This is a genomic window from Halomonas sp. LC1, from assembly GCF_030247125.1.
In the GTDB taxonomy this organism is placed as follows: Bacteria; Pseudomonadota; Gammaproteobacteria; order Pseudomonadales; family Halomonadaceae; genus Vreelandella.
Genome location: NZ_JASSPG010000007.1, coordinates 113,931 through 287,113 on the forward strand (window position 1 = coordinate 113,931; position 173,183 = coordinate 287,113).

Consider the following 173,183-nt stretch of genomic DNA (forward strand, 5'->3'; position numbering starts at 1 on the left):
GCGGCAAAGTCATCGGGGCGCACGCTGGCCAGCGTGCCACCAAAGCGCCCAACGGCAGTGCGGCGGGGATGACAGAGATAGACGTCTTTCATCACAACATCGCTCATAACAGTCTCCTTATTCGCCAGCGTGGGCACGCTCGGTACGCGCTTTTAATTCGCGCAGGATAGTCAGCTCTTTTTCGCTAGGCTCTGGGGTACTCTCAAGCTGCTCGGCAAAGCGTACCTCCCAACCGGTCGCTTCAATCACATCTTCTCGGCTCACACCGGGATGCAGCGACACCACAACCAGCTCTTTAGTATCCGGGTCGGGTTTCATCACGCAGAGGTCGGTGATGACGCGAGTGGGGCCTTTGCCAATATTGGGCACATTGTCGCGACCTTTACCGTCGCGACCAAAGCCGAGCGTAGTGACGAAGTCGACATCTTTCACAAAAGCACGCTTAGAGTGCTTTAGAGTGATAAAGACTTCACCTGCATTAGTGGCAATTTCCGGCGCACCACCGCCGCCTGGCAGGCGCACTTTTGGGGCTTTGTAATCGCCGATCAGCGTGGTGTTAAGGTTAGCAAAGCGGTCAATCTGCGCGGTGCCCAAGAAACCCACGCTCACCTTGCCGCCCTGCAGCCAGTAGCGGAACATTTCCGGCACTGCCACGGTGGTGAGCGCCGATTCGCACAGTTCGCCATCGCCAATAGAGAGCGGCAGAATATCGGGCTTGGTTTGCAAGGTGCCGGATTCGTAAATCAGCACCACGTCGGGTGCATGAGTGAGTCGAGCCAAGTTGGCAGCTTCTGAGGGCAAACCGATCCCTACAAAACAGGTCATGCCGTTTTCCAGCGCTCGCGCAGCGGTGACCGACATCATTTCAGAAGAGGTATATTCCAGACTCATCAGGCTTGGCCTCCTGCATTAAAGACGTTGTCATCCAGCCACTGGGTAAAGGTATCGCGGTCGCGAGCGATGGCATCCCACTCCTTATAGAAGAGGTTGCTGCGGCCGTAGTAGCCGTGAGTATAAGAAGGCAGCGCACCTTTCTCTGCCACCGCAATGGCACTGACCGCCCAGCTGGGAATCACGCAGGCATTAGGGGTCGCGCCCAGGTCATCGACAATCTCTTCCACTGTGACGATGCTGTGCTTGGCCGCCAGCACCGCCTCTTTCTGCACCCCAACGATCCCCTCGACCAGCACGTTGCCTTGGCGGTCGGCACGCTGAGCGTGAATGATCGAAACATCCGGGCGCACCGAAGGAACAGCGGCTAAGCGCTCGCCGGTAAACGGGCACTCAATGAATTTGATTTGATCGTTGACGCTGGGCAGCTCGCTGCCGATATAGCCACGGAAAACCGCTAGCGGTAACCCTGCGGCACCCGCTTCAAAGGCGCAGGCCATGGCCGCGTGGCTGTGCTCAAGAATCTCGATCTTGCAGGGCCAGCCTTTCTCAACCGCATCACGCAGGCGGTGCAGCGATCCCACGCCAGGGTTGCCCCCCCACGAGAAGATGACTTTTTTGGCACAACCCGCGCCGATCATTTGATCGTAAATAATATCGGGGGTCATGCGAATCAGCGTTAGATCACGCTTTTTCTGACGGATCACTTCATGACCCGCCGCAAAAGGAATCAGATGGGTAAAGCCTTCCATGGCCACGGTAGCGCCGTCTTGAACGTAGCGCGCTACTGCGTCATGCAAGCTGAGAAACTCGGCCATATTAGGTGCCTCTTAGCTGGTCGTTGCCATACTTGTCGGTATTTGTTCGACAAACGAACATAGATTCTTAATACGAACAAGTTACTTCCGAACACCTACGGGGTCAAATGGCGGCTGAGTTTCCCGGACAATGAGCGAACAGCACAAAGGTGACTAATAAACTAAAAAAACACGTATAAACAATCGCTTAATCAGAAAGCAGCCATGCACGGGCACGCGTCACCTGCTTTTCGCTGCTACCAAGGTATAAAGCTGGATTGCAGGCATCACGCAGCGCATTGGCGTCGATAATATCCTGCACATCAGGATGGCTTGAGAGCACATCTGCGTAGGCACGGGCTTCTAGACGAGCCGTTTCCGCTGCTTCCGCACTGATGGCTTTGGCCTTGTCAGTGCCTAGGGTGGGAGCCAATAATCGGGCTACCGGCTCGGCCATGATGCCCCCACCCGTGGCCGCCAAGTTGCGCGCCATATTCTCAGAGTTCACTTCGAGCCCTTCCAACAGTGCGGCGACCTGCTCCAAGGCGCCTTCTACCAGCAGAGTACTTTCGACTAACGGCGCCCACTCTGCATGCCATTCGCCCAACCCTCGCTCAAGAGGTTGAGCCGCAGCGTGGATCAATACACTTGTATGGCCATGCACTTGTCGCGCTGCCCCCTTAATCAGTGCGCTACGTACGGGGTTACGCTTATGAGGCATTGACGATGACTCGCCCATCCCAGGAGCAAAAGGCTCTGCCACTTCGCCTACTTCGGTTTGCGTCAGTAGAGAAACATCAAGGGCGATTTTTTCAGCCGCCCCCGCGACTGCATCCAATGCCGTGCCGAGGGCATGGATCGGATAGCCGTCGGTATGCCAGGGAAGCACAGGCGCAGACAGCCCCAGCCGCTCAGCCAAGGCGTCCATCCACTCTAGCCCCAGGTTGTCCCACCCTGAGTGCACGCCCACCGCCCCGCCAAACTGCACGGGTAACTCCACCTCTGCCAAGTGACGTCGACTCTGCTCTAGGCCAATCGCCCAGTGGGCCACCTTGACCCCAAAGGTAATCGGCAGCGCCTGCTGCATCAGGGTGCGCCCTACCATCACGGTCTTTGCGTGAGCGTCCATCAGCGCTATCGCCGCTGAACGACAGCGCAGCAGCAAGGCATTCAGCGCCGCCAAGCGCGGTTTCAGCAGCAGCATCAGCGCCGAATCGACCACGTCCTGGCTCGTCGCCCCTTGATGCCAGTAACGCTTGAGGTCATCTGCCAAAAGCGCACGCCCCTGCTTCACAAAAGGAATCGCCACATTGCCACCACTGGCAATGCCTTCCGCAATGGTGGCGACGCTGAAGGTGGCATTTTCCAACTGGTGACGCATTTGCTGGCTAACTCCGGCCGGTACGGCGCCGCTGGTTTCCTGCACCTCAGCAAGGGCTAGTTCGAAGGCCAGCATGGCATTCACCATGGCGTGCTCATCGCATGCGTTTAAGGCGGGCTGGCTCATGAAGGGGTGTTTGGTAAATATAGCGGGCATGGCGACGAAGCCTCCTTTAGCAATACCTTGGCAACAGAGTGCCAAGAGACGATAGTTCTGAGCTTACTGTCTTGTCTGTACTCATGTTTGTACTTATGTTCGCTCTTCGAACTATAGGCTAAATAGACCTCTGCCTATCAGGCAACCAAAATCTGGGAATGGGCGCTATTGTTGCTTACTCTGGTTTTGCTATCTGTGGCTTTGCTATCGCGGCATCATCCGGCACTACGTACCGCATCACCATGTCCGTGACATGGTCTTCTAATTTGCGCTGATTTTCCGGTGCCGCCTGTTTCCAATCAAAAATGCGTGAAAACGTGTGCTGGTTGGAGACATTAAAAAATGACAGTGCACTAATGAGCCAATGAAGCTCACGGGGATCTAGCCCTTCACGAAAACACCCCTCCTCAACACCGCGGTTGTATACGTTGGTTAGGGCATCAATCACCCCCGCATTTAGCGATTGAATCAGCTTCGATTGCGCCAGATAGCGGCCATGATGAATATTTTCAATCATGACGAGGCGAATAAAATCGGGATTTTTAGCATGATGGCAAAACGTAAACCGCACTAATCGGCTCAGTGCTTCTATCGGGGCCAAATGATTTAGCTGTAGCTCAGCTTCTTGCAAGCGCACTTTTTGGTAAGCCGCTTCTAACGTATGTAAGTAAAGCGTCTCTTTATCTTTGAAGTAGTAATAAATCATACGCTTAGAGGCGCGCGTTTTTTCAGCGATTTCATCAATTCGCGCCCCTGACAAACCTTTTTCCGAGAATTCTCGAGTGGCGACTGCAAGAATATCGGCCTGGACAGACTCAGGGTCGTTTTTACGACCACGTCGTAGAGAGGAGGACGAAGAAGCGTTGGATTTGGCTGTCATTGATAGGCCTTTATTATCGTGATCGTCTTTGGTCTAGTATGCCATACCTTGACTGAACGTACCATTTCGTACATTGTTGATTTGGACACAGTGAAATGGCCATGCGCGCTACCTTCATGGCTTTTCAAGCTCCATGACAATGGCTCGACAAGAGGACAACAATAATGTCTCTACGCCCCATGTTTTCACTACAAAAAACATCTATGAAACGCACGCTAACAGTGGCCGTCACCATGGCTGCACTCTTCTCTGCGGCCCATGCCTCAGCACAAACCTTACGCTTTGCCCATGTGGACCCTGACGACTGGACAACTTCTAAAAAGGGCGCGGCCGGTCAAGTCTTCAAAAACCTAGTAGAAGCCGAAACCGATCTGACGGTTGAGCTTTATCCGGCGGGTTCTTTAGGCGGTGAAACTGAACTGATTGAAGGTGCACAGGATGGCACCATTAGTATTGCGATGGTCTCCGGCGCCTACGCTAACTTCTGCCCAGCCGTCGCGGTAACAGATATTCCGTACACCTTCCCATCTGCGCCCGTCGCTTGGGAAGTTATGGACGGTGAGTTTGGTACGGCACTCGCTGAACACTGCCTCGAACAAACCGGCTTGCGTACTCTGGCGTATGGGGAAACTGGCTTTCGTCACTTCACCAACTCTGTCCGCCCCATTCATGCCCCTGAAGACATGCAGGGTTTGAAATTCCGAGTGCAAACCATCCCGCTTTACCTAGAAATGGTCACCGCGCTGGGTGGTGAGCCACAGGGTATCGCCTGGGGTGAAGTGCCCACGGCACTGGCGACTGGCGTTGTTGATGGCCAGGAAAACCCTATCTCCGTCATCTACGGCAACAACTTCTACGAGTTCCAGGATTACCTCACGCTTGATCGCCACGTGTATGGTGTCGATCACATCCTCATCAACGATGAGATATTCCAGTCGCTTTCTGAAGAAGAGCAAGCCGCAGTGAACCGTGCTGCCGTGGTAGCAGGCACCACCGGCCGTGCCATTCAGCAGTTCAACTCCGCGGAAGGGATTACCAAGCTGCAAGCAGAAGGTATGGAGATCACTCAGCCAACCGCTGAACAAATGGAGGCTTTCCGCGAAGCAGCACAACCGCCCGTACAGGCCTATCTGCGCAATGAGCTTGGCGATGATGCCGAATGGATCGATCGCCTCTCTTCCGCAGTGAATGACGCTTCCTCACGCTTCTAACATGCCATGCAAAGCGAGTGCTTGCGAGTAGACCCATAGTGGCCTACTCGCCCCCTTGCGTGCCTGACTATTGATTGAAGGTGCCTTTATGTCTGCTCTTCTCAGCCGGATACACCGTGGCCTCATACTTTTTAATGGCAGTTTGGCAGGGCTTGCCATGATGCTGATTTTCCTGCTGGTCGCGGGCAATGCGTTTGCGCGCTACACCTATGGCGGCTCCATTAGCTGGGGAGAAGACACCGCTATTTACTTAATGATTTATGGCCTGATGTTCGGTATGGCCTGGGCCTATTTACAAGATAAGCATATCGGATTCGACCTTATCCGCCGTTTACTGCCTGCGCACTGGATGCGTTGGCAAGCGGTCGCTGTTGACTTAGTGGTGCTCGCTGTCGGCATCGGTTTAATGGTGTCAGCGGTTGAGTTTATCTCAGCACGGGGCGGGCGCACCTCATCAAGTACCGGCATGCCAATGTGGCTGTTCCAAGCCTCTATGTTATTAGGCGGTGGGTTACTTAGCCTCTCAGCGCTCGTTATGGGCGCCCTGCGACTGAGCCAGCCAGCCGGCGAGGAGGCATCTTCATGATTTTTATCCTACTTGTAGCGCTTATTTTACTGGGTGTGCCGTTTGCCTTTGCGATTTTAGGCTCTCTCACGGTACTCATGAGCGCCGGTGATTTGCCGTACCACATTCGCATCGTGTCGCAGCAGTTTTTTGGTGGCATGGAGTCTTTTCCGCTGCTGGCTATTCCGCTATTTATTTTAGCCGGCGAGCTGATGAACGAAGCCGGTATCACCCACCGCATTATTAACCTAGCCAGCGCTATTGTTGGCCGACTCAAGGCCGGACTTGCACACGTCAATATATGGGCATCTGTGATTTTTGCCGGGCTTTCGGGCTCAGCGATTGCGGATACGTCGGCGCTTGGCCGAGTGTTCATTCCTTCGATGGAAAAGGAGGGCTACCCGCGTGACTTTGCTGCCGCCCTCACTGCGGCTTCATCCGTGATTGGCCCTATTATTCCCCCTAGCATTCCGGTCATTATTTACGCGCTTACCGTATCGGGCGTCTCGGTGCCGGGGCTCTTCTTAGCCGGTATCGTGCCTGGTTTCTTACTTGCCTTTGGGCTCTCAACTTACGTCTACTTCTTTGCAGGCGACCTTAGTACGGCGAAGGTAAAACAGCAGTCACGGCGTCACGCGTTACTGCATGGCTTACTGCCTGCGCTCATGCCGGTGTTTGTGGTGGGCGCCATTCTTGCGGGCATTGTCACGCCTACGGAGGCGGCAGCGTTTGCCGTCGTGTATGCGCTGATTCTCGGCGTGGTGCTCTACCGCAATATCAAACTGGTCAACCTGCCCGGTATCTTTGCCCGCGCCATGCGCGATAGTGCAGTGATCATGGTCATTATGGGGGCCGTGGCCGCCGCCAACTGGGTGTTAACGTTCGAGCGTGTGCCCAACATGCTGACAGAATGGGCCTTAATGAGCATTGATACCCAATGGACCTTCCTCATTGCCGTCATTCTTTTGCTGCTGGTGGTCGGGCTATTTTTAGAAGGCATTGCCGCTATTTTGGTGCTTGTCCCCATCCTTCACCCCATTGCCATGGCGCTGGGCATTGACCCCTTGCACTTCGGCATTGTGGTTATTTTTAACTTAATGATGGGCCTGATTACCCCTCCCATGGGTCTCTGCCTCTTTGTTGCGGACTCCGTCTCAGGCGTGGGCATGGGCCCCATTATCCGTCGCATTATGCCCATGCTCGCGGTCCAGTTCTTAGTGCTGCTGCTCATTACCTTTGTACCGTCCTTAGTGACGTTCCTGCCGCGTTTGGCTGGCTACTGATCTCCACCATTACAAGGAGCATGATGCTATGTACTCATCAATTGCTACCGTTTGCCTCAGCGGATCACTGGAAGAGAAAGTAGACGCGATTGCGCAGGCAGGCTTTGAAGGGCTTGAGCTATTTGAAAACGATTTAACCGCGTTCGCAGGCACGCCACGGGAAGCAGGCGAGCTCATTCGCGCCCGCGGTTTGAAGCTGGTCACCCTACAGCCTTTTCGTGACTTTGAAGGACTACAGGGCCGCGCGCGGCAACGGGCCTTTGATCGCGCCGAGCATAAGTTCGACCTGATGGAAGAGCTCGGCACCGATTTGCTGATGGCATGCAGCACCGTCCACCCAGATGCACTCCCAGGGATTAGCCGCGCTGCCGATGATTTTTTCGAGCTTGGCGAGCGCGCTGCTAAACGCCAGTTACGCGTGGCCTATGAAGCGCTGGCCTGGGGGCGACATATTCACGATTACCGAGACAGCTGGGAAGTGGTCCGCCGTGCCGCCCACCCTCATATTGGCTTGGTGCTGGATACTTTCCATATTTTCTCGCGCCAAACAGAGTTAGGCACCATTGGCCGTATTCCCGGCGATCGCATCTTTTTGGTACAGACCGCCGATGCGCCGCGCCTGTCTATGGATCATCTCTCATGGAGCCGCCACTACCGCTGTTTCCCCGGCCAAGGCGAGCTTCAGATGGATAAATTCATGGCCATGCTGGAAGAGACTCGTTACGACGGCCCGCTCTCCCATGAGATCTTTAACGATGTGTTTCGCATGGGCCACAGCGACCAAACCGCCCGCGATGGCTTGCGCTCTTACCATTTGCTGCGCAGCATGCAAGCCGATAGCGGCATTCCCGCTCCACAGCCGATTGAGTCCGTGGCCTTTCTCGAAATAGCGGTTGAACCCAATGATTTGGCACCGCTGCGCGAGCTGCTCAGCGCACTGGGAATGGCTTGCGTAGGTCGGCATCACACGCTGAACGCCGAGCGCTGGGCCGCAGGCGACGTCAACTTAGTATTGAATACTGAATCAAGCTTTACGGGCCGTGTACCAGGGCGTGACGCCACGGCCGTCACAGCGATTGGCCTACGTGTAGGCAACGCGTATGAGGCGTTTAAACGAGCAGACAAGCTGGGTTACGAGATTGTGGAGCCTGAAGAGGTAGGGGCAAGCCACCGAATGAGCGCGCTGCGCAATGTCGACGGCAGCCTCTCTTATATCATCGACGATTCGCAGCTGAGCCGCACATGGGATCGCGAGTTTCCAGTGGAGCGCCAGCCGGTTCCCCAAGGGTCACTGGTGGATATCGACCATATCAGCGTCGCGCTCTCCTACCATGACTATCTTTCACTGATGCTGCAGTACCGCGCCATCTTCCAGTTGGAGGTGACCCCCTCTTTCGATGTCACCGACCCACGGGGCTTGATTCAAAGCCAAGTCCTCCAAAACGGCAATGGTCGTTTTCGCTTAGCGCTCAATGCCAGCGCCTCACCGGATACGGCCAGCAACCGCTTTGTCCGTCAGTACGGTGGTTCCGGCGTTCATCACATTGCCTTAAGCACCACCTCCATGCGCGATACCAGTACGGCCTTACATCAGGCGAAGTCCCCAGTGCTACCGATACCCAGCAACTACTATCGTGACTTGGCGGCGCGTTTTGATCTCCCCGCACAAACGCACGCCTGGATGCAGGAGCACCACATTCTCTTTGACCAAGACAGTCACGGCGACTTCCATCAGCTCTATACGCAACCGAACCATAAAGCCTTCTTCATCGAATTGGTGCAGCGAGAGGGCTATCAAGGGTTAGGCGCGCCAAATGCCTTTGTTCGCGTCACGGCACAGCAGCGCCTAGAAGCTGACCTCTTAGCCTCAGATATTAATGGTGACACGGACAACACTCGTCGCGACACGGGAGAGCGCCCAGCATGATCAAATTAGGACTCGTCGGCGAAGGTATCGCCAAATCACAATCTCCCGACCTGCACGAACGCCTGGGCGCATCATTGGGCGTGGCTGTTCGCTACGACTTAGTGGACAGCCTAGGTATCGTGGATTTTGACTTCCCCAGAGCGATTCAAACGCTACGCGCAGAGGGATACCGGGGCACCAACGTCACCTTTCCCTTTAAAGAGAAAGCCGCAAAATTAGCGGACATCTGCGGAGAAGGCGTACAACGAGTCGGTACCGCCAATACGTTACTGTTCGATGAACAGGGGTCGCGAGCCGAAAACACCGACTACACGGGTTTTATTAGCGCCTACCGCCACTCGTTTGGCAGCCAGCCAGCGGGCGATGTCTTACTGATCGGTGCCGGTGGCGTAGGACGCGCCGTGGCATGTGCGCTCGGCGAGCTGTCTGCCCACTGCATCCATATTCTGGAGCGCGACGAGCAGCGTGCCGACACCTTGTGTCGAGACCTTAACGCCATGGGCATCGCAGCGGAGTGCGTTTCAGCCGAGCAAGCGCAGCGCGAACTGCCAACGTGGCAAGGAGTCGTGAACTGCACCCCCATTGGACACATCAACCATCCCGGTTGCCCTATCGATACCACCGGCCTTGGCGCTCAGCACTGGGTGTTTGATGCGGTTTATATTCCGGCCCATACCGAGCTGTTAATGGCGGCTCATCGAGCAAAAGCGAAAACGCTCTCCGGCGTTGACCTGTTCGTCTTTCAGGGCGTGGACGCATTTCGATTTTTCACCCATGGCCACCTCAGCGCTGAACAGATTACGCCTCATGTGATCCCCCTGCGCACGCACTATATCGAGCAACTTGTCTCACCAAGAGCACAACGTGTGCCATGATAGACTCTCGCAATAGCGTACAATTATTCGCCATTCGAACTTGAGCCTTTCAACCTCCTAATGCGCTGGAGAGACTTCCATGCTCGCCATCCTAGCCATTACCACCCCTATTTTTCTGCTGATTGGTATTGGCTACATAGCTCGGTGGAGCGGGGTTATCCAGCGCGAACAGCTGCAAGGCGTGGGTATTTTTGTGCTGTACTGTGCCCTGCCAGCCCTGGTGATTCGCGCATTAACCCAACAGCCACTAGGCGAGATTTTTCAGCCCAGTTATTTGCTGGCGTACGGTTTGGGCTCGATAGCCGTGTTAGGCGCAGGCTTAGTACTTTGCTTAAAACTGCAGCGCCAACCCCTTAACGCCAGCGCCATGCAAGCACTCGGAATGGCCGCATCGAATAGCGGATTTGTTGGCTACCCGGTCGCCGCAATGGTCATTGGCTCACCGGCTGCGGTGCTATTAGCTCTCAATATGCTCGTTGAAAACCTGCTTGTGATTCCCACCGCGCTTATTCTTGCTGAGATGGGTAACCAGCATGGCTCAAACGTGTGGCATACCCTGCGCCAAACGGCACGAAGCCTGGCCAAAAACCCCATACTGATTGGGTTAACCGTGGGGATCGTCATCGCATCTACCGGGATCGTCATTCCTCCCCCTATTGATAAAGCGATTCATATGCTGGCGGAAGCAGCAGGACCTGCCGCGCTATTTGTCATCGGTGGATCGTTATTTGGTCTGCGCGCTCAAGGGATGATGAGAGATGTAGAGCAAATTGTGGTTGGTAAGCTGCTCATTCACCCCTTGGCTATTTTGGTCGCGTTTCTACTGATGCCTAATATTGAGCCAATATACATGGCGGGTGCACTACTGTTTGCCGCGTCACCAATGATTAGCATCTATCCCCTATTTGGGCAGCGCTATCACTTAGGAGACGTCAGCGCCACCGCCATGCTAGTGGCGACGATCGCTTCCTTTTTTACGCTTAGCCTACTTATTTGGCTCATGACACTCAGCAGTATTCTTAATATATAAACTATGTAGCGGATTCGCTTATGAGTGAGTTTAAAGCTGCCTGATAGCCATAAGTCCCAAGGCCTGCAATCACACCATCGGCACGCAGTGACACATAGGAGTGGTGGCGAAAGCTTTCCCGCTTGTGTACGTTTGAGATATGAACTTCAATCACTTTTCCTTCAAAAGCATTCAGCGCATCAAGGATAGCGACCGATGTGTGCGTGTAGGCAGCAGGATTAATGATGATGGCACTGGTCCCGTCTACTCGTGCCGAGTGAATTGCATCAATTAATGCGCCTTCATGATTGCTTTGAAAACAATTGATCTCCCAACCGGATAGGACGGCTATTTCACGCAACGTATTATTCACATCCTCTAAGTTCTCATAGCCATAAATCTCAGGCTGACGAGCTCCCAAGAGATTCAAATTAGGCCCATGCAACACGGTGACTTTACCTTGGCTCATTGTTCTGTCTCTTTGTGAATGAATCGAACAGTATGAATTTACCATAGTGGGGGAACTGTTCATCCGCCTCCTAGCCAGAAAGCACAACTGTTCGCTATTCGAACACTATGCTACCTTAACGACTGACCATGTAATAATACGATGAGTAGACAAGAATGGACGACTTCCCCCAGGAAGAGGCGCTCAAGCCCGACGACCGCGACTTTGTGACTGCCCTGGCAAGTGGTTTAGAAGTCATCATGGCTTTTGATGATAGCCATCCACGTATGACGCTGAGTGAAGTGGCTGCCCGCACGAGCATGAACCGTGCCAAGGCCCGGCGTTTTCTACTGACACTGCATGCCCTTGGCTATGTTCGTAAACAGCAGCGCTACTTTGAATTAGCACCACGCGTACTCCAGCTAGGTTATTCGTATTTATCGTCCAATAATTACCGTAGTGCTATCCAACAGTATTTAGAGGAAATTACGCTCAAATGCGGTGAATCCTCCTCGTTGGGAGTGCTGGATGGTGATGACGTAATTTACGTTGCTCGTTCAGCAGCGCACCACCGCTTAATGGCAATCACGCTCTCCGTAGGAACACGCTTACCAGCCGCGCATACGTCGATGGGACGCGTCTTATTGGCTCAGTTGCCCGAAACCTCGCTAGACGATTATTTAGGACGTATCTCACTACAGCGATACACCGACAAAACCATTACCGATGTATCTAGCCTAAAAACATGCATTAACCAAGTGCGCCAGCAAGGCTATGCCATCTCCGACCAAGAGCTAGACTCTGGGCTTCGCTCGTTGGCCGTACCTGCTTTCGACGCAAACGGTAAACTGCTTGGCGCTATTAATATCAGCACTAATGCCGCTCGCGTCGATATGGACACCTTGCTCAAAGAGTATTTGCCGCTGTTGCAGGAAACGGCGCGCCTCATTCGCACTACGATTAGTGCGTAGCCCCCAATACCGACAACGCCTCATCCAGTGATGCCTGCTGGCGCTGTTCATACAGCGCAATTTCATCAATCACGGAGGCACCCAGGTCACGCTCGAACTGAGCTTGGTTGGCTTGGCTGGCGTATTCGTCGCGCTGCTCGCCGCCCAGGTTCGATTGGAAGATGCCCGCCGCGCTAACCGGCAGGAAGTCTTCATAAATCATGGGCTGGCAGGTCAGTGCGCCTTGATCAATAAGCGCTTCAAGGGTATCCACGTTGATCTGCGCGGGAAGCGATACGTTGGTATCTGGCACCGCTTGGTAGTGGAAGAACGCGAGCCCTTCACGACGCAGCGTGGCGTGGTCGTCAGGGAATGCTTGGAACACTTCCGCCAGCTGCGCCTGATGAGCGCTGTTATCTTTGGCGGGAGGCAATTGCTGCGACTGGGCCAGCAGCTGGTCGTATAGCGCTCGCCCTTTCTGGGTGAGGGCAACGCCGCGCTGCTCGATTTCGCCAAAACGGGCGGTGTGATGCCCCGCCACGCTATCGGCAAAGGTGATCGTCTCTTCCAGCGCCTTGAAGCTGGTTTGGCGCAGTAGAATCGGGCAGCGGCGACGGGGCGGGCCTTCGATCACCGCCTTGGGGTCGATGCCAACGTTCGGCATCTGCTGCTGTACTGCATCAATATCCAAAGTGCGCGGGGTTAAATGGTTGATATGCGGGCCACGAAAGCTCACCACGTCGGCAATAAGCCGATGCTCTTGGTGTAAGCGGTCATAGGTGGCGCGATCCACGGTGGCATCGTGGTGCCAGCGGAAAGTATCCAGCGCGGCCTGAACAAACGCCCTGGCATCGGCCGCGTTTAGGCCACCTTGCGCTTCACAGCGGGCGATCAGCGCCTGGGCCGCGGGCGTGACGATCTCACGGCGAGAGAGAATGTCCCGCGCCTGCTCACGCAGCTGTGGGTTCTCGATGAGCTCAAGACGTAACAAGGAAGTAAATACGCGGAAGGGATTGCGCTTCAAGGCGTCATCATCCACCGGGCGAAACGCCGTGGAGTGAACCGGCACACCGGCGGCGGCCAAGTCGTAATACCCCACGGGGTGCATGCCCATCACCGCAAACATACGCCGTAGCAGTGACAGCTCTTCAGGCAAACCAACGCGGATCGCTCCATGCCGCTCAACGCTAAGGCGCGCTAGCTCGTCCGATGCTTCGAGTGTGTGGGCTAAGGTGGCATTTTGGGCCAAGACATCACGATTCACGCTCTCCACCAGCGAGAGCAACGTGCCGTATTGCGGCACTTCCTGTTGATACATCGCCGACATCGCTTTGGAAAACTGATCGCGAATATCGTCGGCACTTACATAAGCAGCATCCATGGGGCGTCCTGTTGGTCATCTTGTGGGGGTTATGACGATTACCATAGTAGCGCTGCAGCGACGGGGAAAATTGCATAAATTTGGCCGTTATCTTCATTAACACGCCTTGAGCCCCCGCCACAGCCCATGGTGTTACGGTTACACTAAGCCTTTCTGTTTCGACAATTCTACGCTTCGACAAAGGCCACCGTTTAGATGACTGCCTCACGCTCGCCGCTACCGCTCTATCTGGGCTTGCCCATGTGGGCCAACCAGGATTGGCAGGGCAGCCTCTACCCGCGCCAAGCCAAAACCGACTTGCTCAGTGATTACGCCGCGGTGTTTTCCAGCGTGGAGGGCAATACGACGTTTTACAGCGGCGCCCCCAAGCCCGATACCATCGCTGCCTGGGCGCGCCAAGCACCCGCCCATTTTCGCTTTTGCTTTAAACTGCCCGCCAGCGTGACGCACGACCAGCGGCTCGGCAGTTTAGCCTCTGCTTGGGAGTTCATAGAGGCACTGACGCCGCTCCATGACCGGCTTGGCCCGACCATGGTCCAACTGCCGCGTGATTTCGGCCCCTCAGAGCTGCCTAAACTCGAAGCCTTGCTCGCCCACTGGCCAACGCAGCTACCCAGCGCTGTCGAGGTGCGCCATCCTGTTTTTTTCCACAAGGGTGAGGAGGAGAAAGCCCTCAACCGATTGTTGATAACTTATAGGGCCAACCGTGTCATGCTGGATGTACGTCCGGTGTTCTCGACCCCTGCCAACGGCCATCCGGGTCTTGCTCACGCTCAGCAGGAAAAACCGAAACTCCCGTTACACGTGCTCTCCACGGCAGAGCAACCGATTATTCGCTTCATCGGCCATATTGACAAAACCATCAACACTCGCTATTTCGCGCCGTGGATAGAGCGCCTAAAGCTGTGGATAAGTCAGGGGAAAACCCCTTTCTTATTTGTGCATACAGCAGATAACCGCGAGTCGCCCGAGATGGCGCGCGCGCTCTACGGCCTTCTTCAACAGCAGATGGCACTGCCTGCGCTTGAAGCCTTCGCCAACGAGAAGCAGAGCCAGCTATTTTAGGCCGTCTTTTTAGGCGGGCTGACTGGCAAGCCCTAGCATGATCGGATAAATTGCGCGTTCTTTCGGAAAAGTACGCTGGCAATTTCTCTATTTCCGAAAATCGGCTCAGCACGCCGATAACGACTCATTACAATTGAACGTAACACAGGTGATTTATGGCAAAACTTGCACATGCACAGTGGTCATCGCGTATGACCTTTGTGCTGGCCGCAGCGGGTTCAGCGGTTGGCTTAGGGAATATTTGGAAGTTCCCTTACATGGTGGGCGAAAGCGGCGGGGCTGCTTTCGTATTTGTTTATCTGCTTTGTATTGGGCTCATTGGCTTGCCCATTCTTGTTTCTGAGTGGCTTATCGGGCGGCGCGGTCAGAAGAACCCCGCAAGCACGATGTCCGAGCTGGCACGCCAAGCCAATAAATCCAGTATGTGGGCCGTGGTAGGCATCAGCGGCATCATTGGGGCGTTTTTAATCCTGTCGTTTTATAGCGTGATCGGCGGCTGGTCGCTCTACTACACCCTGAACTCCGTCACCGGCACCTTCAGCGGTCAAGATGCTGACGGCATCGGCGCGCTGTTTAACGGCATGCTCAGCAATCCTGGGTTGCTGTTGCTAGGCCACTCTGCCTTTATGCTCTTGGTGATTGGCATTGTGGCTCAGGGTGTCACGAAGGGTCTGGAAGGCGCTGTGCGCATCTTGATGCCGGTGCTGGCGCTTCTGCTGGTCGTGCTGATCGGTTATGGCATGTCGACCGGCCATTTCGGCCAGGCGCTGGTATACATGTTCAACCCGGATTGGAGCAAGCTAAGCGCAGAGACGGTGCTGGCCGCATTAGGGCATGCGTTCTTTACGCTCTCGCTGGGCATGGGGATTATGATGGCGTACGGCTCTTACCTGGGCAAAGAGATCAACCTGCTTCAAACTGCCCGTACCGTCATCATCATGGATACGGTAATTGCACTCGGAGCGGGGCTTGCAATCTTCCCCATCGTGTTTGCGAACAACCTGGACCTCGCCTCGGGACCTGGGCTGATTTTCGTCACGCTGCCATTGGCATTTGGCAACATGGACGGTGGCTCTCTGCTGGGTTTGATGTTCTTCCTGCTACTCACTTTCGCAGCGCTGACCTCGGCCATTTCGCTGCTTGAGCCCGTGGTGGAGTTTATTGAAGAGCGCACGCCGCTGTCTCGCGTGATGGCGACCATTGTTGCCGGGGTGGGTGCTTGGGCGCTGGGTATTGCCGCTCTGCTCTCCTTCAACGTGTGGAGCGAGCCGCTCATGTTCGGTATGGGCGTGTTCGACCTGCTGGATACGCTGACCAGCAAAATCATGCTGCCGCTCACCGGCCTGGGTGCGATTCTCTTCGCTGCGTGGTGCTTAGAGCGCAAGAGTGTCGAGGCTGAGCTTGGGCTATCAGCCACGGGCATCAGCGTATGGAACATCATCGCGCGCTATGTAGCGCCCGCAGGCGTCATCGCTGTCTTCGTCACAGGCTTACTCTAAGCCGTCACGGCCCCGCTAGCTGGCGGGGCTGTTCTATCGCACGCTGTTGTTAGTGCAATTCGCTCTCTTGCGGTTCGTCATCGTCCGGCAAGGGAGCGATATCCCGCGACAATTTCTGAAACTCCCGATGCAGCTCAATCCCTCTGCGTGCCCTTAGGCTACGCTGGGCGGCGCTGCGCCGACGTTGGGCATGCTCATCGACCTCCATACTCATGAATATGTCGAGCAATTCGCTTTTTACCGAGGTCATTCGTTCGACGTTTCTCATGATCGACGCTCCTCCAGGTGAAGTTGCCTACGTCCACCTGCATCCGTGACGACTGATTTTTAAATGATGCAGTGCGGCACGTCACTTCTTACTATAACCTACTTGACAAAATGATGACGAATCTTGAAGAAATGGGTTAACGCCCTTTAAACGGCAGCCATTACGGGTGATTCCCGCTGCCCTCTTCCCGTCACTCAGGCATACTGTGGCTACCCAGGCTGCATAAGCACGATCGAGAATTTAAGGAGCTGAACGTGAGCCGCGCCCTGTTCGATGAAATGAGACGCCGCATGGAGCATTTCCGTCGCTCCGAACAAAAGGTAGCGCGGTTTGTGCTGCGTAACCCCGATGAAGTGATCCATATGCGGATCGTGGACCTTGCCACCGAGGCGAAGGTGAGCGAGCCCACCGTGGTGCGCTTTTGCCGTGCTCTTGGCTGCAACGGTTTCCAGGACTTCAAGCTCCAGCTCGCCCAGATGCTGGCCAGCGGTAGTCAGTTCGCCCAGTTCTCCATGAACGATAGCGACTCAGTGGCGGAGTTCTCTCACAGCATTTTTGACTCCACCGTCGGCACGCTGCTGTCGGTGCGCGACCGGCTCGATAACGATGCGCTGGGACGGGCCGTGAATGCGCTGGCCATGGCTAACCGGGTGGAGTTTTACGGCTTTGGTGCCTCTGGTGCGGTGGCCTTCGATGCCCAGCACAAGTTCTTCCGCCTGCAGATCTCGACCTCCGCCTACGCCGACCCCCACATGCAGAACATGTCGGCAGTGACGCTGCAAGAGGGCGATGTGGTGGTGGCGATTTCACAAACCGGTCGTACCAAGGCGCTGGTGGCCAGCGTGCGCTTGGCCCGCGAAGCGGGGGCTACGGTGATTGGCCTGTGCCCCAGCGAGTCGCCGCTAGCCCATGAAGTGAGCCTACCGCTGTTTATCGATGTGCATGAAGATACCGAGATTTACACGCCGCTCAGCTCACGCATCGCGCACCTGGTGCTGATCGACGTACTGGCCGTCGGTGTCGCGAAAACCCGTGGCCCCAAACTCGCCGAGCAGCTCAAAGCAGTGAAAAAGAGCCTGACCACGCTGCGTTACCCAGACGACCACTAACGGCGGGCTGACGCGACGTACGCTGTATACCCAGCCAGTGGGCGGACTGTGCTAAACTAACCGCCCATTTTCGAACCGGCAGCGGCTTATATGGACGACGTCACGGCGATACTTGATCAGCTCAACCCCGCCCAGCGGGAGGCAGTGAGCGCCCCCCAGGGCAATTTACTGGTACTAGCGGGCGCTGGCTCCGGTAAAACCCGCGTGCTGGTTCACCGCATTGCCTGGCTGATGCAGGCCGAGGGGCTGTCCCCTTACGCACTGCTGGCGGTCACGTTTACCAACAAAGCCGCGCGGGAAATGCGCACGCGCCTTGAAGCGCTGCTGGGTATTTCCATGCGCCACGTGTGGGTCGGCACCTTCCACTCCATTGCCCACCGGCTGCTGCGCACCCACTGGCAAGATGCCCGCCTGCCGCAACACTTCCAAATCATTGACTCCGACGACCAGCTCCGGCTGATCAAACGGCTGCTCAAAGATTACTCGATTGACGATGAGCGCTTCCCGCCCCGCCAGGTACAGGGGTTTATATCTGGCTGCAAAGAGGAAGGGCTGCGCCCTCATCAGGTGAACGTGAATGGCGATGCGTACCTCGCCCAAATGGTCGAGCTGTACGAGCGCTATCAGTTCACCTGTGAGCGCGGCGGGCTGGTGGATTTTGGCGAGCTACTCCTGCGCAGCCTGGAACTTCTGCGCGATAACCCGCCGCTGCTGAACCACTACCGCGAGCGTTTTGGGCATGTGCTGGTAGACGAGTTCCAAGACACCAACACCCTGCAGTACGCGTGGCTGAAACTGCTCACCGGCCAACAAACGCCGATGACGGCAGTCGGCGATGATGACCAGTCGATTTACGGCTGGCGGGGCGCCAAAGTGGAAAACATCCGCCGCTTTGAGGAGGAGTTTCCCCATACCCAGACGGTGCGCCTGGAGCAGAACTATCGCTCGACCAGCGCCATTTTGGATGCCGCCAACGCGTTGATTAGCCACAACACCGAGCGGCTGGGCAAAAGCCTCTGGACCGACGGTATCGAGGGCGAACCGATCTCGGTATACGCCGGGTTTAACGACCTGGAAGAAGCCCGCTACATCGTCGACACCATTAAAGAGAAAGTGGAGGAAGGCTTCAATCGCCGTGATGTCGCCATCCTGTACCGCTCCAACGCTCAGTCGCGACTGCTGGAAGAGACGTTGATTCGCCAAGGCATGCCCTACCGCATTTACGGCGGCCACCGCTTTTATGAGCGGCTGGAGATCAAAAACGCCCTGGCCTACCTTCGCCTGCTGCTCAACCGGGACGACGACGCCTCCCTGGAACGCGTCATCAACGTGCCCACCCGAGGCATCGGCACCCGCACGGTGGAAATTGTTCGCCACCGCGCACGGGAACAGGGCGTTTCGCTCTGGCAGGCGCTCCACGACGCGATTCAGGATGGCACCTTAAGAGGCCGGGCGGGCAACGCCGTGCAGGCCTTCGCCAACCTAATCGAGCAGCTCGATAACGACTCCGCCGGGCTGCCGCTGCATGAGATCATCGACCATGTCACCGCGCACACCGGGTTAATCGAGCACCACAAAAGCGAGCGTGGCGAGAAGGGCCAGGCGCGGGTCGAAAACTTGGAAGAGCTGGTCACCGCCGCCCGCGCCTTCACCCATGGCGACGCCTTTGAAACCCCGGAAGCGGGCGAAGGCATGGCGGCGCTGGAAGCATTTTTATCAGAAGCTGCCCTCAACGCAGGCGACCACGAAGCCGAAGAGTTCGAAGACAGCGTGCAGCTGATGACGCTGCACTCGGCGAAAGGGCTTGAGTTTCCGGTGGTGTTCATCGCCGGTGTGGAGGAGGGGCTGTTCCCGCATAAGATGTCGGTGGAGGAGCCTGGGCGGCTCGAGGAGGAGCGCAGGCTTTGCTACGTGGGCGTTACCCGCGCCATGCAGAAGCTCTACCTCACCCACGCGGAAACCCGCCGCCTGCACGGTAAAGAGGTGTTTCCGCGTCCGTCGCGCTTCTTGCGTGAACTGCCACCCCACCTGCTGGAGGAGGTCCGCCTGCGGGGCCATGTGTCTCGCCCGGTGACCGCCTCGCGGCAAAGCTTCGCCCAAACCAGTATCGAGAGCGACGGCGAGCTCCCCGCGCTGCATGTCGGCCAGCGCGTCGAGCATCCGGTGTTTGGCGAAGGCATCATCCTCAATGCCGAAGGCGAAGGCGCCCGGGCGCGGGTACAAGTCAGCTTCGATGGCGAGGGCGTGAAGTGGCTCGTACTGGGGTTTGCCAAACTAACGCCGCGTTGAACCGACCGCCCCGATCAACCCAAAAAAAGGGCAAGGCAAGACAGAGACTTGCCCTATAAAAGCGGCTTAGCGCATACTGGCGGGCGGACACTGCGCTCACTGCGCTTATAAAAAAACAGCCTATAATTTCGGAGTCATGCCCGCCATGCAACGCCGCCAATTTTTGAAAACCGCCGGCCTGGGTGCCGCCGGTGTCGCTGCTGCCCCTTTCGTTTCTACCGCTAGCGCTAACGAAACCTACACCTGGGACATGGTCACCTCCTGGCCGAAGAATTTCCCCGCCCTCGGGACCGGCGCCAACGACTTTGCGCGTCGTGTGGAGCAACTCTCCAACGGCCGTATGCGCATTCGTGTACACGGTGCGGGTGAGCTGGTACCGGCACTGGAAGTCTTTGATGCCGTTGCCGCTGGCACGGCTGAAATGGGTCACTCCGCGTCTTACTACTGGCGCGGCAAAGTGGCTGCGTCCCAGTTCTTTACCGCCGTGCCGTTTGGCATGACCACCACCGAAATGAACGCGTGGCTGTACCACGGCGGTGGCCAGGAGCTGTGGGACGAGATCTACGCCAACCACAATCTTAAGCCATTTGCCGTAGGCAACACCGGCACCCAGATGGCGGGCTGGTTCAAAAAAGAGATCAACTCCCTCGAAGACATGCAGGGCTTGAAGCTGCGCCTGCCGGGTCTCGCTGGTGAAGCCATGAACGGCATCGGTGTGAGCACCGTGAACATGGCCGGTTCTGAGATCTTCACCTCGCTGCAAACCGGTGCGCTTGACGCGGCGGACTGGGTGGGCCCCTACAACGACCTGGCCTTTGGCCTGCACCAAGTGGCGGACTACTACTACACGTCCGTGTGGAACGAGCCCTCTGCCGTCCTCGAAGGCACCATCAACCTGGATGCGTGGAACGCGCTGCCGGAAGATCTGCAGGACGTGGTCCGTGAAGCGGCACGCGCCTCTAACCTCGCAATGATCAGCGAGTTTGCCTACCGCAACGCCCAGGCCCTGGAAACACTGGTGGAAGAGCACGGCGTGCAGCTACGCACGTTCCCGGAAGACGTTATGGCCGCGCTGTACGAGTCTTCCAAGCAGGCGATTCAGCGTCAGGTAGAGAGCGATGAAGAGTCTCGCCGCGTTTACGAATCCTACTCGGCCTTCCAGAAAGTGGTGCGCCCGTTTAGCGACGCGGGTGAGTACGCTTACCTGAAGAGCCGCGACAACGTCGGCGCCTAACCTACCGGCCAACGTCAAAGGGCGCCTCGGCGCCCTTTTTGCTGCTGTGAATGGCTAAGGCGAGGGCGTACTAGCCATGCACGGCGCGGATACGGCCATTGTCATCCAGCGCCACCATGACAAAACGCGCTTCGGTGACTTTCTGGCGCTCCTCGATGTGGCGGCCATGGGGCGGGCGTACCCACACCTCGACATCGATTTTGATCGAGCTGTGGCCAATCTCCTGCACTTGGGTATAGACGCTCACCATGGACCCTACTCGCACCGGACTCAAAAAGTCCATGGCTTCGATGGCGACCGTCGCGGTGCGGCCACCCGCTTCACGCCCGGCTGCCAGCTCCGCCGCTTGATCCATATGATTGACCAACCAGCCGCCAGGAATATCGCCGTAGAGATTGGTATCTTGCCGAGAAGCCAGTAACTTTAAAGTGAGCTGCCCTTTAGGGGCCGGTACGTCGTCCAAGTCGGTGTCCAGCGGTGTCATAAGGTGGTCGCTTTGTAAGGTTATTGTTGTGGTGAAGGTCGGTCGGTGGCACGGAGGAGCGTAGCGTTGCTGCATCGCAACAGGTTGGGGATAGTTAATCATAAGAGGGGTAACGTTTGAAGGGCAATCGTTTGACGCGCCATTGTGGGCGGATTCAGCGGTGTTATCGCCTCTTGGTGGCGATCGCCTGGCTGCTTTGCTGCACGGTTGCCGTGGGGCAGCCAACGTCGGTCAGTGGCACCTTGGGCGCCGTTGGCTCCGATACCATGGCCGGACTGATGCTCCGCTGGGGGGAAGCGCTTGATCACCGCCATCCCGACATTAACCTGCAGTTTCAAGCAGGCGGCTCCGCCAGCGCGCCCACCGCGTTGGTCGCGGGGACGACACGCTTTGGCCCTATGTCGCGCCCCATGTCCGACACCGAACGCCAGCAATTCATCGAGCGATATGGATACCCGCCCCGAGAGTTGAAGGTGGCCCGAGATGCGCTGCTGCTGGTGGTGCATCGCCATAATCCGCTGGCATCGCTCACCCGCGAGCAGGCCGACGCGATTTTCTCCACCTCGTTAGATTGCGGTGGGCTGCGCCCCATCCGGCGCTGGGAACAACTGCTGCCCAGCGAACAGTGGCCCTACGGCAAGATTGCGCTGCATGGTCGCAACCTGGCCTCCGGCACGCACGGGCTGTTTCAAGACCGCGCCCTGTGCAATGGCCAATTTCGCCGCGATATCAGCGAACACCCCGGCTCTTCGGCGGTGATTGCCGCCGTGGGCGAGTCACCCAACGCCATGGGCTATGCCGGCTATAACCACCTGAACTCCATGGTCCGCGCGCTACCGTTGATCGACGACACGGGCCACGCCATCCGTCCAAGCGTCGCGACGATTCAGGACGATACCTATCCGCTATCGAGAGATCTCTACCTATACGTTAACCTTCCGCCCGGCGACACGCTGCCACCGGCCGAGCAGGCGTTCATTGAACTGATCTTCTCAGAGGAGGGTCAGCAAATCGTTCAAGCGGCGGGATTCGTGCCGTTGTCCCAAGCTCAGCGCCAGCCGCCGCTACTGGCTCCCTGAGCTGTCACTTAACTGTCATAAACATACCGTAGGGTGGGACGCTTCGGCCATGTACGTACTTTTTGCCACGGCACTCGTTTCTTTATGATGTCGACATGACTCCCCCACGGCTACCTCTTTCGCGTCAGCCGCTGCGCCTCATTCACGACCGTATCGCTACCGGATTGATTACCGCCGGTGGCATCGGCGTTCTGTTGGCCATTCTTGCCATTGGTGTTTTCCTCGTGTGGGAAACGCTGCCACTGCTGACGTTTGGCGACGCCTTATCGCTCAATACCTTATCGCCCCTGGCCTGGGGCACACTCAAAGCGGCACTTGCCGCCATGCTGTTCGCCACGCCCATCGCGCTAGGTGCCGCCATGTACTCGGCGCTGTTCATGTCGGCTCGGCTGCGTGGCCGTATCAAACCCATGCTGGAGCTAATGGAAGCCATTCCCGGCGTGGTAGTAGGTTTCATTGCCGGACTACTGTTAGCCCCCTGGGTGGAGCAACACTTGGCCAGCACCCTACTGGTGCTGGTGTGGCTGCCGCTAAGCGCGGGCTTGGCCGGTATGCTCTGGTATGTTGCCAGCGCCAAGGTGCGCCAGTGGCTGCCGCTCTCTTGGGCGGGCGTGTGGCTAATGCCGTGGCTCGCCATCATGATCACACTCGCACTATGGCTAGCCCCGCTCTTGGAGCACGCATGGTTTGGCGGCGACCTGCGCCGCATGCTCGACCAGCAGTACGGCCTGGACTACGCCACCCGCAACGCGCTGATCGTGGGGATCGCCATGGGGTTTGCGGTGATTCCCAGCATCTACTCGCTGGCAGAGGATGCCCTCGCCGATGTGCCCGCCAACTTGATGGAAGGTGCCCAAGCGCTCGGCGCGAGCCGCTGGCAGGCGCTCTGGAAGGTAGCCCTTCCTACGGCCGGGCCAGGGGTCTTCTCGGCGGTCATGATTGGTGCCGGGCGCGCCGTGGGCGAAACCATGATCGTTGTGATGGCCAGCGGTAATACGGCGCTCTTTAGCGCTAGCCCCTTTGAGGGGCTTCGCTCCCTATCGGCGTCGATTGCCATCGAGCTGCCGGAAGCCTCCCCCGGTGGCATGACCTACCACCTGCTGATTTTTGCTGCTCTAGCGCTGTTTTTGTTCACCTTTTTAGTCAACACGCTCGCCGAGGTGGTTCGCCAGCGGCTGCGTCAACGCTATCAACGACTAGGGGGTAACCGCTAATGCGTTGGCTCCCACGTCCGCCCCGCCTCACGGCCATGGGCAGCCTGCTATGGCCATGGCTATGCGCGGCCAGCGTTGCATTATCGCTGTTGATGTTGGCGACCCTGCTGACGCTGCTGGCCGCCCGTGGCCTTGGCCACTTTTGGCCCGCCACGCTGGAAGAAGTCACTCTACGCTCCGGTGAGACGTTGATCGGCCAGGCGGTGCGGGAGGCCCCACTGCCCAATGCGGCGGGCACAGAGCGGCTCTACTTTACCGGCAACCGCGATATCGACGGTAATAGCTGGCGCTGGGTGGCCTTGGACGACATCGCCACCGTCGCCGTACCCAACGACCTCATCCGCCTAGAACGGGCCCCCTGGGGCGACTTCATTGGCCGCCTGGAAACCGTCGAGAGCGATGGCCAGCGTTTCGAGGGAGATGCCGCCTGGGCATTTGTCGCCCAGGCCATGGCGCTTCCCGAGAGCCAGCGCCCCGTCGCCCAGCTATGGCTCACCGCTGCCGATGGCCATCGCGTGACCCAACCGTTGGCGGGCGTCATGCGCTTCCAAGCGCCCAACGCCATGTCCTGGCATCAAAAAGTCTCCGCCTGGAGCGGACGTATCTGGCAATTCCTCAGCGAGGGTCCGCGTGCGGCCAATACCGGCGGCGGCGTCTGGCCGGCCATCTTCGGCACGGTCATGATGGTGATTCTGATGTCGGTGATCGTGACACCGTTCGGCGTGCTGGCTGCCATTTATCTCAACGAGATCGCGCATCAAAACCGCCTGACCCGCTTGGTCCGTATCGGCGTACGCAACCTTGCTGGCGTGCCGTCGATCGTATATGGGGTATTTGGCTTGGGGGTCTTCGTTTACGGTATCGGGGGCTCCATCGACAGCTGGTTTTTCGAGGATGCGCTGCCGTCGCCCACGTTTGGCACGGGCGGTCTGCTCTGGGCATCGTTGACCCTAGCGCTGCTGACGCTGCCCGTCGTCATCGTCGCCACCGAAGAGGGACTGGCGCGCATTCCTGACGCTCAGCGAGAGGGCGCGGTGGCGCTAGGCGCGACCCGCTTAGAAATGCTGACCCGCGTGGTACTGCCCATGGCGACTCCAGCAATGCTCACCGGGGTCATCTTGGCCGTGGCCCGGGCCGCCGGAGAAGTGGCGCCGCTGATGCTGGTCGGCGTGGCGAAACTGGCCCCACAAATGCCCGTCGATGACGAATTTCCCTATTTGCACCTAGAGCGCAAATTCATGCACCTCGGCTATCATTTATTTGATACCGCGTTTCACGGCGAAGACGTTCAAGCCGCCATCCCACTGGTGTTTGCCACCGCCCTGCTGCTCGTGCTGATCGTGCTAGTGCTTAACTTAACTGCCATATTTCTGCGTCATTATCTAAGGCGTCAACGAGGGAACGAATGCTAGCGTTATCGTCCGCCCACCCGACTCAAACACCGGTGACTCGCTTTACTGCCGAGACCTGCTGTTTGAGCATCAACCAGTTTCACCTCGCGTATGCGGGGAAAACGGCGTTGCGCGACCTAACGCTCGATGTGCCTCGCCATCGGGTCACCGCCTTCATCGGCCCGTCGGGCTGTGGCAAGTCGACCCTGCTGCGTGCCATCAACCGGCTGCACGATCTCAACGAGTCGGTGACGCATCAAGGCCAGATTCAGCTGGAGGGCCAGGACATTCACGCCCCACAGATGAACGTCACCGAACTGCGCCGCCGCGTGGGCATGGTGTTTCAAACGCCCAATCCGTTCCCGATGTCCATTTATGAAAACGTTGCCTTCGGGCTGCGTTTACAAGGGCGCATGCCCAAGCGCAAACGGGATGACATCATCGAGTGGGCGCTAACGTCTGCCGCCTTGTGGGATGAGGTGAAAGACCGCCTGCACCGCTCGGCGTGGCAGTTATCCGGCGGACAGCAGCAGCGTTTGGTGATTGCCCGAACGCTCGCCGTCCAACCCGACGTGCTGCTGCTGGACGAGCCCGCCTCGGCGCTGGATCCGATCTCGACGCTGAAAATCGAAGAGTTGATTCGTAACCTGAAATCCCAGCTCACGCTGGTACTGGTTACCCACAATATGCAGCAAGCCGCACGGGTATCCGACTACACGGCTTTTTTGCAGCAAGGTGAACTCGTTGAATACGGGCCAACGGATCAAGTGTTCACCAACCCGCGTTTACAACGCACCGAAAACTACATCACCGGCCGCATGACCTAGGCCCAACCGACGTTACGTCAGGAGTGCTCAATGGATATTACGAGCGATACCCACAGCCAGCATATCTCTCGCCAGTTCAACCAGGAGCTGGAAGAGCTGAAAACCCACCTGATGGCCATGGGCGGTCTGGTGGAAAAACAGGTACAAGACGCCGTTCACGCTCTGCTGGAAGGCGACAGCCGCCTGGCCGAAAAAGTGCGTGACAACGACCGCCAGGTCAACGACCTGCAGCTTCAGATCGATGACGAGTGTACCCGCGTCCTGGCACGTCGCCAGCCGGCCGCCTCTGACCTGCGCTTGGTACTTGCCGTCATTCGCGCCACCTCGGATCTCGAGCGGATCGGTGACGAAGCCAGCAAAATCGCCCGTAACGCGCTGCTGCTGAGTGAAAGCAGCAGCGGTATTCGCGGTTTGGTGGAAGTGCGCCATATCAGCGAACACGTGCGGAAGATGCTGCGCGATGCGCTGACGGCCTTTGCCCGCTTCGACACCGAGCTGGCCATGCAGGTCGTGCGGGAAGATGAGTCCGTGGACGACGAGTATGGCAGCGCCATGCGCTCTCTAATGACGTTCATGATGGAAGACTCGCGCTCGATCAGCTCGGTGCTCAGCATCATGTGGGTACTGCGGGCACTGGAGCGCGTCGGCGACCACGCCAACAACCTGGCGGAGTACGTGGTCTACCTGGTGAAAGGCTTGGATATTCGCCACAGCGATCCCGACACCCTAGATCAGAAGGTACTGAAAAAGTCTTGACCTAGCAGGCCATTCCTCCTGCAATACGCCCAGATGATTCATCTGGGCGTTTTTTTAAAGGAGTAAGCATGGTGGATGCCATCACGGCGTTGAGCCAAGGCACGCGCTTGGTGTACCAAAAAGGGCTGCGGCGCTATATTTTCCTACCGATCCTGGTTAACCTCATCGTCTACGCCAGTATGCTCAGCGTCGTCTTTCAGCGCTTTTCAGGCTGGTTGGATAGCGCCATGACCATGGTACCCGGTTGGTTGGAGTGGCTCTCCTGGCTGATCTGGCCGCTCTTCTTCGTTAGTCTGCTGGTGGTGATCTTTTTCACCTTCACCCTCGTGACTCACCTGATTGCCGCACCGTTTTACGGCTTTCTTGCCGCAAAAGTCGAGCGACAAGCCACCGGGCGAGAACCGCTGGATGATCGCGGACTGGCTAAAACGGCCGTCGACGCGCTGGGTCGCGAACTGGTCAAGCTCGGCTATATTCTGCCGCGCATGGCGGCACTGTTCATTCTCAGCTGGATACCCGGCCTCAATCTGTTGGCACCGATCTTGTGGGCCCTGTTTTCTGCCTGGGTGATGGCCATCACTTACCTTGATTATCCGATGGATAACAACAAGGTCACGTTTCGCGATATGCGCAGCCGTCTCTCACGACGCTGGTGGCCCAGCCTCACCTACGGTGGACTGATCATGCTGATCACCTGGATTCCCCTGGCCAATCTGTTCTTGATTCCCGGCGCCGTCGCAGGGGCGGTGCTCATGTGGGATGGTCATTACCGCGGCACGCACGATGTGGCTACCCCTTAACGACGCGACAGGCAGAGGCATCGCCACAAAAAACCCCGCCTAGGCGGGGTTTTTGTGGATATAGCGCTGGGCTTACCAACGGATACCGTCACCTTCGTCGCGGTTCAGCTCATTGGCGTCATAGCCCGTTTTGCTGGTCGCTGTGTCGGTTGAGTCGTTGGCGCTGCTAGACGTGGAGTAATCCAGCGTGTCGCCTTCGTCATGGGTCAGGTCGCTAGTGGAGTACTGGGCGGGGCCCGACGTATTGTGCGAGCTTGGCTCGATGATGTCGTGACCTGCAGAGCGGTCTTTATTCAATTCAATGGACGTGTGGGCAAAGGCCATTGGGCTTGCAACCAAACCGAACGCAACGCCTAGAACAGCCGTCTTTTTCGCTAACTCGTTGAATAACATTGATACGTACTCCTTTAACATGGAGCCAATCGGCGTAGGCGAGAACCAATGAGCGTCTACGACTAATGGCTAACTTTACACCTAGCTATTGCATGCAGGATGCCACTTTTCCAAAAAAAATAAAAAAACCAATAAAAACAGATATTTATTAAATTTAAATAGTGCGCAATATAATGTTGCAGCGTCAAAAATACCTCAAAAATATTGTGCAACAATGACACATGCGCTTTCTAAGTGACGCAAAATGACTCACTTTCCCAGAACGCCTCCACAGTCCTTTCATGCTGACGTGCCTCGTAGAGCACTTCGCGTATGTCGTAGGAACAAAAAATTAGACCCCGCAGGGCGGGGTCTTGATCACTCTTACTTGTGAACGATACCGACGTCTGGCTTCCTGTCCTTTTGCGGGATTCCAACCTTGGAGTTCACCCTAACCAGCGTATTGATCGTTGTATGATTCATTCCTTGAATCTTCGAGCATCCTTGCTGTGAGACATCCTTGCCTCTTAAATGCTCAACCTTAAGCGTAAGAGTTTTTTACAGCTTTGCAAATAAATGTTACGAGTTACATGCCGCTATTTTCTTCCGGCAGCTCCTCGGTGCTGTCATACGTCGCATCCGAGTCGTCGCTCATGGAATTCGGCTCCATGTCGCTGGCATGATCGCCCTCGTCATGGGTTAAATCCTGGTTGTCATGATCAGATGACATGGCCGAGCCGCTGGATTGAGATTCAACCGGTTGCTCATCTGGAGAGATGTTATCGGCCGGGTCGGCAGGCTCTTGGGCAAAAGCCAGTGGGCTCGCTACCAAACCAAACGTTACACCTAAAATACCAGCTTTCTTGAGTAGTTCCTTGGACATCATATTCCGCCTCCTCGATCGCTGTGAAATACCGCTTTAAAAGGAAGAGTGACTTCGTGTCTTACCAGTTCCTGCGGTAATCTTCCTTACTCATAACGTTGCAGCCGATATGCCAACAATCCGCGCATCAAAAAAAAGATATTAAAATACAAAGACTTATGAAAAATAGCACCGTGCCAAAAGTAGGCTTCGCATGGAATCGAAAGCGAATACGGTGGCTACATATGGCACATGCGCGGTGTTTGACCATGCTTACATGCCAATATGGCACACTTATACATAGATTATGCAAACCAGAGAGAGGGCAGTAACGCGTAGGTGAGGAGAGAGGCGCAGGTGGCCCGATCGACGCGTTAGTCGTGGACTACCCGCGTAGCCGGAAACACGCAGCGGAACAGCGCTCCCTCACCGGGCAATGACTCCACTTGGAGCTGCGCGTCGTGGCGTAGTAGAACGTGTTTCACAATGGCAAGGCCCAGCCCAGTGCCGCCGGTGGCCGTACTGCGCCCCTTATCGACACGGTAGAAGCGCTCGGTGAGGCGCGGAATATGGACAGGATCGATCCCTTCACCGTCGTCGTCCACTTCGATGCAGGCACTGCCATTGGGCAGCGCCGCCCAGCGGAGGGTGATCTGGCTTCCCGCTGGCGTGTAGCGCACCGCGTTGAACGCCAAGTTGGAGATCGCACTGCGCAGCTCCTGCTCGCTGCCGACTAGGCGCGCTTCGCAATCGAGCACGACCTGCACGCTGTGTTGCTGGTGAGACAGCGCCAGCGCATCGCGGCGAATACTCTCTAGCATCGGCCCTACGGCAAGCGGCTGGTGATCTTCTCCCCCTCGGTCGATTTCGAGCCGAGAGAGTAGTAGCAGGTCGTTGACCAAGTTCTGCATGCGCTTGGTCTGCTCTTCCATCTGACCGATACCTTTGCCCAATCGAGGCGGCAATAGCTCTTTCAAATCGCCGTACGTTTCCAGGTAGCCCGAAAGGACGGTCAGTGGTGTGCGCAGCTCGTGAGACACGTTGGCCACGAAGTCGCGGCGCATCTGTTCCAGGCGATGCAGGCGCGTAATGTCCCGGGCCATGACCAAGCGCTCGTCATCACCATAGAGCGTGATTTGATACTGTAAAATGCGTCGCTCGTCGATGGGCGAGGTGAGGGTCAGCGGCTCGCTATATTCACGGGCATTGAAGTAGCTGATAAAACGCGGGTCACGCAGCAAGTTGGTAATGTGCTGACCGCGGTCATGGGCCGTTTGCAGGCCGAGCATGTCGGTGGCGGCACTGTTCCACCACTCTAAATCTCCGTGGCGATCCAGCATCACGACGCTATCACGCATCGCCTCCGAGGACTCTTGAATACGCGCGAGGGTGGCTCGCAAGCGGCTTTGCGTTATGCGCTGGCTTTTTTGGTAACGATAAAGGCGATCGAAGAGTTCGCCCCACATGCCAGTGGCCGCAGGTGGCTCATCGTGGGGGTTCAGCGTAAGCCATTTGAACAGGGCTCTAAGCTGACGGAGTTGATAGACTAAACAGAGCGTCAGACCTGCCGCCAAGCCGAAACCGGGGTAGCCCAGCAGCCATCCCAGGCACATCCCTAGGAAAGCCAGCCAGATGATTCGCCACAGTTCACGGCTCCACAGGCGCACGATTACACCCGAGCAGAGAAACGATATCCAGTGCCCCGCACTGTTTGAATCAGATTCTGGTGCGCTTCACCCAGCGCTTTGCGCAACCGGCGAATATGCACGTCCACCGTGCGCTCTTCGACGTATACGTTGCCGCCCCACACCTGATCGAGTAACTGGCTACGGGTATAGGCACGCTCTTGGTGGGTCATGAAAAACTGCAGTAAGCGGTACTCGGTAGGACCCATCTCCAGGGCCTTGCCGTACGCGCTCACACGATGGCTCACCGGATCTAACAGCAGGCCATTGATTTCGATGGGGTCTTCCACACCACGCGGGGTCGCTCGGCGCAGCACGGCTTTCAGGCGCGCCACCAATTCACGGGGCGAAAACGGCTTGGTGATGTAGTCATCCGCGCCCGCTTCCAGACCCTGAATCTTATTGTCCTCTTCGCCCTTGGCGGTCAGCATGATGATCGGCAGCTCGGCCGTGGCCTCTTCACGCTTGAGACGACGGGCCAACTCGATGCCGCTGGTGCCCGGCATCATCCAGTCCAGCAGCAGCAGGTCGGGCTGGTGATCGACCACCATCGCATGAGCATCCTGGGCGTTGTCCGCTTCAAGCACGCGATAGTCAGCCATTTCCAGCGCCACAGCGATCATCTCGCGAATGGGCGCCTCATCATCGACGATCAGTACGGTCTTGGCGGTCATTCCAGGGCCTCACGGTGTTCTAAGAAAGCTCATCTATGCGAAAACAGTTCAATGACATGTCTGTGACGATAACACCATGACTTAATGACAATTCTATGACACCCAGCATAATTAGCCAGTCACCGGCCACCCGCTAAGCGCGATGCCAGCAAAAACCAAAAGCCCGGACCAGTGATTGTTCAGAAACGCCTGGAAGCAGCGGTCGCGGTCACAGTGAAAAATTAACCGCTGCTGATGGGCAAACGTTGCGGCCATGCCTGCCAAACCCAGCCAGAAGAAACCGCCTAACCCAACCCGTATACCTACCCAGGTAAGCAGAGCCAGCGTCGCCAACTGCAGCAGGCCAATGATGAAACGGTCGGCACTGCCAAACAGCACCGCGGTGGACTTAATGCCAATTTTGAGATCATCGCCGCGATCCACCATGGCGTACTGGGTGTCATACGCGACCGTCCAGAGCACGTTGGCACTGAACAGTATCCACGCGTCTAACGGCACCTCACCAAGCACGGCACCAAACGCCATCGGGATCGACCAGGAGAACGCCGCCCCGAGCACCACCTGGGGAAAATGGGTGTAACGCTTCATGAACGGATAAATGGAGGCCAGCAGCACACCCCCAAGCGAAAGCAGCACGGTAAACCAGTTGGTCAGCAGTACTAAAATAAAGGCGGCGGCCACCAACGCCACAAACAGCAGTTGCGCTTCGGTTTCGCTAATCCGCCCCGTTGCTAAAGGCCTCTGCTTGGTGCGCTTAACATGACCATCAAAGTGGCGGTCGGCGTAGTCGTTCACCACGCAGCCTGCGGCGCGCATCACATATACCCCAGCGATAAAAATCAGCAGCACATCGCGGCCCGGCACGCCCTCGGAGGCGACCCACAGCGCCCATAGCGTTGGCCACATCAACAGCCAGGTGCCGATGGGTCGGTCCAAACGCATTAGCTGTAAGAAATCGGTCAAGCGGGCCCACCCGGTCGGGCGCAATAGAGAACGGTCCATGCTCATGCTTACCTCGTCGAAAAAGTCGCTGCGTTAGCCTAGCGCGACGGCAGGCCCAGTGCATCTGCCATGGTGGATAAAAAATACTCTTGCACGAGTAACGAAAGCCCACCGTGCTCAAAGACCGAGCGCCGCCCCCATAAGCTCTGGGCCGCCAGCCCTGGCTGCGAGCGGATAAAGCGCGGCCGCGTCGCCGTCGCTTCTAGCGGGCCGCGCACCAAGTCGGGCTGCTGAAACAACCAGCTGCCTAGCGAGCGCTCACCCAACTTGCCTAACCCTTTGCCTTGTAGCTGGTGAAGCGGGGCCACCGAACGCGCTACAACCCACGGCGTTTCATCGATACACAGCGCCACCTCGCGCAGCCACGCGTAACGGCGCGGCGCGATGCCAAGCGCCAGGGCTTCATCGCGCTGGGGCAAGCCGATGGTTTGGCGCAGCAAGCGCACCCGAAAAGCGCCCGGCTCACCGGCAACCATCAGGCGAGCGGTCAATGAATCGGTGGAGGCGACCCACTGCCACCAAGCCGTGCTCATGGCTGGCTGAGCGGCGGCTACCGGCAACCACTGAGGAAAGAGCGAAAAAGCAGAAGCGGATAACTCGGGGGCGGTCACCAAAGCCTCCAGGGCAGTCAATTCAGAGCGGGCTAGTGTAACATGGTGCCTTGACTGGCTTTTGTTCCACCGACGTTTGGGGACGGTATGCCCAACTCACACACGACCTCTTCCACGCCATCTCACCACTCAGCTGCGCTGGTGATCGTGGGAACCGGTATGGCTGGCGTGGGGCTAGCGCGCGCCCTACGACGCCAGGGAGATACCCGTACCATCACCCTGGTCAGCGCTGACAGCGGTGATGACTACAGCAAGCCGCTGCTCTCCACCGGCTTTGCCAAACGCTTGAGCCCCGACAAGCTCGCCCAGCGTGACGCGACGGCGCTGGCCGACGAGCTCGATGCCCAGGTCATTACCCACACCCAAGTCACGCATCTGGATGTGGATAACCAAACGCTGCAGCTGAGCAGCGGCGACACGCTGCGTTACGATAACGTGGTGCTCGCGACCGGCGCGGCCCCCCGCAGGCCGTTCAGCGTGCCCAGCACACTGGCGGAGCGCTGCTTCACCGTCAACGATTTGGACGACTACCGACGCCTGCACGCAGAGCTCGTCCAGCCAAGCCGAGTGGCCATCATCGGAGCCGGGCTCGTCGGCTGCGAATTTGCCAACGACCTGCACGCGGGCGGGCACCTAGTCACCGTGATCGCGCCGGAGAGCGCCCCACTGCCGCGACTGCTACCCGAACCGCTGGGCCATGCGCTGGCCGACGCGTTTCACACCGCTGGCATTCGCCTCGCGTTGGGGCGCAGCCTAGACACGCTTTCCCAAGATGCCGACAACGCCCTAGCGCTGCAACTGGATAACGGCGAGCGGCACACGGTGGACCTCGTCCTGTTCGCCACCGGCCTGGTGCCGCGCACGGCGCTAGCAGAGGCCGCTGGCCTCAACGTGAGCGCCACCGGCATCCACGTCGACCGCCAGCTACGCACCCACTCGCCTAACGTTTACGCCCTGGGCGATGCGGCCTGCATCGACGGTGTGAATGCCATGTACGTCCAACCGCTGCAAGCCAGCATCAAAGCGCTGGCGGCGACTCTGACCGGCACACCCACCTCGGTCAGTTTTGGCGCTTGGCCGGTGGTGGTGAAAACCCCAATGCTGCCCGTGGTGGCCTACCCACCCGTGCAGCCTCCCGAGCGCTGGCGAATCGAAGGCGAGGGCGACGACTTGACGGCACTGGCGGAAGATAAAGACGGACGTTTGATTGGTTTTGCGTTGACAGGCGGCTGCGTGAGAAGGAAAGTGGAGCTTTCCAGAGCGGCCCCCGCCCTGCTAGGCTGATTTTCGCCGCGTTCGCGACTAGGCTAAAGAAGCTCCGCCTGCTGGGGTGAGCTGAGCTACCAACAACATTGATGTCTGTTTTCACAAGGGAGATTCCTTTATGCGCAAACCTGAACTCGCTGCCGCCATCGCTGAAAGTGCTGACCTGTCCAAGGACAAAGCGGGCCAAGTGCTCAACGTCATTTTGGACGAAATCACCAACAGCGTCGCCAAAGGCGAAGATGTTGCCCTGATCGGTTTTGGCACATTTACCGTTCGCGAGCGTGCTGCTCGTACCGGCAAAAACCCGCAAACCGGCGCGCCGCTGCAGATTCCGGCCAGCAAGAACGTGGCATTTAAGCCAGGCAAAGCGCTCAAGGACGCCGTTTCCTAATGAAGTTTTCGCTGACGCTGTGGCTGCTGGGCTTTATGCTCAAGCGAGCCCTGCGCCGCAAGCCGCGCTTTCGTGAGCAGCTTGAACGCATGCGCGGCCTCGACTGGGGTGTGGCCACGGAAGACCTGAGCATTGCCCGCTACTACCGGATGACGCCGAACGGCATCAGTACCGGAAAAGGGCTGCCCGTCGATCTAGACCTTGAGCTACGTTTTCGCGACCAAGACGCCGCGCTGCGCATTCTCAAGAAGCCTACCCAGCAGGCGTTCCTAGACGGCATGGTAGCGGGAGACGTCCGCCTCGTCGGCGACTCCTCCGATATGAACAAGCTGCAAAAGCTGCTGAAGTATTTGTAGGCTCGCCCACGTAGCCTAAAGCAACACTCGAACCCCGCCGCTGTCATGCTGCGGGTTTTTTTTGTGCAAATTTATGTCGCTGCCCTGTGAAGCGCCGATGACGACACCGAGCGGTCAAAGAGCAGTAACCACACCACTACTGCCAAGGCAGCCACGCCTGCTAGGGCTAAAAAGGCGGCTTCATAGCTTAGCCAGCTGGCAATCACACCGGCGTAACTCGCGCTGAGTGCTGCACCTATGCCCTGAATGGTCATGACAGCCCCCAGCCCCATATTGACCCGCCCGGTGCCACGCAGTATCTGTGCCACAATGCCCGGTGTGGCAACGCCCAGTAATCCCGCTCCGATGCCATCCAGCATCTGTACGGGAATCACCGTCCATAGCCCTGGCACGGTAGCGGCGATCACACCGCGAATCGGCAGCACTACCAGGGCAATTAAAAACAGCAGCCAGTAGCCATTTTTATGGGAGTACCACGCCGCTAATAGCGCCATGGGAATCATCGTCATCTGAGCAATCACTACCGTACCCGCCGTGTAAACCGCCGGGTTCATCACCTCGTTTGCTGCCACGCGCTGGCCGAGTAGGGGCAGCATGGCGGCGTTACCCAAGTGAAACAGCAGTAGCGTTGCGCCCACCACCAGCAGCATAGGGTGGCGGCGAAACACATTCATGATGCTTTCACTTTGATGACTGGTTTTATCCAGGCCCCGAGCCTCGTCGTAATCAATTTCTTCAGGGCGAATCATCAGCACGAGCACGACCGTCACCATGGCCATTAGCGCCATCAGGTAGAACACCGCCTCTACCCCATACACATAGCCTGCCAAGGCCGCCAGTACGGCAGCGGTGGCATTACCGGCGTGGTTATAGGCTTGGTTTTGGCCCAACTGGTGGGCAAGCCCAGACTGCCCCACCAAGCCAAGCGTCAGGCTGAGGATGGCAGGGCCAATGGCCGCTGCGGCAATCCCGGTGGCAATTTGTGAAATAGCGATTAACCACGTTTGCGGCCACAGCAGCAGCACTAGGTTGACGACCGCCACCAGCAAGGCACAGACAATTACCAGTAAACGTTTAAACCGTGTCGCATCTGCTAACATCCCAGCAGGCGTGGTGGCCAACAGGCTGGCGAGCCCGGCGACGGTCATCACGAACCCGATTTCATCGGGTGCCCAGCCCAATCCCACTAAATAGATGCCTAAAAACGGGCCTAACCCGTCGCGAACGTCTGCCAACGAAAAGTTAAGCATCGACAGCGTGCGGGTTGAGCGGGATGAGGCGGAGCGGGAGCTCATAGCGCTATCCTATTGTGTGTAGGGAAAGTTTTCCTTATAACAGATTTTTACAAACATCGTACAAGATTGACTGTTTATGAGCGTTCACGCTTAGCCATAGCCACGTGCCAACACAGTATTTATACTAAAGTCTAACAATAGCAAACTCACAAGAGCCTCTATGCCCCTCTCCCTTTCCCTGCGCCGCCTTTGGACACTGGATAAGTTCGCCTACAGCCTGCGGGTGTTCATCGCCTTCAGCGGAGCGCTGCTGTTTAGTGGGCTGGCGGGGGATGTAGCGCTGGTCATTCCGCTGTTTCTAGGCATCATCGCCAGCGCCTTATCAGAGACCGACGATAGCTGGCAGGGGCGTTTGCAGGCGTTGATGGTGACGCTGCTCTGCTTTGCCTCGGCGTCGTTTGTGGTGCAGTGGCTGTTTCCGTGGCCGTGGCTGTTTGCGGTGGGTTTGGCGGTGTCCACCTTCACGCTGATCATGCTGGGGGCGATTGGCCAGCGTTACGCGACGATTGCCTCCGGCACGCTGATTCTTTCGATCTACTCCATGATCAATATTGAACAGCACGGCGGTGTGGATGAGGACGTCGCCTCCCGCCAGCTGCTGCTGTTGGCCGGTGCCGCCTGGTACGGAGCGATTTCGGTGGTGTGGTGCGCACTGTTCTCCCGCCAGCCGGTGAAACAGAGCATGGCGCGGGTGTATAAAGCCCTGGGTGAGTTCTTGATTTTAAAATCGGCGCTGTTCGAGCCGGTACGGGGCGTCGATGTAGAGGCCCGCCGCGTGGCGCTCGCCCGCCAGAACGGCAAGGTGGTGGATGCGCTCAATCAGGCAAAAGAGATGATCTTTCGCCGCCTAGAAGGCCAGCGCGGCAGCCGTAAGCTCAACCGCTATCTGCAGATTTACTTTATCGCTCAAGATATCCATGAGCGGGCTAGCTCCACCCACTACCCCTACAGCGCGCTTACTGAAGCCTTTTTCCACCATGACGTGCTATTTCGCTGCCAGCGACTGTTGGACCAGCAGGGCCGCGCCTGCCGCCAGCTAGCCAAGTCGCTGCTGCTCAACCGTCCTTTCAGTCACGAGCAGAGCGAGCAGGCGTTGGCTGACCTGCGCGCTTCGATTGATAACCTCAGCGAGCGCGGCAAGCCGGAGTGGCGGCCTCTCATGCGCCCATTGAATGCGTTAGCAGACAACCTCACCACGCTCGAAGCGCAGATTGCCAGCGCCCACAACCCGGCTACCGGCAGCGAACGCCGGGACAGCGCGCTTTATGACCGCTCGCCCTCTAGCCTGCTGGAAGCCTGGAAACGGGTGCGGCTGAACTTTACGCTGGGCTCGCCCACCTTTCGCCACGCGGTGCGCTTAACCACCGCGCTGGTGGTGGGCTACGGGCTGTTACAGTGGATCGACCCGCAGCAGGGCTTTTGGATTTTGCTCACCACGCTGTTCGTGTGCCGCCCTAACTTCGCCACCACCCGACGCTTTCTCTCCCAGCGGATTCTGGGCACGGTGCTTGGGCTGATTGCAGGCTGGGCGTCTATCAGCCTGTTCCCCCAGCCACTCATCCAGAGCATGATTGCCGTAGCAGCGGGTGTGTCGTTCTTTGCCAACCGGGAAAAGCACTACGTGATCGCTACCGCGTCGATCACCCTGCTGGTACTGTGCAGCTTTAACCAAGTGGGGGATGGCTTCGACCTGATCTGGCCGCGGCTATTCGATACGTTAATTGGCTCGCTGATTGCGGGGCTGGCGGTGTTCTTTATTCTGCCGGACTGGCAAGGCCGCCGCCTGTACCGCGAAGCGGCCAAGGTGCTGACCAACCACCGCCGCTATTTGGACGAGATCGTTCACCAGTATGAAGAGGGCAAGCAGGATGATCTGGCCTACCGCTTAGCACGGCGTAACGCCCATAACGCGGATGCGGCGCTCTCGACGCTGCTCACCAACATGCTCCATGAGCCGGGGCACTACCGGAAGCAGGATGCCGATAACGGGCTGCGCTTTTTGGTGCTCTCCAACACGCTGTTAAGCCACCTCTCCGCGCTGGGTGCCCACCGCCACCGGCTGGCCGAAGATGAGGACGATGCCGCCTTCGTGCCTCAGGCCAAGCGGATCAGCGCCCTGTTAGAGCAATTGGCCGAACAGTTGGATAAACGCCTGCCTGTGGAGCCGCTGAGCGAGCCTGCCAACGAGCTGCTGAGTCAGTTAGAGGAGCAAAGCGGCGCAGCGGAAGAGAACGCCGTCACGCTCTATCGGCCCATCCAAAGCCAGCTGCGCCTGATTGCCAGTCAGCTTGGCCCGCTAAGCGACGCCGCCAACCGCTTGACAAGCCCAAGCGCCGAAAAGCTCCACGAACCTAACGCAGCGGCTTAGCACCGCGCGCATACCCACGCCCTGCCGCTACACCTGCCCGTAGCGGCCTGCCGCTTCACCCAGCCAGCGGCGCACCAACACGGCCGTCACCTCGGCGTTGCCCTGCAACGCCTGGGCCAGGGCGGTCACCCGCTCTAGCTGGTCGGCATCGCGCTCTAAATCCGCGATCTTCATTTGGGCGAGGCCGGTTTGGCGCGTGCCCAGCACTTCGCCAGGGCCTCGAATCTCCAGGTCTTTTTCGGCAATGCGGAAGCCATCGGTGGTTTCCCGCATCACGCCGAGCCGTTCCCGGGAGCTTTTGGAGAGCGGCGGATGGTAAAGCAGCACGCAGAAGCTTTCGGTGCTGCCGCGCCCTACCCGACCGCGCAGCTGGTGAAGTTGGGAAAGCCCCAAGCGCTCCGGGTTTTCGATGATCATCAGGCTGGCGTTGGGCACATCTACGCCCACCTCAATCACCGTAGTGGCCACCAGGAGATCCAGCTCGCCGGTTTTGAAGGCATCCATCACCTCGGCCTTTTCTGCGGCTTTCATACGCCCATGAATCAGCCCAATGGCCAATTCCGGCAGCGCCTGGGTCAGCTCGTCGCGCGTCACCTCGGCGGCCTGACACTGCAGCGCCTCAGACTCCTCGATCAGCGTGCACACCCAATACGCTTGGCGGCCGTCGCTGCAGGCATTACGAATCCGCTCGACCACTTCCGGGCGGCGCTCGTCAGAGACCACCACGGTTTTCACCGGTGTGCGCCCTGGCGGCAGTTCATCAATCACCGACACATCCAGATCCGCGTAGGCGCTCATGGCCAGCGTGCGGGGAATCGGCGTGGCGGTCATGATCAGCTGATGGGGGGTTAACCCACCCGCTTCGCCCTTTTCCCGCAGGGCAAGGCGCTGGTGAACCCCAAAGCGGTGCTGCTCATCGATAATCGCCAGCCCCAGGCACTGGAAGTGCACGTCGTCTTGAAACAGCGCGTGGGTACCTACCACCATACGCGCCCGGCCATCGGCAATGGCGGCTTTGGCATCCAGCCTGGCTTTGCCCTTCAGCTTGCCTGCCAACCACGCGACTTCGATGCCCAGCGGCTCGAACCAGGCCTTAAATGCGCGGTAGTGCTGCTCAGCGAGGATTTCCGTCGGTGCCATCATCGCCGCTTGGCAGTTGCCCGCCAGCGCAGAGAGTGCCGCCATGGCGGCCACCACGGTTTTTCCAGAACCCACATCCCCTTGTACCAGCCGCAGCATGGGCGCGGGGCGAGCCAGATCGAGGGCGATCTCTTCCAGCACCCGACGCTGGGCGCCGGTAAGCGCAAACGGCAGTTGCGCTAAGAAGCGCGTTTGCAGGCTGCGCCCGGAGGGTAGCTCTGGCGCGCCGTCAGCTTGAATACGTAAGCGCACTTCTCGCAGGCTAAGCTGATGGGCCAGCAGCTCTTCCAAGGCGAGCCGCCGCGTAGCGGGATGAAGGCCGTGGGCAAGCTGCTCTAAATCCACATCCGGCGGCGGCTGGTGCAGTAACTGCAAGCTGGCGTGTAGCCCCGGCAGCTGGAAGCGCTGGCGCAGCGCATCGGGAATCACATCGGGCAGCGTTTCGGGCGCTTGCTCCAGCAGGCGCAGCGCCTGCTGGGTCAGCGCTCGCAGACGGGTTTGGTGAAGCCCCTCGGTAGTCGGGTAAATAGGCGTGTAGTACTCCTCGACCGGCGTTTCGCTACCGCCGCTAAGCCGATACTCTGGGTGATAGATCTCTAGCCCCGTGGCGCCTGCCCGCGCTTCGCCAAACGCCCGAACGGTCACGCCGGGGCGAAGCTGCTGCTGTTGAGCGGGCGAGAAGTGGAAAAAGCGCAGGCTCAAGATGCCGCTACCATCGCGCAGACGAATCAGCAGGCTGCGCCGACGGCCTTTGACGATATCGCTGGCCGTCACTTCCCCCTCGACCACGGCTTCATGCCCTGCCCGCAGCAGTCCAATGGGGGTGAGCCGCGTACGGTCTTGGTAACGCAGCGGCAAGTGGAACAGCAGGTCGCTGATGCGTTCTACCCCAAGCCGGGCGAGCTTAATCGCCAGCGCCTCCCCCACGCCCTTCAGCGCCGTGACCGGTGCAGACAGCTCACTCATGAGGGAGCATTCTTCTTATGCACCGGCTGCTGGCACTGGCTGATCGCCTTGGCCAAGGCATCAATGGCCTTGGGCCGTGGGAAGCTGGCCCGCCAGGCAATCGCCACGGTGCGTGAAGGGGCGGGGTCCACAAACGGGCGGCTGACCAGCATGGCGTTTTCGTACTGGTCGGTGCCTAGCGCCGACTGCGGCAGCACGGTGATACCCAGCTTAGAGGCCACCATATGGCGAATGGTCTCGAGCGAGCCGCCTTCGGCAATCAGGGTGTTATTGGGGCTGTTGAGCTTTTGGGTAATCGCCGGGCAGGCTTCCAAAATTTGATCGCGGAAGCAGTGGCCTTCCCCTAATAGCAGCAGCCGCTCTTCTAATAGATCTTCTTTATGAATCGCCTCCCGCGCCACCCATGGATGGCTGGCGGGCATCAACACCTCGAAATGTTCGTCGTAGATCGGTTTGGTGACCACATCGGTTTCGGTAAACGGTAGCGCGACGATGATCACGTCCAGCTCGCCGCTGCGCAGCTTGGCCCGCAGCGTGCCGGTCATGCCCTCTTCGATGTAGAGCGGCATTTGCGGCGCAGCACTCGCCAGTGCCGGTACCAAGTGGGGGAACAGATAAGGCCCAATGGTGTAAATCGCGCCAATGCGCAGCGGGTTGGCGAGCTGGTCTTTGCCAGCGCTGGCCAGCTCGTAGATCAGCCCACTCTGCTCCAACACGCGCTGCGCCTGAGCGACGATTTTTTCACCCAAGGGGGTGACTTGCACGGTGGATTTGGAGCGTTCGAACAGCGGGATCTCCAGCTCGTCTTCGAGCTTTTTCACGGCGACCGAGAGCGTCGGTTGGGAAACATGGCAGCGCTCGGCGGCGCGGCCAAAGTGACGCTCTTGGGCAAGGGTTACGATGTAGCGAAGTTCTGTTAAAGTCATAGCGGTGCCAGTGGCATCCTCTCGTTGCAGCTCGAGTCATCGTGTTAGCGAGACGGAAAAGGACAGACAAGCCCTATTGAAGATGGCACATCTCATAGGGACTTTGTATCTGATAGGGAATATTTATCAAGAGGGGTGAGCAAGGTGAAGCTAACGGTACTGATTATCGGCTGTGGAGACATCGGCGTCACGCTTGGACAAGAGCTGCTGGACGAGGGGCATCGGGTGATTGGTGTGCGCCGCCAAGCCAAGGCGTTGGAGTCTACCGGCATCGAGCCATTAGCCCTCGATCTCAACAGCCTGGACGGGGCCGGTGCCAACGCCCTACCCCAAGCCGACTACGTGATTTACACCGTCAGCGCAGACCGCTTTGAAGAGAGTGCTTACCAAAGCGCCTATCCAGACGGTCTCAAGCGTGTGCTCAGCGTTCTGGAACAGCACGACACGCCGCCGCGGCGCATCTTCTTCGTCTCCTCTACGAGTGTCTATGGCCAGCAAGAGGGCGAAGTCGTCAACGAAGAGAGCCCCACGGAATCGACCAGCTTCTCGGGCAACCTGATGTGCGAAGCCGAACAGGCGCTGCTGAATCATCCGCTTCCCGGCACCGTCGTGCGTTTCTCAGGCATCTATGGCCCGGGGCGTGATCGTTTGATTCACCAAGTGGCCGAGGGCCGCATTGCTGCGGTGACGCCCGTGATCTACTCCAACCGCATTCACCGCGACGACTGCACCGGCATTCTGGGGCACTTGATTCGCTGCCAGGAGAGCGGCACGCCACTGGCCGATCTCTACCTGGGCAGCGACTGCGAGCCGGTCACCATGCATAACGTGATGGCATGGCTGGCCAAGCAATTGAAGGTGGAGTCGACCGATACCATGCAGTCGCCGCTGCGCCGTCGCGCCAGTAAGCGTTGCGACAACCGCCGCATTCTCGAGACGGGCTACACCTTCCGCTACCCCACTTATAAAGAAGGGTATGCCCAGGTATTGAAAGAGGGTGGATTTCTAGAGCTGCAAAAAGCCTAGTTACCCTAGCGCTATCCAAACGCAAAGAGCGAGCTGATCACAGCTCGCTCTTTTTTTATGCAGCGATTCAACGCCGCGCCTAGCGTAAGCGTGGCGATTAGTCGCCAATCACCATCACGGCTTCGGCTTCTACCTGGCTGCCTTTGGGCAGCGCTTTAACACCCACTGCCGCGCGAGCGGGGAACGGCATAGCAAAGAACTCTTCCATCACCTTGTTCACGATCGCAAAGTTGTCCAGATCGACCAGGTAGAGGTTAAGTTTGACGATATCGCCCAACGAGCCTGCGGCTTCTTCACACACGGCTTGCAGGTTGGTGAACACCTGACGCGCCTGAGCTTCGAAATCGTCGGAGACGATCTCCATGGTGTCCGGGTCGAGCGGAATCTGGCCCGACAGGTAAACCGTGTTGCCGGCTTTGATGGCCTGGGAGTACGGGCCGATGGCGGCAGGGGCTTTTTCTGTGTTGATAACCGCTTTATTGCTCATAGGGTGTCATGCTCCTGTAGGAATGAAACGTTGATTATTATCGCCATGGCCTACGCAGACTGGCGCGCATCGCCAGCGGTAGGCACAGGGGCGTTTAGTTAGCGGTGCGGGTAATCTTGCCAACGTTGGGCAGGTTGCGGATGCGTTTGATGATGCGCGCGAGGTGAACACGCCCTTTGACTGCCAGCGTGAGATTGACGGTGGACAGGCGCGCATCGCGCTCTTCGATCCCAATGCGCTCGATGTTGGCATCGGCATCGGTCACCAGTCCCGCCAGCTCGGCTACGAGGCCGCGACGGCTTTCGATCTCAATACGCAGCGCCACCGGGAAGTCTTCGTCGATATGCTCGGACCACTCCAGAGCAAACAGCTTTTCGGGGTCGTTTTTGCGCTCGGCGAGGTTTTTGCACTCGCTACGGTGTACCACCAGCCCTTTACCGACCGACAGATGTCCTACCACCGGGTCGCCGGGCAAGGGGTGACAGCAGCGAGCGAAGTTGATCACCATCCCTTCACTACCGCTGATGACCACGGCCTTGTCGCCGTTGTCGGAAAGCGTCTTATCAAAGCTGTCGCCATGGGCGACATCCACCAAACGGCGCGCCACTACGTGCGCCATGCGATTGCCTAACCCCAGCGACTCGAGCAAAGCGTCTAGCGACGCTACATCCAACTCTTTGAACGCCTGCTCGAAGATGCTCTCGTCCAGCTCTTCCAGACTCGTTTCGAAGGGCGCCAGGGCTTTATTGAGCAGCCGCCGCCCGAGCATCACCGCTTCCGCCTGCTGCTGATGCTTCAGCGCATGGCGAATGGCAGAGCGCGCCTTGGCGGTGGTCACGAAGTTCAGCCACGCCAAGTTGGGCCGCGCGCCGGGGGCGGTGATAATCTCCAGCGTCTGACCACTTTCTAAGCGCGTCGAGAGTGGCGCAAGGTGGCGGTCGATTCGGCAGGCAATGCAGTTATTGCCGATATCGGTATGCACGCTGTAAGCGAAATCGATCACCGTGGCGCCCTGGGGCAGCTCCATGATGTCGCCTTTAGGCGTAAACACGTAGATATCGTCGGGGAAAAGGTCGTTCTTGACGTGTTCGATGAACTCCAGCGAATCCCCGGCGTGGCGCTGCATCTCCAACAGGCCCTTTACCCAAGCGCGAGCGCGGGCGTGGCTGCCTTCGGCAATCGGGTGCGCCGTCTGCCCGGCTTTGTAGAGCCAGTGGGCGGCAATGCCGTTGTTGGCCATAGCTTCCATCTCACGGGTGCGGATTTGCACCTCGATGGGCATGCCTCGCTGACCAAACAGCGTGGTGTGCAGGCTTTGATAGCCGTTCGCTTTGGGGATCGCGATGTAGTCTTTGAAACGCCCCGGCACCGGCTTATAGAGGTTGTGCACCACGCCGAGAATGCGATAACAGCTCGCTACGTCTTCGGTGATGATCCGAAAACCGAAGACATCCATGATTTCGATGAAAGGCTTACGCTGGTCGCGCATCTTCTTGTAGATGGAGAGCAGGTGCTTCTGGCGACCAATCACCGTGCCTTTCAGTCCTTCGTCGTCGAGGCTCTGCTGCAGCGATGACTGGATTTCCCGCATGGCGCCACGGCGGTTGCCCCGCGCGCTGGCCACGGCGCGCTTGATGCGCTCGGCCCGCATGGGGTGAATCGCTTGAAACGAGAGGTCTTCCAGCTCGACGCGGATGGTGTTGATCCCCAGCCGCCCGGCAATGCGCGCATAGATTTCCAGGGTTTCCCGAGCAATGCGGCGTTTTTTATCCGGACGCAGCGCTCCCAAGGTGCGCATGTTGTGCAACCGGTCAGCGAGCTTGACGATGATGACGCGGATATCCCGCGACATCGCCAGCACCATCTTCTGAAAGTTCTCCGCCTGGGCGACGGCTTTATCTTCAAAAGTGATCTGGGTCAGTTTGGAGACGCCATCCACCAGCTCGGCGACGGGCTTGCCGAACTGCGCCGCCAGGGCCTTTTTGGAGACGCCGGTATCCTCGATCACATCGTGCAGCATGGCGGCCATCAGGCTCTGATGGTCCATGTGCATGTTGGCGAGAATATTGGCGACCGCAAGCGGATGCGTGACGTAGGGCTCGCCAGAGCGGCGGCGCTGGCCGTCGTGGGCCTGCTCTGCGTAGTAGAAGGCGCGCTTGACCTGCTGGATCTCGTCCGGGGGTAAGTAGCCGCCGAGTCGGTCGGCCAGGTCATCAATGGTGAACATGTACCGCGCCCCTAATCGGTGCTAGCTTAATCGTCGATGTGAGCGCTAGGCGTCATGGCAGGACGCGCACGCACGGGCGCTTCGACCGGCTCGTCCAGAACGGTGTGGTCCACCAGGCCCGCCGCAATTTCGCGCAGCGCCATAACGGTGGGCTTGTCGTTTTCCCAGGGCAGCAGCGCATCGCGGGAGCCGCGAGCCAGCTGGCGAGCACGCTGGGTGGAAATCATCACCAGTTTGAAGCGGTTTTCTACATTTTCCAGACAATCTTCAACGGTTACGCGAGCCATGGGGGCCTTCCTGTAATAACGACGCCGGGCCGGCGTTGTTGGATAACGCCGCCGACCCAGCGAAAAGAGTGGTGATAGGACCTGATAGATTACTCGACGCTAGGCGCCTGTGACAAGAGTGCATCGAGCAAGGGTGCGTGGCGTTCTTGCATGGCAACACGCGTGAGACGGCGACTAATGACCAGCGACTGGAGTTCCTGCAGCGCCGTGGTGAAGTCGTCGTTGATCACCAGATAGTCATACTCGTCGTAATGGGACATCTCACTGACCGCATCGCGCATGCGCCGGGCAATGACCGCGTGCTCGTCGGTGCCCCGGCTCGACAGGCGGCGCTCCAATTCGCTGCGCGACGGTGGCAAGATGAAGATCGACACCGCAGAAGGCATCTGTTCGCGCACCTGCTGCGCGCCTTGCCAGTCGATTTCCAAAATGACGTCCTGCCCGGCGTCCAGCAGCGTTTGGACCGCCTCGCGCGAAGTGCCATAGTAATTGTCGAAGACCTTGGCATACTCAAAGAAGTCGCCACGGGCGATCATCGCCTCGAAATCATGCACTTGGGTAAAGTGGTAATTCACGCCATCGACCTCACCGTCGCGCTTGGCGCGCGTGGTGTGCGACACCGACACCTGAATGCCATCCAGGCTTTCGATCAGCTCGCGAACGAGGCTGGTTTTACCCGCGCCCGACGGGGCAGAAACAATAAACAGCGTACCCTGGGACATGAAGCGCTTCCCTAGTTAGTCAAAATGGTCGTTCGTCATCACGCAGGCCGGCCACCGCCGACATTATGGGGAGCGCAGTATCGCACACCCATAGCAGGGACTGTAGCGTTTCGATACGGCCACAAGGAGGTCAGCATGCGCGGCACACTGTTCATTTTAGGCCTGATTGCGCTGGGGGTCGCGCTGCAGAAAGGCATCATCGACATTCCCCGCCACTGGACGCCCTGGGCGCCGCTATACGTGGATGACCCCATCACGCCCGTCACCCAACTGAAGCTCAAACGCTTGAACGATGACCGCGCCGCCTGCCTAGCTGCGCTGGATACCGTGCCCGAAGACGAGCTGCGCTACACGCCGTTGGCCGATTACACGCCTACTGCCAGCTGCCCGCTCACCAATGTCGTGCGCATGCAGAGCAGCAGCGTGCGCTTTAACCAGAGTTTCGTGGCCTCCTGCCCGCTGGCATTGGCCTGGGTGATGTATGAACGCCATGCACTGCAGCCTGCGGCGCAGGCGATTATGGGTAGCCGGGTCGCCCAGGTGAACCACGTGGGTAGCTTTGCCTGTCGCAACGTCTATGGCCGAGACATCGGCCGACGCAGCGAGCACGCCACCGCCGACGCGCTGGATGTGGTGGGGTTTCAGTTCGAGGATGGCCGGCAAATATCGCTGATTAACGACTGGGATGACGCGGGTAACGCGGGGAAGTTTTTACGCGCAGCGCGAGATGGCGCGTGTGATACCTTTGGCAACGTACTGGGGCCAGACTATAACGCCGCGCATGCCGACCATTTTCATTTAGGCATGCGCGGCTTCAGGCTGTGCCGCTAGTGCGTTGGGTTATTCGAGGTTGATGTCCTCTTCATCGGTGGCCGCTCCCGTGGCAGCACCCACGCCACCACCAATCACGGCGCCTTGAGTGACGCTGCCGCCCGTGACGGCAGCGGCGCCTGCGCCAACGGCGGCCCCCACTCCGGCACCGCTGGTCGCCCGCTCACCCGTGGTCGAACCGCAGCCCGCTAACGCGATGATCAGTGCGGCCATGGCACTTAACGTCACAACACGCGATGTCTTCATTACTGGGTTATGCATAGGTCACCTCCTTATGGGTTGCACCTATATACCCTAGGAACGATACGCGCATTTCGCCACTGCTTATGCTTTTTGCTAGCCCCGCGCGACGGCAGGTTTGGCGGGGTAGGTGCGTTTTTCCAGCCACCGCCCCCAAGCGAAAATCACTAGGCCGCATAGCGCAAGCCCCGAGCCTACCAGCCCGGTGCTCGACCAGCTGAACCCAGCGCTAATCGCCAAGCCCGCCAGCCACGCCCCCAGCGCGTTCGCCCCGTTAAAGGCCGCATGGTTCATGGAGGCCGCCATGGTTTGGGCGTCTTCGGCCACGTCCATCAGGCGGGTTTGCAGCGACGGCGCAAGCGCCATGCTGGTGCCCACCAAGCCTACAAATAGCAGCCCGGACCACACCTCGTTCGCAGCAAAGTAGAACAGCCCCTGCACCACCGCGCACCACACTAAAATGGTAGGTATTGCCCGCATCAGGTTTTTATCCGCCATGCGCCCGCCCACCAGGTTACCGGCGATAGAGCCCAGGCCAAAAATCACCAACACCAGCGGCCCCAGCGCTTCGCTCATGCCTGCCTGCTGGGTCAATGTCGGCATCACATAGCTGAAGATCGAGAACATGCCGCCGCAGCCGATACAGGCAATGGCAACGGTGACCAACACGCGCTGTTTCACCAGCGCCGAGAGCTCTCTCAACGGGCTGGCATTGGCATCGAAGGGCTGTACCGGCACCCACACACGGATTAACAGCGCCGTCAGCAGTGCAATGCCTCCAACCGCCGCAAACGCAATTTGCCAGCCCAATAGATTGCCTGCCCAGGTACCCAGCGGAGCACCAATCAAAATAGCCACTGTCAGGCCCAGCATGACCCTGGCGATGGCCCGCGCCCGCTGGTCGACCGGTACCGCTCCGGCTGCGACCAGCGCCGCCACGCCAAAGTAAGCACCATGGGGCAGACCGGCGATAAAACGCAGGCCCACAAACGACCAGAACCCCGGTGCCATGGCGCTGGCAATGTTGCCCACGGCAAACACCAGCATCAGCGCAATCAGCAGCGCCCGTTTAGGCACCCGCGCGGCCAGCGCGGAAATCAACGGCGCGCCCACGACCACGCCCAGGGCGTAGCTACTGATTGCATAGCCCACTTGCGGCACCGTTACGGCTAAATCCTCCGCCACGCGGTTCATCAGTCCCATGATCACGAACTCGCTGGTACCAATGCCGAACCCACCCAGCGCCAGTACAAACTCTGCCAATCGCGGGTTACGCGCCAGCCCCGTTGACGACTCTTGCATACCTCTCTCCCCAGGCGCTGGATAAAACGCCTGCTTATCAAAACGGTCTTAGATTGCGTCAAATGATGGCAGGATTAGACGAAAGTAGGAATATATGACGTTAAAAAAGTTAGCGTGCAAAGGGGTAACCCGTGGACACTGACGCGGCAGCACCCAAGAGGCAACTGCTAGGATGTGACGATTATCTTTTCATTAAGAGGGCCGGTTATGACCTCCAACACCATCGAGCACGCCATGCAGGCACTGGCCAATGCCGACCCCGACATTGCCCGCGCGTACCCCTTAGTCGGCGCGCCCAACCCGCGCCAGCGCGATCCAGGCTTTGCGACCTTCTTCTCGACCATCGTCAGCCAGCAGATATCCACCGAAGCCGCCCGGGCGATCATGGGCAGGGTGAATACGCTGCTGCCGGAGCTACATGCCAAGGCGGTGATGGAGGTGGAAGGTCAGGCGCTACGCGATGCGGGGCTATCGTGGCGTAAAATCGAGTATGCCAAAGGACTGGCCGAGGCAGAGCTGGCGGGCACGTTTAGCGCCGATGGCTTAGCGCATCTCAGCGATGACGAGGCCATTGCCGCGATCACTCAACTGCGCGGGTTTGGCCGCTGGAGCGCGGAGATCTATCTGATGTTCTCGCTCCAGCGGCCCGATATTTTCCCCGCCGACGACCTCGCCTTAAGGGTAGCGCTAGGCCGCTTGAAGGGCATGGAGAACAAACCCACGCCGAAGCAAGCCCGCCAGATGGTAGAGCTCTGGTCGCCCTGGCGCAGCGTGGGCTCGCTGTTTTTATGGCACTACTATCGCGGCGAGCCGGTTTAGCGGTCTTTAAAGCGTAAGCCCGCCAAATTTACCGTTCTGGTAATCCTCTACCGCCTGTACTATCTCATCGCGGGTGGTCATCACAAAGGGGCCGTGGGAGTAGACCGGCTCGTTGATGACGTCGCCATGGCCAAACAGCAGACGCGCATCGCTCGCTGCTTCAATGCTCAGACTTTCACCGTCACGGTCGACTTCGATCAAATGGTGAGCTTTAGCAGGCTCGCCACCTACCGTCACGTCGCCACTCACCACGTACAAGAACACCTGCCGCCCAGGGGCGACGGGTAGCTGCTCATGCGCGCCAGCAGGCAGCGCCAGCGTCGACATGAATACTCCCGTCAGCGACTCGATCGGGCCTGCTTGCCCCTGCCACTCCCCGGCAATCAGGTTGAGCGTACCGCCGCCTGCCAGTTGAACAGCGGGGATGCCCTCTTGCTGCAAGCCCACGTAGCGCGGCTCGCTCATCTTCAGCCGTGACGGCAGGTTGACCCACAGCTGCAAGATTTCCAGAGGGCCACCCTCGCGCAGAAACGCCTCCGGCGAAATTTCCGCATGGACGATGCCGCTACCGGCGGTCATCCACTGCACGCCGCCTGCGTGAATCACGCTCTGGTGTTTGGCGCTGTCGGCATGGGCCAGCGAGCCTTCTAAAATAAACGTTACCGTTTCAAACCCACGGTGCGGGTGCGGCCCAAAGGGCAGCCCACGGTTATTGGCCGGGTAAACCTGCGGGCCGTGGTGATTCAAAAACAGAAACGGATCGAGCTGATCCAACCCCGGCCCCGGCAGCGGCCGGCGGGTGACCAAATCACCGATATCATCCCGATGGGCAGGATGCTGAGCGACCACACGGCGAACGGATGGAGTATTGGCTGATGACATAATGCTCTCCTTATCAATACGCCCAGCGTAAAACCTCAGCTAACGGATGAGGAGCGAATAATTTGCCCCGGTTCATTGAAGGAAATGAATAGAACGCCTTAACGGCTGGGAACGCTCAGCCGCCCCACCACCGTGAAGCTATTCTCTTGCGGGCGCACGACCACCATTTCCCCGGAGCTAACGCCCCCACCGGTCAGCGCCGTGATATTCACCTGATGCGTCACCAGCAGCATATTCCCCGGCCCCTGCCACCCCGCCATACGCTCACGAGCCGCTTGGGTAATGGCCACCTGATCCCCACGCCCGCGAAAGAACGAATTCAGCCACGGCGCAGGCACCACCGCCCCCAGCGCCATCAGCTCAGCGGTTTCCAACGCCCGGCACCACTGGGAACTGTACACCGCATCAATCGCCACGCCCCGCTCCCGCAGCGCCTGCCCCGCTGCCACCGCATGGGCACGCCCTTCGCTGGACAGGTTGCGCTGGGTATCGCAGTCTTCCAATACAAACCCCGGCGGATCGCCGATGCCTGGGGCCAGGGAGTGGCGCATGAGGATGACCAAACCGCCCTCTTGGAGCGCTTGCCAAGTGGCGGTGTTGGCGTAGGTGGTGAGGGGTAAGAGGCTAAGCAGGCCTGAGAGCATGCACAGAGTGAAGAAACGCAGGTTGAACACGGGCAAGCCCTCTGGTGAGAACAGTCTTCCCCTCTTTTATCAGAATTTCGTCACCACGGTGACCCCCGCGCCTTCGAACTTGCCCATGTTGACCAACGCCTGCACGGACTCTTCCAGCGTGATACGGCGGCCAATCAATTTTTCAGGCGCCAGCTTGCCTGACTGGATCATCGCCAGCATGGCACCGTAGCGATGGGCCTGCATGCCATGACTGCCCAGAATTTCCAGCTCGTTGGCAATCACCTTGCTCATGGGAATGGCAGGCGTGCTGTGATCTGCCAGCATCAACCCTACCTGGACATGCTTGCCGCGCTTGCGCAAATTGCTGATGGAGTTGAAGCAGGTGGTGGGGTGGCCCAGCGCGTCCAGCGAGACGTGCGCGCCGCCTTGGGTGATCTCGACCACCGCCTCCACCACGTCGGCCACCTGGTTGGCGTTCACCGTGGCCACCGCCCCCAGCTGGCGCGCCAAAGCCAGCGCCTGCTCGGAAATATCCACCGCCACCACGTTGGCGCCGGCTGCGCTGGCAATCATGATGGCCGACAGCCCCACACCGCCGCAGCCGTGCACCGCCACCCACTGGCCCGCCGACACGCGGCCCTGGTCTACCACCGCACGAAAAGAGGTCACGAACCGGCAGCCCAGGCTGGCGGCGGTGTCGAACGTCAGGGTATCCGGCAGGGCGACTAGGTTCACATCGGCGTAGTGAATGCCCACATACTCGGCAAACGAGCCCCAGTGAGTAAACCCTGGTTGGAACTGGCTATCGCATACCTGATGGTGGCCTGCGTTGCACTCCGGGCAAATGCCGCAGCCGCCCACGAACGGCACGGTCACACGATCCCCGACCCGCCACTTCGTCACATCCTTGCCCACCGCTTCCACCACGCCGGACAGCTCGTGCCCCGGCACATGGGGAAGCCGGATATCCGGGTCGTGGCCCATCCAGCCATGCCAATCACTGCGGCATACGCCGTTAGCCATCACCTTGACCACGACGCCGTGAGGTTCGGGAGTCGGATCCGGCACCTGCTGAATAGTGGGCGGGGCGGAAAACTGCTCAAGTACGACGGCTTTCATGGAGCACTCCTGAACGTTTAGGCTGCGGATTCGCTAATGCTACTATAGCGAGCCTGGCCTGAAATGAGCTTTCCATATCGTGGACAACACTCATCAATGTGAAGCACTCTTTCTCTTTATAGTGTTGATAAGAAAGAGACTTGCGATATGAGCGCATTGGATAAAAAAGACGCCAAGTTAGCAGCGTTACTCCAGATTGATGGCAGAATGCCCAACGCGCGGCTGGCCGAACAGCTGCACCTGAGCGAAGCCACCTGCTGGCGACGGCACAAACGCCTGGAAGAACTGGGGGTGATCGAGGGCTATCAAGCCATCTTCAATCGACGCAAAGTCGGCGCCAGCGTACTGGCCTTCGTGCAGATTACCTGCACCCAACACAGCGAAGCCGCGACGGCAGAGTTCGAGCGCATCATCCAATCAAGCTCTCGGGTGCTGAGCTGCCACAACACCACCGGCGAGGCCGACTTCCTGCTGCAAGTGGTCGCCAAAGACCTAGACGACTACAGCCACTTCGTCGAAACGGTGCTGCGCCAGCTGCCTGGGGTATCGAGCATTCGCTCCAACCTCTCGCTGAGGGAAATGAAGGCGACTAGCCACTTGCCGGTTGAGGAGTTGTTGGGGCTGTGAGCGAAGCTCTTTACGAAAATCCGTAAACGCGTCAGCCACCATCAGTTATTGACGATCACTTTGCCAAGCGCGGATATCGAATCCTAGCCTGCCCCCCGGAATCATCGCCACGTGCTCGACCCGCTCGGCTGCTACTGCTCACTCAATATTCTGAATCTGCTCCCGCATCTGCTCAATCAGCACCTTCAACTCCACCGCGCAGCGGGTCGTTTCCGCTACCACAGATTTCGATGAAAGCGTATTCGCTTCGCGGTTAAGCTCCTGCATCAGGAAGTCCAGGCGGCGGCCTTTGGGGCCTTTTTGGGCGAGCTGGTGGCGCACTTCGTCGATGTGCGCGGTGAGGCGGTCTAGCTCTTCGTCCACGTCGGCTTTTTGGGCGACCAGTACCAGCTCGGCTTCCAAGCGCTGGGGGTCGAGCTCGGTTTTGGCGATTTCTAAGCGCTCTAGCAGCTGGGCACGCTGGCGTTCCAGGATTTGCGGGAGCAGGCTGCGTACGGTGGCCACTTGCTCGCTCACCGCGTCAAGGCGGGTGGTGATCATCTCGGCCAGTTTTTCGCCTTCGCGGGCGCGGGCGTCGATCAGCTCATCCAGCGCTTGGTTAAAAAGCGTTTTGGCGGCGGCTTTAATGGCGTCTTGGTCGAGGTGCTGGGTTTCCATCACGCCGGGTTGGTTGAGCAGCGCCAGCGTGGTGGGCGGCACAGCGCTGGGCACCTGCTGCTGAATGGCGGCCAGGGCATCGGCAATCTCTTTTAGGCGCTGGGCGTTCACGGCCGGTGCTTGGGCGGTGTCGGCGCTCTCGAACCGCACGCTGCACTCTACCTTGCCACGGGCCAGGCGCGTGCGCAGTGCTTCGCGCAGCACCGGTTCTAAATCTCGCAGGCTTTCATGGAGGCGAAAGTGCGGCTCTAGGTAGCGCTGGTTCACCGAGCGAATCTCGACCTGCAGGGTGCCAAACGGGGCGGCCTGCTCGGTGCGGGCGAAGGCGGTCATGCTGTGTACGCGGCGGGAAGCGGCCATAAGTCGATGCATCCTTTCCATCAATGTGATTCCGAACAGTCTAACCGATAGGCCCATCCGCGCACGCTCAGACGTGTACAATAGAGGGCTTTTCCACTTTAAACATGATGTGAGGTGCTATGCGTCCTGATGTAGTTCGCCCCAGCGGTCGCGAGGCCGACCAGCTCCGTGAAATTCGCTTAACCCGTGATTACACCCGCCATGCGGAAGGCTCCGTGCTGGTGGAGTTTGGCGATACCAAGGTGCTGTGCAACGCGAGCGTGGAAGCGGGCGTGCCGCGCTGGCTGCGCGGTAAACATCAGGGCTGGATTACTGCCGAATACGGCATGCTGCCCCGCGCGACTCATACCCGCAGCGGCCGCGAAGCGACCCGTGGCAAACAGGGTGGCCGCACGCTGGAGATTCAGCGCCTGATTGGCCGCAGCCTGCGCGCAGCGGTGAATTTGAAGAAGCTGGGCGAGTTCACCATCACCGTGGATTGCGATGTCATCCAGGCCGATGGCGGCACGCGTACGGCGGCCATTACCGGCGGCTGCGTGGCGCTGGTGGATGCGCTTCGCTACCTGCAGCGGGAAAAGAAGATCAAAGGCGACCCCTTCAAGCAGTTGGTCAGTGCGATCTCAGTAGGCATCTACAAGGGCGTGCCGGTGCTGGACCTGGACTACCCCGAAGATAGCAAAGCCGACACCGACCTGAACGTCGTGATGACCGAAGGCGGCGAGCTGATTGAAGTACAGGGCACGGCGGAAGCGGGCGCGTTTAATCGTAAAGAGCTGAACGCGATGCTGGATTTGGCCGAGAAAGCCGGTGATGAACTGCGTGAGAAGCAGCGTGAAGCGCTGGGGATTCGCGGTTAAAGGAGCCCAGCATGACTCGGGCCCTGAAACGCAACAGGCCAGCGGTAAGCTGGCCTGTTGGCGGTGCGACGCGGGAAGTAGCTAACGCTTAAAGCGCTAGATCATACTCAACGATCAGCGGTGCGAACTCTGAGAAGGTCGCATCGTAATCAATCCACGCGTCCACCACGTGACGACGGAAGTTGGGGCCGACCAGTTGGTAGTCGATCCGCCAGCCTTCTTGACGGTCACGGGGCACGTCTTGGTCAAGTTTTGGCCACCAGGTGTACTCGCCTGCATCGCGATTAATTTCGCGGAAGGTGTCGATAAAGCCGGTGGGGCCAAGCACCTGATCCATCCAGGCACGCTCTTCCGGGCGGAAACCCGAGGTGAGCTGGTTGTCCGACCAGTTGGCCAAATCGACGGTTTTGTGGGCAATGTGCCAGGTACCGCAGATGATGTATTCGCGGCGTTTGCGCGACATCTTCGTCAGGTACTCTTGGTACTGCTCCATAAACGCCTGCTTGGCTTTTTGGTCACTTCCATCAGGCATCAGGAAGGTGGCAATGCTGAAGCGGTCATAGTCCGCCTGCAGAAAGCGCCCTTCGTGGTCACACTGAGGAAACCCCAGGCCGTACATAATGGCTTTGGGGATTTTGCGGCAATAGAGTGCCACACCGGAGAAACCATCTTCCTCGGCATCCAGGAAGTAGCCTTCGTAGCCTTCCGGATAGAGAATGTGGTCACCCAGTTCAAAACTTTTCGCCTTGATGTTCTGCACGCAGACCACGTCGGCATCCTGCTGAGCCAGCCAGTCCAGGAAGCCACGGTCGACGGCATCACGTATACCATTGACATTGATGCTGGCAATTTTCATAAATCGTCCCTTTTGCGTCGCTGCTGTATGATACCCGACGTTTAGACGTTTGGGTAAAGGCAGCGAGTAAAACTTGCCATTTACCCTACTTTTATTGTTGCTTTCGTGCCGATTGAAACCTACCGCTTAGTGAGGAATGCCGTGGCCACCACTCTACAACCCTACCAGCGCGATTTCATTGCTTTTGCCATTGAACAGGGCGTACTTAAGTTTGGCGAGTTTACGCTGAAATCTGGCCGCGTTAGCCCCTACTTTTTCAATGCCGGGCTGTTCCAAACCGGTCGGGCGCTGGCCAAGCTGGGCCGCTTTTACGCCCAGGCGATTGTGGATAGTGGCTTGAAAGCTGACGTGCTGTTTGGCCCGGCCTACAAAGGCATTCCGCTGGCGGCGGTCACTGCGGCGGCGCTGGCCGACCACCACGATCTGGATATGCCTTACTCCTTCAATCGCAAAGAAGCCAAAACCCACGGCGAAGGTGGCAACATTGTGGGCGCGCCGCTTTCAGGCGATATTTTGATCATCGATGACGTGATCACCGCAGGCACCGCGATCCGTGAAGTGATGGGCCTGATTGAGCAGAGCGGTGCCCGTGCCGGTGGGGTGATCATTGCCCTCGACCGCCAGGAGCGCGGCCAAGGCGAACAGAGCGCCATTCAAGAAGTACAGGCCCAGTACGGCATGCCGGTGGTCAGCATCGTCACCCTTGAGCAAGTGCTGACGTATCTTGAAGAGCACGCAGGCGGCGAGATGCTCGCCTACGCCGATGCGGTACGCGCTTACCGCGACCAATACGGCATTGCCGGGTAAGTCTAAATCTCGAGGGCGCCGGCGTAATCCTGCTGGCGCCACGCTTCATAGCTCACCACCGCTACCGCGTTGGAGAGATTCAAACTACGGTTATTAGGCTGCATGGGGATGCGCAGTTTATGCTCCGCCGGAAGCATGGCGTGCACGTCTGGAGAGAGCCCGGCGGTTTCTGAACCGAACAGCAGTACATCACCCGGTGCGAAGCTAGCATCACTGTGGGCGCGGGTGCCCTTGGTGGTAATCGCCCAGATGGTGCGCCCCTGCATGGCGGTGTAAAACGCCGTAAAATCTGCGTGGCGGGTCACGTTGGCAAGGTCGCGGTAGTCTAAACCAGCGCGGCGCAGCTTTTTCTCTTCGAGATCAAAGCCCAGCGGCTCGATCAAATGGAGACGGCAGCCGTTGTTCGCCACTAGGCGCATAATGTTGCCCGTATTGGGAGCCATGCGCGGCTCGAATAGCGCTACTTCAAACATCACCACCTGCCTATGAGTTACCTGCTGTATTTGCCTGCTGCGCCTTCGTCAGCGCCGCTGATTGTAATAGAAATTGCCCTGAAACACTTGTAGAGGTCACCCTTCGCCATGACGCCCCAACCGCCAAAGAGCATTCTTAGCCGTATCAAAGGGCTCAACCCACGCCAGCAAGAAGCGGTGCGCTACATCGATGGCCCTTGCCTGGTACTGGCGGGCGCGGGGTCGGGCAAAACCAGCGTCATCACCACCAAGATTGCCTACCTCGTGCAAGAGTGTGGCATGAGCGCACGCAAAATTGCCGCGGTGACCTTTACCAACAAGGCCGCTCGGGAGATGAAAGAGCGGGTGGGCCAGATGCTAAAGGGCAAAGAGGGCCACGGGCTGACGGTCTCTACGTTCCACAACCTGGGGCTCAATATCATTCGCGGCGAGCTGAAAACCCTGGGCTACAAGCCGGGGTTTTCGCTGTTCGACCCGGAAGATGCCAAGGCGCTGCTGCGGGATTTGATGAACAAGGATGCCCAGGTCGATGCCGAGCAGATCAACGCCGTGCAGGCCAAAATTTCGACCTGGAAAAACGACCTGGTGCTGCCAGGGGATGCGCTCTCGTTCGCGGCCGACGATGACGAGCACTTCGCCGCCCGCGTCTATGAAGCCTATGTTCGTCACCTGAAAGCCTACAACGCGGTGGATTTCGACGACCTGATTCTGCTGCCGGTGGTGCTCTTACAGCGCGACCCAGAGGCGCTAGCCCGCTGGCGGCGTAAAATCCACTACATGCTGGTGGATGAGTATCAGGACACCAACGTCTCCCAGTATCTGCTGGTAAAGCTGCTGATGGCGGAACGCGCCACCTTTACCGTGGTAGGCGACGACGACCAGTCGATTTACGCGTGGCGGGGCGCGCGGCCAGAAAACTTGGTTACGCTGGGGGAGGATTTCCCTCGTTTGAAAGTCATCAAACTGGAGCAGAACTACCGCTCCACCGGCACTATCCTGCGCGCCGCCAACACGCTGATTGCTAACAACCCCCACGTCTACGACAAAACCCTGTGGTCGGATATGGGCGACGGCGCGCCGATTCGCGTGGTGGTGAATCGTCATGAAGAGGCTGAAGCTGAACGGGTCGCTAGCGAAATGCTCACCCGGCGCATTAAAGAAAAAGCCGAATGGCGCGATTTTGCGGTGCTCTACCGGGGCAACTTCCAGGCACGGCTGCTTGAGCTAAAGCTGCAGCACTACCAAATTCCGTACAAGCTCTCCGGCGGCACATCGTTTTTCTCTCGTAACGAGATCAAAGACGCCATGGCGTACCTGCGCCTGCTGATTAATCCCGCCGACGACAACGCCTTTTTGCGCATCGTCAACGTGCCCCGCCGCGAAATTGGCCCCGGCACGCTGGAGAAGCTCGCCAACTATGCCACTGAGCGCTCGATTTCGCTTTTCGCCGCCTGCCATGAATTAGGGCTCGAGCAAACCCTACCTACCCGCGCCGTGGAGCGGTTATCACGTTTTACCCACTTTATCGATGGCGTGCGCAAACGGATGGACCAGGGCGATGCCATTGCCGCGATCCGCGACATGCTGCGGGATATGGATTACGAAGCGTGGCTCTACCAAAACGCCAGCGCCCCTACTATTGCCGAGCGGCGCATGGCCAACGTGTGGATATTGATTGATCAGTTGGAGAAGTCGCTGAACCGCGACCCGGAAGACGCGACAGATTCCACCGAAACAGAAACCGACGGGGTGGAAGTGGCCATTTCGCGCCTAGTGCTGCGGGATATTCTCGAACAGCAGGCAGAGGAGGATGACTCGGATCGGGTTCAGCTGCTCACCATGCACGCCTCCAAAGGGTTGGAGTTCCCCCATGTGTATCTGATGGGCCTGGAAGAGGATTTGCTGCCCCACCGCAACGCCATCGAGATGGATACCGTGGAGGAGGAGCGCCGCTTGGCCTACGTGGGTATTACCCGCGCACGGCGTACGCTAACGCTGACGCTGGCCCGCCAGCGCAAGGCGTATGGCGAACTGATGGACTGCCAACCCAGCCGCTTTTTGGATGAGCTGCCCGCGGATGATTTGGAGTGGGAGGGCCGCGCCGATAAAGAAGACCCGGAGAAAAAGCAGGCACGCGGTAAAGATGCGATTGCCGGGCTGCGCTCGCTGCTGGGATAAGCGGGCAGGGCAAGCGAGATGTATCGCACAAAAAAATACCCACAGGGGGTTTGGAGCGCCCACCTGTGGATAGTTTATAACGCTTGGCTTACCCGCCCATGAGGGCGGGCCGCTCGCCTTTACTGTGCTTGCGAGACCATGTAATCCACCACGGCCATAATCTCTTCATCGGAAGCGCTGCTGCCACCACGCGGCGGCATCACGCCTTTACCGTTGAAGACGCTTTGGTAGAGTGCGTCAGTACCCTGCTCAATACGCGGGCCCCAGGCTTCCGCATCGCCCAGCTTCGGTGCACCGGCAACACCAGCACCGTGGCACGCCGCACAGCCAACGCTGGCGTAGAGTGCTTCACCGTCTAAACCGCTGTCACCACCGGCAGCTTCTTCTTCATTGGCGGCGGCGGCTTCGCTCGCAGACTCTTCTTCTGCAGCGTCGTCGGCTGCTGCTGCCATGTCGTCGCTCGCGCCCTCTTCAGAGGCTTCTGCTGCGGCTTCTTCTTCACCGCCCCCTAGCTCAGGCACTTCCATGACAGGCTCGACCATATAGGCAACCGCAGCTTCCATCTCTTCATCAGAGAGGTTGGGGTTGCCGCCACGGGCAGGCATCGCGCCAATACCGTTAATGGCGTGGTCTAGCAGGGTGGCAAAGCCTTGCTCGGTACGCTCGGCCCAAGCGGCTTCGTCACCGCGTACCGGCGCACCGGCCGCGCCGGTTTCGTGGCACGCCATACAGACGTTGTTGTAGATACCCTCGCCATCTACTTCACCATCACCGCCACTGCTAGAAGCCGCGGGGGCTGCTGCCGTGCCGCAGTCTTGGCCTTGAAGGCAGAGTTGTCCTACCGGCGCTAGGCGCTCAGCGATTGCGTCACGCGCTGCATCTTGGGCATAAGCACCGGATGTGCCTGCCATGACGCCGAGGGCCGCCAGCCCGCTCATGATCAGCTTAGATTTCACTCTCACCACCTCTTGAGTTTTATGTAGTAAACGCGTTGCGCTTCAAAACGAGTGCGTCCGTTTTTTGCTTATGCTGGATACCTAGCGCTTGGAGACACCGCTCTTACCGGGGTGCGGCCGTGCCACTTCCGATGGACGCTGCCACCGGGGCACCGAAACGCCAAGACATACGTATAGAGTTAGTATACCGAGAACATAAAGGGTAAGAAAATGCTACTAAGCGCGGCAATTCAACCCACGGCCGCAATACGCGGGTCGAAAGCCCGTTTCAGTACCAACCCAGGAGGCGCTCACGTCCCAGCGATTCGAAGCCCGCCTGGTCGTATACCCGCCTAGCTGGCGTGTTCTGCGCATCTACCGTCAAACTGAGGTAGTGTGCCCCTGATTGAGCAGCCAAGGTTTGCGCATGGCGAACGATGGCTCGTCCTAATCCTCGCCCCCGCCAGTCGGGCAGCAACCCCATCAGTTGCAGGCTCCAGTGCGAAGAAAGGGTAGCGAGCAGCAATACTCCTACCGGCTTTTCTTGGTGTTCCAACCAATACCAGTGCGGCGGGTGAGCCGATGCCGCTTGGGCTTGGAACCCCGCTAGCAGCGTCTTCACCGGCAGCGCGTCGCGCAGCGCCGGGCAGTCCAACGACGCTTCCCCTACTCGCGCCAACAGCGCATGCTGCTCGGCCAGGGGTAACGTCGTGAACGGGCGTAATCCTAGCGATGCCTGGGGAGCAACGGGGGGTTGGCACGTCCATACACGATGCTCCAACGTAGCCATGGCCCGCATCCCCCCATTGACTAACACGTCCTCCCACGCGGCCCACGGCGCAGGTAGCGCCACATGGCAAAGCGTGATGGGCTGGCGATGTACCCACCCTTGCAAGGCACTCAGCAGCGGTGGGACAGCAGCGTCGTTGTGCCGGGGGAGCCATAGCTGCGCCGTGTGGTTCGCCAGCGGCTGCACCCAGGCGACCGCGCGTATGTGTTCGTCTTCCATCGCGACCCACAGGCCGCGCCAAGCGTCCGCACTGGCCGTGGTGAGGGCATGTTGCAACCCAGCCTGAAGGGCAGGATCGTGGACGGCGGCCAGATGCAGCAGGGCTTCACGCCGCCGGTGCTCTGGACAGGGCTGAACGACAATGTGGCTGAGTAACGAACAACGTGTCATGTTAGATAACCGGGTAATTTGAAAAAGCCCCTATGCGTCAAGGAGGGTTCATCCCACGTTATGCGCCTCTTATTAGTAGAAGACGACCCCAGCTTAGCATCGGGAATTCGCATCGCCCTAAAACCCGAACACTATACGGTGGATCATCTTACCGATGGAGATGCGGCGCTTAGTGCTCTTCAAAGCGAACCCTTCGATGCAGTGATTTTGGACCTCGGTTTACCTCACGTGGACGGCATGGACGTGTTACGGACGATTAGGCGCCTGGGCAGCCAAGTGCCCATTTTAGTGCTCACTGCCCGTGACGCCGTGGACCATCGCATCGAAGGGCTCGATGCGGGGGCCGATGATTACCTCACCAAACCATTTGAGGTGGATGAACTCAAGGCGCGTTTACGTGCCCTGCTGCGTCGTAGCCAAGGTCAAACCAACGGCGTGCTCAAATTTCGTGGTATTAGCCTGGACCCTCAAACGCTGATCGTGACGTACCAGCACCAGACGGTTCCCCTCTCACGCCGTGAGCTCGCGCTTCTGCAAGAGTTCATGAGCCATCCTGGACGTGTCTTTACCCGCGATACGCTCACACGGTTGATTTATGGATGGGAAGAGGATGTCGAGAGCAATGCCATCGAGGTCCATATCCACCATTTACGGCGTAAGCTGTTTCCCGATGTGGTGCGAACGGTACGAGGAATCGGCTACGTCATGGATAAACCCGAGCAGGCCGCGCCATGACATCCATTCGCCGCCGCACGTTAGGCCTCGTCCTGCTCGTCTTTGGCATTAGCATGCTGATCATTGGCTACATTAGCTACCGCTATGCCGCGCGCGAAATCGAAGCGTTGCACGATAGGAGCTTAGCGCAAAACGCCGCGTTGTTAGAGGGACTACTGCAAGCCCCGCTGCCTGCGCACGATCAGTCGTTGCTTATTAAAAGCCTGGAAACGGCGCTCTCAGCCCCCAATCAGCGTGCTGCAACGCCTCTAGACGGCAGCCTACGTGAACTGGCCTTTCAACTCTGGGAAGAGGACCGTTTGCTGCTACGCTCTGCCAGCGGACCCAGCACGCCACTGGTGCAGCAACCCGTTGGCTACTCGACGCTGACGGTGGATGAGTACGCTTGGCGCGTCTATGTGCTCGACGTACCTGGCAGCACCCAACGCGTGGTGGTCAGCGAGCGCGCAGACGTGCGCGGTGAGCTGATCAGCGCCGTGGCGCTGCGTACCCTGCTGCCCGATTTGATTGGGCTACCCTTTTTGACGCTGCTGCTATGGTGGTCCATTGGCTGGGGGCTGGCCCCCCTGTCTCGCATGGCAGAGCAGATCCGTAACCGCGACCCGCACAATCTAAAACCGTTACCGCTCTACCCGCTGCCTCAAGAGCTGGGCACCATTGCGGGGGCGTTGAACCGGCTGCTGGAGCGGCTGCGGCAACTGCGCGTGCGCGAAAAACGCTTCATTGCCGACGCCGCCCACGAGCTGCGCACTCCGCTGGCCGTGCTGGATCTTCACGCCCAAAATGCGCTGGCGGCCGAGAACGCCGAAGATCGTGAAGAGTCGCTTCATCACCTGCGCAGCGGCGTCGCCCGCTCGACGCGGCTGGTCTCCCAACTGCTGACGCTGGCCCGCCTCGACCCCGAAGAGGAGCCGCTGCCTGAGCTGCGCTACGCCAACATGCTGCTGGAAACCCAGGAGACACTGGCAAAGCTCTCGCCGCTGGCCGCCGAGCGCCAGCAGCAGTTACTGCTCACTGCCGATGACCACGCCGATTGGCGTATGGAAGAGGAGCCTGGTGCCATTGAAACCTTGGTACAGAACTTGGTCGGCAACGCCCTTCAGCATGCTCCCGAGCAGAGCACCATTACCGTGACCCTCGAAACCGCCCCGCAAAGCATTACGCTGATAGTGGACGACCAAGGCCCCGGCATCCCTGCCGAAGAGCGCAGCCGGGTGATCGAGCGCTTTCAGCGAGCGGGCCCAGGTGCCGGTGCGGGGCTGGGGTTATCCATCGTTGAACGTCTGGTCAAACGCCATGAGGGCCAATTGCACTTGGAGGACGCCCCGGGCCGCGGCCTGCGCGTTCGAGCAGTATTGGCAAGAGAAGCGCTGACACTGCGCCATGCGAAAGAATGAGAAAAAATGTAACGTCGGCAGACTCTTAAGATTGTGATAAGAATTCCGTGCAAATGTGAAGGTACAGAGCAGGCGCGTAGTGAATGACCTGCTTCTTCACAACCACGGAGGTACCCCACGATGAACCAATCCCTGCACTCCCATAAGCCGCTCGTTCAGTTTGGTGCTACCCCGCTACTCACGACCCCGGCACCCAAGCAGCTCACTCCCGACAGCCCGGCCATGTCGGTACTCACCGACTTTACCCACGTCATGCCGCAATCCATCGCGGGCGACACGCCCATCGATGAGGCTCATTTGAAAATGCGTCATGGCGGTATCCGCCTGCTGTTCGTGATGGACAAACAGTCTCACTGCGTGGGCGTGCTCACCGCGAAAGAGGTCATCGGCACCCGGCGCATCAACCTGGCCATGCAGCAGCGCAATTTGGAGCGCTCCGAAGTGACGGCCGCGATGATCATGACGCCTTGGGAGAAACTCAGCGCCATGCCGCTGGAGCAGCTCGCCTCGCTCACCATCGAAGACCTCGTGCTCTCGATGGAAAGCTTTACCGAACAGCACCTGCTGATCACCGAACGCAAGCCGAACGAGGAGCTGAGCGTGAGAGGCATCATCTCCGCCACCGATATTCAAACGGTGATGGGAAGTCGAATCCCAGCCAAGCTTCCAACGACAGTGGTCCCCATGGCTCGCAGCTTCGCCGATATCTGCCAGGTGATTACCGGACACGACCTGTAACCCTCGCAAGGCACATTACCCGTCAGAATTTGATCGCTTTATTACACAAACGCCCCTTATCGAACCGATAAGGGGCGTTTTTTGCCTAGCCATATGGCTAGGCAAACGTCCAAACGACGCTTAGAACAGGTTGGCGTTGATCAGCAGATGCGCTGCAATGCTGGCGGCGTAGCCCAACAAAATGGCGGGCACCCAACGCAGATGGACCGCGAAGGTGTAGATGCCTCGAGCTTGGCCCATCAGCGCCACCCCGGCAGCAGACCCCATGGAGAGCAGGCTGCCCCCCACACCTGCCGTCAGAGTAATCAGCAGCCAGTTGCCTTCCGACATATCCGGGGCCATGGAGAGCACCGCGAACATCACCGGGATGTTATCCACCACCGCTGAAATCAGCCCCAGCACGACGTTGGCCCAAACCGGGTCCCAGCCGCCGTAGAGCGTCTCTGACAGCAAGCTCAGGTAGCCCATGAACCCAAGGCCACCGACGCACATCACGACCCCGTAGAAGAACAGCAGCGTGTCCCATTCGGAGCGGGCAATTTTGCTGAAGATATCGAACGGCACCACGCTGCCTAACTGCTCGAGCTTCTTCCAGTCGCCTCGGCGTGAGTAACGCTCACGTTTGCGCTCCAGCGAGCGGGGCAGACTGCGACGCAGGTAATAGCCAAAGAATTGCAGCAGGCCTAGACCAAACATCATGCCCATGGCGGGCGGTAAGTACAGAATCGAGTGGCACAGCACCGAGATCGCCACGGTGATCAAGAACAGAACGATGATGCGCCGGGCACCACGCTTCAACCACACGTTTTCGATCAGCGCAGCGGGCTGACGATTGACGATGAAGAAGTTCATGATCACCGCAGGCACCATGAAATTCACGATCGCGGGTACCAACAGCGCGAAGAAACCTTCGAACGGCACCTGACCGGCCTGCCATACCATCAGCGTGGTGATATCGCCAAACGGACTGAACGCACCACCCGCGTTGGAGGCCACTACCACGTTCACGCAGCACAGGCCGATGAACTTGTTATCCCCCTCGGCCACCTTCAGCACCACGGCACACATCAGCATGGCGGTGGTCATGTTGTTGGCGATGGACGAAATACCGAAGGCCAAACAGCCGGTAATCCAGAACAGGCTGCGGTAGCTAAACCCCTTACGCACCAGCCACGCGCGCAGTGCATCGAACACGCGACGCTCTTCCATGGCATTGATATAGGTCATCGCCACCAGCAGGAACAGCAGCAGCTCGGTGTACTCGAGCAGTGTCTCCTTGAAGGCGCTCTCTGCCTCATGGGGCATACCCGCCTGCACGTAGACCCACGCCACCATGGCCCAGATCAGGCCAGCGGCCACCAGCACGGGCTTGGATTTACGCATGTGGATGATTTCTTCACTCATGACCAGGGCATAGGCCAGAATGAAAATAGTGACGGAGGCAATACCGGTCAGGGAGGCGGTGAGATCGAGAGGGCCGGCAGCAGCAAAGGAGAGCGATGGAAAAGCGAATAGGCAGAGTGCGGTCAACAACCAAGCAACGCGGCAAGCAGGATGCCGAGTTGCAAGGGCGTTAGGTGGTTTCATAGCAGCGTGATCCTGGCAGGGTTAGAGAATACCGCCACGATAATAAGCACACTAACTATGTGCTGCAACGCAGCGATGGCGCATAAGATGCGGCCATTTGCCGCATCTTGTAAAGCGCTTTATTCATCCAATTGCAATTATTTGTGACGCACCGATCATTCGACGGTCACGCTCTTGGCAAGGTTACGCGGCTGGTCCACATCGGTGCCTTTCAAGACCGCGACATGGTAGCTCAGCAGCTGTAGCGGCAAGGTGTAGAGCAGAGGAGCCAGCGCTTCGTGGACGTCTGGCAGCTCCAGTACGCGAATGTCGTCTTGGGGGCTGATGCCTACCTTGTGGTCGGCAAACACGAACAGTTGCCCCCCTCGGGCGCGTACTTCCTGGAGATTGGATTTCAGCTTTTCCAGCAGGTCATCGTTGGGGGCTACCGAGATGACCGGCATCTCGCTATCCACCAGCGCCAGCGGGCCGTGTTTTAGCTCGCCAGCCGGGTAGGCCTCGGCATGGATGTAGGAGATCTCCTTGAGCTTCAGTGCGCCTTCTAGAGCAATCGGGTAGTGCGCTCCACGCCCCAGGAACAGCGCATGATGCTTTTCAGCGAACGCCTGGGAAAGCGCTTCGATTTGCCGGTCGAGCCCCAGCACCTGCTGACAGATCGCGGGCAGCGTCTGCAGGGCACGAATGATCTCTGGCTGCTCGGGCTGGCCCTTCGCTTTGCTGACGGACAGCGTCAGCAGCATCAGCGCAATCAACTGGGTAGTGAAGGCTTTGGTCGAGGCCACGCCGATTTCGGGGCCTGCGCGGGTCATCAGCGACATGTCCGACTCCCGCACCAAGGAGCTGCCGGGTACGTTGCAGATCGCCAGCGAGCCAACATACCCCAGCGTCTTGGCAAAGCGCAGCGCCGCCAGCGTATCGGCGGTCTCCCCGGACTGAGAGAGCGTTACGAACAGCGTGCCTTCCGGCACGACCGGATGACGGTAGCGATACTCGGACGCCACCTCGACCTGTACCGGAACCCCGGCGTAGCGCTCCAGCCAATAACGCGCGACCAAGCCGGCATGATAGCTGGTGCCACAAGCGATGATATGCACCTGGCGCGTCTTCTGAAACAACGCCTGGGCGTCCGGTCCAAAGCTTTCGACCAGCACGCTGCTAGCGCTTAGCCGTCCTTCCAGGGCGGCTTCGATGACCTTGGGCTGCTCGAAAATCTCTTTGAGCATGTAGTGACGATAGTCACCTTTGCTGGCCGCACCGTCGCCGTGTTCGAACGTTTGCACGGGGCGCTCGACCGGGTTGCCTTGCCGGTCGACGATGCGAAGGGTGCCGCCCTCACGAAGCTCGACCACGTCGCCCTCTTCCAGGTAGATAAAGCGATCGGTGACCTGCAAAAGCGCCAGCGGATCCGAGGCTAGAAAAGCTTCGTCGATCCCGACCCCGACGACCAGCGGGCTGCCTTGGCGTGCGCCCACCACCACCTCAGGTTCGGCTGCGCTCATCACGCCGAGCGCGTAAGCGCCACCCAGGCCATGCACGATCTCTTGGGTCGCGTCGAACAGCGTCTTCCCCGTGGCGAGTTTTTCCGCCAGCAGGTGGGCGATCACCTCGGTATCGGTGTCCGAGGTGAAAGCATAGCCGCTGCCTTGTAGCGTCTCTTTGATCTGCTCGTAGTTTTCGATGATGCCGTTATGCACCACGGCCACGTGATCGCTACTGTGGTGCGGATGCGCATTGGCCTCGGAGGGTTTGCCGTGGGTGGCCCAGCGGGTGTGGGCGATTCCGCTGTGGCCCGGCAGCGCTTCGGCATCCAACCGCTCGGCCAACGCCGAGACTTTGCCCAAGGCGCGGTGCCGTGTTAAGTCACCGCCGTTCAGCACCGTCATGCCAGAGGAGTCGTAGCCGCGATACTCCAAGCGTTTAAGGCCTTCCAGCAAGATTCCCTGCACATTGCGCTGTGCAACCGCTGCGACGATGCCACACATAACTCTTTCTCCTAGGGCGTTCTCACGCCGTGTTATTCAACGTGTCGATGCACTTATTTAGTCGTTTTCACCGGGCGAGGCCAGTCGGGCTTTTCTAGCTGTCGGCTGCGCGTCACGGCTAGGGCGTGCTCGGCCACGTCTTTGGCGATCGTGGAACCTGCACCGACGGTGGCTCCTTTACCCACCGTGACGGGGGCTACCAACGCGGTATTGGAGCCGATGAAGGCGTTATCGCCTATCTCGGTGCGATGCTTGTTAACACCGTCGTAGTTGCAAGTGATGGTCCCCGCGCCTACGTTCACATCGCGCCCCAAGCGAGCATCACCCACGTAGCTTAAATGATTGATTTTGCTACCTTCACCCACATCGGCATTTTTGGTTTCGACAAAATTACCGATTTTGGCTTTGACCGCCAAGCGCGTGCCGGGACGCAGCCGCGCGTAGGGCCCCACCTGATTCAGGCCCGCCGCCACGGTCGTGTCGATCACGCTATGGCTGTGAATCTCGCTTTCCGCACCTATGGTGCTGTTCTTGATGACGCAGTAGGGGCCGACGCGCACCCCTTCGCCAAGCTCGACATCCCCTTCGAACACGCAACCCACGTCGATGAAGACGTCGTGACCGCAGGTGAGTTTACCGCGCACGTCGATGCGTGCCGGGTCGGCCAAGGCAACGCCTTGGGCCATCAACGTCTCCGCTATCTGCTGCTGATAGGCACGCTCAAGGCGGGCCATTTGCGCACGATTATTGACCCCTTCTACCTCGATAGCCTGCTGCGGCTGCGCGGTGGCCACCTTAATGCCCTCACTGGCCGCCATGGCGATCACATCGGTCAGGTAGTACTCACCCTGGGCATTCTCTGCCGACAGCTGGGGTAGCCAGCGCTTCAATTGGGCGCTGGTCATGGCCATGATGCCGGTGTTGCACTCGGTAATCGCCAACTGCTCGTCGGTAGCATCTTTCTGCTCGACGATCGCCACGGCGTGACCATCGCTATCGCGTACGATACGCCCATAGCCGCTGGGGTCATCCAGCGTGACGGTGAGCAGTCCCATGTGCTGCTCATCCACCTGGGTCAGCAGACTCGCCAGCGTCTCGCGGCGAATCAGCGGCACGTCCCCATACAGTACCAGCACGATGCCGCTGCCCAGTTGAGGCTGCGCCTGAGCGACCGCGTGTCCGGTGCCCTTCTGCTCTTCCTGCAACGCAAACGAGACCTTGAACTCCGCCAGCGCCTCACGCAGCTGGTCGGCACCGTGACCAATCACCACGTGTGTACGGCTAGGGTTCAAGCCATTGGCCGTTTCCAGCACGTGCTGCACCATGGGCTTGCCCGCCAGCGTGTGCAGCACTTTGGGAAGTTGAGAGCGCATCCGTGTGCCTTTGCCCGCCGCAAGGATGACGATATCGAGGTCGTACATGTTATTCACCTGTCTCCGTTTGGCGATTCGCCGTGGGCGCCGCCCAGGGTTCGATGCCCAATTCGTCGATCAGCGCATCACCGAAATAGTTGACGAAGGCCGGACTCGCCAGGCTGCGCCAGCGATCCCCTTCGCGTACTAGCATCAATATATTGAGATTGTTCTCGACGGCCAGCTGCATCCCTTGTTCGCTCCCGACGACGGTGAGTGCCGTGGCCCAGGCATCGGCCCAGGCGTTCGAGGGGTGAAACACCGATACCGACGCCAATTGATGCTTGATGGGCCGCCCGGTTCGCGGGTCCAGAAGATGGGAGAAGCGCTCGCCGTCGACGTCGAAGTAATTGCGATAATCGCCGGAGGTGGCCACCGACATGCCCTCCAGCGCTATCACGTGCTGTGCTTCCGGCACGCCGCTTTGCGGCACTTCGATGCCGATACGCCAGGGCGTCTGCGCGTCGATATCGCGGTAACCGCGGGCAATCAGCCCGCCACCGATATTGACCAGATAGTTGTCGATGCCTTGCTGGTCTAGATACGCCGCTACGCGGTCGGTAGCGTGGCCTTTCGCCACGCCAGAGAGGTCGGCGAAGACATCGCGTAAGCGGCGCGCCTGCATCCGCTGGGTATCGACCTCTACCGCATCGAAGCCAACGGTCGCCAGGCGCTCGCTGAGTTCGGCATCGCTGGGGACTTCCTCGGGCCGCGCTTCGGGGCCGAAGCTCCATAGATTGACGACGTCGCCAATGGTGATGTCGAACGCTCCACCGCTGGCTTCTGCCACCGAGCGGCTAATGGCCATCACTTCGATCAACTCGTTGGAGAGCGGCTGCCACTCGCCAATCGGCGCACCATTGAACGCGACCAGTTCAGAGTCGTCGCGGTAGGTCGACATGGCCTGGTCCACGTCTTCCATCTCGGCCAGGATGCCCTCTTCCAGCGCTTTGGCATCGCCTTGGGTGAGCGGGTCGACCAGCGTCACTTGGTAGTAGGTTCCAAAAATGCCGCCTTCGAAGCGCACTGGCGACTCCAAAGGACGGTCACTCTCCGAGCAGCCTGCCAGTAGCAGCCCGACCAGTGCCACGATCCCCACACGCCCACACGCGGTTTGATAGCCCTTCATCCGATTTCCTTAATTGAACGCGCCGGGTCAGAAGTGAAAAAACCAGAGTAACCAAGCACCAAACAGTACTCGATAGACCACGAACGGCTGCATGCCTAGCTTTCTAATCACCACCAGGAAGTAGTGAATACACAGATAAGCGCTGATACCCGATAACAGCGCCCCTACTAGCATAGCGGGTACGTCGATCAGGTGAGGCGCTTTGAGCAGGTTCACCGCTTCGAGCCCACCGGCCAGCACGATGACGGGAATCGAGAGCAAAAACGAGAAGCGCGCAGCGCCTTCTCGGCTCATGCCGACCATCAGCGCCGCGGTCATGGTGATCCCCGAACGCGACGTCCCGGGAATTAGCGCCAGCACTTGAGCACCGCCGATGATCAGCACGTCTTTCAAGGTCATCTGGTACTCGCTGCGAGTGCCGCGCATTTTCCAGTCGGCGTAGCCTAGCAGTAAACCGAATCCGATCAGGCTAAGGCCGATGATCAGCGTCGAACGCATGTAGCCTGCGATCAGGTCGTGGAGTAAAAAACCGACGATGCACACCGGCAAAGTGGCCACGGTGACCCAAAACGCCAAGCGCGCGTCGTCATCGACGCCGTTGCCTTTGACCGCCGTGAGGCTGCTGGCGATCATTTGCCAAATTTCTTGACGAAAATAGATCACCACGGCGCTCAAACTGCCCAAATGGAGCGCCACATCGAACGCGAGACCTTGATCTTCCCAGCGGGTCAGCACCGGCACCAAAATCAGATGGGCAGAGCTAGAAATCGGTAGGAATTCAGTGAGCCCTTGCACCACCGCCAATACCACCACTTGGAGCCAATCCATAGGTCGTCCTGTCTGTGTTCTGTGTTCGATGTGTCGTTATGAAAGGAGGTTGTCTCACCTGCAGCGGCGCTTAGGATACACATCCCGCCCTGCCTTGTCCGCACCGGCAACGCCTGCGAATTCACAATAGGGTATAGAGCTTGCCCGGCGGTAAGCTACAATGGGCATCTATTGGAAGTGTGCGTCCCTGCAAGGTACCTCATGACTCAGACCGTAGAAACGCCAGTGGTTCCCAACCACGAGCTGGATAGCCAAGAAGCCAAACGCGTGACCTACATCGGCGCTTGGCTAGACGGTTTACTGAGCGTCATCAAAGTGGCCGTGGGCTTTTTGGTCGGCTCGGCCGCGCTCATTGCTGACGGCATTCACTCGCTCTCCGACCTCGTGACCGACGGGTTCGTACTGGCAGCCATTCATTATGGCCGCCAAGAGCCGGATAACGACCACCACTACGGCCATGGCCGTATCGAAACGCTGACCACGCTGCTACTGGGCAGCGTGCTGATTTTCGTGGCTGGGGGCATCGCCTGGTCGAGCCTCGATCGCCTATTCAGTGGCGCAGAGGTCAACGCGCCTGGACTCATCGCCATCGCCATCACCATCTTGGCACTGCTCAGCAAAGAGTGGATTTTCCGCTACACCATGCGCGTGGCAAAGCGGGTGAAGTCCAAACTGCTCGAGGCCAACGCTTGGCATTCGCGCAGCGACGCGCTTTCCACGGCGGTGGTGCTGGTCGCACTGGTAGGCGCGCAATTCGGCCTGGGCTGGCTGGACGCCGTCGCCGCGATCATCGTCGGCCTGCTGGTCGGCAAGGTGGGTTGGGATCTGCTGTGGGAATCCGCCCGCGAGCTGGTCGATACGGCTTTGCCAGAAGATATCCAGCAGCAGATGCACGACGTTGCTTGCAGCGTACCGGGGGTCGACAGCGTTCACGATCTGCGCACCCGCCAATCTGCCGGGTGGGTGATGGTGGATCTGCACGTGGTGGTCGGGCCGAAGATCACCGTGTCAGAAGCCCATGAAATCGGCAACGAAGTGAGCCGTCGCCTGCGCCATGAATTTCCTTTATTGACCGACGTGATTTTCCACGTCGACCCGGAAGATGACGCCGGCGAAGGCGACCCCAGCCGCCTGCCCGGGCTGCCGCTGCGCCCAGAAGTGGAAGCGGCGCTGAACGAGCGCTGGTACCGCCACCCGGTGTGGCGCACGCTGAACGAACTACAGCTGCACTACTTGGACGATAAAGTGTCGGTATCGCTGATCATCGGCGATGCCGTTCACCAGCCGCCTCAGTGCCTAGCGAGCCAGCTCAAGGCGCTGGCCAGCGACATCGAGTGGCTGGGCCATGTGGAAGTCATGTTCATCACCCGTGCTGCCAGCAGCGCCATGCGCTAGGTTCGGCTAGGCGCTGGCCAACACGGCGGTGGCAATGCTGAAATAGATCAGCACCCCCGAGGCGTCGATGAGCGTGGTCACCAGCGGCGCAGACGCGGTGGCCGGGTCCACGTTGAAGCGCTCCAGCACGAACGGTAAACACATGCCGATCAAGCTGCCAAACAGCACGATGGTCACCATGCTGAGCGCGACGATGATGGCCACCGCTTCACCGCCGCGCACGATCCCAATCGGGGCAACGGCAATCGCCATGGTCAGCCCTAATGATCCCGCCACCAACAGCTCACGTCCGAGCATCTTGCTCCAATCCTTTACGCCCACATCGCCGGTGGCCATGCCACGCACCATCAGCGTCGCTGCCTGCGCCCCCGCGTTGCCACCGCTGCCAATCAGTAGCGGTAAGAAGAAGACCAGCGCCACTTGCGCGGCGATGGTGTCCTCGAAATAGGCAATGCCGGCCCCTGAAAAGAGGTTGGCAAACACTAGCAGGACCAGCCAGAACACCCGCTTGCGATAAAGGCTCCACAGCGGTACCCGGCTCACGCCATCCTCTAACTGCCCGATGGACATGCCCTTGTGGATATCTTCGGTGGCCTCCGATTCGGCGACGTCCATGGCGTCATCGTGGGTGACGATGCCCACCATGCGACCATCGGCATCGATCACCGGCAGCGCCAGCAAATCGTAGCGGGCGACGATTCTGGCCACTTCCTCCTGCGCTTTGTCCACGGGCGTTTTGATCACATCCTTGATCATGATGTCGTCGACCATTGCGCCAGGTCGCGCGACCATCAACTGGCGCAGTGACATGGTGCCGATCAGATGGCCGTCGCTATCCAGGACATAGAGCTGATACACCGTTTCTGCATCCGGGGCGGTCTGGCGAACGCGCATCATCGCTTGTGACACCGTCATGCCACTGGCTATGGCCACATAGTCAGAGGTCATGATGGCGCCAGCGGTGCCCTCTTCATAGCTCGCCAGGCGTTTGAGATCCTCACGCTCTTGGTGCGCCATACGACGCAGCAGCGCTTCGCGGCGATCTTCGCCGAGCAAGTTGAACAAGTCCGCCCGCTCATCGGAGCCCATCTCTTCGAGCAGCTTGAGCACCTGGGTATCGGTCAGCTCTCCCACGACTTCGAGCTGGCTCTCTTTGGGCAGGTAGCCCAGCACGTTGGCCGCACGCTCGGCAGAGAGAATCGCCAACACGGCAAGGGCTGCCGACAGCGCGTCGTCCTCCTCGATCAGCTCTTCCAGCACCTCGCCAATATCCGCCGAGCGAATTTCCGCGAGCCGCTCTGCTAGCCGTGCTTTATTCGGCGCGTCTTGGGTCAGCTCTTCCAGCAGCTCGCTTTTTAGGGCTTGTAAGGCTTCTTCGTTGAGTGCCATCGCCATCTCCTTGTGTGCAGACCAGCGCCATACTGATATTCGTCTTCTTTACTATCGGGCAAAAAAAACGCCCCTTGAGCCCAGTGACGGGCTCAAGAGGCGTTTTAGTCACGCAGCGCGTGTCGTTAGCCTTTACCCGCCTTCTTACGCAACTGCTGAATCGTTCGCAGTTGGGCAACGGCTTCGGCGAGTTCAGCGGCAGCGCGGGTATAATCCAGCTCCGCTGACTTCTCGTTAAAGGCTTTCAGCGCCTGCTGACGCGCTTCTTCAGCAGCGGCCTCGTCGAGGTCGCTGGCACGCGCCGCAGCGTCTGCCAGGATCGTCACGACATCTGGCTGAACTTCCATGAAGCCGCCAGAGACAAAGAAGTTCTCTTCCTTGCCATCATCGTGGATCACGCGGATCGGGCCCGGCTGAAGCTCGGTCAGCAGCGGGGCGTGCCCCGGCAAAATGCCGAGGTCACCCATAATCCCGGAAGCAATCACCTGCTCAACCTTACCTGAGAAGATGGATGCTTCTGCGCTGACGATATTGCAAGTGAAGCTATTCGCCATAGCGAATCCCCCTAATGGACGGGATTACTTCTTCATCTGGTTGGCTTTTTCGACAGCTTCGTCGATGGAGCCGACCATGTAGAAGGCCTGTTCCGGCAGATCGTCGTAGTCACCCGCGAGGATGCCCTGGAAGCCACGGATGGTGTCTTTCAGCGACACGTACTTACCGGGCGAGCCAGTGAAGACCTCGGCCACGAAGAACGGCTGCGACAGGAAGCGCTGGATCTTACGCGCACGGGCAACGGCCAGCTTGTCTTCGTCAGACAGCTCGTCCATACCCAGAATCGCGATGATGTCCTTCAGTTCCTTGTAACGCTGCAGAACGTTCTGAACGCCACGCGCCACGTCATAGTGCTCTTCACCGACGACCAGCGGATCCAGCTGACGCGAGGTGGAGTCCAGCGGGTCGATCGCGGGATAGATACCCAGCTCGGCGATGGAGCGTGCCAGTACCACGGTCGCATCCAGGTGCGAGAAGGTGGTGGCCGGCGACGGGTCGGTCAAGTCATCCGCAGGGACGTAAACGGCCTGTACGGAGGTGATAGAACCGGTTTTCGTGGAGGTGATACGCTCCTGCAGAACGCCCATCTCTTCGGCCAGCGTCGGCTGATAACCTACCGCAGACGGCATACGACCCAGCAGGGCGGATACTTCGGTACCGGCCAGGGTGTAACGATAGATGTTATCGACGAACAGCAGAACGTCACGGCCTTCATCACGGAATTTCTCAGCGATGGTCAGACCGGTCAGCGCGACGCGCAGACGGTTGCCGGGCGGCTCGTTCATCTGACCATAGACCAGCGCTACCTTGTCGATAACGTTGGATTCGGTCATTTCATGATAGAAGTCGTTACCCTCACGCGTACGCTCACCAACACCGGCGAATACAGAGTAGCCGCTGTGCTCGGTGGCGATGTTGCGGATAAGCTCCATCATGTTAACGGTTTTACCTACACCCGCACCGCCGAACAGACCGACCTTACCGCCTTTCGCGAAGGGGCACACCAGATCGATGACTTTGATACCGGTTTCCAGCAGCTCGTTAGAGGCTGCCTGATCGGCATAGCTCGGGGCCTTGCGGTGGATCGGCATGCGCTCTTGCTCACCGATCGGGCCAGCTTCATCGATCGGCTCGCCGAGCACGTTCATGATGCGACCCAGCGTTTCCTTACCGACCGGTACGGAAATCGCGGCACCTGTGTTGGTTACGTCCAAGCCACGTTTCAAGCCCTCGGTGGAGCCCATGGCAATGGCGCGTACTACGCCGTCGCCCAGCTGCTGCTGGACTTCGAGGATGGTCTCAACGTTGGAGACCTTCAGCGCGTCGTAGACCTTGGGCACAGAGTCCCGCGGAAACTCTACGTCAATCACCGCGCCGATGATTTGTACGATACGTCCGCTCATCTTGGTTCCTCTCAAAAACCTGCAAATGAAACCTGTCTGCCGGGAGCCACCTAAGCGATGGTAGGCTCCCTAGGCGTTATACGGCTGAAGCGCCGCCGACGATCTCGGAAATTTCCTGGGTGATGGCGGCCTGACGGGCCTTGTTGTACACCATCTCCAGATCGTCGATCAGGTTGCCCGCGTTATCAGTGGCACTCTTCATAGCGATCATTCGGGCGGCCTGTTCGCACGCACCGTTTTCGACTACCGCCTGATACACCTGCGATTCGATGAATCGAACCAACAGGCTGTCTAGCAACGCCTTGGCATCCGGTTCATACAGGTAGTCCCAGCTTCCGGGACGGGCGTTTTCTTCGTCATGCTTAGCGTCTGCGCCCATATCGGACGACAGAGGAAGAAGCTGACGCACGACGGGCCGCTGGGTCATGGTGTTCACGAACTCGTTATACACCACGTACAGACGGTCCAGGCGTCCTTCGTCATACGCTTCGAGCATGACCTTGACACTACCGATCAAACCCTCGACGGTCGGCGTTTCTCCTAACCCGCTCTTGGCCGCAATCAAATTGCCGCCGTAGTTGCGGAAGAAAGCGCCGGCTTTCGAACCGAGGGCGCAGAAGTCTAGCTCAGCGCCTTGCTGCTTCCAGGCAACGGCGTCTTTCACCACTGCCTTGAACAGGTTGACGTTCAAGCCGCCACACAGGCCGCGGTCGGTGGAGACCACAATGTAACCAACGCGCTTCACCTCACTACGCTCGACCATGTAGTCGTGCTTGTACTCGGGGTTTGCGTCGGCAATGTGGCCTACCACGTTACGAATCTGCTTGGCGTACGGCTGGCCAGCCTTCATCAGATCTTGCGCTTTACGCATTTTCGATGCAGCCACCATTTCCATGGCGCTGGTAATCTTCTGCGTATTTTTAATGCTCCCGATCTGGGTGCGTATCTCTTTTGCAGCTGCCATAGCGATCTACCTTTCGTTCGTGGCTCTCAGAAAGCATGCAAGCCCGCCCGCAGGCGGGCCGGACATTACCAGCTCTGAGTCGCCTTGAACTTCTCGAGACCTGACTTCAAGCCGTCCTGAATCTCGCCGTTGTAGTCGCCGGTCTGGTTGATCTTGTCGAGCAGCTCGCTGTGCTCGGACTTCATGTAGTCGTGCAGGGCACGTTCGAAGTCCAGCACCTTGTCGACGCTCACGTCATCCAGGTGACCTTCGTTAGCGGCGTACAGCGACAGCGCCATTTCTGCAACTGACATCGGCGAGTACTGCTTCTGCTTCATCAGTTCGGTAACGCGTTGACCGTGCTCGAGCTGCTTGCGGGTCGCTTCATCCAGGTCAGAAGCAAACTGCGAGAATGCCGCCAGTTCGCGGTACTGAGCCAGAGCCAGACGCACCCCGCCACCCAGCTTCTTGATGATCTTGGTCTGCGCAGCACCACCTACACGAGAAACCGAGAGACCTGCGTTGATCGCCGGACGGATACCGGAGTTGAACAGGTTGGTTTCCAGGAAGATCTGACCATCGGTGATGGAGATAACGTTGGTCGGAACGAACGCCGATACGTCACCACCTTGCGTTTCGATGATCGGCAGTGCGGTCAAGGAACCGGTTTTGCCCTTCACTTCGCCGTTGGTGAACTTCTCGACGTAGTCGGCGTTGACGCGCGCAGCGCGCTCCAGCAGACGTGAGTGGAGATAGAACACGTCACCCGGGTAAGCTTCACGGCCCGGCGGACGACGCAGCAGCAGCGATACCTGACGGTAGGCAACGGCCTGCTTGGAGAGATCGTCATACACGATCAGCGCGTCTTCACCGCGGTCACGGAAGTACTCGCCCATGGTGCAGCCAGAGTAAGCGGCCAGGAACTGCATCGGTGCAGGGTCAGCAGCGCCAGCAGCCACGACGATGGTGTGATCCATCGCGCCGTGTTCTTCAAGCTTGCGCACCACGTTAGCAATGGTCGACTGCTTCTGACCGATGGCGACGTAGACACAGGTCACGCCTTTGCCTTTCTGGTTGATGATCGCATCGATGGCAATGGCAGATTTACCAATCTGACGGTCACCGATGATCAGCTCACGCTGACCACGACCGATTGGCACCATGGCGTCGATGGATTTCAGACCGGTTTGGATCGGCTCGTCAACGGACTGACGGGTAATAACGCCAGGCGCTACTTTTTCTACCGCGTCGGTCAGTTTGGCGTTGATGTCGCCTTTGCCGTCGATGGGGTTACCCAGCGCATCGACCACACGACCCACCAGCTCGGGGCCTACCGGCACTTCCAGAATGCGACCGGTACACTGGGCGGTCATGCCTTCTTCGAGCTGCAGGTAGTCACCCAGGACAACGGCACCGACGGAGTCACGCTCCAGGTTCAGTACCATGCCGAAGATGCTGTTGGGGAATTCGATCATTTCACCAAACATCGCGTCTTCGAGGCCGTGAATTTTCACGATACCGTCGGAAACGCTGACGATGGTGCCCTGATTACGGGCTTCGGATGCGACGTCAAGCTTCTCGATTCGCTGCTTGATGATGTCGCTGATCTCGGAAGGATTCAGTTGCTGCATGCCATGTCCCTCAGACTCAAGCGGTCAGCGCTTCGGAAAGTCGGTTCAATCGACCACGCACCGAGCCGTCAATGACGGTATCGCCGGCACGCAGGATGACACCGCCAATCAGCGCCTTGTCCACCTGAGTAGTAATGGAGATTTCGCGATTCAGACGTTTCTTGAGCGCGTTTGCTAGCTTAGTCTGCTGTTGGCTGTCCAGCTCGTAGGCGGACGTGACCAATACCTCGACCCGCTGCTCATGATCGGCACGCAGGTGCTCGAACTGTTCAGCGATGAAGGGCAGAGCCATCAGACGACCTTGGTCGGCCAGGGTATCCAAAAAGCGCGACACATCGGTGCTCTGCTCCGGCAACATATCGGAGAGCAGGGCGACCTTTTTGTCGTTCTCGAGCTTTGGACTGCCCAGCAAGCGACGTACATCGCTGTTGGCAACCGCTGCGCTTAAAAAACCCAGCGCTTTGGACCAGCTATCAAGCGCCTCATGATCACGCGCGTATTCAAACGCCGCCTTAGCGTAAGGACGAGCGACGGTAAGTAATTCCGCCATGGGTCACCTCCTTACAGTTCAGCAGCAAGCTCATCAAGTAACTTGCGATGTGCTTTCTCGTCGACCGAAGCTTCGAGGACACGCTCGGCACCTAGGATGGCGAGGTGAGAAACCTGGGCACGAAGCTCGTCTTTTGCACGATTCACTTCTTGCTCAATTTCGGAACGAGCGCTTGCCATCAGGCGTTCGCCTTCAGCGCGAGCCTGTTCGCGTGCTTCTTCGATCATTTGAGCAGAGCGCTTGTTGGCTTGCTCGAGAATTTGAGAAGCCTGCTCCTTGCTTTCACGCAGCGTTTGCTCGGCACGCTCTTGAGCTAGCTCAAGGTCGCGCGTCGCACGGCTGGCTGCGTCCAAGCCATCAGCAATTTTCTTCTGACGCTCGTGAAGCGCGTTGCTGATCGGAGGCCACACATACTTTATGCAAAACCAGACAAAGATCGCGAAGGCGATCGTCTGCCCGATAAGCGTCATGTTGATATTCACAGGGATGTACCTCTGACAAGTTCGTGGCGACCGGAGTGAAACAAAACCGAGCGGATGGCCGCTCGGTCAAGCTGCATTAACCGGCGACAACGAAGATCAGGTACATCGCGATACCAACACCGATCATCGGAACGGCGTCCAGCAGACCGGCCATGATGAAGGTTTTGGTTTGCAGCTGGTCACCCAGTTCCGGCTGACGCGCAGTCGACTCAAGCAGTTTGCCGCCCAACAGAGCGAAGCCAATGCCGGTAGCCAGTGCGCCCAGACCGATGATGATGGCAGCTGAGAGATAAACCATTTCCATGATGTTGCTCCTGAGTTTAAGTTTTGGTTAAGGGTTGAGGGTTAATGAAAACGTCGTTGCTTGGTTTAGTGGTGTTCGTGCGCCGCGCTGAGGTAAACCACCGACAGCGTGGTGAAAATAAAGGCCTGCAGTGTTACCACGAGGATGTGGAAGATGGCCCATGGCACGTCCAACAGCCAGATTGCCCAGAACGGCAGTAGCGCAATCAGGATAAAGATAACTTCACCGGCAAACATGTTACCGAACAGACGCAGGCCGAGACCCAGCGGCTTCACCAGCAGGCCGATCACTTCAAGTACCAGGTTGAAGGGAATCAGCGCCCAGTGATTGAACGGCGTCAGTGACAGCTCTTTGGCGAAACCACCGGCACCTTTGACTTTGATGCTGTAGTAGATGATCAAACAGAACACGCCTAGCGCCATACCCAGCGTGGCATTCGGATCCGTCGTCGGTACGATTTTCATGTACTCAACGCCCAGACGCTTGAAGAGCTCGGGACCATAGTCGACCGGGATGATCTTCAGCGTGTTCATGAGCAGAATCCACACGAACAGCGTCAGCGCCAGAGGAGCAATGATGGGGTTGCGGCCATGGAACGTGGCCCGTGTGAGGTTTTCGATGAACTCAACGACCATCTCAACGGCATTTTGCAGACCGCTGGGAACGCCGGTGGTCGCCGCTTTACCGGCTTTACGGAAAATCCAGATGAACAGAAGGCCCATGGCGATGGACCAGCCCATGGTGTCCAGGTGAATGGCCCAAAAGCCCATTTCACGAGCTTCTTCGGCGGAGTGCGCCAGCGACCAGCCATTCTCTGGGTGTTTACCAAAGGTCAGGTTCTGCAAGTGGTGCTGGATATAGTAAGTCGACGAGACTTCGTTTCCTGCGGCCATAGACATGTCACCTCAATCAGTTGTGCGATTTTCCAGGCATTAACCAAGGCGCAAGCCAATGCGTTAGAACAACCGCAACATAAGCACTAAAAAAGAAAGCGGGGTTTGAGGGGGGCACTACCACGAACACCAGTGCAAACAGCGCCACCGTCAAACCAAACTTGCCTGCTTCGGCGCGAAACAGGTCCATCGCAACCGATCCCCGGCGCGTATTACGAAAAATTCCCAACCGCTGTATGAAGAAAGCGTGCGGTAGCAGAGCTACCAGGGCTCCCGTGATGACCGATACGACTCCAGACACCTGAGCAGCGAAGTAAGCGAGCAGCGCACCGAAGAGCATGACCACGAGCTGGGCGCAGATAAGCCGGACAACGTAGGCTCGCCGACGCTGGGTTTCAATTCGCTGCATATGCATTCAACATCGTGCCTGTTGGCACGTGATTCCTCAGCGCGTTAGACAGGCTGCTGGGGATACGCCTTTCGACACACCTGTCAGCAACCTGCACAAATCTTGCGCGATTATAGGGAAGCGCTATCACACCTTCAACCGAAGTTGCACGGATTTCGCGCGTTTCAGCGCCGACTTGCGACCAAAGGGTGAAAAACTGACCGTATCTTTCATTAGCCTGCTATTTAATGTGCGACAGGATGCCGTCCAACTCTTCGAGACTGGTGTACCGGATGGTGACCTTCCCCTTGCCTTTTTGGCCATGATCGATCGACACCGGCGCGCCCAGCAGTTCACCTAAATGTGTCTCGAGTCGGGCGACATCCGGCGTTTTGGGCGATTGTTTGGTGGGGGCAACAGGCGCCTGTTGCGTTTGTACCTTTTTCACCAACGCCTCGGTGTCGCGTACGGTGAGGTCTTTATTGACCACTTCATGGGCGACCTGGCGCTGTTGGGCGCTGGTGAGCGATAGCAGCGCTCGGGCGTGGCCCATATCGAGATCTCCTCGCTCCAGCAGCGTCTGCACTTCCGGATCGAGGGCAAGCAGGCGCAGAAGATTGGCGACCTGAGTGCGGGATTTCCCCACCGCGTCGGCGATCTGCTGCTGCGTCAGCTCGAACTCCTCGCCCAGGCGCTTCAAGGCCAGCGCCTCTTCGATCGCGTTGAGGTTTTCCCGCTGAATGTTCTCGATCAGCGCCAGCGCCAGCGCTACCTCATCGCTGACGTAGCGGATCACGGCAGGAATGACGTCGAGCTCGGCCAGCTGTGCCGCGCGCCAGCGGCGCTCACCGGCAATGATTTCGTAACGGTCGTTGCCGATGGGACGCACGACGATGGGCTGCATCACCCCTTGGGCGCGAATGGAGTCGGCAAGCTCTTCCAACGCTTCGGGCTGAATGTCCCGACGCGGCTGATACTTGCCCCGCGTCAGTTGCCCAAGCGGCAGGCGTTCTAAGCGTTCGGCGGTTGCATCATCCGGCATGCCCTCGGGCAGCGGCGTCTCTGCGTTCTCCAGCGTCGTTCCGCCGGTGAGATCCAAACTGTCACGACGACGGGCGCCCGCACCAATCAGGGCATCCAGGCCACGTCCTAGCGCGCGTTTACGCGTCATTCGCTTTCCCTCGTACTGTTTCGTTACGTACTTTGAACGCCACGGCAGCCACCGTTACAACGACAGGCGCCGAATCATCTCTTTGGCCAGCACGCGATAGGCCTGGCTGCCCCGCGAAAAACGGGCATATTGGGTCACAGGAACGCCATGGCTCGGCGCTTCAGCGACTTTGACGTTGCGCGGAATGGTCGTTTTGAGCAGCGCGTCGCCAAAGAAGTCGCGCAGCTGCTTGTCCACTTCCCGAGTGAGGCTGGTGCGTTTGTCGTACATGGTGCGCAGAATGCCGGAGACGGCAAGCTCAGAATTCACGCTCTGCTTGATCTGCTCCACGGTATCCAACAGTGCCGAGAGACCTTCCAATGCATAAAACTCGCACTGCAGCGGAATCAGTACGCCGTGGGCTGCCGTCAGGGCATTCACGGTCAGCATATTCAGCGACGGCGGGCAGTCGATCAGCACCACGTCGTAATCATCGGCGACGCTGGCAAGGGCCAACGACAGCCGGCTTTGGCGCTGTTCGCTATCCAGTAGCTCCACTTCCGCCGCGGTCAGATCACCGTTACCGGGCAGCACATCGTAGTGCACCGGTAGCCCGCGCACGATGACGTCCCGGGCGGTGGCTTCACCAAGCAGCACGTCGAGTACGCTTTTCTCGAGGTCGTACTTGTCGATCCCGCTGCCCATGCTGGCATGCCCTTGGGGGTCGAGATCCACCAGCAGCACGCGGCGATCCAGAGCCGCTAGGCTCGCGGCCAAGTTAACGGCTGAAGTGGTCTTGCCCACGCCGCCTTTTTGGTTGGTCAGGGCAATGATCTGGCTCACTACTCAACTCCTTTTGGGGTCAGGATCAACAGCTGCCGCTCGGCGGTTTCGAAGGGTACATTCAACAGGTGGCGCTCACTCAGTGCAATGCCTTCGGGCAACTCACGCAGCTCGTCATCGGCACCGGGTCCTTTCATCGCTAACCACTGGCCGTGGGCGGCGGGCAGCGCGCGGGTCAACGTCACGAAGTCGACCAAGCTAGCAAACGCCCGTGAGATGACTTGATCGAACGACTGCCCGGCGAACTGCTCGACGCGGGCTTGGGTCGGGGTCACGTTGGTCAGCGACAGTTCCATCACTGCTTGGCGCTGAAAACGTACTTTTTTGCCATTGCTGTCCAACAGCGTGACCTGCAGCTCGGGATTCAGAATGGCCAATACCAACCCCGGCAGTCCTGGCCCCGCGCCCACGTCGAGAAGCGCTGGGCCATGAACGTAGGGCGCCACGGCGGCGCTATCCAGCACATGGCGCGAGACCATCTCTTCGACATCGCGCACTGCGGTGAGGTTATAAGCCCGATTCCACTTGTGCAACAGCGCCAGTAGCCCGAGCAGCTGCTCTCGCTGTGCTGCCGTCACGGATACGCCCAAATCGGCCAGTCCTTGATCCAACTTGGGCGCTACGGGGGTGGGCAACAGATCGATCAATGGCTGTAGTGCGCTCATCCGTTGGCGACCTCGGTATGGCTGACCAAGCGGCGCTTTTTCAGGTGAATCAGCAGAATCGATACTGCCGCTGGCGTCACACCGGAAATACGCGCGGCTTGCGCGAGGGTTTCCGGACGCGCTGCGCTGAGCTTCTGGCGAATCTCATGGGACAGCCCTTCCACCTTCTGATAATCCAGCTCGGCGGGCAGTGGGGTCGCTTCATGGCGCTTTAGCTTATCGATCTCATCCTGCTGACGGTCGATATAGCCTTGATATTTGGCTTGAATTTGCACCTGTTCGGCGACCGCGTCGTCGTCGATACCGCCGTGTTCCATGCCGGGTAACGCTGCGATATCGGCATAGGTCAGTTCGGGGCGCTTTAGCAAATCACTCAGGCTGTACTCACGCGGCAGTGGTTTACCGGTCTTTTCGGCAATCTTTGCGGCTGCCGGGCTGTTAGGCTGCACCCAAGCAGTGGCCAGGCGCGCCGTTTCGCGTTCGATGGCGTCACGCTTTTGGCTGAAGGCTGCCCAACGGGCGTCGTCGACCAGACCCAGCTCGCGGCCCTTTTCTGTTAGACGCAGATCGGCATTGTCTTCGCGCAGTAGCAGACGGTACTCCGCACGGGACGTGAACATACGATAGGGCTCTTTGGTGCCCATGGTGATTAAGTCGTCTACCAGTACGCCCAAGTAAGCCTCATCGCGACGTGGATACCACGCCTCGAGTTGCTTGGCGCGGCGAGCGGCGTTCAGGCCCGCCAGTAGCCCTTGGGCACCCGCTTCTTCGTAACCGGTCGTGCCGTTGATCTGTCCGGCAAAAAACAGGTTGTGGATAAATTTCGTTTCCAGCGAGTGTTTCAAATCACGTGGATCAAAGAAATCGTACTCAATGGCATAGCCAGGACGCGTGATGTGTGCGTTTTCCAACCCTTTGATCGAGCGCACCACCTGCAGCTGCACATCAAACGGCAGCGAGGTCGAGATACCGTTGGGGTAGAGCTCGTGGGTATCCAGGCCTTCCGGTTCGATGAATACCTGGTGGCTCGATTTGTCGGCAAAGCGGTGCACTTTGTCTTCAATCGACGGGCAGTAGCGCGGGCCAATCCCTTCGATTACGCCGGAGTACATTGGCGAGCGATCCAAGTTACCCAGAATAATCTCGTGGGTGCGCTCGTTGGTGTGCGCGATATGGCAGCTCACCTGCTGGGGGTGCATTTCCCGCGAGCCGAGATAAGACATCACTGGCGTTGGCGTATCGCCCGGCTGCTCTTCCAACTGCGAAAAATCGACGGTCTTGGCGTCGATACGCGGCGGCGTACCGGTTTTGAGCCGGTCAACGTGAAACGGCAACGCACGCAGGCGTTCCGCTAGCGCGTTGGAGGGCGGATCACCCGCTCGGCCGCCGCGGCTTTGATCCAACCCGATGTGGATCACCCCACCTAGGAAGGTGCCGGTCGAGAGCACGACGGACTCCGCGTGAAAGCGAATGCCGGTTTCAGTCACGACGCCGCGTACGGTGTCGTTATCCACAATGAGATCGCCAGCCGCCTGCTGAAAAATCGTCAGGTTGGGCTGGTTTTCCAACATGCCGCGAATGGCGGCTTTGTAGCGGATGCGGTCGGCCTGGGCACGGGTTGCACGTACCGCTGGCCCTTTGCGTGCGTTGAGCACACGAAACTGGATGCCGCCTAAATCCGTGGCTAGCCCCATTGCACCGCCGAGTGCATCGATTTCTTTTACCAAATGGCTCTTGCCAATGCCGCCGATGGCGGGATTGCACGACATTTGGCCGAGCGTCTCGATGTTGTGGGTGAGCAATAGGGTTTGACAGCCCATACGAGCAGAGGCCAGTGCGGCTTCAGTTCCCGCATGGCCACCGCCGATGACAATCACGTCAAAGCGGTCGGGGTAGTTCAAGAGACACCTCGTCTTGCGCCTGTTGGCACGGATGATGTGGTCAGCGATTCAGCGCTGTTGGAATAAGCCCGCCAGTATAAACCTCCTGTGGGTAACCGTCAGGTTTTTCCACACCCCAATCTAAGGGTTCAGTCTTTATTAATAACAAAATAAAAATAAATAAGAGAAGTTTTGTTGATGTAGTAACTACTGGTGTGGACAAAATCTGTTGATAAGTGAGTTTATCTTATATTTATCAATACCTTACATTGTTGACCTTTACGTGATTAAAGCGCGGAGTCCCTGCGTAGAAGCGGTGATGGAGCTGTGGATGAAACGTCGACTTACCCACAGCGCTGCCTGACAACGGGTTATCCACCTATGAATACCGCGCTTGTTACCGCACCTGTGAACAAGTGCGTTGGCATTACCGTCGTGCTTGGAGAAGTGCACATGCTGGGGGCTGTGGCGATATAGCGGGGTGTGTGTAAAAAATAGTATCCACAGGCAAAAAAAATGGCCTGTCAGGAAGACAGGCCATCGGGTGAGTCGCTTTTTATGCTGTTTTTGCCCTGAACAGAGCGGAAATCGAGAGCGTATTAGTGTTTGAGTACGCGCGCCAAAAACGACTGGGTGCGCTCGTGTTGAGGCGCATCAAAGAGCTGTTCGGGTGGGCCTTGTTCGGCAATTTCGCCCTTATGAATAAAGATGATGCGGTCGGCCACCTCACGGGCAAAGCCCATCTCGTGGGTAACGATCACCATGGTCATGCCCTCTTTGGCAAGCTCACGCATGGCATCCAGCACTTCACCAATCATCTCGGGGTCAAGGGCTGACGTTGGCTCATCGAACAGCATGAGGCGCGGCTCCATCGCCAACGCACGTGCCAGCGCCACACGCTGCTGCTGGCCGCCGGAGAGCTGGCTGGGGTACTTGTCGGCCTGATCGGCAATGCCGACACGTTCCAGCAGCCGCTTGGCAGTCTCTTCGGCGTCCTGACGGCTCCAGCCGCGCACCTTCATCGGTGCGAGCGTGATGTTGTCGAGCACGCTCAAGTGGGGAAACAGGTTGAACTGCTGAAATACCATGCCCACTTCGGTGCGGATAGTTTGCAGCGCCTGACTGCTTTTACCGTTGGGTAGCAGCGTATTGCCGTCCACATCCAGGCTGCCTGACTGAAACTCTTCCAAGCCGTTGATACAGCGAATGAGCGTGGATTTACCGGAACCGCTGGCCCCGATGACCACGACGACTTCACCCGGCACGATCTCCAGGTCGATGTCATTGAGTACGTGCAGGTTGCCAAAGTGCTTGTGGAGCTTTTGCATACGCACAATAGGCGTTTGAGTAGAGGTCATTGTGCGCTCCTTATTGGCCGGCGAGGCCGCGGCTTTCGAGTTGACGCAGCACCAGTGAGAGGGTCCAGGTAATGGCGAGATACATCAATGCCACCATGAAGTAGACCTCCAGCGCGGTGAAGGTGGTGGCGATATAGATCTGCCCTTGACGTACCAGCTCACTGACCCCGATGACGGAGAAAAGCGAGGTATCTTTGATACTGATAATGCCCTGGTTGCCCAGCGGTGGAATCATACGGCGCAGGGCTTGGGGCCAAATGACATACCGGAAGGACTGTACTCGGGAGAGGCCAAGCGATAGCGATGCTTCCCGCTGGCCGCGCTCGATGGACTGCACGCCGCCGCGCACGATCTCAGAGATATAGGCACCGGAGTTGACGGCAATGGCGGCAATACCGGCGACCAACGCGTTGATAGGCCCGCCCAGGAGCTGTGGCAAGCCATAAAAAATGAACAGTACCTGCACCAGAATGGGCGTACCACGGAACACTTCGATATAGACGATGGCTGGCCAGCGTAACCAGCGCACCGGGCTAATGCGCAACAGGCCAAAGAAAATGCCGATGAAAAAACCAATCGCCAGACCACCAAACGAAATCAGTAGGGTCCAGGGAATACCGGGTAACAAATAGGGGATCGAGCTAAACGCAGCCGACCAGTCGAACTGAAAGTTAACGTCCACGCGTTATCTCCAGGCAAGAGGAACAACGACACAGGGCCGGGGGAAATGGCCGCCCGGCCCTGTGGTGAGAGTCGCTTTAAGCGTTGATGATGGCCTATGCGCTACTTACTCAGCGCTGGGGGCTTCACCGAACCACTTCGTGTAGATCTCATCGTAGGTGCCATCTTCGCGCATGGCAGCCAACGCTTCGTTGGTCGGCTCTACCCACTCGCTGCCTTTGTGGAACACGATGCCGTACTGCTGACCCTCATACAGCGGGCCGACCACCTTGGTACGGCCTTCGCCACGGGTTTGCGAGAAGTAGGCAACGTTCGGCGCATCGTAAAGCACGGCATCGACGTTGCGGCCCAGCAGTGCCATGTACATATCGGCGGTGCCGGGGTAAGGCGTGATGTCGGCGTCTTCGCCGAGCTCTTGCTGGAGGAAGTCGTAGCTGGTGGAGCCGATTTTGGTTGCCACCGCCAGACCTTCTAGGTCGTCGATGGAAGACACCTCTTCGTTATCGGCGCGAACGATGATGCGCAGACCAGAATCGTAGTAGGGGTCAGAGAAGTCAACGACCTGGGAGCGCTCGTCGGTGATGGTGGTACCCGCAATGGCGATCTCCTGGCTGCCGGTTTGTACGGCGGGAATGATGCCAGAGAACTCCATGGTGGTGAGGTTGACTTCAAAGCCGGCGCGCTCGGCGACTTCGTTGATGATGTCCATGTCGAAACCGATCATTTCGCCGGTCTCGGGGTCGAGCATCTCGAAGGGCACAAAGCTTGGGTCAGTGGCCACGTTAACGGACGGCGTTTGTGCAAACGCGGTGGTACTGCCCAAGCCCAGTGTGATGGCGGTTGCCACGGCAGAGGTAGTGAGTAAGTGTTTCATTAGTTTCCCCATGTTTTATGTGGTTTGCCGCGCTGTTTATAGAATTTTTTTTCTTATAAATCGGGCAAGCAAACGTTATTGACCTTTCAACCTTGGCGAGAAACCGCCAAGGCGTCAAGTCATGGGGAAGGGGTTGCCACCAACGTTGGTCACACCATAAACGAGGCACCGCACCCGCAAGTCGTGGTGGCATTTGGGTTTTGGACACGAAAACGTGCGCCCGCTAAGCCCTCTTCATAATCGACTGTGGAGCCGACCAAGTACTGATACGAGAGCGGGTCGACGACCAGCGTGGCATCGCCAAACTCAATCAGCGTGTCGTCTTCGGCAACGTTGTCCGCGAAGTCAAAACCGTATTGAAAACCTGAGCAGCCGCCACCGGTAACATACACGCGCAGTTTCAGCGCCGGGTTACTCTCTTCAGCCATTAACGCTTTGATGCGCTTGCGTGCGCTGTCTGACAGTAACAGAGGGGTTGGAACAAAAGCTTCTGCACCGCTCATGGGTACCTCCCGCGAGCTTTAAGAACGAATAATCCGCATTGGGGGGTGATTATGGGTAATTCCCAGCAAATTGGTCAACTATTGCTGGGAATTCCTCGAACGTTAGGGCATCAGCGCGGGGGCGTTGAGCCCCATGTGCTCGTCAAAGCCAAACATCAGGTTGAGGTTTTGAATGGCTTGACCAGAGGCGCCCTTCACCAGGTTATCAATGACCGAGAGCACCACGACCGTATTGCCGTTACCCGGGCGGTGGACCGCGATCCGGCAGGTATTGTTGCCTTTGACGCTGCGGGTTTCCGGGTGGCTGCCGGCGGGCATCACATCCACGAACGGTTCGTTGGCGTAGCGCTGCTCGAACAGTGCCTGTAGGTCGCCTGGCTCGGCGGTCAGCGTGCTGTAGAGCGTGGCGTGAATACCGCGGATCATGGGCGTTAGATGGGGCACAAAGGTCAACCCCACCGGGTTGGGCTGCATGTCGCCCAAGCCTTGACGAATTTCCGGCAGGTGGCGGTGGCCGCCCGCGCCGTAGGCTTTCATCGATTCGCTGGCCTCGGCGAGCAGCGAGGCGACCTTAGCGCCGCGGCCAGCACCGGTCACACCGGATTTACAGTCGGCAATCAGCTGGCTCGGATCAATCAAGCCCGCTTCTAACAGCGGCAGGTAGCCGAGTTGAACGGCGGTGGGATAGCAACCAGGAACGGCAATCAAACGCGCTGTTTTGATCTTTTCGCGATGCATTTCAGGCAGGCCGTAGACGGCTTCTTCCAGCAGTTCCGGCGCGCCGTGGGGTTGGTCGTACCAGCGGCTCCACTCGTCGGCATCTCGCAGGCGGAAGTCGGCGGAGAGGTCGATTACCCGGGTTCCGTTAGCCAGCAGCTCGCCTGCAAGCGCGTGGGCAACCCCGTGGGGCGTGGCGAAAAAGACCGCATCCATCGCGCCCAGCGCTTTGGCGTCGGGTTCGCTAAACGCCAGCGTGTCGTAGTGGCCGCGTAAATTGGGGTACATGTCGCACACTTTCACGCCCGCCTCTGAGCGAGAGGTGATGGCTTTCACGCTTACCTGGGGATGCTGGGCCAGCAGCCTGAGAAGTTCGACGCCGGTGTAACCGGTGCCGCCTACAATGCCAACGTTAATCACAAACCACTCCTTGTGTGCTTCGCACAGCCAACGCTTGAATAATTAACAGCCTAATGAGTGTGGCCAGGCTGTTGAAGTGTATCCAGCTATGATACACAAGAGAGCCAGCGCTTAAGAGCGCTGCGCAACGCGAGACAATGAAACGAACAACAAACGCAAGGACGGACGTTGTGGCACGTTTTTCTCGGTCAGATTTCACTCTAGAGAGCTTTCGCCGCCAGTTGGCGAACGTGGATGCCTTACCGCAGCTGTGTGTGCTGGGGTTGGTGTCTGGGGTGATTACTGGGGCAGTGATGGTGGCGTTTCGCCTGCTGCTTGAAGCCGGGGCGGTGCTCTATATGCCGGAGGGGGATCCGGAAGCCTTCGAAGGATTGTCACCGTGGCTGAGAGCACTTCTGCCGATCGTCGCCGTCACATTGATTGGCCTGTTGCTATATCGGCAGCGCTCCGCTGCGCGCAAGCTCGGGGTCAGCCATGTGATCGAGCGTCTCACCTATCACCAGGGGCGTTTCCCACTGCGTAATTGGCTGAACCAGTGGTGGGTGGGGGTCGTCTCCGTGTTGGGTGGCTTGTCTGCTGGGCGCGAAGGCCCTGCGATTCATTTAGGCGCGGCGGCTTCCAGCGGGTTAGGACTAAAGCTGCGGCTGCCCAATAATAGTTTGCGGGTGCTGGTGGCCTGCGGCACGGCAGCAGGCATTTCGGCCTCGTTCAACACGCCCATCGCTGGGGTGATCTTTGCCATGGAAGTGGTGATGATGGAGTACACCCTGATGAGCTTTATGCCGGTGATCTTAGCCTCCACCATGGGCGCGCTGGTGGCGCAGGTGATGTATGGCAACGAACCTGCCTTTCGGATTCCGGAGGTGGCGCTTGGCTCGCTGATGAATCTGCCCTGGATCGTGGTGATTGGCCTAGTGATTGGTTTAATGGCAGGGCTCTTCATCCACATTTCCCGCAGCCAACGCTTACAAAAATTGCCGTTGTGGTTGAGATTAGGAGTAGTGGGTGTGGCCACTGGGGCGTTAGCGTGGTGGTTCCCTGAGATTCAGGGGATCGGCTACGACAGCGTCGCCGCAGCACTGAATAATCAGCTGACGATCACGGTGCTGCTGGCGCTGATGGTGGCCAAGCTGCTGATGACGGCGATAACCGTGGCAGGCGGTGTGCCCATCGGCATTATCGGCCCGGTGCTGGTGGCGGGGGCCGCCACTGGTGCGCTCGGCGGCATGCTTGGCGGTTGGTTATGGCCCGAGAAAGCTGCCGATCCGGGCATTTACGCCATGCTCGGCATGGCGGCGATGATGGGGGCTGTCCTTCAGGCGCCTCTTGCTGCACTAATGGCGTTATTAGAATTGACGCATACACCCAATATTATGCTGCCAGGAATGCTGGTCGTGGTGGTGGCCTGCTTGACGTCGCGCCAGCTGACGGGCTGTGAAGGTTTCTTCATTAGCTCGGTGCGCTACGGTTTACACCCGCTGCAGCAGCCGCTGATGCAGGCGCTCTCCCGAGTATCGGTTCCGGCGGTGATGGAGCGCCAATTGGTGCGTACCGAACGGATGATTACGCCAGACCAAGCCCGCCGCTTGCTGGAAACCAACCCCATGTGGCTGGTGATCGAGCGCTCCAGTGACGACAAGCCCGTGCTGGCGCTGAAGGCAGCGGAGCTTGCCCGCTGGCTGCTGGAGCACGATGAGGCACTCGATGGCGAAGCACCGCCGGAGGATGAGCTGGTAGATCTGTTGGAGATTCCCGGCCAGCGGCTGGAAATGGCCCCGATTGGTTTGCAGGCCACGCTATCGGAAGCGTTTTTAAAGCTTCAAGACAGCGCGCTTGGGGCGCTTTATGTGGTGCATGGCTATCGACCAAAGCAGCAGCGAATTTCAGGTATCATTACCCGGGGCGCGATCGAGCGTTATTACCACTACACTGACGCTCGGCAAACAGATGCCCGCGAGACCGATTCCTAGCCATACGTCACCGCCTAAGGAGAGACCATGTACGAATGGGTAAAGGCTATTCACTTGATGGCCGTTGTTACTTGGTTTGCCGCACTGTTCTACCTGCCAAGACTTTATGTGTACCACGCCATGGCCCGGGACAAAGGCGATGAGCAAGCAATCACGTACTTCAAAACCATGGAGCGTAAGCTCTATCGCGGCATCATGACGCCATCGATGATCCTGGTGCTGATTTTTGGTGGTTGGATGCTCTATTTGGTGCCCGCGTGGTTTAGCCAGGGCTGGATGCACGTTAAGCTCACGCTGGTCGTGCTGTTGATTGCCTACCACCACGTTTGCCTGATCTATCTGAAACAGTTTGACCAGTCGCGCTGCACCAAGAGTCACGTATTCTTTCGCTGGTTCAATGAAGCCCCTGTGATTGCGTTGGTCGCGATTATTCTCCTGGCGGTTGTGAAGCCCTTTTGATGCGCCAACCCCTTCCCCCCGTCGTTTTAGTGTTAGCGGGCCATGACCCCACGGGCGGTGCCGGACTGATCGCCGACAGCGAAGCCATTGCCGCCTGCGGCGGTTGGGCGGTGACGATCCCCACGGCGATGACCGTGCAGAACTGCCATAACGTCTCTAGGGTGATGCCCGCCGACCCTGGTGCCATGCGGCAAATGGCCGAAGCCGTCGGTGATATGCAGGTTGCCGCGATCAAGCTCGGCCTGCTGGCGGATGAAGCTACGCTACGCGCTGCGGAGCAGATCATTCGCCGTTTTCCTGGGGTACCCGTGGTTGCCGACCCGGTTCTCAAAGCCGGGGGAGGCACTATGTTATCCACAGCTGCTTTGCAGTCGCTCTACCGTGATCGGCTGCTACCGCTTGTGGATATCTTAACCCCTAACCGCTTTGAGCTAGCGGCGCTGACGCCTGAGATCCATGAGTCTTATGACGATACCGCCCGTGCGGTGTCACTACTGTCTCAGGGTTGCCAAGCGGTGCTGGTGACGGCAACGGATGACCCATTACCCGGTACGGCACAGCAAGTGGTGCATACACTGCATTCGCCCGACACCACTCGCCAGTGGCAATGGCCGCGGCTGCCGGAAGTATTTCATGGTTCCGGCTGCACGCTCGCGGCAGCCTTGGCAGCGCGCCTAGCGGTAGGTGATCGCTTACCAACGGCGTGCGAACAGGCGCAGCACTTTACCTGGGAGAGCTTGTCTCACGGCTACCAGCCCCCGAGCGGGCAGTGCTTGCCGAATCGCTTGCCACGCCCCGTGCGCTTTTGATCTCATTGGTAGTAAGTCATTTATATAGAGGATGCCATGACCACATCTGCTGAACTGTTTGACCTCGCGAGTCGCCATATTCCTGGGGGCGTGAACTCTCCCGTGCGAGCCTTCAAAGGGTTGCACCGCCCGCCGGTCTTCATGGAGCGTGCGCAGGGCGCCTACCTCTTTGATGTGGAGGGCAACCGCTACGTCGATTACATTGGTTCCTGGGGGCCAATGATCACCGGTCACGCCGATCAAGACGTGCTGGCAGCCGTGCGTGCGCGGTTGGATAACGGGCTCTCGTTCGGTACCCCCACCGCCGTGGAAACCACCATGGCAGACCTGATCTGCGACATGATTCCCTCCATGGAAATGGTGCGCATGACCAGCTCGGGCACCGAGGCCACCATGTCAGCGATTCGGCTGGCGCGGGGCACCACGGGGCGCGATAAGATCGTTAAATTCGAGGGTAACTACCACGGCCACTCGGACTCCCTGCTGGTAAAAGCGGGCTCCGGTGCCTTGACCCACGGCGAGCCCAGCTCACCGGGTGTACCGGCCTCGCTGGCCGAGCATACCATCACGCTCTCCTACAACGACCCGGAAGGGGTGGAAGCGTGTTTTGCAGAGATTGGTGAGCAGATTGCCTGCATTATCGTCGAGCCGGTGGCGGGTAATATGAACTGTATTCCGCCTCAGCCAGGTTTCTTGGAAACCCTGCGCCACGTTTGTAACGAGTACGGCAGCATTCTGATTTTTGACGAGGTGATGACGGGGTTCCGCGTAGCATTGGGCGGTGCCCAGGCTTACTACGGTGTCACGCCGGATTTGACCTGTTTGGGTAAGATCGTCGGTGGTGGTATGCCGGTCGGCGCGTTTGGCGGCAAGCGCGACATTATGCAAAACATCTCTCCGCTGGGGCCGGTATATCAGGCGGGCACCCTGTCGGGTAACCCGCTGGCCATGGCCGCCGGGGTGGCGCTACTCACTAAGCTGCAGGTACCGGGCTTCCACGATGCCTTGAGCCAGCGCGTACAAACACTGTGTAACGGCCTGCAAGAGCGCGCCAACGCGGCGCGAGTGCCGATGATGACGCAATCAGCGGGCGGCATGTTTGGTCTTTTCTTTACCTCTCAATCGCGGGTCGATAACTTTGCCCAGGCGACTGCCTGTAACCCGGATGCCTTCCGCCGTTTCTTCGGCGCTATGCTCGATCATGGCGTTTATCTAGCGCCTTCTGCTTATGAAGCGGGCTTTATGTCCAGTGCCCATACGCCTGAGGATATCCAGCTTACGCTGGATGCCGCAGAGAAAGCCTTTGCTGTTATGTAACACTGGGTAACTGGTAATTAGAACGCCTGCTACACTGCAAGAGCCGCTCATGTTGAGCGGCTCTTGTGGTTAACGAGGTAGCTAACCATGAAACAACCATCGGCTTGGCAGGCTTTACGTTTACACGGCGCTCTGTTTACCGCCGTGCTCACCTTTGGCTTTCCCTTAACAGGGCTAGCCGCACAGGAGCAGGATATGACCCAAATCCACATCACCATGAGCGGCTCCCCCGGCGCTGAGTTTTCCGCCGAGTGGCGCATTACCCATAACGGCGAAACTGTCGAACATCCTGAAACCCGCGGCACTGTACCCGCAGAATTCACCTTCGAAGGCGACACCCTAGAAGGAACGGTCAAGTTGTTGAGTGATGACGAGAGGCTAGAGGTCGATATCGTCAAAGGCAGCAACCGCTCGCGCTCCTCAACCCAAGGCAAGGGCGGCACGCTGACGGTGGTGGTGCGTTAAGGCATAAAAAAACCGCCCCCGTGGGGGCGGTTTGATGAAAAAACTAACTTTGACTAATACTGATAGCTGTAAGCAAAGTTACCACTTCCCGTCTGGGTAACTGTAGCAGTACCATCGTTCGCACCAAGTTGATCAACTAGTGAATAGTTCGTATTCCCTGTTTGAGTAACAGTTGCAGTAAAGTTACCAGTCGATCCATCTTGAGTGATGAATGAGTCGTTATAATCACCAACCTGGGTAAGGATAGCGAGATTATTGGTAGTAGTGCCTTGTGAGCCTTGAATGATTTCAGACTCGTTTCCTGTTCCATCTTGTAATGAGTAAGCATCTTGCCCCGATCCGCTGCCTGAACGCTGCACAATATAGCTTTCGTTCAAGTCACCAAATTGTGCTGAAAGGGCTATGTTGTTAGAGCTTAACTGGCGGATACCACTACGGTTGTCAGTGCCATCTTGAGCAATACCAGCTACATTATTTTCAGCAGAGCCGCCCACGTTCGCTTGGCTAATAAAGGCGTCGTTGCTTGAACCAGCTTGTAATACGCCTGCATAGCTATTGTCCGCACCATTTTGTTGAATGCGAGAACGTTGACTAGAACCAAATTGCGCAACACCTGCAACGCCACTTTGCGTGATTTGTTGGTCTACATCTGAGTATTGATTATCTCCTTCCTGGTAGACTCCTGCTACAGAATCTTGACTATCTTGGTAAACACGTGATTCAGCTGTACTGCCATTTGCTTGGAATACAAGAGCGGAGTTTCCATCTCCAATTTGCTGTGTGTTGATAGTAACGCCAGCTGGGTCTGTAATTGTTACTCCTGACACATCGTTCAGGTTATCATTTAACTGGTCTACATCAGCATTGGCAAGTGCTGCGCCTGAGATAGCAAAGCTAATAGCGGCAGCGAGTGTGGTCATTTGGATTTTCATGGTCTTTCCCCTTTGTTTCGATCAACTTGCTTTGGTGGTTAACTGAGAAGCCAGGTGCGACTCAGTTGATATCGATAGTGACCGGTCGTGAAGTGCCCGAGTAGTTTTGTTGGTGGACATTTACATCGCGTAGGCCACTGCCCGATTGTGAAATCATTAAGCTGCTGTTGAAGCCAATTTGGATGGCGTTCAGCGCAACGCCAACACTGTTCCCTTCTTGAATAGCCGTAACGCTATGGTTATGGCCTTGCTGAACAATCACGCCAATATTGTTGCCATTGTGCTGGGTCAAATTGGCCTGATTGTTATATCCAGTTTGTTTAATGTAAGCGAAGTTTTTAAATTGGTAATTCGCTGAACGAGATTGAACGACGCTCGCGCTGTTGTTAATGCCTTGCTGCTGAATGATGCTCACATTGCCTTTTAAATGGCTGACATCTTGAGACTCTACGTATTGTGTGACTCTAGACATGCTGTCAATGAACTGGTCGTTTGCTGAAGCTTCTGGATTTAAACTGGTTAGTAAGACACCCATTACCAATGCCATGCAGGAGGCTACGGATCCTGTCTTTTGATGGGCTGGTAATTGGTTGAACGGTTTCATTGGGTCTTCCTTTTGAAACGTTATGTGTCTTTTTGTTTCCTGTGTTGAGTTTGGACGATTTAAAAGAAGGCGCTATCGGAAATTTTTCTAATCCTTAACTTATAAAGTTGGTGTTTTTTATGAATATATAGGTTATGGTTTTAATCTTAATTGATGAGTTTTTTAATACTAGTACCTATAGCCTGAAAGATAGAAGCCTTTAATAAAAAAGCCGCTTAAGGAAGCGGCTTTAATTAATAGATAGAATAGCTAATTAAAGCATAGGTATAGGTTCGTTGAGGTAGTCACCTAGAACCGTATCCTGTAGATTGGTCCCTGGTGATAGGTTCCAAAGACGGTTTTCCACCCCACGTGCAATCAAGTGAATCACCGCAGACTCGATAGCGGACATCACCGCTAACTGTACAGGTTCGTTCGTGGTGATACCTGCCTCTGCCTCTAGCAAACGCCTAAAGTCGATAAACCGGTACACGCCGGCTCTGAGTTCTTTGGAGTAGATAGTTTTGGTGGTGGTGACGTTGGCAAGTATTTCACCGGTGGATATTTCTACCGCACGCAAATTGACGGTTACTTGGTCTACTTGATATTGACCTGATGCACCGATACCGAAGTACTCCGCTCCCGCTCCTCCTGTTCGAATATTGGATTCATAAGCGATGATTCCTCCTTCGAGCATGACGGAAGCCGCGCGTAGTGACGGCAAGGTATCGGGCTGGCCAAAACGCTCGAACTCAGCGCGAATGATGCGTCGCTCGGTTAATAGGTTCTGTAAGCCTACCCGTTCCAGTGGTATGAACCAGCCTGAATCAGCGAGCGCGCCGGTGAGCATAGCAGCGGCCCCTTGGGTGACGGCCGTTGAAAAGGTGCTAGCCGGGGCGGGTCGATATTGTCCGGTTTGGTCTCGAAAATCATACACAGAGACAAAGATTTTTCCGGCGGGAGGTGGTAACGACACCAGGTCTTGATAGGTAGCACCTCTTGGTGTCAGCGTTGCTTGTGCCCCCTCTAAATTTTCCGACGTGGCTACCATCCCAGCGCATCCGCTGAGTAACCCAGCAATGACAATCGAGGCGATTATTTTCATGGTGTTCCCCTGAAATACTTTAAGCCGTGCTATTTTTCGCGTACTTTTTTGATAATTAAGGGTTAAATAAGCCGCCTACGCTAATTTCAGTTACATCGCCAGTTATTTTATCGACGACGCGAACCACTAATTGGCCGCTGCTGTCACTCACGACGACGCCAAACTCATCGCTATCAAAACTGCCTTCTTCAACTTCACCACGACTGACGTCAGAAATCAGTTGAGATATTAATCGGCTTTCTAAGTTTTGTAGTAGGCGTTCCGTTGATGAGAGTGACTGTACACTGCGTGTGTTCGGATCTGTCGTTGTATCCTGTGCTTGTGCTTTACCGAGTAGGTAGCTACCCACAAAAGGATCACCACCAAACGAAGGGTTGATGGGCTGATAGATTAAGTCGCCTGCGTGTGCTTGCGTAACTGCTATTATTATCAGCCCTACGCTGGCTGCTTTTTTTAGCATTTTCATTAGAATAGCTCCTCTTTCCCCAAGTCTTTGTCCGAGGTCAAAGCGGCTGATAGCTGCTGTTGAAGCAGCGCTTCCTCGACGGTTTTTACAGCGTCTCCCGCTACGCGATCAGCTTCGCTGATTCTTGGAGAAAGCTGTGTTCTGAAGTACATCCGGTTGCCTTCCATGACCCATACTTGACTGCCCCAGCGAGCGTCAGGACGCTCTTGAATGGTAATAGTGGCATTGCCGATGATGACGTTATCCATCGCCTGCTGACTAAATGCTCGATAGAACGTTTTACCCGCCATTGTGATAGTGCGGTCCACCATGATGCCGGTTAGCTCACTACTACCATTGGGTCTACCTTGAATTTCGGGCCCGTCCGGGCTCGATAATTGGTTAATCGCATCTACTTCGGCCTGCTCATTCCTGGTAAGTGACGATGCATCAACTAGCCCATTAGGTTGAGCGTTTGCAACGCTTGTTAAACACCATAAGAGAGCAATTGATATTTTATGCTTAGCTGCCATGATGTTTATCTCTTATTAAGTTTTACCGATGCCGCTGTAAGCTGCGTGCCGTTTCGATATTAGGCAGAATCGGACCCAAGTTTTGGTGAATCCAATTCAGTGCTTGAATGCGGTTATGCACATTGATTTTTCTAAAGATGTTGTAAAGATGTGATTTAACCGTGTGCTCACTCACAAAGAGTTTGTCGGCAATTTGTTGATTGGAAGAGCCTGCACTGAGTAATGAAATGATCTCCATTTCTCGGTTGGTCAAGCCGCAGGCAGGGCGAAACGCATTGCTTTGATACTTACGGTAAAAAAGGATCAAACGCGCCATTAAATCTCGAGACATCCATAGCTCACCTTCCAGCAGGGCATGAATGCCTTTGCAAATGACCTCCAAGCTTTCGTTGCGATAAAAGACGCCCTTGAGCTGTGCGCAGGACAAAGCTTCCAGCGCATGATCCATATCGCGGATGTTGAAGGCGGCCAGTGAGGTTTTAGCCAAGCTATCGGGAAGTTTGTCTTGCCATTCGGGCAAGGCGTCCACACCGATATGGTCGCTATCGATGAGGATCAGCAGCTTACTTGGGATGGCGGCAGGCAGTTGGCTTCTTGGCGAGTGGATGCTCACCGTACAACCCGTGTGGTCATGTAAATAGTCGGCAAAGAGCTGCGACTGGGGGCTTTTTTCGGTGACGATGTACACCAAGCCGTGCGTCTTCTCATGTGACATTGTGGAGGCCTCGGTTGGATTGAAAGCAATCAGGTGGTACGAAGAGTGTTGCCCAATACGTCCTTTTCGTAAAGTTTTGTTATTAAAAAACATGAAGAAAATGGTAATTAAAAATTTAATTGAAATAAGATATTGATTTTAAATAAATTATTTCAATATAAAAATTATTTACCCATTTTTCTAATATACCTTTAGTTACATATTGTCGCCTTTAGCTGCGCTCTCGGTAGGCGTAAACTGATCGCCTCATGTGAGGAGGTCGCCCCTATGAATGCAGCCAAAACGCTCGTTTTAGCCAGTGGAAATTCTGGAAAATTAAAAGAATTCAATCAGTTGCTATCGCCCCTTGGGCTGGATGTACGCCCCCAGGCGGAGTTTGGTGTGCACGATGTCGAAGAGACAGGACTAACGTTCGTTGAAAATGCGCTGTTAAAAGCCCGTGAAGCGAGTCGTGTAAGCGGGTTACCGGCGCTCGCCGACGACTCAGGTCTTGAGGTCGATGCGTTGCATGGGGCACCTGGCATTTACTCCGCCCGCTATGCCGGTGAGCCGAAAAGCGACGAGCGTAACAATGAGAAACTGCTGGCAGCACTCAGTGAGTGCGCGGAAGGCCAGCGTACGGGCCGCTATTGGTGTGTCTTGGTTTATTTACGCCATGCAGAAGACCCGGTACCGGTCATCGTTCAGCGTAGCTGGGAAGGTGAGGTGCTGGCCCATCCGCGGGGTGAGGGGGGCTTTGGCTACGATCCTCTCTTTTGGCTACCTGACCAGGGCATGAGCGCGGCAGAACTCCCCAGCGAAACGAAGAATCGCTTGAGTCATCGGGGGCGTGCACTGCATGCCTTGGTCGACATTTTGAAGGTGGCGCATGGCTGAACAGTTGCCGCCACTATCGCTTTACATTCATACGCCTTGGTGTGTGCGCAAGTGCCCCTATTGCGACTTCAATTCTCACGAACCTGGCACCAACGCACTACCCGAAGCGGCCTACTTGGCCGCGTTGCTGAGTGATTTGGACGGCGATTTGGCGTTGGCGTCTGGCCGCCCCCTTCAAACCATTTTTATTGGGGGCGGTACGCCTAGCTTGCTATCGCCAACGTTTTATCGACAGTTATTCGATGGCATTCGTGAACGCCTCTCCTTTTCGCCTACGATTGAAATCACCCTGGAAGCCAATCCAGGCACGACCGAGCAGCAGCGGTTCATCGGCTATCGGGACGCTGGTATTAATCGCTTGTCGCTGGGCGTACAGAGTTTCCGGCCCACTCAACTGAGTGCACTGGGGCGAATTCATACTGGCAACGAAGCGGTGACCGCCATCGCTGAAGCCAGAGCGGCGGGATTCGATAACCTCAATATCGATCTCATGCACGGGCTTCCTCAGCAAACGCCCGAGCAAGCCATGGAAGACATCGACCAGGCACTTGCCCTCAATCCAGAACATCTTTCCTGGTATCAGTTAACCCTGGAGCCCAATACGGCGTTTTTCTCGCATCCGCCCCCCCTGCCAGAGGAGGAGGCGCTATGGGACATTCAGGAGGCAGGGCATCAGCGACTGGAGCAAGCCGGGCTAAGTCGATACGAGATATCGGCTTATGCCCGCCCAGGATGTCAGAGCCGCCATAACCTGAACTACTGGCGATTTGGCGACTACCTGGGAATCGGTGCAGGTGCTCATGGAAAGCTCTCCTACATAGACTCCCAAGGGAAATGGCAGATCGAACGGCGTTGGAAAACGCGTCAGCCCGATGCGTACTTGCGTCGTGCCAATGATCCGCGTGGCTTCGTAGCAGGCCAGCAGCTCATTGAGCCAAACGAGTTACCGCTGGAGTTTGCCATGAACGCGCTGCGCCTGACCGAGGGCGTCCCCCTAGCGGATTGGACGGCCCACACTGGCCAGCCACAGGCACGGTTACTTGCGCGTTTACAAAGTGCTCAAGAAAAAGGACTTTTAATGGAAATGCCTGAAAAGCTGCGTGCATCGCCCCAAGGTCTATTATTCTTGAACGAGTTGCTGGCCTTGATGAGCGAAGAGTGACCAGCGATGGATTCGGTACTATCTCAATCATAAACAAGGAGTGAGTGATGCGTATTTCTCGACTACTGACCCCACTGGCAGCGGCGATGTTACTGGCTGGCTGCGCGACGTCCGATCCTTACGGCGGTCAAACGCAGCGCTCTAGCACTGCCATGGGCACCGGTATTGGTGCGGCGATTGGCGCGGCGGCGGGCGCTTTATCCGGTGACGGCAGTACGAGTCGTCGCGACCGCGCGCTGATCGGTGCCGCTGTTGGCGCGGCCGCCGGTGCGGGTGTGGGTGCCTACATGGACCGTCAAGAGCAGCAGCTTCGCGATAACCTGCAAGGATCGCGTATCGAGATTGACCGCCGTGGCGACGATATCGTGCTCAACATGCCTAGCAGCGTCACGTTTGGCTTCGATTCCGCCGAACTCACCTCGGATGCGCGCAGCGCCCTGAACGAAGTGGCGAATGTCCTCACTCAGTACACCGATACCCGTGTAAATATTGCCGGCCACACGGACAGTACCGGTGATGCCAGCTACAACCAGCGCCTTTCAGAGCGCCGTGCCCAGTCGGTTGGTAGCTACCTGAGTCAGAACGGCGTGTCCTCCATGCGGTTGAACACCATGGGCTATGGTGCTAACCAGCCGGTGGCAAGCAACGATACCGAGCAGGGGCGTGCGCAAAACCGTCGCGTCGAAATCACCCTGACGCCTACCGGCAACGGCCAGTAACCTCATGCGTTAATCTCGGCATTGCCGTCCAACGCCCGCTATGCTCACATAGCGGGCTTTTTTTCGTTCAACTGCTAGCGAGCTGCCATGCTGTCGTATCAACACGCCTACCACGCCGGTAACTTTGCCGATGTTCATAAGCATTTAATGCTTTACGCAGTGAGGGATTATTTATTACGTAAAAAATCAGCGATTACATATATTGATACCCATGCAGGCAGAGGGCTCTATCCGCTGGTCACGAAAGAGACCCAGCGGCTTAAAGAGTATCGAGAAGGCGTCGCACCGCTCTGGCAGGCTCGGCAGCAGTTGAGCGATCCCTTACTTGAAAAATGGGTGGCGTCGTTGGAAAGCGTACAGCCACAGTCCACAGAGCTTTCGCACTACCCTGGTTCACCCTGGTGGCTGGCTCAGGGGCTGCGTGAGCAGGACTCACTGCGCCTATTTGAGCTGCACCCTGGTGAGCACGAACATTTGAGCGGGCAAGCCCTGCCCAAACAGGCCCGACGTATTTATGGCGATGGGTTGCTTGGCTTGAAGCAGCTGTTACCGGTGGCGACGCCACGGCTGTGCGTGTTGATAGATCCGAGTTACGAGCGCAAAGTGGAGTATCAAGAGGTCGTCGATGCGGTGGCCTACAGCCTCGAAAAAGCGCGCCACGCCGTGGTGATGATTTGGTACCCGCTGCTGCCCGCTGGGCATCATGACACGTTGCTCAGCGGCCTTGAAGCGAGCGGCATTCGCAAGATTTGGCACAGCGAGCTGCTGTTACGGGCCGCGGCGGAGAGCACGCACGGCATGTATGGAAGCGGCATGGTGGTCATCAATCCGCCCTGGGGGCTGGATGAGCAGCTAGCTGCAGCGATGTCCCAGGTGACACCGCTGCTGGGGAGCGACAGCCGCTACCGCGCCAAATGGCGAGTGGGCGAGTAGTGGTAGTGAGTGGCAGCGGCTATTTGCCGATACAGAATATTTATTATCTTTTAAAAACAATAACTTGTAAATTTTTCGGAGCACTTTCGGAGTGCCGAAATCAGCCAAAATTTATACTTTTTCCTTAACTTTCTGGTCATTCAGCGTTCGATTACCCATTTCCTAACTGGGAAAAGTGGGAATTTGGGAACACAACCAGCGTTACCCCAAACACTTTTTACGCCAAAAACCGAGAAATGAAGCCTACTTGGGCACTTGAGGATAGAAAATGCCCGTAAAAGGCAGTACATTGTACTGCATAGTATCATGATGAGGTGTGCATGGCACGGTCCAAACAAGAGACGTTGTCATTTAGAACAACTTCTGAAATCAAGCAGCTTTTGAAGGTAGCTGCCGAACATGAGCATAGATCGCAAGCATCCATGGTCGAGGTTCTAATATTGGAATATGCCAAACAAAATAACTTGCTGTCTAAGAGTCAGGATGAAACGAACTCCAGAATCTATAGAAGCAACGATATATAATAACAAATGGCGTGAGCTCAAACTTCGGGGAAACAGCTATGGCTAACGGGAAAGTTCTTCGACAATTAATTAAGGCTGGAGCCAGTGGTGACACTGACGAATTCCGTCGTGCGTCTGAAGTTGTAATTAGAGATGAACGCCAGAAGCAGCATCACTTACTGGCTAATGATCTTGAACAAATTTTGTATGGCGAACATCTAAAACCCGCAAAGCGTAACGGCCGTAACATTTTACCCATTCCCCCTGTTGATAAAGAACGAGGCTTGCCCTTGTTAGATATTCGGCAGGCTCAACGATCTATTGAGGAAATAATTTTACCTTCAACTAGCCTGGCGTCGGTCGAAGAGTTGCTCGAAGAACATCGTCGAGCCGACGTACTTAGAAGTTACGGGATGAAACCATCGGGAAAGGTTATTTTTCACGGCCCGCCTGGCTGCGGAAAAACACTTGCAGCAGAGGTTATTGCTTTTGAGCTTGATCTGCCACTTGCGATTGTCCGACTAGACGCTCTGGTCTCCTCTTTTTTAGGCGAAACCGCTGCGAATCTTCGTAAGGTTTTTGAATTTATTGCAGAGCAGCCGATGGTGGTCTTGTTCGATGAGTTTGACGCAATAGGCAAGGAACGTTCAGATTCTGGAGAACATGGTGAGTTACGTCGAGTAGTCAATGCTGTGCTACAGATGATGGACGCCTATGTGGGCAAGAGTTTGATCCTAGCAGCAACAAATCACGAGCAAATTTTAGACAGTGCAATTTGGCGGCGCTTCGATGAAACAATAGATTTTCCACTACCAAATGTTGAGCAAGTACAGCAAATTCTATCGCTTAAATTGCGAGGGGTACGAAGGCAATTCGAGATAGATGAAAAGCCCGTGCTTAACCTGTTTGAAAAGCGAAGTGGTGCTGACATCGAGCGCATTATTCGTCGAGCGGTGAAACGTATGATTCTCCGAGGGCAAGAGTTTCTGACTATGAAAGATTTGAAGCAGGCCTCCTTGAAGGAAAATTATAATAAAATTTAAAAGGGATTTTATGACTTATGGCTGGTGAATTTGAGCATCTTAGCATTGAGAAAGAGCCTTTCCATAACCCAAGAAGATCTGGTCGCCCTCCGAGATTTGCCAAGCGTAGTGATTTACGAGGGCATGGTCAAAGGTTATCTGGTGCACTCTCTGCCACTACAAAAACAATCAAAGGTCAGATAGCGTCGCGCCCAGATGCATATATTTTAAAATTGAAATATGAAGACGCCTTGTCCTTCGACAAACTTGGAGTACATGGCGTAGAGTTTATTAGCCAAGAGGATAACCAAGTTTGTGTTGTATTTACCTCGGAGCAAGGGTTGGCTATTTTTTCAGATCACCTGGCAAAATTGGGCATTGATGATAATGAAATAACAGCTAGACAGCTTTTAGAGGCCATTACTGGAATTGAAGCATGGGGCGCTGAAGACAGAAAAAGTTGGGCGGTCAGGCAATATGGATTTCCAGCGGTTGATTTTTTTACGTTAGATATAGAGTTATGGCCACTAGAAGTCAGCGGAAGCCCTAAGCGCAAAGAAATCATAGCCGCGTTCGAGCAATGGCTAGTGCGAAATGGAATTAAAAAGAAAGATTCCGTGAACTTAGACAGTTTGCTTATGTACCGGGTGGATCTTGACCGGGAAGGTGCAGAAAAGCTGCTCAATCACTCTGATGTTAGGCTTGTTGACCTACCACCTCAAACAGGCATTAATTACCAAACAATTAACAAAGATATAAACCAATTACCCGACGAAATACCCTCTCCAAGCGCTAATGCCCCCAAGGTTTGTATACTCGATAGTGGTATTAACACCAATCATCCGTTATTGAAACCAGCTATTGCAGAGAGTGCTAGTTTCGTTGACGGAGAGGATGAGTTCGATGCTGCTGGGCACGGCACACAAGTGGCAGGCATAGCGTTATACGGTAATATCGAGGAATGTAATGCTTCCAACTATTGGGTCCCCCAAAGTTGGATATTCAATGGGAAAATTCTCAATCGAGATTGCGAATTCGACATTAACACTATTGAATCGACAATTATCTCTGCGGTAGAACATTTTACAGAGCTAGGGTGTAGAATTTTCAACCTTTCTATTGGTAATGAAAATTCACCATATGATGGAAAACATATTCGAGGCCTCGCTTACACACTTGATACCCTTTCTCGGAAATACGACATTCTTTTCATAGTCTCGGTTGGCAATTTCAGAGGATCAGAAGAACCTCTAATTCCGAAGGATAGTTGGCGCGAAGAATATCCTGAATACCTGTTCGGTGAGCATAATCGCATCATAGACCCCGCGCCTGCTTTGAATGTTCTAACTGTTGGTAGTTTAGCACTTCATGATGCAACAAAAGGTGACCTCCAACGTCCCGATGACATTGAACATTTATCCGCAGCTAGAGCCAATCAGCCTTCGCCTTTTACTCGGCACGGCCCCTCCATAAAAGGTGCGATAAAGCCTGAGCTGGTTGCTCACGGCGGAAATTTCGCTTCTCCGATGCGTTTTGAAGGTAAACAATGGCAATTTAAAAATGATGATCCAGGCATTCTTAGTTTGAATGCCAACTTCTTTGGGAACACTCTATTCAGTGTTTGTCACGGGACTAGCTTTTCTACCCCCTACATAACACACTTAGCAAGTAGGTTATTGTCATTTTACCCTACAGCATCAGCCAACATGTTGAGAGCTATGCTTGTTAACCATGCAGCTGTGCCTGAGGAGTGTAAAACTATTTTTTCGGATATACATTCGAAGGAGTACGCCAAAGCAAACGGTCGTCGTGAACCACATATTGATTTGGCTGGTTATGGCTTGGTTAATGAAGAAAATTTGTATCGCTCTGATGAAAACACGGTGCTGTTGATGTCAGAAGATTCGATTGCTAACGATAATTATCAGTTTTATGAATTACCTCTTCCAGAAGAATTCTTGAGAAGGAAGAAATCGACAAGAGAATTAAGAGTATCCCTGAGTTACTCTCCTGCTGTCAGAACAACTCGCCTAGACTATCGCGCCACTAAAATCCTATTCAATTTGGTGAAAGGAAGATCACTTGATGAGGTACAAAAACACTTTCATAAAAAGCATCAAAAGGAGAACGACAAGTTAAGTGATACTATATCTAGCAAATCAAATCGGACTATTTCTTCATCGCTGCGGAGCAAGGGCACTGTGCAGTGCTCTACCTGGAACTTCAAGAAGCTCTCTCCTGATTTCAAGTGGTTCGTAGTTGTTACTCGGCAAGATGCCACCAACTGGGGCGATGCGCTCAGTTCGGAATTAGAGCGCTACGCTTTAGTTGTCACTGTGGCAGACCGAGAAAATGAAGAAGCTCAGTTGTACACGCAGATTTCTCAGCGTATTGATTTGAGAGCTAAAGCACGCGCCAAAGTATGAATTTTAGCCATTGCTAAATGGTAAATTCTCGGTCAATAGAAATAGCCCGGCGACTTTGGTTCCGGGCCATCCAGAATAGCATCTGAGACTGCTATTAACGGGTCCATGCAGTCTGCTTTGATCCGAGCCCAGCTTATCCAGTCCTTGAGTTCCTCGCTGAGCTCTCCATTCCTGACCGAAGCCTGCTCTACCGCATCGATATATTGCCGTAAACGTTCGGCTTCGAGCCACTGAGTGGCGCTTACCTTCAACTCTTCAAGTTGCTCCAGTTCCTGCTTTCGGAGCTCAACCTGGCGGTCGTATCGGTCTTTTTCTGTCTGCCATACTAGGCGTCTGCGTTCCTGCTCTTCAGCTCGGATACGATGTTCTGCGATCAGGTCTAATGCACCGGCAACAACTTGATGCAGCCGTTGCTCCAGCGGAGTTTTCGGCGTATCCCCCCAACTTCTGGATGGATAACCGCCGATTGAAATCGTCAATTTTCCGGTTGGGTGGTAGTCGTAATCAGGTGGTCTTGGGTAGTGGTATCCGGTTCCCCAGCGATTCGGAGAACGTTGCCAGCGTTCAATTGCTTTTTTCTCTGCTGCGGTTACTTCATGCTTGTTCCTGGCGACATGCTCGCTGATTGCTATGGTCAACGAAGTTTCGTCCAGTCCGATCAGGGTACGACTCTTTTCACGGTCCACCCAAACCTTCATACCCTGACGTTCAAGCGCTTTTATCAGTGTGTCGCCTATCAATAATGCTCTATCGATGGCATTTCTAGTCACTTCGAAAGCAAAAATTTCTCCCGGTGCTGAACGCAGTCCTTTGTAGTTGTCCCATCCGGCTTTTTGCCTCAGTCGCTTGGATGCTTTTTTTATCAAAGGATGCGGAGATTCGAGCAGTTCTGGCACATCAACAAAGCCTATACGTTCTTGGGCTGTCGTGGCTTTTTTCCGCGAGGCATCAGGATTATTGGGGTCGTAAGTGCGTGGCCGACTGAGAGGCAGGGAGTAATTTTCAAACTCCCTGGCGATAGGAAGCGGAATTTTCTTCGGTGAATGTCCGGCGTTGATTTTTGCCCAGTACCCACGTGGCGGCAAAGGTATCTTGTGCTTGCGACAAACTTTTCCCAATGCAACACCGGATATCCCATAGCGCGGCGCAACTCTGGAGACAGGCTCTGCCCATACCTCGTTGTAAAGTGATTCTCGCGTAATTGCGGCGACGCTTTCCATAGGTAACCTCTGCTGATCAAAAGTGCCATTTTCTTTTATAGCCAAAGATATGCCTGCCCCGCCAATTTTTCGCTACGTAAGAATTTAAACTTTGTTCTTTTAGAACAAACTATTGATTTACAAAGATTATTTTTAGTTTTCCTCTTGCATATTCTCAACCTCATGAGAATATTTAATAAAAGCAGGAGGACATAATGAAAAAATTAGCACCCTTAACTACGGCAATATTGGCCGCTGCCCTGGCTGGCTGCGCGGCTACCCCACGAGCTTACAACCCAGAAGAGTCTCGGGCTTTAAACTTGGCAAGAGCCGGTGGCATCTACGATATGGATTTGCGGGATTCTGGGGATGGTACCCGCTCCTACAGTAAAGGCATGTTGGTGGCATTACTGGATCTCGCCAGCCTGGCGACTTCATTTGATGCACCGCTTCGACATCTCTCGGGTAGCCAGACGCTTTTGTTCAACGCTACTGACATCATGATGACTCCAGACAATCCGTCGGCGAGACCAAGCCTGATGGGATGGATGCCAGCGTCTTTGGCCACTTCGGAGGCTCAGGCCTATGAGCATTATGTGGATCTGGTTGACCAGGCCATCCGGCTAGCTGCCAATGATATGACGTTGAGTGCCACCAAACTCAGTAACGTGAAGACGCCTGAGATTGATGGCCATCCACTGATGCTCTGGTCCATTGAAAGCACTGAGCATGGATGCGGTGCAGGTCAATGTGTGGTTGCTTACAACATCAAAACGCCGAATCTCTGGAAGTCTCCAGCCTACGTGGAAGGTGCTGAGCCCGAAAGCTACAACATCGCGGCTAATCATCCAGAGAATTATTCTCGCCTCGTTTTCCGGCAGTCAGGTGAGCAACTCAGCTTCCCTGTGGACGAGTTCTACCGCACGGTCAGTGGTGCCTTACCATCCTGGATGGTGGTGTATTTTCCTCCCGGCACCATCATCCAGGATGGAGAACCGCTACCGTACCCTGTGCTGTACGAGCAGGGGCAGCGACTGATGTTCAAGGAGCCAGATCATGAGTGACTGGCATGATGAACTTGAGTTCGCGCTGTTGCCGCTTGAAGACGCCAAAATCGATAGCGACTGCATGACCTTTGTGATCAGCAACGCCCTGAGTGAGCAAGGCATCTTCCATCAATGTCGTATCGGATACGCAGAGGACCGACTGAGCCGAATGTCCACTGCTCCCCATTGCTGGATCGAGCTCCAACAGGGGTGGTGTATCGATCTGCGGCTCAGACAGTGGCTGGGCGATGAGGACGACCTCCCTCATGGCGTATTCCAGCCATCCAACTATCCGCGAGTTCGATATCAAGGCACTGCGTGGCTGGTTTCACGCCTGGACACGGAGGATTTGAGGGCGATGACAAATGATGCCTACAGCAAGGTGAAACTGCCATGGCTGGCCGGGCAAGCCGCTGCGGCCTGACGCCGGGCAAAACTTGCATTTTCTCTGGTTCTGGTAGCTTCGAAGTAAAGAGCTATCGGGGACTGAAACCATGGTGAGGGTGACAAAAATAGTAGCAGTGGGTCTCGCCGGGATCGGCGTTGTGGAGCTCGCCTTAAGGGGTACCGATGCAGCGCTTTACGCATGGTATCTATTGTTCGTGCTCTGGGTGGTCCTACTGCTCATTCGCTTCGCAATGGCCGCAGTCGATGCTTACAAGACGGTTTTCGCCAAGGGACCAGATGGGCAAATGACGTTTCCTGAATTCGAGAAAAAGATGGCGTCGTTCAGTCGAGGCAGTGATGAGGAGGCAACCGTCGCGAGCAACAAGGCAACTTCCGGCAATGGGAGCGATGGCGGCACAGAGGGTTTCTTCGATGACGACAGAATCAACCAGATTTATCGAGCTGACGATCCGTTCGGGGAGTTTTTCGACTCTTGAGGTGGTTCCAGATGAGTACAGATCAGAAGAACCAGCGGTTCGATCCCAGTAAGGGCCACCAGAACCACTTAAACCAGACCGGCCCGAGAGAACCACTTATAACAGACTGAGGAACCGACGATGTTTATTCGAGCCTACCTTCGGGCATCCACGCAGGAACAGAATGCGGAGCGAGCCCGGGAGTCACTGGTACAGTTCGCAGCCAACCACAGTCAGCGCATTGCGGCTTTCTATGTGGAGAACGTGTCCGGCGCTACTTTGCACCGGCCCGAGCTGATGAAGCTGATTGCAGATTCCGGCGAGGGTGACATTGTGCTGGTCGAACAGATCGACCAACTGGCTCGCCTCAAACAGAGTGACTGGGACTCTCTTAAGCAAAAGCTGGCCACCAAGCGGTTAGCCATAGTCTCTCCGGAGCTTCCAACCAGCTGGCTGGCGCTGGAAAAGAAAGACGACACTGGATTCACCGACTCCATCCTCCGGGCCGTAAACGCCATGATGCTCGACATGTTGGCTGCCGTGGCTCGTAAGGATTACGAAGACCGCCGGCGCCGCCAGTTCCAGGGCATTCATAAAGCCAAAACGGAGGGAAAGTATCAAGGGCGGCAGCCAGACCTGAAGCGCAGACAACACATCGCCAGCCTTTTACGCAGCGGCCACAGCTACAGCGAGATCCAGGAGATACTGAATTGCTCCCGGCACTTGATTGCGTCTGTCGCCAAAGAACAAAGACAGGCCGATGCTGCGGCCTGAAACCAACAAAGTGCCCTGAAAGGGCAATCAACTATTGGAGACCTGAACATGCTGAACCTATCCGCCACCCTGATCGGATTCCTGAGCTTTGTCGCAGTTGTGCTTTTTATCTGCGTTATGGCCTACCGCAATGCCGACCGATTGGAAGCGTTCTTAGAGCGCAAATTCCAGAAAAGAGCATCCCGCCACAATGGCGGTCCGAAATAGATTTGGGCCAAACCGGTGTTCTTGCCCAAAACGGGCAGTTTGGCAGCCGTGCCTTCCGCGTCGTCCATGGCAGCATAATCGTGAAGTCGATATGAGGTTATGCACATGACGGACAAAACAGCCATGCTTCCCGACAGCTTTCTCCTTTTATTGGAACAGGAAGAAAAGCGGAGGCAACAGCGGGAGGAGTCGGGGCTTCCTGCGCTAAAACTGCTTATTGACGCAGCCCACAGTGGTGGCGGCCAGGCCCGGCATATCCGGCGCTTCCTGCTGGGTCTTTATAATTCCAGTCACTGGCCATTCGAGTTGGATAGGCTGAGGACGCTGGATGCCGATCTTCAGCAAGCGGCTCTAAAAGTTTTGGCGTTGGATTGGAATGGCCGGGAGGTTCACACCTACGTGTCTGGGGGAGACGAGCTCTTTCATTCCTGGTGGGTCTTGGAATCCAGAACCTGACCGCCGGCGCTCTCCAACAGACAATCTGATTCCATCTCGCCGAGGATGTCTGCGGCTTTTCGTTTTGCAGCATCAACAAGCTCAGGTTTCTCGGATGCCAGAATATCCTCAAGAGTTCTCAATACTCGTTCCTCTTCTGCTGTTCGGACTGGCCCTCAGTAACGGAGGCATTCCATATAATGGGGCATTTTACCCGTGATCACGCCTTAAATGTCCAAGCTCGCGCCCCGCTTTCGCAGCCACTCCTTTCGCTCGCGCCAGTCCGGTAAGACCTTGTCTACCTCATTCCAGAAAGCATCAGTGTGGTTGCGGTGGTGGAAGTGGCAAAGCTCATGAACAACAAAGTAGTCGATTATCTTCGGCGGTGCCATCATGCACTTCCAGTGGAAATTCAAGGATCCGCTGCGCCCGCAGCTGGCCCAACGGTAGCCCATGTCCTTAACCCGGATTGAGCTGATTTCAACACCCACTTTCGGGGCGAAATAAGCTACCCGGTCGGCAAACCGTTGTTGTCCCTTGTCGGCATAGAACTGTTCAAAAGCAGTTCTTGCCGCTTGTGCACCACCTTGCTCAATCAAGTCACGACTGAGGCAGAAACGTCCATCTTTCAGCTTCAGAGATTCGTCCTGACTAGACACCAGACTCAGCCGATACGCACCACCCAGGTAAAGAAAGGTTTCGCCATTGACCCACTCTCGCGCCACCGCCGTGGCGTTCAAATCCTTCCACTCGGCCAAGTTTCGGTAGATCCAAAGGCGTTTACTTTCCACCAGCGAGTCCACTTGTTCCGGTGTGTAGCCCACTGGCGGGCGTACGACTATTTGCCCATTACGCTCAATAACGATATCCGTCGTTTTACGCTGGCTTCCTGGCAATAACTGATACTCAATGTCTCGGACGCGTCTTGGTATCATCGGTTTCCTTATTGATTCTCTGAGCTTTTCAGCAAGGCATCGTGACGGTTCTTAGCCAGCTTCATGATCTCGACAGCGATGCGTTCCCGGCGGGATTTTAGCTCAGAGATTCCGGTTAGGGTAAGCGCGGTCTTGATCTCGCTACGTGTCCTCTTCTGTTTATCGGCATTGTTCCAAAAGTCGATGCTGCCGATGCTGTGCTGAAGCGTATCGACAATTGCTTCCATCAGGGCTTTCATCTTCGCGTTCGCTTCCGGAGGAACAACACCATCCTCGAAGGCTTCATTGGCGATATGCTCATAGAACGTCGTCGCCTCCCTACTCATGCCAGCTTCGCCCTGTTGACGGCCCTCTACGGCTACTTTACGAAGGTTCTGCAGCTCTTCAGCCAGCTTTTCCCATTCACCCTGATGGCGATCGATCAGCTGCTCAACCTTTTCCGAAAGGCTTTTATAGAAGGCCGGGTCTTCGTCATGGTGCACGGTGCAGTGCTTGCGGATTGCGTGCTCCATCTCGCTGGCCTTGGCTTCGGCATTTCCCCCCGCGTGCGCATTGAGCTGATCGAGAAAATCCTCTGACAACAACTCCACCGGCGGCACTTTAGGATTGATCCCAAGGCTGATCAGGTGTTCGTTGATCAGATCCCGCACCTTCTGTCCGGCATCGCCTAAGCTCAACGTATCGTCTTTGTAGCGTTCCTTTGCCACCCGCTGGATGTAACCCAGTCGCTTTGCGGGAACCCGATATGGCTGGCCCGCGGTATGGGGCAGAATAATATCCAGGCTGCTAAGAAACTTTTTGAGGTAAACGTCAAAGTCCGCCCGAAGCTTTTCGTCCTTTAGCAGCTTCACTGCCTCATGGACCACAGCCGCATCATCTTCAACTGAAGGCAGCTCCCCCTCAACGAACGCCTGAATCTGCCGGACCTTGTTATCTGTAAACAGGTTTAGAAGCCGCTGGTACCGCTCCTGCAGCACCGGAACCTCGGAGGTAATGTTCTTCAGCCCACTGGCCAATTCCTGCTGTTCATCCGTAGCAGCGTACAGCGTCAAAGCCTCAGTGAGCTTGTGCGTCAGGCCAACGTAATCGACTACATAGCCCCGTTGCTTGCCCTTTTTCACCCGGTTGGTGCGCGCAATGGCTTGCAGTAGAGTGTGCTCACGGATCTTTTTGTCCAGATACATTACCTGCTCAACGGGCGCATCAAAGCCCGTAAGCAGCATGTCGCAGACCACCAGGAACGCGATGCCAGTGTAGGATTTGTCCGGATCATCGAAGGCAAAGGGTTTGCAAAAATTATCGACTGCATTCCAGGCCCTAGCCTGTCTACGGGCCTCGGTGATATAGGCTGCTTCGTTGGTGCCATCGCCGGAAATTACCACTGCTGCCTTCAGAAACTCAATTTGGCGAATTCTCTCTTCATCCGGCGCCGACTCTGCTCTCATCACCTTAAGCGTATCGGCCAAGGCCTGATGAATGGCTTTCTGGTAGCGCACTGCTGCCAGCTTGGAGTGGCAAACCACCTGCGCCTTAAAACCATTAGGAAAGATATGAGCCAGGTAGTGAGCTACCAGGTCCCTGGCAACAGCCTCGATACGCTGTTCGGCCTCCAGAATGTCGCCCGTGGCACCGTACTTTTTCTTGATAGCCAACAGTTCCTCTTCAGAGCGATCTCTGAACAGGTTTTCAAACTTTGTATCGAAGGCGTGTTTTTCGTTCAACGCGGCGTCCGAGGTTCGACCCTCATAGAGAATCTGCAACGTGGTACCATCTTCAACCGCATCCATCAGTTTGTACTTATCGATGTACTCACCGAATCGCTTCACTGTGCGTTTTTCACCGTGGCGTTCGGTAATCAGCGGCGTTCCGGTAAACGCAATGCGAGCGGCATTGGGGAACGCCTCAAAGATATTCTCCCCCAACTCGGAGCTCTGGGTACGGTGGGCTTCATCGATCATCAGCACGATGCGGGAGGAGCGATTGACTACCCCAAAGGTTTCCTTACCCGGAATCGCCTGGTAGGTACCCAAGGCCTCAGCTACGGAAATCGGCAGGCTCTGATCGGCAATCTGGAACTTATGTGCCATCACCATGTTTATGTCAGACTGGTCCGAGGCCAGATCCCAGCGAAGGGCCTGCCGACTTTCAATCACGTTGACGCGCCCGCCGATAAGCGTCGCCGTTTTGGCCAGCTGTTCTTCCAGGTCGGTACGATCATTGATCAGCACCAATTTGTAGTCATTCAGGTCTTTCGACGCCCGCAGCATGCGCGCTACAAACACCATGGTCAGACTTTTACCCGAACCCTGCGTGTGCCAGACCACCCCGCTCCTGTCTTCTGCTGTCTCGCCGTGGCGCAGGCGCTCAATAATTCTATTGGCGGCGCGGAATTGCTGATAGCGGCATACCACCTTGATTCGCGGTCCTCCGTCAGTATCCATATACACCGACGATGTACGCAGAATGCGCAGCAGGTTCGTTTTATTGAGCATCCCCTCGATCAGTCGATGCTGGGCATTCATCCCCTCAGCGTCGGAGTCATCGCGGGGCCATAGAGTTTTCCACGGGTAGAAGTGCTCTTCGCCAGAAGTGATGGTGCCATAATCGGCCTCCATACCACTGGACCGAATCAACAACAAATTACTGTGAAACAGGCGAGACTCGCCTTCCTTCAGGCCCTGGCGTGCGGTGTCTTCGCGCCGGTTCATATAACGCTGCAACTGGACAAAAGCTTCGGCCATAGGATTGGCGCAAGTGGGCCCGCCCTTCTTGCACTCCACAACGGCAAGCGGAATCCCGTTCACGAACAGCACAATGTCAGGGATGATGAACTGCTTAACACAACCGGGAGTGTCTATACGAAATTGGTTGATAGCCAGAAAGTGATTATTCGCCGGTGTATCGAAATCAATCAGTTTAACGACCGGATCCTGCTCACCGGTCTCTTCGTTGGTATCCACCTGGGCCTTGAATAGCAGCTTCTGTACCGCTTCGTTGGCTTCAAGCAAGGTGCGATTAGGTTGCCGAAGAACCTGCTCCTGCAAGTCCACAAGCTGCTTGTCGGTCAGCCAGGTATGACCGCTGGCACCCTGGTTCAGCGATGCCACTGCCTTGGTGAACACGTCGGGTAGCAACCACTGGCGAAAGCTTGCACGATGACTACGGGTCGGGTCGGATGGAATCTCCTGGCCCTGGTCGATGATCTCCCAACCAAGTGCTTTTAATTGCTGCAGAAACGGCTGCTCAACCTCCGTGTACTCACTCATTATTGTTCTTCCGATACATTCTTCACACTGCTTGCTGCAACGGAACCTGTTGCAGACGGATCAAGGCCAGTTCAAGTTTCGGAAGATCGAACAACTTAAGCTTGCGCTGGGCTGCAAAGTCTCCCTCTGGCCAGTGGCTTACACCTTTCAGCAGTGCCGCCGGCTCTGGCTCGACATGCTCTTCGGCTAACAACCAGTCTACTGTGGATAAGAGCTCCAACCCAAAGGGCGACTCAAAGCCATCAATCAAACGTGTGGTCTTTTCAAGCGCTGGCAAGTAGGCGCTGGCTTCCGTTTTCAGATACAGCGCCACCCTGTCACGCTGGGTATCGTTGAACCAGATGGTATCCAAGGGATCACTGTCGCTGATGCGCTTTTCGCTTTTCAGATAACTGCCGTCCAGTGCGTCCAGAAGATGGCGCAACCGGTCGGCGTAAGGGCCGTAATGTTTGGCCTCAAAACGCAAATCCAAGGGGTTGTCCAGACCTTCGGCCTCAATAGCTCGCTCCAGGAACCAGGCCAGTTTTTGGATTTCCAGAAAGCTGCACTCCATCCCCAGCACCCAGTAACGGCGCACCAACTCAGCAATCAGAGCGCGGGCCGGCGTCAGTTTTTCCACACCTCTCTTTTTGGCGACATTCTGATATCGGCTGGTAGGCTCATACACGACAATCTCCACATCTTCGAGATCACCGAGTGCCTGATCGATATGAGGTTTCACTTCTGCCCATTTCAGGCCACCGTTACCGGCGCCCAGGGGAGGAATGGCAATGGAGCGTACTTGATTGTCTTCGATGAAACGGCGCAGGTCGGCGAGGCCGTCGATGATCCACTCCATGCGGGACTTGGCGCGCCAATGCTGCTTGGTGGGGAAGTTAACAATCCAGCGTGGCCCCATCAGTTCGCCGGTTTCAGTGACAAACATCCGTCCAGTTTGAACCTCCCCATCCTTACACGCCTTGGCGTAGGCCACCATATTGGTCGGGAAACGCTCCTTGAACATCAGTGCGATCCCCTTACCCATCACACCAACCGTATTGACGGTGTTCACCAGCGCCTCTACGTCGGCGTCGAGTAGATTTCCGGTGGTGTAACTGATCATTGCACTCTCCCAAGAATGACCGTTCAACTCAAAAGTACCACTGAGGTATACTGTGGATATCCAATTGGACACCTAATCTGGCCGCCTGTTCTTGCAATTCCTGCTGTACCTGCGGGGTATAGCACACTGCACCCAACAGTGCCTCAATGGGCATCTGCCCATGAACCAGAGCCTCGGCCTGGTAGCGTTCGACCTTCTCCGGATCATTCGGGTCGCGCTGGAAGTTGCGCTGTTGCAACAACGGCCAGTCGATTGCATTCAGGTTTATGGGGTCATTGTAGTAATTTGCCGTCATGGTGTAAGCATGGCGGTCAGTAAAAACATAAGGCAGCCCCAGCTCTACAACCCGGTGCAAGCTAGAAACCAGAATCACGATATCCGCATTCGCAACGCGAGCAACACCGCCACGACCGGTATAGATGTTGTACAACATCGGGGAAAACGGCGTGAAGTAAAACGGCACGTAGTCATTCAGCATGCCTCCCGGTGGCAGCGGGACCGCGCGATGTGCACGACGGTTAATAAGTTCCTGGTTGCCGATGGTCACCCAATCTGGCGAACGTGCAGTGCTGTTGCCTGCGTGCAGACCATTAACCAGAATCCACGGTAGGTTCCGGCGGTGGGTTATCCGCCAGATTAGGGCCTTCTCGGGATTGAGGTTCGTGTATGCCATCAGCAGAACATGCCTCTGTTTACAACTACGTCGAGTGCCAGGTTTCGACTGCTGACCTCTTTAAGGACCTTGTCTCGCACCGTTTCATTTGGGACATACAACTTAAAAAAACCTGAAGGACTGACAGGTTCGGGCGACAAACACTCCGCCATACAGACACTTTTACAGTCTGAGTCGTGATAGTTCCTTTCCTGCATCAAATCCCAGTTAATTAGCTCAAAACCCTCTTGATAATCGTAGAATCTAAACTCCTGTCTGGCTAACGGATGCTTTGGCAGTATCTTCCAGTTATTTCCCTCGGCAAGGGCGCGCCGCACAGTAATCAAAACGAATTCTTCATTTGGCCGATCTTTTTGAACCCGCCCGTCAAAGGGGTTTCGTGAGAACCAGTGGAAAGGGACGTAGTTCTCCAGCCCATGCCCACCTCGGCCGACTAAAATCTCCGCATCGGCCACATCGTGGAATTCTTGCAAACCAGCTCGTGGCTGCAAGCCATTGTCCAAAATCGACCCAATATTATTCAGGCTTGTCAGATGATAAAGCAGTTTTTGTTCTTTTATGGTTGGCACAGATTATCACTCCTTGATAGCTAAACGGTTTCGACAGCCCGCTCTTCCTCGGATTCGACACGCACCTGGACCTCGCCGGTGAGCAGGTCGTGCATTAAGCCGGATTTTTGTTTTTGAAATTTCGCCAGTAGCAACCTGTCCTTCTCAATTCTGCAGTCTATAGAATCAATCCTTCGAGCTATCTCTAACTGCTCATCCATTGAGGTTGGCAAAGATATTATTACTCTCTGCAAATTAGTAGGGTTTATGTTTACCTGTTGAACCCCTGGGGTCGCGTAAACCCGTAAAGCATTTTGCGAAGCAACCTGACTCATCCAGTGTGAAAAATACTCAGGAAAAACAGACTCAGTTATTAAGTTCAATCTAACCAGATACGATGCAAAAGAACATTCCGGAAGTTCATCCTTCCAGATGGCGGTCTTTCCGACGTGCTCAATGGAGTTTGTCCTGTTGTACAGAACATCTCCAACGCTGAGCTTAACCTTGTATGCCTCAGGAGCTCTGCTGTATTTCATTTCCGAAACATCAAAACTATTGCTTTGAATATTGTTCATTCTGAGAACAGGGATGCCAGACGCTTTGTCGTCAAGACTAGTAGATATTCCGTACTGTACAGATTTTACGTACTTCCCAATTGGTGCAAACTCCCACTCCTTTGGAATCCATCCAATCGGGGTTTGTTGATACAGCTCAGGGGACTGTTCGCGACATGGGCGTAGTTGGCCGTCCGGGCCTATACCGCGGGTGAAAAGGTCGTGCATCAGCCCGGCCTTGATCTGCTGGTACTTATCGATCAGGACTTGCGTCTTTTCGATGGCCTGGTCAATGGTTCCCAGAATTCTGGCGATTTTATGTTGGGCTTCAATGCGAAATGAAGGGACGGGGAATGATTTGAGATCTTCTCCACCAACCGCAAGAAACGTTGAACCTTGGCTTCTACGGTGCAGATAGTGAACATTATCCGAGATTGCGTAGAGCAAGAATCCAGTATCTGCGACCTCATTGATCGCTCTAATAGCAGCAAGTCCCCGGCCGATGCAGTAACTTTGTTCACCCCAGTTCAATGTGCCAACAGGGGCTCTAACACTGATCAGGATCGATTCTGGTTTGGAAATTCTGAGAGGAGGATTACAGTATACTGCTGTCTGGGGGGACTTCCGACCGAACTCGGCACATCCTTGAAGAAATGGAAGCCCTTGCTCACTTGTATTGAGATTCACTGAGCCTGGAGACTGTCCCATCGTTATATCCGAGACATCTCCCAAGCACACCTTAACCAGGGGCTGGCCAGTTTGGGTGGCGCTATTCATATCCCAACTCCATCAGAAACGTGTGCAATTGCCGTGATGCATCATCCCGCTCGGCTTCGATCTGGCGAGCAGTGACAGCGTATTTTGTCCAGAGGTTTTCGATGCTCCTGATGCAGGCCCGTTGCTCGGCACGCAGGTAGGCACTGTAGATGCCCAGCAATCGCGTCTTGAGACGGGCAATAATCACAGTGCGGGCCTCATCGATAGAAATCTTCTTGCGAGCACTTTCAACGAGCTCATCACGCTTGCTTTCGATACCTTTGAGCGTCGCTTTCAGTGCCTTAACTTCATCTTCGAGGGCCTTATGACGGGTCAGGCTGGTTTCGATTCGCTGAGCGCTGTTCCAAGCGTGACGGCCTTGAGCCACGGCATCGCGTAGTGGTGCATTCCATTCACTGTCGAAGCCCTGCTCTTCGGCCAACTCGACAATTCGCAGACCATTTTCAAAGGTGGGATCCTTTCCGGCCAGGCCTTCAGTGCAGTAATAGCCTTTCCTGCTAGCTGGTGGCAGTTTATCGACGGCTTTCAGTTCCGCGAACAGATTAGCGGTGAGGCTTTTGATAGCTTTGAGCTGGGCCTTCCAGTCGGCAGTACGGCCCTTGAGTTCATCCTTTTTGCTTTTGACCGCGTCACCGGGCATTACACCAGTATCTTCGGTGTCTTCAAAATCATCTTCGTCCGCTGCGGCAAACAATGCTTGCAGTTCGGTCAAGCGGGCCTGAGCCTGCTCCTGTTCGGCCAGCACCTCCGGGAACTGGCTTTCCAGAATCTCGTCATCCGGAATTAATTCAGGTCCCCAGCCACTAGCGGCGATGGACTTGAAGTCGGATTTAAGGCTGTCGAAATAACTGGCCAGAGCACCACGCACCTGAAAGGGCGTGAGCAAGCCGTTATCCGCCAGGGCCTCTTCGATGCCTCGCAACAGCTGGCTGCGCATCACATAGACATTGCGCGGCCTGGCCTGCTGATTGGCGGCATCCGGTGCCAGGGCCTCGACCACTGGTAAGTTGTCATCCCACCAGGTCTCCAGCACGTCCATTACTCGCTTGTTAGCGGCAGCTACGCCCGGATGTTGGTTGATAAGCCCGGCAATCTCTCGCTTGTCTGTCAAAGTCGGCGCAAAGTCCATGTAGGCGGTATCTCGTGGAACGAACAGAGCACCCTTGAGGTCAATGTAATTACGCCAGTAGTTATCGAGACTGTCGATTTCCACAATTGGCACGCCACCGTGGAGGTGTGCGCGCACGTCATGGGGTTCCGGTGGCGGAGCGTTGTCGACGTACCGGCGGATGTTGCAGTTGAATCCTTCCTCACGTAGCTCAGCGAAAGGTACCGGGCGGGCATAGCCCGCAATCTCCTGCCCCTGACGATAGGCGTAGATAATTTTATCGATATCTTCAGGACGCAGATGATTCTGGGCTTTGCCTTCACGGTATTCGCGATCGGCATTTATGAATAAAACTGAGTCACGCTCCCGGGCACCGGCCTTGTTCAGTACCAGAATACAAGCGGGAATGCCTGTACCGTAGAACAGGTTGCCGGGCAGTCCGATCACAGCCTCCAAGTAGCCCTGCTCGATGAAGTACTTACGCGCCTCTCGCTCCTCACCGCCACGGAATAGCACACCGTGGGGCATCACCGTCGCCATACGGCCATCGTGCTTGAGCACAGAGAGCATGTGCTGAACGAACATCAGATCAGCTTTCTTGCCCTTCTCTGGCATCATGACCGGAAATCGCCCGGTGAACTTGAGGTCTTTCTTGATGTAGTTCTGGCTAAAGGGAGGATTCGCGACCACCCGATCGAACCGCTTTAATTCGTTGTTCTCGTCAAGGTGCTGTGGCTCACGAATGGTATCTTCCTGGCGGATATCAGCGTGAGAAATGCCATGCAACAGCATGTTCATCTTGCAGATCGACCAAGTGGTGCCGATCTTTTCCTGGCCATACAACGCCAACTCCCGGGCATCGCCACCTTTTTCCCGCAGAAAGTCGCGCATCTGGATCAGCATGCCGCCAGACCCAACAGTCGGGTCGTAGACGCTCATGCCTTCTTCCGGATCGCAGATTTCAGCGCACAGTCGAACCACTTCCCAGGGAGTGTAAAACTCACCGGCTTTTTTACCGGCGGAATCGGCAAAGTATTTGATCAGCCATTCATAGGCGGCACCGAGAAGATCCGGAAACTCGAAATCCTCATCACGCAGGGGGATTTTCTCGAAGTTCTGAACGAAGTCAGCAAGAGTGTCATCATCCAGAGTACGCTGGCCGATTTTGCGGTTGAAGTTGATGCCGCTGAGCACGTCCTGCAGAGCATCCGGGTTGGCGTCTTCAATTGCGCCAAGTGCTTTGTTCAGGGCAGAACCTACGTTCTCTTTGACGTGTTTGAGAGCTGGACGCGGCACAGTTTTGGTCTGTATTTTGCCGTCCTCATCCTTGACCGCCTCGCCTTTCTCATTCTTTACAGTCACGATCTCTTCCCAAGACTCGTTCCATCGGGCACTTGGTGGCACATAGAAGTACTTGCCCGAATAATGATCCGGGTCGACCAGTTCTCCCTCGATGTCTTCCTCTGACATGCCTTGGGCCTTGAACTGTTTACGCAGTTCATCCCGCCGTTGATCGAACAAATCACTGGCACGCTTGAGGAACAACATGCCGAAGATGTATTCCTTGTATTCGCTGGCATCCATGCTGCCGCGTAAGTCGTCGCAGGCGCGTAAGAGCAGGGATTCGAGATGGGAAAGCGTCAATTTCATCGTGAAACCTTGGTATTCATCGGACTGCCTCTGCGCTCTGTGGCATAACCAGGGGCGAGGACAGCGTTTGAGCATTGTTTAAGTGTTTCGTGGTTCCGCAGCCACAGGTGATACTCGTAGGCGGGTAACCGGTGATCCGAGCTACAGTCCACATTCCAATGGCGCAGGAGGTAGCAGGCACGAGCAGCTCGAATGGCGACTCGCCGCACCGGCTGCGTAGTTTGTGAAGAAGTGTCTGCTCGGTCCATATTGAAGTCGAGCGCAATGGCCTTGGGATGATCGTGTCCCGGATGAGGTACTAACTCTAGAGTGAGCTGTTGGTTCCACTCAGTGTCTGCGGCTTGCAGTTCGGCAGGGGCTATCTCGGTATGGTCGATACGTATGTCAGTGATGCGGGTGCAGACAAAATCACGGAACTGACTGCGCTTACGGCAGTAACCGCGTACGTGCCAACGCTGGCCATTGTTGACGATACTATGCGGTACGATCACCCGTTGGCTACCGCCAGAACTGAGAGATATGTAGATAAGTTTGACAGCTTGCCCCTGACTGATGGCTCTACTCAGGGTAGCCAGGGTGTCTCGCGGTGGCGCAATCAGATCGGGGGTATCCTCGCAGAATCCCGACACTTCCCGGGGTGAAGTCACCCCATCGCCAAAGCCATGGGCCAGCGTGTTGAGGGCCGTCTGGCTGTCATGAGGGAACAAGGGCTTGAAGTGGCCTGTTCGATAATAACGCTTGTTTTCGTGGCGTAAGACCAAATTCTCCGGGGCGAGCTCGCGGTAGAGGGTAAAATCTCGGGTACCAGAAGCCACTGCCGTACCGAAATGTTCCATCAACTCGCCACGGGCGATAGAGCCCTGATACTGAAGCCGGAAATCAATATAGGCCAGACGCTCGCGTTGAGCATAGGCGTAGTTGTCTAGTTTTGATGCGGGCTCAGCGAACACCTGTAGGCACCTTCATGCGGTGGGCGATGGCTAGCTACCTTAGAGTATCCGCTGTAATGTAGCAATCATTTTGATTCTTTCTTCAACAAGCTAGACGTCAGCTGGTATCAGACCTTCCAGCTCCAATTCATCCATATCGCAAGCAAGCTGGAAGAGCGCTGCTTCATTAGCTTGGCAAAGCTTTCGAATCTGTACCTGATTGGCGTTTGCACGTCGTAGCACCTCGAAGCCCTTTTCGGTCGCCTCTATTACCGGTAGCTCCCAGTCATGAGCTCTTGAAAATGCTCGTTTGTGGTAACGGTACTGTCCTTCTCGGGGAATGTAGTGGCTGATCACCCGGTGCTTTCCGGAACCATCGTTCTTCCGCTTAAATTCGTTGTAAAACCAGAACATCTCAAGCTTGTTGTCGCGCAGTCTCGCCCTGCAACCGTAATGCCCCGGATAGCCGGGAGTGCTAACGCCACGATGTTTCCGGTTCTGAGCCCAGAAAAAATCACACCAGCGTTGTGCTATGTAAAAGTACCGGTGCTGTTCGAGAATCGTGTTCTTGTATACAGCCCGGAGGAATAGTTCAGAATCGCTATAGGCCTGAACTGTCAGTTCTTCATGATCAACACCCTCATGCCGAGCAGCTCTTCTCCAGGCAGCTGAGACTTCTTCAATCTGTGTGTTTTGATTGGTTGGTTTCATCATAAGGTGCTCCGTTTGTAATCACGGAGCAAATGTTATCCAACCGACGGCTTCAGGATCCTATCCGTTCTTTCCCTTTTTGGGCGCATAGAACGCCTTCAGGTCTCTGACTCGGGCGGAAAAGGGCCGAGACTTAGCCAGTTTCTCTCCAGATAACCTATCTGATGGGGGACCTGAGTCAGTCATTCCCATAACTACAGAATTATGGCAAAAGAGCGGACGCCCATACCTCCCCCTTTTATGGGGGACCTATCATTATGACCAGTTGATCCGGCAGGTCTCCTGAACATTTTTGAGTGTTGGGGTGGGAGTCGTTGATGCGAAAGATTCATCACAAAGGTCTGTTGCGAGACCCGAAGCTGGCTGCAAACTCTCATTCGCCATTCAGCGAAAGCAACGAGCCTCGAAAGGGACTCCGAAAAGACTCCCTAGAAAAAATTGTTGAGCACTGTGCTGTGCGAACCTTTAAAACTACTTGATCACAGTTCACTGAGGATCTCAGCGCATCAAAAAATGCAACTGATACCGAACACTGACTTTCACATGTGAAAGTCACACAACAGAACGGATCGAAAAATATACGAAAAACGGAAAAATCAGGGAGAAACGCCAGGGTTTTATTGTTACGGCTTCCCTTGTCTCGATTTTTTTAATTTTATTATCAGTTAGTTAAAAGACAGCCCCGCCTTTACGCCCTTTAAGAGCAATTCCACGGTTCTCCCCCAAGACGAATATTTCCGATGATTGCTCCCGGCAATCAACAAACGAACGGGAGTAGCCATGACGAAACAATTAAACGCCACCACCGAGCGCCTGCTGACATATGAGGAGGTTTGTACGGTTTTGAAAACGTCGCAGGCAACACTGCGCCGCTATGTAAAACAAGGCCGGTTTCCGGCACCAGTAAAGCCCAACCCCAGTGGCAGGGCTGTCCGCTTTCGCTACCAGGATGTGAAGGCTTGGCTGGACAAGCTGTGAGAGGAGCGGGCTGATGCAATACAAACTTCAAGAAGACGGGCTCTATGCTTTATCAGGTGACCACTGGCAGCGTGTAGGCGGTTGGATTCAGGTAATGGCTCGTACCAGATTAACCGACAAACGGCACGGGCATGGAGCGTTGCTGGAGTGGCAGAATTTCGATGGTGTGAAGCTACGCGAGGTCGTCTATGCTCGAGATCTCAACAGCGATAATGCCCGGCAGGTGCGAGATATGCTGGTTGATACCGGTTATCCACTGACACCCGGGCAGGCAAGCTGGAGCCGGCTTCAGCACTATCTGTTGGAACAGATGGCTCTGGCCGAACCGGCGACGGTGGTTAATCGAACTGGTTGGCACGGTGCGGTATTTGCTACCAGTAACTGGACGATCGGCTGTGCTGACGAGCCGCACCATTTTGTAGGCCAGTTATCAGGTTCTCCAACGTTAGAGGAGTCCGGCAGTCTCAGCGACTGGCAGACTTATGTCGGTGAGCTATGCCAAGGCAACCCATTAGCGATATTCAGCATTGGAACGGCGCTGGCTGCGCCACTGATTGCGTCTGCTGGTATGGAAAATGGCGCCATCCACCTGGTTGGAGCATCGTCGACTGGGAAAACGACCTTGTTGCAATTGGCGGCCAGCGTCTATGGGAGCAACCGCTATGTCCGCAGTTGGATCTCAACCAGTAACGGATTAGCGGCAGTCTCTTCAGAGCACAACGACATGCTGCTGCCGCTGGATGAAATCGGAATGGCCCGTCCGGAGGACATCGATACGGCCATATACCAGATCATGAACGGCTCAGGGAAGCTACGCGCTAACGTTTCCGGCGAGCTGGCCACGACCTCACATTGGCGAACGCTGGTGTTGAGTAGTGGAGAAGTCTGGATTGCAGAGCTACTTCAGCAGATCGGTAAACCGTTACGCGCTGGTCAGCAGATACGCCTGGTGGAGCTCCCAGTGTTTGGGACCTACGGTGCGTTCGACGAACTACATGGTCACAAGCATCCTCAACAATTTGTGGACGAACTGAAGTCTTCTTGTCAGCGCTACCACGGCGCTGTCATTCGGGAGTGGGTGTCATTGCTGACCGAGCGTCATGACGAGCTGAACAGCTACCTGAGTCACGAAATTGGTCGCCTAAGCGGTATTTGGACACGAGACCAGATGGCATCGCAGGTGCAACGGGTCATCAGGCGGTTTGCGCTCATAGGGGCGGCACTTTGTCTCGGTAGTAGGAATTTCATTCTCCCTTGGAGCGAGGAAGAGTCCTTGGCAGCCGTCCACCGAACCTTGAAGGCTTGGCTGGATAATAGAGGCCACTCCAGAAATTCGGAGGAATTCCGGCTTCTCAAAGCGCTGGAGCGGGCCATGAAAGTCTGGGAGCGCAGTCTCAGTGATATTGAACAAGCGAGTGGCCAGGGGGGAGCTGGTTTTCGACGCTTACACGAGGGACGCGAGTTGTGGTTGATCTATAAATCGCACTTCCTGAAGCGGCTCGGGCTGCCGACCCATTACATGAGGGAAGTGGAGGTGCTGTTACAGCGTGACTGCCTGGTGAGTAATGAGCGCTCCCGTGGGACCTACAAAACCAGGGTCAACGGAGATTTGCAGCGGTTCTTTGCGCTCAGGCCTGACCAAGTTAGGCGGCAACTTGAAGAACTGGAGAGAATTGAGCATGAGGACTGACACGGTGTTCCCAATTTCCCAGTTTTCCCACTTTGGTTATGGCGGTGTAGGGGTAGAGCTATGACAGAAAAAGAGATGTTACAGCGAGTATTGCAGGACATGATGGTCCTCAAAAAAATCATTTTGGACCATATTAATGGTAGCAAGGCCCCGGAGGCCGACAAGGAGATCATGAGCCTTGAGGAGTGTGCGGAATACACTGGGCTAAAGAAAAGCACCCTGTACCAGCTAACCTCCCAAAAGAAGATCCCTCATTTCAAGCCAAACGGCCATCGGATCTTTTTTCGCCGCGCAGACATCCTGAAGTGGCTCCAGTCCAACAGGATCGCGACGGCGGACGAGATCGAGCAGTCGGCTGCTCAGCACCTGGTGAGCCACCGAAGACCAGGACGGCGGAGTGTTTGATGTGAGGCAGGTGTATAGAGGGGCTCTGAAAGCCCCTCTCATCACCTAGGCTGCACATTCCCCAACCCCGTCCAAAGACTCCTCAAATATGTCAGGAAAACTCCTCATGGCCTCTGTGCGGCGGGTTTCGAGTATATCGGCATAGATTTCGGTGGTTCTCAGCTCACTATGGCCCAGAAGTCGCGACAGTGAGTAGATATCCACACCCCTGGCCAGTTGATTGACCGCAAAGGTATGCCGTCCGGCATGGAAAGTGACATTCTTGGTGATTCCTGCCCGCATGACCCACTGCGCTAATGCAACGTTGGTGTAGGAGTCATACTTCAGACCCTTGAATACCCTATCACCTGGCTTACCGCGATTCTCTAGGTTCAACAACCTCACCGCTGAGTCTGGAAGATCCAGGTATTGCAGTGAGTTCCCGGCGTTCACCAGCTTCTTCTGCCGAAAAATGATGCGGTAGTGGCCATCGGTGAATTCCTCTATCTCACCCCAGACCAGCTTGTGGATGTCTGACCAGCGAAGGCCTGTGGTGCAGGAGAACAGGAAAGCCCGCCGCAGCACGTCATAACGGCATTCGGCTTTGGTTAGAGCCCGTACCTCTTCCAGGGTCAAGTAAGTGCGTTTCGTGTTTTCCGGCTTGATGGACTTGACCTGTTGAACCGGGTTGTCGCGGACAATGCCATCCCGATAGGCTTGGTTGAGTGCTGCCCGAACCTTGTTGAAATAACTGCTGGTGGTGTTCTTGGCTAGTTTGGTACCGGATTTGGTGGTGGCCTCATGCAGAAGGTAGTGCCGGAACCCCTCCAGGAATCGCTTATCGACTTGTTCAAAGGTCAGTTCAGACAAGCCATGGTAGCGGTGCAGGTGGTGACGGGTGGAGATCCAGATCGAATGGTTGGATTTGCTTCCGGAAGCTTTCTCGTCAGTCAGCTGGTCGAAGTAATCGAAGAAGCTGGCAGAAAGCTTGGTCCGATCATCCAATCCATGTCGTGACGACTCGATTTCCAACAGCCGTTTTGCCCGGATGGCCTCAGCCTTCTGATTCACGGTCTTGTTGTGCTCGCGCTCCGCCGGAAGTCGAGGTTTGTCGTAGAGGAACAGGTTCAGGGGCTCATACGAGCGCTTCTGCGCCCGAGAACCGTTCTGGCCTGTCTTGGAACCGTGATAGTAGACCAGTCGCAAGGCACGGTGGCCGTTCTTGTCTGGTTCGCGTTTCTGGATAGTGATTTTCATGTTTTGCTCCTTTTGTGCTCCGAGTGCTCCGAAAACTTATACTCGGAGCACACACGGAGCAAGAGGGGGCAAAACGGATCAAATTGCCTGCAAAGAAATAGAATAAATTTCTTTATAAAACAATGTCTTATTTGTATTTGGTTGGATGCTTTTCGATCTTTTTGGCCATTTTACTTCCCGATGCAGAAGCTGCCAAAAATTTTGCCAAGCAGATCATCGGCGCTAAATTCACCGGTGATCTCTCCCAGCGCTTGCTGTGCGTCTCGCAGGTCTTCGGCGAGAAGCTCGCCAGCGCCGTAGCCATCCAACTGGGCGCGGCCGGTATCAAGGGCAGCCATGGCGCGGTCAAGGGCATCCAGGTGGCGGCGGCGGGCGGAGAAGCGGCCCTCCGTCGTTGCAGAGAACCCCATGACGTCTTTTAAATGCGTTTTCAAACTGTCCACACCCTCTCCGGTTTTTGCAGACAGCCGAACAATGGGAGTGGCTGTGGATAAGTCAATGCCCGGCGTTTCGGCACTGGCATCAATTTTATTACGCACCAGGGTAAGCCTGCTTTGATCGGGGAGGCGCTCCACGAACTCAGGCCAGATGCTCATTGGGTCGGTAGCCGCTGTGGTGGATGCATCCACCATGAGCAGTACTCGGTCGGCCTTTTCGATCTCTTCCCATGCCCGGGCAACACCGATTTTCTCTACCGCATCGGGCGTATCACGCAACCCGGCAGTATCGATGATATGCAGCGGCATGCCGTCTAGGTGAATGTACTCCCTCAGTACGTCACGAGTGGTGCCCGCGATGTCCGTCACAATAGCCGTATCCTGCTCGGTCAGTGCGTTCAACAGGCTCGATTTGCCCGCATTGGGGCGCCCTGCGATCACCACGCTCATGCCTTCACGTAGCAGAGCGCCCTGCCCAGCGGCTTTGCGAACGCCAACCAGCGCTTGCTGAACACTCTCCAGATGCGTGGCGACATGGCCATCGGCGAGAAAGTCGATTTCCTCCTCAGGAAAATCGATGGCGGCTTCCACGTAAACGCGCAGTTCGATCAGCCGCTCCACCAGGGCGGAAACCCGCTGTGAGAACTCGCCCTGTAACGAGCGCACGGCATTTTCAGCGGCAGAGCGGGAGGTGGCATCGATCAGGTCGGCAATTGCTTCCGCCTGTGCCAGATCCAGCTTGTCGTTGAGAAAGGCACGTTCTGAGAACTCCCCAGGCCGGGCCAGGCGAGCGCCTAGCTGCAGGCAGCGCTCAAGCAGCATATCCATAATGATGGGGCCGCCGTGGCCTTGAAGCTCCAGCACGTCTTCACCGGTGAAGGAGTGGGGGCCGTTAAACAGGAGCGCGATGCCCTCGTCAATAATGCCCTCAGCGCCGTGAAACGGACCGTAGTGGGCGTAACGGGGAGCAGGGCAATCACCCAGTATCTCAGCGGCTATCGAGCGGCAGGCGGGGCCTGATACGCGAATGATGCCCACACCGCCACGGCCAGGTGGGGTTGCCAAGGCGGTAATGGTGTCTTGGGTATAGAGTCGGTCGGCCATGACGCTTCCTAAAGACGAAAAAGGGAGAGTGTATCGCGATGGCGCTCATGATGAGCACGTTCGCCCTAAAACGCCAGACCCCCGCAAAGGCGGGGGTCTGGGAGTAGCAGAGGAGAGCGATTACTTGGTTCGCATCCCTTTGCCGACGCTTGGGTCATTCTCGATGCTGCGCGTAATGAAGTACTGCTGCGCCACCGAGATGATGTTGTTGACCACCCAGTAGATGACCAGACCTGCCGGGAACCACAGGAAGAAGAAGGTGAAGATGATCGGCAGCATCTTCATGATCTTCGCCTGCATGGGGTCTGGCGGTGTCGGGTTCAGCATCTGCTGAACGAACATCGAAATACCCATCAGAATCGGCAGGATGAAGTAGGGGTCTTTCACCGAGAGATCCTGGATCCAGAACATGAACGGCGCGTGGCGCAGCTCGACGGATTCCAGCAGCATCCAGTACAGGGCGATAAATACCGGCATCTGTACCAGAATCGGCAAACAGCCACCCAGCGGGTTGATCTTCTCTTTCTGGTAGAACTTCATCATCTCTTGAGACATTTTCTGGCGGTCGTCGCCATACATCTCTTTGAGACGCTGCATCTCTGGGCCCAGTTTGCGCATACGCGCCATGGACTTGTAGGCCTTGGCAGACAGCGGGAAGAGCACCAGTTTTACCAGCACGGTCAGCAGAACGATCGACCAGCCCCAGTTACCGACGATGTCGTGGATCTTATCCAGCAGCCAGAACAGCGGGTTGGCAATGAACCACAGCCAGCCGTAATCCACGGTGAGCTTAAGGTTCGGTGCGACTTGCTCAAGGTAGTCCTGAACCTTCGGACCCATGTAGAGCGTAGCACTCAGCGTAGCTTCACCCTCGGCGGCCACGCTGCTGGTAGGGCCAGCAAAGGCCACTACGTTACGATCACGAGAATCGGTCGTTACGTAGTAGAGGTTCTGCTGGTTTTGAGCCGGTGCCCAAGCCGATACGAAGTAGTGCTGGATCATCGCGATCCAGCCCCCTTGGGCCTCGCGATTGTCGAAGTTACGGCTTTGAATCGTATCGAAGTCGATCTTTTCGTAGCGCGCTTCTGGCGTAGAGTAGGCCGCCCCTAGATAGGAGTTCATGCCCATGGCCACACCGCTGGACGGATCCGGGCTGTTATCGCGAGCCAATTGGCCAATGAAGCGAGCGGTAACCGGGGCTTCGGTGTTGTTGGCCAGGTAGTAGCTCACGTTCACGGCATAGCTGCCACGATCAAACGTGAGGCGCTTGATGACATCGACGCCATTCACGTCGGCCGTCAAGTCAACGCTGAGCTGCTCTTCGTCATCGCCGAGGCGATATTCGTTACGCTCGGGCGTGAAAGCGATGCGGCTTGCTTGGCCATCCAGCTGCAGGCCAGAGCGGGCGACGTAGCTGCGCGTGGCGTTGTCCGACAGCAGCACGTAGTTGCGGTCGGAATCCAGCGTCAGCTTATGCTGCGGCAAGGCCGCGTAGACGATATCGCCACCGAAGGGGTCGATACGGACATCCAGGACATCCGTGGTGACCGCAATGAAGTCACGGCTAGCGGTGTCGCTCTGCTCGTCGCCAACGCCTTCACTGATGGCGTTATCCGGTGCGGAGGTACTGGGGACGGAAAGATCGTTACTAGCGTTCTCGCTCGCAGGTGTCCCATTGCTGCTTTGGGTGATCTCTGGCGTCGAGTCGTAGGTGGTCTGCCCGTAATCCTGATTCCACTGTACAACCAAAAGGTAGGCAAGCACTGCCAGTGGAATCAGTAATAAAAGTCGTTTTACGTCCATGAGGGTTCTGCCCGATGGGTGGTGAACATGCTAATGGCGCAGTGTCATTTACTCGACCCATGACACACGAAAGCCTGCCAAGCGGCAGGCCGAGGTCGAGCGGCGAGGTGTGTCGTCAAGCGTCACGTGTTACGCCATGAGGCGGGGGAGGTGCAGACACCGCCTGTGCGTCGCGCTGAAGCCGTTTCCACATGCCGTGTAGCTGGCGGGTGAGCGTTTCGTTATCGACATCCTGTACGCCCCGTTTTGCCAATATCACGATATCCACAGAGGGTAGGTGATCCTGACGTAGGCGAACGGATTCCCGAACGAGTCGCTTGAAGCGGTTACGATCCACAGCGAGCTTCACATTTTTCTTGCTGACCACCAGTCCAACGCGGGGGTATCCCCGAGTACTCATGCGCGCTAGCGCCATCATACCTTTGCCATGAACTTTGAGGTCGGCTTGTTCAAACACGTGACTAAAGTCCCCGGCAGTTAGCAAACGTAAGCACCGGGGAAAGCCTTGAGGCGACACACGCAATCCGAGATCAGGCGCTCAGACGCTTGCGGCCTTTGGCACGGCGGCGTGCGATCACGGCGCGACCGTTTTTGGTTGCCATACGAGCACGGAAGCCATGCGCGCGCTTGCGCTTGAGAACGCTGGGTTGAAAAGTGCGTTTCATAACTCGTTATTCCCACGTGGTTTAGGACGGAAAGTGAATTCCAAAAGACCCGGTCCAGTGAGGAACTAGCCGGGGAGTTTCAATTCAAGACCGGAAATTGTAGAGACTTCCCGCGCCGGGTGCAATTTTTCCTTGCATAAAAAGCGTGAAAAAGGCAATAGCGGCGCGGCTTGACGCCCACCACTCGTTTCCATGCATCACACTACTATTACTAATGAAGTTATTTAAAACCTACTGTTATTAATAGTGGGGATACTATTTGTGGATAAGTCATTTTAATATATTTTTATCAACAGCTTGAAGGGATAAAAAATCTGTGCATAAGCATCGAATAACGCGCGAATAAACTGTGAATTTGGTGTGGCCAAGCAGAGACATCTTGCCCAAAAAGAGGCTTGTACCCATGACGTCACCGGGTTTTCCTAAGAGCTTATGGTAAGTTGTCCACAGGCGAAAAAGAGCCGCTAGCCCGTGTGGATAACCGTCTCGTTGGGCGCTACAATGGTCGGCCGTTTTCAACCGATGGTGAGATGAGTGTCACTCGCGCTTTGGCAACAGTGCCTGGACTACCTGCAGGACGAACTGAATTCACAGCAGTTCAATACCTGGATACGTCCGCTGCAGGCAGAAGAAGGAGAGACCAATGAGCTGCGCTTGTTGGCGCCGAATCGCTTTGTGCGCGACTGGGTGAGTGATAAGTACGCCAAGCGTATTAGTGAACTGATGCGCGAGCTGGCGCCCTCCAAGCCTCCCAAAGTCAGCTTGACGGTGGGTAGCCGCCGGGCCGCAGCCCCCGCCCCTCAGCCTCGCGATCTAGGTCATCCGGTGTCAGCTGCACCGGCGCAGCCAGCGTCGCCTGCAGTGCATACGCCGCCCCGGGGAGACATCGCCGACGAGCGTGAAATCGATCAACTGCGTGAAGAGAGCGCCGCCAATCGACGCGGTAATGAGCGTCAGGTTCAAGTCGAAGGCAGCTTGAAGCACAATAGCGGCCTGAATCCCAATTTCACGTTTGATACTTTCGTGGAAGGTAAATCTAACCAGCTGGCCCGTGCGGCGTCCCGCCAGGTGTCGGAAAATCCTGGCGGTGCCTATAACCCGCTGTTTTTATACGGTGGCGTCGGCTTGGGTAAAACGCACTTGATGCACGCTGTGGGCAATGCGCTGGCAGGTCGCCGGGAGAATGCTCGCGTGGTTTATCTCCACTCTGAGCGCTTCGTGGCCGACATGGTGAAGGCGCTACAGCTCAATGCGATCAACGATTTCAAGCGTTTCTACCGCAGCGTCGATGCCCTCCTGATCGATGACATTCAGTTTTTTGCCGGTAAAGAGCGCTCCCAGGAAGAGTTCTTTCATACGTTCAATGCGCTGTTAGAGGGCGGTCAGCAGATGATCCTGACCTCTGACCGCTACCCAAAAGAGATCAGCGGCGTCGAAGAGCGTCTGAAGTCGCGCTTTGGCTGGGGGCTCACCGTCGCCATCGAGCCGCCGGAGCTCGAAACCCGGGTAGCGATTTTGATGAAGAAGGCCGATCAGGCCAAAGTGGATCTGCCACACGATGCTGCCTTCTTCATTGCCCAGAAGATTCGGTCTAACGTGCGTGAATTGGAAGGCGCGTTGAAGAAAGTCATTGCTGACTCACACTTCATGGGTAAGACCATCACCCAAGATTTTATCCGTGAGTCGTTAAAAGATCTTTTAGCGCTGCAGGATAAGCAGGTGGGGGTGGATAATATTCAGCGCACGGTGGCTGAATATTACAAAATCAAAGTGGCGGATCTGCTTTCCAAGCGGCGTTCACGCTCGGTAGCGCGCCCCCGACAGGTCGCGATGGCGCTGGCGAAAGAGCTCACCAATCATAGCTTGCCAGAAATTGGCGATGCGTTTGGTGGCCGTGATCACACCACCGTGCTGCATGCCTGCCGCAAAGTAAAAGCGTTGCAAGAAGAGAATGCGGATATTCGCGAGGATTACAAAAACCTTCTTCGTCTGCTAACCAGTTAACCTTTTTCGTTTACGCCTGCCAAGCGGCAGGCCTTTCAGGATAGAAAACCGGAGTTTCGATGAAATTTACCATTTCCCGAGAGGCGCTGCTTCGCCCGCTGACTCTGGTGGCGGGCGTAGTAGAACGGCGCCAAACGCTGCCTGTGCTCTCTAACGTACTGATTCAAGTAGAAGGCGACCAGGTCGCCCTGACCGGTACGGACCTAGAAGTTGAACTAGTAGGCCGCACGGTCGCCAGCCAAGTTGACCAAGCGGGCGCTGCTACGGTGCCGGCTAGAAAGCTGATGGATATCTGTAAGTCGCTGCCCGATCAGTCCGACATTCAACTGGCGGTCGAAGAAGGGCGTGCGGTTTTACGTAGCGGTCGTTCGCGCTTTACACTTTCTACACTTCCTGTGGCAGAGTTTCCCAATATCGAAGATGCCGACGGAAGTCAGGAGCTTAGCGTTCCCCGTGGCACGTTAAAGCATTTGATCGAGTCCACCTCCTTTGCCATGGCTCAGCAGGACGTACGTTATTACCTCAACGGCATGCTGCTAGAGATTCAGAGCAACCTGCTGCGCACGGTCGCCACCGACGGGCACCGGTTGGCGATGTGCTCGCGTCCTATCGAGGTCGCGGTCAGCCAATCCCAAAAGCTGATCGTGCCTCGTAAAGGTATTTTGGAGCTGTCCCGTCTTTTGGATGACAGTGACGAGCCGGTTAGTCTGACGCTTGGCGCTACCCATGTACGCGCCCATACGGGAGACTTCACGTTCACGTCGAAGCTGATCGACGGCAAGTTTCCGGACTACGAGCGCGTGGTGCCGCGTAATGGCGACAAAGTACTCATCGCCGAGCGTGCCGAGCTTCGTCAAGTGCTGTCGCGTACCGCCATTCTCTCCAACGAAAAGTACCGCGGGGTGCGCCTCTACTTGGAAGAAGGCAACCTCAAGGTCATGGCCAATAACCCCGAGCAGGAAGAGGCCGAAGAGAACGTCGCCGTGGAGTACAACGGTAGCGCCATGGAAGTGGGGTTCAACGTGGGCTATCTGGTCGATGTGCTCTCCGTGCTGGACGAAGAGCGGGTACAGATGACCCTAGCCGACCCCAACAGCAGTGCGCTGCTGGAAGAGCCAGGCGGTGGCGATGCGCTCTATGTCGTGATGCCGATGCGCCTGTAACGCACGGAAGGGAGTTGAAGAACGGCGCTTCTGCAACCAGAAGCGCCGTTTTCGCATAGGGCACGTCTGGCGATTTGAACGGTCTTACAAGGTGCATTGACGGATGAGCGTGACACAACTCACTTTTCAGGGGCTGCGTAATTTAGCGCCGGTCACGCTTCATCCCTCATCGCGTATTAACGTGATCCATGGCGTCAACGGCAGCGGAAAGACCAGTCTGCTAGAGGGCATTCATATCCTCGGCATGGGGCGTTCCTTTCGCACTCGCCAGCTCAAAAACGTCATCCAATCGGACGCCCCCTATATGACGCTGCACGGCCGTTTGGCAGGGGATCCCGAGGTGACCCTTGGCGTGAGGCGTATGCGCGCTCAGCGTGAGCTGGAGCTACGCCTGAGGGGAGAGAAGGGCGTGAGGTTAGCCGAACTCGTCGAGGCCATGCCGCTGCAGCTCATCAATCCAGATGCGTTTCGTTTGCTGGAGGGGTCGCCAGCAGGGCGTCGTGAGTTTTTGGATTGGGGTGTGTTTCACGTGAAACACCACTTTCTGGATGCTTGGCGTCGGACCCGGCGTGCGGTGAAACATCGGAATGCGCTTCTCAGGCGTGGTAGAATAGTTCCCAATGAAATAGCGGTTTGGGAGCAAGAGTTAGCACTCTGGGGCGAACAAATGAATGCGCTTCGCCAAGCATGGTTCAGCGAATTTCTCCCCGTGTTCGATAAAACTCTGAAGACGCTATTGCCGCTACCGGGATTAACGTTGCGCTATGCCCGCGGCTGGGACAAGCAGCGCTCGTTGGCAGAGGTGCTGCACGATAGCCGCGATACGGACCAGCAGATGGGGTTTACCCAGCAAGGCCCTCAGCGTGCGGATTTGCGCATCCGGCTGAATAAACAGCCTGCCATTGAGGTGCTTTCCAGAGGCCAGCAGAAGCTCGTGGTGAGTGCATTGAAACTAGCTCAGGGTAGGCTTCTGGAAAGTACCGCACAGCGGCACTGTATCTATTTGATCGACGACTTACCGGCAGAGCTGGATGAGCATCACCGCCGCCAGTTCTGTACGTTACTCGAAGAGATGCAGTGCCAAGCATTTATTACCAGCGTCGAACCCACCGCGCTAAGCGACGTTTGGCAGCCTTCTACAGCCGTCGAGATGTTTCACGTGAAACACTCCGCGCAAGGGCTCAGCCAGTGCCAGCCAGATGGGTAGACGACACGGAACGAGACAGACTTCACGACGGAGTGGTCAATGAGCGAGCAGGCTTACGATTCATCAAGCATCAAGGTGCTCAAAGGGCTAGACGCAGTACGTAAGCGTCCAGGCATGTACATCGGTGACACCGACGACGGCACCGGGCTGCACCACATGGTTTTCGAGCTGGTGGATAACTCCATCGATGAAGCTTTGGCCGGTCACTGTAGCGAAATTCGCGTGGTGATCCACCCGGATGAATCGGTAACCGTGAGCGATAATGGTCGGGGGATTCCAACCGAGCTGCACGAAGGTGAGGGTGTCTCTGCGGCTGAAGTCATTATGACGGTGCTCCACGCGGGCGGTAAGTTCGACGATAACTCTTATAAAGTATCGGGCGGCTTGCACGGTGTGGGTGTATCGGTGGTGAACGCTCTCTCTGAAGAGCTGCGCCTGACGATTTGGCGCCAAGGGGAAGTGTTCGAGCAAATTTACCATCACGGCGTGCCGCAAGCGCCGCTAGGCGTCGTAGGAAAAACGGAAAAAAGCGGTACCCGCGTGCATTTTCGTCCGTCACCGGCGACGTTTGCCAATATCGAATTTCACTACGATATTCTGGCGAAACGCCTGCGCGAGCTCTCCTTCCTCAACTCGGGTGTGGCCATTCGCCTGATGGATGAGCGTAGCGGCAAAGAGGAGCTGTTCCACTATGAGGGTGGCTTGAAGGCATTCGTCGACCACCTGAATAAGAATAAGACTGTCCTCAACCCGGTCTTCCACTTTAATGCTGTGCGCGAGGATGGTGTCGAAGTAGAAGTGGCGATGCAGTGGAGCGATGCCTTTACAGAAAACATCTTCTGCTACACCAACAACATTCCTCAGCGGGATGGCGGTACCCACTTGGCAGGGTTCCGTGCTGCGCTAACGCGGACGCTCAACCACTATATCGAAGCGGAAGGCCTGCTGAAAAAAGCCAAAGTGAACACGTCAGGTGACGATGCGCGCGAAGGCTTGACGGCCATCATATCCGTCAAAGTGCCGGATCCGAAGTTCTCATCGCAAACCAAGGACAAGCTCGTCTCGTCCGAGGTGAAGACAGCGGTGGAGCAGGAGATGGGGCGCTTGTTCGCCGACTACCTGATCGAAAAACCCAACGAAGCCAAAGCCATCGTCAACAAGATGCTGGACGCCGCACGTGCTCGTGAGGCAGCGCGGAAAGCCAGAGACATGACGCGTCGCAAAGGCGCGCTAGATATCGCGGGCTTGCCGGGCAAACTGGCCGACTGCCAAGAGAAAGATCCCAGCCAATCAGAGCTTTACCTGGTGGAGGGTGATTCGGCGGGGGGAAGTGCCAAGCAGGGACGTGACCGTCGTACCCAGGCCATTTTGCCGCTAAAAGGTAAAATCCTGAACGTCGAAAAAGCGCGCTTCGACAAGATGCTCTCCTCCGCCGAAGTGGGGACACTGATTACGGCGCTGGGGTGCGGCATTGGTCGGGAAGAATTCAATCCCGATAAGCTGCGCTACCACTCGGTCATCATCATGACCGACGCCGACGTTGACGGCTCGCACATCAGAACGCTGCTGCTGACGTTCTTTTTCCGCCAGATGCCGGAGCTCATCGAGCGTGGCCACATTTTCATCGCGCAGCCGCCGCTTTATAAAATCAAACGTGGTAAGCAAGAGCTCTATCTGAAAGATGAGCAGGCGATGATCGATTACCTGACCACCACCGCACTGGATGGGGCAGGGCTGCACGTCAATGCAGACGCGCCTGGCATTACCGGGTCGCAGTTAGAAGCACTGGTCAATCAGTACCGTAACGTGATGAAGCGTATCGACCGCTTGGCACGGGTGTACCCCATCGAAGTGCTCAAGCAAGCCGTCAATGCGACAGCGTTGCAGGGTGAGGGCAGCTTGAAAGATCGCGTCACCATGGAAAACTGGATTGCCGAGCTGCAAAAAGCCATGGACGACATGGTGGCCTATGAAGGCGGCCCGCGCTATCAGTTCTACCTGCAAGAAGACACCGAGCGTGGCCTGCATCTACCGACGGTATCGCTGATTGCCCACGGCGTCACCACGGAATATGTGTGGGGCCTGGACTTCTTCGAAAGCGCCGATTACCGCGCCATGGCAGGCTTAGGGGAAACCCTCAACGGCTTGCTGGATGAGGGTGCCTATATCGCCCGTGGTGAGCGCCAGAAGCCCGTTGCACACTTCTCTGAAGTGCTGACGTGGCTGATGCAGGAAGGCCAGCGTGGCCTCTCTGTGCAGCGTTATAAAGGGCTAGGCGAGATGAACCCGGACCAGCTGTGGGAAACCACCATGGATCCGGATAGCCGTCGCATGCTGCGGGTTACCATCGAAGATGCGGTAGCGGCAGATATGATGTTCAACACCCTGATGGGTGACGAAGTGGAGCCGCGTCGCGACTTTATCGAGACCAACGCGCTCGTTGCTAACCTCGATATCTAAAGTGGCTTCTTCAATGTGTTTCACGTGAAACATTGAAAAGTAAAAACCGCAGGCGAAGCGCCTGCGGTTTTTTTATATGTGGTTAAGACCAGCGTGAAAATCGCATCAAAAGGTTAATCCAAGGCCCCTGATAATAGGTCGTCTACAAAGGCAGCCAGGTCAGCGTAGACCAGTGCGTGCTCCAGCCCATCCCCTTTGGCGAGAGTCTTTTCCCCTTTACCCGTTTTCACGAGAACGCTACGGCATCCCATCACTGCCCCCGCCTGTAGGTCGCGAAGGCTATCGCCCACCATCCAACTGCCTGTCAGATTGGAGAGCGTCAGCTTGTCACGTATTTCGGTCAATAGCCCGGGCAGCGGTTTACGGCAGCCACACTGATCGTCTGGCCCGTGAGGGCAGTAAGCGATATGTGCTATCTGTCCGCCTTGTGCCTCCACCAGAGTATGCAAACGCTCGTGCATGGCACTTAGCGTGGCGTCATCGTAGTAGCCACGGGCGATGCCGGATTGGTTGGTAGCCACTGCCACGGTAAAGCCTGCCTGCGTTAGACGGGCAATCGCGTGTATGGCAGACGGGTAAGGGATCCATTCATCCAGGGATTTGATATAGGCATCCGAGTCGTGATTAATCACGCCATCGCGGTCCAGTATCACAAGTTGCTGCGCGGTGATCATAAGGCTCTCTTCTGCGAAAACGTCTCTGGGTAGGGTAAGCTCTGGTGTACGAATGAGCGAGTGTTTCACGTGAAACATTCATGCGTTCAATAAAAAGCCCGGCTTATCAAAGCCGGGCTATCGATTGCGCCTCTGGGACCGTCGGCGCTCTCAAACATTCACGGTATTACTGGGGTAGCTGAGAGATATCGGCCACTTCCAGGAACAGCGCTTGCAGGCTGGCCAGCAGAGCAAGGCGGTTACGACGAATGGCATCGTCATCCGCCATGACCATGACCTGATCAAAGAAGGCATCGACCGGCTCACGCAGCGTGGCAAGCGCGTCTAGCGCTTGCTGGTAATCGCCTGCTGCGAACAGCGGAGCCACCTGCTGCTGGCTAGCCGTGACGGCTTCAAACAGGGCCTTTTCCGCGGCTTCTTGAAGAAGCGAGGCGTCTACCTGCGTGCTGCCGTCGTGTTCCTGTTTGCTCAAGATGTTGGAAACACGCTTGTTCGCAGCGGCTAGTGCCGCGGCTTCTTCACGCTGGGCGAAGGCTTTCACGGCGCGTAATCGGCGCGCAAAATCCAGCGGATTGGTGACCGGGCGAGCACGAACCGCGAGATACATCTCGGCAGAGATACCCTCTTCCTGACCCCAAGCGCGGAAGCGGTCGAGCATGTACGTCAACACGTCGTCTACCAGGCCATCAGCTTTCGGGAGATTCTGGTGCTGATCAGCCGCCACTTGCAGCAGTTCACGCAAGTCGAGGTTCAGCTCGCCTTTCACCAGAATGTTCAGCACGCCAATGGAGGCGCGGCGAAGGGCGAAGGGGTCTTTTGCGCCCGTGGGGCGCTGGCCGATACCGAAGATGCCCACCAGGGTATCCAAACGATCTGCTAGCGCCAGCGCCTGTCCGGCGAGGCTTTGCGGAATCGCATCGCTGGCAAAGCGGGGCAGGTATTGCTCTTCTAACGCTTGGGCAACTTCCGCAGGCTCGCCATCCTGCTCGGCGTAGTAACGACCCATGATGCCCTGCAGCTCTGGGAATTCGAGCACCATCTCAGTGACGAGGTCACATTTTGCCAGTGCCACGGCACGCTGCGCGTGGGCCACATCGCCGTGAATGCGCTCGGCGATAAAGGTTGCAATGGCCGTGCTACGGCGGGCTTTGTCCGCCAGCGTGCCCAGCTGCTGCTGGAAGACCACGCTTTCTAATTGCGGAATGCGCGAGGCCAGGGTCTGTTTACGGTCGGTATCGTAGAAGAAGGCCGCATCCGCCAAACGCGGACGAATGACCTTTTCGTTACCGGAGATCACCTGATCAGGGTCTTGGCTCTCGATATTCGAGATGGTGATGAACAACGGCTTCAGCTTGCCCTGGTCATCGAGCAGGTGGAAGTACTTCTGGTTGGCCTTCATGGAGGAGATCAGACACTCCGCGGGCACTTTCAAAAAGCGCTCGTCGAAGCTGCCGGTCAGTGCGACGGGCCACTCTACCAAGCCGCTGACCTCGACCAGCAGGTCTTCGTCGATGACGGCGTTGGCTTCTTGAACTTCGGCCTCGGCAAGCACCTGTTCACGAATACGCTCCCGGCGCTGCTGGCGGTCGGCCAGTACGTAGGCGTTTTCCAGTGCTGATAGATAGTCATCGGCGTGTTCGAGCTGAAGGGCATCCGGCGCGTGGAAGCGATGGCCGTAAGTGGTACGGCTGGCTTGAAGCCCCAGGGCCTCGGCCGCAATCACCTCGTTGCCATACAGCGCCACCAGCCAGTGAACCGGGCGGGAGAACTCGACGCGGGACGCGCCCCAGCGCATGTTCTTGGGCACCGGCAGCGACTGGAGCGTTTTACGTACCATCTCAGGCAGCAGCGCCTGTACGCTGTCACCCTGCTGCTGTTCGCGGTAGCCAAGCCAGGTGCCTTTATCGGTTTCCAGGTGAATCAGGTCATCCACGCTGACGCCGCAGGAGCGGGCAAAGCCTTCTGCTGCTTTGGTGGGGGCGCCGTCTTTAAATGCGGCGGCCAGGGCGGGACCGCGGCGCTCTACTTCGCGGTCTGGCTGCTTGTCGGCAAGCCGGGTAACTTTCACGGCTAGGCGGCGCGGCGTGGCGTAGGCAGTCACCGCATCGAAGGGAATCTCAGCGTCTTGCAGGCCTTTTTCAATGCCAGCAGCAAACGCGTCTGAGAGCGCGTCCAGCGCGGTGGGTGGAAGCTCTTCTGCGCCCAGTTCTAATAAAAGCGTATCAAAGGCCATTATGCGTCTCCCTGCTCGGCGAGCTCTTCTTGTAACAGTTCACGGCGTAATGCTTCCGATGCCATGGGGAAGCCTGCTGCTTTACGAGACTCGAAGTAGGCGGTAGCAACATCACGCGCCATGGTGCGTACGCGCAGGATGAAGCGCTGACGCTCGGTTACGGAAATGGCGTGGCGGGCATCCAATAGGTTGAACGTATGAGACGCTTTGAGCACCTGCTCGTAGGCGGGCAGCGGCAGGCTCGCAGCCAACAGTTTGCTGCACTCTTTTTCCTGGTGATCAAACGCCGCGAAGAGCTGATCCACATCGGCGTGCTCGAAGTTATACGCCGACTGTTCGCGCTCGTTTTGCAGGTAGACATCGCCGTAGCTGACTTTGCTGCCGTCCGGCGCGATGGCCCATACCAAGTCGTAAACGCTATCGACGTTCTGCAGGTACATGGCGATACGCTCGAGCCCGTAGGTCAGCTCGCCGGTGACGGGGTAGCACTCGATGCCGCCCGCCTGCTGGAAGTAGGTGAACTGCGTCACTTCCATGCCGTTGAGCCATACTTCCCAGCCAAGGCCCCAGGCACCCAAGGTGGGGGATTCCCAGTTGTCTTCCACGAAGCGCACGTCGTGAATCAGCGGGTCGAGCCCTAAACGCTTCAACGATCCCAGGTAAAGATCCTGCAGGTTACTGGGGGAGGGCTTCATCACCACCTGAAACTGGTAGTAGTGCTGCAGGCGGTTGGGGTTTTCGCCGTAGCGGCCGTCGGTTGGGCGGCGGGAAGGCTGAACGTAGGCAGCGTTCCAGGTTTCTGGACCAATCGCCCGCAGGAAGGTGGCGGGGTGGAAGGTGCCCGCGCCGACTTCCATATCGAGGGGCTGAAGGATGACGCAGCCCTGTTCTGCCCAGTACTGTTGCAGAGCAAGGATCAAGCCTTGAAAGGTCGACACATCGGGTGTCGATTGGTTTGTCGAGACACTCATCGCGGAAAGCACCGTTGGCCATGAATTCATAAGCCGTCAAGTATACAATCACAGGCAGATGGGTTATAGGCACGTTAGCCAAAGAGCCGCTTTTGGTAAGGAGAACGAGATGATCGTTGTAACAGGCGGGGCCGGGTTCATCGGCGCCAATATTGTCAAAGCGCTAAATGCTCGTGGCCGTGATGATGTGATGGTGGTCGACGACCTGCGCGATGGCACCAAATTCGTCAACTTGGCGGACTGCACACTCGCTGACTACTTGGATAAAGATGATTTCATCGCCCGCGTGAAAGCCGCGCTGCGTGGTGAAACGGTGGATTTGCCCACCATCGATGCGATTTTCCATGAAGGTGCTTGCTCGGATACGACCGAGTGGGACGGCCACTACATGATGGAAAATAACTTCGAGTACTCCAAAGTGCTGCTCAACTACTGTGAAAAACTGGGCATTCCTTTTCTGTACGCATCGTCGGCAGCGACCTACGGCGGCAGCGAGGTGTTCAAGGAAGCGCCGGAGCATGAAAAGCCGCTCAACGTGTACGGCTACTCTAAGCTGCTGTTCGATCAGCACGTACGCTCGCGCTGGAACGAGCTGACCACCCAGGTGGTGGGCTTCCGCTACTTCAACGTTTACGGGCCGCGAGAGCAGCATAAAGGCAAGATGGCCAGCGTGGCGTACCACAACCACCTGCAGATCCGTAACGGCGAAACGCTGAAGCTGTTCGGTGCTTACGGCGGCTACGAGGCGGGCATGCAGAGCCGCGACTTCGTCTACGTGGGCGATGTGGTCGATGTAAATCTCTGGTTCCTGGATAACCCCAGTGCGTCGGGTATCTTCAATCTGGGCACTGGCCGCGCCGAGCCGTTCAAGGCGATTGGCGAAGCGGTCATCGACTTCTATGGCCAGGGCGAAATCGACTACATTCCGTTTCCTCAAGAGCTGAAAGGGCGCTACCAGAGCTACACCCGCGCTGACATTAGCAACCTGCGTGCGGCAGGCTGCGACGTGGAATTCAAAACCGTTGCCCAGGGCGTGAAAGCGTACTTGGAGTGGTTGAATGGCTAACTCTGCCAAGCGTCTGCTGGTCGTAGGGCCTTCCTGGGTCGGTGATATGGTCATGGCCCAAAGCCTATTCATGACCTTAAAAGCGCGCTACCCAGGTGCCACGCTGGGGGTAGTTGCCCCCGGCTGGTCACAGCCGATTCTCGAGCGTATGCCGCAGGTGGATGAAGTGCTGCCATTGGCAGTGGGCCACGGAGAGTTTGGACTGGCCAGCCGCCGGGAGCTGGCGGCCCGGCTACGGGGCCGTTTTGATCGTGCCATCGTGCTGCCACGCTCCTGGAAAGCAGCGCTGGTGCCGTTCATGGCGCGTATCCCCGAACGCGTGGGCTTCTTAGGCGAGCACCGCTACGGCTTGCTAAAAGAGCGTCGAAAACTCGACAAGCAGGTGCTGGATCAAACCGTCAAACGGTTTGTATCGCTGGGGCTGCCGTTGGAAGAGGCACAAAGCGGGCAGTTCACGATACCCAAGCCACGGCTCACCATCGACCGCGATAATTTGGTGAACTTGCGCCTGTCCCATGCGCTCTCCTCTCGTCCTGCCATTGGCATGATGCCTGGCGCAGAGTATGGCCCCGCCAAACAGTGGCCGTTGGCGTACTTTCACCAACTGGCTGCCAAATTGATCAAGGAAGGCTTCGAGGTTCGAGTGCTGGGCGGGGCGAAAGATCATGCGGCAGGGCAGACCATCGTCAAGGGCCTGCCGCATGCGCATAATCTGTGCGGAAAGACCCAGCTGGCCGATGCCGTGGATTTGCTCGCCGATTGTCGTCAAGTGGTCACGAACGATTCGGGCCTGATGCACGTGGCAGCGGCGGTAGGCGTGCGCATCCATGCGCTGTATGGCTCGTCATCGCCCGCTTATACGCCGCCGCTGACGAGCAACGCCGAGATCCACTATCTGGGCCTCTCCTGTTCGCCATGCTTTCAGCGCACGTGCCCGTTGGGCCATACGAACTGCTTGAACGAGTTAGACGTGGAGCGGGTATATCAGGCAATGCGAGCCGATCGCCATAACGCCAGCGGTGTCATCGTTAGCGCATGATCTCCATTTCATTGGCTTGGTCGGCAGGGGTTTCGGTGACTTGGTCAATGGCGTTCTCGTCAGGCTCGCGCCGTTGGGGCGTGAGTCCATCCCATAGGCGATGTTGCAGCGCGGTTTCCTCTCGTAGGCGCTCGTTTAGCGCTTGCAGTCCATGAATCTCGACCAGCGTAGGCTGGCTGCTGAGCAGCGAAGCGCCTAGCCCTGCGCGATGTTCCTCCAGCGGTAGCCCCATGGCGTCGAGGATCGTGGGGAAGACATCGAGCATGGTCGCGCCTCGGCGCACTCGCTGCGGGCGTATACCGTCGCCCAGCATGATGAGCGTATTGTCACGATCCAGCGCGGTGAGCTGATCCCACACCGATACGCGCATGGTGAGATGATCGCTGAGCACCACGACCAGCGTATTCTCCAATAGCCCCTCTTGTTCCAAACGCTCGATGAAGTCTCGGGCTTGGCGTGCAGAGCACTTCACCGAGTAGAGAATGTCCTGACCATCGAACGGGCCCTGGCGGTCCAGGCAGGTTTGCGAGGGAAAGCCGCTGGGCGCATGGCCCGCGATGCTTAAATTCACCACCGCCCAGGGGCCGTCGTCCTCGTCGCTCAAGCGGCGAATCTCGTCGGCGGTCACGTCGTATAGTGTGTCGTCATACAGCCCCCAGCTATTCACATACTCGGGGTCGTCGAGTTCAGGCAGCAACTCCTCTTTGCCTTTTACGGTATCGAACTGGTGACCGCGATAGAAAAGGCCCTTGCCGGCAAACTGGGTGCTGGCCCCCCCAAAAAAGCTGAGCCGATAGCCCTGTCCGGCCAGCACGTCTCCTAGGCAGTCAACGCCGGGCACCACCTGATTGAGTGGCTCGAACTGACTATCGTGTAGCAGGCCTGCGGGCATGAGCGGCACGCCGCACTGGCTAGCAATCATTCCGGCCATGGTCCAACCGGTGTTCTCCATCTGATGAATTCCCTCAAACACCAGTCCGCGCTCGCCCAGCGCGGTCAAATCCGCGTACGCGTCGCCAAACAGCTCGTTGCTGTAGGTGCGCTCCATGCTTTCCAAATACATCAGCAGCAGGTTGGGGGAATCGGGCTGGTCGCTGGTTAGAGGAGCCACGTAGCGGCGGTCGAGCCACGCGCCGTCGTCCGTGACGATGGCAGCGCTGCGCTGACCGATGCCATAAAGCAGTGGATTGGCCGCCAGCAGCGCGATGGCGAAGAAGCGCTCGGTCAATCGCCAGCGCTGGTCGTGACGCGATAGCCACGTCACCGACACGAGGACGGCCAAGACCGTCACGGTATAGGTAAGCGCCAGCAGCATTTTACCCGCACCGCCGTGCTCCGCCATGCCCGCCTGCAGGTGAAAAAACACCGCACCCAGGTCGACGTTGCCAAAGCTGTCCGCTAAATAGACATAGATACTGAATAAGCTAAGGGGCGCCAGCGACCACGGCCACATGGGGCGGTAGCGCGCATTGAGCGGTGCACCCCAACGCAGCTTGATACCTATGCCAATCCATACCGCCGCTATCAAAAAAAGCGTCCACCAGGGCAGGCGCGTCAGTACGGTAACGGCATAGCCAAGGCTAAGACCCATCACGACCAGCGGCAGCCAGGGGGTAAGTTTGAGTGACCTTGAGGCGGACATCCTGTATTCCTTTTCAGAACGTGCTAAATGAGGAGGCCAGCTTATCAAAAGACGCGCCTCGTGGCCGTGTTAGCATGTCACTCAACAGGCTTGGAGCACGGATGAACCGTGTGCGCCTTAAACTGAGTGGGCAAAGGTGAGACGTGTCTATTTCCGCTGTGTTAATTGTCAAAAACGAAGCGCACCACTTACGTGAGTGCCTTGAAACCCTGACCTGGGCCGACGAAATCGTGGTGCTCGATGCGGGTAGCCAGGATGAGACGTGCGCGATTGCGCGAGAGTTCACTCAGAATGTGAGCGTCAACGCCGACTGGCAAGGCTTTGGTATTCAGCGCCAGCGTGCGGAAGCTTTGGCAAACGGCGAGTGGATTTTAATGGTCGATGCCGATGAGCGCGTGACGCCTGAGCTGCGCGCCAGCATTCAGGCCGCCATTCAGCAGCCGCCCGCTGCCTACAGCGTGAGCCGCCTGTCGTGGTGCTTTGGCCGTTTCATTCGCCACTCTGGCTGGTACCCAGACCGCGTGCTGCGCCTCTACCCGAAACGCCAGGCAGGCTATAACGCTGCGCTGGTGCATGAAAAGCTGGTGGTAGAAGCCGGGCTGATGGAAAAGCCGTTATCCGGCGACCTGCTTCACTACACCTACCGCGACCTGCGCCACTATCTTGAAAAATCGGCACATTACGCCCAGGCCTGGGCAGAGCAGCGCGCCGCCCAGGGTAAAACGGCCACGCTGTGGCAGGGCATTAGCCACGGCCTAGCCTGCTTTCTCAAAATGTATGTGCTCAAAGCGGGCTTTAAAGATGGCAAACAGGGACTGTTGTTAGCACTGCTGTCCGCTCACTCAACCTTCGCTAAGTACGCCGATCTCTGGGTTCGTACTCAGACCTCCGAGAAGCAGCGCTGAGATTTGTTCGGCTGCCGCGTTGAGATCGATAGCGGTCATGTCCTGTTGGTCGGCGCCTGAAGGCGGGCTAAACGCTAAGCGCTTTTCCGCCCGGTTGCAGGTTTGCCAGCGCAACGGCGTGGCGGAGCGTTTAGCCGGATAAAAACCCGCCGTGGCGATGTCCAGGCAGCCTGCGATATGTAGCGGGCCGGTTGAACCGGCAATCAGCATGTCCGCTCCGCCAAGCTGTCGGGCAAAGGCATCGACACCTGCGGTGCTGGGGAAGTGGTCTGCTGTAACGCCCTGTTTGGCAAGCTGCTCCCTCAACTCTTGTGCCTGAGGCTGCTCACTGGGGCCAGCGCTGATCAGCCAGCGTAGTGGTAGGTGCTGGCACTGCTGGTGCACTTGAGTGATCAGCGCGGCGTACTGCGCTACCGATAGATTCACAGCCGAGCCGCCGCTGCCAGGATGAACCACCACCACGTGCTCTGAAGCGCCGTTGACCAACGTTTGGCGCTGGGCATGACGCTGCGCGCTATCCAGTGGCCAGAAGGGGGGCGAGGGCATGGTAGAAAGCTTTAGTGAAAGGCGAGCTAGCAGTTCACAGGCCAAATCGACGTTGTACTGGTACTCCGGCTTTGCTGACTGCGAGCGGCGCTGGCGTACCCGCACGTTATAGAACACCTGCGCCCACTTGGTCGCCGGGGCAACGCGCAGCGGAATGCCTGCTTTCATGCCTAGCCAACCAATGCGCGGCGTCGAGAACAGCGTTAGCAGTGCATCAAATTTCGATTGTTTCACGTGAAACAATAGCGCCTGCTGCGCCGCTTTATCGGCCTGGCTGCCAGGGTCGATAATGACCTCATCTACCCATGGGCACGCCTTAGCTAACGGGGCCGTATAAGCGGGCACCAGCACAGTGACGTGGGGCGCAGGCGATGCCTGTTTCAAACACGCCAAGGCTGGCCACGCCAACATAAAATCGCCGATTTTGTCGTTACGCACGACAAGCAGTCTCTGCGCCATGATTTAGGCCCCGTTAATAGCAGCCTGTATACTACAAGAGATTGTAAGGATTGTTTAACAGTGGGCGGCTGGGTAGGGCAAGCGATGGCAAATAAGGTACTGCAACTGTGTCTTTCCGATGGTAAAGGCGGAATGGAGCTATACGTAGACCGGGTGATAGAAGACCTGCTGGCGGAAGGTTGGGACGTCATCGGCATCTGCCTGAAAGACACCAAGGTAGAAACTTACATGCAGCGTAATGGAGTGGCGTATAAGGCCTTTGCGAGCAACGGGCAGGCGCTGGTCAACCTGCTGTCGATACGTCGCTGGTTGAAGGAGGAAAACATCTCCGTCATTCACTGCCATAAATCGAGTGATCTACGCCTCACCACCCTGTTAAAAGCGCTGCTACCGAAGCTAAGAATAATTTATACAGATCACGTGGGCGGGCAGCGCCCTAAAAAAAGCCCCTATCACCGTGTTGCCTATGGCAGCGTTGATCGTGTGCTGTCTATTAGCCAAGCAACGTATCAGCGCAATATCCGCAATTTACCGCTTCCCCAGGAGCGGGTGATTTGCTTGCCCCACGGAGTCGATATCGATAAGTACCAGCCCAATCGTGACCCTGCCGCCATTACGGCTAAGCGTGAAGCGCTGGGTGTGCCGGCAGACGCGGTGCTTATCGGGCTGCCGGGCCGGGTGACGCCTGGCAAAGGCCAGGACGTCTGGGTAAACGCCCTGCTAACGCTTGACCCCACGCTTAACTTTTATGCGCTCTCTATCGGTGGCACTGACTATGCGTCAGGTGGCGTGGAAGCGTTCTATGCCGAGCTGCAGCGCACCATCGCGGGCACGCCGCTGGCGGATAAAATCACCTTTCTAGGGCATCGCAGTGACCTGACGGATATTTTGCCCGTACTGGATGTGGTGTGCATTCCTTCGGAAAACGAAGCGTTCGGCCTGACCATCATCGAATCCATGGCCTGTGGGATGCCGATCATTGGCTCGAATACCGGGTCGTTGCCGGAGCTAGTGGATGCTGATTCCGGCGTATTGGTAGGCCCGTTTGACGTGCCCGCCTGGCGCGATGCCATGGACACGCTCATTCGTGATGCGGCCACACGTCAAGCCATGGGGCGTGCCGCGCGTCGGCGCGTGGAGGAGCACTTCAGTAACAAGCAGCACGTGAAGCGCTTAATGGAGATTTACACGGCGTCTGCATAGCCTGCGTAAAGCGGTGCCATCAGGTTTTCCACTTGGCTAGGGGCAAACTTCACCACCGACCGCTCCAACCGCTGCAAGTTACTTGCCTGCCACTTGCCTGGCGGGCGCAGGCGGCAGCGATCGAGATCGATCAGCCAGGGCTTGCCTGTTTCATCCACCAGAATGTTGCGGGCGTTGAGGTCGACATGGTCCAGGCCTGCTTGGTGAAAACGCTTGATCATTGCGCCAACGCGCTTTAATAGCGCCTCATCAGCCTCGCCATTAGTGAGCAGTGAGGCCAGTGCCCGAGCGCCGGGAATGCGCACGGTCAGCAGTGCCGCCTCATAGGTCAGCCCAAACCGTGTGACACAGCAGGCCACCGGGCGCGGCACGGGCAGGCCTTGCTCATACAGCGCGGCGGTCAAGCGCACTTCACGAAACGCTCGGGTGCGCTCGACCCCCAGCCACACGTAGCGCTGCTGGCTAAGTTTGGCGATCAGCCCGCCTCGCTGGTAGGGCCGCAGCACCCACTGTTCGTCGTCGCGTGCTTGCAGGAACAAACTGCTACCACGGCCCGGCGCTTCGCCGACCACCAAGTGACGTGTTCGCCAATACGCCGCTTCAAACAGCGCCGTGCTCAAGGGGTGAGTAGGGGAGGACAGTTGGTGTGATGCGCAGGCGTCACTTAAACTGTCAGCATCATGTAGAATCAGCCCATTTTTCTGCTGGAGTGCCGCTAAGCGCATGAAGCCCTCTCTGCCTGCTCAACCAAACCATATTGCCATTTTGCGCCTCTCCGCGTTGGGAGACGCATGCAATCTCGTGCCCACGGTGCGAGCGCTGCAGCGTCAGTGGCCGAACGCGCGCATTACCTGGATTATCGGCAAGGGGGAGCACAGTTTACTGGCGGGGCTTTCTGGGGTCGAGTTTGTTGTGTACGACAAATCGACGGGGCTCTCCGGCATGCGCGCTATCTGGCGTGAGCTGGCGGATACCCGCTTTGATGTGCTGCTGCATATGCAGCAGGCCATTCGCGCCAGCGTGCTCTCGCTGGGGCTTAAAGCCAATGTGCGCGTCGGCTATGACAAAGCCCGCGCCAAAGATGCTCAGCACTGGTTTACCCAACACCAGCTAGCGCCCCATGCCAACGCCCACGTGCTGGAGTCATTCATGGACTTCGCCCGTTTACTGGGCGTCGAAGACGACCGCCTAGAGTGGAATCTCGCGGTGCCCGCAGTGGCCTATGAGGAAGCCCGCGCTATCAGCGGCGATGCGCCTTATTTAGTGATTAACCCCTGTAGCAACGCGCGTTTGCGCAACTTCCGCAACTGGTCGGTGGAAGGCTACGCCAGCGTGATTGAACACGCGTGGGTGCAGCACGGTCTGAAGAGCGTACTCACCGGTGGCGGCAGCCCGCTTGAGCGGGAAATGGGTGACCATATCGAAGCGCTCTGCCAGTCAGGAAGTGTGATCAATGCCATTGGCGGCACCTCGTTGAAGGGCGTATTGGCGCTGATCGACAACGCCCGCGCGGTGATTGCGCCGGATACTGGCCCGGCTCATATGGGCAACGCCATGGGCACGCCAACGCTCGGCCTTTATGCCACCACCAATCCCCAGCGGGCCGCGCCCTACTTGTGGCGCGACTTTGCCGTCAATGCCTACCCCGATGCGGTACGCACCTACCTGCATAAATCGGTGGACGAGGTGAGCTGGGGGCAGCGAGTACGCCATGCCGATGCCATGGACTTGATCAAGGCTGACGATGTGATTGCCAAGCTAGACGCGCTGCTGGCGCATACCGCAGCGCAGACCACAACAGGACCCTCGGATGAAAGTTGATTTAACCGCCCTGGAACATGCCCGCGTACTGGTGGTAGGCGACGTCATGCTCGACCGCTACTGGCACGGCGGCACCTCGCGGATCTCCCCGGAAGCGCCGGTGCCCGTGGTACGCGTGGAAGATGCCGACGACCGCCCCGGTGGCGCGGCCAACGTAGCGCTTAACGTGGCGTCCTTAGGCGGCCATGCGGCGCTGGCGGGGGTCGTGGGCGAGGATGAGAATGCCGAGCTGCTCACCAAGCGCTTGGCTGCATCCAATGTAAGCACTTACTTTCAGCGCAGCCCAGAAATACCAACGATTACCAAGCTGCGCGTGATGAGCCGTAACCAGCAGTTGCTGCGCCTGGACTTTGAACAGCGCCTCGACAGCGTGGATACCAGCGCTCTGTTGGCACAAGTAGAAAAGGCTCTGCCTGAGTGCGACGTGGTGATTTTGTCGGACTACGGCAAAGGCACGCTCAACCAAGTGGAGCGGCTAATCGAGATGGCTCGCCACCACGGCAAGCGGGTGCTGATCGACCCCAAGGGCCAAGACTTCACCAAGTACCGGGGAGCCAGCCTGATTACCCCCAACTTGACCGAGTTTGAAGCCGTGGCAGGCCCATGCGCCACCGACGCCATACTGGCCGAGCGAGGCGAAGCGCTGCGTGCTGAGCTGGAACTTGAAGCGCTGCTGATTACCCGCAGCGAAAAGGGCATGACGCTGATTCGTGAAGGCCATGCACCGCTGCACCTGCCCACCCGTGCCCAGGAAGTGTTCGATGTGACCGGTGCCGGTGACACCGTGATTGGCCTGATGGGGTTAGCGCTAGCCGCTGGCCACTCGCTGCCGGAAGCAATGATGCTGGCGAACCTCGGCGCGGGCCTAGTGGTGGCCAAGCCGGGTACCGCCACGCTCTCCATTGCCGAGCTCTACACCGCGCTGCACGGCGATAAGCTGGCCGAATTTGGCGTGATTACGCAGGCAGCATTGGTGGAGGCCGTGCGCGCCGCGCAGCGTCGCGGCGAGCGTGTGGTGATGACCAACGGCTGCTTCGATATTCTGCATGCGGGCCACGTGGGTTACTTAGAGCAGGCCAAGCGCCTAGGTGATCGCCTGATTGTGGCGGTGAACGACGACGCCTCCATTGGCCGCTTAAAAGGGCCAAAGCGCCCCATCAACCCGCTGAACCGGCGGATGCAAGTACTGGCCGGGCTCGGCGCGGTGGATTGGGTCGTGCCGTTTAGTGATGACACGCCCGCTGCACTGATTGAGCAAGTACTGCCGGATATCCTGGTTAAAGGCGGCGACTACCGCCCAGAGGATATCGCTGGCGGCAGCGCCGTGATTGCCAACGGTGGCGAGGTGAAAGTGCTGGGCTTTGAAGACGGTGTGTCCACCTCGGCGATGATCAGCTCGATTCTGGATCGCGAAAGTTAATGGCGCTATCCCGCTGGCCGCGATTGGCCTATTCGGCGGTGCTGTATGGGCTAGCGCCGCTGATGGGCTGGCGTATCTGGCGTGAGCAAGTACCCACTTACTCACGGCTCCAGCGGCTGGGGATACGCCTTGAACCACTGCCGCCCGCGCCGCGCCTTTGGCTGCACTGTGCCTCGGTAGGCGAGGTACGCGCTGCCCGCCCGCTAATCGAAGGGCTGCTGGGGCGGTTTCCTCATCATAGCGTGTTGCTGACCACCATGACCGCCACCGGCGCCCAGCAGGCGCTGGCGCTGATCGCAGAGCAGAGCGCTACTGATCAGCGTCGTCTTACCCACCGTTTTCTTCCTCTGGATTTCCCCGGCGCGGCCAAGCGCTTTGTGGCCCGCGTACAGCCTGAGCTTGCCATCCTGTTTGAAACCGAGCTGTGGCCGAATCTGCTTCACGCCTGCCACCGGCAGGCGGTGCCTGTTGCAGTGGTCAACGGCCGACTATCGCCCCGCGCGTTTGCCCGCTACCAGCGTCTTCGCCCGCTGATGCACAGCGCGTTAGCCAACGTGACGTGGCTTGCCGCCAAATCGTCAGAGGACGCCGCGCGCTTTCAAGCGCTGGGGTGTGCGGCCGACGCCACCACCGTAGTGGGGTCGCTGAAGTTTGAACAGGTACTGCCTGAGAAGGCGTTGGCGGAAAGTGAGCACTTACTTCAGGCGTGGGGAGAGCGGCCCGTCTGGGTCGCGGGCTCGACCCGCGACGGGGAAGAAGCGCTGCTGCTCACGGCCCACCGGCAGTTGCTCAAACGCTTTCCAGACGCACTGCTGGTGCTGGTGCCTCGCCACCCTCAGCGCTTTGACGAGGTGGCGGCACTGTGCGAGCGCGAGGGCTGGGAGATTAGCCGCCGTAGCGAGCAGCAACCCGTTACACCCGCCACCCAGATTTACCTGGGCGATACATTGGGCGAACTGGCGGCGCTGTACGGCGCGGGGAGCGTGGCCTACGTAGGCGGAAGCTTGGTGCCGCTGGGCGGGCACAACGTATTGGAGCCTGCCGCACTGGGTAAGCCCGTGCTGTGTGGGCCGTCGCTGGAGAACTTCAGCGATGTTGCCGAGCCACTGCTGGCGGCCAAGGCGCTGACCGTGGTGGATACCCCAGAAGCGTTGGCAAGCACCCTGGCAGAGTATATCGCCTACCCTCAACGTGCTCGGCAGGCGGGTGAGGCAGGGCAGGCGGTGATCGAAGCCCATCGCGGGGCGCTGTCGCGCACCCTGGATGGGCTGGGTCGCTATTTATAGCGCCGTCCGCTCTAGCCCTTCTGCTTTGCCGAGCAGCAGTACGTCGGCTCCGCGTGCGGCGAACAGGCCGTTGGTCACGACGCCCACGATGCTGTTAATGCGCGCTTCCATGGCGACCGGATCATCGATCATAAAGTTAAAGCAGTCGATGATATGGTTACCGTTATCGGTCACCACGCCCTGACGATAGACGGGCTCGGCGCCTAGCTTGACCAGCTCCCGCGCCACGTAGGAGCGCGCCATGGGAATGACTTCCACCGGCAGCGGAAAGTGGCCCAGCTGTGGCACGTATTTGGAACCATCGGCGATACAGATGAAGCGCTTGGCGCAGGCGGCGACGATCTTTTCTCGAGTCAGCGCTGCACCGCCGCCTTTAATCATATGTAGGTGAGCATTCACTTCGTCTGCACCATCGATGTAGAAAGGCACGTCACCCACATGGTTCAGTTCAAATACCTCGATGCCCAGGCCTTTGAGTCGTTCGGCGCTGGCTTCCGAGCTGGCCACGGCGCCTTTGAATCGGTCACGCAGAGGGCCTAAGCGGTCGATAAACAGGTTGGCTGTCGAACCCGTGCCGATACCTAGTACCGTCTCTTTTTCCAGGTACGGCTCAATTTCGCGAATAGCGGCATCCGCCACAGCGGCTTTTAGTTCATCTTGTGTCATGATGGTTCCAGTATCAGGGAGGCAGTCGCCCTTAGTATAACGGCCTAAGCGGCGAGTGCCGATGGAAACGCCGCTAGACGTTGCCAGTCGTAATCTGCTACCAATAAAGGTTTTGTTCGCACCCGCCAGGGCCACGTCATTTTTCTGGGATGTCAGCATGCTCGAAGCAACCGTCAAAAAGATCCTCCAAGCCCGCGTTTATGAAGCCGCTTGTGAGACGCCCATTTCGCCCGCTCCCTTTTTGTCGCGTCGTTTCAACAACCAGATTTTGATTAAGCGGGAAGATTTGCAGCCGGTCTTTTCGTTCAAAATTCGCGGGGCCTACAACAAAATGGCCCAGTTGACCGATGAGCAGAAAGCCAAGGGCGTGATCGCCGCTTCCGCGGGCAACCACGCACAAGGGTTGGCCATGGCAGCCAAGCTGATGGGAGTGAAAGCGGTGATCGTCATGCCACGCATCACGCCAGACATCAAAGTACAGGCGGTGCGTGCCCGTGGGGCGAAAGTCGTGCTGAAAGGCGATGCCTTTGCCGCCGCTGCCGAACACGCCCAAGAGCTGATCAAAGAGCATGGCTACACTTATATTCCCCCGTTCGACGATATCGACGTGGTGGCCGGGCAAGGCACCATTGGCGTCGAGATTCTGCGTCAGCACAGCGGCCGTTTGGATGCGATCTTCATCCCCGTGGGCGGCGGCGGGCTGATTGCCGGGGTGGCTGCCTACGTGAAGTACCTGCGCCCGGATATCAAAATCATCGGTGTGGAAGCGGAGGATAGCGCCTGCTTGAAAGCTGCGCTGGACGCCGGTGAGCGCGTGGTGCTGGACCAGGTGGGCGTCTTTGCCGAAGGTGTGGCGGTCGCGCAAATTGGCGAGGTGCCGTTCTCGCTGGTGCGTGATTTGATCGACGATGTGATCACCGTCAATACCGATGAAATGTGCGCCGCGGTGAAAGATATCTTCGAGGATACCCGCGCCGTCGCTGAAACCTCCGGCGCGCTGTCGTTAGCGGGCCTAAAGAAGTACGTGCAGCAAACCGGTGCAGAAGGCGAGACGCTGCTGTGCATTAACTCGGGCGCCAACACCAACTTCGACCGTTTGCAGCATATTGCCGAACGCACCGAGCTGGGCGAGCAGCGCGAAGCCATTCTGGCCGTCACCATCGCCGAAAAACCCGGCAGCTTTAAGAAGTTCTGCCGCACGCTGGGCAAACGCATGGTGACCGAATTTAGCTACCGCTATGCCGACGATAGCGAAGCGCACATTTTCGTTGGCGTACAGGTCAAGCCGGGTGGTGAAGATCGCCAAGCGGTGATCGATAAACTGCGCGAAGGCGGTTATCACGTCGAAGATTTGACCGATAACGAGTTAGCCAAGCTGCATATTCGACATTTAAGCGGCGGCCGCCCCAGCGAGCGTTTCGAAGAAGAGCTGTATCGTTTCGAGTTTCCAGAGCGTCCCGGGGCCTTGATGAATTTCTTAACCCAATTGCCACACGACTGGAATATTTCGCTGTTTCACTATCGCAATCATGGGGCCGCCTATGGGCGTGTGCTCGTGGGAATGCAAGTGCCGAGCGAAGACCGGGTTCACGTGACCGAGTACTTAGATGCCATCGGTTACCGCTACTGGCAAGAGAGCGACAACCCCGCCTACCGACTCTTCATGGCGTAACGTAATGTAAGTGCCCGCTAACGGCGCAAGCTAGAACTGCTAGGCAGTTGAGGGAGTCTGAAACGTTTAATTGCGGGGCTAAAATAGTGCTTTTAGCAGTTGTCATCGAGCCCCTTATGGCCCTATAGTCGTGATCGAAATTAATGAGGTGTGTCATCTTCCCAAAATGAAAAGCTTGGTGACGCACTAAGGGCATTTGGCAACTGCGAAAGACGTTGGAGAAGAGGCATGCGGCGTAGAAAGCCTGATATGGTGATGGCATTGACAGTGGTGTTTTTGCTCGGTGTATTAGCCACTGGATATGCACAGGCGCTGTCGGGGAGTTAACCAATGGTTAATGATAGCGCGCTCAGCACTCATGCTGCACCTACTAGGTGACTAGATAACAAAACGGGCTGATCCTTGTGATCAGCCCGTTTTGTTTGGGCGCGCCACGCCGATATCGCTGGCGACCGCAGTGAGCGGAATATCCCAAGGTTCCACGGGCAGCGCTTCTACCTGCTGGCAGGCGTGGGCCACGCCAATCAGCGCAGGCGCAGGCCCCGGACGACGCATAAACGCCAAACTGCGGTCATAGAATCCGCCGCCCATACCCATCCGGTTGGCCTGCTGATCGAACCCCACCAGCGGCACGATGAGCGTATCCAGGGCCCAGGCGGGCAGCCGATGGCGGCGCTGGGCAGCAAATCGGGGGCAGGGCTCAGCAATGCCGAAACGATTGTTGATCATCGGGGTGTTGGCATCATACGCCACGAACCAGAGGCGGTTGCCGCTAAACGGGCGAAGTACGGGCAGGTAGATGGCCACACGGCGTTGGCGTAGCCAAGGAATCAGTGGCGTAGGATCAATCTCGCCATTGACCGGCAAGTAGAGGCTGATGCGCTTGGCGCGACGAATTTCAGGAAGCTGTTTCAAGCGCTGACACAGAGCCAAGGCGGCTTGCCGTTGCTGCTGGGCGGATAGCGCACGGCGGCGGCGTTTCAAATCGCGCCGAAGGGCCTGCTTGTCGCTAGGTGAGGTAGAGGTCATCTCGCGAAAGGTCATCACAAAGTGTTCCCCAGAATGCCGCTGTCGTTCTGGCCCTGAACCTACTGGTTCAGGTGGGTGGCCGCAGCCAAACCGTCAGGCTTTCCGACGCACGGACATGCACACGGGTCTGGCTAGCATTTGGCCCCCTGGGTACTGCGCATAGGCTCGAGGGACTATAACGACTGGCGTACATCCCAGAGAACACCGCTATCCTAACAGAGCCGCTGCCAATGCCAAAGTCTCGGTTGCAGTGGGCGAGCCGCTCAAGGCTCTTTGCGCGGCCGGGCACCGGCCAATGCACGTTCGAGCCGGTCGTTTAAACGGCTGAGGTTGGCTTCACCCGCACGGTGCTCATCCAGCGCTTCCAGCAGTTCATGGGTAATATTGAGCGCGGCCATGATTGCGATGCGCTCGCTGCCCAGGACGCTGCTTTGGGCATGAATGCCGTGCATGGCGCGGTCCAAATAGCGAGCAGCGCGTTCGAGCTGGGCTTCTTCGCCAGTGTCGCAGGCAATCATATAGCTGCGACCCAGTAGGGTAATCTCTTTCGTTGGCCGCTTTGCGTGACTCATCAAAGGCTCCAGCACGGGCCAGCAAGGGGCCCGATGCGTTAACATCACTACATAGGAAGGATAGACGGCGTTCACTATAAGAGAGCCGCTCATGCGGGGTCAACGCGCAGGCACCCCGCCCTATCCCTGTGGTCATACCTTCATCTTTGGTAAAGCGAGCAAGAATCATGTCATTGATTGACGAGCGCCAGGATTTTTCTGACGTAGCGGATGTATTTTTACTCCACGGCAGCATGCAGTCCCCAGCCTTTCTGGATGGACGACTGTGCGGCTTGTTGGCGCTGCGCGATGTCACCGCCGACGCATGGCTGGAAGAAGTGTGCCTCAGTCTAGGGGTAGAGCAACCCCGTGACCCGGCCAGCGCCGAGCGCCTGTTAGGCTGGCGGCGCCAGACGTTGGAAGCATTGAGCGCGAGCGATATGAACTACGCGCCGCTGCTGCCCGACGAGCTGTTCTCTCTTGCCGAGCAGGCACAGGGGCTGAAAGAGTGGACATTGGGTTTCATGGAAGTGATCGAGGACGTCGCCGACGACACCCTGCGGGAGCGCTGGTCGCAAACCCTAAAAGAAGCGATCGATGACCTGGAAGGCCTCGGTCAGATCGAGACCGACATCGACGATAGCCCCGAGAACGAGAACGATCTGTTTGCCCTGACCGAACACGCTCGGATGGCGGCCATGCTGCTCTATACCGAACAGCATCCGGGGCAGCCCCAGGTAGAGCAAACCGACGCCCCCGTTCATTGAGCCACCACGCCTAAAGGAGCCGTTATGCCCACGCAACTGCCTCTCCCCGCTGCCATTCAGCCTGAGGAGTACCGTCAGCGTCGAGAGAGGCTCATGGCCAAGCTGCCGAGCCATGCTGCGCTGCTGGTGCCTGGGGCGTCTTTGGTGACCCGCTCCCACGACAGCGAGTACCCCTTCCGCCAGCAGAGCGATTTTTACTACTTGACCGGCCTTCAGGAGCCGGAGGCGCTGCTAGTTCTGTTGCCGGGCCGTGCTGAAGGGCAAAGCGTGGTGTTCTGCCAAGACCGCGACCCCACCCTGGAAGCCTGGACCGGCCGCCGTTTAGGGGCGCAGGGCGTTGTCAGCCAGCATGGCCTCGACCAAGCGTTCGAAAATGCCGAGCGCGACGCTCTGCTGCCCACGCTGCTCGATGGCCGTGAGCTGCTTTATGTGCCGCTGGATAATCCCGACGCGCTGAGCATTGCCGAAGACGCGTTGGCCTACGCGCAGGCGGGCATGCGCCGTGGCAAGCCCGCGCTAAAAGGCTGGTTGGATAGTCGCCCGCTGATTCACGAGATGCGCTTGATCAAAAGCCCCGCCGAAATTGCACTGCTGCGCCATGCGACGGCGATTTCCGCTCAGGCCCACGTGCGCGCCATGCGCACCTGCCAAGCTGGGCTGAGCGAATATCAGCTCCAGGCCGAGCTGGAGCACACCTTTGTTTGGCACGGCGCTAGCGGGCCTGCCTACAGCACGATCGTCGGCGGCGGCGCCAATGCCTGCGTGCTGCACTATATTGAAAACAGCGATGTGCTGGAGGAGGACACGCTGGTACTGATCGATGCTGGGGCGGAGTTCGATCTCTACGCAGGTGACATTACGCGCACCTTTCCGGTCAACGGTCACTTCAATGACGCTCAGCGGGCGCTCTACCAAGTGGTGCTCGATGCCCAGGTGCGCGCGGTGAATGCCATCGCTCCCGGCGCGACGTTAGCGGAGATCCATCAACGGGTCGTGGCGGATCTCACCGCTGGCCTCATCGAGCTAGGCCTGCTGTCGGGCGACGTGCAAGCGCGTATCGATGACGAGAGCTATCGGCGCTTCTATCTTCACTCTACCTCGCACTGGCTAGGGCTGGATGTCCACGACGTGGGCACCTATCGCCTCGACGAGGCCACTCCACGGCCGCTGGAACCCGGCATGGTGCTGACCGTCGAGCCCGGCCTTTACATTCCCAGCGACGACGATATTCCCGACGCTTATCGCGGTATCGGTATTCGTATCGAGGATAACGTGGTGGTCACCGACCAGGGCCATGACATCTTGACCGCGGACGTACCGAAACAGGTGGCCGATATTGAGCAGTTAATGGCGAATAAATAACCAGCTGCATCACGCGGCTAATTGATTATGTAAGCTACGTTACGAAATTACGAATCGCAGTGATCGTGCGATATGAACGAGGAGAGGCCAATGCATGGGGCTGAGCAGGGACCACATCCACAAGCGCCGTCGCCCACCCATGACATCGTGATCGTGGGCGGAGGGCTGGTGGGGGCCAGTTTGGGCTGTGCATTGGCACCGCTCATCGAGCGCCACGGTTGGCGGGTCGCCATCATCGAAGCCAATGCGCTACCGCAGAGCACTGAGGACACGACGTGGCAGCCGAGCTTCGATGCCCGGGCAAGCGCCATTGCCGAAGGCTCGGCGCAGCGCTTTCGCCAGCTAGGCGTGTGGGAAGCGATGCAGGTCGAGGCCACACCGATCCATCGTATTCATATTAGCGAGCGGGGCCGTTTGGGCGCGACGCGCCTTAATGCACAAGAGCTAGGCGTCGCTGCCTTGGGGCACGTGATTCCCAACGCCTGGATGGGGCGCGTGCTGCATCAAAAGCTGCAGCAACTGCCTATCGAGTGGTACTGCCCGGCCACGGTGGCACGGCTAACGCCCATGGCCAGCGGCCACCATTTGCGGCTTTCCGATGGAAGCGAGCTAACGGCGGCGTTGACCATTTTGGCCGATGGCGGCCGCTCGGGGCTGAAGGAGCAGCTCGGAATCGCCAGCCGCCGTCACTCCTATGAGCAAACGGCGGTCATTGCCCATGTGGGCATTAGCCAGCCCCATCAAGGGGTTGCTTACGAGCGCTTTACCTCCGAGGGGCCTATCGCGTTGCTGCCACTGCCGGGGCAGGCCATGGAGCTGGTCTGGACCCACGCCAGCGGTAGTGAAGGCACTCGAATGGCGCTGCCGGATGCAGCGTTCTTACGCCAGCTTCAGCAGGCGTTTGGCGACCGAGTCGGGCGCTTCACCCGCGTTGGCCAGCGGTTTAGCTATCCGCTGTCGCTAGTGACGGCAGAAGAGCCCGTTCGCCCCGGCTTAGCCGTGTTGGGCAATGCGGCCCATGCGCTGCACCCGGTGGCTGGCCAGGGCTTCAATTTAGCGCTGCGCTCGGTGATGGATTTAGTGGAAGCGCTCTCCCAAGGGGCTCAGCAGCAGCGCTCCTTGGGAGATATGAACACGTTGCAGGCGTTTGAGCGCCGCCGCGCCCAAGACCGCGCCAATGTGATCCGTTTTAGTGACGGCTTAGTGCGGCTGTTTGGTTACTCGTGGCCGCTGCTGCCCCACGCCCGTGGCGCTGGGTTGATCGGCCTTAATTTGATTGGCCCGCTGCGCCGTGGCTTGGCACGCCGCGCGATGGGCCTGGAGCGCTGACGCTCTCATCCAGCGCCCTCAATGACCTAAGCCAAGGAGTGTTATGACAACGCAATCACAAGCAGCTAAGCCGACCGTCACGCGTTTCGATGCGGTAATTGTTGGCGCGGGTATGGTGGGCGCTGCGCTGGCCGGGCTATTGGCAGAAGCGGGAATGCAGGTGGCGCTGGTGGAAGCCAAGGCATCGACGTTGCACCTGGATGACGTCGCTGGCGAGATTCCCACCCCCCGCGTCAGCGCGCTGACCCCGGTGTCCCAGCGACTGCTCACCCATTTGGGTGCCTGGCCCGCCATGCAGACGGCACGCGTCACGCCGTACCGTTACATGGAGGTATGGGATGCCGAAGGCAGTGGTCATATTCGCTTCTCGGCAGACGAAGCGGGGACCGCCGTGTTGGGTCATATCGTCGAGAATGACGTGACGCTGGCCGCGTTGAACGAGCAGGTCGCCAAGCAGCCGACCCTGACGCGCTTGAATGGCGTGCGGGTAGAGGCGCTGCAAACCACGGCGCGTGGCCGCTGGCTGGTGCTCGACGATGGCCGACAGCTGCAAACGCCGCTGCTTGTCGCGGCCGATGGTGCGCGCTCTGCCTTGCGCGCGCTAGCGGGCATCTCGGTAGCTGAGGAGTCCATGGCGCAAGAGGCCGTCGTCACCACGGTGCGCTGCGCACAGCCCCATGGGGCCACCGCACGGCAAGCCTTTATCGCGGGTCGTCCACTGGCGTTCTTACCCCTCACCGTCGACGGGGATGATCGCTATTGCTCCATTGTCTGGTCCACCACGCCTGAGCATGCCCAAGCGCTGACGGCGTGCTCGGCAGAGGCGCTGGGGCAGGCGCTGGGCGAGGCGTTTGATCATCGTCTGGGTGATGTCATGCCCGTGGATAGCGCCTATCGGTTTCCGCTGGTACAGCGCCACGCCCAGCATTATGTGCAGCCCAACTTCGCGTTAGTCGGCGATGCCGCCCACAGCCTGCATCCGCTGGCCGGGCAGGGCGTCAATTTAGGATTGATGGACGCGGCAGTGTTAGCGGAAGAAGTGGTCTTGGCTTGGCGGCGCGGCGCGCCGTGGGGCAGTGTGGCCACGCTGCGCCGCTACGAGCGTCGTCGGCGCTTCGATAACAGCGCCATGCTAGGCTTGATGAAGGGGTTCAAGGGGCTGTTTGGCAGCCAGCATCCGGTGTTTACGCTGGCGCGCAACGTGGGTATGAGCGGTATGAACCAGCTCGTGCCGCTTAAACGCTTGGTAATGCGGCAGGCGACCGGAGAGCGAGGCCGCCTGCCGCTATCGTGCCGCTAGCTAGCCGCGACGACGATCCACCACGTTCAGCGCTTTCAGCAGGTTCAGCGCTTCGCTGAGCTGGTAATCCTCGCGCAGCCGCTGAGACATGGCAGCGCGCTCGGGTGGCATATCGCTTTGGCTGCCTAGATGGCCGTCTAAATCCGATTCGCGGATTTCGCGACGCCCTTCCGCCACTTCCAGGCGGCCGCGCACCACTTCGACGTCCGGCTCGATGCCTTGCGCCTGGATCGAGCGGCCATTCGGGGTGTAGTAAAGGGCGGTCGTCAACTTCAAGCCTTCGCCATTGCCTAGCGGCATGATTTGCTGCACCGAGCCCTTACCGAAGCTCTCGGTCCCCATGATGACGCCCCGGCGCTGATCTTGCAGCGCGCCCGCGACGATTTCCGCCGCCGACGCGCTGCCGCTGTTGATGAGGACCACGAGCGGGATGTCGCCCGCTGGTGTATCCGGAGACGCCGAAAACGACATTTCGGTATCCGAGAGTCGTCCTTCGGTATACACGATCAGCCCATCATCGAGGAACAGATCGGCGACGCCCACCGCTGCCTGGAGGACGCCACCGGGGTTATTGCGCAGATCCAGAATCAAACCTTCCAAGGGCTGCTCTCGGGCCATACGCTCGAGAGCACGGCGAGCCTGTTCGGGCGTGCGGGACTGAAATTGGCTAATGCGCAAATAGCCGTAGCCGGGCTCCAGCACCTCTTGTTTGACGCTCTCACTGCGGATCACTTCACGGGTGAGGGTGAACTCCCGCGGTGACTCTTCGCCGGAGCGCAGAATCGTCAAACGCAGTGGCGTGCCGGGTTCGCCACGCATCAAGTTGACGGCTTCCTGCAGTGAGAGGCTATCGGTGGGGGTGCCATCGATGGCCACGATGATGTCCTGAGACAGCAGGCCTGCCCGGGAGGCGGGCGTGTCATCGATGGGAGTGACAACCATCAGTTGGCCATTTTGGGTGCCGACTTCGATACCGATGCCGCCAAACTCGCCCTGCGTGGATTCCCGCAGGCTTTGGTACTCCTCTTCATCCAGGTAGGCCGAGTGGGGGTCGAGCTCGCTGAGCATGCCCCGCATGGCGTTGCGCAGCAGCGTGCGGTCGTCGACCTCTTCGACGTAACCGCGTTTGATACGCTCGAATACCTCGGCGAAGGTTTGAATCTCCTCCAACGGCAGGTCATCGGCGACGCTGTTCGCCGGCTGGGCGGCCAAGGGGAGCGGGGCAGCCAGCAGCGCGAGCGGAAGCAGGGTGGCCAAGAAACGCTTGGCAGGGGCCGATACCTCGGTAACAGATAGCGTCATGCGGACTCCGCTAGGCGAAAGGCAGCGCCAGTGGCACTGCGCGGGTTGTGAGGGTCATGGTCAAGAGAGTAACTATAAAGAGAGTAGCATCAGCTTATCCCGTCAACGGCGCGCAATCCAACGTTGCGGATTAATGGGTTCCCCGCCTCGCCGCACTTCGAAGTAGAGCGCTGGCCGGGGCTGCCCGCCGCTGTTGCCCACCCGGCCAATAGCGTCGCCACGATTCACCTGCTGTCCGGGGCGGGCGCTGAACTGCTGCAGGTGCGCATAAAGCGTCATAATCTGGTCGCCATGGTCGATGATCAATAAGTTGCCGAACCCTCGCATCCAATCGGCGAAGACCACGCGACCCGAGTGGACCGCCGTGACCGCCGTGCCTTCGCTGGCCTGAATCACGATACCGTTGTAGTGCACCCCATCCCGCCGCTGAAAGCTGGCGGTGATGCTGCCCTGCACGGGCCAGGGCAGATCCCCTTGCGTGCGGGTGATGTGCGTAGTGGGCGTGGGCTCTGCCAGGCGTGCCAATTCGGCTTGAATCGCGCGGAGCTGCTGCTCTGCCTGCTCGCGGCTCTGGTTCAGGTCGGCCAAGCGTTCCGCCTCGCTCCCGTAGCGATCATCGAGCGTATTGACGACGCCCCGGCGCGCTTCGGTGCGCTCGGCGAGTAGGGCGCTTTGGGTCTCCAGCTCGTCCGCCAAGGTATCCAAACGCGTTTGGCGCTCTGCCAGTGCTTGTTCGGTATCGGCAAGTGCCGTGTCCAGCCGCGCAATATCGGCCAGGCGCTGCTGGCGCGCCTGTGTCAGCCGGTTCAAATAGGCCTGCATACGGTCCAGCTCGGCAGGGTCGCGTTGGTTGAGCAACAGCTTGAGCTGGGGCGTAGGCCCTAGCCGATAGAGCGCGGCGAGTTGCTGCCCGAGCGCTTGATACTGAGCTTCCCGTTCGCTCTGCAAGCGTTCGCGGTGCTGACGTAATTGGGTGGTCTCGTCATTGAGCTGGCGCCGCTCCGCCTGAAGCTGGTCCAGCCGCTGGTGGGTCTGGGCGAGCTCGGTTTCCACCGCCTTTAGCTCGCGTTGAGCGCTATCGCGAGCTTGGCCGGTCGCGCTGAGCCGCTCGGCCATGGCGTCGATCTCCTGCCCGAGCGCATCGAGCTGCTCACGAGCAGCGCGTTCGTCCGGCTGCGCCAAGGCGGGCTGCTGGCCCAAGGCCAGCAGCAGAGTGGCAAGGGCGAGTGGTCGCCACATGGGCATTACGTGAAGCGCAGCAGCGGCGTGCCGGTCATCGCCTCAGGCTGTGGTTGATTCATCATGGTCAGCAGCGTGGGGGCCAGGTCGCACAGGCGGCCGTCGTCGAGTTCTGCCGCCCGCTCTCCCACGTACACCAGCGGCACCACAAACGTGGTGTGAGCGGTTTGCGGGGCGCCGGTTTCCGGGTGGACCATCTGTTCGGCATTGCCGTGGTCGGCGGTAATCAGGCAGGCTCCACCCGCGCGCTCGATTGCTTCCACCACGCGGCCAACGCAAATGTCGACGGTCTCGATCGCTTTCACGGCAGCGTCGAAATCCCCGGTGTGGCCGACCATGTCGCCATTGGCGTAGTTGCACACCATGAGATCGAAACGGCCGCTATCGATGGCCTCCACAAGCTTGTCGGTAATCTCGAACGCGCTCATTTGCGGCTTTTCGTCGTAGGTTTTCACGTCGCGGGGGGAAGGCACCAAGATGCGCTCTTCGCCTTCGTATTCGGCTTCGTTACCGCCGGAGAAGAAGAACGTCACGTGGGGGTACTTCTCTGTTTCGGCAATGCGCAGCTGGGTGAGGCCACGCTTGGCCACCACTTCGCCTAGGGTGTCGGTGAGGTCGGTAGGCGGAAACGCCGCAGGGGCATCGATGTCGGCGGCGTATTGGGTCATCATCACCAACCCATCGCCCGCCAGCGTTGGGCGCACCTGACGCTCGAAGCCGTCGAAGTCTGCCTCGGTGAAGGCGCGAGTGAGTTCGCGGGCGCGGTCGGAGCGGAAGTTCAGGAATAAGGCGGCGTCGCCATCCTGTAACGTCACGGCGTTACCGTTGCCCGGTACGCGCGTGGCGGCGACGAACTCATCGGTTTCGCCGCGTTCGTAGGCATCACGCAGGCCGCTTTCCGCGCTGGTGGCGGTGTACTCCGCGTGGCCGTTGGTGAGCAGGCGGTAGGCTTTCTCGACGCGTTCCCAGCGGTTGTCGCGGTCCATGGCGAAGAAGCGGCCAATGATGGACGCGACAAAGCCGTTATCGGCACCGACCAGTTCTGCTAGACGGGCGTTGGCGCGCTCGATAGACGCCAGCGCGCTTTGCGGCGGCATGTCCCGGCCATCTAGAAAGGCGTGTACATAGATGCGCTGGGCACCGCGTCGCGCCGCCAGCTCGGCCATGGCGATAAAGTGGTCTTCGTGGCTGTGCACGCCGCCGGGTGAGAGCAGGCCGAGCAGATGCACGGCACGGCCATTGGCGACCGCGTCGTCGATGGGCTTGGTGAGCACCTCGTTGGTGTCCAGGTCACCCTCTTCGATGGCTTTGGTGATACGAGTGAAGTCTTGGTAAACGATACGCCCGGCACCCAGGTTCATATGGCCGACTTCGGAGTTGCCCATCTGGCCGTCGGGTAGCCCCACATGACGGCCATCGGTATGCACGAAGGCGTGGGGGCGGTTGGCCCATAGCGCGTCCATCACCGGCGTATTGGCCGCTGCCACGGCGTTGTGAGCACTATCGGGGTTGTGGCCGTAGCCGTCTAGGATGATCAGCGCCACGGGGCGCGGTGCAGATGATGCCATGAAAGAATCCCTCGTTTGTGGGTCAGCCAAGCGACGTGAGGTACTGTTTGAAACGCTGGTGAGGCCAGCTCCGCCAGTTTTCAGACAACACCTGATAATCGGGGTCGCGACAGGCGCGCGCTTGGGGCATCATAACGCAGGCAGCCGTCGGGCGTCATGGCCTGCGCGGTATGCCCTGTGACGTGTATACTTGTCGCGTTTCTGAGGGCGGTGACGCCGCTTTTTTTTTCTGCATAGACCAAGAGATTGTGTTCGCGATGATCGATCAGCTGTTCGAATTCGTAATGAACCACCCCCTTCTCGTAGGGGCATTTTTGCTGGTGCTCATAGCGTGGATCGTTTACGAAACGCGCAGCGCCTCCTCGAATGCGGTGTCCTCTACCCAGGCCACGCAGCTCATCAACCGCGAGGACGCGGTGGTGCTGGACATCCGTGAGAGCAAAGACTTCAAAGCCGGCCACATCGCAGGCGCTCGTAACATTCCCCAAAGCAGCCTGGATAGCCGCATGAACGAGCTGGAGAAAGTGAAGAGCCAGCCGATCATCGTGGTGTGCAAGCATGGCCAAAGTTCTGGCGCTGCCCAGGCAAAGCTTGCCAAAGCCGGGTTTGAGCGGGCAATGAAGCTGCGCGGCGGCATGATGCAGTGGCAGGCGGATGGCCTTCCGGTGGTCAAGAAGTAAACGAGAGCATACGTCGCGGTAACGCCGCACCCCTTTTTAATGGATGAACAATCAGGAGTATCCCATGGCGGAAGATAACAACACCCCGCAGGCAGGCGCCGCAGAAGGCGAAAAGCCTCAGCTGAAATTCTCGTTACAGCGTATTTACGTGAAAGACATTTCTTTCGAAGCGCCGAACTCTCCGTCCGTGTTCAAGCAAGCGTTCAAGCCGAAGGTCAACCTGGACCTCAATACCACCAGCCAGAAAGTGGCCGACGACCAGTATGAAGTCGTGGTGAAAGTGACCGCACAGGTCAACGACAGCGAAACCGGCACTACCTCGTTCTTGGCGGAAGTCGAGCAGGCGGGCCTGTTCCGTATTTCGGGCATCGAAGGCGCACAGCTCGAGCAAACCTTGGGTGCATTCTGCCCCAACCTGCTGTTCCCGTACGCCCGTGAGTGCGTTGATAACCTCGTCAACCGTGGTGGCTTCCCGCCGCTGATGCTGGCGCCGGTCAACTTCGAAGCCATGTACGCTCAGCGCAAGCAGCGCGAAGCGCAGCAGGCCAGCCAAGCGGCTGAGAACACGCACTAACCCATGTCGGACACGCTGACCGCCGCCGACTGGCAGGCCCAACACGGTAAAATGCCCCGCCTGTATGTGCCTGCCGAGTTAGCCGCGGGCACGACGCTGGCGCTCCCTGACGGCCCGGCCAAGCACGTGACCCGCGTACTGCGCATGGGTGAAGGCGCGCCGCTGATCGTATTCGATGGCAGTGGGCACGAGGCGGGCGTGCGGTTAGCCGAGGTGAGCCGCAAGCAGACGACCGTGACCGTGGAAGCGGTATGGGCGGGTAGCGGCGAGTCACCGCTGGCGGTGCATCTTGGGCAAGCGATTTCCAAGGGCGATCGCATGGATTACGCCATTCAAAAAGCCGTCGAACTCGGAGTGGCGGCGATTACCCCGCTCTATACCGAGCGGGGCGATGTGCGTTTGAAAGGCGAGCGTGAAGAAAAGAAGCTGGCGCATTGGCAGGCCGTGGCGGCCAGCGCCTGCGAGCAGAGCGGCCGGGCAGTAGTGCCGCCTGTTCACCCCCCGCAGACGTTAGGCGAGTGGCTGGCCGAGCGCCAAGAGCCGCTGCGCTTGATGTTGCATCTAGCGACGGGTAACGGCTTTGCTCAGTCAGAGCGGCCTACGTCCGCCGCGCTGCTGATCGGTCCGGAAGGTGGGCTGAGCGACACGGATATTCAGGCTGCGACGGCCAGCCACTTCACGCCTCTCACCCTGGGGCCGCGAGTGCTGCGCACCGAAACCGCTCCCGTCGTTGCGCTCACGCTCTTGCAGCACCACTTCGGCGATTTGTAAGCGCTCACTATCGAACCGCTGCCGCCTTTGCTGCGGCAGCGGTTTTTTTGTATCCGGCGCTCGCGTCACTCGACGCCGCTTTGCCTTGCTTTGGCAAGGTACCATAATGAAGATCTACTTCCTGTAAGGACGGCACCCATGGTCCGTGAATCACACGCCACCCCTCGATCTGTCAGCGATGCGTCTGCCCAACTGGGCGATGTGGCCTATTTAACCGTGACGGCGGTGAACAGCACCGGGGCGTTTTTGCGTTGGGGGCAGCCCAAAGACGTGCTGCTCCCTTATAGCGAGCAGCGCTTTCGCCCCGACCCCGGTAAGCGGGTGCTGGTGATGTTGTATAGCGATGACCAGGGGCGACCGGTTGCTACCATGCGACTCGACCGTTTCCTAACGGACGACGCCTGGGCGCTAGAGAAAGGCGACGAAGTCGATGTGGTGGTGGCCGACCGCACGGATTTAGGCATGAAAGTGGTGGTCAATCACCGCTACTGGGGGCTGATCTACCAAGACGACATCACTCAGCCGTTGCGCCGTGGGCAGTCGCTAAAAGGCTTTGTGAAACAGCGCCGCGAGGATGGCCGCGTGGATATTTCGCTGCTACCGCCCGGCGCCGCACGTCTGGACGTGGTGGGTGACAAAGTGCTGAAGGCGCTGCGCGAAAGCGGTGGCTATTTACCGCTAGGCGATAAAAGTTCGGCGCATGATATCAAAACGCGACTAGGGGTGAGCAAAAGCGCCTATAAACAGGCGATTGGCCGACTCTATAAACAGCAGTTGATTACCCTGGCGCCGGATGCGATCCGCCTGGTACCCGGTGCGCTCTCCGATACGTCGGATACCTAGCCGCGGTTGGAGCCGTGCCTGCAGTGCGGCATACTGATGACCTATTGATCCTGCATGGACTGTATTTCGATGAGCCAATCAACGTTGCATCTCGGTGTGGTGATGGATCCCATCAGCGACATCGCGTACAAGAAAGACACCACCTTAGCCATGCTCTGGGCCGCCCAAGAGCGCGGCTATACGCTCCACTACATGGAGCAGGACGATCTTTTCTTGCAGGCGGGTAAGGCCTATGCGCGGATGCGTCCTCTCACCGTGCACCGCAACCCTGAACACTGGTACGACCTGGGCGAAGCGACTCAACGCCCGTTGGCCGAGCTGGACGTAGTGCTGATGCGAAAAGACCCGCCGGTGGATGCCGAATTCATCAACGCGGTACACCTGCTGGGCTTTGCCGAGCGTGAGGGCGTCCTGGTGGTGAACCCCACCGCCGCGCTGCTGCAGTGTAACGAAAAGCTCTTTGCCCAGCAGTTTCCCCAGTGCTGCGCGCCGACGGTCGTCGCCAGCCGCGATGACGTGCTACGCGCCTTTCATGCCGAGCATGGCGATGTGATCTTCAAGCCGCTCGACGGCATGGGCGGCACGGGGATTTTTCATATTGGCCCCGAGGGCCGCAACATTGGCGCGGTGATCGAACAATTGACCCTACGCGGTCAGCGCCAAATCATGGCCCAGCGCTACCTGCCGGACATCAAGGATGGCGACACGCGGATTCTCTTGGTCGATGGCGAGCCGGTGCCCTACGGGCTGGCGCGCATCCCGTCGGCGGGCGAAACCCGTGGCAACCTGGCCGCAGGCGGGCGCGGCGTGAGCCGTGAACTGACCGAACGCGACCACTGGCTGATTCAACAGGTGCAGCCGATGATTCGTGAGAAAGGCCTGATGTTTGTCGGCCTGGACGTGATTGGCGACTACATCACGGAAATCAACGTGACGAGCCCTACCTGCGTTCGTGAAATCGACGATCAGCGTGGCACCGACATTTCCGGAATGCTGCTGGACGCGATCGAGCGTCGTCTGGCTTAACCGGTCACGGCGCACCCGCCCTATGACGCGAGGCTTGCCGAACCATCGGCAAGCCGTAGGAGACGCATGCAAAGTTTAAAGCACCATTTTTTGATGGCGATGCCCCATTTGGAAGACCCCAACTTCGCGGGCAGCCTTATCTATCTATGTGATCACGACCACAACGGTTGCATGGGCGTGATTGCCAACCGCCCAATGGACATCACGCTAGATGCGCTGTTCGAGCAGCTTTCACTAGGAGGCGACGATAGCCCGCATCGCAATGCGCCCGTTTACTACGGCGGCCCGATGCATAAGGATCGTGGCTTCATCCTCCACATGGGAGATAGCCAAGCGTGGGATTCCAGCATCCAGGTGGAGGACGGTATCGCGCTGACGACCTCCATGGATATTCTGCAAGCCTTGGCAGACGGTACCGGTCCCGAACACTTCCTGGTCTGTTTAGGCTGCGCGGGGTGGGACGTGGGGCAGTTGGAAGAGGAGCTCAAAGAGAACGCTTGGCTGACCGTCGAAGGCCAAGGCAGTGTGCTGTTCGATACGCCTCCTGCAGAGCGGCTAGCGGCAGCGGCCGGTATTTTGGGTGTCGATCTCAATTTGATGACGCGCAACGCGGGTCATGCATGACCTGTGCGGAGAAGACCTAGCATGGCAGAGCAAGGGCAGCGTCTCATCTTGGCCTTCGATTTCGGTACGCGCCGTATTGGGGTCGCCGTGGGTAACGAGTTGCTCCACAGTGCCCGTGAGTTGCCGCCGCTGACGGCGCGGGATGGTATACCCGATTGGCATTTGGTCACGCGTCTCATCGAAGAGTGGCAGCCAGACCTATTCGTCGTCGGCTTGCCGCTCAATATGGACGGCACCGAGTCATTGATGAGCACCCGTGCCCGCAAGTTTGGCAATCGCTTACACGGCCGTTATGGGAAGCCCTGTGAAATGGTCGATGAGCGGGGCTCGACGCGCGAGGCCAAGCAGATTGCGCGTGCGGCGGGCCACCGAGGCAACTACCGAGAAGAGAGCGTGGATGGCATCGCCGCTGTACTGATTTTGGAAGGTTGGTTTGCCCACCAGGAAGGCCTTCCCGGTGGGCGCAGCGCGTACTGATCCAGCACAGTATTAACGATCGAGCGTACCGGTTTGAGTGGGCACGAACCAGCGGACAGGTCGAAGGTCTTTCTCGATCAGGTCATCCACCTTGAGCAGCGTGGCAAAAATCGCCATCCGCATGGGGATGCCATTATCGGTTTGGCGGAAAATCGCCAACCGCGGGTCGCCGTTCAAATCGACGTTCAAATCATTGGCGCCAGGGCGGCTATCGCGGGGCAGCGGGTGCATTACGATCGTACTTTGACTGCAGCGCTGGTCAAGAAAATCACGGTTGACCATAAAGTCATCGGAAAGCCCCTGGAAGCTCTCGTTCATTTCATCCGTAAAGCGCTCTTTCTGAATTCGGGTGGTGTACACCACATCTAAATCGGCAAAGTCACTGGCCAATGAGTCGCGTTGCTCAATGCGATGCCCGCGAGAAGCGACTAGATCAATTAAGTAGGAAGGCATCTCCAACCCTGGTGGCGACACCAGCGTAATGCGCAGCGGGTCATAGAGTGACAGCAGCTTAATCAGCGAATGCACCGTACGCCCATATTTCAAATCACCGGTCAGCAGAATGTGCGCCCCGCTTAAGCGCTTACCCAGTCGCTGGAACTCCTTGTCGATGGTATAAAGATCCAGCAGTGCCTGGCTGGGGTGCTCGCCTGGGCCATCGCCACCGTTAATGACGGGGACATGAGTGGCAGCGGCGAACTCGGCTACCGAACCTTGGTCGGGGTGACGCATCACGATCGCATCGCAGTAGCCGCTCATGACGCGGCTGGTGTCGTAAAGCGACTCGCCCTTGGCCATGGACGAGAAGGTAAAGCCTGTGGTGTCGCACACGCTTCCCCCCAATCGGCAGAACGCGGCATTGAAGCTCACTCGTGTCCGAGTGCTCGCTTCAAAAAACAGGTTGCCCAGCACGGCCCCTTCCAACACCCGCGTCACCTGGCGGCGACTAGCAATCGGCTCCATGCGTGCCGCCACGCGTAATAGGTGATCGACGCTATCGCGGTTTAATGAATCGACGGTTAATAGGTGCTGGCTCATCATGGATCTCATCATAAGTGGGCGTGGGTGAAGGTGGCCGCTGTATTAAGGCGCTAAGTGTAACCGCCAATCCAGACGTGCCGAAGCGGTTTCCGCTGTCCAATATAAGCGGGCAGATGTTCTGACCGAGACTTTTTTCGACTATTTGATAATTAGCCCTTGCCAACCCGGCTTC

The 173,183-nt window shown here is 57.4% G+C and carries 166 protein-coding genes and 1 other RNA gene (1 of these 167 only partly in view); 76 read left to right on the forward strand and 91 right to left on the reverse strand.

Annotation, left to right across the window (positions count from 1 at the left end; all coding sequences use genetic code 11):
- From pcaF to QIT27_RS12575, 5 genes are all read right to left on the reverse strand, one after another.
- Positions 1-92, reverse strand: the start of a protein-coding gene (gene pcaF / locus QIT27_RS12555; RefSeq protein WP_285264129.1) for a 3-oxoadipyl-CoA thiolase. The gene continues 1,111 nt to the left of window position 1, outside the view; the window shows 92 of its 1,203 coding nt (coding positions 1-92); it begins with the start codon at positions 90-92; its stop codon lies off the left edge, out of view.
- 25 nt (positions 93-117) lie between these two features.
- A complete protein-coding gene (locus QIT27_RS12560; RefSeq protein WP_044629328.1) occupies positions 118-891 on the reverse strand; it encodes a CoA-transferase subunit beta in 774 nt (257 codons plus the stop codon).
- Positions 891-1,709 carry a CoA transferase subunit A gene (locus QIT27_RS12565; RefSeq protein WP_044629327.1) on the reverse strand — a complete coding sequence of 273 codons (819 nt, stop codon included), beginning with the start codon at positions 1,707-1,709 and terminating at the stop codon, positions 891-893. The genes QIT27_RS12560 and QIT27_RS12565 overlap by 1 nt, the downstream gene beginning before the upstream one ends.
- Positions 1,710-1,896: 187 nt before the next feature.
- Positions 1,897-3,225 (reverse strand): class-II fumarase/aspartase family protein, encoded by a 1,329-nt coding sequence (locus QIT27_RS12570; RefSeq protein ID WP_285264043.1) that lies wholly within the window; start codon positions 3,223-3,225, stop codon positions 1,897-1,899.
- 175 nt (positions 3,226-3,400) lie between these two features.
- A complete protein-coding gene (locus QIT27_RS12575; RefSeq protein WP_285264044.1) occupies positions 3,401-4,105 on the reverse strand; it encodes a TetR/AcrR family transcriptional regulator in 705 nt (234 codons plus the stop codon).
- Between the two features lie 164 nt (positions 4,106-4,269).
- Here QIT27_RS12575 and QIT27_RS12580 point away from each other — a divergent pair, with 164 nt between their 5' ends.
- The 6 genes from QIT27_RS12580 to QIT27_RS12605 all read left to right on the forward strand — a co-directional run bounded on the left by QIT27_RS12580 (position 4,270) and on the right by QIT27_RS12605 (position 10,996).
- Positions 4,270-5,316: a DctP family TRAP transporter solute-binding subunit gene (locus tag QIT27_RS12580; RefSeq protein WP_285264045.1), complete on the forward strand. Its 1,047-nt coding sequence runs from the start codon at positions 4,270-4,272 to the stop codon at positions 5,314-5,316.
- Between the two features lie 88 nt (positions 5,317-5,404).
- Positions 5,405-5,902, forward strand: coding sequence for a TRAP transporter small permease (locus QIT27_RS12585; protein ID WP_285264046.1), 498 nt, complete (start codon positions 5,405-5,407; stop codon positions 5,900-5,902).
- Complete coding sequence (locus QIT27_RS12590) at positions 5,899-7,164, forward strand: TRAP transporter large permease (RefSeq protein ID WP_285264047.1); 1,266 nt, start codon at positions 5,899-5,901, stop codon at positions 7,162-7,164. The genes QIT27_RS12585 and QIT27_RS12590 overlap by 4 nt, the downstream gene beginning before the upstream one ends.
- Positions 7,165-7,192: 28 nt before the next feature.
- Positions 7,193-9,091: a bifunctional sugar phosphate isomerase/epimerase/4-hydroxyphenylpyruvate dioxygenase family protein gene (locus tag QIT27_RS12595; RefSeq protein WP_285264048.1), complete on the forward strand. Its 1,899-nt coding sequence runs from the start codon at positions 7,193-7,195 to the stop codon at positions 9,089-9,091.
- Positions 9,088-9,966 (forward strand): shikimate dehydrogenase family protein, encoded by an 879-nt coding sequence (locus QIT27_RS12600; protein ID WP_285264049.1) that lies wholly within the window; start codon positions 9,088-9,090, stop codon positions 9,964-9,966. Before QIT27_RS12595 ends, QIT27_RS12600 begins: the two co-directional genes overlap by 4 nt.
- Positions 9,967-10,045: 79 nt before the next feature.
- Complete coding sequence (locus QIT27_RS12605) at positions 10,046-10,996, forward strand: AEC family transporter (RefSeq protein ID WP_285264050.1); 951 nt, start codon at positions 10,046-10,048, stop codon at positions 10,994-10,996.
- 1 nt (position 10,997) lies between these two features.
- On the opposite strand, the gene aroQ is transcribed toward QIT27_RS12605, so the two are convergent.
- Entirely contained in the window at positions 10,998-11,444 is a 447-nt protein-coding gene (aroQ, locus tag QIT27_RS12610; protein ID WP_159343584.1) for a type II 3-dehydroquinate dehydratase, read from the reverse strand.
- A gap of 155 nt (positions 11,445-11,599) precedes the next feature.
- On the opposite strand from aroQ, the gene QIT27_RS12615 reads away from it, so the two are divergent.
- Positions 11,600-12,394 (forward strand): IclR family transcriptional regulator domain-containing protein, encoded by a 795-nt coding sequence (locus QIT27_RS12615; protein ID WP_044629320.1) that lies wholly within the window; start codon positions 11,600-11,602, stop codon positions 12,392-12,394.
- Here the strand turns inward: QIT27_RS12615 and hglS are convergent.
- Positions 12,384-13,754: a 2-oxoadipate dioxygenase/decarboxylase HglS gene (gene hglS, locus QIT27_RS12620; RefSeq protein ID WP_285264051.1), complete on the reverse strand. Its 1,371-nt coding sequence runs from the start codon at positions 13,752-13,754 to the stop codon at positions 12,384-12,386. The genes QIT27_RS12615 and hglS overlap by 11 nt on opposite strands.
- Before the next feature lie 195 nt (positions 13,755-13,949).
- On the opposite strand from hglS, the gene QIT27_RS12625 reads away from it, so the two are divergent.
- Together QIT27_RS12625 and QIT27_RS12630 are read left to right on the forward strand one after the other, a co-directional pair.
- Positions 13,950-14,819 (forward strand): DUF72 domain-containing protein, encoded by an 870-nt coding sequence (locus QIT27_RS12625; protein WP_285264052.1) that lies wholly within the window; start codon positions 13,950-13,952, stop codon positions 14,817-14,819.
- A 155-nt stretch (positions 14,820-14,974) separates the two neighbouring features.
- Positions 14,975-16,318 (forward strand): sodium-dependent transporter, encoded by a 1,344-nt coding sequence (locus QIT27_RS12630; RefSeq protein WP_285264053.1) that lies wholly within the window; start codon positions 14,975-14,977, stop codon positions 16,316-16,318.
- Positions 16,319-16,367: 49 nt separating this feature from the next.
- Here QIT27_RS12630 and QIT27_RS12635 read toward each other — a convergent pair whose 3' ends face one another.
- Positions 16,368-16,586, reverse strand: a complete 219-nt coding sequence (locus tag QIT27_RS12635; protein ID WP_062374507.1) for a PA3496 family putative envelope integrity protein — start codon at positions 16,584-16,586, stop codon at positions 16,368-16,370.
- 254 nt (positions 16,587-16,840) lie between these two features.
- On the opposite strand from QIT27_RS12635, the gene hexR reads away from it, so the two are divergent.
- The 3 genes from hexR to QIT27_RS12650 all read left to right on the forward strand — a co-directional run bounded on the left by hexR (position 16,841) and on the right by QIT27_RS12650 (position 21,218).
- Entirely contained in the window at positions 16,841-17,695 is an 855-nt protein-coding gene (gene hexR / locus QIT27_RS12640) for a transcriptional regulator HexR (protein WP_253018661.1), read from the forward strand.
- 90 nt (positions 17,696-17,785) lie between these two features.
- Positions 17,786-19,984, forward strand: a complete 2,199-nt coding sequence (uvrD, locus tag QIT27_RS12645; protein WP_285264054.1) for a DNA helicase II — start codon at positions 17,786-17,788, stop codon at positions 19,982-19,984.
- Positions 19,985-20,129: 145 nt separating this feature from the next.
- Positions 20,130-21,218 (forward strand): TRAP transporter substrate-binding protein, encoded by a 1,089-nt coding sequence (locus QIT27_RS12650; protein ID WP_285264055.1) that lies wholly within the window; start codon positions 20,130-20,132, stop codon positions 21,216-21,218.
- 70 nt (positions 21,219-21,288) lie between these two features.
- Here the strand turns inward: QIT27_RS12650 and QIT27_RS12655 are convergent, their stop codons facing one another.
- Positions 21,289-21,702 (reverse strand): acyl-CoA thioesterase, encoded by a 414-nt coding sequence (locus QIT27_RS12655; protein ID WP_159343590.1) that lies wholly within the window; start codon positions 21,700-21,702, stop codon positions 21,289-21,291.
- Positions 21,703-21,818: 116 nt separating this feature from the next.
- Between QIT27_RS12655 and QIT27_RS12660 the strand changes: the two genes are divergently transcribed.
- The 6 genes from QIT27_RS12660 (at position 21,819) to cysZ (ending at position 27,769) form a co-directional block, all read left to right on the forward strand.
- On the forward strand, positions 21,819-22,781 hold the full coding sequence (locus tag QIT27_RS12660; protein ID WP_285264056.1) for a PstS family phosphate ABC transporter substrate-binding protein: 963 nt from the start codon (positions 21,819-21,821) through the stop codon (positions 22,779-22,781).
- Between the two features lie 95 nt (positions 22,782-22,876).
- A complete protein-coding gene (locus QIT27_RS12665) occupies positions 22,877-23,995 on the forward strand; it encodes an ABC transporter permease subunit (protein WP_285264057.1) in 1,119 nt (372 codons plus the stop codon).
- Positions 23,995-25,407: a phosphate ABC transporter permease PstA gene (gene pstA, locus QIT27_RS12670; protein WP_285264058.1), complete on the forward strand. Its 1,413-nt coding sequence runs from the start codon at positions 23,995-23,997 to the stop codon at positions 25,405-25,407. Before QIT27_RS12665 ends, pstA begins: the two co-directional genes overlap by 1 nt.
- Complete coding sequence (gene pstB, locus QIT27_RS12675) at positions 25,401-26,213, forward strand: phosphate ABC transporter ATP-binding protein PstB (protein WP_159343593.1); 813 nt, start codon at positions 25,401-25,403, stop codon at positions 26,211-26,213. The genes pstA and pstB overlap by 7 nt, the downstream gene beginning before the upstream one ends.
- 30 nt (positions 26,214-26,243) lie before the next feature.
- Entirely contained in the window at positions 26,244-26,969 is a 726-nt protein-coding gene (gene phoU / locus QIT27_RS12680; protein ID WP_159343594.1) for a phosphate signaling complex protein PhoU, read from the forward strand.
- A 68-nt stretch (positions 26,970-27,037) separates the two neighbouring features.
- Positions 27,038-27,769 carry a sulfate transporter CysZ gene (gene cysZ / locus QIT27_RS12685; protein WP_285264059.1) on the forward strand — a complete coding sequence of 244 codons (732 nt, stop codon included), beginning with the start codon at positions 27,038-27,040 and terminating at the stop codon, positions 27,767-27,769.
- Between the two features lie 72 nt (positions 27,770-27,841).
- Here cysZ and QIT27_RS12690 read toward each other — a convergent pair whose 3' ends face one another.
- The 6 genes from QIT27_RS12690 to QIT27_RS12715 form a co-directional block, all read right to left on the reverse strand.
- Positions 27,842-28,162, reverse strand: coding sequence for a hypothetical protein (locus QIT27_RS12690; RefSeq protein WP_159343596.1), 321 nt, complete (start codon positions 28,160-28,162; stop codon positions 27,842-27,844).
- A gap of 565 nt (positions 28,163-28,727) precedes the next feature.
- Positions 28,728-29,024: a hypothetical protein gene (locus QIT27_RS12695; RefSeq protein ID WP_253018792.1), complete on the reverse strand. Its 297-nt coding sequence runs from the start codon at positions 29,022-29,024 to the stop codon at positions 28,728-28,730.
- 353 nt (positions 29,025-29,377) lie between these two features.
- On the reverse strand, positions 29,378-30,670 hold the full coding sequence (phoR, locus tag QIT27_RS12700; protein ID WP_159343597.1) for a phosphate regulon sensor histidine kinase PhoR: 1,293 nt from the start codon (positions 30,668-30,670) through the stop codon (positions 29,378-29,380).
- 2 nt (positions 30,671-30,672) lie between these two features.
- Positions 30,673-31,362, reverse strand: coding sequence for a phosphate regulon transcriptional regulator PhoB (phoB, locus tag QIT27_RS12705; RefSeq protein WP_159343598.1), 690 nt, complete (start codon positions 31,360-31,362; stop codon positions 30,673-30,675).
- 111 nt (positions 31,363-31,473) lie between these two features.
- Positions 31,474-32,364, reverse strand: coding sequence for a 4-hydroxybenzoate octaprenyltransferase (ubiA, locus tag QIT27_RS12710; protein WP_285264130.1), 891 nt, complete (start codon positions 32,362-32,364; stop codon positions 31,474-31,476).
- 38 nt (positions 32,365-32,402) lie between these two features.
- On the reverse strand, positions 32,403-32,975 hold the full coding sequence (locus QIT27_RS12715) for a chorismate--pyruvate lyase family protein (RefSeq protein WP_285264060.1): 573 nt from the start codon (positions 32,973-32,975) through the stop codon (positions 32,403-32,405).
- A gap of 87 nt (positions 32,976-33,062) precedes the next feature.
- On the opposite strand from QIT27_RS12715, the gene QIT27_RS12720 reads away from it, so the two are divergent.
- The 3 genes from QIT27_RS12720 (at position 33,063) to QIT27_RS12730 (ending at position 34,988) form a co-directional block, all read left to right on the forward strand.
- Complete coding sequence (locus tag QIT27_RS12720; RefSeq protein WP_285264061.1) at positions 33,063-34,259, forward strand: NAD(P)/FAD-dependent oxidoreductase; 1,197 nt, start codon at positions 33,063-33,065, stop codon at positions 34,257-34,259.
- Between the two features lie 100 nt (positions 34,260-34,359).
- The gene (locus QIT27_RS12725) at positions 34,360-34,632 is read left to right on the forward strand and encodes an HU family DNA-binding protein (RefSeq protein ID WP_018918476.1); all 273 of its coding nucleotides are present in this window, start codon (positions 34,360-34,362) and stop codon (positions 34,630-34,632) included.
- Positions 34,632-34,988 (forward strand): hypothetical protein, encoded by a 357-nt coding sequence (locus QIT27_RS12730; protein ID WP_285264062.1) that lies wholly within the window; start codon positions 34,632-34,634, stop codon positions 34,986-34,988. Before QIT27_RS12725 ends, QIT27_RS12730 begins: the two co-directional genes overlap by 1 nt.
- A gap of 71 nt (positions 34,989-35,059) precedes the next feature.
- Here QIT27_RS12730 and QIT27_RS12735 read toward each other — a convergent pair whose 3' ends face one another.
- Positions 35,060-36,283, reverse strand: a complete 1,224-nt coding sequence (locus QIT27_RS12735; protein ID WP_285264063.1) for an MFS transporter — start codon at positions 36,281-36,283, stop codon at positions 35,060-35,062.
- Positions 36,284-36,443: 160 nt separating this feature from the next.
- Between QIT27_RS12735 and yccS the strand changes: the two genes are divergently transcribed.
- Positions 36,444-38,651 (forward strand): YccS family putative transporter, encoded by a 2,208-nt coding sequence (gene yccS / locus QIT27_RS12740; protein ID WP_285264064.1) that lies wholly within the window; start codon positions 36,444-36,446, stop codon positions 38,649-38,651.
- A gap of 27 nt (positions 38,652-38,678) precedes the next feature.
- On the opposite strand, the gene recG is transcribed toward yccS, so the two are convergent.
- A complete protein-coding gene (gene recG, locus QIT27_RS12745; protein WP_285264065.1) occupies positions 38,679-40,757 on the reverse strand; it encodes an ATP-dependent DNA helicase RecG in 2,079 nt (692 codons plus the stop codon).
- A complete protein-coding gene (locus QIT27_RS12750) occupies positions 40,754-41,683 on the reverse strand; it encodes a hydrogen peroxide-inducible genes activator (protein ID WP_285264066.1) in 930 nt (309 codons plus the stop codon). The genes recG and QIT27_RS12750 overlap by 4 nt, the downstream gene beginning before the upstream one ends.
- A 144-nt stretch (positions 41,684-41,827) precedes the next feature.
- Between QIT27_RS12750 and QIT27_RS12755 the strand changes: the two genes are divergently transcribed.
- Positions 41,828-42,709 carry an SDR family oxidoreductase gene (locus tag QIT27_RS12755; protein WP_285264067.1) on the forward strand — a complete coding sequence of 294 codons (882 nt, stop codon included), beginning with the start codon at positions 41,828-41,830 and terminating at the stop codon, positions 42,707-42,709.
- Between the two features lie 97 nt (positions 42,710-42,806).
- Here QIT27_RS12755 and ridA read toward each other — a convergent pair whose 3' ends face one another.
- From ridA to gmk, 4 genes are all read right to left on the reverse strand, one after another.
- On the reverse strand, positions 42,807-43,196 hold the full coding sequence (gene ridA / locus QIT27_RS12760) for a deaminase RidA (RefSeq protein ID WP_159343606.1): 390 nt from the start codon (positions 43,194-43,196) through the stop codon (positions 42,807-42,809).
- 94 nt (positions 43,197-43,290) lie between these two features.
- Positions 43,291-45,423: a RelA/SpoT family protein gene (locus QIT27_RS12765; RefSeq protein ID WP_159343607.1), complete on the reverse strand. Its 2,133-nt coding sequence runs from the start codon at positions 45,421-45,423 to the stop codon at positions 43,291-43,293.
- A gap of 26 nt (positions 45,424-45,449) precedes the next feature.
- Complete coding sequence (rpoZ, locus tag QIT27_RS12770) at positions 45,450-45,710, reverse strand: DNA-directed RNA polymerase subunit omega (RefSeq protein WP_159343608.1); 261 nt, start codon at positions 45,708-45,710, stop codon at positions 45,450-45,452.
- A gap of 89 nt (positions 45,711-45,799) precedes the next feature.
- Positions 45,800-46,432: a guanylate kinase gene (gmk, locus tag QIT27_RS12775; RefSeq protein WP_253018684.1), complete on the reverse strand. Its 633-nt coding sequence runs from the start codon at positions 46,430-46,432 to the stop codon at positions 45,800-45,802.
- 135 nt (positions 46,433-46,567) lie between these two features.
- Between gmk and QIT27_RS12780 the strand changes: the two genes are divergently transcribed.
- Complete coding sequence (locus QIT27_RS12780; RefSeq protein ID WP_285264068.1) at positions 46,568-47,263, forward strand: extensin-like domain-containing protein; 696 nt, start codon at positions 46,568-46,570, stop codon at positions 47,261-47,263.
- A gap of 9 nt (positions 47,264-47,272) precedes the next feature.
- Here the strand turns inward: QIT27_RS12780 and QIT27_RS12785 are convergent, their stop codons facing one another.
- Complete coding sequence (locus QIT27_RS12785; protein ID WP_159343611.1) at positions 47,273-47,524, reverse strand: YMGG-like glycine zipper-containing protein; 252 nt, start codon at positions 47,522-47,524, stop codon at positions 47,273-47,275.
- A gap of 75 nt (positions 47,525-47,599) precedes the next feature.
- Entirely contained in the window at positions 47,600-48,805 is a 1,206-nt protein-coding gene (locus tag QIT27_RS12790) for an MFS transporter (RefSeq protein WP_285264069.1), read from the reverse strand.
- 207 nt (positions 48,806-49,012) lie between these two features.
- On the opposite strand from QIT27_RS12790, the gene QIT27_RS12795 reads away from it, so the two are divergent.
- Positions 49,013-49,624, forward strand: coding sequence for a DNA-3-methyladenine glycosylase family protein (locus tag QIT27_RS12795; protein WP_285264070.1), 612 nt, complete (start codon positions 49,013-49,015; stop codon positions 49,622-49,624).
- Positions 49,625-49,630: 6 nt separating this feature from the next.
- Here the strand turns inward: QIT27_RS12795 and QIT27_RS12800 are convergent, their stop codons facing one another.
- The 3 genes from QIT27_RS12800 to QIT27_RS12810 all read right to left on the reverse strand — a co-directional run bounded on the left by QIT27_RS12800 (position 49,631) and on the right by QIT27_RS12810 (position 52,260).
- The gene (locus QIT27_RS12800) at positions 49,631-50,506 is read right to left on the reverse strand and encodes a pirin family protein (protein ID WP_285264071.1); all 876 of its coding nucleotides are present in this window, start codon (positions 50,504-50,506) and stop codon (positions 49,631-49,633) included.
- A 98-nt stretch (positions 50,507-50,604) separates the two neighbouring features.
- Positions 50,605-51,180 (reverse strand): histidine phosphatase family protein, encoded by a 576-nt coding sequence (locus QIT27_RS12805; RefSeq protein WP_285264072.1) that lies wholly within the window; start codon positions 51,178-51,180, stop codon positions 50,605-50,607.
- A gap of 39 nt (positions 51,181-51,219) precedes the next feature.
- Positions 51,220-52,260: a zinc-dependent alcohol dehydrogenase family protein gene (locus tag QIT27_RS12810; RefSeq protein ID WP_285264073.1), complete on the reverse strand. Its 1,041-nt coding sequence runs from the start codon at positions 52,258-52,260 to the stop codon at positions 51,220-51,222.
- A gap of 147 nt (positions 52,261-52,407) precedes the next feature.
- Between QIT27_RS12810 and QIT27_RS12815 the strand changes: the two genes are divergently transcribed.
- Positions 52,408-52,887 carry an Lrp/AsnC family transcriptional regulator gene (locus tag QIT27_RS12815; protein WP_159343616.1) on the forward strand — a complete coding sequence of 160 codons (480 nt, stop codon included), beginning with the start codon at positions 52,408-52,410 and terminating at the stop codon, positions 52,885-52,887.
- A gap of 138 nt (positions 52,888-53,025) precedes the next feature.
- Here the strand turns inward: QIT27_RS12815 and QIT27_RS12820 are convergent, their stop codons facing one another.
- The gene (locus QIT27_RS12820; protein ID WP_159343620.1) at positions 53,026-53,904 is read right to left on the reverse strand and encodes a YicC/YloC family endoribonuclease; all 879 of its coding nucleotides are present in this window, start codon (positions 53,902-53,904) and stop codon (positions 53,026-53,028) included.
- A 119-nt stretch (positions 53,905-54,023) separates the two neighbouring features.
- Between QIT27_RS12820 and rph the strand changes: the two genes are divergently transcribed.
- Positions 54,024-54,761, forward strand: coding sequence for a ribonuclease PH (rph, locus tag QIT27_RS12825; RefSeq protein ID WP_159343621.1), 738 nt, complete (start codon positions 54,024-54,026; stop codon positions 54,759-54,761).
- A gap of 88 nt (positions 54,762-54,849) precedes the next feature.
- On the opposite strand, the gene QIT27_RS12830 is transcribed toward rph, so the two are convergent.
- Entirely contained in the window at positions 54,850-55,617 is a 768-nt protein-coding gene (locus QIT27_RS12830; RefSeq protein WP_159343622.1) for an exodeoxyribonuclease III, read from the reverse strand.
- A 141-nt stretch (positions 55,618-55,758) separates the two neighbouring features.
- Here QIT27_RS12830 and pyrE point away from each other — a divergent pair, with 141 nt between their 5' ends.
- The gene (gene pyrE, locus QIT27_RS12835; protein ID WP_159343623.1) at positions 55,759-56,424 is read left to right on the forward strand and encodes an orotate phosphoribosyltransferase; all 666 of its coding nucleotides are present in this window, start codon (positions 55,759-55,761) and stop codon (positions 56,422-56,424) included.
- A 2-nt stretch (positions 56,425-56,426) separates the two neighbouring features.
- Here the strand turns inward: pyrE and QIT27_RS12840 are convergent, their stop codons facing one another.
- Positions 56,427-56,897 (reverse strand): tRNA (cytidine(34)-2'-O)-methyltransferase, encoded by a 471-nt coding sequence (locus QIT27_RS12840; protein ID WP_159343624.1) that lies wholly within the window; start codon positions 56,895-56,897, stop codon positions 56,427-56,429.
- A 108-nt stretch (positions 56,898-57,005) separates the two neighbouring features.
- Between QIT27_RS12840 and rep the strand changes: the two genes are divergently transcribed.
- A complete protein-coding gene (gene rep / locus QIT27_RS12845; protein WP_159343625.1) occupies positions 57,006-59,075 on the forward strand; it encodes a DNA helicase Rep in 2,070 nt (689 codons plus the stop codon).
- Between the two features lie 119 nt (positions 59,076-59,194).
- On the opposite strand, the gene QIT27_RS12850 is transcribed toward rep, so the two are convergent.
- The gene (locus QIT27_RS12850) at positions 59,195-60,031 is read right to left on the reverse strand and encodes a c-type cytochrome (protein ID WP_159343626.1); all 837 of its coding nucleotides are present in this window, start codon (positions 60,029-60,031) and stop codon (positions 59,195-59,197) included.
- A gap of 268 nt (positions 60,032-60,299) precedes the next feature.
- Complete coding sequence (locus QIT27_RS12855; RefSeq protein ID WP_159343627.1) at positions 60,300-61,190, reverse strand: GNAT family N-acetyltransferase; 891 nt, start codon at positions 61,188-61,190, stop codon at positions 60,300-60,302.
- A 60-nt stretch (positions 61,191-61,250) separates the two neighbouring features.
- On the opposite strand from QIT27_RS12855, the gene QIT27_RS12860 reads away from it, so the two are divergent.
- The 3 genes from QIT27_RS12860 (at position 61,251) to QIT27_RS12870 (ending at position 64,060) form a co-directional block, all read left to right on the forward strand.
- Entirely contained in the window at positions 61,251-61,925 is a 675-nt protein-coding gene (locus QIT27_RS12860) for a response regulator transcription factor (RefSeq protein ID WP_159343628.1), read from the forward strand.
- The gene (locus QIT27_RS12865) at positions 61,922-63,322 is read left to right on the forward strand and encodes an ATP-binding protein (RefSeq protein WP_159343629.1); all 1,401 of its coding nucleotides are present in this window, start codon (positions 61,922-61,924) and stop codon (positions 63,320-63,322) included. Before QIT27_RS12860 ends, QIT27_RS12865 begins: the two co-directional genes overlap by 4 nt.
- A gap of 120 nt (positions 63,323-63,442) precedes the next feature.
- Positions 63,443-64,060, forward strand: coding sequence for a CBS domain-containing protein (locus QIT27_RS12870; RefSeq protein ID WP_159343630.1), 618 nt, complete (start codon positions 63,443-63,445; stop codon positions 64,058-64,060).
- A 120-nt stretch (positions 64,061-64,180) separates the two neighbouring features.
- Here QIT27_RS12870 and nhaD read toward each other — a convergent pair whose 3' ends face one another.
- The 5 genes from nhaD to QIT27_RS12895 form a co-directional block, all read right to left on the reverse strand.
- Complete coding sequence (gene nhaD / locus QIT27_RS12875) at positions 64,181-65,647, reverse strand: sodium:proton antiporter NhaD (protein WP_159343631.1); 1,467 nt, start codon at positions 65,645-65,647, stop codon at positions 64,181-64,183.
- Positions 65,648-65,802: 155 nt separating this feature from the next.
- Complete coding sequence (gene glmS / locus QIT27_RS12880; protein ID WP_285264074.1) at positions 65,803-67,629, reverse strand: glutamine--fructose-6-phosphate transaminase (isomerizing); 1,827 nt, start codon at positions 67,627-67,629, stop codon at positions 65,803-65,805.
- A 53-nt stretch (positions 67,630-67,682) separates the two neighbouring features.
- Positions 67,683-69,050, reverse strand: coding sequence for a bifunctional UDP-N-acetylglucosamine diphosphorylase/glucosamine-1-phosphate N-acetyltransferase GlmU (glmU, locus tag QIT27_RS12885; RefSeq protein ID WP_285264075.1), 1,368 nt, complete (start codon positions 69,048-69,050; stop codon positions 67,683-67,685).
- A 1-nt stretch (position 69,051) separates the two neighbouring features.
- Positions 69,052-70,170, reverse strand: coding sequence for an FAD:protein FMN transferase (locus QIT27_RS12890; protein ID WP_159343634.1), 1,119 nt, complete (start codon positions 70,168-70,170; stop codon positions 69,052-69,054).
- Between the two features lie 27 nt (positions 70,171-70,197).
- On the reverse strand, positions 70,198-70,998 hold the full coding sequence (locus QIT27_RS12895; RefSeq protein ID WP_285264076.1) for an undecaprenyl-diphosphate phosphatase: 801 nt from the start codon (positions 70,996-70,998) through the stop codon (positions 70,198-70,200).
- Positions 70,999-71,199: 201 nt separating this feature from the next.
- Here QIT27_RS12895 and QIT27_RS12900 point away from each other — a divergent pair, with 201 nt between their 5' ends.
- Entirely contained in the window at positions 71,200-72,393 is a 1,194-nt protein-coding gene (locus QIT27_RS12900; RefSeq protein WP_159343636.1) for a cation diffusion facilitator family transporter, read from the forward strand.
- Between the two features lie 6 nt (positions 72,394-72,399).
- Here the strand turns inward: QIT27_RS12900 and mgtE are convergent, their stop codons facing one another.
- The 19 genes from mgtE to argC all read right to left on the reverse strand — a co-directional run bounded on the left by mgtE (position 72,400) and on the right by argC (position 90,022).
- Positions 72,400-73,782: a magnesium transporter gene (mgtE, locus tag QIT27_RS12905; protein WP_159343637.1), complete on the reverse strand. Its 1,383-nt coding sequence runs from the start codon at positions 73,780-73,782 to the stop codon at positions 72,400-72,402.
- A gap of 125 nt (positions 73,783-73,907) precedes the next feature.
- Positions 73,908-74,336 carry a F0F1 ATP synthase subunit epsilon gene (locus tag QIT27_RS12910; protein ID WP_044628606.1) on the reverse strand — a complete coding sequence of 143 codons (429 nt, stop codon included), beginning with the start codon at positions 74,334-74,336 and terminating at the stop codon, positions 73,908-73,910.
- Between the two features lie 24 nt (positions 74,337-74,360).
- Complete coding sequence (atpD, locus tag QIT27_RS12915) at positions 74,361-75,740, reverse strand: F0F1 ATP synthase subunit beta (protein ID WP_062361064.1); 1,380 nt, start codon at positions 75,738-75,740, stop codon at positions 74,361-74,363.
- 76 nt (positions 75,741-75,816) lie between these two features.
- On the reverse strand, positions 75,817-76,704 hold the full coding sequence (atpG, locus tag QIT27_RS12920; RefSeq protein WP_285264077.1) for a F0F1 ATP synthase subunit gamma: 888 nt from the start codon (positions 76,702-76,704) through the stop codon (positions 75,817-75,819).
- Between the two features lie 65 nt (positions 76,705-76,769).
- The gene (gene atpA / locus QIT27_RS12925) at positions 76,770-78,314 is read right to left on the reverse strand and encodes a F0F1 ATP synthase subunit alpha (RefSeq protein ID WP_285264078.1); all 1,545 of its coding nucleotides are present in this window, start codon (positions 78,312-78,314) and stop codon (positions 76,770-76,772) included.
- Positions 78,315-78,330: 16 nt separating this feature from the next.
- Positions 78,331-78,864 (reverse strand): F0F1 ATP synthase subunit delta, encoded by a 534-nt coding sequence (locus QIT27_RS12930; protein ID WP_159343640.1) that lies wholly within the window; start codon positions 78,862-78,864, stop codon positions 78,331-78,333.
- A gap of 11 nt (positions 78,865-78,875) precedes the next feature.
- Positions 78,876-79,346, reverse strand: a complete 471-nt coding sequence (locus tag QIT27_RS12935) for a F0F1 ATP synthase subunit B (protein WP_044628601.1) — start codon at positions 79,344-79,346, stop codon at positions 78,876-78,878.
- A gap of 76 nt (positions 79,347-79,422) precedes the next feature.
- Entirely contained in the window at positions 79,423-79,650 is a 228-nt protein-coding gene (atpE, locus tag QIT27_RS12940; protein WP_007112217.1) for a F0F1 ATP synthase subunit C, read from the reverse strand.
- Between the two features lie 65 nt (positions 79,651-79,715).
- Entirely contained in the window at positions 79,716-80,543 is an 828-nt protein-coding gene (gene atpB / locus QIT27_RS12945; RefSeq protein ID WP_058577370.1) for a F0F1 ATP synthase subunit A, read from the reverse strand.
- 16 nt (positions 80,544-80,559) lie between these two features.
- Positions 80,560-80,952, reverse strand: a complete 393-nt coding sequence (locus QIT27_RS12950) for an ATP synthase subunit I (RefSeq protein WP_159343641.1) — start codon at positions 80,950-80,952, stop codon at positions 80,560-80,562.
- 220 nt (positions 80,953-81,172) lie between these two features.
- Positions 81,173-82,102: a ParB/RepB/Spo0J family partition protein gene (locus QIT27_RS12955; protein ID WP_159343642.1), complete on the reverse strand. Its 930-nt coding sequence runs from the start codon at positions 82,100-82,102 to the stop codon at positions 81,173-81,175.
- A 54-nt stretch (positions 82,103-82,156) separates the two neighbouring features.
- Positions 82,157-82,924 (reverse strand): ParA family protein, encoded by a 768-nt coding sequence (locus QIT27_RS12960; RefSeq protein WP_285264079.1) that lies wholly within the window; start codon positions 82,922-82,924, stop codon positions 82,157-82,159.
- Positions 82,924-83,589, reverse strand: coding sequence for a 16S rRNA (guanine(527)-N(7))-methyltransferase RsmG (gene rsmG / locus QIT27_RS12965; protein WP_285264080.1), 666 nt, complete (start codon positions 83,587-83,589; stop codon positions 82,924-82,926). The genes QIT27_RS12960 and rsmG overlap by 1 nt, the downstream gene beginning before the upstream one ends.
- Positions 83,586-85,490, reverse strand: a complete 1,905-nt coding sequence (mnmG, locus tag QIT27_RS12970) for a tRNA uridine-5-carboxymethylaminomethyl(34) synthesis enzyme MnmG (RefSeq protein ID WP_253018740.1) — start codon at positions 85,488-85,490, stop codon at positions 83,586-83,588. Before mnmG ends, rsmG begins: the two co-directional genes overlap by 4 nt.
- Positions 85,491-86,068: 578 nt before the next feature.
- Positions 86,069-86,827: an amino acid ABC transporter ATP-binding protein gene (locus tag QIT27_RS12975; protein ID WP_159343646.1), complete on the reverse strand. Its 759-nt coding sequence runs from the start codon at positions 86,825-86,827 to the stop codon at positions 86,069-86,071.
- A gap of 10 nt (positions 86,828-86,837) precedes the next feature.
- Complete coding sequence (locus QIT27_RS12980; protein ID WP_159343647.1) at positions 86,838-87,509, reverse strand: amino acid ABC transporter permease; 672 nt, start codon at positions 87,507-87,509, stop codon at positions 86,838-86,840.
- Between the two features lie 105 nt (positions 87,510-87,614).
- Entirely contained in the window at positions 87,615-88,382 is a 768-nt protein-coding gene (locus QIT27_RS12985) for a transporter substrate-binding domain-containing protein (protein WP_159343648.1), read from the reverse strand.
- Between the two features lie 149 nt (positions 88,383-88,531).
- Positions 88,532-88,885, reverse strand: coding sequence for an iron-sulfur cluster insertion protein ErpA (erpA, locus tag QIT27_RS12990; protein ID WP_083025782.1), 354 nt, complete (start codon positions 88,883-88,885; stop codon positions 88,532-88,534).
- Positions 88,886-88,987: 102 nt separating this feature from the next.
- Complete coding sequence (gene argC, locus QIT27_RS12995; protein WP_285264081.1) at positions 88,988-90,022, reverse strand: N-acetyl-gamma-glutamyl-phosphate reductase; 1,035 nt, start codon at positions 90,020-90,022, stop codon at positions 88,988-88,990.
- A gap of 170 nt (positions 90,023-90,192) precedes the next feature.
- On the opposite strand from argC, the gene QIT27_RS13000 reads away from it, so the two are divergent.
- The 5 genes from QIT27_RS13000 (at position 90,193) to QIT27_RS13020 (ending at position 95,042) form a co-directional block, all read left to right on the forward strand.
- Positions 90,193-91,992 carry a chloride channel protein gene (locus QIT27_RS13000; protein ID WP_285264082.1) on the forward strand — a complete coding sequence of 600 codons (1,800 nt, stop codon included), beginning with the start codon at positions 90,193-90,195 and terminating at the stop codon, positions 91,990-91,992.
- Positions 91,993-92,019: 27 nt separating this feature from the next.
- Positions 92,020-92,451 carry a protoporphyrinogen oxidase HemJ gene (hemJ, locus tag QIT27_RS13005; RefSeq protein ID WP_159343651.1) on the forward strand — a complete coding sequence of 144 codons (432 nt, stop codon included), beginning with the start codon at positions 92,020-92,022 and terminating at the stop codon, positions 92,449-92,451.
- Positions 92,451-93,260, forward strand: coding sequence for a bifunctional hydroxymethylpyrimidine kinase/phosphomethylpyrimidine kinase (thiD, locus tag QIT27_RS13010; protein ID WP_285264083.1), 810 nt, complete (start codon positions 92,451-92,453; stop codon positions 93,258-93,260). Before hemJ ends, thiD begins: the two co-directional genes overlap by 1 nt.
- Before the next feature lie 36 nt (positions 93,261-93,296).
- A complete protein-coding gene (gene hemL, locus QIT27_RS13015) occupies positions 93,297-94,577 on the forward strand; it encodes a glutamate-1-semialdehyde 2,1-aminomutase (RefSeq protein WP_044628587.1) in 1,281 nt (426 codons plus the stop codon).
- Positions 94,578-94,664: 87 nt separating this feature from the next.
- The gene (locus QIT27_RS13020) at positions 94,665-95,042 is read left to right on the forward strand and encodes a hypothetical protein (protein WP_285264084.1); all 378 of its coding nucleotides are present in this window, start codon (positions 94,665-94,667) and stop codon (positions 95,040-95,042) included.
- A 53-nt stretch (positions 95,043-95,095) separates the two neighbouring features.
- Here the strand turns inward: QIT27_RS13020 and QIT27_RS13025 are convergent, their stop codons facing one another.
- The 6 genes from QIT27_RS13025 to QIT27_RS13050 form a co-directional block, all read right to left on the reverse strand.
- Positions 95,096-95,974, reverse strand: a complete 879-nt coding sequence (locus QIT27_RS13025; protein ID WP_285264085.1) for a hypothetical protein — start codon at positions 95,972-95,974, stop codon at positions 95,096-95,098.
- Between the two features lie 61 nt (positions 95,975-96,035).
- A complete protein-coding gene (locus tag QIT27_RS13030; protein ID WP_285264086.1) occupies positions 96,036-96,578 on the reverse strand; it encodes a hypothetical protein in 543 nt (180 codons plus the stop codon).
- A 253-nt stretch (positions 96,579-96,831) separates the two neighbouring features.
- Entirely contained in the window at positions 96,832-97,662 is an 831-nt protein-coding gene (locus tag QIT27_RS13035; RefSeq protein ID WP_044628584.1) for a CsgG/HfaB family protein, read from the reverse strand.
- Positions 97,663-97,717: 55 nt separating this feature from the next.
- Positions 97,718-98,128, reverse strand: a complete 411-nt coding sequence (locus QIT27_RS13040; protein ID WP_285264087.1) for a curli assembly protein CsgF — start codon at positions 98,126-98,128, stop codon at positions 97,718-97,720.
- Positions 98,128-98,640 (reverse strand): CsgE family curli-type amyloid fiber assembly protein, encoded by a 513-nt coding sequence (locus QIT27_RS13045; RefSeq protein WP_285264088.1) that lies wholly within the window; start codon positions 98,638-98,640, stop codon positions 98,128-98,130. The genes QIT27_RS13040 and QIT27_RS13045 overlap by 1 nt, the downstream gene beginning before the upstream one ends.
- A gap of 22 nt (positions 98,641-98,662) precedes the next feature.
- Positions 98,663-99,355 (reverse strand): LuxR C-terminal-related transcriptional regulator, encoded by a 693-nt coding sequence (locus QIT27_RS13050; RefSeq protein WP_159343871.1) that lies wholly within the window; start codon positions 99,353-99,355, stop codon positions 98,663-98,665.
- 267 nt (positions 99,356-99,622) lie between these two features.
- Here QIT27_RS13050 and rdgB point away from each other — a divergent pair, with 267 nt between their 5' ends.
- The 6 genes from rdgB (at position 99,623) to QIT27_RS13080 (ending at position 106,996) form a co-directional block, all read left to right on the forward strand.
- Positions 99,623-100,231 carry an RdgB/HAM1 family non-canonical purine NTP pyrophosphatase gene (gene rdgB / locus QIT27_RS13055; RefSeq protein WP_159343657.1) on the forward strand — a complete coding sequence of 203 codons (609 nt, stop codon included), beginning with the start codon at positions 99,623-99,625 and terminating at the stop codon, positions 100,229-100,231.
- Positions 100,224-101,393, forward strand: a complete 1,170-nt coding sequence (gene hemW / locus QIT27_RS13060; RefSeq protein WP_159343658.1) for a radical SAM family heme chaperone HemW — start codon at positions 100,224-100,226, stop codon at positions 101,391-101,393. Before rdgB ends, hemW begins: the two co-directional genes overlap by 8 nt.
- Positions 101,394-101,440: 47 nt before the next feature.
- Entirely contained in the window at positions 101,441-102,112 is a 672-nt protein-coding gene (locus tag QIT27_RS13065) for a YiaD family glycine zipper/OmpA-like lipoprotein (RefSeq protein ID WP_159343659.1), read from the forward strand.
- Between the two features lie 87 nt (positions 102,113-102,199).
- Positions 102,200-103,045 carry a 23S rRNA (adenine(2030)-N(6))-methyltransferase RlmJ gene (locus QIT27_RS13070; RefSeq protein WP_159343660.1) on the forward strand — a complete coding sequence of 282 codons (846 nt, stop codon included), beginning with the start codon at positions 102,200-102,202 and terminating at the stop codon, positions 103,043-103,045.
- Between the two features lie 562 nt (positions 103,046-103,607).
- Entirely contained in the window at positions 103,608-104,591 is a 984-nt protein-coding gene (locus QIT27_RS13075) for an AAA family ATPase (RefSeq protein WP_285264089.1), read from the forward strand.
- 17 nt (positions 104,592-104,608) lie between these two features.
- Positions 104,609-106,996 carry a S8 family peptidase gene (locus QIT27_RS13080; protein ID WP_285264090.1) on the forward strand — a complete coding sequence of 796 codons (2,388 nt, stop codon included), beginning with the start codon at positions 104,609-104,611 and terminating at the stop codon, positions 106,994-106,996.
- A 32-nt stretch (positions 106,997-107,028) separates the two neighbouring features.
- On the opposite strand, the gene QIT27_RS13085 is transcribed toward QIT27_RS13080, so the two are convergent.
- Entirely contained in the window at positions 107,029-108,216 is a 1,188-nt protein-coding gene (locus QIT27_RS13085; RefSeq protein WP_285264091.1) for a hypothetical protein, read from the reverse strand.
- Between the two features lie 194 nt (positions 108,217-108,410).
- Between QIT27_RS13085 and QIT27_RS13090 the strand changes: the two genes are divergently transcribed.
- The 6 genes from QIT27_RS13090 (at position 108,411) to QIT27_RS13115 (ending at position 111,541) form a co-directional block, all read left to right on the forward strand.
- Positions 108,411-109,259: a hypothetical protein gene (locus QIT27_RS13090; protein WP_285264092.1), complete on the forward strand. Its 849-nt coding sequence runs from the start codon at positions 108,411-108,413 to the stop codon at positions 109,257-109,259.
- Entirely contained in the window at positions 109,252-109,665 is a 414-nt protein-coding gene (locus tag QIT27_RS13095) for a hypothetical protein (protein WP_285264093.1), read from the forward strand. Before QIT27_RS13090 ends, QIT27_RS13095 begins: the two co-directional genes overlap by 8 nt.
- Positions 109,666-109,735: 70 nt before the next feature.
- The gene (locus QIT27_RS13100; RefSeq protein WP_285264094.1) at positions 109,736-110,125 is read left to right on the forward strand and encodes a hypothetical protein; all 390 of its coding nucleotides are present in this window, start codon (positions 109,736-109,738) and stop codon (positions 110,123-110,125) included.
- A gap of 120 nt (positions 110,126-110,245) precedes the next feature.
- Positions 110,246-110,878, forward strand: coding sequence for a recombinase family protein (locus tag QIT27_RS13105; RefSeq protein ID WP_285264095.1), 633 nt, complete (start codon positions 110,246-110,248; stop codon positions 110,876-110,878).
- Positions 110,879-110,926: 48 nt separating this feature from the next.
- Positions 110,927-111,085 carry a hypothetical protein gene (locus tag QIT27_RS13110; RefSeq protein WP_285264096.1) on the forward strand — a complete coding sequence of 53 codons (159 nt, stop codon included), beginning with the start codon at positions 110,927-110,929 and terminating at the stop codon, positions 111,083-111,085.
- A 105-nt stretch (positions 111,086-111,190) separates the two neighbouring features.
- Complete coding sequence (locus QIT27_RS13115) at positions 111,191-111,541, forward strand: DUF7673 family protein (RefSeq protein ID WP_285264097.1); 351 nt, start codon at positions 111,191-111,193, stop codon at positions 111,539-111,541.
- A gap of 206 nt (positions 111,542-111,747) precedes the next feature.
- Here QIT27_RS13115 and QIT27_RS13120 read toward each other — a convergent pair whose 3' ends face one another.
- From QIT27_RS13120 to mobI, 9 genes are all read right to left on the reverse strand, one after another.
- Positions 111,748-112,455, reverse strand: a complete 708-nt coding sequence (locus tag QIT27_RS13120) for a M48 family metallopeptidase (RefSeq protein WP_285264098.1) — start codon at positions 112,453-112,455, stop codon at positions 111,748-111,750.
- Between the two features lie 8 nt (positions 112,456-112,463).
- Positions 112,464-115,721 (reverse strand): type I restriction endonuclease subunit R, encoded by a 3,258-nt coding sequence (locus tag QIT27_RS13125; RefSeq protein WP_285264099.1) that lies wholly within the window; start codon positions 115,719-115,721, stop codon positions 112,464-112,466.
- A gap of 22 nt (positions 115,722-115,743) precedes the next feature.
- Positions 115,744-116,823 carry a type II toxin-antitoxin system antitoxin DNA ADP-ribosyl glycohydrolase DarG gene (gene darG, locus QIT27_RS13130; protein ID WP_285264100.1) on the reverse strand — a complete coding sequence of 360 codons (1,080 nt, stop codon included), beginning with the start codon at positions 116,821-116,823 and terminating at the stop codon, positions 115,744-115,746.
- Between the two features lie 28 nt (positions 116,824-116,851).
- Positions 116,852-117,496, reverse strand: a complete 645-nt coding sequence (gene darT, locus QIT27_RS13135) for a type II toxin-antitoxin system toxin DNA ADP-ribosyl transferase DarT (RefSeq protein ID WP_285264101.1) — start codon at positions 117,494-117,496, stop codon at positions 116,852-116,854.
- Complete coding sequence (locus QIT27_RS13140; protein ID WP_285264102.1) at positions 117,496-118,065, reverse strand: DarT ssDNA thymidine ADP-ribosyltransferase family protein; 570 nt, start codon at positions 118,063-118,065, stop codon at positions 117,496-117,498. The genes darT and QIT27_RS13140 overlap by 1 nt, the downstream gene beginning before the upstream one ends.
- A gap of 20 nt (positions 118,066-118,085) precedes the next feature.
- The gene (locus tag QIT27_RS13145; protein WP_285264103.1) at positions 118,086-119,375 is read right to left on the reverse strand and encodes a restriction endonuclease subunit S; all 1,290 of its coding nucleotides are present in this window, start codon (positions 119,373-119,375) and stop codon (positions 118,086-118,088) included.
- Positions 119,368-122,133: a class I SAM-dependent DNA methyltransferase gene (locus QIT27_RS13150; protein ID WP_285264104.1), complete on the reverse strand. Its 2,766-nt coding sequence runs from the start codon at positions 122,131-122,133 to the stop codon at positions 119,368-119,370. The genes QIT27_RS13145 and QIT27_RS13150 overlap by 8 nt, the downstream gene beginning before the upstream one ends.
- Positions 122,130-123,083: a WYL domain-containing transcriptional regulator gene (locus QIT27_RS13155; protein ID WP_285264105.1), complete on the reverse strand. Its 954-nt coding sequence runs from the start codon at positions 123,081-123,083 to the stop codon at positions 122,130-122,132. Before QIT27_RS13155 ends, QIT27_RS13150 begins: the two co-directional genes overlap by 4 nt.
- Before the next feature lie 90 nt (positions 123,084-123,173).
- Positions 123,174-123,776 carry a conjugative transfer protein MobI(A/C) gene (mobI, locus tag QIT27_RS13160; protein ID WP_285264106.1) on the reverse strand — a complete coding sequence of 201 codons (603 nt, stop codon included), beginning with the start codon at positions 123,774-123,776 and terminating at the stop codon, positions 123,174-123,176.
- Between the two features lie 777 nt (positions 123,777-124,553).
- Here mobI and QIT27_RS13165 point away from each other — a divergent pair.
- Genes QIT27_RS13165 through QIT27_RS13175 form a run of 3 tightly spaced genes read left to right on the forward strand, consistent with a single transcriptional unit; the run spans position 124,554 to position 126,846 of the window.
- Positions 124,554-124,751 (forward strand): helix-turn-helix transcriptional regulator, encoded by a 198-nt coding sequence (locus QIT27_RS13165; protein WP_285264107.1) that lies wholly within the window; start codon positions 124,554-124,556, stop codon positions 124,749-124,751.
- 13 nt (positions 124,752-124,764) lie between these two features.
- Positions 124,765-126,441, forward strand: a complete 1,677-nt coding sequence (locus QIT27_RS13170) for a DUF927 domain-containing protein (protein WP_285264108.1) — start codon at positions 124,765-124,767, stop codon at positions 126,439-126,441.
- A 60-nt stretch (positions 126,442-126,501) separates the two neighbouring features.
- Positions 126,502-126,846 (forward strand): helix-turn-helix transcriptional regulator, encoded by a 345-nt coding sequence (locus QIT27_RS13175; RefSeq protein WP_253023146.1) that lies wholly within the window; start codon positions 126,502-126,504, stop codon positions 126,844-126,846.
- Between the two features lie 45 nt (positions 126,847-126,891).
- Here the strand turns inward: QIT27_RS13175 and QIT27_RS13180 are convergent, their stop codons facing one another.
- From QIT27_RS13180 to rpmH, 5 genes are all read right to left on the reverse strand, one after another.
- A complete protein-coding gene (locus tag QIT27_RS13180; RefSeq protein ID WP_285264109.1) occupies positions 126,892-128,082 on the reverse strand; it encodes a site-specific integrase in 1,191 nt (396 codons plus the stop codon).
- Between the two features lie 170 nt (positions 128,083-128,252).
- Complete coding sequence (gene mnmE, locus QIT27_RS13185) at positions 128,253-129,623, reverse strand: tRNA uridine-5-carboxymethylaminomethyl(34) synthesis GTPase MnmE (RefSeq protein ID WP_285264110.1); 1,371 nt, start codon at positions 129,621-129,623, stop codon at positions 128,253-128,255.
- A 120-nt stretch (positions 129,624-129,743) separates the two neighbouring features.
- On the reverse strand, positions 129,744-131,426 hold the full coding sequence (yidC, locus tag QIT27_RS13190; RefSeq protein ID WP_159343662.1) for a membrane protein insertase YidC: 1,683 nt from the start codon (positions 131,424-131,426) through the stop codon (positions 129,744-129,746).
- A 115-nt stretch (positions 131,427-131,541) separates the two neighbouring features.
- The gene (gene rnpA / locus QIT27_RS13195; protein WP_159343663.1) at positions 131,542-131,943 is read right to left on the reverse strand and encodes a ribonuclease P protein component; all 402 of its coding nucleotides are present in this window, start codon (positions 131,941-131,943) and stop codon (positions 131,542-131,544) included.
- A 13-nt stretch (positions 131,944-131,956) separates the two neighbouring features.
- Positions 131,957-132,091 carry a 50S ribosomal protein L34 gene (rpmH, locus tag QIT27_RS13200; RefSeq protein ID WP_009723348.1) on the reverse strand — a complete coding sequence of 45 codons (135 nt, stop codon included), beginning with the start codon at positions 132,089-132,091 and terminating at the stop codon, positions 131,957-131,959.
- A 534-nt stretch (positions 132,092-132,625) separates the two neighbouring features.
- Here rpmH and dnaA point away from each other — a divergent pair.
- The 4 genes from dnaA (at position 132,626) to gyrB (ending at position 138,925) form a co-directional block, all read left to right on the forward strand.
- On the forward strand, positions 132,626-134,095 hold the full coding sequence (gene dnaA, locus QIT27_RS13205) for a chromosomal replication initiator protein DnaA (RefSeq protein ID WP_159340518.1): 1,470 nt from the start codon (positions 132,626-132,628) through the stop codon (positions 134,093-134,095).
- A 59-nt stretch (positions 134,096-134,154) separates the two neighbouring features.
- On the forward strand, positions 134,155-135,258 hold the full coding sequence (gene dnaN, locus QIT27_RS13210) for a DNA polymerase III subunit beta (protein WP_253018755.1): 1,104 nt from the start codon (positions 134,155-134,157) through the stop codon (positions 135,256-135,258).
- A gap of 103 nt (positions 135,259-135,361) precedes the next feature.
- A complete protein-coding gene (gene recF / locus QIT27_RS13215) occupies positions 135,362-136,465 on the forward strand; it encodes a DNA replication/repair protein RecF (protein ID WP_285264111.1) in 1,104 nt (367 codons plus the stop codon).
- Between the two features lie 39 nt (positions 136,466-136,504).
- Positions 136,505-138,925, forward strand: a complete 2,421-nt coding sequence (gyrB, locus tag QIT27_RS13220; protein WP_285264112.1) for a DNA topoisomerase (ATP-hydrolyzing) subunit B — start codon at positions 136,505-136,507, stop codon at positions 138,923-138,925.
- A gap of 113 nt (positions 138,926-139,038) precedes the next feature.
- Here gyrB and gmhB read toward each other — a convergent pair whose 3' ends face one another.
- From gmhB to glyQ, 3 genes are all read right to left on the reverse strand, one after another.
- Positions 139,039-139,599, reverse strand: a complete 561-nt coding sequence (gene gmhB, locus QIT27_RS13225) for a D-glycero-beta-D-manno-heptose 1,7-bisphosphate 7-phosphatase (protein ID WP_285264131.1) — start codon at positions 139,597-139,599, stop codon at positions 139,039-139,041.
- A 166-nt stretch (positions 139,600-139,765) separates the two neighbouring features.
- Complete coding sequence (gene glyS / locus QIT27_RS13230) at positions 139,766-141,832, reverse strand: glycine--tRNA ligase subunit beta (RefSeq protein ID WP_253018758.1); 2,067 nt, start codon at positions 141,830-141,832, stop codon at positions 139,766-139,768.
- Entirely contained in the window at positions 141,832-142,803 is a 972-nt protein-coding gene (gene glyQ, locus QIT27_RS13235) for a glycine--tRNA ligase subunit alpha (RefSeq protein WP_159340524.1), read from the reverse strand. The genes glyS and glyQ overlap by 1 nt, the downstream gene beginning before the upstream one ends.
- Before the next feature lie 109 nt (positions 142,804-142,912).
- Between glyQ and rfaD the strand changes: the two genes are divergently transcribed.
- Together rfaD and waaF are read left to right on the forward strand one after the other, a co-directional pair.
- Positions 142,913-143,869 (forward strand): ADP-glyceromanno-heptose 6-epimerase, encoded by a 957-nt coding sequence (gene rfaD / locus QIT27_RS13240; RefSeq protein WP_159340525.1) that lies wholly within the window; start codon positions 142,913-142,915, stop codon positions 143,867-143,869.
- Positions 143,862-144,908, forward strand: coding sequence for a lipopolysaccharide heptosyltransferase II (gene waaF / locus QIT27_RS13245; RefSeq protein ID WP_285264113.1), 1,047 nt, complete (start codon positions 143,862-143,864; stop codon positions 144,906-144,908). Before rfaD ends, waaF begins: the two co-directional genes overlap by 8 nt.
- On the opposite strand, the gene QIT27_RS13250 is transcribed toward waaF, so the two are convergent.
- A complete protein-coding gene (locus QIT27_RS13250; protein ID WP_159340527.1) occupies positions 144,898-146,550 on the reverse strand; it encodes a sulfatase-like hydrolase/transferase in 1,653 nt (550 codons plus the stop codon). The two genes, waaF and QIT27_RS13250, sit on opposite strands and share 11 nt — an antisense overlap.
- A 143-nt stretch (positions 146,551-146,693) precedes the next feature.
- Between QIT27_RS13250 and QIT27_RS13255 the strand changes: the two genes are divergently transcribed.
- A complete protein-coding gene (locus tag QIT27_RS13255) occupies positions 146,694-147,455 on the forward strand; it encodes a glycosyltransferase family 2 protein (protein ID WP_285264114.1) in 762 nt (253 codons plus the stop codon).
- Here QIT27_RS13255 and QIT27_RS13260 read toward each other — a convergent pair.
- Positions 147,393-148,460, reverse strand: a complete 1,068-nt coding sequence (locus QIT27_RS13260; protein WP_285264115.1) for a glycosyltransferase family 9 protein — start codon at positions 148,458-148,460, stop codon at positions 147,393-147,395. The two genes, QIT27_RS13255 and QIT27_RS13260, sit on opposite strands and share 63 nt — an antisense overlap.
- 84 nt (positions 148,461-148,544) lie before the next feature.
- On the opposite strand from QIT27_RS13260, the gene QIT27_RS13265 reads away from it, so the two are divergent.
- Positions 148,545-149,663 (forward strand): glycosyltransferase family 4 protein, encoded by a 1,119-nt coding sequence (locus tag QIT27_RS13265; RefSeq protein ID WP_285264116.1) that lies wholly within the window; start codon positions 148,545-148,547, stop codon positions 149,661-149,663.
- On the opposite strand, the gene QIT27_RS13270 is transcribed toward QIT27_RS13265, so the two are convergent.
- The gene (locus tag QIT27_RS13270) at positions 149,645-150,388 is read right to left on the reverse strand and encodes a 3-deoxy-D-manno-octulosonic acid kinase (protein ID WP_285264117.1); all 744 of its coding nucleotides are present in this window, start codon (positions 150,386-150,388) and stop codon (positions 149,645-149,647) included. The genes QIT27_RS13265 and QIT27_RS13270 overlap by 19 nt on opposite strands.
- Here QIT27_RS13270 and QIT27_RS13275 point away from each other — a divergent pair.
- From QIT27_RS13275 to waaA, 3 genes are read left to right on the forward strand one after another with little or no spacing between them, the layout of a single operon-like run.
- The gene (locus QIT27_RS13275) at positions 150,387-151,484 is read left to right on the forward strand and encodes a glycosyltransferase family 9 protein (RefSeq protein WP_253505443.1); all 1,098 of its coding nucleotides are present in this window, start codon (positions 150,387-150,389) and stop codon (positions 151,482-151,484) included. The genes QIT27_RS13270 and QIT27_RS13275 overlap by 2 nt on opposite strands.
- Entirely contained in the window at positions 151,474-152,904 is a 1,431-nt protein-coding gene (gene hldE / locus QIT27_RS13280) for a bifunctional D-glycero-beta-D-manno-heptose-7-phosphate kinase/D-glycero-beta-D-manno-heptose 1-phosphate adenylyltransferase HldE (protein ID WP_285264118.1), read from the forward strand. Before QIT27_RS13275 ends, hldE begins: the two co-directional genes overlap by 11 nt.
- On the forward strand, positions 152,904-154,190 hold the full coding sequence (gene waaA / locus QIT27_RS13285; protein WP_285264119.1) for a lipid IV(A) 3-deoxy-D-manno-octulosonic acid transferase: 1,287 nt from the start codon (positions 152,904-152,906) through the stop codon (positions 154,188-154,190). Before hldE ends, waaA begins: the two co-directional genes overlap by 1 nt.
- Here the strand turns inward: waaA and rpiA are convergent.
- Positions 154,185-154,856, reverse strand: a complete 672-nt coding sequence (gene rpiA / locus QIT27_RS13290; RefSeq protein WP_285264120.1) for a ribose-5-phosphate isomerase RpiA — start codon at positions 154,854-154,856, stop codon at positions 154,185-154,187. The two genes, waaA and rpiA, sit on opposite strands and share 6 nt — an antisense overlap.
- Positions 154,857-155,013: 157 nt before the next feature.
- Between rpiA and ilvA the strand changes: the two genes are divergently transcribed.
- A complete protein-coding gene (gene ilvA, locus QIT27_RS13295; RefSeq protein ID WP_159340536.1) occupies positions 155,014-156,528 on the forward strand; it encodes a threonine ammonia-lyase, biosynthetic in 1,515 nt (504 codons plus the stop codon).
- A 408-nt stretch (positions 156,529-156,936) separates the two neighbouring features.
- Here ilvA and QIT27_RS13300 read toward each other — a convergent pair whose 3' ends face one another.
- The 3 genes from QIT27_RS13300 to QIT27_RS13310 all read right to left on the reverse strand — a co-directional run bounded on the left by QIT27_RS13300 (position 156,937) and on the right by QIT27_RS13310 (position 158,129).
- A complete protein-coding gene (locus tag QIT27_RS13300) occupies positions 156,937-157,572 on the reverse strand; it encodes a 5-formyltetrahydrofolate cyclo-ligase (protein WP_253018768.1) in 636 nt (211 codons plus the stop codon).
- A gap of 6 nt (positions 157,573-157,578) precedes the next feature.
- Positions 157,579-157,761, reverse strand: a non-coding RNA gene (gene ssrS, locus QIT27_RS13305) — 6S RNA.
- Between the two features lie 59 nt (positions 157,762-157,820).
- Positions 157,821-158,129, reverse strand: a complete 309-nt coding sequence (locus QIT27_RS13310) for a cell division protein ZapA (RefSeq protein ID WP_159340538.1) — start codon at positions 158,127-158,129, stop codon at positions 157,821-157,823.
- A gap of 167 nt (positions 158,130-158,296) precedes the next feature.
- Here QIT27_RS13310 and QIT27_RS13315 point away from each other — a divergent pair, with 167 nt between their 5' ends.
- The 4 genes from QIT27_RS13315 (at position 158,297) to QIT27_RS13330 (ending at position 162,866) form a co-directional block, all read left to right on the forward strand.
- Positions 158,297-158,875 (forward strand): UPF0149 family protein, encoded by a 579-nt coding sequence (locus QIT27_RS13315; RefSeq protein ID WP_159340539.1) that lies wholly within the window; start codon positions 158,297-158,299, stop codon positions 158,873-158,875.
- 24 nt (positions 158,876-158,899) lie between these two features.
- Complete coding sequence (gene pepP / locus QIT27_RS13320; RefSeq protein ID WP_285264121.1) at positions 158,900-160,237, forward strand: Xaa-Pro aminopeptidase; 1,338 nt, start codon at positions 158,900-158,902, stop codon at positions 160,235-160,237.
- A 90-nt stretch (positions 160,238-160,327) separates the two neighbouring features.
- A complete protein-coding gene (ubiH, locus tag QIT27_RS13325; protein WP_285264122.1) occupies positions 160,328-161,566 on the forward strand; it encodes a 2-octaprenyl-6-methoxyphenyl hydroxylase in 1,239 nt (412 codons plus the stop codon).
- A 43-nt stretch (positions 161,567-161,609) separates the two neighbouring features.
- Entirely contained in the window at positions 161,610-162,866 is a 1,257-nt protein-coding gene (locus tag QIT27_RS13330) for a UbiH/UbiF/VisC/COQ6 family ubiquinone biosynthesis hydroxylase (protein WP_285264123.1), read from the forward strand.
- Here the strand turns inward: QIT27_RS13330 and QIT27_RS13335 are convergent, their stop codons facing one another.
- The 3 genes from QIT27_RS13335 to gpmI form a co-directional block, all read right to left on the reverse strand.
- The gene (locus tag QIT27_RS13335) at positions 162,867-164,168 is read right to left on the reverse strand and encodes a S41 family peptidase (protein ID WP_285264124.1); all 1,302 of its coding nucleotides are present in this window, start codon (positions 164,166-164,168) and stop codon (positions 162,867-162,869) included.
- A 102-nt stretch (positions 164,169-164,270) separates the two neighbouring features.
- Entirely contained in the window at positions 164,271-165,413 is a 1,143-nt protein-coding gene (locus QIT27_RS13340; RefSeq protein ID WP_159340544.1) for a murein hydrolase activator EnvC family protein, read from the reverse strand.
- On the reverse strand, positions 165,413-166,975 hold the full coding sequence (gene gpmI, locus QIT27_RS13345) for a 2,3-bisphosphoglycerate-independent phosphoglycerate mutase (protein ID WP_285264125.1): 1,563 nt from the start codon (positions 166,973-166,975) through the stop codon (positions 165,413-165,415). The genes QIT27_RS13340 and gpmI overlap by 1 nt, the downstream gene beginning before the upstream one ends.
- A 257-nt stretch (positions 166,976-167,232) precedes the next feature.
- On the opposite strand from gpmI, the gene QIT27_RS13350 reads away from it, so the two are divergent.
- The 7 genes from QIT27_RS13350 to ruvX all read left to right on the forward strand — a co-directional run bounded on the left by QIT27_RS13350 (position 167,233) and on the right by ruvX (position 171,970).
- The gene (locus tag QIT27_RS13350; protein ID WP_159340546.1) at positions 167,233-167,655 is read left to right on the forward strand and encodes a rhodanese-like domain-containing protein; all 423 of its coding nucleotides are present in this window, start codon (positions 167,233-167,235) and stop codon (positions 167,653-167,655) included.
- A 64-nt stretch (positions 167,656-167,719) separates the two neighbouring features.
- Positions 167,720-168,229: a protein-export chaperone SecB gene (secB, locus tag QIT27_RS13355; RefSeq protein WP_044628537.1), complete on the forward strand. Its 510-nt coding sequence runs from the start codon at positions 167,720-167,722 to the stop codon at positions 168,227-168,229.
- Between the two features lie 3 nt (positions 168,230-168,232).
- A complete protein-coding gene (locus tag QIT27_RS13360) occupies positions 168,233-169,000 on the forward strand; it encodes a 16S rRNA (uracil(1498)-N(3))-methyltransferase (RefSeq protein WP_285264126.1) in 768 nt (255 codons plus the stop codon).
- A gap of 138 nt (positions 169,001-169,138) precedes the next feature.
- Positions 169,139-169,843, forward strand: a complete 705-nt coding sequence (locus QIT27_RS13365; protein ID WP_159340548.1) for a CvfB family protein — start codon at positions 169,139-169,141, stop codon at positions 169,841-169,843.
- A 69-nt stretch (positions 169,844-169,912) separates the two neighbouring features.
- A complete protein-coding gene (gene gshB, locus QIT27_RS13370) occupies positions 169,913-170,869 on the forward strand; it encodes a glutathione synthase (RefSeq protein WP_159340549.1) in 957 nt (318 codons plus the stop codon).
- A 66-nt stretch (positions 170,870-170,935) separates the two neighbouring features.
- Complete coding sequence (locus QIT27_RS13375) at positions 170,936-171,493, forward strand: YqgE/AlgH family protein (RefSeq protein ID WP_253018778.1); 558 nt, start codon at positions 170,936-170,938, stop codon at positions 171,491-171,493.
- 21 nt (positions 171,494-171,514) lie between these two features.
- Positions 171,515-171,970 (forward strand): Holliday junction resolvase RuvX, encoded by a 456-nt coding sequence (gene ruvX / locus QIT27_RS13380; protein WP_159340551.1) that lies wholly within the window; start codon positions 171,515-171,517, stop codon positions 171,968-171,970.
- Between the two features lie 12 nt (positions 171,971-171,982).
- Here the strand turns inward: ruvX and QIT27_RS13385 are convergent, their stop codons facing one another.
- Positions 171,983-173,008, reverse strand: a complete 1,026-nt coding sequence (locus QIT27_RS13385; protein WP_159343665.1) for an aspartate carbamoyltransferase — start codon at positions 173,006-173,008, stop codon at positions 171,983-171,985.
- Positions 173,009-173,183: the final 175 nt, after the last annotated feature.

Excerpts from the sequence above, each read along its gene's own strand:
- gmk (WP_253018684.1), bottom strand. The coding sequence starts at position 46,432 with ATGTCCCAGGGTACGCTGTTTATTGTTTCTGCCCCGTCGGGCGCGGGT.
- QIT27_RS13070 (WP_159343660.1), top strand. The coding sequence starts at position 102,200 with ATGCTGTCGTATCAACACGCCTACCACGCCGGTAACTTTGCCGATGTT.
- QIT27_RS13250 (WP_159340527.1), bottom strand. The coding sequence starts at position 146,550 with ATGTCCGCCTCAAGGTCACTCAAACTTACCCCCTGGCTGCCGCTGGTC.
- QIT27_RS13340 (WP_159340544.1), bottom strand. The coding sequence starts at position 165,413 with ATGCCCATGTGGCGACCACTCGCCCTTGCCACTCTGCTGCTGGCCTTG.
- QIT27_RS13175 (WP_253023146.1), top strand. The coding sequence starts at position 126,502 with ATGACAGAAAAAGAGATGTTACAGCGAGTATTGCAGGACATGATGGTC.
- thiD (WP_285264083.1), top strand. The coding sequence starts at position 92,451 with ATGCGCCAACCCCTTCCCCCCGTCGTTTTAGTGTTAGCGGGCCATGAC.
- atpD (WP_062361064.1), bottom strand. The coding sequence starts at position 75,740 with ATGAGCGGACGTATCGTACAAATCATCGGCGCGGTGATTGACGTAGAG.
- QIT27_RS12560 (WP_044629328.1), bottom strand. The coding sequence starts at position 891 with ATGAGTCTGGAATATACCTCTTCTGAAATGATGTCGGTCACCGCTGCG.
- QIT27_RS12580 (WP_285264045.1), top strand. The coding sequence starts at position 4,270 with ATGTCTCTACGCCCCATGTTTTCACTACAAAAAACATCTATGAAACGC.
- glyS (WP_253018758.1), bottom strand. The coding sequence starts at position 141,832 with ATGGCCTTTGATACGCTTTTATTAGAACTGGGCGCAGAAGAGCTTCCA.
- QIT27_RS13265 (WP_285264116.1), top strand. The coding sequence starts at position 148,545 with ATGGCAAATAAGGTACTGCAACTGTGTCTTTCCGATGGTAAAGGCGGA.
- QIT27_RS13095 (WP_285264093.1), top strand. The coding sequence starts at position 109,252 with ATGAGTGACTGGCATGATGAACTTGAGTTCGCGCTGTTGCCGCTTGAA.
- QIT27_RS13360 (WP_285264126.1), top strand. The coding sequence starts at position 168,233 with ATGTCGGACACGCTGACCGCCGCCGACTGGCAGGCCCAACACGGTAAA.
- QIT27_RS12810 (WP_285264073.1), bottom strand. The coding sequence starts at position 52,260 with ATGAAAGCCGTCGTACTTGAGCAGTTTTCCGCCCCGCCCACTATTCAG.
- hldE (WP_285264118.1), top strand. The coding sequence starts at position 151,474 with ATGAAAGTTGATTTAACCGCCCTGGAACATGCCCGCGTACTGGTGGTA.
- erpA (WP_083025782.1), bottom strand. The coding sequence starts at position 88,885 with ATGAGCGGTGCAGAAGCTTTTGTTCCAACCCCTCTGTTACTGTCAGAC.
- QIT27_RS12790 (WP_285264069.1), bottom strand. The coding sequence starts at position 48,805 with ATGCAAGAGTCGTCAACGGGGCTGGCGCGTAACCCGCGATTGGCAGAG.
- QIT27_RS12860 (WP_159343628.1), top strand. The coding sequence starts at position 61,251 with ATGCGCCTCTTATTAGTAGAAGACGACCCCAGCTTAGCATCGGGAATT.
- glmU (WP_285264075.1), bottom strand. The coding sequence starts at position 69,050 with ATGTACGACCTCGATATCGTCATCCTTGCGGCGGGCAAAGGCACACGG.
- glyQ (WP_159340524.1), bottom strand. The coding sequence starts at position 142,803 with ATGAGTGTCTCGACAAACCAATCGACACCCGATGTGTCGACCTTTCAA.
- QIT27_RS12565 (WP_044629327.1), bottom strand. The coding sequence starts at position 1,709 with ATGGCCGAGTTTCTCAGCTTGCATGACGCAGTAGCGCGCTACGTTCAA.
- QIT27_RS13080 (WP_285264090.1), top strand. The coding sequence starts at position 104,609 with ATGGCTGGTGAATTTGAGCATCTTAGCATTGAGAAAGAGCCTTTCCAT.
- QIT27_RS12590 (WP_285264047.1), top strand. The coding sequence starts at position 5,899 with ATGATTTTTATCCTACTTGTAGCGCTTATTTTACTGGGTGTGCCGTTT.
- recF (WP_285264111.1), top strand. The coding sequence starts at position 135,362 with ATGAGCGTGACACAACTCACTTTTCAGGGGCTGCGTAATTTAGCGCCG.
- QIT27_RS13330 (WP_285264123.1), top strand. The coding sequence starts at position 161,610 with ATGACAACGCAATCACAAGCAGCTAAGCCGACCGTCACGCGTTTCGAT.
- QIT27_RS12750 (WP_285264066.1), bottom strand. The coding sequence starts at position 41,683 with ATGACTTTAACAGAACTTCGCTACATCGTAACCCTTGCCCAAGAGCGT.
- yccS (WP_285264064.1), top strand. The coding sequence starts at position 36,444 with ATGCCCCTCTCCCTTTCCCTGCGCCGCCTTTGGACACTGGATAAGTTC.
- QIT27_RS12765 (WP_159343607.1), bottom strand. The coding sequence starts at position 45,423 with ATGTTCACCATTGATGACCTGGCCGACCGACTCGGCGGCTACTTACCC.
- QIT27_RS13385 (WP_159343665.1), bottom strand. The coding sequence starts at position 173,008 with ATGAGCCAGCACCTATTAACCGTCGATTCATTAAACCGCGATAGCGTC.
- QIT27_RS12870 (WP_159343630.1), top strand. The coding sequence starts at position 63,443 with ATGAACCAATCCCTGCACTCCCATAAGCCGCTCGTTCAGTTTGGTGCT.
- rpoZ (WP_159343608.1), bottom strand. The coding sequence starts at position 45,710 with ATGGCTCGCGTAACCGTTGAAGATTGTCTGGAAAATGTAGAAAACCGC.
- QIT27_RS13125 (WP_285264099.1), bottom strand. The coding sequence starts at position 115,721 with ATGAGTGAGTACACGGAGGTTGAGCAGCCGTTTCTGCAGCAATTAAAA.
- hemW (WP_159343658.1), top strand. The coding sequence starts at position 100,224 with ATGGCTGAACAGTTGCCGCCACTATCGCTTTACATTCATACGCCTTGG.
- QIT27_RS12820 (WP_159343620.1), bottom strand. The coding sequence starts at position 53,904 with ATGGCCGCTTCCCGCCGCGTACACAGCATGACCGCCTTCGCCCGCACC.
- darG (WP_285264100.1), bottom strand. The coding sequence starts at position 116,823 with ATGATCAGTTACACCACCGGAAATCTACTCGACGCCGACGTAGAGGCG.
- QIT27_RS13105 (WP_285264095.1), top strand. The coding sequence starts at position 110,246 with ATGTTTATTCGAGCCTACCTTCGGGCATCCACGCAGGAACAGAATGCG.
- hglS (WP_285264051.1), bottom strand. The coding sequence starts at position 13,754 with ATGGATGCTGCTTATGTAAGTGCCGACGATATTCGCGATCAGTTTTCC.
- QIT27_RS12830 (WP_159343622.1), bottom strand. The coding sequence starts at position 55,617 with ATGAAAATTGCCAGCATCAATGTCAATGGTATACGTGATGCCGTCGAC.
- QIT27_RS13180 (WP_285264109.1), bottom strand. The coding sequence starts at position 128,082 with ATGAAAATCACTATCCAGAAACGCGAACCAGACAAGAACGGCCACCGT.
- QIT27_RS12985 (WP_159343648.1), bottom strand. The coding sequence starts at position 88,382 with ATGAAACACTTACTCACTACCTCTGCCGTGGCAACCGCCATCACACTG.
- secB (WP_044628537.1), top strand. The coding sequence starts at position 167,720 with ATGGCGGAAGATAACAACACCCCGCAGGCAGGCGCCGCAGAAGGCGAA.
- atpE (WP_007112217.1), bottom strand. The coding sequence starts at position 79,650 with ATGGAAATGGTTTATCTCTCAGCTGCCATCATCATCGGTCTGGGCGCA.
- QIT27_RS12895 (WP_285264076.1), bottom strand. The coding sequence starts at position 70,998 with ATGGATTGGCTCCAAGTGGTGGTATTGGCGGTGGTGCAAGGGCTCACT.
- QIT27_RS13165 (WP_285264107.1), top strand. The coding sequence starts at position 124,554 with ATGACGAAACAATTAAACGCCACCACCGAGCGCCTGCTGACATATGAG.
- atpB (WP_058577370.1), bottom strand. The coding sequence starts at position 80,543 with ATGGCCGCAGGAAACGAAGTCTCGTCGACTTACTATATCCAGCACCAC.
- QIT27_RS12955 (WP_159343642.1), bottom strand. The coding sequence starts at position 82,102 with ATGACGCGTAAACGCGCGCTAGGACGTGGCCTGGATGCCCTGATTGGT.
- pstB (WP_159343593.1), top strand. The coding sequence starts at position 25,401 with ATGCTAGCGTTATCGTCCGCCCACCCGACTCAAACACCGGTGACTCGC.
- ridA (WP_159343606.1), bottom strand. The coding sequence starts at position 43,196 with ATGAGCAATAAAGCGGTTATCAACACAGAAAAAGCCCCTGCCGCCATC.
- QIT27_RS12605 (WP_285264050.1), top strand. The coding sequence starts at position 10,046 with ATGCTCGCCATCCTAGCCATTACCACCCCTATTTTTCTGCTGATTGGT.
- QIT27_RS13020 (WP_285264084.1), top strand. The coding sequence starts at position 94,665 with ATGAAACAACCATCGGCTTGGCAGGCTTTACGTTTACACGGCGCTCTG.
- QIT27_RS13040 (WP_285264087.1), bottom strand. The coding sequence starts at position 98,128 with ATGAAAATGCTAAAAAAAGCAGCCAGCGTAGGGCTGATAATAATAGCA.
- QIT27_RS13170 (WP_285264108.1), top strand. The coding sequence starts at position 124,765 with ATGCAATACAAACTTCAAGAAGACGGGCTCTATGCTTTATCAGGTGAC.
- QIT27_RS12855 (WP_159343627.1), bottom strand. The coding sequence starts at position 61,190 with ATGACACGTTGTTCGTTACTCAGCCACATTGTCGTTCAGCCCTGTCCA.
- nhaD (WP_159343631.1), bottom strand. The coding sequence starts at position 65,647 with ATGAAACCACCTAACGCCCTTGCAACTCGGCATCCTGCTTGCCGCGTT.
- QIT27_RS13035 (WP_044628584.1), bottom strand. The coding sequence starts at position 97,662 with ATGAAAATAATCGCCTCGATTGTCATTGCTGGGTTACTCAGCGGATGC.
- darT (WP_285264101.1), bottom strand. The coding sequence starts at position 117,496 with ATGGCATACACGAACCTCAATCCCGAGAAGGCCCTAATCTGGCGGATA.
- QIT27_RS13270 (WP_285264117.1), bottom strand. The coding sequence starts at position 150,388 with ATGCGCTTAGCGGCACTCCAGCAGAAAAATGGGCTGATTCTACATGAT.
- QIT27_RS12695 (WP_253018792.1), bottom strand. The coding sequence starts at position 29,024 with ATGTCCAAGGAACTACTCAAGAAAGCTGGTATTTTAGGTGTAACGTTT.
- gpmI (WP_285264125.1), bottom strand. The coding sequence starts at position 166,975 with ATGGCATCATCTGCACCGCGCCCCGTGGCGCTGATCATCCTAGACGGC.
- QIT27_RS12635 (WP_062374507.1), bottom strand. The coding sequence starts at position 16,586 with ATGAGAAACGTCGAACGAATGACCTCGGTAAAAAGCGAATTGCTCGAC.
- QIT27_RS12930 (WP_159343640.1), bottom strand. The coding sequence starts at position 78,864 with ATGGCGGAATTACTTACCGTCGCTCGTCCTTACGCTAAGGCGGCGTTT.
- hemJ (WP_159343651.1), top strand. The coding sequence starts at position 92,020 with ATGTACGAATGGGTAAAGGCTATTCACTTGATGGCCGTTGTTACTTGG.
- glmS (WP_285264074.1), bottom strand. The coding sequence starts at position 67,629 with ATGTGTGGCATCGTCGCAGCGGTTGCACAGCGCAATGTGCAGGGAATC.
- QIT27_RS13260 (WP_285264115.1), bottom strand. The coding sequence starts at position 148,460 with ATGGCGCAGAGACTGCTTGTCGTGCGTAACGACAAAATCGGCGATTTT.
- QIT27_RS13115 (WP_285264097.1), top strand. The coding sequence starts at position 111,191 with ATGACGGACAAAACAGCCATGCTTCCCGACAGCTTTCTCCTTTTATTG.
- QIT27_RS12665 (WP_285264057.1), top strand. The coding sequence starts at position 22,877 with ATGACTCCCCCACGGCTACCTCTTTCGCGTCAGCCGCTGCGCCTCATT.
- QIT27_RS12910 (WP_044628606.1), bottom strand. The coding sequence starts at position 74,336 with ATGGCGAATAGCTTCACTTGCAATATCGTCAGCGCAGAAGCATCCATC.
- QIT27_RS12575 (WP_285264044.1), bottom strand. The coding sequence starts at position 4,105 with ATGACAGCCAAATCCAACGCTTCTTCGTCCTCCTCTCTACGACGTGGT.
- QIT27_RS13025 (WP_285264085.1), bottom strand. The coding sequence starts at position 95,974 with ATGAAAATCCAAATGACCACACTCGCTGCCGCTATTAGCTTTGCTATC.
- waaF (WP_285264113.1), top strand. The coding sequence starts at position 143,862 with ATGGCTAACTCTGCCAAGCGTCTGCTGGTCGTAGGGCCTTCCTGGGTC.
- aroQ (WP_159343584.1), bottom strand. The coding sequence starts at position 11,444 with ATGAGCCAAGGTAAAGTCACCGTGTTGCATGGGCCTAATTTGAATCTC.
- pstA (WP_285264058.1), top strand. The coding sequence starts at position 23,995 with ATGCGTTGGCTCCCACGTCCGCCCCGCCTCACGGCCATGGGCAGCCTG.
- QIT27_RS12730 (WP_285264062.1), top strand. The coding sequence starts at position 34,632 with ATGAAGTTTTCGCTGACGCTGTGGCTGCTGGGCTTTATGCTCAAGCGA.
- mnmE (WP_285264110.1), bottom strand. The coding sequence starts at position 129,623 with ATGGCCGACCGACTCTATACCCAAGACACCATTACCGCCTTGGCAACC.
- ilvA (WP_159340536.1), top strand. The coding sequence starts at position 155,014 with ATGCTCGAAGCAACCGTCAAAAAGATCCTCCAAGCCCGCGTTTATGAA.
- ubiH (WP_285264122.1), top strand. The coding sequence starts at position 160,328 with ATGCATGGGGCTGAGCAGGGACCACATCCACAAGCGCCGTCGCCCACC.
- QIT27_RS12655 (WP_159343590.1), bottom strand. The coding sequence starts at position 21,702 with ATGACACCGCTGGACACCGACTTGGACGACGTACCGGCCCCTAAAGGG.
- QIT27_RS13090 (WP_285264092.1), top strand. The coding sequence starts at position 108,411 with ATGAAAAAATTAGCACCCTTAACTACGGCAATATTGGCCGCTGCCCTG.
- QIT27_RS13120 (WP_285264098.1), bottom strand. The coding sequence starts at position 112,455 with ATGATACCAAGACGCGTCCGAGACATTGAGTATCAGTTATTGCCAGGA.
- QIT27_RS13145 (WP_285264103.1), bottom strand. The coding sequence starts at position 119,375 with ATGAATAGCGCCACCCAAACTGGCCAGCCCCTGGTTAAGGTGTGCTTG.
- QIT27_RS13310 (WP_159340538.1), bottom strand. The coding sequence starts at position 158,129 with ATGAGTCACGCAAAGCGGCCAACGAAAGAGATTACCCTACTGGGTCGC.
- QIT27_RS13100 (WP_285264094.1), top strand. The coding sequence starts at position 109,736 with ATGGTGAGGGTGACAAAAATAGTAGCAGTGGGTCTCGCCGGGATCGGC.
- QIT27_RS13050 (WP_159343871.1), bottom strand. The coding sequence starts at position 99,355 with ATGTCACATGAGAAGACGCACGGCTTGGTGTACATCGTCACCGAAAAA.
- dnaN (WP_253018755.1), top strand. The coding sequence starts at position 134,155 with ATGAAATTTACCATTTCCCGAGAGGCGCTGCTTCGCCCGCTGACTCTG.
- QIT27_RS13085 (WP_285264091.1), bottom strand. The coding sequence starts at position 108,216 with ATGGAAAGCGTCGCCGCAATTACGCGAGAATCACTTTACAACGAGGTA.
- yidC (WP_159343662.1), bottom strand. The coding sequence starts at position 131,426 with ATGGACGTAAAACGACTTTTATTACTGATTCCACTGGCAGTGCTTGCC.
- QIT27_RS12890 (WP_159343634.1), bottom strand. The coding sequence starts at position 70,170 with ATGAAGGGCTATCAAACCGCGTGTGGGCGTGTGGGGATCGTGGCACTG.
- QIT27_RS13150 (WP_285264104.1), bottom strand. The coding sequence starts at position 122,133 with ATGAAATTGACGCTTTCCCATCTCGAATCCCTGCTCTTACGCGCCTGC.
- gyrB (WP_285264112.1), top strand. The coding sequence starts at position 136,505 with ATGAGCGAGCAGGCTTACGATTCATCAAGCATCAAGGTGCTCAAAGGG.
- QIT27_RS12570 (WP_285264043.1), bottom strand. The coding sequence starts at position 3,225 with ATGCCCGCTATATTTACCAAACACCCCTTCATGAGCCAGCCCGCCTTA.
- QIT27_RS12720 (WP_285264061.1), top strand. The coding sequence starts at position 33,063 with ATGCCCAACTCACACACGACCTCTTCCACGCCATCTCACCACTCAGCT.
- QIT27_RS13110 (WP_285264096.1), top strand. The coding sequence starts at position 110,927 with ATGCTGAACCTATCCGCCACCCTGATCGGATTCCTGAGCTTTGTCGCA.
- QIT27_RS12735 (WP_285264063.1), bottom strand. The coding sequence starts at position 36,283 with ATGAGCTCCCGCTCCGCCTCATCCCGCTCAACCCGCACGCTGTCGATG.
- QIT27_RS12595 (WP_285264048.1), top strand. The coding sequence starts at position 7,193 with ATGTACTCATCAATTGCTACCGTTTGCCTCAGCGGATCACTGGAAGAG.
- cysZ (WP_285264059.1), top strand. The coding sequence starts at position 27,038 with ATGGTGGATGCCATCACGGCGTTGAGCCAAGGCACGCGCTTGGTGTAC.
- gmhB (WP_285264131.1), bottom strand. The coding sequence starts at position 139,599 with ATGATCACCGCGCAGCAACTTGTGATACTGGACCGCGATGGCGTGATT.
- rpiA (WP_285264120.1), bottom strand. The coding sequence starts at position 154,856 with ATGACACAAGATGAACTAAAAGCCGCTGTGGCGGATGCCGCTATTCGC.
- QIT27_RS13045 (WP_285264088.1), bottom strand. The coding sequence starts at position 98,640 with ATGGCAGCTAAGCATAAAATATCAATTGCTCTCTTATGGTGTTTAACA.
- mobI (WP_285264106.1), bottom strand. The coding sequence starts at position 123,776 with ATGATGAAACCAACCAATCAAAACACACAGATTGAAGAAGTCTCAGCT.
- mgtE (WP_159343637.1), bottom strand. The coding sequence starts at position 73,782 with ATGGCACTCAACGAAGAAGCCTTACAAGCCCTAAAAAGCGAGCTGCTG.
- QIT27_RS12625 (WP_285264052.1), top strand. The coding sequence starts at position 13,950 with ATGACTGCCTCACGCTCGCCGCTACCGCTCTATCTGGGCTTGCCCATG.
- uvrD (WP_285264054.1), top strand. The coding sequence starts at position 17,786 with ATGGACGACGTCACGGCGATACTTGATCAGCTCAACCCCGCCCAGCGG.
- rph (WP_159343621.1), top strand. The coding sequence starts at position 54,024 with ATGCGTCCTGATGTAGTTCGCCCCAGCGGTCGCGAGGCCGACCAGCTC.
- ubiA (WP_285264130.1), bottom strand. The coding sequence starts at position 32,364 with ATGGACCGTTCTCTATTGCGCCCGACCGGGTGGGCCCGCTTGACCGAT.
- waaA (WP_285264119.1), top strand. The coding sequence starts at position 152,904 with ATGGCGCTATCCCGCTGGCCGCGATTGGCCTATTCGGCGGTGCTGTAT.
- phoB (WP_159343598.1), bottom strand. The coding sequence starts at position 31,362 with ATGACCGCCAAGACCGTACTGATCGTCGATGATGAGGCGCCCATTCGC.
- rsmG (WP_285264080.1), bottom strand. The coding sequence starts at position 83,589 with ATGAGCGCACTACAGCCATTGATCGATCTGTTGCCCACCCCCGTAGCG.
- QIT27_RS12950 (WP_159343641.1), bottom strand. The coding sequence starts at position 80,952 with ATGCAGCGAATTGAAACCCAGCGTCGGCGAGCCTACGTTGTCCGGCTT.
- QIT27_RS12785 (WP_159343611.1), bottom strand. The coding sequence starts at position 47,524 with ATGCATAACCCAGTAATGAAGACATCGCGTGTTGTGACGTTAAGTGCC.
- ruvX (WP_159340551.1), top strand. The coding sequence starts at position 171,515 with ATGGCAGAGCAAGGGCAGCGTCTCATCTTGGCCTTCGATTTCGGTACG.
- QIT27_RS12725 (WP_018918476.1), top strand. The coding sequence starts at position 34,360 with ATGCGCAAACCTGAACTCGCTGCCGCCATCGCTGAAAGTGCTGACCTG.
- QIT27_RS13065 (WP_159343659.1), top strand. The coding sequence starts at position 101,441 with ATGCGTATTTCTCGACTACTGACCCCACTGGCAGCGGCGATGTTACTG.
- atpG (WP_285264077.1), bottom strand. The coding sequence starts at position 76,704 with ATGGCAGCTGCAAAAGAGATACGCACCCAGATCGGGAGCATTAAAAAT.
- QIT27_RS12815 (WP_159343616.1), top strand. The coding sequence starts at position 52,408 with ATGAGCGCATTGGATAAAAAAGACGCCAAGTTAGCAGCGTTACTCCAG.
- QIT27_RS13350 (WP_159340546.1), top strand. The coding sequence starts at position 167,233 with ATGATCGATCAGCTGTTCGAATTCGTAATGAACCACCCCCTTCTCGTA.
- rfaD (WP_159340525.1), top strand. The coding sequence starts at position 142,913 with ATGATCGTTGTAACAGGCGGGGCCGGGTTCATCGGCGCCAATATTGTC.
- QIT27_RS12780 (WP_285264068.1), top strand. The coding sequence starts at position 46,568 with ATGCGCGGCACACTGTTCATTTTAGGCCTGATTGCGCTGGGGGTCGCG.
- QIT27_RS13315 (WP_159340539.1), top strand. The coding sequence starts at position 158,297 with ATGTCATTGATTGACGAGCGCCAGGATTTTTCTGACGTAGCGGATGTA.
- QIT27_RS12795 (WP_285264070.1), top strand. The coding sequence starts at position 49,013 with ATGACCTCCAACACCATCGAGCACGCCATGCAGGCACTGGCCAATGCC.
- pepP (WP_285264121.1), top strand. The coding sequence starts at position 158,900 with ATGCCCACGCAACTGCCTCTCCCCGCTGCCATTCAGCCTGAGGAGTAC.
- rep (WP_159343625.1), top strand. The coding sequence starts at position 57,006 with ATGACGCCCCAACCGCCAAAGAGCATTCTTAGCCGTATCAAAGGGCTC.
- QIT27_RS13300 (WP_253018768.1), bottom strand. The coding sequence starts at position 157,572 with ATGACCTTTCGCGAGATGACCTCTACCTCACCTAGCGACAAGCAGGCC.
- phoU (WP_159343594.1), top strand. The coding sequence starts at position 26,244 with ATGGATATTACGAGCGATACCCACAGCCAGCATATCTCTCGCCAGTTC.
- QIT27_RS12800 (WP_285264071.1), bottom strand. The coding sequence starts at position 50,506 with ATGTCATCAGCCAATACTCCATCCGTTCGCCGTGTGGTCGCTCAGCAT.
- QIT27_RS12690 (WP_159343596.1), bottom strand. The coding sequence starts at position 28,162 with ATGTTATTCAACGAGTTAGCGAAAAAGACGGCTGTTCTAGGCGTTGCG.
- QIT27_RS12900 (WP_159343636.1), top strand. The coding sequence starts at position 71,200 with ATGACTCAGACCGTAGAAACGCCAGTGGTTCCCAACCACGAGCTGGAT.
- rpmH (WP_009723348.1), bottom strand. The coding sequence starts at position 132,091 with ATGAAACGCACTTTTCAACCCAGCGTTCTCAAGCGCAAGCGCGCGCAT.
- QIT27_RS12865 (WP_159343629.1), top strand. The coding sequence starts at position 61,922 with ATGACATCCATTCGCCGCCGCACGTTAGGCCTCGTCCTGCTCGTCTTT.
- QIT27_RS12615 (WP_044629320.1), top strand. The coding sequence starts at position 11,600 with ATGGACGACTTCCCCCAGGAAGAGGCGCTCAAGCCCGACGACCGCGAC.
- QIT27_RS12630 (WP_285264053.1), top strand. The coding sequence starts at position 14,975 with ATGGCAAAACTTGCACATGCACAGTGGTCATCGCGTATGACCTTTGTG.
- QIT27_RS12840 (WP_159343624.1), bottom strand. The coding sequence starts at position 56,897 with ATGTTTGAAGTAGCGCTATTCGAGCCGCGCATGGCTCCCAATACGGGC.
- recG (WP_285264065.1), bottom strand. The coding sequence starts at position 40,757 with ATGAGTGAGCTGTCTGCACCGGTCACGGCGCTGAAGGGCGTGGGGGAG.
- QIT27_RS13365 (WP_159340548.1), top strand. The coding sequence starts at position 169,139 with ATGGTCCGTGAATCACACGCCACCCCTCGATCTGTCAGCGATGCGTCT.
- QIT27_RS13335 (WP_285264124.1), bottom strand. The coding sequence starts at position 164,168 with ATGACGCTATCTGTTACCGAGGTATCGGCCCCTGCCAAGCGTTTCTTG.
- QIT27_RS12600 (WP_285264049.1), top strand. The coding sequence starts at position 9,088 with ATGATCAAATTAGGACTCGTCGGCGAAGGTATCGCCAAATCACAATCT.
- QIT27_RS12585 (WP_285264046.1), top strand. The coding sequence starts at position 5,405 with ATGTCTGCTCTTCTCAGCCGGATACACCGTGGCCTCATACTTTTTAAT.
- hemL (WP_044628587.1), top strand. The coding sequence starts at position 93,297 with ATGACCACATCTGCTGAACTGTTTGACCTCGCGAGTCGCCATATTCCT.
- QIT27_RS13075 (WP_285264089.1), top strand. The coding sequence starts at position 103,608 with ATGGCTAACGGGAAAGTTCTTCGACAATTAATTAAGGCTGGAGCCAGT.
- QIT27_RS13275 (WP_253505443.1), top strand. The coding sequence starts at position 150,387 with ATGAAGCCCTCTCTGCCTGCTCAACCAAACCATATTGCCATTTTGCGC.
- QIT27_RS12650 (WP_285264055.1), top strand. The coding sequence starts at position 20,130 with ATGCAACGCCGCCAATTTTTGAAAACCGCCGGCCTGGGTGCCGCCGGT.
- rdgB (WP_159343657.1), top strand. The coding sequence starts at position 99,623 with ATGAATGCAGCCAAAACGCTCGTTTTAGCCAGTGGAAATTCTGGAAAA.
- atpA (WP_285264078.1), bottom strand. The coding sequence starts at position 78,314 with ATGCAGCAACTGAATCCTTCCGAGATCAGCGACATCATCAAGCAGCGA.
- QIT27_RS12975 (WP_159343646.1), bottom strand. The coding sequence starts at position 86,827 with ATGACCTCTACTCAAACGCCTATTGTGCGTATGCAAAAGCTCCACAAG.
- QIT27_RS13375 (WP_253018778.1), top strand. The coding sequence starts at position 170,936 with ATGCAAAGTTTAAAGCACCATTTTTTGATGGCGATGCCCCATTTGGAA.
- gshB (WP_159340549.1), top strand. The coding sequence starts at position 169,913 with ATGAGCCAATCAACGTTGCATCTCGGTGTGGTGATGGATCCCATCAGC.
- QIT27_RS13030 (WP_285264086.1), bottom strand. The coding sequence starts at position 96,578 with ATGAAACCGTTCAACCAATTACCAGCCCATCAAAAGACAGGATCCGTA.